General features: G+C 65.3%; 167 protein-coding genes, 1 tRNA gene and 1 other RNA gene (1 of these 169 running past the window's edge). 96 read left to right on the forward strand and 73 right to left on the reverse strand.

Features of this window, described 5'->3' with window-relative positions; translation table 11 throughout:
- The 4 genes from AC1DWU_RS05145 to AC1DWU_RS05160 all read right to left on the reverse strand — a co-directional run.
- On the reverse strand, nt 1-256 hold the 5' portion of the coding sequence (locus tag AC1DWU_RS05145) for a nucleotidyltransferase domain-containing protein (protein ID WP_477148891.1). 542 nt of this gene lie to the left of the window's left edge; 256 of the gene's 798 nt are visible here — the first part of the coding sequence; the start codon lies at nt 254-256; the stop codon falls past the left edge of the window.
- 182 nt (nt 257-438) lie between these two features.
- Nucleotides 439-966, reverse strand: a complete 528-nt coding sequence (locus AC1DWU_RS05150) for a hypothetical protein (protein ID WP_477148892.1) — start codon at nt 964-966, stop codon at nt 439-441.
- A gap of 197 nt (nt 967-1163) precedes the next feature.
- Nucleotides 1164-4487 (reverse strand): carbamoyl-phosphate synthase large subunit, encoded by a 3324-nt coding sequence (carB, locus tag AC1DWU_RS05155; RefSeq protein WP_477148893.1) that lies wholly within the window; start codon nt 4485-4487, stop codon nt 1164-1166.
- Between the two features lie 156 nt (nt 4488-4643).
- On the reverse strand, nt 4644-5297 hold the full coding sequence (locus tag AC1DWU_RS05160) for a DUF2161 domain-containing phosphodiesterase (RefSeq protein WP_477149065.1): 654 nt from the start codon (nt 5295-5297) through the stop codon (nt 4644-4646).
- Nucleotides 5298-5325: 28 nt separating this feature from the next.
- On the opposite strand from AC1DWU_RS05160, the gene AC1DWU_RS05165 reads away from it, so the two are divergent.
- A complete protein-coding gene (locus AC1DWU_RS05165) occupies nt 5326-5469 on the forward strand; it encodes a hypothetical protein (protein ID WP_477149071.1) in 144 nt (47 codons plus the stop codon).
- Nucleotides 5470-5597: 128 nt separating this feature from the next.
- Nucleotides 5598-5876, forward strand: coding sequence for a DUF2277 domain-containing protein (locus tag AC1DWU_RS05170; protein ID WP_477148894.1), 279 nt, complete (start codon nt 5598-5600; stop codon nt 5874-5876).
- Nucleotides 5877-5890: 14 nt separating this feature from the next.
- Here the strand turns inward: AC1DWU_RS05170 and AC1DWU_RS05175 are convergent, their stop codons facing one another.
- Nucleotides 5891-6469, reverse strand: coding sequence for an NADPH-dependent FMN reductase (locus tag AC1DWU_RS05175; RefSeq protein WP_477148895.1), 579 nt, complete (start codon nt 6467-6469; stop codon nt 5891-5893).
- 194 nt (nt 6470-6663) lie between these two features.
- Nucleotides 6664-7173 (reverse strand): hypothetical protein, encoded by a 510-nt coding sequence (locus tag AC1DWU_RS05180; RefSeq protein WP_477148896.1) that lies wholly within the window; start codon nt 7171-7173, stop codon nt 6664-6666.
- Nucleotides 7174-7384: 211 nt separating this feature from the next.
- Between AC1DWU_RS05180 and AC1DWU_RS05185 the strand changes: the two genes are divergently transcribed.
- Both AC1DWU_RS05185 and AC1DWU_RS05190 read left to right on the forward strand, forming a co-directional pair.
- Nucleotides 7385-8440, forward strand: coding sequence for an SH3 domain-containing protein (locus AC1DWU_RS05185; protein ID WP_477148897.1), 1056 nt, complete (start codon nt 7385-7387; stop codon nt 8438-8440).
- A gap of 143 nt (nt 8441-8583) precedes the next feature.
- Complete coding sequence (locus tag AC1DWU_RS05190; protein WP_477148898.1) at nt 8584-9066, forward strand: SRPBCC family protein; 483 nt, start codon at nt 8584-8586, stop codon at nt 9064-9066.
- Between the two features lie 101 nt (nt 9067-9167).
- Here AC1DWU_RS05190 and clpS read toward each other — a convergent pair whose 3' ends face one another.
- Nucleotides 9168-9476: an ATP-dependent Clp protease adapter ClpS gene (clpS, locus tag AC1DWU_RS05195; protein ID WP_477149066.1), complete on the reverse strand. Its 309-nt coding sequence runs from the start codon at nt 9474-9476 to the stop codon at nt 9168-9170.
- 118 nt (nt 9477-9594) lie between these two features.
- Between clpS and AC1DWU_RS05200 the strand changes: the two genes are divergently transcribed.
- The 3 genes from AC1DWU_RS05200 (at nt 9595) to AC1DWU_RS05210 (ending at nt 14831) form a co-directional block, all read left to right on the forward strand.
- Nucleotides 9595-12342, forward strand: a complete 2748-nt coding sequence (locus tag AC1DWU_RS05200) for a M16 family metallopeptidase (protein ID WP_477148899.1) — start codon at nt 9595-9597, stop codon at nt 12340-12342.
- A 199-nt stretch (nt 12343-12541) separates the two neighbouring features.
- Entirely contained in the window at nt 12542-13633 is a 1092-nt protein-coding gene (locus AC1DWU_RS05205) for a multicopper oxidase domain-containing protein (protein WP_477148900.1), read from the forward strand.
- 1 nt (nt 13634) lies between these two features.
- Nucleotides 13635-14831 carry a ZIP family metal transporter gene (locus AC1DWU_RS05210; protein WP_477148901.1) on the forward strand — a complete coding sequence of 399 codons (1197 nt, stop codon included), beginning with the start codon at nt 13635-13637 and terminating at the stop codon, nt 14829-14831.
- Here AC1DWU_RS05210 and AC1DWU_RS05215 read toward each other — a convergent pair.
- Nucleotides 14828-16150 (reverse strand): tetratricopeptide repeat protein, encoded by a 1323-nt coding sequence (locus AC1DWU_RS05215; protein WP_477148902.1) that lies wholly within the window; start codon nt 16148-16150, stop codon nt 14828-14830. The genes AC1DWU_RS05210 and AC1DWU_RS05215 overlap by 4 nt on opposite strands.
- A gap of 319 nt (nt 16151-16469) precedes the next feature.
- Here AC1DWU_RS05215 and AC1DWU_RS05220 point away from each other — a divergent pair, with 319 nt between their 5' ends.
- The gene (locus AC1DWU_RS05220) at nt 16470-17306 is read left to right on the forward strand and encodes an aldo/keto reductase (protein WP_477148903.1); all 837 of its coding nucleotides are present in this window, start codon (nt 16470-16472) and stop codon (nt 17304-17306) included.
- A gap of 49 nt (nt 17307-17355) precedes the next feature.
- Here the strand turns inward: AC1DWU_RS05220 and yddG are convergent, their stop codons facing one another.
- Nucleotides 17356-18246: an aromatic amino acid exporter YddG gene (gene yddG, locus AC1DWU_RS05225; protein WP_477148904.1), complete on the reverse strand. Its 891-nt coding sequence runs from the start codon at nt 18244-18246 to the stop codon at nt 17356-17358.
- A gap of 80 nt (nt 18247-18326) precedes the next feature.
- Here yddG and AC1DWU_RS05230 point away from each other — a divergent pair, with 80 nt between their 5' ends.
- The 3 genes from AC1DWU_RS05230 (at nt 18327) to AC1DWU_RS05240 (ending at nt 20455) form a co-directional block, all read left to right on the forward strand.
- Nucleotides 18327-18656: a DUF6665 family protein gene (locus AC1DWU_RS05230; protein WP_477148905.1), complete on the forward strand. Its 330-nt coding sequence runs from the start codon at nt 18327-18329 to the stop codon at nt 18654-18656.
- 129 nt (nt 18657-18785) lie between these two features.
- Nucleotides 18786-20075, forward strand: a complete 1290-nt coding sequence (locus tag AC1DWU_RS05235; RefSeq protein WP_477148906.1) for an acetoacetate decarboxylase family protein — start codon at nt 18786-18788, stop codon at nt 20073-20075.
- A 104-nt stretch (nt 20076-20179) separates the two neighbouring features.
- Nucleotides 20180-20455, forward strand: coding sequence for a hypothetical protein (locus AC1DWU_RS05240; RefSeq protein WP_477148907.1), 276 nt, complete (start codon nt 20180-20182; stop codon nt 20453-20455).
- Here AC1DWU_RS05240 and AC1DWU_RS05245 read toward each other — a convergent pair.
- Together AC1DWU_RS05245 and AC1DWU_RS05250 are read right to left on the reverse strand one after the other, a co-directional pair.
- The gene (locus AC1DWU_RS05245) at nt 20452-20910 is read right to left on the reverse strand and encodes a GNAT family N-acetyltransferase (RefSeq protein WP_477148908.1); all 459 of its coding nucleotides are present in this window, start codon (nt 20908-20910) and stop codon (nt 20452-20454) included. The genes AC1DWU_RS05240 and AC1DWU_RS05245 overlap by 4 nt on opposite strands.
- On the reverse strand, nt 20876-21259 hold the full coding sequence (locus tag AC1DWU_RS05250; protein WP_477148909.1) for an ArsR/SmtB family transcription factor: 384 nt from the start codon (nt 21257-21259) through the stop codon (nt 20876-20878). Before AC1DWU_RS05250 ends, AC1DWU_RS05245 begins: the two co-directional genes overlap by 35 nt.
- A 112-nt stretch (nt 21260-21371) precedes the next feature.
- On the opposite strand from AC1DWU_RS05250, the gene AC1DWU_RS05255 reads away from it, so the two are divergent.
- Nucleotides 21372-22544: an MFS transporter gene (locus tag AC1DWU_RS05255; RefSeq protein WP_477148910.1), complete on the forward strand. Its 1173-nt coding sequence runs from the start codon at nt 21372-21374 to the stop codon at nt 22542-22544.
- A gap of 94 nt (nt 22545-22638) precedes the next feature.
- Nucleotides 22639-23799 carry an MFS transporter gene (locus tag AC1DWU_RS05260; protein WP_477148911.1) on the forward strand — a complete coding sequence of 387 codons (1161 nt, stop codon included), beginning with the start codon at nt 22639-22641 and terminating at the stop codon, nt 23797-23799.
- Here AC1DWU_RS05260 and AC1DWU_RS05265 read toward each other — a convergent pair.
- The 5 genes from AC1DWU_RS05265 to AC1DWU_RS05285 form a co-directional block, all read right to left on the reverse strand.
- Nucleotides 23796-25334, reverse strand: coding sequence for a permease (locus AC1DWU_RS05265; protein WP_477148912.1), 1539 nt, complete (start codon nt 25332-25334; stop codon nt 23796-23798). The genes AC1DWU_RS05260 and AC1DWU_RS05265 overlap by 4 nt on opposite strands.
- Nucleotides 25334-26095: an ABC transporter ATP-binding protein gene (locus AC1DWU_RS05270; protein WP_477148913.1), complete on the reverse strand. Its 762-nt coding sequence runs from the start codon at nt 26093-26095 to the stop codon at nt 25334-25336. Before AC1DWU_RS05270 ends, AC1DWU_RS05265 begins: the two co-directional genes overlap by 1 nt.
- Before the next feature lie 146 nt (nt 26096-26241).
- On the reverse strand, nt 26242-27264 hold the full coding sequence (locus AC1DWU_RS05275) for a ribonuclease T2 family protein (RefSeq protein WP_477148914.1): 1023 nt from the start codon (nt 27262-27264) through the stop codon (nt 26242-26244).
- Nucleotides 27265-27333: 69 nt separating this feature from the next.
- The gene (gene cfa, locus AC1DWU_RS05280) at nt 27334-28428 is read right to left on the reverse strand and encodes a cyclopropane fatty acyl phospholipid synthase (protein WP_477148915.1); all 1095 of its coding nucleotides are present in this window, start codon (nt 28426-28428) and stop codon (nt 27334-27336) included.
- 115 nt (nt 28429-28543) lie between these two features.
- A complete protein-coding gene (locus tag AC1DWU_RS05285) occupies nt 28544-30520 on the reverse strand; it encodes a bifunctional 2',3'-cyclic-nucleotide 2'-phosphodiesterase/3'-nucleotidase (RefSeq protein ID WP_477148916.1) in 1977 nt (658 codons plus the stop codon).
- Nucleotides 30521-30740: 220 nt separating this feature from the next.
- Between AC1DWU_RS05285 and ypfJ the strand changes: the two genes are divergently transcribed.
- The 4 genes from ypfJ to AC1DWU_RS05305 all read left to right on the forward strand — a co-directional run bounded on the left by ypfJ (nt 30741) and on the right by AC1DWU_RS05305 (nt 33492).
- A complete protein-coding gene (gene ypfJ / locus AC1DWU_RS05290; RefSeq protein ID WP_477148917.1) occupies nt 30741-31637 on the forward strand; it encodes a KPN_02809 family neutral zinc metallopeptidase in 897 nt (298 codons plus the stop codon).
- A 60-nt stretch (nt 31638-31697) separates the two neighbouring features.
- On the forward strand, nt 31698-32498 hold the full coding sequence (locus AC1DWU_RS05295; protein WP_477148918.1) for a neutral zinc metallopeptidase: 801 nt from the start codon (nt 31698-31700) through the stop codon (nt 32496-32498).
- Complete coding sequence (locus AC1DWU_RS05300) at nt 32495-33013, forward strand: cupin domain-containing protein (RefSeq protein WP_477148919.1); 519 nt, start codon at nt 32495-32497, stop codon at nt 33011-33013. Before AC1DWU_RS05295 ends, AC1DWU_RS05300 begins: the two co-directional genes overlap by 4 nt.
- A gap of 227 nt (nt 33014-33240) precedes the next feature.
- Nucleotides 33241-33492 (forward strand): EF-hand domain-containing protein, encoded by a 252-nt coding sequence (locus AC1DWU_RS05305; RefSeq protein ID WP_477148920.1) that lies wholly within the window; start codon nt 33241-33243, stop codon nt 33490-33492.
- Between the two features lie 66 nt (nt 33493-33558).
- Here AC1DWU_RS05305 and carA read toward each other — a convergent pair whose 3' ends face one another.
- The gene (gene carA / locus AC1DWU_RS05310; RefSeq protein ID WP_477148921.1) at nt 33559-34764 is read right to left on the reverse strand and encodes a glutamine-hydrolyzing carbamoyl-phosphate synthase small subunit; all 1206 of its coding nucleotides are present in this window, start codon (nt 34762-34764) and stop codon (nt 33559-33561) included.
- Nucleotides 34765-34893: 129 nt separating this feature from the next.
- Here carA and AC1DWU_RS05315 point away from each other — a divergent pair, with 129 nt between their 5' ends.
- Both AC1DWU_RS05315 and AC1DWU_RS05320 read left to right on the forward strand, forming a co-directional pair.
- On the forward strand, nt 34894-35265 hold the full coding sequence (locus AC1DWU_RS05315) for a VOC family protein (protein WP_477148922.1): 372 nt from the start codon (nt 34894-34896) through the stop codon (nt 35263-35265).
- Between the two features lie 3 nt (nt 35266-35268).
- Complete coding sequence (locus AC1DWU_RS05320; RefSeq protein WP_477148923.1) at nt 35269-35721, forward strand: GatB/YqeY domain-containing protein; 453 nt, start codon at nt 35269-35271, stop codon at nt 35719-35721.
- On the opposite strand, the gene AC1DWU_RS05325 is transcribed toward AC1DWU_RS05320, so the two are convergent.
- On the reverse strand, nt 35718-36887 hold the full coding sequence (locus tag AC1DWU_RS05325) for an MFS transporter (protein ID WP_477148924.1): 1170 nt from the start codon (nt 36885-36887) through the stop codon (nt 35718-35720). The two genes, AC1DWU_RS05320 and AC1DWU_RS05325, sit on opposite strands and share 4 nt — an antisense overlap.
- A 153-nt stretch (nt 36888-37040) precedes the next feature.
- On the opposite strand from AC1DWU_RS05325, the gene AC1DWU_RS05330 reads away from it, so the two are divergent.
- A complete protein-coding gene (locus tag AC1DWU_RS05330) occupies nt 37041-37619 on the forward strand; it encodes an HdeD family acid-resistance protein (protein WP_477148925.1) in 579 nt (192 codons plus the stop codon).
- 16 nt (nt 37620-37635) lie between these two features.
- Complete coding sequence (locus tag AC1DWU_RS05335; protein WP_477148926.1) at nt 37636-38205, forward strand: HdeD family acid-resistance protein; 570 nt, start codon at nt 37636-37638, stop codon at nt 38203-38205.
- A 5-nt stretch (nt 38206-38210) separates the two neighbouring features.
- Here the strand turns inward: AC1DWU_RS05335 and AC1DWU_RS05340 are convergent, their stop codons facing one another.
- Nucleotides 38211-39095 (reverse strand): YihY/virulence factor BrkB family protein, encoded by an 885-nt coding sequence (locus AC1DWU_RS05340; RefSeq protein WP_477148927.1) that lies wholly within the window; start codon nt 39093-39095, stop codon nt 38211-38213.
- 119 nt (nt 39096-39214) lie between these two features.
- Between AC1DWU_RS05340 and dnaG the strand changes: the two genes are divergently transcribed.
- The 4 genes from dnaG (at nt 39215) to AC1DWU_RS05360 (ending at nt 44092) form a co-directional block, all read left to right on the forward strand.
- Nucleotides 39215-41170, forward strand: coding sequence for a DNA primase (gene dnaG, locus AC1DWU_RS05345; RefSeq protein WP_477148928.1), 1956 nt, complete (start codon nt 39215-39217; stop codon nt 41168-41170).
- A 173-nt stretch (nt 41171-41343) separates the two neighbouring features.
- Nucleotides 41344-43422 (forward strand): RNA polymerase sigma factor RpoD, encoded by a 2079-nt coding sequence (gene rpoD, locus AC1DWU_RS05350; protein WP_477148929.1) that lies wholly within the window; start codon nt 41344-41346, stop codon nt 43420-43422.
- Between the two features lie 15 nt (nt 43423-43437).
- Nucleotides 43438-43737 carry an HlyU family transcriptional regulator gene (locus tag AC1DWU_RS05355; protein WP_477148930.1) on the forward strand — a complete coding sequence of 100 codons (300 nt, stop codon included), beginning with the start codon at nt 43438-43440 and terminating at the stop codon, nt 43735-43737.
- 133 nt (nt 43738-43870) lie between these two features.
- Nucleotides 43871-44092, forward strand: coding sequence for a hypothetical protein (locus AC1DWU_RS05360; RefSeq protein WP_477148931.1), 222 nt, complete (start codon nt 43871-43873; stop codon nt 44090-44092).
- Between the two features lie 8 nt (nt 44093-44100).
- On the opposite strand, the gene AC1DWU_RS05365 is transcribed toward AC1DWU_RS05360, so the two are convergent.
- The 5 genes from AC1DWU_RS05365 to AC1DWU_RS05385 all read right to left on the reverse strand — a co-directional run bounded on the left by AC1DWU_RS05365 (nt 44101) and on the right by AC1DWU_RS05385 (nt 48631).
- Nucleotides 44101-44940, reverse strand: coding sequence for a glycosyltransferase family 25 protein (locus AC1DWU_RS05365; RefSeq protein WP_477148932.1), 840 nt, complete (start codon nt 44938-44940; stop codon nt 44101-44103).
- A gap of 47 nt (nt 44941-44987) precedes the next feature.
- Nucleotides 44988-45809 carry a glycosyltransferase family 25 protein gene (locus AC1DWU_RS05370; protein ID WP_477148933.1) on the reverse strand — a complete coding sequence of 274 codons (822 nt, stop codon included), beginning with the start codon at nt 45807-45809 and terminating at the stop codon, nt 44988-44990.
- A 55-nt stretch (nt 45810-45864) separates the two neighbouring features.
- A complete protein-coding gene (locus tag AC1DWU_RS05375) occupies nt 45865-46713 on the reverse strand; it encodes a glycosyltransferase family 25 protein (protein WP_477148934.1) in 849 nt (282 codons plus the stop codon).
- Between the two features lie 105 nt (nt 46714-46818).
- Complete coding sequence (locus AC1DWU_RS05380; protein ID WP_477148935.1) at nt 46819-47859, reverse strand: LLM class flavin-dependent oxidoreductase; 1041 nt, start codon at nt 47857-47859, stop codon at nt 46819-46821.
- 73 nt (nt 47860-47932) lie between these two features.
- Nucleotides 47933-48631 carry a tellurite resistance TerB family protein gene (locus tag AC1DWU_RS05385; protein ID WP_477148936.1) on the reverse strand — a complete coding sequence of 233 codons (699 nt, stop codon included), beginning with the start codon at nt 48629-48631 and terminating at the stop codon, nt 47933-47935.
- A gap of 147 nt (nt 48632-48778) precedes the next feature.
- On the opposite strand from AC1DWU_RS05385, the gene AC1DWU_RS05390 reads away from it, so the two are divergent.
- Together AC1DWU_RS05390 and AC1DWU_RS05395 are read left to right on the forward strand one after the other, a co-directional pair.
- A complete protein-coding gene (locus AC1DWU_RS05390) occupies nt 48779-49252 on the forward strand; it encodes an Lrp/AsnC family transcriptional regulator (RefSeq protein ID WP_477148937.1) in 474 nt (157 codons plus the stop codon).
- A 1-nt stretch (nt 49253) separates the two neighbouring features.
- Nucleotides 49254-49868 carry a GyrI-like domain-containing protein gene (locus AC1DWU_RS05395; protein ID WP_477148938.1) on the forward strand — a complete coding sequence of 205 codons (615 nt, stop codon included), beginning with the start codon at nt 49254-49256 and terminating at the stop codon, nt 49866-49868.
- A 194-nt stretch (nt 49869-50062) separates the two neighbouring features.
- Here the strand turns inward: AC1DWU_RS05395 and AC1DWU_RS05400 are convergent, their stop codons facing one another.
- The 3 genes from AC1DWU_RS05400 to AC1DWU_RS05410 form a co-directional block, all read right to left on the reverse strand.
- Complete coding sequence (locus tag AC1DWU_RS05400) at nt 50063-50437, reverse strand: hypothetical protein (protein ID WP_477148939.1); 375 nt, start codon at nt 50435-50437, stop codon at nt 50063-50065.
- A gap of 170 nt (nt 50438-50607) precedes the next feature.
- Complete coding sequence (locus AC1DWU_RS05405) at nt 50608-51162, reverse strand: TIGR00645 family protein (protein ID WP_477148940.1); 555 nt, start codon at nt 51160-51162, stop codon at nt 50608-50610.
- A 197-nt stretch (nt 51163-51359) separates the two neighbouring features.
- Entirely contained in the window at nt 51360-53972 is a 2613-nt protein-coding gene (locus AC1DWU_RS05410) for an OmpA family protein (protein WP_477148941.1), read from the reverse strand.
- A 280-nt stretch (nt 53973-54252) separates the two neighbouring features.
- On the opposite strand from AC1DWU_RS05410, the gene AC1DWU_RS05415 reads away from it, so the two are divergent.
- Nucleotides 54253-55077 carry a sulfite exporter TauE/SafE family protein gene (locus AC1DWU_RS05415; protein WP_477148942.1) on the forward strand — a complete coding sequence of 275 codons (825 nt, stop codon included), beginning with the start codon at nt 54253-54255 and terminating at the stop codon, nt 55075-55077.
- A 39-nt stretch (nt 55078-55116) separates the two neighbouring features.
- On the opposite strand, the gene AC1DWU_RS05420 is transcribed toward AC1DWU_RS05415, so the two are convergent.
- Complete coding sequence (locus AC1DWU_RS05420) at nt 55117-55851, reverse strand: SIMPL domain-containing protein (RefSeq protein WP_477148943.1); 735 nt, start codon at nt 55849-55851, stop codon at nt 55117-55119.
- A gap of 228 nt (nt 55852-56079) precedes the next feature.
- On the opposite strand from AC1DWU_RS05420, the gene AC1DWU_RS05425 reads away from it, so the two are divergent.
- From AC1DWU_RS05425 to AC1DWU_RS05435, 3 genes are read left to right on the forward strand one after another with little or no spacing between them, the layout of a single operon-like run.
- Complete coding sequence (locus AC1DWU_RS05425; protein WP_477148944.1) at nt 56080-57234, forward strand: fumarylacetoacetate hydrolase family protein; 1155 nt, start codon at nt 56080-56082, stop codon at nt 57232-57234.
- Between the two features lie 14 nt (nt 57235-57248).
- Entirely contained in the window at nt 57249-58688 is a 1440-nt protein-coding gene (locus AC1DWU_RS05430; protein WP_477148945.1) for an aldehyde dehydrogenase family protein, read from the forward strand.
- A 34-nt stretch (nt 58689-58722) separates the two neighbouring features.
- Nucleotides 58723-59943 carry an MFS transporter gene (locus AC1DWU_RS05435; protein WP_477149067.1) on the forward strand — a complete coding sequence of 407 codons (1221 nt, stop codon included), beginning with the start codon at nt 58723-58725 and terminating at the stop codon, nt 59941-59943.
- 37 nt (nt 59944-59980) lie between these two features.
- On the opposite strand, the gene AC1DWU_RS05440 is transcribed toward AC1DWU_RS05435, so the two are convergent.
- Nucleotides 59981-60535 (reverse strand): dihydrofolate reductase family protein, encoded by a 555-nt coding sequence (locus tag AC1DWU_RS05440; RefSeq protein WP_477148946.1) that lies wholly within the window; start codon nt 60533-60535, stop codon nt 59981-59983.
- Nucleotides 60536-60729: 194 nt separating this feature from the next.
- Between AC1DWU_RS05440 and AC1DWU_RS05445 the strand changes: the two genes are divergently transcribed.
- Nucleotides 60730-60805, forward strand: a tRNA-Ile gene (locus AC1DWU_RS05445).
- A 6-nt stretch (nt 60806-60811) separates the two neighbouring features.
- Here AC1DWU_RS05445 and AC1DWU_RS05450 read toward each other — a convergent pair.
- From AC1DWU_RS05450 to AC1DWU_RS05465, 4 genes are all read right to left on the reverse strand, one after another.
- Complete coding sequence (locus tag AC1DWU_RS05450; protein ID WP_477148947.1) at nt 60812-61927, reverse strand: PQQ-dependent sugar dehydrogenase; 1116 nt, start codon at nt 61925-61927, stop codon at nt 60812-60814.
- Nucleotides 61928-62014: 87 nt separating this feature from the next.
- A complete protein-coding gene (locus tag AC1DWU_RS05455; RefSeq protein WP_477148948.1) occupies nt 62015-62320 on the reverse strand; it encodes a hypothetical protein in 306 nt (101 codons plus the stop codon).
- An 86-nt stretch (nt 62321-62406) separates the two neighbouring features.
- Complete coding sequence (locus tag AC1DWU_RS05460; protein ID WP_477148949.1) at nt 62407-62970, reverse strand: DNA-3-methyladenine glycosylase; 564 nt, start codon at nt 62968-62970, stop codon at nt 62407-62409.
- 39 nt (nt 62971-63009) lie between these two features.
- Nucleotides 63010-63219, reverse strand: coding sequence for a hypothetical protein (locus AC1DWU_RS05465; RefSeq protein ID WP_477148950.1), 210 nt, complete (start codon nt 63217-63219; stop codon nt 63010-63012).
- 125 nt (nt 63220-63344) lie between these two features.
- Between AC1DWU_RS05465 and AC1DWU_RS05470 the strand changes: the two genes are divergently transcribed.
- Nucleotides 63345-64748 (forward strand): phosphomannomutase, encoded by a 1404-nt coding sequence (locus AC1DWU_RS05470; RefSeq protein ID WP_477148951.1) that lies wholly within the window; start codon nt 63345-63347, stop codon nt 64746-64748.
- A 76-nt stretch (nt 64749-64824) separates the two neighbouring features.
- Here AC1DWU_RS05470 and AC1DWU_RS05475 read toward each other — a convergent pair whose 3' ends face one another.
- From AC1DWU_RS05475 to AC1DWU_RS05485, 3 genes are all read right to left on the reverse strand, one after another.
- Nucleotides 64825-65442, reverse strand: a complete 618-nt coding sequence (locus AC1DWU_RS05475; protein WP_477148952.1) for a LysE family translocator — start codon at nt 65440-65442, stop codon at nt 64825-64827.
- 587 nt (nt 65443-66029) lie between these two features.
- A complete protein-coding gene (locus AC1DWU_RS05480; protein WP_477148953.1) occupies nt 66030-66353 on the reverse strand; it encodes a hypothetical protein in 324 nt (107 codons plus the stop codon).
- A 130-nt stretch (nt 66354-66483) separates the two neighbouring features.
- The gene (locus AC1DWU_RS05485) at nt 66484-67425 is read right to left on the reverse strand and encodes a nucleoside hydrolase (protein ID WP_477148954.1); all 942 of its coding nucleotides are present in this window, start codon (nt 67423-67425) and stop codon (nt 66484-66486) included.
- 117 nt (nt 67426-67542) lie between these two features.
- Here AC1DWU_RS05485 and AC1DWU_RS05490 point away from each other — a divergent pair, with 117 nt between their 5' ends.
- From AC1DWU_RS05490 to glgX, 8 genes are all read left to right on the forward strand, one after another.
- Nucleotides 67543-68799: an AI-2E family transporter gene (locus AC1DWU_RS05490; protein WP_477148955.1), complete on the forward strand. Its 1257-nt coding sequence runs from the start codon at nt 67543-67545 to the stop codon at nt 68797-68799.
- Between the two features lie 91 nt (nt 68800-68890).
- The gene (locus AC1DWU_RS05495; RefSeq protein ID WP_477148956.1) at nt 68891-70744 is read left to right on the forward strand and encodes a monovalent cation:proton antiporter-2 (CPA2) family protein; all 1854 of its coding nucleotides are present in this window, start codon (nt 68891-68893) and stop codon (nt 70742-70744) included.
- A 145-nt stretch (nt 70745-70889) separates the two neighbouring features.
- Nucleotides 70890-73367 carry a glycogen/starch/alpha-glucan phosphorylase gene (locus AC1DWU_RS05500; RefSeq protein WP_477148957.1) on the forward strand — a complete coding sequence of 826 codons (2478 nt, stop codon included), beginning with the start codon at nt 70890-70892 and terminating at the stop codon, nt 73365-73367.
- A gap of 3 nt (nt 73368-73370) precedes the next feature.
- Nucleotides 73371-75563 carry a 1,4-alpha-glucan branching protein GlgB gene (gene glgB / locus AC1DWU_RS05505; RefSeq protein ID WP_477148958.1) on the forward strand — a complete coding sequence of 731 codons (2193 nt, stop codon included), beginning with the start codon at nt 73371-73373 and terminating at the stop codon, nt 75561-75563.
- Nucleotides 75564-75628: 65 nt separating this feature from the next.
- Complete coding sequence (glgC, locus tag AC1DWU_RS05510) at nt 75629-76900, forward strand: glucose-1-phosphate adenylyltransferase (protein ID WP_477148959.1); 1272 nt, start codon at nt 75629-75631, stop codon at nt 76898-76900.
- 15 nt (nt 76901-76915) lie between these two features.
- A complete protein-coding gene (gene glgA, locus AC1DWU_RS05515) occupies nt 76916-78376 on the forward strand; it encodes a glycogen synthase GlgA (protein ID WP_477149068.1) in 1461 nt (486 codons plus the stop codon).
- Nucleotides 78357-79988 carry an alpha-D-glucose phosphate-specific phosphoglucomutase gene (locus tag AC1DWU_RS05520; RefSeq protein WP_477148960.1) on the forward strand — a complete coding sequence of 544 codons (1632 nt, stop codon included), beginning with the start codon at nt 78357-78359 and terminating at the stop codon, nt 79986-79988. The genes glgA and AC1DWU_RS05520 overlap by 20 nt, the downstream gene beginning before the upstream one ends.
- Nucleotides 79989-80001: 13 nt before the next feature.
- Nucleotides 80002-82155, forward strand: a complete 2154-nt coding sequence (glgX, locus tag AC1DWU_RS05525; protein WP_477148961.1) for a glycogen debranching protein GlgX — start codon at nt 80002-80004, stop codon at nt 82153-82155.
- A gap of 17 nt (nt 82156-82172) precedes the next feature.
- Here glgX and AC1DWU_RS05530 read toward each other — a convergent pair whose 3' ends face one another.
- Entirely contained in the window at nt 82173-82640 is a 468-nt protein-coding gene (locus AC1DWU_RS05530) for a GNAT family N-acetyltransferase (protein WP_477148962.1), read from the reverse strand.
- 232 nt (nt 82641-82872) lie between these two features.
- On the opposite strand from AC1DWU_RS05530, the gene AC1DWU_RS05535 reads away from it, so the two are divergent.
- Together AC1DWU_RS05535 and AC1DWU_RS05540 are read left to right on the forward strand one after the other, a co-directional pair.
- Nucleotides 82873-83286, forward strand: coding sequence for a hypothetical protein (locus tag AC1DWU_RS05535; RefSeq protein WP_477148963.1), 414 nt, complete (start codon nt 82873-82875; stop codon nt 83284-83286).
- A gap of 93 nt (nt 83287-83379) precedes the next feature.
- A complete protein-coding gene (locus AC1DWU_RS05540; RefSeq protein ID WP_477148964.1) occupies nt 83380-84099 on the forward strand; it encodes a metallophosphoesterase in 720 nt (239 codons plus the stop codon).
- 3 nt (nt 84100-84102) lie between these two features.
- On the opposite strand, the gene ureG is transcribed toward AC1DWU_RS05540, so the two are convergent.
- The 8 genes from ureG to AC1DWU_RS05580 all read right to left on the reverse strand — a co-directional run bounded on the left by ureG (nt 84103) and on the right by AC1DWU_RS05580 (nt 88519).
- On the reverse strand, nt 84103-84735 hold the full coding sequence (ureG, locus tag AC1DWU_RS05545) for an urease accessory protein UreG (RefSeq protein WP_477148965.1): 633 nt from the start codon (nt 84733-84735) through the stop codon (nt 84103-84105).
- Nucleotides 84732-85160, reverse strand: coding sequence for a DUF3995 domain-containing protein (locus tag AC1DWU_RS05550; RefSeq protein WP_477148966.1), 429 nt, complete (start codon nt 85158-85160; stop codon nt 84732-84734). Before AC1DWU_RS05550 ends, ureG begins: the two co-directional genes overlap by 4 nt.
- Nucleotides 85157-85819 (reverse strand): urease accessory protein UreF, encoded by a 663-nt coding sequence (locus AC1DWU_RS05555; protein ID WP_477148967.1) that lies wholly within the window; start codon nt 85817-85819, stop codon nt 85157-85159. The genes AC1DWU_RS05550 and AC1DWU_RS05555 overlap by 4 nt, the downstream gene beginning before the upstream one ends.
- Nucleotides 85816-86286 carry an urease accessory protein UreE gene (locus tag AC1DWU_RS05560; protein ID WP_477148968.1) on the reverse strand — a complete coding sequence of 157 codons (471 nt, stop codon included), beginning with the start codon at nt 86284-86286 and terminating at the stop codon, nt 85816-85818. Before AC1DWU_RS05560 ends, AC1DWU_RS05555 begins: the two co-directional genes overlap by 4 nt.
- A 64-nt stretch (nt 86287-86350) precedes the next feature.
- Nucleotides 86351-86674: a low molecular weight protein tyrosine phosphatase family protein gene (locus AC1DWU_RS05565; RefSeq protein ID WP_477148969.1), complete on the reverse strand. Its 324-nt coding sequence runs from the start codon at nt 86672-86674 to the stop codon at nt 86351-86353.
- 1 nt (nt 86675) lies between these two features.
- On the reverse strand, nt 86676-87263 hold the full coding sequence (locus tag AC1DWU_RS05570) for a hypothetical protein (protein ID WP_477148970.1): 588 nt from the start codon (nt 87261-87263) through the stop codon (nt 86676-86678).
- Nucleotides 87264-87271: 8 nt separating this feature from the next.
- A complete protein-coding gene (locus AC1DWU_RS05575; RefSeq protein ID WP_477148971.1) occupies nt 87272-87613 on the reverse strand; it encodes an MliC family protein in 342 nt (113 codons plus the stop codon).
- 57 nt (nt 87614-87670) lie between these two features.
- Nucleotides 87671-88519, reverse strand: a complete 849-nt coding sequence (locus AC1DWU_RS05580; protein WP_477148972.1) for an SDR family NAD(P)-dependent oxidoreductase — start codon at nt 88517-88519, stop codon at nt 87671-87673.
- A gap of 225 nt (nt 88520-88744) precedes the next feature.
- Between AC1DWU_RS05580 and AC1DWU_RS05585 the strand changes: the two genes are divergently transcribed.
- Entirely contained in the window at nt 88745-89290 is a 546-nt protein-coding gene (locus tag AC1DWU_RS05585) for a hypothetical protein (protein ID WP_477148973.1), read from the forward strand.
- Entirely contained in the window at nt 89287-89625 is a 339-nt protein-coding gene (locus tag AC1DWU_RS05590) for a hypothetical protein (protein WP_477148974.1), read from the forward strand. The genes AC1DWU_RS05585 and AC1DWU_RS05590 overlap by 4 nt, the downstream gene beginning before the upstream one ends.
- Before the next feature lie 36 nt (nt 89626-89661).
- Here AC1DWU_RS05590 and ureC read toward each other — a convergent pair whose 3' ends face one another.
- From ureC to AC1DWU_RS05605, 3 genes are all read right to left on the reverse strand, one after another.
- The gene (gene ureC / locus AC1DWU_RS05595; protein WP_477148975.1) at nt 89662-91371 is read right to left on the reverse strand and encodes an urease subunit alpha; all 1710 of its coding nucleotides are present in this window, start codon (nt 91369-91371) and stop codon (nt 89662-89664) included.
- Nucleotides 91372-91504: 133 nt separating this feature from the next.
- On the reverse strand, nt 91505-91858 hold the full coding sequence (locus tag AC1DWU_RS05600) for a NirD/YgiW/YdeI family stress tolerance protein (RefSeq protein WP_477148976.1): 354 nt from the start codon (nt 91856-91858) through the stop codon (nt 91505-91507).
- 98 nt (nt 91859-91956) lie between these two features.
- Nucleotides 91957-92358: a hypothetical protein gene (locus AC1DWU_RS05605; RefSeq protein ID WP_477148977.1), complete on the reverse strand. Its 402-nt coding sequence runs from the start codon at nt 92356-92358 to the stop codon at nt 91957-91959.
- Nucleotides 92359-92489: 131 nt separating this feature from the next.
- Here AC1DWU_RS05605 and AC1DWU_RS05610 point away from each other — a divergent pair, with 131 nt between their 5' ends.
- A complete protein-coding gene (locus AC1DWU_RS05610; RefSeq protein WP_477148978.1) occupies nt 92490-92873 on the forward strand; it encodes a hypothetical protein in 384 nt (127 codons plus the stop codon).
- 107 nt (nt 92874-92980) lie between these two features.
- The gene (locus AC1DWU_RS05615) at nt 92981-93295 is read left to right on the forward strand and encodes a hypothetical protein (RefSeq protein ID WP_477148979.1); all 315 of its coding nucleotides are present in this window, start codon (nt 92981-92983) and stop codon (nt 93293-93295) included.
- A gap of 69 nt (nt 93296-93364) precedes the next feature.
- Here the strand turns inward: AC1DWU_RS05615 and AC1DWU_RS05620 are convergent, their stop codons facing one another.
- The 8 genes from AC1DWU_RS05620 to urtA form a co-directional block, all read right to left on the reverse strand.
- Nucleotides 93365-93676, reverse strand: coding sequence for an urease subunit beta (locus AC1DWU_RS05620; RefSeq protein WP_477148980.1), 312 nt, complete (start codon nt 93674-93676; stop codon nt 93365-93367).
- 4 nt (nt 93677-93680) lie between these two features.
- On the reverse strand, nt 93681-93983 hold the full coding sequence (locus tag AC1DWU_RS05625; protein ID WP_477148981.1) for an urease subunit gamma: 303 nt from the start codon (nt 93981-93983) through the stop codon (nt 93681-93683).
- A gap of 8 nt (nt 93984-93991) precedes the next feature.
- Complete coding sequence (locus AC1DWU_RS05630; protein WP_477148982.1) at nt 93992-94807, reverse strand: urease accessory protein UreD; 816 nt, start codon at nt 94805-94807, stop codon at nt 93992-93994.
- 2 nt (nt 94808-94809) lie between these two features.
- Nucleotides 94810-95514, reverse strand: a complete 705-nt coding sequence (gene urtE, locus AC1DWU_RS05635) for an urea ABC transporter ATP-binding subunit UrtE (protein WP_477148983.1) — start codon at nt 95512-95514, stop codon at nt 94810-94812.
- Entirely contained in the window at nt 95511-96263 is a 753-nt protein-coding gene (gene urtD / locus AC1DWU_RS05640; protein ID WP_477148984.1) for an urea ABC transporter ATP-binding protein UrtD, read from the reverse strand. The genes urtE and urtD overlap by 4 nt, the downstream gene beginning before the upstream one ends.
- Nucleotides 96260-97435 carry an urea ABC transporter permease subunit UrtC gene (gene urtC, locus AC1DWU_RS05645; RefSeq protein ID WP_477148985.1) on the reverse strand — a complete coding sequence of 392 codons (1176 nt, stop codon included), beginning with the start codon at nt 97433-97435 and terminating at the stop codon, nt 96260-96262. Before urtC ends, urtD begins: the two co-directional genes overlap by 4 nt.
- The gene (urtB, locus tag AC1DWU_RS05650) at nt 97432-99045 is read right to left on the reverse strand and encodes an urea ABC transporter permease subunit UrtB (RefSeq protein ID WP_477148986.1); all 1614 of its coding nucleotides are present in this window, start codon (nt 99043-99045) and stop codon (nt 97432-97434) included. Before urtB ends, urtC begins: the two co-directional genes overlap by 4 nt.
- An 83-nt stretch (nt 99046-99128) precedes the next feature.
- Nucleotides 99129-100394, reverse strand: coding sequence for an urea ABC transporter substrate-binding protein (urtA, locus tag AC1DWU_RS05655; RefSeq protein ID WP_477149069.1), 1266 nt, complete (start codon nt 100392-100394; stop codon nt 99129-99131).
- A 1236-nt stretch (nt 100395-101630) separates the two neighbouring features.
- Between urtA and AC1DWU_RS05660 the strand changes: the two genes are divergently transcribed.
- Entirely contained in the window at nt 101631-102461 is an 831-nt protein-coding gene (locus AC1DWU_RS05660; RefSeq protein WP_477148987.1) for a hypothetical protein, read from the forward strand.
- A 240-nt stretch (nt 102462-102701) separates the two neighbouring features.
- Entirely contained in the window at nt 102702-104156 is a 1455-nt protein-coding gene (locus tag AC1DWU_RS05665; RefSeq protein WP_477148988.1) for a hypothetical protein, read from the forward strand.
- A gap of 72 nt (nt 104157-104228) precedes the next feature.
- On the opposite strand, the gene AC1DWU_RS05670 is transcribed toward AC1DWU_RS05665, so the two are convergent.
- From AC1DWU_RS05670 to AC1DWU_RS05700, 7 genes are all read right to left on the reverse strand, one after another.
- A complete protein-coding gene (locus tag AC1DWU_RS05670) occupies nt 104229-107363 on the reverse strand; it encodes an efflux RND transporter permease subunit (RefSeq protein ID WP_477148989.1) in 3135 nt (1044 codons plus the stop codon).
- Nucleotides 107360-108577 carry an efflux RND transporter periplasmic adaptor subunit gene (locus tag AC1DWU_RS05675; protein ID WP_477148990.1) on the reverse strand — a complete coding sequence of 406 codons (1218 nt, stop codon included), beginning with the start codon at nt 108575-108577 and terminating at the stop codon, nt 107360-107362. Before AC1DWU_RS05675 ends, AC1DWU_RS05670 begins: the two co-directional genes overlap by 4 nt.
- Before the next feature lie 152 nt (nt 108578-108729).
- A complete protein-coding gene (locus AC1DWU_RS05680; RefSeq protein ID WP_477148991.1) occupies nt 108730-109383 on the reverse strand; it encodes an ankyrin repeat domain-containing protein in 654 nt (217 codons plus the stop codon).
- Nucleotides 109384-109472: 89 nt separating this feature from the next.
- On the reverse strand, nt 109473-109913 hold the full coding sequence (locus AC1DWU_RS05685) for a MarR family winged helix-turn-helix transcriptional regulator (protein WP_477148992.1): 441 nt from the start codon (nt 109911-109913) through the stop codon (nt 109473-109475).
- A gap of 60 nt (nt 109914-109973) precedes the next feature.
- Nucleotides 109974-110744 (reverse strand): SIMPL domain-containing protein, encoded by a 771-nt coding sequence (locus AC1DWU_RS05690; protein WP_477148993.1) that lies wholly within the window; start codon nt 110742-110744, stop codon nt 109974-109976.
- 147 nt (nt 110745-110891) lie between these two features.
- The gene (locus tag AC1DWU_RS05695; RefSeq protein WP_477148994.1) at nt 110892-111893 is read right to left on the reverse strand and encodes a GlxA family transcriptional regulator; all 1002 of its coding nucleotides are present in this window, start codon (nt 111891-111893) and stop codon (nt 110892-110894) included.
- Nucleotides 111890-112450, reverse strand: a complete 561-nt coding sequence (locus tag AC1DWU_RS05700) for a cysteine hydrolase family protein (protein ID WP_477148995.1) — start codon at nt 112448-112450, stop codon at nt 111890-111892. Before AC1DWU_RS05700 ends, AC1DWU_RS05695 begins: the two co-directional genes overlap by 4 nt.
- A gap of 287 nt (nt 112451-112737) precedes the next feature.
- On the opposite strand from AC1DWU_RS05700, the gene AC1DWU_RS05705 reads away from it, so the two are divergent.
- The 3 genes from AC1DWU_RS05705 to AC1DWU_RS05715 all read left to right on the forward strand — a co-directional run bounded on the left by AC1DWU_RS05705 (nt 112738) and on the right by AC1DWU_RS05715 (nt 117301).
- On the forward strand, nt 112738-114909 hold the full coding sequence (locus tag AC1DWU_RS05705) for an FdhF/YdeP family oxidoreductase (protein ID WP_477148996.1): 2172 nt from the start codon (nt 112738-112740) through the stop codon (nt 114907-114909).
- Between the two features lie 62 nt (nt 114910-114971).
- On the forward strand, nt 114972-116627 hold the full coding sequence (locus tag AC1DWU_RS05710; RefSeq protein ID WP_477148997.1) for a pentapeptide repeat-containing protein: 1656 nt from the start codon (nt 114972-114974) through the stop codon (nt 116625-116627).
- Entirely contained in the window at nt 116624-117301 is a 678-nt protein-coding gene (locus AC1DWU_RS05715; protein WP_477148998.1) for a DUF2461 domain-containing protein, read from the forward strand. Before AC1DWU_RS05710 ends, AC1DWU_RS05715 begins: the two co-directional genes overlap by 4 nt.
- Here AC1DWU_RS05715 and AC1DWU_RS05720 read toward each other — a convergent pair whose 3' ends face one another.
- Entirely contained in the window at nt 117302-118315 is a 1014-nt protein-coding gene (locus AC1DWU_RS05720) for a 1-aminocyclopropane-1-carboxylate deaminase (RefSeq protein WP_477148999.1), read from the reverse strand.
- A 145-nt stretch (nt 118316-118460) separates the two neighbouring features.
- On the opposite strand from AC1DWU_RS05720, the gene AC1DWU_RS05725 reads away from it, so the two are divergent.
- Entirely contained in the window at nt 118461-118937 is a 477-nt protein-coding gene (locus AC1DWU_RS05725) for an Lrp/AsnC family transcriptional regulator (RefSeq protein ID WP_477149000.1), read from the forward strand.
- Here the strand turns inward: AC1DWU_RS05725 and AC1DWU_RS05730 are convergent.
- Nucleotides 118934-119836: a TolB family protein gene (locus tag AC1DWU_RS05730; RefSeq protein WP_477149001.1), complete on the reverse strand. Its 903-nt coding sequence runs from the start codon at nt 119834-119836 to the stop codon at nt 118934-118936. The genes AC1DWU_RS05725 and AC1DWU_RS05730 overlap by 4 nt on opposite strands.
- A gap of 192 nt (nt 119837-120028) precedes the next feature.
- Between AC1DWU_RS05730 and ettA the strand changes: the two genes are divergently transcribed.
- The 3 genes from ettA (at nt 120029) to AC1DWU_RS05745 (ending at nt 123556) form a co-directional block, all read left to right on the forward strand.
- Nucleotides 120029-121684 (forward strand): energy-dependent translational throttle protein EttA, encoded by a 1656-nt coding sequence (ettA, locus tag AC1DWU_RS05735; protein WP_477149002.1) that lies wholly within the window; start codon nt 120029-120031, stop codon nt 121682-121684.
- A gap of 49 nt (nt 121685-121733) precedes the next feature.
- On the forward strand, nt 121734-122498 hold the full coding sequence (gene tam, locus AC1DWU_RS05740) for a trans-aconitate 2-methyltransferase (RefSeq protein ID WP_477149003.1): 765 nt from the start codon (nt 121734-121736) through the stop codon (nt 122496-122498).
- Between the two features lie 209 nt (nt 122499-122707).
- Complete coding sequence (locus tag AC1DWU_RS05745) at nt 122708-123556, forward strand: alpha/beta fold hydrolase (protein ID WP_477149004.1); 849 nt, start codon at nt 122708-122710, stop codon at nt 123554-123556.
- Nucleotides 123557-123559: 3 nt separating this feature from the next.
- Here AC1DWU_RS05745 and ftrA read toward each other — a convergent pair whose 3' ends face one another.
- Nucleotides 123560-124528 (reverse strand): transcriptional regulator FtrA, encoded by a 969-nt coding sequence (gene ftrA, locus AC1DWU_RS05750; protein WP_477149005.1) that lies wholly within the window; start codon nt 124526-124528, stop codon nt 123560-123562.
- Nucleotides 124529-124624: 96 nt separating this feature from the next.
- Between ftrA and AC1DWU_RS05755 the strand changes: the two genes are divergently transcribed.
- Together AC1DWU_RS05755 and AC1DWU_RS05760 are read left to right on the forward strand one after the other, a co-directional pair.
- Nucleotides 124625-125062: a rhodanese-like domain-containing protein gene (locus tag AC1DWU_RS05755; protein WP_477149006.1), complete on the forward strand. Its 438-nt coding sequence runs from the start codon at nt 124625-124627 to the stop codon at nt 125060-125062.
- Between the two features lie 85 nt (nt 125063-125147).
- Complete coding sequence (locus AC1DWU_RS05760) at nt 125148-125660, forward strand: hypothetical protein (RefSeq protein ID WP_477149007.1); 513 nt, start codon at nt 125148-125150, stop codon at nt 125658-125660.
- Here AC1DWU_RS05760 and AC1DWU_RS05765 read toward each other — a convergent pair.
- Nucleotides 125650-126066, reverse strand: coding sequence for a host attachment protein (locus tag AC1DWU_RS05765; protein WP_477149008.1), 417 nt, complete (start codon nt 126064-126066; stop codon nt 125650-125652). The genes AC1DWU_RS05760 and AC1DWU_RS05765 overlap by 11 nt on opposite strands.
- 168 nt (nt 126067-126234) lie before the next feature.
- Here AC1DWU_RS05765 and rarD point away from each other — a divergent pair, with 168 nt between their 5' ends.
- Both rarD and AC1DWU_RS05775 read left to right on the forward strand, forming a co-directional pair.
- Complete coding sequence (gene rarD / locus AC1DWU_RS05770) at nt 126235-127146, forward strand: EamA family transporter RarD (RefSeq protein ID WP_477149009.1); 912 nt, start codon at nt 126235-126237, stop codon at nt 127144-127146.
- Nucleotides 127143-127730 carry an MOSC domain-containing protein gene (locus tag AC1DWU_RS05775; protein WP_477149010.1) on the forward strand — a complete coding sequence of 196 codons (588 nt, stop codon included), beginning with the start codon at nt 127143-127145 and terminating at the stop codon, nt 127728-127730. The genes rarD and AC1DWU_RS05775 overlap by 4 nt, the downstream gene beginning before the upstream one ends.
- Here the strand turns inward: AC1DWU_RS05775 and AC1DWU_RS05780 are convergent.
- Nucleotides 127712-128626 carry a LysR substrate-binding domain-containing protein gene (locus AC1DWU_RS05780; protein ID WP_477149011.1) on the reverse strand — a complete coding sequence of 305 codons (915 nt, stop codon included), beginning with the start codon at nt 128624-128626 and terminating at the stop codon, nt 127712-127714. The genes AC1DWU_RS05775 and AC1DWU_RS05780 overlap by 19 nt on opposite strands.
- Before the next feature lie 189 nt (nt 128627-128815).
- Here AC1DWU_RS05780 and katG point away from each other — a divergent pair, with 189 nt between their 5' ends.
- From katG to AC1DWU_RS05930, 30 genes are all read left to right on the forward strand, one after another.
- Complete coding sequence (katG, locus tag AC1DWU_RS05785; protein ID WP_477149012.1) at nt 128816-130999, forward strand: catalase/peroxidase HPI; 2184 nt, start codon at nt 128816-128818, stop codon at nt 130997-130999.
- 310 nt (nt 131000-131309) lie between these two features.
- Nucleotides 131310-132440, forward strand: a complete 1131-nt coding sequence (locus tag AC1DWU_RS05790) for a DUF2336 domain-containing protein (RefSeq protein WP_477149013.1) — start codon at nt 131310-131312, stop codon at nt 132438-132440.
- A 123-nt stretch (nt 132441-132563) separates the two neighbouring features.
- On the forward strand, nt 132564-133526 hold the full coding sequence (locus AC1DWU_RS05795) for an ArsR/SmtB family transcription factor (protein WP_477149014.1): 963 nt from the start codon (nt 132564-132566) through the stop codon (nt 133524-133526).
- On the forward strand, nt 133523-134422 hold the full coding sequence (gene metF, locus AC1DWU_RS05800) for a methylenetetrahydrofolate reductase [NAD(P)H] (protein ID WP_477149015.1): 900 nt from the start codon (nt 133523-133525) through the stop codon (nt 134420-134422). The genes AC1DWU_RS05795 and metF overlap by 4 nt, the downstream gene beginning before the upstream one ends.
- A 150-nt stretch (nt 134423-134572) precedes the next feature.
- The gene (locus AC1DWU_RS05805) at nt 134573-135295 is read left to right on the forward strand and encodes a hypothetical protein (RefSeq protein WP_477149016.1); all 723 of its coding nucleotides are present in this window, start codon (nt 134573-134575) and stop codon (nt 135293-135295) included.
- Between the two features lie 125 nt (nt 135296-135420).
- A complete protein-coding gene (locus AC1DWU_RS05810; RefSeq protein WP_477149017.1) occupies nt 135421-136119 on the forward strand; it encodes a TerB family tellurite resistance protein in 699 nt (232 codons plus the stop codon).
- 45 nt (nt 136120-136164) lie between these two features.
- Nucleotides 136165-136548: RNase P RNA component class A (gene rnpB / locus AC1DWU_RS05815), an RNA gene on the forward strand.
- A 124-nt stretch (nt 136549-136672) separates the two neighbouring features.
- On the forward strand, nt 136673-137098 hold the full coding sequence (locus AC1DWU_RS05820) for a hypothetical protein (protein WP_477149018.1): 426 nt from the start codon (nt 136673-136675) through the stop codon (nt 137096-137098).
- A gap of 4 nt (nt 137099-137102) precedes the next feature.
- Nucleotides 137103-137330 carry a helix-turn-helix transcriptional regulator gene (locus tag AC1DWU_RS05825; RefSeq protein ID WP_477149019.1) on the forward strand — a complete coding sequence of 76 codons (228 nt, stop codon included), beginning with the start codon at nt 137103-137105 and terminating at the stop codon, nt 137328-137330.
- A gap of 117 nt (nt 137331-137447) precedes the next feature.
- Nucleotides 137448-138434 (forward strand): 16S rRNA (cytosine(1402)-N(4))-methyltransferase RsmH, encoded by a 987-nt coding sequence (rsmH, locus tag AC1DWU_RS05830; RefSeq protein ID WP_477149020.1) that lies wholly within the window; start codon nt 137448-137450, stop codon nt 138432-138434.
- A complete protein-coding gene (ftsL, locus tag AC1DWU_RS05835; RefSeq protein WP_477149021.1) occupies nt 138431-138805 on the forward strand; it encodes a cell division protein FtsL in 375 nt (124 codons plus the stop codon). The genes rsmH and ftsL overlap by 4 nt, the downstream gene beginning before the upstream one ends.
- Complete coding sequence (locus AC1DWU_RS05840; protein WP_477149022.1) at nt 138806-140536, forward strand: peptidoglycan D,D-transpeptidase FtsI family protein; 1731 nt, start codon at nt 138806-138808, stop codon at nt 140534-140536.
- A complete protein-coding gene (locus AC1DWU_RS05845) occupies nt 140514-142001 on the forward strand; it encodes a UDP-N-acetylmuramoyl-L-alanyl-D-glutamate--2,6-diaminopimelate ligase (RefSeq protein WP_477149023.1) in 1488 nt (495 codons plus the stop codon). Before AC1DWU_RS05840 ends, AC1DWU_RS05845 begins: the two co-directional genes overlap by 23 nt.
- A 5-nt stretch (nt 142002-142006) precedes the next feature.
- Nucleotides 142007-143431 carry a UDP-N-acetylmuramoyl-tripeptide--D-alanyl-D-alanine ligase gene (locus AC1DWU_RS05850; protein WP_477149024.1) on the forward strand — a complete coding sequence of 475 codons (1425 nt, stop codon included), beginning with the start codon at nt 142007-142009 and terminating at the stop codon, nt 143429-143431.
- Nucleotides 143432-143454: 23 nt separating this feature from the next.
- The gene (mraY, locus tag AC1DWU_RS05855) at nt 143455-144540 is read left to right on the forward strand and encodes a phospho-N-acetylmuramoyl-pentapeptide-transferase (RefSeq protein WP_477149025.1); all 1086 of its coding nucleotides are present in this window, start codon (nt 143455-143457) and stop codon (nt 144538-144540) included.
- A gap of 114 nt (nt 144541-144654) precedes the next feature.
- Nucleotides 144655-145815 (forward strand): FtsW/RodA/SpoVE family cell cycle protein, encoded by a 1161-nt coding sequence (locus tag AC1DWU_RS05860; RefSeq protein ID WP_477149026.1) that lies wholly within the window; start codon nt 144655-144657, stop codon nt 145813-145815.
- A 14-nt stretch (nt 145816-145829) separates the two neighbouring features.
- On the forward strand, nt 145830-146915 hold the full coding sequence (gene murG, locus AC1DWU_RS05865) for an undecaprenyldiphospho-muramoylpentapeptide beta-N-acetylglucosaminyltransferase (RefSeq protein WP_477149027.1): 1086 nt from the start codon (nt 145830-145832) through the stop codon (nt 146913-146915).
- Complete coding sequence (murC, locus tag AC1DWU_RS05870) at nt 146912-148336, forward strand: UDP-N-acetylmuramate--L-alanine ligase (protein ID WP_477149028.1); 1425 nt, start codon at nt 146912-146914, stop codon at nt 148334-148336. Before murG ends, murC begins: the two co-directional genes overlap by 4 nt.
- A complete protein-coding gene (gene murB / locus AC1DWU_RS05875; RefSeq protein WP_477149029.1) occupies nt 148333-149325 on the forward strand; it encodes a UDP-N-acetylmuramate dehydrogenase in 993 nt (330 codons plus the stop codon). The genes murC and murB overlap by 4 nt, the downstream gene beginning before the upstream one ends.
- Entirely contained in the window at nt 149325-150245 is a 921-nt protein-coding gene (locus tag AC1DWU_RS05880; protein ID WP_477149030.1) for a D-alanine--D-alanine ligase, read from the forward strand. Before murB ends, AC1DWU_RS05880 begins: the two co-directional genes overlap by 1 nt.
- A gap of 56 nt (nt 150246-150301) precedes the next feature.
- A complete protein-coding gene (locus AC1DWU_RS05885; protein ID WP_477149031.1) occupies nt 150302-151195 on the forward strand; it encodes a cell division protein FtsQ/DivIB in 894 nt (297 codons plus the stop codon).
- Nucleotides 151196-151199: 4 nt separating this feature from the next.
- Nucleotides 151200-152513 (forward strand): cell division protein FtsA, encoded by a 1314-nt coding sequence (gene ftsA / locus AC1DWU_RS05890; RefSeq protein ID WP_477149032.1) that lies wholly within the window; start codon nt 151200-151202, stop codon nt 152511-152513.
- Nucleotides 152514-152695: 182 nt separating this feature from the next.
- Nucleotides 152696-154342 carry a cell division protein FtsZ gene (gene ftsZ / locus AC1DWU_RS05895; protein ID WP_477149033.1) on the forward strand — a complete coding sequence of 549 codons (1647 nt, stop codon included), beginning with the start codon at nt 152696-152698 and terminating at the stop codon, nt 154340-154342.
- Between the two features lie 108 nt (nt 154343-154450).
- Entirely contained in the window at nt 154451-155407 is a 957-nt protein-coding gene (gene lpxC / locus AC1DWU_RS05900; protein WP_477149034.1) for a UDP-3-O-acyl-N-acetylglucosamine deacetylase, read from the forward strand.
- An 83-nt stretch (nt 155408-155490) separates the two neighbouring features.
- Nucleotides 155491-156330, forward strand: a complete 840-nt coding sequence (locus AC1DWU_RS05905) for an outer membrane protein assembly factor BamD (RefSeq protein WP_477149035.1) — start codon at nt 155491-155493, stop codon at nt 156328-156330.
- A 106-nt stretch (nt 156331-156436) separates the two neighbouring features.
- Nucleotides 156437-158107 carry a DNA repair protein RecN gene (gene recN, locus AC1DWU_RS05910; protein ID WP_477149036.1) on the forward strand — a complete coding sequence of 557 codons (1671 nt, stop codon included), beginning with the start codon at nt 156437-156439 and terminating at the stop codon, nt 158105-158107.
- Nucleotides 158104-160320 carry an NAD-dependent DNA ligase LigA gene (ligA, locus tag AC1DWU_RS05915; protein ID WP_477149037.1) on the forward strand — a complete coding sequence of 739 codons (2217 nt, stop codon included), beginning with the start codon at nt 158104-158106 and terminating at the stop codon, nt 160318-160320. Before recN ends, ligA begins: the two co-directional genes overlap by 4 nt.
- Nucleotides 160321-160342: 22 nt before the next feature.
- Entirely contained in the window at nt 160343-161605 is a 1263-nt protein-coding gene (locus AC1DWU_RS05920) for a hypothetical protein (protein WP_477149038.1), read from the forward strand.
- Nucleotides 161606-161612: 7 nt separating this feature from the next.
- Nucleotides 161613-162068 carry a DUF3828 domain-containing protein gene (locus AC1DWU_RS05925; protein ID WP_477149039.1) on the forward strand — a complete coding sequence of 152 codons (456 nt, stop codon included), beginning with the start codon at nt 161613-161615 and terminating at the stop codon, nt 162066-162068.
- An 80-nt stretch (nt 162069-162148) separates the two neighbouring features.
- Nucleotides 162149-162640 carry a hypothetical protein gene (locus AC1DWU_RS05930; RefSeq protein ID WP_477149040.1) on the forward strand — a complete coding sequence of 164 codons (492 nt, stop codon included), beginning with the start codon at nt 162149-162151 and terminating at the stop codon, nt 162638-162640.
- Here AC1DWU_RS05930 and AC1DWU_RS05935 read toward each other — a convergent pair.
- Nucleotides 162637-164466 (reverse strand): aminopeptidase P family protein, encoded by a 1830-nt coding sequence (locus tag AC1DWU_RS05935; protein WP_477149041.1) that lies wholly within the window; start codon nt 164464-164466, stop codon nt 162637-162639. The genes AC1DWU_RS05930 and AC1DWU_RS05935 overlap by 4 nt on opposite strands.
- Nucleotides 164467-164600: 134 nt before the next feature.
- On the opposite strand from AC1DWU_RS05935, the gene AC1DWU_RS05940 reads away from it, so the two are divergent.
- Both AC1DWU_RS05940 and AC1DWU_RS05945 read left to right on the forward strand, forming a co-directional pair.
- Nucleotides 164601-164729, forward strand: coding sequence for a hypothetical protein (locus AC1DWU_RS05940; protein WP_477149042.1), 129 nt, complete (start codon nt 164601-164603; stop codon nt 164727-164729).
- 137 nt (nt 164730-164866) lie between these two features.
- Complete coding sequence (locus AC1DWU_RS05945; protein WP_257720968.1) at nt 164867-165001, forward strand: hypothetical protein; 135 nt, start codon at nt 164867-164869, stop codon at nt 164999-165001.
- Between the two features lie 114 nt (nt 165002-165115).
- Here the strand turns inward: AC1DWU_RS05945 and AC1DWU_RS05950 are convergent, their stop codons facing one another.
- From AC1DWU_RS05950 to cls, 3 genes are all read right to left on the reverse strand, one after another.
- Complete coding sequence (locus AC1DWU_RS05950) at nt 165116-165985, reverse strand: 50S ribosomal protein L11 methyltransferase (protein WP_477149043.1); 870 nt, start codon at nt 165983-165985, stop codon at nt 165116-165118.
- Nucleotides 165986-166053: 68 nt separating this feature from the next.
- The gene (locus AC1DWU_RS05955) at nt 166054-166767 is read right to left on the reverse strand and encodes an endonuclease/exonuclease/phosphatase family protein (protein ID WP_477149044.1); all 714 of its coding nucleotides are present in this window, start codon (nt 166765-166767) and stop codon (nt 166054-166056) included.
- Nucleotides 166768-166786: 19 nt separating this feature from the next.
- Nucleotides 166787-168235: a cardiolipin synthase gene (gene cls, locus AC1DWU_RS05960; protein WP_477149045.1), complete on the reverse strand. Its 1449-nt coding sequence runs from the start codon at nt 168233-168235 to the stop codon at nt 166787-166789.
- 170 nt (nt 168236-168405) lie between these two features.
- On the opposite strand from cls, the gene AC1DWU_RS05965 reads away from it, so the two are divergent.
- The 3 genes from AC1DWU_RS05965 to AC1DWU_RS05975 all read left to right on the forward strand — a co-directional run bounded on the left by AC1DWU_RS05965 (nt 168406) and on the right by AC1DWU_RS05975 (nt 170352).
- Nucleotides 168406-169341, forward strand: a complete 936-nt coding sequence (locus AC1DWU_RS05965; RefSeq protein WP_477149070.1) for a DMT family transporter — start codon at nt 168406-168408, stop codon at nt 169339-169341.
- Nucleotides 169342-169355: 14 nt separating this feature from the next.
- Nucleotides 169356-169817 carry a DUF5680 domain-containing protein gene (locus AC1DWU_RS05970; RefSeq protein ID WP_477149046.1) on the forward strand — a complete coding sequence of 154 codons (462 nt, stop codon included), beginning with the start codon at nt 169356-169358 and terminating at the stop codon, nt 169815-169817.
- 82 nt (nt 169818-169899) lie between these two features.
- On the forward strand, nt 169900-170352 hold the full coding sequence (locus AC1DWU_RS05975) for a nuclear transport factor 2 family protein (RefSeq protein ID WP_477149047.1): 453 nt from the start codon (nt 169900-169902) through the stop codon (nt 170350-170352).
- Between the two features lie 4 nt (nt 170353-170356).
- Here the strand turns inward: AC1DWU_RS05975 and AC1DWU_RS05980 are convergent, their stop codons facing one another.
- On the reverse strand, nt 170357-172756 hold the full coding sequence (locus tag AC1DWU_RS05980; RefSeq protein ID WP_477149048.1) for an ATP-dependent helicase: 2400 nt from the start codon (nt 172754-172756) through the stop codon (nt 170357-170359).
- A 161-nt stretch (nt 172757-172917) separates the two neighbouring features.
- Between AC1DWU_RS05980 and AC1DWU_RS05985 the strand changes: the two genes are divergently transcribed.
- On the forward strand, nt 172918-175077 hold the full coding sequence (locus AC1DWU_RS05985; protein WP_477149049.1) for an esterase-like activity of phytase family protein: 2160 nt from the start codon (nt 172918-172920) through the stop codon (nt 175075-175077).
- The last annotated feature ends 365 nt before the right edge of the window (nt 175078-175442 follow it).

A 175442-nucleotide genomic window follows, 5' to 3' on the forward strand; every position in this document is an offset into this window, starting at 1 on the left:
CGTCGGTGACGGCGTTGAGCACCAGCGCGTGCGGCAGGCGGTTGTAGTGGACGATGGGGGCGATGGCCTCGAGCATCGCGCGCCAATCGGTGGCAAGGGCTTCGTGGTCTGTGGGGTCGGCTATGGCGAGGAGGTCGACGTCGCTGAACTGGTCGGCGGTTCCGGTGCCAAAGCTGCCGGAGAGGAACAGGGCCTTTATGCGCGGATCGGGCCCGAGTGCTTCGACGACCCGTGCGATGACGGTTTGCTGGTCCATATTTCCGCTCCCTCTAGTTTTCTCCAGTAGTGGCGGCATCGGGCTGGGTGGTCCAGCAGACTTCCGTTTATCTTGTCAGTACTTCAGTCCGCCAATATACATGAAGATCCGCGGATGCGGCTGGATGTCGGCAACGCCGGTCGATTTTACGCCCGGAAGGAACAGCTTCGCAGCAGGGGTCGCTATAGCGGCATGTCCGCGGCGAGCCGTTCGTCGATCTCGATGATCCGGCTGCAAAGGTCATCTACGCCAGCGACGTTGCCGTCGAGCTTGAGCACGTCGCTGTCAGCAAAGGCAATCAGGACATGACCGGTCCAGCGCCGCTCCATCCCCACCACCTGCGAAAGGTCCTTGGTGACGCGTGTGCCATCCGGCGCTGCATAGTCGAGGCTCGTGCCGCGCCAACGGACATCGGCGCGCACGATGGAGCGGACCTGCGCGACTGCGATCAGCACGCACAGCGCGAACACCAGCATCAGAAGCGTCAGGATCTGCATCTGGGAGGCCGCATCGGCCCGCGCCGAGCCGACGAAGAGCCGGACGTAGAGCATCAGGCAGACGAAGCCGGTACCCACCATGATGCCGATCCGGTGCATCCGGCTCGGGCGGAGACTGCGCCAGCCCTGGCGCTCGGGCAGCGGGCGAAACAGGGCGCGTACCAGCAGCCCGCTCGCCAGCGCGCCGGCCAGTCCCGCGACGAACGGGGCCAAGAGATCGATCCACCACTGCATGAGGTGCGGTTTTATTGGATCGAGACTGACAGTTTGCTAACGCCGTAGTGCAGATTGCGGGCAAGCCGAACGATGCGGTTCTCGCCTTTGATCCCATGACGGGAATGGGGACGATCCTGGCGCCCCCATTCTATTCGCCTGTTCACTGCGCGGTTCACCCCGGAGAGTGAGCCGGATCAGGCCGCGAAGTAATCCTGCAGAGGCCGTACGGTCAGGTTGCCCTCACGGTAGGCGATGATGCCCTCCACCGCGGCGACAGCGCCGGGGATCGTCGTGTAGTAGGGGATCTTGCCCATCAGCGCGGTGCGGCGGATGTCGCGGCTGTCGGAGATCGACTTGGCGCCATCCGTGGTGTTGATCACCAGTTGCACGCCGCCGTTCTTCATCGAGTCGACGACGTGCGGGCGGCCTTCGAGCACCTTGTTGACCTTGGTGGCGGGGATCCCGTTCTCCACCAGGTACTTGTGGGTGCCGGAGGTGGCGACGAGCTTGAAGCCGGCGTGCTCGAGGTGACGGCAGAAGTCGAGGATCAGCGGCTTGTCGTCGTCGCGGACGGAGACGAACACCGTGCCCTCGCGCGGTACCTTAGAGCCGGCGCCGAGCTGCGACTTGGCGAAGGCCATCGGGTAGTTGTAGTCGAGGCCGATGACTTCGCCGGTCGACTTCATCTCGGGGCCGAGCACGGTGTCGACGCCGGGGAAGCGGTTGAACGGGAAAACGGCTTCCTTGACCGCGACATGGTCGAGCTTCCTCTCAACGAGGTTGAAGCTCGCGAGGCTCTCGCCGGCCATGATGCGCGAGGCGATCTTGGCGATCGGCTGGCCGATGACCTTGGCGACGAAGGGCACGGTACGCGAGGCGCGCGGGTTCACCTCGAGGATGTGGATGACGCCGTCCTTCAGCGCGTATTGGACGTTCATCAAGCCACCAACCTTGAGGCTGAGCGCGAGCTCGGTGGTTTGGCGCTTCAATTCGGCGATGATTTCGTCCGAAAGGTGCTGCGGCGGGAGCGAGCAGGCGCTGTCGCCGGAGTGAATGCCGGCTTCCTCGATGTGCTCCATGATGCCGCAGACGAACACGTCCTGGCCGTCCGAGAGGCAATCGACGTCGATCTCGATGGCGCGGCTGAGGTAGCCGTCGAACAGCAGCGGGTTGTCGGATAGGACCGAGTTGATCTGGCCGGTCTTGTCGTTGGGGTAGCGGATCAGGATATCGGGCGGCACGAGGCCGGTGAGGGTATCCTGCACGTAGCGCTCGAATTCGCTGGGCGAGTGGACGATCGCCATGGCGCGGCCGCCCAGCACGTAGGACGGGCGGATCACTAGCGGGTAACCGAGGCGCTCGGCGACGAGGCGGGCCTGCTCGAGCGAGTAAGCGATGCCGTTCTTGGGCTGGGTCAGCTCGAGGCGGCTGATCAGTTTCGAGAACAGGTCGCGATCCTCGGCGAGGTCGATCGAGGACGGCTGGGTACCGAGGATCGGCACGCCGGCCTTTTCGACCGCATCAGCGAGGTTCAGCGGGGTCTGGCCGCCGAACTGCACGATGACGCCGTGCAGCGTGCCGTTCTGCTTTTCGGTCTCGAGGATCTCGATGACGTCTTCCTCGGTCAGCGGCTCGAAATAGAGGCGATCGGACGTGTCGTAGTCGGTCGAGACGGTTTCCGGGTTGCAGTTGACCATGATGGTTTCGTAGCCAGCGTCAGCCAACGCGAAGGCCGCGTGGCAGCAGCAATAGTCGAACTCGATGCCCTGGCCGATGCGGTTGGGGCCGCCACCGAGGATGACGACCTTCTTCCTATCGGAGGGGCGCGCCTCGTCCTCAGGAGCGCCGTTGAACGGCGCCTCGTAGGTCGAATACATATAGGCGGTGGGCGACGCGAATTCGGCCGCTGAGGTATCGATGCGCTTGTAGACCGGGCGGACGCCGAGCGACTTGCGGAGCGCGCGCACGTCCTTGGCCTGCTTGCCGGCGAGATCAGCGAGGCGGCGATCGGAGAAGCCCATGGCCTTGAGGCCGCGGAGCGCGCCGGCGGTGTCGGGCAGGCCGAGTTCACGGACCTTCTTTTCGGTCTCGATCAGGCCGTGGATCTGCTCGAGGAACCACGGGTCGATCTTGGATGCATCGTGGATGTCTTCGAGGCTGTAGCTCAGTCGCATGGCCTCGGCGACGTGCAGGAGGCGCTCCGGCGTCGGAGTGGAGATGGCCGCAAAGACCGCGTTCTCGTTGTCGTCCTCGGGGGCGCCGGAGGCGAAGCCGGGAATGCCGATCTCGTTGAGCCCGGTGAGGCCGGTTTCGAGCGAGCGCAAGGCCTTCTGCAGCGATTCCTGGAAGGTGCGGCCGATCGCCATGGCTTCGCCGACCGACTTCATCGAGGTCGTGAGGCGCTTGTCGGCGCCGGGGAACTTCTCGAAAGCGAAACGCGGGATCTTGGTGACGACGTAGTCGATCGTCGGCTCGAACGATGCCGGGGTGGCGCCGCCGGTGATGTCGTTCTCGAGTTCGTCGAGGGTGTAGCCGACGGCGAGGCGGGCGGCGACCTTGGCGATCGGGAAGCCGGTGGCCTTCGACGCGAGCGCCGAGGAGCGCGAGACGCGCGGGTTCATCTCGATGACGATCATACGGCCATCGGCCGGGTTGATGGCGAACTGCACGTTCGAGCCACCGGTCTCGACGCCGATCTCGCGGAGCACCGCGATCGAGGCGTCACGCATGATCTGGTATTCCTTGTCGGTCAGCGTCAGGGCCGGCGCGACGGTGATGGAATCGCCGGTATGGACGCCCATCGGATCGACGTTCTCGATCGAGCAGATGATGATGCAGTTGTCGTTCCGGTCACGGACGACTTCCATCTCGTACTCTTTCCAGCCGAGCACGGATTCTTCGATCAGCACTTCGTCGGTCGGCGAGGCGTCGACGCCGGTCTCGACGATGGCGAGGTATTCTTCCTTGTTATAGGCGATGCCGCCGCCGGTGCCGCCGAGGGTAAAGCTGGGGCGGATGATGCAGGGCAGACCAATAACCTCGAGCGCCTGCAGCGCCTCGATGGTGTTATGGGCGAGCATGGAGCGCGGGGTTTCGAGCCCGATCTTCTTCATGGCGTCGCGGAACAGTTCGCGGTCCTCGGCCTTGTCGATGGCCTCGGCGTCGGCGCCGATCATCTCGACGTTGAACTTGTCGAGGATGCCCATCTTCTTGAGGCTGAGCGCGCAGTTCAGCGCCGTCTGGCCGCCCATGGTGGGGAGCAGGGCGTCCGGACGCTCCTTCTCGATGATCTTGGCGACGACTTCCGGGGTGATCGGCTCGACATAGGTGGCGTCGGCGAGATCCGGATCGGTCATGATCGTCGCCGGGTTCGAGTTCACCAGGATGATCCGGTACCCCTCGTCCTTCAGCGCCTTGCACGCCTGGGTGCCGGAGTAATCGAACTCGCAGGCCTGCCCGATGATGATCGGCCCCGCACCGATGATGAGGATCGATTTGATGTCGGTGCGTTTTGGCATCTGGGGCTCGTATGTTCGGGCGCGCGGAAAGACGCGCGGTGGCGCGGGCTTGGGCGGCAGACTCTGTGGGCTAAGCGGGTCCTGTAACCGAAGCAGGTGGGGAAGGGAACCCCCGGCGCGAATGAAGCCGGTGCAAGTTGTCGCGGAGTGCGGGCCCTATGCGTCGAGCGGCCAGCGCTGCAGCGCTTGCTGTCCGGCATCGGTCAGTCCGTAGAGGCCGCGATCGATGCGGTCGAACCAGCCGTAGACATTGTGGAGCAGGATCTTGGCGGCGATCGGCGTTGTGGCCTTGAGGTCGCGGGGGCGGAGCGGGCCCTGCTGGAGCGCGGCCGCGCAGGCGAGAGCCTGCTGGCGGTACGCCGTCATGATGGGTTGGCGGGTGCTGCCGCCGGCGGTTGGATCGCCCTTCCGGCGCCGATGCTCCTCGACCAGCCGGATGCGCTTGCGGGTGTTTTTCTTCGGCATCGGTGCGATGGGGCTGACGATGATCTCGACGTGGTCGCTGGCGCTGACGCCGAGCATGCCGAGGCCGAGCCGGCGGCACAGATCGCGGAAGCGGCGGTCGCGCTCGCGGCCCTTCCCGGTCGCCGAGGTGCGCGCGGCGATCCAGACCTCGTCGCTCTGTGCCTGCCGGTCGACGGCCTGCAGCACCAGCTCGAGATTGAAGCTCTGCTTGAGCTCGCAGATCACGACCAGCGGCGGCTCGCCCTCGAGGAGGCCAACGAGATCGCAGCCACCGACCTCGCCCTTGACGGAGTAGCCTGCAGCTTCAAGGAAGCTCTTCACGGGTGGATAGAGGGTGGTTTCCAGAGCGGGTCCGATCGGGCGTGATTCTCGGGTGGATGTTACCTCATCAGCGGGCGTCGATCGCGTCACGTACGGCTGCAAGCGTGATGCCGAGGTCGTCGAGGCGGTGGGCGTCCAGCTCGAGCAGGTCGAGCGGTGGATCGACATCGAGGCTGCAGAAGTTCCGGGGACGTGAGGTCGCAACGGAGGGCGAAACTTGTCAGTGCTGAACCAGATACTTAAGTGACCAGGCGAGGCAAAGCCTTGTCCGGGCTCGCCTGAGGTGCGAGTTTTCGATCTGTCAGAGCATCCGGAGATCATGCCATGTGCCGCAACATCCGCCCCCTGTTCAACTTCGAGCCGCCGGCGACACGCAACGAAATGCATGATGCGTCGCTGCAGTTCGTGCGCAAGATCTCGGGCTACACGCACCCATCGAAGGCCAATGAGGCCGCCTTCAACGATGCCGTCGACGACATCGAGAGGGTAATCAAGCGCCTGCTGAAGGAACTCGAAACCGACGCGCCGAAGCGGGACCGAGAGGTGCTGGCGGCAAGGGCCAAGGAGCGGGCGAAGCTGCGCTACGCCCGGGTCGAGGCCTAAGAACCGGTCAGACGCTACTGCAAAGCAGGGCGCGGGATCGCGGTATAGACGCGCTCGATAAAGCCGTAGAACTCCACCATGTAGTTGCGCAGGAACTCGGCGGTGCCTTCGTTGGTGACGTCGCCGTCGTCGGTGATGAGGCCCGGCTTGAACTGGATATAGGCCTCGATCGAGTTCATCAGCGGCGAGTTGCAGAAGGCCATGACGCTGCGGAGGTTCTGCTGCGCTACGGCGGTGCCGATGGCGCCCGGTGACGTGCCGATGATGGCCGTGGGTTTTCGCGCGAAGGAGTTCTGTCCCCATGGGCGGCTCGCCCAGTCGATGGCGTTCTTCAACCCGCCAGGAATCGAGCGATTGTACTCGGGGGTGACGAACAGCACCGCCTCCGACGCGGCCAGGGCTGACTTGAAGGCACGGGCGACCGGCGGAAAATCGGCGTCGTAGTCGTAACTGTAGAGCGGCAGGTCGGCGAAGCCGATCTCGGTCATCTTCATCTCGGCCGGCGCAAGGCGGACCAGCGCCTTGGCCAGTTTGCGATTGATAGAGGCCTTGGCCAGACTGCCGACGAAATACCCAACCTTCACGTCACTCATTGGCTCCTCCTGGGTTCAGGAGGAGGAACAACGCGCGGCTGCTTACGCCGTTGCGAGAAGACGCTGTCGGGCTAGCGTCGCCAGAAGACCGCGCAGCGGCCGTTTTGCGCGGGCCACGAGAAGGATCGTCCGTTGCGGTTAGCGGATGCTTGCCGCGATGCCGGCGCTTTGCGCAGATCGACAGTCCTGACGGATCAGCCCTTCTTGAAGCTGATGGCCGAGGCGGTCGTTTGGCCCTTCTTGTCGACCAGCGTGAAGGCCAGCTTGATGCTGCTGCCGCTCAGCGTCATCACCGAGGAAGCAGTGCCGTAGCTGGTCTTGATGCCGGCGGAGGCGAAGACGATGGTGCTGCCGACCTTCTTGCCGACGGTCGTGGTCGAGGCGCCCTGGGCTGACGACGAGGCCTCGTAGCGCTTCTTGGCGTCGTTGTAGACCATGGTGCCGCGGAAGCTGGCAGCGCCGGAGCCGCCGAACGAGCAGCGGCCGGAATAGGTGAGCTTGCCGGCGGTCGACGCCTTGAAGGTCAGCCGACAGACAACGGTGCCGGGATCGGGGCCGACGACCTTGCCGGTGCCGCGCCAGTTGCCGTCATATTTGGCAAGCAGCGCGCTCTCGGCCGGGCCGGCGACGGCGGGCATCGCCACGGGAAGGGCGAGGACGGTTGCTAGAGCCAGGACCTTGAGGCTCGACGGCAAGCGCAACATGGGCATCTCCGGAATCGGGCGGGTTGGGTGGAGCAACGGTAGCGCGAGGGCCTTGGTTGCGGGAAGGGCTATAAGAGTTTCGCGAGAACTGGATGAAGGGGGGATGAACGGCGCGAAACGCCAGTATTCACGGCCGGTTCACAGCGGAAGTGGTTGTCTGCGTATCGTATGCGGGGAAATGCATTCCCTGCAGAGGAGAGGGATGAGGGAAATGAGCATCAATCGGCTCGTCATGACCGCCGCGCTGGTCGCGGCCGGCATGCTGATAAGTACCGCCGGCGCGTTTGCGGTGGAAGCCGCAGCCAAATCGGCAGTGAATGTGCGCACCGGACCCGGAAAGACATTCGGTATCGTCGACCAACTGACGGCCGGCGAGGTGGTGAACGTCACCGAGTGCGCGCCATCGAATTTCTGTTTCGTCGAGCACTCCGGCCCGGATGGTTGGGTGAGCGCCAACTACCTGACCACGGCCGGCGACGACGACGAGGAGGCAATCGAAGAAGGCTCCGGTTCCAATCCGGACTGCAGCTTCGGTTTCAGCATGACGCCGAGCGGCCCGACCATGTCGATCAACTGCGGCGACGGGCCGGCGCCCGGGCCCGGACCGGCGCCTGAGCCGGAAGAAGAGCCGAGCGCCTGCTTCTATGTCGGCAGCAATTTCAACGGCGACGACCTTTGCGTCGGGTTGGGGACGCGCAATGCGCTGAACGCCACGTTCAACAACAAGATCTCGTCGGTGCAGCTGTTCGGCGGTGCCAAGGCCAAGCTCTGCGAGGACACCAACCTTGGTGGCGTCTGCAAGATCGTGACCACCGACACCGGGCCGCTGGTGCCGCAGATCAACAACAAGGCGTCGTCGCTGACGGTCTATGTCGGTGCGCCGCCGATGCCAGAACCGCCCGAGCCGCCGGAAGTGCCGGATACGTTCTCGACCGGTCCGATCGATCTGCAGCAGACCTACACGGCCAACCTCGACAACGGCAACGTGGGCGGTGGCGGGACCGACATCTGGTACCAGGCGGTGACCGCGGTGGAGAAGTACATCACGCCGCAGGCCGGTGCCGGCCTCGCACTCGGCGACGGCTCGAACCGTGGCTATGAAGGGTGCTCGGAAGAAAGCTTCTCGTCCGACAGCATCCCGCTCGCCGATGTCCCGCCGGGCACCTATGTGTGCGCCAAGACCAACCAGGGCCGCATCTCGCAGTTCCGCGTCAACGGCTTTGTCGGGACGACGATGAAGCTCGGGTACACCACCTGGGCGAACTGAGCGCCTGACCAGCTAATGCAAGGGGCCCGGAGCATTCTCCGGGCCCTTCGTTTTTTCCGAGATTTTTCCGTTGGGGCTGTCGATTCCAGCGCGCGTGCTTCGTCGTGAAGTCGAACAGGCAGTTCAAAACAGAGGAAACCGACATGACAACGAAGCTCGATATCGCCCCCGAGAACGACAACCAGCTCGTACTGGCACGGATCATCGATGCGCCGGTGGAACAGGTGTACCGCGGCTGGACTGACCCGAAACTGATGAAGCGGTGGTTCGCGCCGCGGCCGTGGACGACATCGGAGGCGAGCCTCGACCTGCGGCCCGGAGGCGGGAACGTCGTCACTATGGTCGATGAGAATGGCACCGAGTACCCCAATGCCGGCCAGTACCTGGAAGTGGTGCCGAACCGGAAGCTGGTGTTCACGGATGCCTATACCGGCGACCGGCAGGCGAGCGAGAAGCCGTTCATGACGGTGACGCTGACGTTCGAGGATGTCGGCGGCAAGACGCGCTACATCGCGCGCTGCCAGCACTGGAACGCCGAGGACAAGGCGGCGCACGAGCAGATGGGCTTCCACGAAGGCTGGGGCATGGTCACTGACCAGCTCGAGGAAGTGCTGAAGGCCAACTGACCGCAGCTCGCCAGATCGAAAGCCAGGCCGGTGGCGACTGCCGCCGGCCTTGTTGGTTCAGCCCGCCTTGCCGTCGGTGGGCGGCTGTCGGTCAACCGGCGCTATTCTTCGGGTTCGGTGGTGAAAAGCAGTGGGTAGCCCTCGTTGCGCGCCATTTCGGTGGCGCGGTTCGCCTTGGTCTCGGCGATCTCCTGGGTGAACACCGCGACGACGCAGGAGCCCTTGGTGTGGGCGGTGATCATGATGCGGTGGGCCTGGTCCTCAGTGATGCGGAACTCGGCCTTCAGCACGCGCACGACGAAGTCGCGCGGGGTGAAGTCGTCGTTGAGCAGGATCACCTTGTAGAGCGGCGGACGCGCCACTTTGGGCACGGTCTTGGTGCGCGGCTTGGTGTCGGTGTCGTTGGCCATGGTCGGGGTAATATAGTGCACGTTCGGGGGCGCCGCATCCCGTCGATGCGAGACGTATGCGTGGACTGGGGCCGCCGGCGATGCCATGAATGGCGCGCTTTTCATCAGGATCTACTGCATGCGCCTTATTGGTTCGCTACTCGTTGTTGTCGGTTTCGTGCTGGCCGGGACTGCAGCTTCAACTGCCGAGGATCAGCCGCCGGTGGTGCAGTACCGGCTCGACAACGGGCTGGAAGTGCTGCTGGCACCGGACCACAAGGTGCCCAAGGTGGGGCTGGCGCTGGTCTACGGGGTCGGCGGCATGAATGAGCCGGCGGGCCGCTCGGGCTTCGCGCATCTGTTCGAGCACCTGATGTTCAGCGGCACCGAGGAATACCCACGGATCGACGACACCTACTCGGCACTCGGGGTGCAGAACAACGCCTTCACCGAGGAAGACCGGACGATCTATGTCGATGATGCGCTGGCCTCGACATTGCCGGTGCTGCTGTCGGTGGAAGCCGACCGGATGGCCAATCTCGGGCGCGCAGTCGATCAGCACGAGCTCGACCTGCAGCGCGACGTGGTGAAGAACGAGATGCGGCAGACCGTGCTCGACAGCGCCGGCCAGCCGGGAATGGAAGCGCTGCGGGCGGCGCTGTTCCCCAAGCCGCACCCCTACGCGGAATCTGTGATTGGCTCGATCGCCGACGTCGATGCGGCCAAGCTCGAGGACGTGAAGGCATTCTTCGATGCGTATTACGTGCCCAACAATGCGGTGCTGTCACTGGCTGGAGATTTCGACGTCGAGGCGGTGAAGGCGATGATCGCCGAGACGTTCGGGCTGGTGCCGCGAGGCGCCGACGTGGCGGTACCGACGGCGAGCGCGCCGAAGCCAGTGGCGTTGCGGCTGGATTTCACCGACAGGCTGCCATCGCCGATCGTGGTGCTGGCTGTAGCGGGGCCGGGGGTGGATGCACCGCAGAGCGTGGCGCTGACCGTAGCGACGGACCTGTTGGGCAATTACGAGTACGGCGTGCTGCGGCGCGAACTGGTGAACACTGGGATCGCGATCAATGCGAGTGCCGGCTGGGATCCCGGGCGCCTCGGCGGGCGGCTGCTGATTTCGGCAACGGCGGCGCCGGGCGTCGCGCCGGATGTGCTGGAGGCGGCGCTGCGCAAGTCGGTGGCGGGGTTTGCAGCCTCGACACTCGATGCGGCGGATATCGAGCGGGCGCGGCGGTCGCTGCGGCTTGGCCGGCAGCTCAGCGCAGAGTCGATGCTGGATCGGGCGCGGGCGCTGGCCACGCGCTTCGACCTTTATGGCGCGGATTCGCCCGGGCTGGGTGATGATCCTAAGCTGCTGACGCTGACGGCGGCGGAGGTGGAAGCAGCGTTTCGGGCGCTGGTGGTGCCGGAGGCGCTGAGCGTCTTGACCATCACGCCAGGTGCACGCAGCGATTATCCGGCAGTGCTGAAGGCGAGTTCGGGCACCGCTGAGCCGATCGCCGCGGCGCCGCGGCCCGTGGTCAATGTGCCGATGCTGGCGGCGGGTAAGCCTGGGCGAGCCGAGCTGCCGCCGATCGAGACGGCGACGCTGTCGAACGGCATCCGCCTGGTGCACTACAAGACGGACGACTCGCCACGCGTGCTGGTCGCGGCATCGGTGACTGGCGGCAGCGGCAGCGACGAGCCGGGCAAGGAAGGGCTGGTCGAACTGACTGCGATGATGATGTCGCGTGGGGCGGGCGAGCGCGGCTTCGAGGCGTTCAGCAAGGCAGCCAAGGATATCGGCGCTGACCTGTCGGGCCAGGCAGACATGCAGCAGACCGCGGTGGTGCTGGCGGTGCCGCCGGAGGAGTTCGGGGCGGGCGTCGACCTGTTGGCAGATGCGGTGTTGCGGCCGCGGTTCGAGCCGAGCGAGTGGGGGGCGCTGCGCGCCGAGGTGCAGCAAGGGCTGGCCTATCGCAAGATGGATCCGGGCAGCCTTGCCTATTACGCGATGGAGGAACTGGCGTTCCCGACCCCGGAAGGGCGGGCGGCGCTGGAGACCACGCCGGCGACGGTGGATGCGCTTACGGTCGACGAAGCCCGGGCGATGCACCTCAGGCTCTTCACGCCCAAGACGATGACGATCTACAGCGTCGGCGCGATCGGGCTCGATGCGGTGAAGCCAGAGCTCGAGCGGGCGTTCGGCGCGTGGAGCAATGACAGTGCCGGGCTGAAGCCAGTGCCGCATCCGTCGGCGGCGTTCGCTGAGGGGCTCAAGGTCTATATCGCGCCGAGCGTCGGCGACAGCCAGGCGATCATCTACCTGGCGCGGCCGGCGCCAGCGTTCAACGATCCGGGACTGGTGGAGACCATTGCGGTGGCGCGGTTGCTGGGTGGGGATTTCACCAGCCGGCTGAACCAGGTGCTGCGCGAGACGCATGGCTATTCGTACGGCGTCGATGCGTCGGTGTGGTCGAACATCCCGACGGCCGGCATGCTGACGGTCTCGTCGGCGGTGCAGGCGGACAAGGTGGGGCCGGCGCTGGCTGATATCATCGCGGGATTCGGCAGCCTGGCGTCGGTGCCGGTGGCCGATGCGGAGTTGGCGCGGACGGTGATGGCGACGGCGGCAGGCACAGCCGGTTCGGTTGAGACGTCGGGCGGGCTGTTCGGGCTCGTGATGAGTGCCGCCGGCATGGGGCTGACGGCGGAGGAACTGAACGGCAAGCTCGATGAGATCGTGGCGCTGAAGCTGCCGGCGGTGCAGGCGGCAGCGCAGTCGATGGCGTCGCTGGAGCGTGCGGTGGTGGTCATCGCGGGCGATCCGCAGTCCATCCTGCCGCAGTTGGAGACGATCGGCATTACCGACGTGACGGTGATCCCGCCGGACGAGTGATCTGACGCTTGGCGCTCACGAGCTAGCTCTTCGGACCGATAGCTGAGGGGCGGGCTGAGACCCCACCGATTACGGCTCGCAGTCCTGCAAATGATATGCACTTGCAGCGCTCTGGCGTTCTGTTAGCATCGCAAATGCGAACCATTCGCAATTGGAGGCTGGCTTGGCGTCGGAATCATCCCTGCGGCGCAGAGATTTGTTGTGGGCAAGCCTTGCGGCGGCCGGCGGTACGGCTGTCGCGCTGAAGGGAGCGCTCGGGCAGGAGAGCCATACGGGGCACGCCGGCATGGCGACCCCCGATGTGGCGCCCGAGCCTAGCGACGCCGCCTATGGCGGGGCGCACTCGGCGCATGGCGACATGATGACGGTGGGCGACGTCGATGAAGCCGCCAATGGCTTTACCGCGACGCAACTGCTGACCGAGTGGGACACGGGCACGGTTTCGAGTCTCCCCGACGGGCGGACGCTGCGCAGCTTCGTGATCGAGGCGATCGACAGGGAGATCGAGATTGCGCCGGGCGTGAAGTTCCCGGCCTGGACCTATAACGGCCGTGTGCCGGGGCCGGCGATCCGGGCCAAGGAGGGGGATCGGCTGCAGATCACCTTCAAGAATTTCGGCTCGCACCCGCACTCGATGCATTTCCACGGCATCCATTCGGCGAGGATGGACGGGGTGCCCGGGGCTGGGCTGATCAATCCCGGCGAGACGTTCGTCTACGAGTTCGACGCCTTTCCATTTGGCTGCCACCTCTATCACTGTCACGCCTTGCCGCTGCGGCGGCACATGCACAAGGGCATGTACGGCGCGTTCGTCATCGACCCCGATCCGGCGGTGCATCCGGAGGCGGCCGAGGTGGCGAAGTCGCGTCTGCTGGGGACGCCGGAGAACGCACGCTGGCAGGAACTGGTGATGGTGATGAACGCCTTCGACACCAATTTCGATAGCGAGAACGAGTTCTACGCCGTCAACTCGATCGCCCATGCCTACGCCAAGGTGCCGATCCGGATCGAGAAGAGCCGGCCGGTGCGGATCTATCTGGTCAACGTGACCGAGTTCGACCCGATCAATTCGTTCCACCTGCACGCGAACTTCTTCGACTACTACGATACGGGCACGAACCTTTCGCCGACGCTCAGGACCGTGGACCTGATCACGCAGTGCCAGGCGCAGCGCGGCATTCTGGAGTTCAGCTATGCCAGGCACGAGCCCGGCCAATACATGTTCCACGCGCACCAGACCGAGTTCACGGAGCTCGGCTGGATGGGCATGTTCGACGTGGTGGAGGCCTGAGATGAGCGATGCTGCCCAGACCGTCGATGTTGTGCCGAAGCCGTCCGGCTGGACGCGGCTGCTGTGGGTGTTGCTGCCAATGCTGGCGCTGACGGCAGCGCTGGCCTGGGTGTTCGTTGCCGACCCGCTGAGGAGCTTCGACAACGGCGCGCCGCCGGTCGAGGGGCTGACCGTGGAGCGGACGGTGCTGGACAGCAGCGGGGTCAAGCTGCAGGTGCGGGCCGGCGGCTCGACTGACATGCGGATCGCGCAGGTGCAGGTGGACGACGCCTATTGGGTATTCGCGCAGGACCCGCCCGGACCGCTGCCGCGCGGCACCACCGCCTGGGTATCGCTCGCCTATCCGTGGGTGCTGGGAGAGGCGCACGCAGTGCGGTTCGTCACCGATACCGGGGCGACGTTCGATCATGAGATCGCGGTGGCGGTGCCGACGCCGCAGCCAACTGCTACGGCACTGGGCGCACAGGCGATCATCGGTCTCATCGTCGGGCTGCTGCCGGTAAGTGTGGGGCTGATGTTCTATCCCGCCCTGCGCGGCATCGGCCGCGAGGGCATGAATTTCCTCCTGGCGCTGACGGTTGGGTTGCTGGGGTTCCTGCTGGTCGACATGAGCAGTGAGGCGCTCGAGGTGGCCGGCGAGGCCGCGGCGATGTTCCAGGGGCCGGCGCTGGTGGTGCTGGCCGGAGCAGCGAGCTTCCTGGTGCTGATGGCCGCAGGGCGCTGGCGCGGGGCACCGAGCGGGGTGCAACTGGCGTTCTTCATCGCGCTCGGCATCGGGCTGCACAACTTTGGCGAAGGCCTTGCAATCGGGGCGGCATTCGCGTCCGGCGCGGCCGGGCTGGGCCTGTTCCTGATCGCCGGGTTCACATTGCACAACGTCACAGAAGGCATCGGCATCGCAGCGCCGATCCTGAAGGAGAAGGTGCCGCTGTGGTCGTTCGCGGCGCTGGCGGTGCTGGCGGGCGGGCCTGCGGTGGTCGGCCTCTGGATCGGCAGCCTGGCCACGGCGCCGCAATGGACGGCACTGGCGCTTGGTGTGGGAGCGGGCGCGATCCTGCAGGTGATCATCGAGGTCGGCGCATACCTGGTGCGCAGCAATGCGGGCAAGGCGGGGACCTGGTTCACCCCGGCGGTGATTGGCGGCCTGATCGCCGGCGGCGCCGTGATGCATGTCACCGGGGCGTTGGTGAAGATCTAGGGGAGCGGCAGGCCAAGGCGGGCGAGCAGGGCGGCAAAACGTGGCTCGTTGCGCAGGCTGCGGAATTCCGGCTCGACCAGCAGGCCAATAGTTTCGCCGCGCTCGACAGAGGTCTCGAGGTAGCTGAGTGCCTCGTCCTTGTCGCCGAGCAGCGCGGCTGTGGCGGCGACCTTGTAGGCCTGCTCGCGCTCGGCCTGGAACTGGCGCTTCTGCTCGGCGAGCATCGCGGTGAGCATGGCTTCGCGGCCGGACGGCAGGGCCTGGCGCGCGGTTTTGGCGATCAACTGCCGGGCGGCACTGCCTTCGACCTGGGCAGCGATCTCGTAGTTGTCGAGGAACTCCGCGTAGCGATGCTGGTCGAGATAGATGGTCGCGAGATAGGCGGGCACTGCGAGATAGTCGGGATTGGCCTGGCGCAGTTGCTCGAGCATGGCGATCGCCGCCTGGGTGTCGCCGGCGTAGTAGTGGATCAGCGCGGCATTGGCGCGGACGGAGCGCGAGTCCGGCTGCAGGGCAAGGGCGCGGTCGATCAGTTCGCGCGGGCGCTCGAACTTGCCCATGTGCATCGAGGTCAGCGCGTACCAGTGCAGCGCCTGGGCGTTGTCCGGCATGAGCGCAAGCGACTTTTCGAACAGTTCGGCAGAACGGGCGAATTGGTGCTCACCGTAAAAGGCGTTGAAGCCGAGGGCGGCATAGGCCTCGGCCAAAGCGGGATCGAGCGCGATGGCACGCTCGGCGGCGGCCTTGGCCTTGGCGTAGGCCTCCGGCGCGGGCGCCGAGGTGTACTGACTGATGAGGTTGTAAACGTTGGCGAGGCCGACCTCGGCGCGGGCATAGCCGGGTGCGATCGCCAACGCTGCATCGAACTTCTCAATGGCGATGGCAAAGCCGGAAGCGGTGCGGCTGGTCCAGGCGATGACGCCCTCGTCATAGAGGGCGCGAGCCTCGGCCGGGATGGGCGGCGCTGCATCAGGCCGGGATGGGGTGGTGGCGACCAAGCCGATAATGATGAGGCCGAGGATCGCCATCACTGCGGCGATGGGCAGGAACAACCGCCGGCGGGTTGGCGCCGACGTCGCCTCGATGGGACCTGCCACGATGGCCATCGGACGCGGGGCGCTCAGCCAGGCCTCGAGTTCGTTCACATAGGCAAAGACCGAGGTTCTGGTGCCGCCAGGCACTCGGCGCACCGGCAGGCCGCGGATGGTTTCCCAGCGCTTCACCGTGCGCTCGTCCTTGCCGAAGAAGGCGGCGATCTCCTTCCAGCTGTTCAGGCGCTGGCCTAACCCCTCCGAGCCGGGTTGGTCAGACGTGTGCAAGCTCCGAATTCCGTCGTCCATCACGGTTGCCCTCGTGAGCAATTAACCGTTGAAGGCGGGCGGGGAGTCAACTGCGATACAGCGCATTTGATCGAACGGGCGAAACGACCCGTTCTTAGCTTTCCGGAAGCACCGGCAGATGACGCTGGAGGCGATATCGTCTATGAACGATGAAGGCGTCTGCTCGGGCTTGGATCCGCGGCGCCTGAACCTTTCCCCACCGGCGGCATTGTACCGCCGCACACCAGACATCGCCGTCCGCCCTAAGCGTCACGTCCTGCGGCCGGCTTGTCTCATCGATAATACTCGGAGGCAGTAAATGGCATCGGTTCCATCCATCAAACTTCGCGACGGCAATTCCATCCCGCAACTGGGGCTGGGTGTGTGGCAGGTCGATCCGGCGATCACCGCGCGCGTCGTCACGGACGCTATCGATGCCGGCTACCGGTCCATCGACACGGCCGAGGGCTACAACAACGAAGAGGGCGTGGGCGAGGCGATCAAGCGCTCCAGCGTGCCTCGCGATCAGCTGTTCATCACCTCGAAGCTCCGCAATGGCGGGCATGCGCGCGACCTGGCGCTGAAGAGCTTCGATGCCACCATGAAGGCGCTGGGGATCGACCAGCTCGACCTGTTCCTGATCCACTGGCCGGTGCCCAGCCAGGACAAGTATGTCGAGGCGTGGAAGACGCTGGTGGAGCTGAAGACGCAGGGGCGGATCCGCTCGATCGGCGTGTCGAACTTCAACCAGGATCACCTCGAGCGCATCATCGCCGAAACCGGCGAGACCCCTGTGGTCAACCAGATTGAGCTGCATCCGCGGTTCCAGCAGCGCGACAAGCGCGACTTTCACAAGGCCAACAACATCATCATCGAGAGCTGGAGCCCGCTGGGCTCGGGCCGCATGCTCGACGATGCGACGGTGGGCACGATCGCCAAGAAGCACGGCAAGTCGATCGCGCAGACGATCATCCGCTGGCACCTGCAGGAGGGGCTGATCGTCATCCCGAAGTCGACGCACAAGGAGCGCATCGTCGAGAATTTCGACGTGTTCGGCTTCGAGCTCGATGCCGACGACATGGCGAAGATCAATGGCCTGAACAAGGGCAGCGGCCGCGTCGGGTCGGACCCGGCGACGGCGGCGTTCCTGTTCTGAAGTCTGCGCTGGTGTGAAGCATGAAGGCCGGGAGCGATCCCGGCCTTTTCTATTCGGCAACCGCGATGCGGCGGCGGAACAGCAGGTCCTTGGCGGCGAGGACGGCGCCAGCGGTGATCAGCAAGCAGGCGATCAGGATCATGTGGCTGTAGGTCGCGTAGCCAGTGAGGATCAGGATCAGGGTGGAGAGCAGGGGCGCGGAGTAGGAGGCGGCGCCGAGCACCTGGATGTCGCCGCGCTTCACCCCGATGTCCCAGACATAGAAGGCGAGCCCGACCGGGCCGAGGCCGAGCCCGATCAGCGCAGCCCATTGCCAGAGGTCGGTGGGCCAGATGGTCTGCTCGAGGAGCAGGTGGCAGACGGCGGCGAGGACGGCAGTGACGAGGCAGAAGCCGGCGATGGCATCGCTGCTGACGGCGGCGAAGCGGCGCGACAGCACCGAATAGGCCGACCAGATGAGGGCGGCGCAGAGCGCAGCGGCATAGCCGACGGCATATTGCGGATCGAAGCCAAAGCCCTGGCCGCGGGTGACGACGAGGACCGCGCCGCTGAGCGCCAGGGCGCAGCCGGCGACGTGCTGCCACTTCAGCCGTTCACCGGGGAGGAGGGCGGAGAACACCACGATCAGCAGCGGCCAGAGGTAGTTGATCAGCCCGGCCTCGACCGGCGGCGCGTTCCTGAGCGCGAAGAAATAGCAGAAGTGGTAGCCGAAGAGGCCGACCACCCCGAGCAGCCAGACCGGCAGCGGCTGGCGCATCGCTTTGATGGCGCCGGGGCGCAGCACCAGCAGCGACAGCCCGCCGATAGCGAAGGTGACCGCAGTGAGCTGGAAGGCCGGCATGGCGCCGCTGGCGGCGGTGAAAAAGGCCAGCAGCGACCAGAGCATGACGGCGGCGAAGCCGATGAAGGTGGCGGTGGAGCGCGAGAGATGGCTGGTCATCCGTTGCTTCTAGCGTGGCCGAACGGGTTTGGGGAAGGGCGGGGGTTGCAGCCGCCGGTCGCGTTTCCTAGCTTTGCGGGATGAGCCTCAGCGCAGCCGATCTTCTTGAACTCCGCCAACGCCTTACCAGCGGATTTGGTCCAATCGAGAGCGAGGTGTTGGCCGAGAAGGCATCGTCGCTGGGCCACTATGGGCGGCAGGTGGAGAAGGCCATGGCGGCGCTGAGGGCGTTCGACGCCGCTCCCGGCACTGCGGATGAGCGCATGGTTCTGGTCAAGGCCGCGGCGCGAGACGTGTGGAAGTTCTTCGTGCAGCGCGAAGCCTGCGGCATGCGCGACCAAAGGGACGCCATCCGTCACTACGGCATCCCGCAAGAGGTGCTGGTTCGGCTCGGCGCGGTGGAGAAATGAACCGGATTGATCCGGCACTTCGATCTCACTAGAATCTATGAGATCGATTACATGCCAAGCCGGCGCGGGACGTTAAGTACGGATTGGATCACGTGGATCGAGTTGTCTTGATACGGCCCGGGAACGCCGATGCTCGGCGATAAGGTACGCAAGTCCCTCAGGGACATGGATACGCCATCCGCAGCCTTGCGTCCGGCTGCCGACATCGTCCCGCCCTTCCACAAGCTTGCCGTCGACGTGATCTGGGCGGGGTTCCGGATCGATCCGGAGGCGCTGCGGCCGTTCCTGCCCGAAGGGCTGGTGCTATCGCCGGCCAGTATCGGCGTGCTCGGCATCTACCAGGCGCCGTCCGGCTATGGCATCGCGCCGTACACGCGCGGGCTGGTGGGCGTGTCGGTCGAGGGGCTGGCCGGCTCGGACGTGGGCGAGGGCATGTTCGTGATGGGCAACATCATGGATGAGCCGGGCGCCGCGACGATGCGGCGGTTCTATTCGGGCGCGACGGTGGAGGGCACCGCGCACACCTGGCGGGAGGGCGATCTGCTGCACGGTGTAGCTTCCGTCGGCGGTGTCGACTGGCTGCGGGCGACGATCCGGCCGGGTGAAACTCGACCGGGGCTGTCGGGTGTCGACAACTTCCTAGGCATCACGCAGGCCCGCTTGATCAAGCATGCCGACTCGACCGTGGCGGATCTGGCGGATGCCGAGATCGTGACGCTGGAGATCACCGATGCGGCGCCCGACTACATGCGGGCGCTGCGGCCGGTTGAGTACGTGTTCGCGCTGGATGCATCGCGGGTGAACTCGATCTGGAGCGAGCCGCGGGTGGTGGGGCTCACGACCTCGGGCAACGCGGCATCGGTGTTCCTGGGGTTGATCGAGGATACCGGCCGCGCCGCCGCAGTGGTGCGGCAGGATGGAACGCTGATCGAGGCCAATGCCAGCGGACGGGCCCTGCTCGGACCGGATGGTTCGCGGCCGGGTGAGCCGCTGCTCAGCGGTCTGGCAGCGGAGCGGCAGGCACTGGGCCATGCGTTGAAGATGAGCTGTGCGCGCAAAGGGCCGCGGGTGTCGGAGCCGATCGCGCTGACGAGGGCTGGGGGCGGACGCCTGCTGGCCTATGTGTTGCCGCTCGAGCATGGTGAGCACGGCAAGGATTGTGCGCTGGTGCTATTGGCCGACACGCGTGAACCGGAGCGGCGCGATGCGGTGCAGATGCTGCAATTGTTTGGCCTGACCGGCGCCGAGGCCAAGCTTGCCGCTTTGGTAGGCATTGGCCACCCGCCGCGTGGCGCTGCCGCTGAACTGAGCATCTCCGAGCACACGGCGCGGTCGACACTCAAAACCGTCTACGACAAGCTCGGAATCAGGAAGCAGTCGGAACTCGGCCACCTCGTGGCGCGCCTGCAGTATCTGTAGAAGCAATGCTGTCCATAGATGGCTGCCCCCCGCATTTGTGGGGTGCGGCGGGTCGCGCGTGATGTGCATCCTTTGCCCTGGATGCTGCGAAATGGATGGCTGCCGTGCTCGACCTGTTGGAAAAACGCGCCAAACCCAAAGCGCCGCAGCTCACTGGACTGACTGTCGGCGACGTCATCGCCATGCTGGAGACGTTCGACCCTTCGGCGCCGGTGATGGTGCATGGCGAGAGCGGTGGCTTTGAGGAAGTACTGGGCTTCCGCACCACCGGCCTGGCGCTGAACGTCAATTCGGCCGAGGGCTTCGGACCGCACGACGTGCCTGATGACGGGGCGCAGCCCGACCTCGTCGCCGTGGTGCTGCGGTCGACCGAGCGCTAAAGCGCCAGCTTGAAACCTTCGTGGCTCTTGGAAAAACCCAGCCGCTCGTAGAAGCGGTGGGCATCGAGCCGCTTCTTGTTCGAGGTGAGCTGGACGAGACCGCAACCGCGAGCCCGCGCCTGTTCGATGGCCCAACCGATCATCTCGCCACCCAGCCCCAGGTTGCGATGTGTCGGGGCGATGTGCACGGCCTCGATGAGGCTGCGGAGCTCGCCGAGGCGGTTGATGCCAGGGATGTAGGTCAGCTGCATGGTGCCGACTACTTGTCCCTGGAACTCGGCGATCACCAACTGCTGGTTGGGGTCGGTTGCGATGGCATCGAACGCGGCGATGTAGCGTGGGTGGTGTGGCTGGTCGGGTAGGTCAGCACTGGGCGCGACATTGTCGTCGACAATCAGCCGGACGATGAAGCCGAGATCGTCAGGGGTCGCGTCGCGAAAGCTCAGCCGGCTCATTCGGTTCGTCCTCGAATCCATCGATGTGCAGATCACGGGTACTGGTGATGATCGAGTCGAGGAAGCCGGGGAAGCGCGCGTCGAGATCGGTGCGGCGCAGGGTGACGCGGCGGCGCGTACCCTCGGGGGTGACATTGACCACGCCGGCCTCGCGCAGCTTGCCTACGTGGTAGGTAATCGACGTCTTGCTGGCGAGATCGGTAAACTGACCGCAGGTCATGCCGATACCTTCGCAGCGCGACAAATGGCCGATGATGGCGAGCCGCGTCTCATCGCCCAGTGCGGTGAGCACGTTGGGAAGGGTGATCTGATCGGCATCGGGATGCGGCAAAGTCGGCTGTGTGCTCATGCCGTTTAACTATGCCATTTCCTGTCAAAGTTCAATGATCGTTGAACTAGGGGTTGACGTGGGGCCGGCCGAGGTTCATTTGTTCAACAATCATTGAACTAAGGGAAGTCACATGGACACGCGGCTTATCTGGCTCGCGCTCGGCACCTTTGCCGTCGGCGTCGAGGGTTTCGTCATCGCTACGCTCCTGCCGGCCATCGCGGCCGATAGCGGCGTGACGATCACGCAAGCGGGTTATCTGGTCTTCGCCTATGCCATTGCCTACGCGGTGGGAGCGCCGGTGCTTTCGGCGTTCACCGGTAAGTTCGACCGGCGGCCGCTGCTCGCTGTGGTGGCGCTGGTGTTCGCGACAGGCGCGCTGCTGGCGGCGATCTCGCAGGGCTATGCGATGCTGTTGATCGCGCGATTGATCATCGCGGCATCGGCCGGCCTTTATGCCGCTACGGCTCAAGCAGCGGCGGTGACACTGGCTCCGCCCGAGCGGCGGGCGCGGGCGGTGGCGACGGTGGTTGCGGGCACGACGATGGCGGTGGCGCTGGGCGCGCCGATCGGAGCGTTCCTCTCAGGCTTTGCCGGCTGGCGCGGCACCTATTTCGCCATTGCCGGTGTGGGTGTGCTGACTGCGGCAGCGATCTGGATGATGTTGCCCAAGGGCATACAGGGCGACCGGCGCGGGCTTGGCGAGCGGCTGGGGGTCCTCAGCGTGCCCGGCCTGCTGCCTGCGCTGCTGACGATCCTGCTCTACATGGCCGGCCCGTTTGCCGCATTCATCTACCTCGGGCCGGTGACCACCAAGCTGATGGGGCTCGACGCCGGGCTGCTGCCCTTCGTGATGCTGGCCTATGGCCTCGGCGCGGCGCTCGGTAACCCGCTGGGCGGGCAGTTGTCTGACCGGATCGGGGCGCAGGCGACGGTGACCATCGCCGCGGTGCTGAACATCGTGTTCCTGGTGCTGCTCGGCGCCATTCCGCTGTTGCCGCAGCCGGTGGTCATGCCGGCCTACTTCGCCTTCATGGTGGCCTGGGGCATCGCTGGCTGGATGTTCGTTCCGGGACAGGTGAGCCGCGTGGTTGCCCTGTCGCCGACCTCGGCGCCGCTGGCGCTGTCGCTCAATGCATCGTTCCTCTATCTCGGGACCGCGCTGGGTGCGCTGGTTGGCGGCGTGGTGCTCGAGCACCTGCCGATCGGCGACCTGGGGTTGGTAGCGGCGATCTTCCCGGCCCTTGCGTTGGGCATCCTGGTCGCGAGCCGTCCACGCGTCGTATCGATGCCCCGGCTCGGCTGAAGCCGATGCCCCGGCTCGGCTGAAAGGCTTAGCCCCCGCGCCTTGACCGGTGCCGGGGGCTCTCCTAACCATCGTCGGGCGAGGGGCTTCGACGATGGACGTGCGACTGCTGTGGTTGGCGCTGGGCGCATTCGCCGGCAGCGTCGAGAGTTCGCTCATCGTCAGCGTGTTGCCGGCCATCGCGTCCGAGACGGGCGTCAGCCTCTCGCAAGCCGGCTATCTGATCTTCGGCTATTCCATCGCCTACGGCATCGGCACGCCGGTGCTCTCGACAGTGTTCGGGCATGTCGACCGGCGGTCGGTGGTGGCCGGCGCGGAGTTGCTGTTCGGCCTGATGGCGCTTCTGCTCGGGGTACTGCCGGGGTTCCTGCTGCTGGTGCTGGCGCGTACGCTCCTGGCGCTCGGGGCGGGGCTGTTCACTTCCACAGCGCAGGCTACGGCCGTAGCGCTGGCAGCGCCGGGCAAGCGTGGCACGGCGATATCCACGGTGGTGATGGGCGGCTCGATCGCGGTGGCAATCGGCGCTCCGGCCTCGGCGCTGGTGGCGCAGTTCCTGGGCTGGCGAGCTGCCTACATCGGGCTCGGGATGCTCGCGACCATCGCCTCGGCGACGATGTGGCTGAAGCTGCCGGACGACATTCACGGTGACCGGCGGACCATCCGCGAACGCCTCAGCGTGCTGAAGGTGCCGGGAGTGCCGCTGACGCTGCTCACCTCAGGCGTAACGGTGCTGGCGAGCTTCACCTTCTTCAACTACCTGGCGCCGGTGACCACCGACTTGCTTGGCCTCGACCGGGTGCTGCTGCCCTTGGTGATGTTCGCGTTCGGGATCGGCGCGATGCTCGGCAACTACTTCGGCGGGCGCATGGCTGACCGGATCGGCGGCAAGCAGACGACGCTGGTGATCCTCGGCCTGATGATCGTGCTGTTGGCTGCGCTTCCGGTGCTGGCAACGCTGCCACGGGCGATGGTGTTGCCGGCGTTCTTCGTCCACATGGTGCTCTATGGCGTCGTCTCGTGGGGGTTCTTCCCGCCGCAGCTGCACCGGCTCGCCACTCTGGCACCGGCGGCGGTGCCGCTTTCGGCGTCGCTGAACCTCACGGCAATGAATGTCGGCGGGGCGCTGTCGGCACTTGTCGGCGGGCTGGTGCTCGAGGGCTTCGGCATCGCCTATCTCGGGCCGATCGGTGCTGTCGCCGCGGTGGTGGCGCTGGTGATTGCCTACCTGGCGCCGGACCACCGCGAAGCGATCTAGACCACCCGCTTACCCTTGGGGCTGAGGCCCCAGGCGGCAAACAGCACGATGACGGCAAGCCCGGCCGGCAGGATAGCCAGCAGCTGGTTGCCCGCCGCGAGGACGGCGGCGCCGGCCCACATGATTGAGCTCAATGCCTCGGAGATGGTGGCGGTGCGCGAGGCGACCTGGCGCCGGCGGAACATGGCGCGGCGCATCGGCACGCGGAACCACAGCTGGATCGCAGTGGCGGAACCGGCCGAGATGGCAACGAAGATCGCGGTGATCCAGGCGAGCTCCAGCGAGGCGATGCAGACCAGCAGCAGGATGGGCGCAAAGACCACGGCGATGGAGCAGAGCACCGCCTCGATCTTGGCGATGAGCACGGCCCGCGGATGGATCGGCGCGGTAACGACGAGGTCGTGCGCGTCCTCCCCGGAGATGGCGAGCCAGGAGAGGCCGCCCGCAAGCTGGCCGGCGGCCATGACGATCACCGGGATGACAACGACATAGGTGCCGGCGCTCTGGCCGTAGGAGACCCAGAGGAACAGTGCCGGCGGGAACAGATAGAGGATCTGCATCAGCGTCTGGCTGAGCAGCCACGGATCGCGCAGCAGCAGGCGCCACTCCTTGACGCGCAGGGCGTGCCGTTGCGAGGCCTTGCGGAATGGTCGCGTAGAGGCGGTCTGCTGCACGCGGGTGGCGGAGACACCAGCGGCGGCGATGGCGTGCTGGGCGAAGCCACCGGAGGTCATGCGGATGACCAGGGCGAGGACGCCGAGGCCGAGCAGCAACACCAGCAGCATGGCGCCGAGATCGCCCATCGCCGCTTTGGCGGGGAGCCAGACGAGGTTGGCCGGCTCCGGCGTGCCGGCGACGAACTCGGGCGATTGCAGCACCGAGAAGCGGTTCATGTTGCCGAAGCTGAGGATGGCGACGGCCTGGATGCCGATGACGAAGCCGGCGCCGACGATGCCGGCGATGATCTGCGCGATCAGCCGGGTGCGAGCGGGGCCGATGCTGCGGAACAGGCCCACGGTGACCAGCACCGAGATGGCGGCCGAGATCGCGCCGAAGCCGGCCAGTACGCCATAGGCGGCGAGCCACTTCGGACCGCCGTAGATGACCAGCACGTTGATGATCGGGCTGGCGAGCAGGCACGCCAGCAGCACGGTGCCGAAGGCGGTGGCGCCGGTGCGGACGGCGAAGACGCGGGCCGAGGATGCGGGGGAGCTGAGGATCAGGTCGAGATCGGAGCGCGAGTAATAGGCGCGGGTCACCGATTCCAGCGCCTGGCTCAGCATCACGGTCCAGAACAGGAAGCCGCTGCCGGTGACCAGCACCAGCGTCGATTTGTCGACGACGATGCCCTTGGCGATCCAGGGGGCGAGCAGCGCATAGGCGAGCCAGTGCAGGCCGAGGTAGAACATGGCGAGCGTGACGAACAGCACGACGCCGCGGACTTTGCGGCCTCCGGTGGTCATGGCGAGCCAGTCGCGCCAGGCGAGGCGGAACTCGTGGGCGGCGAACCAGGAAAGCGTGGCCGGTGTGCTCATCAGGCGGCGACATCCGCCATGTCGGCTTCCTTCTGGGCGACCAGATCGAGGAAGATTTCTTCGAGCGTGGTCTCACGGCCGATGCGGGCGCGCAGTTCTGCGAGCGTGCCTTCGGCGACGAGGCGGCCGTGATTGATGACGCCGATCCGCTCGGCCATGCGCTCGGCGACTTCGAGGATGTGGGTGGTCATGATGACGGTTACGTCGGACGCCACCTTCTGCTTCAGCACGTCCTTGACCTGCCGGGCGGAGCCGGCGTCGAGGCCGGTGAGCGGCTCGTCGAGGATGATGAGGCGCGGGTCGTGGACCAGCGCGCCGGCGAGGGCAACCTTCTGCAGCATGCCCTTGCTGAAGCCGCCGCAGCGCTCATTGGCGTGCGGGCGAAGGCCGAGCCAGTCGATCAACGCGTTGGAATGACGCTCGGCCTCGCGGGCATCGATGCGCCAGAGGCCAGCGACGAACTCGAGATATTCGAGCGGGGTGAGGCGGTCGTACACCATCGGCTCGTCGGAGACCCAGGCGACGATCGATTTGGCGGCGATCGGGTCCTTGGCGGCGTCGATGCCATAGACCGAGATGGAGCCTGCTTCCGGCTTCAGTAGCCCGGCGACCATGCGGAGGATGGTGGTCTTGCCGGCACCGTTGGGGCCGAGCAGGGCGTAGAACTCGCCGGCCTTCACCTTGAGCTCCAGGTCGATGACGACCGGCCGGTCAAAGCTCTTCTTGAGCCCGGAAATGTCGAGGGCAAGGTCGGCTAGCATGCGTGAGGCTCCGGTCGTGATGCCGGAACCTTAGTGCGGTCGCCTTGCGGCGAAGTGAACTGGTTCGGTTAAGAACAATTGATCGGAACGCGGAAGATATGGCGGTCCACGAAGAGGATGGGCGGCGCTGAGGCCGCCCACCTCCGTCAGAGTCCGGCGCGATCGATGATGACGCTGGGGCAGTTGCCGGCGCCCTGCGATGCACCGTCGTGAATGAGGCTCCCGAGGTCGCTGTCGGGAGTGATCACGCCGGCAAGTGAGATCTGCAGTTCGGTGAGCACCATGCGGTTGCCCGCCTGCTCCTTCTTGCAGTTGATCTCGACACGGTCGCCAGCACCGGGCCCGAAGGCGGCATCCACCGCGGCCCGGATCTGCGCCGGGGTAACCGAATTGTCGATGTTGTCGACCATGAAGCCGACGAGCGAGGATGCGTTGAGATCTTCCATCAGCGCCAGGGTTTCGGCGAAATAGCTCTCCATCGGCTCCTTGTAGCAGGTGCCGTGGACCAGCCACTCGTGGCGTTCGAGGAAGGACGCCGTGCCCGGCATGACGACCTTCAGCCGATCCATCAGTTCGGCCGGGATCACCACGGCCGGCAGGAGGCGCCAGGTTGCCGGCTTGTCGTTGGCCTTCATCTCCGGGGTGACGCCGACGCAATATTCGCGGCCTTGCGGCTGCGGCCAGAGGCCGTGCAGCGCGAAATGGCTCGCGTCGAACCGGTCCTCACCCTGGTTGAGGCATTCGACCTTGTCGGGCTGCGTCTCGCAGAAGCCCGGCTGCCAACTGGCGGCCAACATGTAGATGTCCGAACCGGCCGGCAGACCAGCATCGCCGACGTCGACATTGCCGTCATCGTCTGGGGTCGGGGTCGGTTGGTCGGGCGCCTCGACGGTCCTGACGCCACAGCCGACGGCAACCCAGCGTTCCTGCGGCGCGACGCCCGGAATGATCATTCGATAGTGGGACGGACCATCCGGCCGGTTGATCTCGATGAGTTCATAGGCACGGCCCGGTTCGACGAGAATGTCGCCAGGATTGGTCTGGTTGCGGAATGACTGAAAGGCCGGGCAGGCCTGTTGTGCGATAAAAAAACCATCGATCGGTACTGCCACGGCCGGAGACGAAACCGCCGCGACAGCCAAGGCGGAAAGTATCGATACGAACTTCATCTTCACCCTCCCAGCGAAATATGAAGCCGGGAGAGTAACGATTGAGTAAGTCACGTCAATGACAGTGTGTCAGCGCTGCGTCACATAGCCGTCCGGAACACCGCGCGTCGACAATACGAACTGCCAGACCTGCAGCACCTTGGCGCGGAAGCCGCCGGCGCAGCAGAGCAGGTAGTACTTCCACAAGCGGTAGAAGCGTTCCTCCTCGGGGTTACGGTCCTTCTTCCAGTTGCGGTCGAAGTTCTCGTACCAGGCGACCAGCGTCTTGTCGTAGTGCGGGCCGATATTGTGGAGATCGATGACGCTGAACAGCCCGTCAATGGCCTTGCCGATTTGGGCCATCGAGGGGATGACGCCGCCGGGGAAGATGTACTTCTCGAGCCACGCCTCGATGGTTTCGGTCGACCATTGCGAGCCGATAGTGTGCATCATGAACAGGCCATCGTCCTTGATGACGCTGTGCGCCTTCTCGAAGTAGGTCCGGTAGTTCTTGTGCCCGACATGCTCGAACATGCCCATCGAGACGACATGGTCGGTCTTGCCCTCGAACAGCCGGTAATCCTTGACCTGGAACTCGACGGGGAGGTGCTTGTAGCGCTCGCGGCCATAGGCGGCTTGATCGGGGGAAACGGTGACGCCGACGCAGTTGGCGCCGTATTTCTCGGCGGCAAAGCCCATGAAGGCGCCCCAGCCGCAGCCGATGTCCCAGACGGTCTGGCCCGGTTGCAAGCCAATCTTGCGGCAGACCATGTCGAGCTTGGCTTCCTGCGCCTGATCCACATTGGTGACGCCTTCCGGCCAGTAACCGCAGGAGCCGGTCATGCGCTTGTCGAGCGAGGCTTTGTACGCCTCGGTTTCGCTGTAGTGCATCGCGGCAACGCGCTTCGAGCGCGCGACGTTCTGCATGTTCATGATGCGCGCCTGCACCACCTGCCAGACGAGGTTGGTGGTGACGCGCACGCCGTCGGGGACTCGCGAGCGGAGCACGCGGTTGAAGAACTCCGCCATGTCGGCGACGTCCCAGATGCCGTCCATGTAGGCCTCGCCGAGGCCGAGGGTGCCCTGGCCGTAAAGTCGTCTCCAGAATTCGTCTGAGTGGATCTGAGGGTCCCACGGATTGGGCCCGTTCAGGGTGATATCTGCCTCCTTGAGGAGGACTTCCATTTGTGGGGTGGCTCCCATCGAATCCCTGCTCGTTCAAATAGACAAAACGCGGGAAGCCAATGCCCGTCGGACGGGCGAGTCAAGGGCGGCAGCCTAGCTGCCGCCCTTGGGTCGATCAGAGCGTGATGCGGTAGATGCCGAAGCCGGCATCGCTGGTCTTGCCCGTCGCCTCGATCTTCACCGCGGTGACGTCGGCGAGGTGTTCGGCTGCCTTTGGCCCGGTTTCGAACAGCACGGTGCCGCCGATCGGGGCGAGGGCCCAGTTGCTGTCGGCCTTGGGCTCGATGGTCTTCTGCTCGATGATGTAGCGCACGATGATGTCGCGGTTGGTGTCGGGACCCTTGAAAACGATCTTGTCGGGCCCGATGCCCGGGAAGGTGCCGCCGCCGCCGGCGCGGTAGTTATTGGTGGCGACGACGAACTTCTGCGCCGGATCGATCGGCTTGCCGTCGAACTGCAGGTCGACGATACGGCTCTCGGTATTGCCGAGGTCCTCGCCCTTGGGACCGTATTTCGAGGGCTTGGTGACGTCGATCTTGTAGGTGACGCCGTCGATCACGTCGAAGTTGTAGGCCGGGAAATCGAGGTTGATCAGCGGCTGGTCGCCGCCGCCGGCAGCGACCTGGTTGAAGATGCCGGCCGAGCGGTCGAGCCAGTTCTGCACGTCCTGGCCGGTGATCACCACTGCCTGGATGGTGTTGGGGTAGAGGTAGAGATCGGCGACGTTCTTGATCGCCACCGGACCCACCGGCACGTCCGTGTAGTAGTCCGGGCCGCCGCGGCCACCAGCCTTGAACGGTGCGGCGGCGGAGAGGATCGGCAGGGCCTCGTTCTCGGTGCCCTTCATCATCTGCTCCAAGTACCACTTCTGGGCAATGTTGACGATCTGGACGGACGGATCGTCGGCGACGAGAGCGAAGTAGGAGTGGAGCGGTGCAGCGGTCTCGCCGACCGGGCGGCGGATGTAGGCGAGCGTCTCGTCGTGGTCATCCTGAGCGGCAGCGAGAATGGACGCGACGCTCTCGACCAGCGCCTTCGGTTTGCCTTCGACGCGCTCGAAGATCGGACGGGCTTCGGCAGTGTGGGAGACGACGCTCCACTTGCCGTCGGCGGCCTTCTCCAGCAGCAGGTCGATGAGGCCCATGTGCGAGCCCCAGAAACCGGCCATAACGGCGGGCTTGCCGGCGAGAGTGCCGGCGGTCAGGTCGGCGCCTTCGAGGCCCTCGAAGTCCTTGGAGTTCGGAAACACCAGATGCTGGTGGCCGGTGACGATGACGTCGAGGCCTTCAACGGCCGCAAGCTGCAATGCAGCGTTCTCGGCCTTGGGCTGGCCGGTGTCCGCGGCGATGCCGGTGTGGGCCAGCGCGACGACGAGATCGGCGCCCTCGGCGCGCATCTTGGGGATGTAGGCCTTGGCGGTCTCGACGATGTCGCGGGTATCGACCTTACCGGCGAGGTGGGTGTTGTCCCAGGTCATGATCTGCGGCGGCAGGAAGCCGATGAAGCCGATCTTGATGGCCTGCTTGGCGCCGGCGCCGTCGGTCAGTTCCTTTTCGACGATCTTGTAGGGCGCGACATAGGTCGTGTCCGACAGCGGATCGGCGCCCAGTTCACCCTTCGCCAGATTGGCCGAGACGATCGGGAAATTGGCGGCGGCGATGGCGGCGTCGAGGAACTCGAGGCCATAGTTGAACTCGTGGTTGCCGAGCGTGCCGACTTCGTAGCCGAGGGTGTTCATGGCCGCGATGATCGGATGCGGCTCGTTGGTCAGGCCCTTCTCATAGGCGATGTAATCGCCCATCGGGTTGCCCTGGATGACGTCGCCATTGTCGATGAGGATCGAGTTGCCGGCTTCGGCGCGGATCGAATCGATGATCGCGGCAGTGCGGGCGAGGCCCAGCGTGTCGTTCGGCGCGTCGGCGTAATAATCGTAGGGGAACACAGCGACATGCAGGTCGGTGGTTTCCATAAGGCGAAGATGGGCCTGGCCGGCGGCTGCCTGCACCGCGAAGGGGTGCAGCACCACGGCGGCGCCGAGCGTCGCCGAGCCGGCGAGGAAGGCGCGACGGGAAATCGAGTAATTGTAGTTCATGGACGTCTCCCACAACATTTGAAGAATGCGTGACCCGGCGGAACGTCGGCTCTGCTGGCCGGTTATCCCGCTTGGCGATGATGGCCTCAGATGCCGCCGCTACGTGACGCTGCAATGACGGCGGCGATTGTGACAGTGGCCTTTCTGGACCATCTGGTCAAATTTGCTGTCGCGCCGTGATTGGCAGTACTATTGTGAGCCGGTCCCAGGGAGAAAACGGATGAAGTGGCAAGGACGTGAGCGCAGTTCGAACATCGAGGACCGGCGCGGCCAGGGCGGCGGCGGTCTCGGCGGATCGGGCGGCGGTTTCGGGCCGCTCGGCGGCTCCCGCATCCCGATGGGGCGAGCTGGTGGCGGCGGGCTGGGGCTCATCGGTATCATTGTCGTGCTGGGCATCATCTGGTTCGCCACGGGGCAGAACCCGATCGACATCCTGACGGGCGGTGGCGGCGGTACGACGACGTCATCGAGCCAATGGTCACCGCCGGCGTCGACCGCCGGGCAGGACGAGCTGGCCGATTTCGTCGGCGTGGTGGTCAAGGACACCGAGAACCTCTGGGGCGAGGTGTTCCAGCAGAACAACATGACCTATCAGCCACCCAAGGTGGTGCTGTTCAGCGACGCGACGCAATCGGCATGCGGCGTGGCGCAGTCGGCATCGGGGCCGTTCTACTGTCCGAACGACAAGAAGGTCTATATCGACCTGGCGTTCTACGATCAGCTGCGCCGGCAGTTCGGCGCGCCGGGCGATTTCGCCCAGGCCTACGTGATCGCCCATGAAATCGGGCACGCGGTGCAGGACCAGACGGGCGTACTGCCCGAGTTCAACCAGCGGCGCGGTGCGATGAGCCAGGAAGAGCAGAACGCCTATTCGGTGCGGGTCGAGCTGCAGGCCGACTGCTATGCCGGCGTTTGGGCGAACTACGCAAACCGGCAAAACTACCTGGAGCAGGGCGATGTCGAGGAGGCGATCAACGCCGCCAACGCCATCGGTGACGACACGCTGACCCGCGGCCAGGTGTCGGAGCGCAACTTCACGCATGGCACTTCGGCGCAGCGCATGGCCTCGCTGAAGAAGGGCATGGATACCGGCGATGTCAGCCAATGCAAGCTATGATGCTGCGCTAACGCGGGGGAACGGCCGATGGGTGTGATACCCGCCAGTATGATGCCGCATGTGAAGCGGTTGGGCTGGTCGGGCGCGCTGGCGTTGGGTGTGGTGATCGCCATGCTGGCGGGAATCAACCCGATCACGCTGATCACCGGCAAGGTTTCACCACCGCCGCCGCCGACTTCGATCACTGGGGTGCCGGCCAGCTCGGCGACGCTCGAGCAGATAGCCGCCTATCCGCCGGTGGTCGCCGGCGAGGCGGAGCTGATGTGGAGGCGGTTCTTTCATCAGACGGCCATCCGCTATCCGCGGATCGCGCTCAGCGTGGTCGAGAGTTCGAGTTCGTTCGGCTGCGGCATGGCGGGCAAAGATCTGACCGTGCTGTATTGCCCGGCGAACCGCGTGGTCTATGTCGACACCAGCGCGTACGAGCGGCTGCGCGCGAAGTTCCCGCTGGGGGCCGACTACGCCATGGCCTACCTCATCGCCGAGGCTTACGGGCATCACGTGCAGTGGGCACTTGGGTTGTTCACCGACCTGGTAACGCTGCAGACGCAGAAGGATGCCGAGGCGGCCGCGGCGTTGGAGCGTCACATCGACCTGCAGGCCGCTTGCTACGCAGCGATGTGGACGATCACCGCGGGGATCGATGAGCTCGACAGGAACGCGGCGGTGATGGCCGCTGTCGACGCCGTCGAGGAAAACCGCCACCGCGCGATCATCAATCTGCCGTTGGGCATGGTGGTGCCGGAGGTGCTGGCCACGGCCAGCAAAGAGGCGCGGGCGACCTGGTACGACCGGGGCTACGCCATCCCGGCGCCAGGTAGCTGCAAGCTCGAGAAGATCATCAAGGAAGGGCAGGCATGACCATGCGCGGACGTCTCGACGGATTGCGAGTAGAGCGGTTCTTCGATGATGGCACGTACCCCAACAGCCGCCTGCCGCTGTTGTTCTACGAAGAGGCCCTGCCGCGCGGCGACGCCGATCCCGAGGCCATGGAGGCGCTTTTCGCCGCCAATGGCTGGCCGCCGGCCTGGCGGGCCCCGGTGTTCACCTACCACCACTACCACTCGACGGCGCACGAGACGCTCGGGGTTGCGCGCGGTTCGGCCCGGCTGTTGCTCGGCGGGCCGGAGGGACGCGAGTTCGATGCCGAGCCGGGCGATGTGATCGTGATCCCGGCGGGAGTGGCGCACCGGCGGCTCGACTCGAGCAGCGATTTCCTGGTGGTCGGTTGCTATCCGCCGGGGCAGGACTGGGATCTGCTCAGGGGCGAATCGGGCGATCGGCCGAAGGCGGATCAGAACATCCTGCGGGTGCCGAAGCCGGCTTCCGACCCCGTCGCTGGTGTCGCCGGACCTCTGATAACGCACTGGATGTAGCTGGCAAAACACCGGGTAACGCCGCTGCGGGACAATCGGTTCCACGTTCCGTGGTTGTTCCAAACTGCCCTAGAAATGACCAGCAAATGATCGCCAGCAAGCCGTGATCCGGCCGGTTTGCGATCACATTCGGGCTTAGTCTTTGTCCTCGCCGACAGCGTTGAGGCTGTTGGCCGGACCCGGGCCACCGGTGCCGCTTTAAACCTCACATGGAAGGACAAAACTCCATGAAGAAGCTCCTGATCACCATCGCAGCCATCGGCCTTTCCTCGGCGGCTTTCGCCCAGGCCGCGGCAGTCACCTTTACGTCCGTCGACGCGGACACCAGCGGTGGGGTGAGCATTGCCGAGGCACAGGTTGCCTGGCCCGATCTGACCCAGGAGGCGTTCGACGCCGCCGATGCGAACAAGGATGGTTCGCTCGACCAGGCTGAGTTTGACGCTTATGCGGCTACGCTGCCGGCTCCCGCCGCGCAGTAACTTTCGGCCAGCCATGGCTGAGAGGGGTCGCCTGGCCACCGGCGGCCCCTTTTCTTTGGGCGAGACTTACTCGCCGGCCTTCACCTGCTCGGCCTCCAGCGCCATGCCCTTCTGGGCGCGCACCAGGTTCAGGAACCGGGTGAACAGGTAGTGGCTGTCGTGCGGGCCGGGGCTGGCTTCGGGATGGTACTGCACCGAGAAGATCGGCTTGCCCTCGACCTCGAGCCCGGCATTGGAGCCATCAAACAGTGAGATGTGGGTCTGCTTGACGTTGCCGGGGAGGCTCTCTGTGTCCACCGCGAAGCCGTGGTTCATCGAGGTGATCTCGACCTTGCCGGTGGTGAGGTCCTTGACCGGATGATTGGCGCCGTGGTGGCCCTGATGCATCTTCTGGGTCTTGCCGCCGACCGCGAGGCCGAGCAGCTGGTGGCCGAGGCAGATGCCGAACATCGGCTTGCCGGTTTCCATCAGCGTCTTGATCGTCGGCACAGCGTACTTGCCGGTCGCCGCCGGATCGCCCGGGCCATTCGAGAGGAAGATCGCGTCGGGGTTGTGCGACATCACATCCTTGGCGGTGGCGGTGGCCGGCACGACGGTTACCCGTGCGCCCTGGTCGGCGAGCTGGCGCAGGATGTTGCGCTTCGCACCGTAGTCGATGGCGACGACGTGGAACTCGGGATTGTCCAGCCGACCGTAGCCCTCCGTCCGGGTCCAGGAGGTCTGGTCCCAGTGGTAGGTCTGCGCCGTGGTGACCTCGCGAGCGAGGTCGAGGCCTTCGAGGCCGGGGAAGTTCTTGAGCTCAGCCTGCATCGAGGGCTCGTGGAAGTAGCCGTCGGGGGCGTGGGCGATCACGCCGTTCGGCATGCCGTTCTCACGGATGCGGGCGGTCAGCGCCCGGGTGTCGACGCCAGCGATGCCAATGATGTTGCGCTTCTTCAGCCAGGCATCGAGCTTCTCGACGGCCCGGTAGTTCGACGGATTGGTGATGTCGGCGCGCAGCACGCAGCCCCGGATGCCCGAGAGCGCGGCCATGTTGACCGTCTCGATATCCTCGTCGTTGGTGCCGACATTGCCGATGTGCGGGAAGGTGAAGGTGATGATCTGCCCGGCATAGGAGGGATCGGTGAGGATCTCCTGGTAGCCGGTCATCGCGGTGTTGAAGCAGACCTCGCCGGCGGCATGCCCGATGGCGCCGATGCCGTGACCTTCGAGTCGCGTTCCGTCCTCGAGCAGCAGGAGGGCGGTCGCAGGTTTTTGCTGCCAGCCGGTCATGGCGGGGCTCCAAGGGTTCGGGTCGGTGTCGGTTGAGGGCTCTCCTTAGAAGGGGCCCGGCCCAAGCGCAAGTGGCGCACGGGGATTATTGCGCTATATGGGACCGGCAAATCGGGGGAACAAGCGACGATGGCGAGCGCGATTGGCCGCGAGATCGGGACGGTTTTCGTGCCCGTGCGCGATATCGAAGCAGCGCGGGACTGGTATCGCGAGCTGCTCGGGCTTGCACCGGGCGGTGAGATTCTGTTCGGGCACCTTCACGTCGTACCGATGCAGGCCGGCAGCGGCCTGGTGCTCGACAGCAAGGGCTTTGCCGGTCCGCATGACAAGAAGCCGGCCTTCCATTTCAATACCAGCGACATACATGCCGCACATGCCGAAGCGGTGGCGTCTGGCGCGCCTGAGGTCGGTCCGGTGACGGACGGGGTGTTCTTCACCTTCAAGGACCCCGACGGAAATCTGTTGATGGTGGCCGACGTGCCGCCTGCACCAAGGAGCTAGCAAATGCGTGATGCAATCAGCGAAGGCTACAAGACGGCGCTCAAGGCCGGCGACAAGCGGCGTACGGCGACGCTGCGCGCGGTCAATGCCGCGATAAAGGACAAGGACATCGAGGCGCGTGGGCAGGGCAAGGGTCCGCTCGGCGAGCCGGAAGTCATCGTGCTGCTGCAGAAGATGGTGAAGCAGCGCGAGGAATCGCTCGGCATCTACGAGAAGGCCGGGCGCGACGACCTAGCCGTGGTGGAGCGCGAGGAGATCGCGATCCTCAACGAGTTCCTGCCGCAGGGGTTGAGCGAGGCCGAGATCGAGGCTGCGATCATCGACGCGATCAAGAAGACCGGCGCCGAGGGCGGCAAGGACATGGGCAAGGTGATCGCCTCGCTGAAAGCCGACTACCCGGGCCGGATCGACTTCGGCAAGGCTTCGGCCAAGATCAAGACGGCGCTGGCCAGCTAGGCGGCAACCTCAACGCTGCGCCGCCGCTCCAGCCACCAGGAGAGGCCGGCGGTGCCCGCTGCCAGCAGGCTGGTGACGACGCCGACAGCCGGGATGTCGGCATAGCTGACACCGGCGCTGAGCAGCATGGCGCCGATAAAGGCGCCGCCGGCGATGCCGATGTTGAAGGCGGTGGAGATCAGCGACGAGGCGAGGTTGGGCGCCGAGTGCGCGGCGGCGAGGACACGGGCCTGCAGGGGCGTCGAGAAGGCGAAGCCGAGGATCGAGGTGGCGAGCAGGTTTACCGTCATCCACACCTTGTCGTGCATGGCGAACAGCATGGTGAAGTAGAGCAGCGCCTGCAGCAGCAGCACAGTGAGTAGCGTCGGCATCGGCTTCCAGTCGGTGCCGCGACCGCCCAGAAAGATGCCCAGCACCGAGCCGAGGCCGCCGATCAGCAGGTAGATCGGGACGATGTCGGGGTGGAGGCCGGTGATGTTGAGCATGATCGGCACCTGGAAGGTGCCGAAGGCAAGAGCCCCGATCATCACGAGCGCGATGGTGAGGTAGGAGAGCCAGACCTCCTGGTGGCGCAGTTCGCGCAGCTGCTCGCGGAACGTCGCGTGCCGTTCCCCGGCTTGCCGCGTATAGGGCAACTTCAGGAACAGCACGATCGCCGCGATGGCGCCGAGCGCGGCGACAGCGAGGAACGGCACGCGCCAGCCGAAATGCAGGCCGATGGCGCTGCCGCCGGGCAGCCCCAGCAGGTTGGCGACGGTGATGCCGCTAATGAACAGCGAGAAGGCCGCGCCCCGGCGCTCCGGCGGCACCAGCGCGGTGACCACCACGTTGCCGGCGCCGAAGAACACGCCATGGGCGCAGGCGGAGAGCAACCGGGCCACCAACAGCAGCCCGTAATCGGGTGCCATGGCGCAGAGCAGCTGGGCGATCGAGAAGACGATCATCAGGCAGATCAGCACGTTGCGCTGCGAGAAGCGCGAGGTGAAGACGGTGATCACCGGCCCACCGATGGCGACGCCGATGGCGTAGGCGCTGACTAGCAGGCCGGCGACGGGGATCGTCACCGCCAGGTCTTCGGCCAGCGGCGGCAAGATGCCCGAGATCACGAACTCGGCCGAGCCGACTGCGAACGCAGCCAGCGCCAAGGCGTAGATGGCGATCGGCATGGCAATCCTCAAAATATCCGCTGGGTTCAGACCACGCCGGGTGACCGGACGCAAGCTTTGGATGAGCATCCGGTGCCAAAGCCCGACTGAGCACTTGGCGAAGGCGCAAAAACAGCTAACCTCCAATTTGGCAACAACATTGGAGGCGGACCGATGGCCGTATCAAGTGACACCAAGAAGAGATGGGCGTGGATCACCGGGCTACGCGGCCTGCTGATGTTGCTAGCGGGGCTCTATGCGGTGTTTTTCCCAGGGCCCGCCCTGCAGGTACTTGTGATTGCCGGCGGTGCACTATTGCTCATCGACGGGGTGCTGGGGCTGTGGAGCCTGACCTTCGGAGGCGCCAAGACCGGCAACTTCTGGTTCGACGTGGTGCGCAACGTGCTGGCCATCATCACTGGTGTGCTGATCCTGCTGTCGCCGTTCCTTGCGACGCTGCTGACGGCAACGTTCCTGGTCTATCTCGTCGCTTTCCAGTCGATCTTCGTCGGCGTCATGGAGATTTGGGTAATCATCCGCGAGCGCGAGCAATATGCGCGCATCTGGCCGGTGCTACTGTCCGGAGCGCTGTACGTGCTGTTCGGCATCGCGCTGCTGTTCTGGCCGGTGTTCAGCGCGCTGGTATTCGTGACGCTGGCGGGCATCCTCGCCATCATCTTCGCCTTCGGCCTGTTCGGTCTGGCATGGCGGATGAACAAATCGGCGAATGCGACCAACAGCAACCCTGTGTGATCTCGAGGAGGACAGAATGGCAGCCGAAAGCACCTTACCCTGGCCGAGCATTTTCGCAGGCGTCCGCGGCGTCCTGATGCTGGCGGGCGGACTGTTCGCATTGTTCTCGCCGCAACTGGCGCTCGCGACGCTGGTGTGGGTGGGCGGCGTCATCGTCATCATCGACGGGGTGCTCGGCATCTGGGGCCTGCTGTTCGGCGGCCGCACCAGCACGCGCCTCGGCGTGGCGATCGCGCGGCACATCCTCGCGATCCTCGCCGGCATCCTGATCGTGGCGTTCCCGGTGATCGCCTCGGCGATCGGCATCTCGACCCTGGTGATCATGGTGGGGATCATGATCATCCTTGTCGGAGCGTTCGCTCTCTATGTGACGGTCGCCGGGCGCGAGCTGCTGCGGCAAGGCACGTTCTGGCCGGAAGTGCTGAGCGCCTGCGCCTACCTGCTGTTCGGCGTGCTGCTCCTGGCGATGCCGCTTACCAGTGCGCTGGTGCTGGTCAGTATCGTCGGGGTGCTGATGATCCTTTACGGGCTGTTCCAGCTCTACATCGCCTGGCAACTGCGGGGCATCGACGCCAAGATCGCCTGACGGGATCAGCGAGGGGGATACGGCGTTCCCGTGTCCCGTTCGGTCGCCGCGCGCTCGATCTCGGAGTTGAAGGCAGCTCCGAGGACGAGGATCTGGGCCGAGTTGTAAAGCCAGAGCAGCAGCACGACCGCGGCGGAGACCGAGCCGAAGGTGGCTTCGTAGTGGCCCCAGTTTTCGACGTAGATCGAGAAGATGGCCCCCGCCAGCAGCCACAGCAGCGAAGCAAGGATGGCGCCGGGCCAGATATGGCGGAACTTGCGTGGATGGCGGTCGGGGCCCCACCGGTAGAGCGCCGCGAGGACGAGCACGCTGAGCACGAGCAGGACGGGCCAGCGCAGTGCGAGGGCCACTACTTCCTCGCCTGAGGGCCACGGGATCAGAGCAGGAAGGCCGGCGACCGCCAGCAGGGCGAGGACCACGAAGACGGCGCCGCCGATGCTGAGGCCGATGGCGTAGAGCAGCGACTTGAAGAAGCCGCGCCTGGGCTCCTCGTTGCGGATGCGCGACATGGCATAGAGCAGGGAATCGACCCCGCGTGAGCCGCTCCACAAGGCGAAGGGCACGGTGATCAGAAGCCCGAGGCCGAGAGTAACCGGCGGCTGACTCGCGAGCATCGTCAGTTGCTCTGCAATGATCCCCTGCGCCATCTGCGGGACGACATCGCCGACGGTCTCGATGGTGTCGGCCACCATCTGGCGGTTGGCGACAATGCCGTAAATGAGCGCGACGGTGGCAATCGCCGGGAAGAACGACAGGAAGCCAAAGAAGGCGACCGCGGCACAGCGCGGGGCATTGTCTCGCTCGAGGAAGAACGAATGGAAGGTTGCGACGGCGATCGCTATCCAGCGGTGGAGGAGGCTATCGGAACGGCTCGGAGCGGGGATGTCCATGTACGTGTCCGGCAGGTGACTGTCGAGGAAACGAGCGTCGAAGCCGCGGGTTGCTTTGAGGGCCTGTGCAAAACGACATTGCCGCTGACATTGAGGGAAGCAGCGCTTACTTATCGGCCATGCGCTTTTCCGACGGCTTCCTCGATGAGATCCGGCAGCGCCTGCCGATCTCGCAGGTGGTGGGCGAGCACGTCATCTGGGACAAGCGCAAGAGCCAGCCACAGCGCGGCGATATGTGGGCCTGCTGCCCGTTCCATGGCGAAAAAAGCCCGAGTTTTCATGCCGACGACCGGCGCGGCATCTATCACTGTTTCGGCTGCGGGGTGTCGGGGGATCACTTCCGGTTCCTGACCGAGAAGGCCGGGATGAGCTTTCCCGAGGCGGTGGAAAAGCTCGCCGGGATGGCCGGGGTGCCGATGCCGGCCCGCGACGAGCGCGACGAGGCGCGGCAGGAAAGCCGGCGCACGCTCTACGACGTGATGGAGATCGCCACCCAGTATTTCGAGGCGGCGCTGAGCCACAATATCGGGGCTCGGGCTCGCGGCTATCTCAACGAGCGAGGGGTGAGCGCGGCGGCGCAGACGAAGTTCCGGCTTGGCTATTCACCGGACAGCGCCAACGGGCTGAAGGAGCACCTCGCGGCCAACGGGGTGTCGGCGCAGGAGATGGTGGATGCGGGGCTCGTGGTGGTGCGCGAGGAGTCGCCGATGCCTTACGACCGGTTCCGCAACCGGGTGATGTTCCCGATCACGGACCTCCGTGGCAAGGTCATCGCCTTTGGGGGCCGGGCGATGTCGTCGGATGTGCCGGCCAAGTATCTCAACTCGCCCGAGACCGAACTCTTCAAGAAGCGGATGACGCTCTACAACGGCCAGACGGCTCGGGAGGCGGCGCGGGCTGGCAAGTCGGTAATCGTGGTCGAGGGCTATCTCGACGTGATCGCGGCGGTGACAGCGGGCTTCGAGGGCACGGTGGCGCCGCTCGGTACGGCGCTAACCGAGGAGCATCTGCAGCTGCTGTGGCGGATGAGCGACGAGCCAGTGCTGTGCTTCGACGGCGATGGAGCAGGGCAACGGGCGGCGGCGCGGGCGACCGAGATCGTCTTGCCGCATCTGCAGCCGGGGCGGACGGTGCGGATCGCTACTTTGCCGGAGGGGCAGGATCCGGACGACCTGATCAAGGCCGAGGGACGCGGCGCGTTCGCCGACGTGATCGAACGGGCGCGTTCGCTGTCGGACGTCATCTGGAGCATCGAGACCGGCGGGATCGTGCCTGAGACGCCGGAGGCGCGAGCGGCGCTCGAAGCGCGGCTCAAGGCGCGGGCCAACGCCATCGGCGAGGCGTCGGTGAAGCGGCACTACATGCAGGCGTTCGACGAGAAGCTACAGGCGTTCTTCGCCCCGGTGCGCAACCAGCGCTGGGAGCGGCGGGACAATAACGGCCAGCGCGGTGGTTATGAGCGGCGCAATCCGCGAGCCGGCGGCAACCAGTATGCGGGGCGCGGTAGCCCGCGAGTGGTGGTGTCGGATACGCTGAGGAACTCGCGGCTGCTGAAGCCGGGCAGGGGGCTCGACGCGACGCCGCGCGAGGCGGCAATCCTGCTCACGCTGGTCAACCATCCGGCGCTGGCGGACAGCCGGCTCGAATCACTTGCGTCGCTGGAGCTGTCCTCGCCGCTGTCGCGGAACCTTTTGGGGGCGATGCTCGACCTCGTTACCCGCGATCACGAAATCAGTGCCGAGGCGCTAAATGCTGCTTTGGGGGTGCGCGGGTTCGGCGATGCGATCGAGAAAATGCGGGATTTACTGGCCCGTCAGGGGGTATGGCAGACCGCGGTTGAGATCGCCGATCCGGACGCCGAGATCGGATTAGCTCATGCCCTGGCCTTGCATTACAAATCCGTTGAGCTAAATAAGGCCCTGAAGGCAGCCGAATTGGCGCTGGGCGACGACCCGAGCGAGGAAACATTCGAACGGCTGCGGGACATCCAGAACCAGATCACCACCGTCGATGGCACAGAGGCATTGATCGAAGGGTTTGGTTCGTTATCGGGGCGCGCGACACGGAGCTTTTAGAAAAGCTGCGAGTACGCGCGATTTCGCTTATGGGCGAATCAGTTACCGGTGACGAACAAGTGACGGCATATCGGAAACCGTCGCGCCAGCCGTTCCCTTTACGATGTCTCAAGCCGTGACCACTTAACGACTATCGGCGCCCTCCCGATCGGGCCCCCGGAGCAGCAAGCTAGATGGCCACCAAGGCAGCAACCCAGACCAAACCCAAAGACGCAGAAAAGCCGGAAGTTGCCGGTGCAGCCGGTGGCGAGGCGCCAGATAGCCCGCTGCTCGACCTATCCGATGCCGCCGTAAAGAAGCTGATCAAGACCGCCAAGAAGCGCGGCTACGTCACCTATGAAGAGCTGAACGCCGTTCTGCCCTCGGAGGAGGTCAACTCCGAGCAGATCGAGGACATCATGGCGATGTTCTCGGACATGGGCATTAACGTCGTCGACGAAGACGAGGTCGAAGAGGCCGAGCCCGATACCCCGGAAGAGGAATCGACCGAGCTCGCCGAACGCACCGGCACGGCCGTCGCGTCGAAGTCCAACACCCGCGAAGGCAGCGACCGCACCGATGATCCGGTGCGCATGTACCTGCGCGAAATGGGCTCGGTGGAACTGCTCAGCCGCGAGGGCGAAATCGCCATCGCCAAGCGCATCGAAGCCGGCCGCGAGACGATGATCGAGGGCCTCTGCGAGAGCCCGCTGACCTTCCAGGCCATCATCATCTGGCGCGACCAGCTCGCCAACGCCGAAATCCTGCTGCGCGACATCATCGACCTCGAAGCCACCTATGCAGGCCCCGACGCCAAGCAGGCGGCCCCGGTGATGCCGTCCGAGATCGAGCGCCCGTCCTCCGTCAGGGAAGAGCCGAAGCCGGCTGCCAAGCCCACTCCGCGCGCCCGTTCAGGCGGCGACGACGAGGACGACTACGTTCCCGAGGAGCCGCAGGCGCCGCAGGATCCGGTCGAGGACGAGGACGACGACTTCGAGAACTCGCTGTCGCTTTCGGCGATGGAAGCCGAGCTGAAGCCGCAGGTGGTCGAGACCTTCGATCGCATCGCCGATGCCTATGGCAAGATGCGCAAGATGCAGGACCGGCACACCGAAGATCGCATGGCCGGCAACGCGCCGGCGACCGCCGCCGACCTCAAGAAGCTCGAGGGCCTGCGCTCGGAAGTGATCACCGACGTGAAGTCGCTGTCGCTGAACCAGAGCCGTATCGAGAGCCTCGTCGAGCAGCTTTACGACATCAACAAGCGCCTGGTGCGTCTCGAGGGCCGCCTGCTGCGCCTCGCCGAGAGCTATGGCGTGAAGCGCGAGAGCTTCCTCGAGGCCTATTATGGCAGCGAGCTCGACCAGAACTGGGTGACCACGGTTTCGACGCTGTCGGGCAAGGGCTGGGCGGAATTCGCCAAGCGCGAAGTCGACACGGCGAACGAGTTGCGCGGCGACATCCAGACGCTGGCGACGGAAACCGGCCTCGATATCGCCGAGTACCGCCGGATCGTCCACAAGGTGCAGAAGGGCGAACGCGAAGCCGCCATCGCCAAGAAGGAAATGGTGGAAGCCAACCTTCGCCTAGTGATCTCGATCGCCAAGAAGTACACGAACCGCGGCCTGCAGTTCCTTGATCTTATTCAGGAAGGCAATATCGGCCTGATGAAGGCGGTCGACAAGTTCGAGTACCGTCGCGGCTACAAGTTCTCGACCTATGCGACCTGGTGGATTCGGCAGGCGATCACCCGCTCGATCGCCGACCAGGCCCGCACCATCCGTATTCCGGTGCACATGATCGAGACGATCAACAAGATCGTCCGCACGTCGCGCCAGATGCTGCACGAGATCGGCCGCGAGCCGACCCCCGAGGAACTCAGCGAAAAGCTGCAGATGCCTTTGGACAAGGTTCGCAAGGTCCTGAAGATCGCCAAGGAACCCATCAGCCTCGAGACGCCGATCGGCGACGAGGAGGATTCGAACCTCGGGGATTTCATCCCGGATTCGAACGCCATCCAGCCGATCGACGCAGCCATCCAGTCGAACCTGCGCGAAACCACGACCCGCGTGCTGGCGTCGCTGACGCCCCGCGAAGAGCGTGTCCTTCGCATGCGCTTCGGCATCGGCATGAACACCGACCATACGCTCGAAGAAGTGGGTCAGCAGTTCAGCGTGACGCGCGAACGCATCCGCCAGATCGAGGCCAAGGCGCTGCGCAAGCTCAAGCACCCCAGCCGCAGCCGGAAGCTCCGCAGCTTCCTCGACAACTGAGGAGAGGTCGGCCAAATGTCGTTCTGGAAGAACCTCTTCGGTGGTGGCGGCGGTGGATCGGCGTCGAAGTCGATCGAGCCGGCAGTGGTGGCGGAGGAGGCCTACAAGGGCTTCACCGTCAAGTCGCTGATCATGCCGGTGGGCAGCGAGTATCAGCTCGCCGGGCTGATCGAAAAGGAAGTCGACGGCGAGCTGAAGAGCTACAAGTTCGTGCGCGCCGACCGCTTCTCGTCCAAGGAGGACGTGGTCAGCTTCGCGCTCGCCAAGGGCCGCCAGATCATCGACGAGCAGGGCGAGGGCATCTACCGCCCATAGCCGTGCGAGGCCTGCCTCACGCGACAGAAACCAGCTGACGGCGCCCATTCGGGCGCCGAAGCGTTATCCCCGCGACATCGCCGCGTGCGCAGATTTGCGCAGCCGGCAATGCCGCTCACCAGGAGTTCCAGAAATGGCCAAGAAACCCACCGCCCGGACCGAGTTCGTATTCTTCGACGTGGTCTACGAAGACGGCAGCCAGCGCTCGAACCGCAAGGTAGACGCAAGCCTGCTCGGCGGCCTCGATGGCGACGAAGCGGCGCGCGGCGCCATCATGGAACAGGACCGCCTGATCGCCGAAAAATCCGGCCTGCCGCCCCTGCCGATCAAGACACTGAAGCGCAGCGGGAAGTAGGGCGGCGCTTACGTATCGCCGTCGAAGGGGATGGCTCGGCGCTTCTGCCGGCGAGCTTCGGGGTCGGGCAGGATGTGAGCGGCTAGGCGCAGCGTATAGGACGCCCGGGCGAGAAAATCGCGCCAGCGATAGCCAAGCGTGAGGGGAACGTTGGCCCGATGTCGATCACGATCTGGCTTGAGATCGCTCCTCTCGGCGCTGCCGGGTTTGCCGCCTCGGAAGTGCTCGAGCTGCACGGTCGGGGCGGGGATCACCTGGTACAGGCCCTGTGACGGGATCACCGGACCGCCGCGCGAGAACAGGTAGCGATCCACCGACATCAGCTGTAGCGCAGAATCAGTGAGGCTGCGGCGCACCATCTCTGCGGACAAAACGTAAGCGGCTGCGCCCATGTGAGAAGCAAGCAGCTTGCCCACGGCAAAGCGCCCGGCGACGACACGTACGGTGCGCCCCACCCGTACACTCTCATAAGTTGTCTCAAGCTTCAGGACGTCAGCCCCTAGATTGGCGTTGAACGCCGGGTCGAGGAAGCTCTTGAGGCCCTCGGTCATCACAACGTCGTCCTCGAGGAACAGCGCGTGCGCGTCGCCGGTGTCTACGATCCGCCGCCAGGCCCGCTCGTGGCTCATCACGCAAGCGACCTCGACGCGTGCCATTGCCCAGGGATTGTGGGGGTCACCGTGCGGAGCCATTCGTGCCTCCCCGACCTCGGCCGGCGTCACGGCGTCCACCCGCTCGGCGACTATGCCCAGGCGCTCGAACTGCTCTTCCATGAACTGCCGACGGTCTGGGCGGCTGGCAAGGTTGATGTAGTAGACGGGGATTTGCCCGGCGGGAAAGGTGGTCATTGGATGTCCCTGACACTCGTTGACGGCGGCGGCCGCGCGATCCGTTGCTAGAGCAGCGGCTGGAGATCCTGGGCGACCGGGAGGCGCAGGTGACGCGCTCCCCATAGATCACCGCTCGCGCCGAACGTGGTGAGGATGCGAAGGTGGTGCCCCCAATGCTTGGCCGAGCGCTTCAAGCGAAGGCGGAACGGCATCGGCCCGGTGGGCCGGTGCGGTGGCCGCTGGCCCGTCAGATCGCTTTGAGCGACGCTCCGCTTGCCTTCCGCCGTCTGGTCGAGCTGAATGGCAAGGGCCGGAACGACCTGGAAGATGCGGGCCTCATAGAATAGTCCGCCGGGCCGTCCGAACAGCAGACTATCGACGGACATCGTGTCCAGATCGTCCCGCGCCAGTAGACGTTGCGCTAGCCGGCTGGTGATGACGTAGGCAGCCGTGCCGAGACTGGATGACATCAGTCGGTTCTGCGTCACCCCTGGCACTGCGGTGGCAACCGCACGGCCGACGAGCGCCGCCGTAGCGTGGGTTTCAAGCTGGATGGCGTCTGGAGCATGGTCGAACAGATGAGGATCGCTGAGCACCGTCTTCAGGTCGGCAGACAGCAGCACGTCATCCTCCAGGATGAGGGCTGCTGGAATGTCCCGCTCGACCATCATGCGCCATATCTTTCGGTGGCTGAGGCTGCAGGCGATCTCGCCAGCGTTGAGGGTGACCACCCCTGCTCGGCGGCGCTGTTCCAGTTCCGCAGGAAAATCAGCGGGCGTGACGGCTTCGATGCGCGTGGCGGTAATGCCGCAGGAACTCAACTGGTGTTCCACATGCTGCAGCCGATCCGGCCGAGACGCCATGTTGACGAAGAAAGCTGGAAGCATCTCGTACCTTTCCATTGCTATGGGCGGTCAGGTTCCACCAACGGCGACAAATCAATCAGCGGCGAACGGGCGCCGGCGAACTGCTGGTGCCGTCGCCTACGAACGGAACCTTGATACGACCGCCAAACGCGGCGCCCGGATCGCGAAGTGCCAACCGCAGCAGTCGCGCCGCGTGGTCAAAGTGCACCAGCAAGCGGGCGGCCATGTCTTGCGGGTACCATCGCCTGACGGACGCTGCCCTCGTCAAGTGGATGTCGCTCGCTCCAACATCTGCAGCCGGATCGATGCGGTTCAGCTGGATGCAGGGGCTCGGCCATGCCTGAAGGATGCGGCTGCGCAGCAGATGGGGACCGCCCCGACCAAACAGAAGCCGATCGACGCTGAGTTCGCGGAGCAATGGGGTGTTGAGCGACGTCAGCAGCGCATCGCGGCTGATCAGGTAAGCAGCTGCGCCCATTTGTGAGGAGCAGAGCTCGCGCAGGGTCGTGTTCCCAACCTGCGTGCTCGCGGATCCGAGCTGCACGTTCTTTCGGAACGTTTCCAGCTTGATGATGTCGGCCCCGAGCTGACCAAGCAGTCCCAGGGGAAGGAAGTCGAGGATCGGCGGGGTCAGGACGGCGTCGTCCTCAAAGATCACCGCCTCGCTGTGGCCGGCTTCAATTATGTGGGTCCATGCTCGTTCATGACTGAGGCCACATGCAAGATCGCCGGGGTTGCTCCTCCACAGGCACCTGGGGCTCGCATGAAAGGCCAGCAGATCAGCGGGGACCTCGTCTCTCCGAACGGCCTCGATGCGCTCGGCCTTGATGCCCAGCCGATCGAACTGCTCCTCCATGAACGCCCGGCGGTCCGGGCGAGAGGCCAGGTTGATGTAAAACACCGGGGTTTGCGGCGAGGTCAGCATCGGCGTGACATGCCTCAAGGTGCCAACGCGTGTCCACACATTCCGTACGACTGCGGCAGCGCTATTTGCCTGCCTCAGCGTTCCAGGGCCTGCAGGCGAGTGAGGTCACTGCTCCAACGCCTTGTTCACCGCCGGCTTCACCACCGTGCCGAACAGCTCGATCGCCTTCATCACCTTGGCATGGGGCAGGGTGCCGACGCTCAGTTGGAGGCCGAAGCGGTCGTGCTGGAACCACTCGTGCTGCATCAGGATCTTGTCGATGACCTGCTGCGGGGAGCCCATGAAGTAAGCGCCCGATGGGCTGGCGCCGGCCTCGAACTGGGCGCGGGTGGTCGGGGGCCAGCCGCGTTCGCGGCCGATACGGCTCATGGCCTCGTGGTGAGCGGGGAAAGCCGTGTCGAGGGCATCCTGCGAGTTTTCGGCGATGAAGCCGTGCGAGGAGATGCCGATCGGGAGCTTCTTGACGTCGTGACCAACCTTTTCGGCGGTGCGGCGGTAGAGTTCGGTGAACTGGCGGAACGCCTCTGGGTTGCCGCCAATGATGGCGAGCATCAGCGGCAGGCCGTAATACGCGGCGCGGGCGACCGAGTTGGGAGTGCCGCCGACGGCGACCCAGAGCGGCAGGGGCTCCTGGATCGGCTTGGGATAGATGGCGATGCCGGGGATCGGCTTGGTGTGCTCCGAGCCCTCCCACTGCACCTTGCCGCCCTCGCGGATTTTGATCAGCTCGGCGAGCTTCTCTTCGAACAGCGTGTCGTAGTCGTCGAGCTCGTAGCCGAACAGCGGGAAGCTCTCGATGAACGAGCCGCGGCCGGCCATGATCTCGGCGCGGCCGTTGGACAGAAGGTCCAAGGTGGCGAATTGCTGCCAGACGCGGATCGGATCGTCGGAGCTGAGCACCGTGACGGCGGTTGAGAGCCGGATGCGCTTGGTGACGGCCGCTGCCGCCGCGAGGATAGTGACCGGAGCCGAGGCAACGAAGTCTGGGCGGTGGTGCTCGCCGAGGCCGTAGAAATCGAGGCCAACTTCGTCGGCGAGCTTGATCTCCTCGAGCAGGTCCTTGAGGCGGTCGGCCGGTGATTGCAGATGGCCGCCGTTCAAGGGGTCCGGCGTGTTCTCGGCGAAGGAGTAGAGTCCGATTTCCATGGCGCGATCCTCAGGATGAGCGCCCTAGATGGCCGTGCGCGCTCGCGGGCGCAAGAACGCACAGCCTTGTAACTCAGACGCTGCTGCTGGGCACGTAGGAGGCGGAACTCGCAGTCGTCGGGGCGGCGGGCGGCGTGTGGCCGGCCTGGCGATGGATTTCGGCAACCAGCCCGGGCGGGAGCTTCAGCTTGAAGGCCAGAGCTTCAAGGTAGGTTCGCTCGCTGGCGGTGTCAGGCTGCATGGCGACGAGTGAGGCCGCGTAGATCTCGGAGGCATGCTCGGGGGTGTCGGCGCGGGCAACCACGGCTTCGATATCGAGCGGGCTCGCCAGTTCGTCGAAGACGAAGGCCTTTTCCTCCGCTGACAGCGGCATGGTTTCGAGCCGCTTGAAGATGCGCTCTTTCTCGTCGGAATCGATCTGGCCGTCGGCCTTGGCGGCGGCGATCATGGCGCGCACCAGGGTCTTGCCCAATTCCTCGTTCTGGTAGGCGGCCTGCGGCGGCGGCACGAACGCGTCCTGCGAGGGGGCAGGGGCGCCATCGGCGGGGGCGCCGGCCTGCTGCTGGTTCTTCTGGTATTGCTGCCAGGCGGTGTATGCGAGACCGCCTACGGCCGCGACGGCGCCAAGCTTGGCGGCGTTGCCGACCAACTTACCGAGCCCGCCGCCCGACAACAGCATGCCGGCCGCGAGCCCAGCAGCGCCCGTCATCGCCGAGCGCTGCGTGTTGGGATCTGTCTGCAGGGCCTTGATGATACCGTCGATGTTGAACATGGCTCTCTCCCGGCTTTTTCTGGTTCCCCATGCAGTTAGGTACCGCCTTCCGGCTGCGCAAGGATGACAAGTTCACGCAGGGCGGAAGGTTGCCTTTCTCGCCTCGGTGGTTAGGTTGTGCCGGGCTACGAGGGAGGTCTGGAGGCGATGGCGACTGGTCTCGACGAAATCGATCACAAGCTGCTGGGCCTGCTGCAGGACGATGACCGGGTGCCGGTCGCCGAACTGGGCAAGACGCTGGGCGTCGCACCCTCGACGCTGAACGACCGCATCAGGCGGCTGATCAAGCTGGGGGTGATCAGCGGCTTTCACGCGCGCGTCGACCCCGAGAAGGTGGGGCTCGATCTCCTCGCCTTTGTGTTTGTCGGCTGGAGCGATCCGGCGACGGAGAAGCGCTTCCTTGCGGCGATCGCCAAGGTGCCGGAGGTGCAGGAGGCGCACCACGTCACCGGGTCGTGGAACTACCTGATGAAGGTGCGGCTGAAGACGACCCGCGACCTCGAGGGTTTCTTCGCCCAGGTGCTGAAGGAAGTGCCGGGCGTGCAGCGGACCGAGACGCTGATCGTATTGTCGTCGCCAAAGGAAACGAACCGGGTCGAGGCACCGCAGACACCGGTGTGACATGGAAAAACTCGACCTGAAGAAGCAGCACAAGGCGCTGTATAGCGCGCCCCAGGGCAAGTTCGAGATCATCGACGTGCCGCCGCTGCAATATGTCCAGCTCGACGGCGAGGGCGATCCGAACACTGCGGAGGCATACCAAACGGGCGTCGCATGGCTCTTCTCGGTGAGCTACGCGATGAAGTTCGCCGCCAAGGCGGAACTGGCCAGGGATTATGTGGTCGGGCCGCTGGAGGCGCTGTGGTGGGCCGACGACATGTCCACCTTCATCACGCGCACCAAGGCCGATTGGCGCTGGACGATCATGATCCTGCAGCCGGATTTCGTTGCTGCGCCGCAGTTCGACAAAGCGGTCGAGAAGGCCGGCAAGAAGCTTGGCTCGCCGCCGCCGGGCCTGCGGCTCGACAGCTATCATGAGGGCCTCTCGGTGCAGACCCTGCACATCGGCAGCTACGATGACGAAGGGCCCACTCTCGCGCGGCTGCACCAAGAGTTCCTGCCGGCGAACCGGCTGAAGGAAACCGGCCACCATCACGAGATCTACCTGTCCGATCCGCGCCGGGTGCCGCCAGAGAAGCTCAAGACCATCCTCAGACAGCCGGTCAAGCGGATCTGACCGGCGCGTTCTGCCCGCTCGAGGCCAAGAAGATCGGCGCCACGCAGTTCGGCTGGCGTGCCAGGAACTTCGAGACCGACCGCGACATGCGGGTGCTCTACAACAATGAAATAACCCCGGCAGGGGGGCTGCCGGGGTTTAAGGCAGCTTCGGGGGAGGACCGAAGCTGAATGACGTCTATTGAGTCTTCGTAGTTATTGGGCCGCGGGAGCGGCCGGTGCCTCAGTCGCCGGAGCCGGTGCCTCAGTCGCCGGGGCGGTTTCAGCCGGCGCGGCCGGAGCTGGTTCGGTGGTCGGAGCCATCGGAGTGGTTTCGGTACCTGTGGCCGGAGCCTCGGTCATCGGAGCGGGCGCCGGAGTGGCGGGCGCTTCAACCGCTGGCGTATTGTTCACGGTCGTCGATGTCGTCGACGGGCCGCTATTGGCCGAGAAGACCAGGTAGCCGATGGCGAGCAACGCCAGCGCTACGATGATGCCCACGAACCAGCCAGTGGCGCTGGATTCACGAGTGTACGTCGTGCGAGTGGTGTCGTCGCTCGAATAAACGGTATCGCGTTCGGGTGCAGCCATGATCAAGCTCCTTTGTTTGAGTACCGTATAGGCCCAAGAACGCAGGAGCCGCGGGAAATGTTCCCGCAAACCTTGGCAATTGCCGAAATGAATCAGCCAGGGCCCCCAAACGGCTGGGAGATATGGCGATTTCAGCGCACGAGGAATGAAGAAAGGCTGTCGTCGGCCGGTCAGGTTTCAGACGATTTTGCAGCGTTTTCGTCGAATGCGCGGCTCGCCTTGCCAATGGTCTTGGTCTGCGCCGAGACCCGATCAATGAAGGCGAGGAACAGCGCCGAGGCGACGAAGGCCAGGTGGATGAGGGTGAACCACATCAACTGCTCGGTGGCGTAGCTGGAGACGTTGAGGAACACCTGCAGCAGGTGGATCGACGAAATGGCGACGATGGTCGAAGCCACCTTGATCTTGAGCGAACCGGCGTCGATCTCGCCCAGCCAGTGCACGGCTCCGTCGTCGTCGAAGCGCGAGACGTAGTTCTCGTAGCCCGAGATGATCACCATGACGACGAGGCTGGCGACCAGGGCGGCGTCGATCAAGCCGAGCATCTTCAGGATCGCATCGGACTCCTCGATGGTGAAGACGTGGCTGACGAAGTCGAACAGCTTCACTCCGAAGGTCGCGGCATAGACCGCCAGCGCCACCGCCAGCCCGAGATAGAACAGCACCAGCAGCCAGCGCGAGGCGAGGATCACCGCTTCGATGATGAGTTCGAGACGCTTGGGCATGGTGGGCTCCGTCAGGTGGGCAGGTGAGGGATAGCGGATTCTGAGGGTGAGGCAAGGGGTTGGGGTGACGCAGTGGGGGGTGGTTGGGGGCGCCGTGGGTGGGGGTATTCTTCCCGCGCCGGCCTCTCGATAGAGCGCCCAAAACCAAACGGGCCGGGGATTGCTCCCCGGCCCGTCGATCAGTTCAGGCGGTTGCCTCAGTTCTTGTCGGCAACCGTGATCAGCGAGGTGATGCGCTTGATCGAGACGCGACGGTTCAGCTTTTCGGCCTTCTCCGTCTTCACCTTCAGGTAGCGCTCGCCATAGCCCTGGGTGACCAGGTTCTCGGGCGGCACGTCGTAGAAGTCCGTCAGGATGCGGGCGACGGTGGACGCACGCTGGTCCGAAAGGATCAGGTTGGCCTGGTCGCCGCCCACGGCGTCAGTGTGGCCTTCGATCAGGAAGGTCTCGCCCGGGTTGTCCTCGAGCAGCGCCAGCATGGCGTTGGCCACCTTGCTGAGCGCCCCGACCTGGCTGCGGGCGATGGTCGCCGCACCCGAGTCGAAGGTCAGGCCGCCGACTTCGACGCGACGCACCGAGTCACGGATACGAGCCGAACGCTTCACGTCCTCGACGGTGTAGATCTTGCGGACCTGCTCCACCGGCGGCTCGCGGAAGAAGAGTTCGACCTCTTCCTCATCGGCATCGTCGGCATCGAGAATGTAGTCGCGGATCGGGATCGTCAGGCGCAGCGGGGGCAGGTCGTCGCCCGGGTCACGCCAGTTGGTGAAGTAGTCCTCATCCTCGTCGTAATCGTCCTCGTCGTAGTAGGCGAGGATGTACTCGCGGCCGTCAGGCATGATGCGCGAACGCTTCAGCACGTTGCCCCACTTGTCGCGGATGGTGACGATCTGCACGCCGTTCGGGCGCTCGATGGTCTCCTTCACGCGGCCGCCGGGCAGGCGCTGATAGTAGACCTCGTCCTCATCGCTGTCGCGGATGCGGTCGAAATCCTGGGCCGGGTTCGAAATCACCAGATTGACGCCGATCTGGAAGATGAAGCCCGAGTTGGTGAAGTTGTTGCCGGGCTTGCCGCCGCCGCCACCACCGCCACCGGTGTTATTGTTGATCACCGTATTGTTGTTGGTGACGTTCGTCGTGTTGTTCGTGATGTTGGTGGTGTTCGTCACGTTGGTGATGTTGTTGATGATGGTGACGTTCTGCGGCACCTCCATCTGCGGCAAAGCGTCGACGGCGATCTTCTCGCCTTCCATCTTGGCCAGCGACTGCACCTCGATCGGCGCAATGTCGGACTGAGCGGCCTTGTCGTCGGTCGGCGGCGGAGCGGCGGGCTCTTCCGGAGCTGCCGGCTGTTCGGCCGGGGCCTGGCCATCGACCACTTGGGTGGCGAAGTCCTTGGCGCTGTCGAGCACCGGGGCCGCTTCTTCAGGGGCAACGGTCTCGGGCAGCACTTCGACGGCCTGCGGGGTCACGGCTTCCTGCGAGCCGGGCAGTTCGGCGATCGGCGGGGTCGCCGGCTCGGCCGGGGCCGCCACTTCGGGCACCGGAGGCAAGGTGATGCCGTACTGCGTCAGGCACTGGGCAACGTCGGTGACGCCCAGGGCAGCGCAGATGTCGGCGAACTGCTTGTTGGCAGCCTCGATGGTCGACTGGCCGGATGCGTCGCCGGCTTCGAGCTGGCCGATACCGACATTGTAGAGTTCGACGGCGGTACCAAGCTGGTCCTGTGCCGCGGCAACCGGGTCGACTGCGTTGGCGTCGGCCGGCTGATCGGTCGGACCGGCTTCGGCGGGCTGCTCTGCGGCTGGCTGTTCTGCCGCAGGCTGCTCAGCGGGTTGCTCCGCCGGCGGCTCGGCAGCAGGCTGCTCAGCCGGCTGTTCTGCAGCGGGTTGCTCGGCAGGCTGCTCGGCGGCAGGTTCGGCAGGCTGCTCGGCGGCGGGTGCTTCGGCGGGCTGCTCGGCCGGGGGCTCGGGCAGCGGCGGCAGGTCCTGGCCGATGCAGGACTTGATGTCTGCATAGCCGTTGGCGGTGCAGAGTTCCTGGATCTTGGCCGCAGCGGCGTCGGCGGCGGGCTTGGCGCCTGCGTAGTCGCCGGCGGCGGCCTGGTTCAGGGCTGCCTGATACTGGTCCAGCGCGGCCTGCAGGTCGGCGACGAACTGCGCCTGTGCATCCTCGGCAGCTTTGGCATCCTCTGCAGCCTTCGCGTCTTCAGCAGCCTTGGCATCTTCAGCGGCTTTGGCTTCTTCAGCCGCCTTGGCATCAGCCTCGGCTTGAGCCGCTGCGGCGGCTGCTTCTTCGGCGGCCTTCGCCTCTTCAGCGGCCTTTGCGTCAGCTGCGGCCTGAGCCTCTGCTGCGGCCGCGTCTTCGGCAGCCTTGGCTTCCTCGGCGGCTTTGGCGTCAGCCTCGGCCTGAGCCGCTGCTGCGGCCGCTTCTTCAGCGGCCTTGGCTTCCTCGGCGGCCTTTGCGTCAGCTTCGGCCTGGGCCGCTGCCGCCGCTGCTTCTTCAGCAGCCTTGGCTTCCTCGGCGGCCTTCGCCTCTTCAGCGGCCTGAGCGTCGGCATCGGACGGCGCCTGGGCGGCCGGCTGGCCGCCGCCGGTGATCGCGGCGATGCATTCTTCGACGCTGGAATAGCCGTTCACAATGCAGGTGTCCGTAAGAGCCTGCTGTGCGGTGCTGATCGCGTCAGCATCACCGGACGCCTGCGCGTCGAGCAGCGCCTGGTACTCGGCCTGCTGCGCATATGCGGCGCTCGGCACCAATGCGAGAACGGCGAGACTGGTGCCGGTTAGGAGCCAGTTTCGAAAGCGCATGGGTTTTATCCTTGTTTTGGAGTCAGTTGTACGAGAAGTGACGCAGTCCTGCTGAACCGAACCTGAACGTCCGGTGGACCTTCTGCAGTGATGAATTGCCCCATCGGTGACCGAACGCTGCAAGCCACGTGCGGTTCCGTACGCGCGACAGGACCGGGCAATCGTGGCACCAGTTGGGCCGCCGTTGCGCTTGATGCAATGGACGGATTCGGCCGGGACGGCCTAGGGTGATCAGCCCAATTCGTGCGATCCGGTTGGGGTTCATCAATTGGAGTGAGACGTGGGCGACCTTCTGAGCTACTGGCCATTCGTGCTTGGCCTGCTGGCCACCGGCGTGATTTCCGGCGTCGCCGCGGGCCTGCTGGGAATCGGCGGCGGCGCCATCATCGTGCCGGCGCTGGCCTCGGCCCTGGCGCTGCTCGGCTACGATAGCGACGTGGTGCAGCACGTGGCGGTGGGCACTTCGCTTGCCATCATTATCCCCACCGGCATCGCCAGCGCCCGGGCGCATGACAAGCGCGGCGCGGTCGATCATCGCATCCTCAAACTCTGGGCTCCGGTGGTTGTGGTCGCGACCTTCGTCGGCGGGCTGATGGCGGGAATCTACACCGGCGACGTGCTGCGCATCGTGTTCGGCGTAGTGGCGTTGTTCATCGCCGCCAATATCGTGCTGCCGTTCCAGGAGCGGCTCATGGGGCACCTCCGCGATTCGGCGCTGACCCACCGCATCTCGGCGGCCGTGGTCGGCTACATCTCGGCGCTGATGGGGGTAGGGGGCGGCTCGCTGAGCGTACCGACGATCCACGCCTTCGGCGCGTCGATGCACAAGGCGGTGGGCACCGGCGCGGCGATTGGCGTGTTCATTGCGCTCTCGGGCACGCTGGGCTTCATCATTTCGGGCTGGAGCGTCGAGGGACGCCCGCCGCTGAGCCTTGGCTATATCAACCTCGTCGCGCTGGTGCTGATCGGCGTCACCGCTGCACTCTGCGCCCCGCTGGGCGCGGCGCTGGCCCATAAGCTGCAGCAGCGCACGCTGAAGATTGCCTTCGCGGTGTTCCTGACCCTGGTCGGGCTGAACATGATCTGGAAGGCGATTGCGGGGTAGGTGGATGGGCGCGCCGGGCGCACCCACCCGAAGCGCTGCTTAGTTCGCGAAGTCCCACGTCACCTGGACGTTGATCGAGTAGCTGAGCTCGCCGCCCTCGATCGGCACGGAGGCGCCGGCTGAATCGGCAACGGCCTTCATCATGTAGGGCTGCGGCGGCTGGCTCATGCCCTGGCTCTCGTTGATGTTGCGGATGCTGCCGAGCTCTTCGCCGGCGGCCCCGGCATAGAGCTCTGCCTTGGCCTTGGCGTCGGCGAAGGCGGCCTTGCGGGCCTCGTCATAGAGCTTGGAGGGATCTGCGACCGAGAAGGTGACGCCGTTGATGGTGTTGGCGCCGACGGTCACGGCCTTGTCGAGCACCGAGCCGAGCTTGGCCAGTTCGCGGACGCGGACGTTGACGTTGTTGAACACCTGGTAGCCGTTGATCTTAGGGGGCAACTGGTAGCCGTTGGCGTCGCGGGCGTCAGAGTAGACGTAGTTCGGGTTCACCGAAAAGCCCGAGGTCTGGATGTCGCGCGCCTCGATGCCGGCGGCTTTCAGCGTCTCGATCAGTTCGCCCATCGCCTTGGTGTTGGCGTCGAGCGCCTCGCGGGCAGTGGCGCCCTGGCTGGTGACGCCGGAGTTGACGAAAGCTGTGTCGGGGGAAGCGGTGACTTCGCCGATGCCGCCGATCGAAATGGTGCCGCTCACGGATGTCTCCTGGGCCAGCGCCGGGGCGGCGCTCAGTGCGGTTGCGAAGAGCAGGGGAATGAACAAGGCAGTAAACGGACGCATGCGTCTCTCCTATGTGGCCTTTGACAGGGAAAAATGTCCCAGCCAACCCGGGTGTTAGTGCGGCGTTCCTGAATGGACTTTGAACGCCGCTTCCGAGAGATAAGACGCCGCGGCGCGAAAGTTCCTTGGGGTGCCGGTCGACGAAAGTTTGAGCTACGTGCCTCGCCCGTCGCTGGACAGGGTTTGGGGCGGCGGGTTAGGTAGCCCGGCAAAAACCGGGGGACTGCCGTGGCCAATCCGATCGTACCAAGCGAAGGCGTGCTGCTCGGACGCGCGAGACTCCCGGGATACGAGCACCCGCGGCTGATCACGGTGCGTGGCCAGGATATCGTCGATATCACGTCGAAGACCGCGCCGACCTCCCGCGACGTCGGAGAGCGCGACGATCCGGCGGCTTATGTCGCGGCGGCCAAGGGACCGGTGGTCGGCAACCTCCACCAGATTCTCGCCAATTCGTGGTCGGGCAAGACCGACCTCAAGGCGCCCTCGCTGTTGTCGCCGATCGACCTGCAGGCAGTGAAGGCCGCCGGCGTGACGTTCGTGGTGTCGCTGCTCGAGCGCGTCATCGAGGAGCAGGCGCGCGGCGACAAGGCCAAGGCCGACGAGTTGCGTAAGGACATCCTGGGCCTGGTGGGCACCGACCTCAGTCAGCTCGAGCCGGGCTCGCCCGCCGCGATGGAGGTCAAGAAGACCCTGATCGCGCGCGGCGTGTGGAGCCAGTATCTCGAAGTCGGCATCGGGCCGGACGCCGAGATCTTCACCAAGTGCCAGCCGATGGCCTCGGTGGGTTTTGGCGCCGACGTCGGCATCCTGCCGATCTCGGAGTGGAACAACCCCGAGCCGGAACTCGTGATGGTCGTTGCGTCCACCGGCAAGATCGTCGGCGCGACGCTCGGCAACGACGTGAACCTGCGCGACGTGGAGGGCCGTTCGGCACTGCTGCTCGGCAAGGCCAAGGACAACAACGCGTCCGCCTCGCTGGGGCCGTTCATCCGGCTGTTCGACGGCAAGTTCACCATCGAGACGGTGAAGCAGGCCGATATCGCGCTGAGCGTCACCGGTGATGACGGGTTCGAGCTCACCGGTGTCTCCAACCTCAGCCAGATCTCGCGCTCGCCGGAGTCGCTGGTTGCGGCCTCGATCGGGCGGCATCACCAGTATCCCGATGGCTTCGTGCTCTACACCGGCACGATGTTCGCGCCGGTGAAGGATCGCGGCGGCGCCGGCAAGGGCTTCACCCACAAGCTCGGCGACGTCGTTTCGATCTCGACACCGTCGCTCGGCACCCTATCTAACACCGTGCGCCTCGCCACCGAGGCCGCGCCCTGGACCTATGGCACGAGCCACCTGCTGCGCGATCTCGCCAAGGCCGACCTCCTCTAAGTAAGGAACTTCCCATGACCGAACTGCACCAGAATCTCATCAACGGCGAATGGGTCGGCGGCGACGGGGTAGACAACATCAACCCCTCCAACACCAACGAAGTCGTTGGTGTCTATGCCCGCGCCACGGTGGACGACACGCTGGCCGCCATCGCAGCAGCCAAGGCGGCGTTCCCGGCCTGGTCGCGTTCCGGCATCATGGACCGCTGGGCGGTGCTGTCGAAGACCGCACACGAGATTTTCGCCCGCAAGGCCGAACTCGGTGAGCTTTTGAGCCGCGAAGAGGGCAAGACCCTCGCCGAAGGCATCGGTGAGGTTACCCGCGCCGGGCAGATCTTCGAGTTCTTCGCCGGCGAAGTGCTGCGCCTCACCGGTGAGAGCGTGCCGTCAGTGCGTCCGGGCGTTGGCGTCGAGATGACGCGCGAGCCGATGGGCGTCGTCGGCATCATCACGCCGTGGAACTTCCCGATCGCCATCCCAGCCTGGAAGATCGCCCCGGCGCTGGCATACGGCAACACCGTGGTGTTCAAGCCGGCCGACCTGGTGCCGGGCTGCTCGTGGGCGATCGTCGAGATGCTCAACCGCAACGGGCTGCCCAAGGGCGTGCTCAACCTGGTGATGGGCAAGGGCTCGGTGGTCGGCCAGACCATGCTCGACAGCAGGGACATCGTGGCGCAGACCTTCACCGGCTCGGTCGGCACCGGCCGCCGCGTGGCGGAAGCCAGCGTCAAGGTGATGCGCAAGTTCCAGCTCGAAATGGGCGGCAAGAACCCGACCATCGTGCTCGATGACGCTGACCTCGCCGTTGCCGTCGAAACGACCGCCCAGAGCGCGTTCTACTCGACCGGCCAGCGCTGCACGGCTTCGTCGCGCCTGATCGTCACCGAGGGCATCCACGACAAGTTCGTCGCGGCGCTCACCGAGCGCATCCGCAACCTCAAGGTCGGCGATGCGATCGCCAAGGACACGCAGATCGGGCCGGTGGTCGATCCGGGCCAGCTCAAGCAGGACACCGACTATATCGAGATCGGCAAGAACGAAGGCGCCAAGCTCGCCGTCGGCGGCGAGTTGGTGAAGGGCGACAACCCGGGCTACTTCCTGCAGCCGGCGTTGTTCACCGAGGCGACCAACCAGATGCGCATCTCCCGCGAAGAGATCTTCGGGCCGGTGGCCGCGGTGATCCGCGTCAAGGACTACGAGGAAGCGCTGGCCACTGCCAATGACACCGAGTTCGGTCTCTCTGCGGGCATCGTCACCACCTCGCTCAAGTATGCGACGCACTTCAAGCGCAATGCCGAAGCCGGCATGGTGATGGTGAACGTCCCCACCGCCGGTGTCGACTTCCACGTGCCGTTCGGCGGCCGCAAGGGCTCGAGCTACGGCCCCAAGGAGCAGGGCAAGTACGCCGCCGAGTTCTTCACCCAGGTGAAGACGGCCTACACGGCGGCTGGCTAATCGCAAGGGACACGGGGCGGCAGTGACCACTGAGATCGCCGCCCCCGTCACCCCGCTGAAGCTCTCGCAGCATCCGGCGTTCCTCAGGTTCCTCTCCTCCCGCGTCCTCTCGTCGATGGCGTTCCAGGGGACCGCTATTGCCATCGGCTGGCTGGTCTATGATCGGACGCACAACGCGTTCGATCTCGGCTTGATCGGGCTGTTCCAGTTCCTGCCGATGCTGGTGCTGACCTTTGTGGTGGGGCATGTCGCCGATCAGTTCGACCGGCGGCGGATCGGCCTCGTTTGCCAGGTCGTCGAGGCGGCGGTCGTCGGGTTCATCGCGCTAGGCGTCTGGCAGGGCTGGCTGAGTACGCCGGGGATTTTCGTCGCCGTGGCCGCGCTGGGCGCGGCGCAGGCGTTCGAGCGGCCGACCATGGCGGCGCTGCTGCCCGGGCTGGTGCCGGCGACCATGCTGCAGCAGGCGATCGCGATTTCGACCTCCTTCATGCAGACGGCGCTGATCATTGGTCCGGCGCTCGGCGGCTTGCTCTACGGCGTGCACCCGGTGGCGCCGTTTCTCGTCGCGGCGGCGATGTTCCTCGTGGCAAGCATCAATGTGGTTAGCATCCCCAGGAGCGATCGGGTTCCGATACGCTCCAAGCCGACGCTGAGTTCGGTGTTTGCCGGCATCGCTTTCATTCGCAGCAAGCCGGTGATGCTGGGCACCATCTCGCTCGATCTGTTCGCGGTGCTGCTGGGCGGCGCCACGGCGCTGCTGCCGATGTTCGCGCAGGACATCCTGCATGCCGGTCCATGGGCACTGGGGTTCCTCAGGGCGGCCCCAGCCGCTGGTGCCGTGGCAACGTCACTGGTCCTGGCGCGCTGGCCGTTGCGGCACGGGGTCGGCAACAAGATGCTGCTGGCGGTGGGCATATTCGGCGTGGCGACGCTGGTGTTCGCGCTGTCGACCAACATCCTGCTCTCGATCGCGGCAATGCTGGTGCTCGGGGCGGCCGATACCGTGAGCGTGGTGATCCGCTCGTCGCTGGTGCAGTTGCTGACGCCCGATGAGATGCGCGGCCGGGTGAATGCGGTGAACTCGCTGTTCATCGGCACCTCGAACCAGCTCGGCGAGTTCGAATCCGGCATGGTAGCGGGCCTGATTGGGCCGGTCGCCGCCTGCGTGTTCGGCGGCCTTGGCACCATTGCCATCGTGCTGCTCTGGGCCAGGCTGTTCCCCAGTCTCAGGAAAGTCGACACGCTGGCGGGCTGAGGATGGGCCCGCACTGACACGGCGCGGGCCCGGTCGGTCAGGCGGGGCGGAGCCCGTAGGTGGACACTACGTTGCCCTTGCTGGTGGTGGTGGATTTCTTGAGTTCGAGCCGGGTCACGGGGTCGTTTGCCTCGAACATGCGCTTGCCGGCCCCGGCCACAACCGGATGGGTGATGAGCGTCAGTTCCTCGAGCAGCCCGGCAAAGAACAGCTGGCGGGCCAGTGAGATGCCGCCCATCACGGCGATCTCGCCGCCATCCCTGGCCTTGAGTTGTTTTGCGAACTCGATGAGGTCGCCCTCGATCAGGGTCGAGTTCTGCCAGGTCAGCTGGTCCTGCTTCAGCGTGCGCGAGGCGACGAGCTTGGGCGTGCTGTTGATGAAGTCCGCGAAGTCCCCATCGGCGCTGGCGGTCGGCCAATAGCCGGCCCACTCCTGGTACCCGACCCGGCCGAGCAGGACCGTATCGACCTTCGGCATGATCTCGCCGAGCAAGGCGCCCAGCTCATCGTCGAAGGCATCGAACTGCCAGAGGTTGGGCGACTCGACGACGCCGTCGACCGAGTGGAAGAAGCCTGCAGTGATCTTGCGCATGTTGTTTCTCCTGGTTGCCAGCCCGCCAATGGGCCGTTCATCAACACGACGAACGGCTTTCGACGCGATCGACACAAGCGTGCAGAAAAATCGTGACGAGAGGGAGAATGGTGGGCGAAGGCAGCGCTTTGCCCCCAACCGGCTTTGCTTCGATGCCGCCGCTTGCTAAGGAGGCGGCGCTCCGTTCGGGGCAGGGGCCCATAGCTCAATGGTTAGAGCCGACCGCTCATAACGGTCTGGTTCCAGGTTCGAGTCCTGGTGGGCCCACCAACTTCCTTATTCCGCCCGCACCACCTCGAACAGGTTGCCCTCGATCGTTGTGATGTAGAGCTCGCCTTCGCCGTCTACGCCGAACGAGGTAATGGAGCCGATGCCGCCGAGTTGCTCGGTCCAGTCGGTGATGTCGCCGGCCCGGCCGTTGGTGTACGCGAAGGAGTGCACGCGGCTGTCGCAGAAGTCGGCGAAGAAATACTGGCCGGTAATCTCGGGGATCGCCTTGCCGCGGTAAACGTAGCCCCCCGTGATGGAGCAGCCGCCGGTATCGTGGGAGTAGCTGTAGGTTGGCGGCATGAGGCCCGTTTGCTCGCAGCTCTTGGCGCCGTAGCAGGCGGAGCCTTCCACGATCTTCCAGCCTAGATTGGCGCCGGCGTCATCGACGCCGATGACGGTCACCTCCTCGTAGGCGTTCTGGCCGACATCGGCGATGTAGAAGTTGTCGCCATCGAAGGCCGGGCGCCAGGGGTTGCGGAGGCCCAGCGCGAAGATCTCCGGCCGCCCGCCACCCTTGGCGAAGGGGTTGCCAGCGGGGATCCCGTATGGCGCTGCGCCATTGACGTCGATGCGCAGGATCTTGCCGAGCAGTTCGCCGGGGTTCTGCGCCCGGTTCTGCGGATCGCCGCGAGAGCCGCCGTCGCCCATGCCGAGGTAGAGATAGCCATCCGGGCCGAAACCGAGCCAGCCGCCATTGTGGTTGGCATAGGGCTGGTCGATGCGGAGCAGCTCGGTGGCCGAAGCCGAGTCGGCAACGGCAGGATCGGCGGAGACCTGGTAGGCCACGATCCGGGTGTCGCCGCTGGTGTCGGTGTAGTCCACGAAGAAGCGGCCGTTACTGGCGTAGTCGGGGTGGAAGGCGAGGCCCAGCAGGCCCTGCTCACCGCCGCTGCTGACGCTGCCGCTGAGATCGAGGAACGGCGCTTCTGCCAACTGCCCATCGATGAGGATGCGAATGCGGCCGGTCTGCTCGACCACGAAGAGCCGCGGATCGCCCGGCGGCGCGATGGCATAGAGCGGCTGATCCAGCGCATCGGTGACGAGCCGGGTGGTCAGCGTCGCCGGTTGAGCGAAGGCCGGGGCGACGGCGAGGGAGAGCAGGGCGGCAAGCGGCAGGCGCATGTGGTTCCTCCGTGGCAACAGGCCGCTATCACCCACGCTTGTTGGATGATCTCCAGTCGATCGGCGGTCAAAGGCGCGCGCGCCGGCTCAGGCGCTGGTGGTGCTGATGCTGTCCTTGAGAGCGGCGAGTTCGGTTTCGGCGCGCAGCGCGCGGTCGCGCCAGTCCTCGATGGTGAGGCCTTCGAGGCGGGCTGGCTCGGCCGCGGCGGCGGTTTCGATCTCGGGCAGGGGGGCGCCGGTCAGCTTGGCGTGCAGAGCCTCGATATAGGCCGCGTCGTCGGCATGGAGAGTGCCCGCGGCGAACTCCGCCTGCCAGCGGTTCAGGTCGGCGGTGGTTTCCTCGTTCATGCTGCCGGTTGCCAGCAATTCCTTGATCAGCGCATCGACCGCCACGGGCATCTCCTGTTCAGTTCGGGCGCAACCTATCCAAAGCCACCGCAAAGGGAAACCCGCCGCGACAACCGGTCACCTCGAGGCTTTCAGCTGCGGAACGCCTTGCTGAGGAAGGCCGAGCCGGCGATGCCGAACCGCCAGGGGAGGTCGGCGGCCTTGGTGATGCCGATGCGCGGGCCGATCACCACCGGGCGGGGCGAATCGGCGGGACGGAAGCGGAACGGCGGGGCATCGACGGTGAGCCCGTCATGGGCCTTGGTGACGCCCAGCGCCTCGGCGAGCTTGCCAGGGCCGGAACAGAGGGCGCGCTGGTTGGCGAGGCCACGGCGTTCGGCCATTTTCTCAATGCCGGCCATGGGCTCGATGGCGCGGATCAAGATCGCGGAGGCGTCGGCGCAGACGAAGTTGAGGCACCAGTGGATGCCGTAGGAGCGGTAGACGTAGACGTGGCCGGGGCCGAGGAACATCGAGGAATTGCGCTCGGTCTGGCCGCGATGGGCGTGCGAGGCGGGCTCGGTCGGGTGATAGGCCTCGGTTTCGGCAATGATGCCGCCGACGCCATCGACGTAGAACTCGGCGCCGAGCAGGTCACGGGCGACGAGGGTGACTTCGCGGCTGAAGAACCGGGTGGGATCGAAGGCGGCGGACATCGGTCGAGACTGGGGAAAATCCCCAGCGAATGCAAGCCGCTAGACTTTCTTGGTGGTGCCGTTTTGCAGGCGGGAGGCGGCGATGCGGAGGGTGAGGTTGATCGATTCGCCGACACTGGAGGTGCCGCCGGAGATCAGCGCCGAGTTGTTGTTGGCGGTGCTGGCGAGATCGGACTGCGCCTGGGCCCGGCGCTTCAGACGTGCCGCCTCGGCCTCGGCAAACAGCGAGGCGCGCGGGAGCCAGTTCAAGGAGCGCTTCTGGATCTGCATTGCTGACCAACCTGCACCGCGTTGCTGAACGAAACATTAACGACATCTGAACGCTTGCCCAAGCCGATAAGGCCGCTACAAAGCTTGCACATCGGGAGTGCGGCATGGCGGATACACTGAAATTCGGGACCAGCGGCCTGCGGGGGCTGGCGACGGAACTCACTGGCGGCGCGGCGCGGCGCTACACGGCGGCGTTCATCGCCCATCTTGGCACGGTTCCGGGTGGACGGGTGTATCTGGGGCGCGATCTTCGTGCCTCGAGCCCGGCGATCGCTGCCGATTGTGCCGCAGCGATCCGCGCGGCGGGCCTAGTGCCGGTGGATTGCGGCGTGCTGCCGACGCCGGCACTGGCGCTGCATGCGATGGCGCTGGGCGGGCCGGCGATCATGGTAACGGGTAGCCACATCCCGGCCGACCGGAACGGGCTGAAATTCTACGCGGCATCGGGCGAAATCACCAAAGCGGACGAGCAGGGCATCGCCGCGGCGTTGAGCGATGCAGTGCCGACGGGCACGGGAACGGCCGAGGATGGGAGCGTGGCGGCAGCCGATCGCTACCGCCAGCGCTATCGCGGACTGCTCGACGCGGGCGCACTGCGGAACTGGCGCATCGGCGTGTTTGAGCATTCGTCGGTGGCGCGCGACATGCTGGTGTCGTTCCTGACGCGGGCAGGGGCCGATGTGGTGCGACTGGGGCGTTCGGACAGCTTCGTCGCGGTCGACACCGAGGCGTTCTCCGATCCGCTGTTCGAGCCCCGGTTCGACTGGATCGAGCAGCACAAGCTCCATGCGATCGTTTCGACCGATGGGGATGGCGACAGGCCGCTGGTGGTCGATGGCGAGGGCAATTTCGTGCGCGGCGACGTGCTGGGCATGCTGGCGGCGCGGTTCCTCGGCGCCGACCGCGTGGTGACGCCGGTGACCTCGAACTCAGCGATCGAAGGCGTCGGCTGGTTCGGCAAGGTGGAGCGCACCAAGGTCGGCTCGCCCTATGTGATTTCGGGCATGGAGAGCGCGGCGGCCGGCTCGCCTGGCGCCGTGGTCGGGTTCGAGGCCAATGGCGGCCTGCTGCTGGGCAGTGAGGTGAGCATCAATGGCCGAACGCTGAGCCCGTTGCCGACGCGCGACGCGGTGCTGCCGATGCTGGCGGTATTGGGGACAGCGGCGAAGCTTGGCGAAAGCCTCGCTGGTCTGGTCCGCACCCTACCAGTTCGGGCCGCACTCAGCGACCGGCTGGCGCATGTCGCCAACGAGCGGAGCGCCGCGCTGCTGAAGGGCCTCACCGAGCAGGCCGGCTACGCCAAGGAGTTCTTCGCCCCTGTCGGCGAGGTGGAAAGCGTCTCGACCATCGATGGCCCACGCTTCGCGCTGACCTCCGGCGACACAGTGCACTACCGCGCCTCGGGCAACGCGCCGGAGCTCAGGTGCTATGTCGAGGGCGTTACACCGGAGCGCGCCAAGGAATTACTGGCCTGGGGACTGGCGGCCGCGAGCGCGGTGGTGCGGTAGCGCCGGCGAGCCGGCGCCGGGGGCGATCGCTCCAAAAGCGGCGAAAGGACAGAAGGCGAAGTCGAAGGGCTGAGCCTTACTCCCGCACCACCACGAACGCTGCCGCGCTTGCCATGATCACGCCCGCCGTGCGGTTCAGGAACCGGAGCGCCTTGGCGCTCCTGAAGAAATCCCGTGCCGCTGCGGCGAGGCCGGCATAGGCGCAGCCGATCAGCAGCAGCACCACGATGACGATGCCGGTGAGTTCGGCGAAGCCGAGAGGGGTGATCGGCTTGTCGAGCGGGATGACGGTCGGGAGCAGGGCCAGGTAGAAGACGATGGTCTTGGGGTTGCCCATGGTGAGGGCGAAGCCGGAGAGGAAGGTCTTCCAGCGGCTTTTTTCGTGCTTGGCGCCGATCTGCTCGGAGCCGGGTTTGGCGCTCCAGAACTGCCAGGCGACATAGAGCAGGTAGAGCGCGCCGGCCCATTTCACCACGGCGAACACCGGGCCGAACCAGGTGGCGATGGCGGCGAGGCCGAACAGCGCGAAGACCAGGTAAACCAGATCGCCGGCGAGGATGCCGAGCACCATCGGGAAGGCCGACCGGAAGCCGGCGCCGAGGGCCCGCGCCACCACGGCCGCCACGCCGGGACCCGGAACGATCACCGCGATGGCGTAGGCGATGGTGAAGGCGACGAGGGTGACGATGTCCATGGCGTGAACTCCGGAGTGGCGGATGGGTGTAGCGCCGTCGCAGTTTGGCGGCAAGCGGACCGGTTGCCCCAGTTCGAGCGGCGACAATTGTCGGAAAACTTGCCGCGGATTGCGATGGCGGTTTTAGCGGACGCCACATCCTGGCGGCGCTAGCGTCGCTCAACAGCCGCCGATCCCTTGCGGATTCGCGGCACGAAACGGCACCTCACAGCGGGCTTCGGCCCGTTTGCCGCGCAACGATCGATGCCTGGACCAGGCATCGATGGGCTCGACATGAGGAGGCCGACCATGCCGCAAGGCAGCCCTTTCCTTCCATTGCGCAGCCTGCGCGATCCGCGGCAGCCGGCGACGTCGTTGCGGCGGCCGAGCCCTTACTCGACGCGCTTGCCACCCGGATCAGGGCCGGTCGGTCCATCTCCACGCGCGGGGTTCGACGGCGTGTGGAAGCCCGATCGTCTCGAACACACAAGATGAGGCCATACGGGCGCCGCGCTGACCTGGCGCCCCGGCCAAGAGCTCCTCCCTCGCACACGCCACGTCTCTAAGAGGGAACTTGCCCCGGCTTCCGTAACGGAGCCGGGGATCTTTTATGCTCGGGGCGAATGGCGGCGGCGGTGGCAGAGGGCGAGGAGAATGAGCAGAGTGATGCCCGGCGCGAGGGCCGCGACGAGGGGTTGCCACTGGTCGGGCACCGTTGCGGCGGCGAGGGTCCACGGCAGGCCAAGGACGACGAGAAAGACGCCGGGCAGTGGCGCGGCGACGCCGAGCCAGCTGATCAGGCTGAGCGCCTTCCAGATGAGCGCGATGGCGTAAAGGAGGCCGAAGGCGGCAACGACGAGGCGGCAGGCCCAGCCCATCTCGATGACGAAATGGCGGATCCCATCGTCAACGGGCGCGGCATCGGGTGCCACGGCCGGACGCTCCGGGGCGTGGCTGCGCTTGCGTCTCAGAACCGGGTACTTTGCCTGTCGCGCGCTACTGCCCATCGCTTGCCACCGCCACAACGGCGACAAGGATGCCCCCGGCGTCATAACGGCAGGTTTACGGCAGGCGGCTCAGGCGCTCCGTCAACAGCTCGTAGAAGCCGGCGGCGTCGCCCGAGCGCAGGTAGGTGACGTTCTTCACCCGGCCGGTGACGCCCCAGTAGTCGGCGACGGTCATGCCCACCGTGAGCTCGCTCGAGGTCTCGATCACCACGTTGATGTGGCGGCCTTCGAACAGATCGGGCTTCAGCATATAGGCGATGACGCAGGGGTCATGCAGCGGCGCGCCGTTCGAGCCGTATTTGGTGAGATCGAAGCGCTCCGAGAAGCTGAGCATCTGGTAGACCGCCTCGCCGGCCTTGTTGCCCAGCGCGCGGACCTTGGCGAGCCGGTCGGGCGTCGAAAGGATCATATGGGTCACGTCGAGCGGCAACATGGCGATCGGCACACCCGAGCGCAGTACGATATCGGCGGCGTCGGGATCCACATAGATGTTGAACTCGGCGACGGGGGTGATGTTGCCGCCCTCGAAATAGCCGCCGCCCATCATGACGATTTCCTGGATGCGGCCGATGATGCGCGGCTCCTTGACCATCGCCATGGCGACATTGGTCAGCGGCCCGAGGGTGGCGAGCGTCACCGTGCCCGGCTCGTGCGCCAGCAGCGTCTCGATGATGAAGTCGACGCCGTGCTGGTCCTCGATCTGGAGCTTCGGAAGCGGCAGGTCCGGGCCATCGAGGCCCGTCTCGCCGTGTACGTGCTCGGCGGTCACCAGCGTGCGGCGCATCGGACGCTCGCAGCCGGCATAGACGGCGATGTCCTTGCGCCCCGAGAGCTCGACGACCTTCAGCGCGTTGCGGGCGTTCTGCGCCAGGCTGACGTTACCGGCAACGGCGACAATGCCGAGGATGTCGAAATCGGCGGGCGAGGCGAGCGCCATGAGGATCGCCACGGCGTCGTCCTGGCCCGGGTCGGTGTCGATAATGATCTTGCGTGCCATTGGCTTAGCGCGAGCCCCTGAGAAAATGATTCCGCCGGCATGATAGTGGGCGTTCATCATTGCGTCGATGTGAGGAACTGGCCGGGACGTTGCGAGTTAAGTGCGACGGAGGAACATATGCCTAACAAAGTGCGCCGCGGTCCGTCGCCCCGCCTGCTCAGGGAAATCTCGAACACCCATTTCGAACGCATCCTGTCCAACAGCTCGCAACTGGCCCTCGTATTCATGGGCCTCTTGGCGATGCTCATCGCCCTGAAGCTGGGCGAAGTAGTGCTCGCGCCGGTGTTTCTCGCCGTCACCGTGGGGCTGATGTTCGGTCCCATCGCCGACATGATGGACAAGCGCGGCATCGCGGACAGCGTTTCGGCGGGGGTGGTGGTGCTGCTGTTCCTCGCGCTTATCGGGCTCAGTGCACTGCTGTTTGCCGCGCCGCTGAGCGATCTCATCGAGCGCATCCCGGTGATCTGGGAGGCGTTCCGCCAGGAACTGGCCAACTGGAAGGAACCGCTCGGGGCTGTGGGCACGCTGCAGGAGCAGGTGAAGGAAGTGTTCGGCTCCGACCCCTCGACCGTCACCGTCACCGTCGAGGATGACAGTGCGGTGCAGAACGTGGCGTTCACGGCGCCGGCCCTTCTGGCGCAGATCCTGATCTTCCTCGCGAGCCTCTATTTCTTCATGGCGACGCGCGACCAGATTCGCATTTTCGTCCTGTCACTGTGCGCGACGCGCCGCATGCGGTGGCGCACGGCACATGTGTTCCGCGATGTCGAGGAGCAGGTGTCGCGGTTCCTCCTCACCGTGAGTGCCATCAATATCGGCATGGGCGTCGGGGTGGCGATCCTGATGGCGCTGATCGGCATGCCGACCCCGATCCTCTGGGGGGCGCTGGCGGCGGTGCTGAACTTTATTCCGTTCGTCGGACAGGCCGTGATGGTTGCCATCCTGTTCGCGGTGGGGCTGGGCACGCTGAACGGGCTGGAAGGCGCGCTGCTGCCGGTCGGGCTTTATCTGCTGCTCAACTTCGTCGAAGGCAATTTCGTCACGCCGCATCTGCTGGGCCGGACGATGCTGATCAACCCGTTCCTGATCCTGATCGCCATCACCTATTGGCTGTGGTCGTGGGGACCGGTCGGCGGCTTCATCGCCGTCCCGTCGCTGCTGGTGATCTCCTCGATGGCGAGGCATATCCTGCCGATGCGGATGCCCGCGCCACTGGCGGTGCGACGGAAGGCGGAGCAGAAGGCCGCGCAGGATGCGGCGGAGTCCCAAGCCGCGACAGCAGCTGCGGTGCCGGCAACGGTCAAGACGGTTCCAGCAGCCCCGGTCAAACCCAAGCCGGCGCCACGCAAGACCAAGGCCGCCGGGGCAGCCTAGGCGGTGCATTGCACCTGCCCGCATAGGTAGCCTTGACGCTCCAGCCCCAAGGCCTCACGGTTCGGTCTTTCCGATTTGCGAGAGGTGAGCGATGGCCGGCGAAGCAGTGGCGCATGCAGCGGAGGCAGCCGCACTTGGCGGTGTGGATCTGGTGCAGGTCGTGGCACTGCTCGGTGCTGGGGTCATCGCCGTACCGCTGTTTCGGCGGCTGGGGCTAGGCTCGGTGCTGGGATATCTCGCGGCGGGGCTGGCGATCGGGCCGTTCGGCCTCGGGCTGATCAACGATCCCCAGGCGGTGCTGCACGCGGCCGAGCTGGGCGTGGTGCTGTTCCTGTTCATCGTCGGGTTGGAGATGGAACCGGCCAAGCTCTGGTCGCTGCGCAAGCAGATCTTCGGGCTCGGCGTGCTGCAGGTGGCGCTGTGCGGGGCGGTGCTGACCATTGCCGGAGTGCTGCTCCTTGGCCTTGCGCCGCCGGTGGCCTTTGTTGCCGGCATGGGGTTCGTGCTGACTTCGACGGCGATCGTGATGCAGATCCTCTCGGAGCGCGGCGAGTTGCAGAGCCCGGCGGGGCAGAAGATCGTCTCGGTGCTGCTGCTCGAGGATCTCGCCATCGTGCCTCTTTTGGCGGTAGTGGCGTTCATCTCGCCGGGCGTCGATACGGATGCCAGTGCGCTGCAGCGGTGGATCAGCGTCGGCGTCGCCGCGGCATCGGTGGTGACGGTGATCTTTGCCGGCCGCTGGGTGCTGAACCCGGTGTTCCGGCTCCTGGCCGAGTCGAGGGCGCGCGAGGTGATGACCGCTGCGGCGCTGCTGGTGGTGCTCGGCGCGGCGCTGATCATGCAGTTGGGTGGGCTGTCGATGGCGATGGGAGCGTTCCTTGCCGGCGTGCTGCTCTCGACGTCGACCTTCCGGCATCAGCTCGAAGCCGATGTCGAGCCGTTCCGCGGGTTGCTCCTGGGGTTGTTCTTCCTCGCGGTCGGCATGTCGCTCGACCTGACGGTCGTGGGCGCCAACTGGCAGTTCATCGCGCTCGCAGTGCTTTGCTACATGCTGCTCAAGGGCGGCGCGATCTATGGGCTCAGCCGGGCGCTGGGCGGCGGGCATGCGCTGGGGCTGGAGCGGGCGGTGCTGATGGCGCAGGGCGGCGAATTCGCCTTCGTGCTCTACACCACCGCGACCGGTGGCGGGCTGCTGAGCGCCGAGCTCAACGCCATGTTCACGGCGACGGTGATCATTTCGATGGTGCTGACGCCGTTCTCGATGATGCTGCTGAAGTTCCTGCCCAAGCCCGAGCAGTCGTTCGAGGGGGTGGAGAAGGTCGATGGGCTGTTGACCGGCGACATCCTCGTCATCGGCTTCGGCCGGTTCGGGCAGATTGCCAGCCAGCCGCTGATCGCCAAGGGCCACAAGATTTCGATCATCGACAACGACACCGACATGATCCGGGCCGCCGGGCAGTTCGGCATGAAGGTCTATTACGGGGACGGCACGCGGCTCGATATCCTGCGCGCCGCCGGCGCCGGCAATTCCGACGCCATCCTTGTGTGCGTCGACAACAAGGATTCGGCGCTGCGTATCGTCGAGCTGGTGAAGGCGGAGTATCCGCTGGCCAAGGTGTTCGCCCGCGCCTTCGATCGCGGCCATGCGCTCAAGCTCGTGGAGCTGGGCGTGGACTACCAGATCCGCGAGCTGTTCGAATCGGCACTGGAGTTCGGCGCCGAGACGCTGCGCGAGCTGGGCACCGACATGGTCGAGGTCGAGGAGATCATCGAAGGGGTTCGCGAGCGCGACCGCCAGCGCTTCGCGGCGCAATTGGTCGGCGGCATCCAGGCGGGCAGGGACCTGCTGCTCTCCAACGCCGAGGACCAGGCGCGCGAGAGTGGCACGGTGGCGGGGCCGTCCGAGCCGATCATCGTGCCGGACGAGGATGCGGCGAAGGTTTAGCGACGGAGCAGCAGCGCGCCCGCAGCGATCAAGCTTTAGGCACGCTGCCTTAGAACCGTTCTCGACAGGCCTTCCCAGCGTACCGATTCAATGCAACAGTACCCGTCTAGAGGGGAATACATCGTCATGCTGCTTGGATGCGACAATGCCGCAAAGCCCTCTCGTATTGGATGCCCCGGTCCCGGAACGGCGCGCGCTTAGCGTCGAGGCGATACAGGCGGAAATCCTCGAAAAACTCACCTATTCCATCGGCAAGGACCCCATTGTCGCGCGGCCGCATGATTGGCTGAAGGCGACGATCCTCGCCGTGCGCGACCGGATCATCGACCAGTGGATGGAGTCGAGCCGCGAGACCTGGCGGACCTCCAACAAGCGCGTCTACTACCTGAGCCTCGAGTTCCTCATTGGCCGCCTGATGCGCGATGCGATGAGCAATATCGGGGTGATGGAGCCGGTGCGCGCCGCGCTCAAGAACTTCAATGTCGACCTCGGCGACCTGATCAACCTCGAGCCCGATGCGGCGCTGGGCAATGGCGGTCTCGGCCGCCTCGCCGCGTGCTTCATGGAGTCGATGGCGACGGTCAACATCCCGGCCTACGGCTACGGCATTCGCTACGTCCACGGCCTGTTCCGTCAGGAAATGAGCGAAGGCTGGCAGGTCGAACTGCCGGAGGACTGGCTCGCCCATGGCAACCCGTGGGAGTTCGAGCGGCGCGAGAGTTCGTACGAAATCGGCTTTGGCGGCCACGTCGAGCCGGTGCAGGAGCCCGATGGGTCGACCCGCCTCGAATGGCGGCCGGCCGAGCACCTCCTGGCGGTGGCCTTCGATACCCCGATCGTCGGCTGGCGCGGCAAACGAGTGAACACGCTGCGGCTCTGGTCGGCGCAGCCGATCGATCCGATCCTGCTCGACAAGTTCAACGCCGGCGACCATATCGGCGCGCTGGAAGAAAGCTCGAAGGCAGCGGCGGTTACGCGGGTTCTCTACCCTGCCGATTCAACCCCGTCCGGGCAGGAACTGCGGCTGCGCCAGGAGTTCTTCTTCTCCTCGGCTTCGCTGCAGGACATCGTGCGTCGGCACATGCAGGCCTACGGCGACCTCGGCTCGCTCTCGGACAAGGTGGCGATCCAGCTCAACGACACGCACCCGGCGATTTCGATCGCCGAGCTGATGCGCATCCTGATCGATATCCACGGCATGGGCTGGGCCCAGGCCTGGAAGCTGACCAAGGCGACGTTCGGCTACACCAACCATACGCTCCTGCCCGAAGCGCTGGAGACCTGGCCGGTTGGGCTGCTCGAGCGGATGCTGCCGCGGCAGATGCAGATCATCTACGCGATCAACGCCGAGGTGCTGACCGAGGCCCGCAAGATGGGTGGCTTCACCGATGGGCAGATCGCCAATCTGTCGCTGATCGACGAGCATGGCAGCCGCCGCGTTCGCATGGGGCAACTGGCCTTCGTCGGCTCGCACTCGATCAACGGCGTCTCGGCGCTCCATTCGGAACTGCTCAAGAAGACGCTGTTCTCCGATCTCGACCGGCTCTATCCGGACCGGATCAACAACAAGACCAACGGCGTGACGCCGCGGCGCTGGCTGCTGCAGTGCAACCCGGGCCTCACCAAGCTGATCGGGGAGCGGATCGGGTCGGAGTTCCAGGACGATTTCTCGCTGCTCGCCGGGCTCGACAAGCATGCGGACGATCCGACCTTCCAGGATCAGTTCAAGGCGGTGAAGCGGGCCAACAAGGTGGCGCTGGCGCAGGTCATCAAGGACCGGCTGGGGATCACGGTATCGCCCGACGCCATGTTCGACGTGCAGGTAAAGCGCATCCACGAATACAAGCGCCAGCTGCTCAACGTCATCGAGGCAGTGGCGCAGTACTCGATGATCCGTTCCCATCCCGAAAAGGACTGGGTCCCGCGGGTCAAGGTGTTCGCCGGCAAGGCGGCGCCGGGCTACTGGAATGCCAAGCTGATCATCAAGCTGATCAACGACGTGGCCAAGGTCATCAACAACGACCCTGCCGTGCGCGGCCTGCTCAAGGTGGTGTTCCTGCCCAATTATAATGTGAGCCTCGCCGAAACGATCATCCCGGCGGCCGACCTGTCGGAGCAGATTTCGACGGCCGGCATGGAGGCCTCGGGCACCGGCAACATGAAGTTCATGGCCAATGGCGCGCTCACCATCGGCACGCTCGACGGCGCCAATGTCGAGATGCTGGAGCAGGTGGGGCCGGAGAACATGGTGATCTTCGGGCTCACCGCCGACAAGGTGGCCGAGATCCGGCAGCGCAGCGACGTGCCGCGTGCCGCCATCGACAAATCACCAGCATTGCGCGAAGCGCTGGAGGCGATTTCGTCGGGGGTGTTCTCGCCCGATGACCCGAACCGCTATCGCGACCTGATCGGCGGGCTCTACGACCACGACTGGTTCATGGTAGCGCGCGATTTCGACGCCTACGCCGCGGCGCAGCGGGGCGTCGATGACCTCTGGAACAAGCCTCGCAAATGGTATTCGATGGCTATCCGGAACACTGCTCACGTCAGCTGGTTTTCCTCGGATCGTACTATTTCCCAGTACGCCAAGGAAATCTGGGGTGTCCCGGTTGTCGGGGGGTAGTGCGTGACCAAGTCCAAGTGGCAAGCGGACGACAAAGACGTCCGCGCGATCGTTGCGGGTGGTCACTCCGACCCATTCGGCATTCTCGGATTGCACGAGATCGATGGCGTCTGGGTGGCGCGCACCTTCATTCCGCACGCGGAATCGGTGTCGGCCCGCACGATGGACAACCGCATTCTCGGTGAGCTGGAGCCTCGCGGCGACGGGTTCTTCGAGGGGGTGGTGAAGCTTACCAAGCTGCAGCCGGTGAACTATCACGCCCGCAATGACGGCGGCGAATGGAACGTCCTCGATCCATACAGCTTCGGGCCGGTCCTCGGTCCGATGGATGACTACTATATCGGCGAGGGCTCGCACCTGAGGCTATTCGACAAGCTCGGCGCCCACGCAATGGAGTTCGAAGGCGTCAACGGAACCCACTTTGCCGTCTGGGCGCCGAACGCCAAGCGCGTCAGCGTGGTGGGGCCGTTCAACGAGTGGGATGGCCGGCGGCACCCGATGCGGGTGCGGATCAACACCGGCGTGTGGGAAGTGTTCGTGCCCAATGTAGGGCCGGGCGAGGTCTACAAGTTCGAGATCGTCGGGCCGGACGGACAACTGCGGCCGCTCAAGGCCGACCCATTCGCGCGGCAGTCGGAGTTGCGGCCGAAGACGGCCTCGATGGTTGCCGATCCCAAGCCGTTCAGCTGGACCGACGACAAGTACATGAAGGATCGCGCCAAGGCCGACTGGCGGCGGAAGCCCGTGTCGATCTACGAGGTGCACCTGGGCTCCTGGCGCCGCCGGGCCGATGGCTCGTTCATGAGCTACGAGCAACTGGCGGAGCAGCTGATCCCCTATGCCGCCGACAGCGGCTTCACCCATATCGAGCTGATGCCGATCACCGAGCATCCGTTCGATCCGAGCTGGGGCTACCAGCCCACCGGGCTCTATTCCCCCACGGCCCGCCATGGCGACCCGGCGGGTTTTGCGCACTTCGTCGACAAAGCGCATGAGGCCGGGCTCGGCGTCATCCTCGACTGGGTGCCGGCGCATTTCCCCACCGATGAGCACGGTCTGGCGCTTTTCGACGGCACGGCGCTCTACGAGCATGCGGACCCGCGGCAGGGCTACCACCCCGACTGGAACACCGCGATCTACAATTTCGGGCGGAAGGAAGTGGTGAGCTTCCTCGTCAACAACGCCCTCTACTGGCTCGAGGCGTTCCACCTCGATGGGCTGCGGGTCGATGCCGTGGCCTCGATGCTCTACCTCGATTACTCGCGGCAGGCGGGGCAGTGGATTCCGAACCAGTTCGGCGGCAATCACAACCTCGAGGCGGTCGAGTTCCTGAAGCGCGTCAATCAGGAGGCTTACCGGCTGCATCCGGGCGTAATGATGATCGCCGAGGAATCGACCTCGTGGAGCGGGGTGAGTGCGCCGGTGGATGCCGGCGGGTTGGGCTTCGGCTTCAAGTGGAACATGGGGTTCATGAACGACACCCTGCGTTACATGAGCCGCAATCCGATCCATCGCCGCTACCATCACAACGACATGACCTTTGCGGCGCTCTATGGTTACGCGGAGAACTTCATCCTTCCTCTGAGCCACGATGAGGTGGTGCACGGGAAGGGCTCGCTGTTGGCCAAGATGGGCGGCGACGACTGGGGGCAGTTTGCGGGCCTGCGCGCCTATTACGGCTTCATGTGGGGCTGGCCGGGCAAGAAACTGTTGTTCATGGGCCAGGAATACGCGCAGCGCGAGGAATGGAACGAGGCCAAGGGGCTCGACTGGTGGCTGTTGGAAGCGCCGGCGCATGAGGGCATGCGGCGGCTCGTTACCGACCTCAATGCGCTCTACCGCGAGTTGCCGGCGCTCCATGCCCGCGACAATGAGCCGGAAGGTTTCGAGTGGCTGATCGGAAATGATCAGAGCAATTCTGTGTTTGCCTGGGCCCGCAAGGCGCCGGGCGAGCAGCCGGTCGTGGTGATCTCGAACATGACGCCGGCGCCGCGGGAAAACTATCGCGTGCCCATGCCGCTGGTCGGCAACTGGGTCGAGCGGCTCAATACCGATGCCGGCTGGTACGGCGGCACGAACAAGGGAAACCAGGGCCGGGTGGTGGCCAAGGCGAGCACGGTGAAGGGTCTCGGCCCCTATGCCGATCTCTACTTGCCGCCGATGTCGACGCTGTTCTTGAAGTATGACCCGTCCTAGGCGGGGTTGGTGAAATACGACCCCGCCCAAGCGGGGCGTCCAGTTGGGTGTGTAGGGAGGGAAGCATGGCTGACTATCGGACACCGTCGCCGCTGGCGCGTGAGGCGATGGCGTATGTATTGGCGGGCGGTCGGGGGACCCGGCTGTTCGAACTGACGGATCGGCGTGCCAAGCCGGCTGTGTATTTCGGCGGCAAGTCGCGCATCATCGATTTCGCGTTGTCGAACGCGCTGAACTCCGGCATCCGCCGTATCTCGGTGGCGACGCAATATCAGGCGCACTCATTGATCCGGCACCTGCAGCGCGGCTGGAACTTCCTCCGCACTGAGCGAAACGAGAGTTTCGACGTGCTGCCGGCAAGCCAGCGCGTCTCGGAGACGCAGTGGTACGAGGGCACTGCGGACGCCGTGTACCAGAACATGGACATCATCGAGGATTACGGCCCGCGCTACATCGTGCTGCTCGCCGGCGACCACATCTACAAGATGGACTACGAAATCATGCTCCGGCAGCATGTGGACACGGGAGCCGATGTGACCATCGGCTGCCTCGAAGTGCCGCGCATGGAAGCCTCGGGCTTCGGCGTGATGCATGTGGACGGGCGCGACCGGATCGTCGATTTCGTCGAGAAACCGAAGGACCCGCCAGGTATCCCCGACAAGCCGGAAATGGCGCTCGCTTCGATGGGCATCTACGTGTTCGAGACGCGCTTCCTGATGGAGCAGTTGCGCCGCGACGCCGCCACCGAAGGCTCGTCGCGCGACTTCGGCAAGGACATCATTCCCTACATCGTCAAGAACGGCTCGGCCTGGGCGCATCGCTTCCCGCGCTCCTGCGTCCGTTCGGCCAACGAGGATGTCGCCTACTGGCGCGATGTCGGTACCGTGGACGCGTACTGGAAGGCCAATATCGACCTCTGCGACGTCACCCCGCAGCTCGACCTCTACGACCGCGACTGGCCGATCTGGACCTTCGCGGAGATCACGCCGCCGGCCAAGTTCGTGCACGATTTCGATGGTCGGCGCGGCTCCGCGGTGAACTCGCTGGTTTCCGGTGACTGCATCATCTCGGGCGGTGCGCTGGACCGGACGCTGCTCTCCACCGGTAGCCGGGTGCACTCATACTCCGAACTGCACGAGGCGGTGGTGCTGCCGTACTGCACCATCGGACGCGGCGCGCGGCTGAAGAAGGTGGTGGTGGATCGCGGCGTGCACGTGCCCGAGGGACTCGTCGTCGGCGAGGACCCGGAGTTCGATGCGCAGTGGTTCCGTCGCACGGCCGAGGGCGTGACCTTGGTCACCCAGCCGATGATCGACAAGTACCTGGCGAGCAAGTAACTGGCGGCGCCCATGATCGAAGTCCTGTCCGTCGCATCGGAGGCTTACCCGCTGATCAAGACGGGTGGCCTGGCAGATGTCGTCGGTGCACTGCCGGCGGCGCTGGCGCCACATGGCGTGTCGATGCGCGTGCTGCTGCCGGGCTATCCGAAGGTGATGGCGGGGCTCGAGGGCGGCCGGCAGGTGCTGTGGTTCGAGGACTTGTTCGGCGGTACCGCACGGCTGGTGGCCGGCCGGGCCAACGGGCTCGACGTCATCGCCATCGACGCAGCGCACCTCTACGACCGGCCGGGCAATCCCTATCTCGGGCCAGACGGCAAGGACTGGGCGGACAACTGGCAGCGCTTTGCGGCGCTGAGCTTTGCCGCCTACGAGATCTCGCGCGGCATGATCGAGGGCTACCAGCCGGACATTCTTCACTGCCATGACTGGCAGGCGGGACTGGTGCCGGCCTATGTGCGGTTCAACCCCGGCAGCACGGCAAAGACGGTGATCACCGTCCACAACATCGCTTTCCAGGGGGTGTTCGGCTGGGACGTGTTCAACGCGCTGAAGCTCGACTACGAGGCGGCGCGGACCGGCTCGATCGAGTATTTCGGCAATATCGGCTACCTCAAGGCGGGCCTCCTGCTGGCTGATCAGGTGACGACCGTCAGCCCCACCTACGCGCATGAGATCAAGACTGCCGCCTACGGCATGGGTCTCGAAGGATTGCTGCAGTCGCGCTCCGATACCGTCACGGGCATTCTCAACGGCGTCGATGCTGGCGAGTGGAACCCGGCGACCGACTCGGTGCTGCCGCAGCCATATGGGGCGAGCACGGTGTTCCAGCGGGCCGCCAACATGGCGGTGCTCGAGGAGCGCTTCGGGCTGGAGCCGGGACCGGGGCCGATCTTTTCGGTGGTCAGCCGGCTCACCGGGCAGAAGGGCCTCGACATGCTGCCGGGGCTGATCGACGGGCTCGTCGGGCATGGCGGCCGGCTGGTGGTGCTCGGTTCGGGCGAGAAGTGGATCGAGGACAGCTTTGCCCGCGCGGCCTTGCGCCATCCGGGCAAGGTCGGCGCCATCATCGGTTATGACGAGGGCCTCAGCCATCTGGTGCAGGCCGGCGCCGACGCGATCCTGATCCCGTCACGGTTCGAGCCTTGCGGCCTCACCCAGCTCTATGGCCTGCGCTACGGCTGCATTCCGGTGGTGAGCCGGGTGGGCGGGCTAGCCGATACGATCATCGATGCCAACGAAGCCGCGGTGGAGGCGGGCGTCGCCACGGGTGTGGTATTCTCACCTGCCACCGAGGAAGCGCTGGGCGAGGCGATCCGCCGGACGATCGCCCTCTACGCGCGGCCAAAGGTGTGGCACAAGATGCAGCGCCGGGGGATGAAGTCGGACGTCTCCTGGGAACTCAGCGCCGAAAAGTATGCCGACCTCTACGCGTCACTCCTGGGGCACAAACTCGATGACGATTCTGACGATTGAGACGACACCGTTCGCGGACCAGAAGCCCGGCACCTCCGGGCTCCGCAAGCGTGTGACCGTCTTCAGCCAGCCCAACTATGTCGAGAACTTCGTGCAGTCGATCTTCGACAGCCTCGAGGGGATCAAGGGCAAGACGCTCGTGATCGGCGGCGACGGCCGCTATTACAACGACGTCGCCATCCAGACGATCATCAAGATCGCCTCGGCCAACGGCTTCGGCGCCGTGCTGGTCGGGCAGGGCGGGATCCTGTCGACACCGGCCGCCAGCCACGTCATCCGCCACCACAAGGCATTCGGCGGCCTGGTGCTGTCGGCCAGCCACAATCCGGGCGGTCCGGATGGCGATTTCGGCATCAAGTACAATGTCTCGAACGGCGGCCCGGCGCCCGAGAAGATCACCGACGCAGTGTTTGCGCGCTCCAAGGAGATCGACCGCTACCTGATCGTCGACGCCCCCGACGTGGACCTTTCCCGCATCGGCACGCAGCATTCGGCCGGCATGGTGGTGGAGGTGATCGATCCGGTCGCCGATTACGCCGAGCTGATGGAAACGCTGTTCGATTTCGACAAGATCCGCGCGATGTTCGCCGCGGGCTTCACCATGCGCTTCGACGCCATGCATGCGGTGACCGGGCCCTACGCGCACAAGATCTTCGAGGACATCCTCGGCGCGCCCGCCGGCACTGTCGTCAACGGCACGCCGTCGCCGGATTTCGGCGGCGGGCACCCCGACCCGAACCTCGTCTACGCCAAGGATCTCTACGACCTGATGATGAGCGAGCAGGCGCCGGATTTCGGCGCCGCTTCGGACGGCGACGGCGATCGCAACCTGATCATCGGTCGCAACCGCTTCGTCACCCCGTCGGACTCGCTCGCCATCCTCGCGGCCAATGCCCCGCGCGCACCGGGCTACGCGGCCGGAATCGCGGGCATCGCCCGTTCGATGCCGACCAGCGCCGCTGCTGATCGGGTGGCGGAGAAACTCGGCATCGAAATGCACGAGACGCCGACCGGCTGGAAGTTCTTCGGCAACCTGCTGGACGCCGGCCGCGTCACCATCTGCGGCGAAGAGTCGGCCGGCACCGGCTCCAATCACGTGCGGGAGAAGGATGGCCTCTGGGCCGTGCTGCTGTGGCTCAACGTGCTCGCGGCGCGCCAGCAGAGCGTCGACATGATCGTGCAGGATCACTGGGCCACCTACGGCCGTAATTACTACACCCGGCACGACTACGAGGAGGTCGACGCGGCGCCCGCCAACGCGCTGATGGACGACCTTCGCGCCAGGCTGCCGAGCCTTGCCGGCCAGTCGATCGAGGGACGTCCGGTGGCCTATGCCGACGACTTCACCTATCACGACCCGGTTGATGGCTCGACCAGCGGGAAACAAGGGGTACGGATCGGCTTCACCGATGGCAGCCGCATCGTCGTGAGGCTCAGTGGAACCGGGACGGTTGGCGCCACGTTGCGCTTGTACCTTGAAAGGTATGAGCCCCCGCATGGACAGCACGATCTCGACACCCAGTCCGCACTTTCTCCCCTCATTTCCATCGCCGAAAGCCTTGCCGGCATCAAAGCTCGCACCGGCCGTGACGCGCCCAGCGTTATCACTTGAAGGCCCGGTTGCAGTGAAACCCGTATTGATCCCGGGCGCAGGCAGCCCGGAGAAACTCGGCGCCACGATCACCGCCGAGGGTGTGAACTTCGCCGTCTATTCGGAGACGGCGACGGCGATCTGGGTATCGATCTACGACGAACTCGACAAGGAAACGGCGCGTATCGCGCTCGACGGGCACGAGGACCACATCTGGTTCGGGCTGATTGGCAATATCGGGGCAGGGGCTAGGTACGGCCTCCGTGCCGACGGCCGCTACGATCCGGATCAGGGCTATTTCTTCGATCCGGCGAAGCTGCTGGTCGACCCCTATGCCCGCCGGCTCGACCGCCCCTTCGTGCGCTCGCCGCGGCTGCGCCTCAATCGCGACGAGGCGGTGGACACGGCGCCGCTGATCCCCAAGGCGATCGTGCTGGCGGCCGACAACAAGAATGCCACGCCGCGTCGCAAGGCTCCCGGACTGTTCTACGAACTCAACGTGCGCGGCTACACCATGCGCCACCCCTCGGTGCAGGGGCCGCTGCGCGGCACGCTCGCGGGCCTGACCACCAAGAGGGTGGTCGATCACCTGCGCTATCTCGGGGTCGATACGGTCGAGCTGATGCCAATCGCGGCCTTCATCGACGACGGCCACCTGCCGTCGATGGGCCTCACCAACGCCTGGGGCTACAACCCGGTGACCTATTTCGCGGTCGATCCTCGACTGGCGCCACGGGGCCCACAGGAACTGCGCAACATGACCGACGTGTACCGCAAGGCGGGCATCTCGGTGATCCTCGACGTGGTCTACAACCACACTGGCGAGGGCGATGCGAACGGCCCGATGCTGAGCCTGATGGGGCTCGACGCCAGGACCTACTACCGGTTCGTCGAAGTCGACGGCAAACAGCACCTCGTCAACGACGCGGGCACCGGCAATACGCTCCGCTGCGACCATCCGGCGACGCAGCGGCTGGTGATCGAATCCCTACGCTACTGGGTCGAGGAAATGGGGGTCTCCGGCTTCCGCTTCGACCTCGCGCCGATCCTCGGGCGCGAGCCGGGCTTCAACCCGAACGCCAGGATGTTGCAGCTGATCAAGTCCGATCCCGTGCTCAGCAAATCCATCCTCGTGGCCGAGCCGTGGGATCCGGGTCCGGGCGGCTACCAGCTCGGGCAGTTCGGCAAGGAATTCCGCGAGTGGAACGACACTTATCGCGATGACGTGCGCTCGTTCTGGCGCGGCGACCAGGGGAAGATCGGGGCGCTGGCCGGCAAGGTGGCCGGCTCGGCCGAGATCTTCGATTTCGCGGGGCGGAAGCCGAGCGCGGGGGTGAACCTCCTCGCCGTGCATGACGGCTTCACGCTGGCCGACCTCGTCTCCTATCTCGACAAGCACAACGAGGCGAACGGCGAAGGCAATCGCGACGGGCACAACAACAATGCCTCGTGGAACTGCGGCGTCGAAGGCCCGACCGACGATCCGGCGATCAATGCCGCGCGGCGTCGCGACGTGCGGGCGCTGCTGGCGACGCTGTTCCTCAGCCGCGGCCTGCCGCTGATCCAGCAGGGCGACGAGTTCGGCCGCACCCAGCACGGCAACAACAACGCCTACGCGCAGGACAACGAGATCACCTGGGTCGACTGGGAGAACGCCGACGGCGCGCTGGTGGATTTCGTCTCGGCGCTGGCCGAGTTCCGCCGCATGCACCCGGCGCTGACGCACGACCATTTCCTCACGGGCCAGACCCGCCATGGCGTACGCGACGTAGCTTGGCTGCACCCCGATGGCCGCGAGATGAACGAGGGCGACTGGAACGATGCCGGCGCTTCGGTGTTGGGCATGCGGCTGCAGACAGCAGAGGAGGACCTCATCGTGTGGTTCAACCGCCGTATCGACCCGGTATTGGCGCGGTTGCCCGAAGGCTTCTGGACCGTGGGCCTGGTTTCCGACGATCAGGCGGTGCTGCCGCTGGCAGATCGCGCCGCAACGCTGCCGCCGCGTTCGGTCGTAGCGCTGGTGAAGGGCCAGATCCCGCCATCCAAGCCGGAAGTGCCTCCGCCGCCCCAGGAAGTGCCCCCAGTGCCCGAAACCCCGCAGCCGGCGCCACAGCCGGGCACGGTCCCGGGCGTTCCGCCGCAAGAGGTGCCGCCCGAGGTGCCGCCGGAAGAGACGCCGAAGGAGTAGGGGGCCGTCACTATCGGTCAGGCCTTCGCAAATCCGATCCGCTCATACAGCCGTCGTGCGCGGGCGTTGCCGTCGCCCACCTTCAGCCGCACCTCCGTTGCGCCACGGGCGTGGAGGGCGCACATTGCGTCCGTCAGCAGCGCCGCGCCGAGCCCGTGTCCCTGCCATTCCGGCGCCACGACCAGGTCCTTGACGAAGCTCGAGGTCCAGCAGAGGCAGAAACCCGCCACCTCGTCGTCGGCCTTGGCGACGAAGCAGAGGCCGCGGTCGAACTCGCTGTCCGCCCGCAGCGTCTCCCACCAGTCGAGCCAGTCCGGCACGACCCCACCGAAACCGCTGCTATAGGCCCGCTGCATCAGCACGTGGATGGCCTTTACGTCCGCCACGTCGAAGGCAACGCGCGTCACGCCCGCTGGCCACTGGGCGGGCGGGATGGAAGCCGTGAGATCGCGGCGCAGCAAGATGTAGTCGGCTATTTCGCTCATACTCTACTTCTCGTGATAAAGCTTACGAAGATTAACGATCGTTAATGATTAGACTATTTCAAGGCGAACAAGAATTCGTCGTTGTTCCGGCTAAATAACTCCGCGATGCCCCCCAACATCCGCCGCGGTCGGGGAGCGATATCCCTGCCGTCGACGCGCTAATCACGCCGATGACCGCTCGCTCAGCATGAGCTAGCCCTGCGGCCCAAAACAGACCCGTATGGAGACTAAAATGCACATCAACCTCAAGACCTCGATTGCCCTCGTCCTCGCCGCGCTGGTTTCGACCGCGCCGGCGATGGCCCTCGCCAGTGACAGTGCCACCGTGGTCAGCGCGGCGAAAGCCGATGCGCTGCCGGTGAGCAACCTCGTCAGCATGATCGGCGAGTGGACGGCGGGCGATCTCGCCTTCCTCGACAAGGCGACGAGCGTCAAGGTGTTCGACACCAAGCAGTTGTACCAGCCGGCCGACCTGACCAAGATCGCCAGCGCCGAGACCAGCAAGAACGCCGATCTCACCAAGTTCCGCGCTGCGATCCAGGGTGATGCCGGGCTGACTGGCTGGTTCAAGACCCACAACATCGACATCAACCGCGTGGTGGCGGTGGCCGATCCCAAGGGGAACCCCGAGATATTCCTCTACTGATCCAGCACGCCGGGCGGGCAACCGCCCGGCGCTCGCTTGCCTTGGCGGGAAGCGCGGGCCAAGTTCGCACCGCAACATCAGCGGGTCCCGCACATGCTCATCGCCCAGCTGAGCGATATTCATCTCGACGGAACCTCCTCGCTCGAGCGGTTCGACCGGGTGCTGCGGTGGGTTGCCGAACTCAGGCCTGATGCCGTGGCGGTCAGCGGCGACCTCGCCAACAACTCTTACCCCGCCAACTACGCCTTGGTGAAAGCACGCCTCATTGCGCTCGGCGCGCCGGTGCTGGTGGTGCCGGGCAATGTCGACAGCCGCGAGGCAATGCGCGAGGTTTTCGGCGGGCCGGCCGATGGACCGCTCAACCGCGTCGTCGAGGTCGGCGACAGAGTCAGGCTGATCGGGCTCGATGTGATCGTGCCGGGCGCGGCACACGGCGATGCGACACCGGTGCTCGGATGGCTCGAGGCACGGCTCAACTCGGGCGGCGCGCCGGCGCTGATCTTTCTCCACCAGCACCCGTTCGATTGCGGCATGGATCAGTACGAGACGATCGACTGCCGCAACAAGGAGGGGCTCGCTGCGGTGATCGAGGACGCCCGCGACACCGTGCTAGGGATCGGCTGCGGACACCTCCACCGGCCGATGTTCACCCGCTTTGCCGGGCTGCCGGCGGCCTTGGCGCCCTCGATCGCGCCGATGGGCGGGCTCGCGGCGCGTGGACGCAAGATGCCGGCAACCGATCCGCCGGGGTTGCTCGTCCATCACATCAAGGACGGCAACCTCGTCACCCACGTGATCTCGGTGGGCGCGTAACCGTTATTCCGCCGCCTGCGCCGGGGCCAGGCCGCCCTGCTGCTCGATGAAGCTGATGATCTCGTCGAGGTTTTCGCGGCGCAGCAGGTCGGCGAACACGTAAGGGCGGCCTTCGCGCACCTTCCTGGTGTCGGCTTCCATCACCTCGAGGCTGGCGTTCACGTATTGCGCGATGTCGGTGTGGGTGACGACCAGCAGGTCCGAGCGGGTGATGGCCGGGCCGCCTTTGCGCGGGATCTTTTCGCCCTGCGCCACCGAGATCACGTAGAGCGTGATGTCGGCGAGGTCGGGCGAGAAGGTCGCGGCGAGATTGTCGCCGCCGGACTCGATCAGGATGATGTCGAGGTCGGGGAACTTGCGATTGAGGTCGGCGATCGCCGCGAGGTTAAGCGAGGCGTCTTCGCGGATCGCGGTGTGCGGGCAGCCGCCGGTTTCGACCCCGACGATGCGATCTTCCGATATCGCCTGCACCCGGTTGAGGATCAGCGCGTCTTCCTTGGTGTAGATGTCGTTGGTGACCACCGCCATCGAGTAGCGGTCGCGCATCGCCTTCAGCAGCATTTCGCAGAGCGTCGTCTTGCCGGAGCCGACGGGGCCGCCGATGCCGACGCGGAGGGGACCGTTGAGCGATTTCATATGAGCCTCATGATGACGAGGAGGAGGTAGCCGGCGCCCAGCGCGAGGCAGAGCGGGGAATAGTTCTTGCGGTCGAGCGTGGCGAACGGCTCGACAGGGAAGGCGGTGCGCCAGCGCTCGGTATAGCCGATGGCGCCGCGGCCGAGGAACACGGCGGCGAGCACGACGCCGATCAGCGTCAGGCCGATGCCGCCGGCCGCATGGTCGGCGAGAGACAGGGCGAGGACGCCCGCTACGAGCACCAGGATGGCGACGACCAGCGAGGCGAAACGCGGCACACGGGTGACGCCGGGCTTGCCGATCACAGTGCGGGCCAGCAGCTCCGGATCGCGGATCGGCCAGGGGCTGCCGACCGACCAGAGCAGATGCGCGAGCCCCACCGCCAGCAGCACGACAAAGATCAGGGCGGCAATCACCATGCTCATGAACGAAAAATCCTCGGTTCCAGCGTCTCGTGGCGCATCTGCGCGATATCGGCGGCGTAGGCGATCGCGCCGAGATCGGCAAGGGTCGCCGTAGCCGCGGATGTCGCAAGCGCGGCGACACGTGGTTCGAGGGTGGAGAGGACACGGAGGCCATCGGACTGGCCGAGTGGCACGAGGCGCACGGCCACCGAGATCTGGCCGTGGACGCTGGCAGTGAGCCAGGCGAGAAGCGTGTCGGCGAGGTCGATCCCGTGGCCGGCGGCAAGGGCGCCGACGGCGACCGGGTAGGGGCAGGGCTGCGGCAGCAACTCCAGCACGTGCGATGGCCAGAATTTCATGGCCCGGGCATAGGAATCACCGGTGATGGTGGTTTCGAGCCAGCGCTCTTTCGAGCCGTTGAGCGCCAACGACAGGCCGGCCAACTCGCTCAGCAGCGCCGCATCGTTCGCGGAGCGATGCGCATGCGCCAAGAGGATCGCATCCGTCCGGATGCCCCCATGCGCCAGCGCGCCCTCGATCCAGTTCTGCAAGCGTTCGAAATCGGTTACGCGACGATCCGCAATCGCCGTCTCAAGTCCGGCCGACCAGGCAAACGAGCCAACCGGGAAGGCCGGCGACAGCCAGGTCACCAGTTTCTGCAGCGCAGCGGGATCAGTCATCGATTGAGCAGCGCATGGGCCGGTTCATGGCTATGCGAATAGGCCCCTTCCTCGGGGCTGAACGGCTCGGTCACGTCGGTCACCGTGGCGCCGAGGCCGCGCAGCATGTCGCGGATGACGTGATCGCGAAGGATCAGCACCCGGCCGTCCTCGATCTGCGTCTTCAAATGCCGGTTGCCCAGGTGCCAGCAGAGCCGCATCAGGTGCTCTTTGTCCCGCCCGCGCACATCGTAGAGCTGCTCCTCGCCGGCGATGATCTCGACCAGCCGGCCGTCCTCGAGCTTCAGCGACGAGCGATCGGCCAGGGTCACCGGCTCGGGGAAATCGACCAGCACGGTGTCGCCATGCACCAGCGTCAGCATGCGACGGCGCACGCGGCGCTCATCGTGCATCAGGATGGCGAGGTCGAAGGGCGTACCGGCTTCACCGGGCGGCAAATAGCCAACCGCGCGGAACGTCTGCGGCATAGGGGACTCACAATGACTAACGAGGCTTCCCAACCTTCGCCGCGAGCTTATCTACCAACGGCCGTCATCGCAAATGCGGTGTCACGCGCGCCTTCAGCAGAGCCACCAGCTCGGGTTGCATGTACGTGTAGTCGTCGGGGATATCGATGCAGATGATCCGCGCCGACCTGATACGCCTGCCAAACTCACGCGATAGCTTTGCCCGGTGGGCGCGCTCCATCACGAAGATGATGTCGACTCCCTCCAGATGCTCTGGCGTCAGGCGCTCTTCGGCGTCTGGAGCGAGGCCGGCGGACGCAGCCTTGATGCCTGGATAGTCGGCAAAGACGCGCTCTGCCGTTGGCGAGCGCAAGCGGTTTCGACTGCAGACAAAGAGAATGCGCTGCACCCTAGACGCGCGCGTCAAAGAGAAACGCGCCCCACCAGAATTGATAGGCGAGGTGGGACAGGACCAGCGCCAAGTGGTAGCGGCGGTTGGTGGTCCAGACCGCGATGGCACAGAGCGCGACGCCGAACGGCACCTGGATCAGGTAACCGATGCCGAGGGAGTCGAGATACGGCTCGCCCTTGATGATGGTGTCGACGATATCGAGGACAAACGTGGCGCCGAACAGCGCGAAGAACCACTTGCGGCGCTTGAGGAAGAAGTCCTCGTATCCATCGTAGTCGGCCAGGCTATCGGGGAAGAGCAGGGCGGCGAGGCCGAACAGCGTAATCGAATAGCCGATCAGGAAGGCGAAGGTGCCGAACGACCAGACCTTGAGTTCGGCGAGCTCGTACTCCCACCACCAGAACAGGATGAGTTCGATCGAGATCGATAGCACCCAGAGCAGGTGGACGAGCGACAGCTTGGCGCGTTGCGGGTGCTGGATGATACCCGCGGTGCCCATCAGCAGGCGGGTGAGGCCGAGGCCCACGACCGTCCCCATGACGATGCGCACGTGGATGAACACATCGTGGGCGGTGCCGGTGTCCATCGTTCAACTCAGGGGGTGTTGTTGGCTTCCGAGCAGTTCACCGGCGTCTGCGGCTCGGCCATCAGATCGGTGAGCGTCGCATCGGTGCCCTTGGTCCAGAACTCATACTGGCCGGACACGTATTTCGCGCCCGAGCCGGACATCACGTTGACGAACACCAGCCGCTCGGGCCCGATCGGCACGATGGCCAGGAAGTTCGGCTTGGCATTGACGAAGTCCACCGAGAACGGTTCGAGCCCCTCGCACTGGTACTCGACGATGTTCCGCTCGAAGCTGCCCTGCAGCGAAAGAACGACCTGCGCGGAAACGTCGACGTTCTGCATCATCGCAGCTGTAGCCAGTTCTTCCATCGGCGATCCCTCCTCGCGAGTCAGAGGAGCGAAGGGTAGCAGAACCGGCCCGTCTGGCTAGGCCGTCTCCAGCGTGTTCGGCCGCGGCTGATAACCGTCGATGTCCGAATAGCCGTACTCGAGGGCAAGATCTGCGCTGGTGAAGACCTTGCCGGATTTGGCCATCAGCTCCGGATCGGCGGCGAGACGCGCCACGGCGCGGCCCTGGAACTCAGGGCTCTCCGAGTTCGACATGTCGAAATACTGGGCGTGCTTCAGTACCTCCTCGGTGCGGACGAGGCCGGGGTAGAGTGCCACGGCCGCCACATCGAACTCGCGCATCTGGTGAGCGACGTCGGCTGCCATCTTGTCCGTGGCGGCCTTGGAGACGCCGTAGATGACGTTCTGCATGAACTTCTGCGCCGCCCAGAACGAGATGTTGACGATGAGCCCGGAGCGCTGCCGCGCCATTGCCTCCGTCGCGACCCGGATAGCGCACCAGGAGGAGCGCACACCAACGCCGATCATTGCGTCCCACCGCCACATTGGCTGCTGCCAGATCGGATCGACCCAGGTGAAGCGGTTGTCCTCCTCCATGCGCTCGTAGCCGGGCCAGGCCGAGTTCACGAGGATGTCGAGCCGCCCCTCATCGGCGAGCACGCGCCGCACGACGCCCTCGGTCTCCACGTCATGGGCATGGTCGACCCGATGCGCAACGCAGCGGCCGGGATAGCGGGCAGATTCGTTCAGCACCGAGGCAAGCGAGCCGGCACGGTCAAGGCCCTCGGGGTGCTCTCCATCCCGCACGGTCCGGCCCGTAATGTGCACCGTGGCACCCGCCTCAAGCAGCCCCAGCGCCACCCCGCGCCCAACACCGCGGCTCGCCCCGGTAACGAGGCATACCTTGCCTGTGAGATCGACTGCCATGCTGTCCTCCCCGACTCAACGATGAGAACGTAGCATGAACAAAGATGCGGGGATAAGTAGCCGCTAGAACGAGAAATACCGCTGCGCCATCGGCAGGACCGCGGCCGGTTCGCAGGTCAGCACTCCCTATTTGCGTGCGCTGTGCCGGCCGCATCCCAGGTTTGCCACTGGAGGGAGGACATTCGCATTGTTCCTAAGCTGATTGCCGCCTGGGGATGCGTACTATTGCGCTATCGCGGAGGAATAAGAAGCGTGGTTTGGCCAGGTGGACGTGCAGTTGCTACCGTCGAGCAGTATTCCGAAGGTGTCGTCCGAAATGCCCTCCGGGCGAACGGGTTCGAGGTCGACGGAGACCAATGCTCGGACTTTCATGAGTTGCTGACGGGCGTGGTTCGTCACGTCGGTTCGCACTATACGCAGATCATCGTTCAGATACTGAACGATCCTGGCGATGATCATTCTGCTCCTGATCTGGTTTTCTGGTGCGTAGAGGAAATAGCCAGAATATTCTCTTACGCACTACAGAAGATGCAGGCGCGGTTAGTCGATGCGTTCTCCATCTCCATCAGTTGGACGCGACCAATTCGGTGCGCCGAGGCCATGAGCGGCGCCGCATGGCTCGAGGAGGTCTGCGTCGAGGCGGTTACACAGCGGCGCGCGATGCAGGCGCTGCCGGTCAGGTCCTCAAAGATCGAGCGGAACAAGAGGCGCCGGAAGTGGTCGCCGGCAGAGGTGGATGTCGTCGCCGTGCTCAGGACCTACTTCCGATGAACGACGGTGACAAGGAGTCGATCAAGGAACTATTGGCGATCTTCAGGACGCTGATGGCGACCGCGGTTTCAATCCTCTTGGTTGCCACCAACCTACGGTTTAGCGGCTTGCTGGTGCCTGCAAGGCCTGAGCTCTTCATGGCCTCCGTCATCACTCTGCTGGTGGCCTGCGTCAGCTGCCTTGCGATGTTTTTTATCGTTGTCCCAATGATTTACCACCAACAGGCAGACATAATCTACAGGCACAGCGTGGTCACCGTGGGCGTCGTGGCGATCACGACGTTCGTGGCCTCGGTTGTGCTCCTGATCCTCTCGCAAGGTTGGCAGGCGGGCTAGATCGGCGCGCGCTCACGGCGGCGCAGCGCCCCGCCGCTAGAACAGGAAATACCGCTGTGCCATCGGCAACACCGTGGCCGGCTCGCAGGTCAGCAACTCGCCATCCGCCCGCACCTCGTAGGTCTCGGGGTCCACGTCGATATGTGGCGTGGCGGAGTTGTGGATCATCGACGCCTTGCTGATGCCGCCGCGGGTGTTCTCGACCGGCAGCATGCCTTTGGCGACGCCGAGGGTCGCCTGCAGGTTGGTGTCGTAGGCGGCCTGGCTGATGAAGGTGACCGAGGAGTTGGTGCGGAGCTTGCCGTAGGCGCCGAACATCGGGCGGTAGTGCATGGGCTGCGGGGTGGGGATCGAGGCGTTGGGGTCGCCCATCGGGGCGGCGGCGATCGAGCCGCCCATGATCACCATCTCGGGCTTCACGCCGAAGAAGGCGGGCGACCACATCACGAGGTCGGCGCGCTTGCCCACTTCGACCGAGCCGATGTGCCGGCTCAAGCCCTGCGCGATGGCCGGGTTGATGGTGTACTTGGCGATGAAGCGCTTCACCCGGAAATTGTCGTTGTCGCCGGTTTCCTCGGGCAGGCGGCCGCGCTGGCGCTTCATCTTGTCGGCGGTTTGCCAGGTGCGGATGATCACCTCGCCGACGCGGCCCATGGCCTGGCTGTCGGACGAGATCATCGAGAACGCGCCGATATCGTGGAGGATATCCTCCGCTGCGATGGTTTCCTTGCGGATGCGGCTCTCGGCGAAGGCCACGTCCTCGGCGATCGACGGCGACAGATGATGGCAGACCATCAGCATGTCGAGGTGCTCGGCCAGCGTGTTCACCGTGTAGGGCCGGGTCGGGTTGGTTGAGGAGGGGAGCACGTTGGGGAGGCTCGCCACCTTGATGATATCGGGGGCGTGGCCGCCGCCGGCACCTTCGGTGTGGAAGGCGTGGATGGTGCGGCCCTTGAAGGCGCGCACCGTGTCCTCGACGAAGCCGCTCTCGTTCAGCGTGTCGGTGTGGATCATCACCTGCACGTCATAGGCGTCGGCGACGGCGAGGCAATTGTCGATGGTGGCGGGCGTGGTGCCCCAGTCCTCGTGCAGCTTCAGCGACGAGGCGCCCGCGAGGATCATCTCCTCGAGCGGGGGAGGGAGCGAGGCGTTGCCCTTGCCGGCGAGGCCGAGGTTCATCGGGAAGGCGTCAAAGCTCTCGATCATCCGGTGGATGTGCCAGGCGCCGGTGCAAGTGGTCGCCAGCGTGCCGTGCGCCGGCCCGGTGCCCCCGCCGATCATGGTGGTGATGCCCGACATCAAGGCTTCTTCGATCTGCTGCGGGGCGATGAAATGGATATGCGCATCCATGCCGCCGGCGGTGATGATCCGGCCTTCCGAGGCGATCACCTCGGTCGAGGGCCCGATGATGATGTCGACATTGGGCTGGGTGTCGGGGTTACCGGCCTTGCCGATGCCGTGGATCTTGCCGTCGCGCAGGCCAATGTCGGCCTTGTAGATGCCGGTGTGGTCGATGATCAGTGCGTTGGTGATCACGGTGTCGACGGCGCCGGCCGCCCGGGTGATCTGGCTCTGGCCCATGCCGTCGCGAATCACCTTGCCGCCGCCGAACTTCACCTCCTCGCCGTAGGTGGTGAGGTCCTTCTCCACCTCGATGAAGAGCTCTGTGTCCGCCAGCCGCACCCGGTCGCCGGTGGTCGGCCCGTACATCTGGGCATAGGTAGAGCGAGAGATGCGAGCGGGCATGATGGTCCTTCCGGGCGACGCTGAGGACGGTCGTTTCGACCGCCTCGACGCGCCATTTCAACCGCCTAAGATTGAGGCTGTCCAGCGATTTGGCGCGAAATTACGCAGATAGGCGCGGGGTGGCGGGGAAGTGCTACTCCAGCACCACGATCCGTTCGGCCTCGACCCGTCTGGCACGCAGCAGGCTGCGCTCGACCTCGCCCGTGACCTGGACCGATGTATGCGGCTCGATCAATCGGTTGCGCCACAGCCGGCGGTCGACTTCGACCAGGATTTCACCGGTTTCATCGCGGAAGCGATAGACGTCGTCGCGATAGCGCTGGACGAAATTGCCGGTGAGGATCACCCGGGTGCCGGGCCGGATTTCGGCCACCTGCGCGACGGTAACCTTGCCCCCGATATGGGGCGAGCCGGGGCCAACGAACTGCGCCGATGCGGGGATCGGCACCGACAGCGCCAGGATCAGGGCGAGCACGAATTTCCACATGCAGCGGCCTCCGATGAGCCCTCAAACCTGTCAGCGAATGCCTCAAGAAAGCGGAAGCCCGATCGGATGCTATTGCATTGAAGTCGAGTACGTTTGGCTCAATTCAACTTCGGATCGGCAGCCTTGGCCTTGCGATAGGCGGCGATGAGGAAGCCGAGGATTTCGTCGAGCAGGCTGTCGCCGGCGCGGACATCAACATCGTTCTGGGTGCGGGCGATCAGCGAGATGGCGAGCACCTGGATGGCGTAGGCGTGCTTGGCCTTACCCTCCTTGTGGAAGTCGTTGCCCTGCTGCTGGAAATCGCTCAGCAGCTTGGCATAGACGGGCGGCGTCATGTTGGCCTTGTAGGCGGCCCAGCTGGGCTGCCTGGCGCGGTCGACGAGGCGCGCGGCGAGGCTGCCGATAAGGAACATCGCCTCGGGGTCCTTGCCGCCATTGCCGCGCAGATCCTGCAGCACGGCCACGAACCGGTCTTTGAAGTCTTCTTCCTTGGTGGCCATCGTCGTCCTGCCCATTGAAACCGGCGCATCCCTAACCGAAATCTTCTGCGATTGCCAAAGCTGTGTGCAGTTCGGCCGGGATTTCGCCACAGCCCGATATTCTAATCCGCGCCAGTCATTTGGAGGCTCACATGAAATCGAGATTCGCCGCCGCGCTCGCCGCAACTTTGCTGATGGCTGCGCCGCAGTTCGCCTATGCGCAGTTCATGGACATCAACGCGATCATTGCCGGCATTGGCAGCTCGGAGTTCCTGCGCGATGCGGAACATGCCAGCGATGCGGCCGGCCTTCGCGTCGTGCGGCTCTCGACCCTCGCTGGCTCCGAGCAGGCGGCGTCGCGGCTCCACTCGGCGATCGATCTCAAGGAGCGCGACGTGCACTACTTGCAGGGCAACCTCATAATCAACCCCATGGCAATGAGCGCGATCCGAAATTCCGGCGTCACGCTCGACCAGATCGTCTCACTAGATGTGTCGGGCGACGGCGGCGGCGTGCTTTACGCGAACGACCTTTAGCGAGACAATTACGCGCAGGTCGCGCAAAATACTGTGAACGGGCAGGAGGAAACCTCTGCCCGTCTGGGGCGTATCCCCATTGTGTTTAACGACAATGGAGATGGACGATGTTTGATCTCAAGGTAATTGCCCTCGCAACGGCGCTCGCTCTCTCGACCGCAAATTTGGCGATTGGTGCTGAAAGTGCCGTTGACGCGCTGACTTCAGCTAGCCACGTGAGCTTCCAGACTGTCTCGAGCCCTTCGGAGATCGTAACGAGCGCCGATAGTGACGGCGCAGTGGATCTCGAGGCGCTGAAGGCGCTCATCCAGCAGAAGCCGGAGTTGCTGGCGCAGCTGGAGAGCTATGGCGCGACGATCGATGACGTGGTCGGCCTCACCGCTACGGACGAGACCGACGTGACGATCTACGTGCTGGGCTAACGGCCGTCGATTATCGACTGGAACGGAAAGGGCGAGGCTCGAAGGCCCCGCCCTTATGCTATCCGCTGGCTAGAGCTTGCCCATGATCTTCTGCTGGAAGCCGTACACGGTCCGGCTTCCCGACAGCGGCACCAACCGAACTTCGCGCGCCTGGCCCGGTTCGAACCGCACGGCGGTGCCGGCGGCGATATCGAGCCGCATGCCGCGAGCCTGCTCGCGATCGAAGCGCAGGCCGGCATTGGTTTCATAGAAGTGGTAGTGCGAGCCGACCTGGATCGGGCGGTCGCCGGTATTGGCGACCTCGATCGTCACCTGCGGGGCGCCGACGTTCAGCTCGATGTCGCCGGGGACGGTGTAGATTTCGCCTGGAATGAGGGCCATCGGCTCACCTGATCGGTTCGTGGACGGTGACGAGCTTGGTGCCGTCGGGGAAAGTGGCTTCGACCTGCACGTCGTGGATCATCTCGGCGATGCCCTCCATCACCTGGGCGCGGCTCACCACGTGTGCGCCGGCTTCCATCAGGTCGGCGACCGAACGTCCGTCGCGGGCGCCTTCGACGACGTAATCGGTGATCAGCGCGATGGCCTCGGGATGGTTTAGCTTCACGCCGCGCTCGAGGCGGCGGCGCGCCACCATGGCGGCCATGGAGATGAGGAGCTTGTCTTTCTCGCGGGGCGTCAGGTTCATCAGTTGTCCTAGAGATGCCAGAGGCGCGGCAGAGCACCGGCGCCGGAGAGTTGGGCGATAATTGGCGTGATGATCTTGCGGAGCGCAAGCCCGGACGCAGCCATGGCGCGGACGACCAGCCGTTCGCCGACGACGCTGGCGCCGGATTGCCCGCTGAGCAGCGCTCTCGCCGGTTCGAGCTTTCGCTCCGCATCAGCGCCGACATAGAGCAGCGTGGCGAAGGCACCCGCCCCGGCGAGCAGCGACAGGCCATCGCGCTCCAGCGGGTCGGCGCTGAGCCGAGTCGCTTCGGCATGGATCAGCCGGCTGCCGCGCCGGATTCGCCAGTTGTCGCGCAGCCGCGCGCCGCGGGCTGCCTCGCCCATGGCCTCGCGGCCGAGAATGATGGCCTCGATGGCGAAGAAGCTGGCGTCCGGGGCGAGATCGACCTCGAGGCTGCGGTTCAGCCGGCCGCCCTCGTAGAGGATGGTCTCCTGCGGCAGCCAGTCGAGACGCGCGCCGGCCCCGACCTCCAGCCGCGTCCGCACATGTGCATCGTCGCCGAGCGAGCGATAGACGCGTTCGCAGGCCTGTGTTGTGAGCACTAGCTTCGCCCCGGGCGCCGCCTTCGCCTCCCATGCAACGTCGTCGCCACCGGTCAGCCCGCCTGCGGTGTTGATCAGCACCGCCTGGAGGCTCGAGTCATGCGTATGCGGCAGCCGGATCTTGGCGCAGCCTTCCTGGAACAGCGTGGTCAGCCGGGTACGGCCATCCAGCACCTGCGTCGCGACACGGCCGACGCCGCGAGCGCGCTGGTGGCGCGGCAGGGCTTCAACTGCCGACACGCCTACACCATCAAATGGCGGCGTACCTCGGGAAGGTCGAGGTCGGCGGCCGGGCCGGAATGCATGATTTCACCGCGATCCATGATGTAGATGTCGTCGGCGATTTCCCGGCAGAAGTCCAGATACTGCTCCACCAGCAGGATGGTCATGCCCTTCTGGTCGCGCAGGAACTGCAGCGCGCGGCCGATATCCTTGATGATCGAGGGCTGGATACCCTCCGTTGGTTCGTCCAGCACGAGAACCTTTGGCCGCGTCACAAGCGCCCGGCCGATCGCCAGCTGCTGTTGCTGGCCGCCACTGAGGTCGCCACCGCGGCGGCCAAGCATGGATTTGAGGATCGGGAACAGTTCGAAGATGTAGTCCGGGATATTGCGGTCCGCCGATTTCAGCGGCGCGTAGCCGGTCTCGAGATTTTCCTTCACCGTCAGCAAGGCGAAGATTTCGCGGCCCTGCGGAACATAGCCAATGCCGAGCCGAGCCCGCTTGTACGGCGGCGCCTTCTTCAACACCTCGTCGTTGAAGACGATCTCGCCCGACGACACATTGTTGATGCCGGTAACCGCCCGCAACGTCGACGATTTGCCCACTCCATTGCGCCCCAGCACGGCGGTGATCTTGCCGGGTTTGGCATCGATGGTGATGCCACGCAGCGCCTGCGCCGCGCCGTAGTGGAGGTCGATGGCTTTGATCGAGAGAGCGGTGCTCATCGGCCCAAATACCTTTCGATGACGATCGGGTTGGCGCTGACCTGGTCCAGCGTGCCTTCGGCCAGTACCGAGCCTTCGGCGAGGCAGGTGACGCGGGTGCCGAGTTCGCGGACGAAGCTCATGTCGTGTTCGACGACAACCACCGAGCGGGTCTTGGCGATGTCCTTGAGCAGCTTGGCCGTCTCGACCGTTTCGGCGTCGGTCATGCCGGCGACGGGTTCGTCGACCAGCAGGAGTTTCGGGTCCTGGGCCAGCAGCATGCCGATCTCCAGCCACTGCTTCTGGCCGTGGCTGAGGTCGGCGGCGAGTTCGTCCTTCCGGGCGGTGAGACGTACGGTTTCGAGGATTTCCTCGATGCGAGCCTTGTCGGCGGCGCTCTCGGAATAGAGCAGGGCCGAGAGCACGCCGCGCGGCTTTTTCAGTGCCAGCACCAGGTTGTCCCAGATGGTGTGGCTCTCGAACACCGTGGGCTTCTGGAACTTGCGGCCGATGCCGAGATTGGCGATCTGCGCCTCGTCGAGCTTGGTGAGGTCGGTACGGCCGTCGAAATACACCTCGCCGTCGTCGGGGCGGGTCTTGCCGGTGATGATATCCATCATGGTGGTCTTGCCGGCGCCGTTCGGGCCGATGATCGCCAGCATCTCGCCCGGGTGGACGATAATGGAGAGATGGTTCAGCGCCTTGAAGCCGTCGAACGAGACGGAGACGCCGTTGAGATAGAGCATGGTGCCGGAGCTATCGTGGGTCATTCGGCGGGTTCCGGCGCGGTCTTGGTCTGGGGCAGGGTGGATGGGTCCTCGCCGGCTTCGGCGGCGGAGCTCGCTTCCTTGCCCTTGCGGGTGCGCAACTTCTGGAACAGCCCGACGATGCCCTTGGGCATGAACAGGGTGACGAAGATGAACAGGCCGCCGAGGCAGTAGAGCCACCAGTCGGGGAAGGCGCCGGTGAAGATCGACTTGCCGGCATTGACCAGCACCGCGCCGATGATCGGCCCGATGATGGTGCCGCGCCCGCCCACGGCGACCCAGATCACTGCCTCGATCGAGTTGGCGGGGTCGAACTCGCCCGGGTTGATGATGCCAACCTGCGGCGTGTAGAGCGCGCCGGCGATACCGGCGAGCACGGCCGAAACGACGAAGGCGAACAGCTTCACGTTCTCCGGCCGCCAGCCGAGGAAGCGGGTGCGGCTTTCGGCATCGCGCACCGCCACCATGACCTTGCCGAGCTTCGAGTTGACGATGGCCGAGCAGATGATCACCGCCAGGGCGAGCGCAAAGGCGGACGCGGCGAACAACGCGGCGCGGGTGGTCGCCGCCTGCACGTTGAAGCCGAGAATGTCCTTGAAGTCGGTGAGCCCGTTATTGCCGCCGAGCCCGAGGTCGTTGCGGAAGAACGCCAGCAGCAGGGCGTAAGTCATCGCCTGGGTGATGATCGAGAGATAGACGCCCGTCACGCGGCTGCGGAAGGCGAACCAGCCAAAGGCGAAGGCGAGCAGCCCCGGCACGAACAGCACCATCAGGAAGGCGAACCACCAGAGGTCGAACCCGTGCCAGAACCACGGCAGGTCGTGATAGTTCAGGAACACCATGAAGTCGGGCAGGATCGGGTTGGCGTAGACGCCGCGCGCCCCGATCTGGCGCATCAGGTACATGCCCATCGCGTAGGCGCCGAGCGCGAAGAACGCCGCGTGGCCGAGCGAGAGAATGCCGCAGTAGCCCCAGACCAGGTCGAGCGCCAAGGCCAGCATGGCGTAGTTCAGGTACTTGCCGAACAGCGGCACGGCGTAGTTCGGCAGGTGGAGCGGGTTGCCCTCGGGAATGACGAGGTTGGCGACTGGAATCGCGATGGCGATGAAGACAAGCGCTGCGACGAGCCAGATGGCCTTCCTGTCGAGGGCCCGGAACAGCATTTGCGTGATCATGATTCAATCGCCCGGCCCTTGAGGGCGAACAGGCCGCGCGGGCGGCGCTGGATGAACAGGATGATGAGGATGAGGATGGCGATCTTCGCCAGCACCGCTCCCGCATAAGGCTCAAGGAACTTGTTGGCGACGCCCAGCGACACCGCGCCGATCAGCGTGCCCCACAGGTTCCCCACGCCGCCGAACACCACCACCATGAAGCTGTCGATGATGTAGCCCTGGCCGAGGTTCGGCGAGACGTTGTCGATCTGGCTCAGCGCGACGCCGGCCATGCCGGCAATGCCCGAGCCGAGCCCGAAGGTCATGGCGTCGACGAACGGGGTGCGGATGCCCATGGCCGAGGCCATGCGCCGGTTCTGCGTCACGGCCCGCATCTGGAGGCCCAGCGGCGTGCGGTTGAGGATGATCTGCAGGGCGATGAACACGGCGATGGCGAAGACGATGATCCAGAGCCGATTCCAGGTAAAGCTCAGGTTCCACAGATCGAACGTGCCGCTCATCCAGCTGGGCGGCTGCACCAGCTTGTTGGTCGGTCCGAAGATCGATCGCACCAGCTGCTGCAGCACCAGCGACAGCCCCCAGGTGGCGAGCAGCGTTTCCAGCGGCCGGCCATAAAGCCAGCGGATGATGCCGCGCTCGATGCCGACGCCGACCAGCGCGGTGAACAGGAACGCTGCGGGCACCGCGAAGGCGAGGGAGTACTCCATCAGCCCGGGCGCCACCTGCTGGATCACCAATTGCGTGACATAGGTCACGTAGGCGCCGAGCATCACCATCTCGCCATGCGCCATGTTGATGACGCCCATCACGCCGAAGGTGATGGCGAGGCCGATGGCGGCAAGCAGCAGCACCGAGCTCAGCGAGATGCCGTAGAGGAGGTTCTGACCCACATCCCACACGGCGAGCGTCCGGCCGATCGAGTCAATGCCGGCCTGGATGGTCGGCTTCAGCTCGTCCGGAGCCGCGGCCAGCGAGTTGACCAACACGTTCTGCGCGGCGCGATCGTTGTGCGAAATCACCGTCTCGACGGCGGCGCGCTTGTCTTCCAGCGCCCCCTCGGTCTTCAGCACGATGACGGCGCGGGCCAGTTCCATGGTGCTCTTGATGCCGGGGTCGGTTTCCGCTGCAAGCGCCTGGTCGAGCAGTTCCAGCATCGCCGGGTCGGCGTTCTTCAGGATGCTCTGCGCCGCCGACAGCCGGGTCGGCTGATCCGGGCTCAGCAGCGTCATCTTGCCGATGGCGGTGCGGATCTTGCCGCGGAGGCCATTGTTGGTCTTGATCTTATCGAGGTCGCCACTCGGCACCGTGCCGAGGTCCGTGCCGTCGACCGGGTCAACCAGCGCGAAGTCGCCGCCGGCCTTCGTGGCGATCACCACCTTCTGGTCGGACTCGCGGATGTAGAGATTGCCGTCGCTCAGCGCCTGCAGCACCGGCGGCACGCGTTCGTCGCCGGTCGCGACGAGAACGTCCATGGCCTTGGTGCGGTCGGCGAAGCTCCCGGGGCCGAGCGCATTGATCTGCGCGGCAAAGTCGTCCTGCGCCAGGGCGGGCAGGGGGGCGAAAGCTACAGCGATCAGGAAGGCTATCAGAGTGAGAATTCGGGTGGCCATCGTGGTCGCTCTATCGCCAGAGTAGAGGGGCGTAACGAGTTGGGTGGCGACGGYGGGGAGCCGCCGTCGCCGGGAGGTGCGGATTACATCGCTGCCGGAGCAGCGCCGCAGGTCTTGGTAGCGGTGTCGAAGTGGCCGCAACCGGTCAGAGGATCGGTCCAGTCGGCTTCGATGCCCTTGTCTTCCGGCAGCACGTCCGACCAGGCATCGCCCGGGACGTCGCCTTCGGTCTGCCACACGGTTTCGAACTGGCCGTCAGCCTGGATTTCGCCGATCAGCACGGGCTTGGTCAGGTGGTGGTTCGGCAGGACCTTGGCAGTGCCGCCGGTGAGGTTCGGCACTTCGAGCCCGACGATGGCCTTGAGGACCGCGTCGGTGTCGGTGGTGCCGGCCTTTTCGACCGCCTGGACCCAGAGGTTGAAGCCGAGATAGGCCGCTTCCATCGGATCGTTCGTGGTGCGCTTGTCGTTGCCGATATAGGCGTGCCAGTTCTTGATGAACTCGGCATTGGCGTCGTTCTCCACCGACTGGAAGTAGTTCCAGGCGGCGAGGTGGCCGACGAGAGCCGAAGTGTCCATGCCGGCGAGCTCTTCTTCACCGACCGAGAAGGCGACGACCGGGATGTCCTCGGCCGAGATGCCCTGGTTGCCCAGTTCCTTGTAGAACGGCACGTTGGCGTCGCCGTTGATGGTCGAGACCACGGCGGTCTTCTTGCCGGCCGAGCCGAATTCCTTGATCGAGGCGACTTCGGTCTGCCAGTCGGAGAACCCGAACGGGGTGTAGTTGATCTTGATGTCTTCCGCGGCCACGCCCTTGTCCTTGAGGTACTGCTCGAGGATCTTGTTGGTGGTGCGCGGGTAGACGTAGTCGGTGGCTTCGAGGACCCAGCGCTTCACCGAACCGCCTTCTTCGCTCATCAGGTAGTCGACGGCGGGAATGGCCTGCTGGTTCGGGGCGGCGCCCGTGTAGATCACGTTCTTCTCGGACTCTTCGCCCTCGTACTGCACGGGGTAGAAGAGGATCGAGTTCAGTTCCTTGAACACCGGCAGGACCGACTTGCGCGACGACGAGGTCCAGCAGCCGAACACGGCGGCGACCTTATCGACGGCGATCAGCTCGCGGGCTTTTTCGGCAAAGAGCGGCCAGTCGGAGGCCGGATCGACCACGACCGGCTCGAGCTTCTTGCCGAGGAGGCCGCCCTTCTTGTTCTGCTCGTCGATGAGGAAGAGCATCGTGTCCTTCAGGGTGGTCTCCGAGATGGCCATCGTGCCCGACAGCGAGTGGAGAACGCCCACCTTGATGGTGTCCTCAGCATAAGCAGCTAAGGGCGCGAGCGCCCCGGCAGTCATCGCGACCCCCAGGCCGATCCCGGCCATCATGCGATTGATACCTGTCATACTTACCTCCGACAGTTTGGTTGTTTGCACCGGGGAGGAAGTTGCAATCGCCGTGCCAGCAGTGAAAATCGCAGGTAAGCCGCTGACTCTGCTGGGATCTTCCGAGCGCCGCCGCGTCTGCCCGAGCCGGTCGTTGCATAATGGCTGCGTCTGGCTGCCGGTTCTCTGAGCAGCCAAATTAGTGTCTGCTTAAGATTTGAGCAGCCCGGAGGGCGGCGTCAGAACTGACCGGTGCATCTTGTAGCCACCTCGATGCATCCTGGGATGACCGCGCTTTGCAGCCTTGCTAAAAAACCTCCACCGGAAGTTTCGCTTCCGGCAGAGGTTGTTTGCACCACACCCTCGGCCCCGCGTCGGCAACGGCGCGGGGTTTTGCGCTCCGGCGAGTGCTTCTTCGCCAATCGCCACTTTAGCCCGCAACCATTCCGCCCGCCTGCCGTTACCCGAACGAGCCGCCGGTACTTGCCGGTGGGTAGAGATATCGGCCGATGCGGTGAGGGCTGACGCTCCCTTGTCGTTGACGCCGGTGGGGCGCGAAGCTTCGGCTTCGCGCCTTCTTTCTGCCTCCATCCGTGGGCGAACTCGCAAATCTACGCATTTGTTGGAGGGTGGTGCGGTGGTGACCCGTAGTCGCTCATCAACGGCGCGTTGGGCATGGACGCAGTTGCTCGCGGAGCAGGGCTTCGCGGCAATTTACCTGAGCCTGGTCGAGTAAATGTCGGGGCGACTCGGCCGCGTTCATAAGTGCTGAAAACCTGTCAGCGGTCTGTCATCTTCCGATAGTACCCGCTTTACTGGAGTTGCTCGCCGCCAGAAGTAAATAGTGCCACCGGCGGGCTGTGGCCGGCGCCATGGGATTCCGGCCTTCCCGTCGCCTGGGCCCAGAGCAGATCGTCTCAAACATGTATCTGGAGGTAAGGGCTGACCAGTATCCACGCCCGCGATGCCCGGCGACAATTCGCATTGAACTCAAGGTTCAACCTAATTGTCGATGTCCTACGCGTTAGTACGCAAAGCGGTACGCAAAATGTATTGGTAAGTGCGAGTGCGTATTTTGAGCAATTGCTTGAATATCGGAATGAATCACACAACCAAGGTCAAGTTGACGGCCTTTCGAGCGGAACTTAGCCATGTTCACATACGTGTCTATTCGTCGGCAGAATGGCGGCGGATGTCAGGGAGTATGTCATGAGAAGCAATGTTGTTGCGGCGTTGGCGACGTTCACAGTCGTCGTCGGGATGAGCGCCGCGCCCGTTAGTGCGGCCGGACTGCTCGGTGGGGTTGTCGACACCGTCACCGACACTGTTACCGATACGGTAGACACTGTTACCGGCACGGTCGACGAAGTAACCGGTGGCGGCGGCACCAATGTTGGCGGGCTGGTGTCGCTGAACGACCAAGGCAACAATGCCCTGGTCAACCTCGACGTGGGGGGCGGCAACAATGTCCTCAACGCGGCGGTCGGCAACGGCAACAAGCCGCTCGTCAATGCCAATGTCTCGACCAACGGGCTGCTGAAGAACACGACGGTTTCGCTCGACCTGGCCGGTCTCGAGCTCGAACTCGGCGTCAACCTGGAGCTGCTTGAGGTCATCGGCGGTGGCGGTGGTGGTGGCGGCAACGGTAATGGCAATGGCAATGGCGGCGGCAACGGTGCGGGCGGCAATGGCAACCGCATCCTGGTCGGCAGCCTCGGTGGCGAGAACTTCGTGATCAACTGCGCCGTCAACAATACGCGGCAGCTGCTGCAGATCGCGGCGGCCGGCAAGCTCAGCGGTGCCGAGATCAAGGCATGGATGCGCGCCGCCAATGTTCAGGTGGTCCCGATCAAGCTTTGCCCGGCGGCCAAGAAGCAGGTCGCGCAGATCCTCGCCAAGAGCAAGAAGATCAACCTGCTGCGTCGGGCCGTGATGTCCGATGCGCTGATCACCGCATCGCTCGGTCGCACACGCTACGACGCCGGGGACGTGATCGCCGTACAGCGCAAGGGCGGTCAGCTGGTGGTCTACGTGTACTGATCTCCTCTAGGTCGTGGCCTAGAGAATGGCGCGGAGCTCTCTCCGCGCCATTTTTCATTCACGTAAGTACATGGATACGTCGAGATAAGTGAAAACGTGTAGTTATTCAAAATGAGTCGTTCTTGTGAGAAATGCGATAACTAAATTGACGGCGACAAACCTTGCGAAAGCTTAACTGACAGCGTCCTGTCAGCTTGACGTATCTAAGTTCAGCTCAGTTGCTAACTGGGAGATACAGTCATGAAAAGCAGCGCGATTGCACTATTGGCAGCAGTTGTACTAGTTGCGGGCACCAACGTGGCCCCGGTACAGGCCGCTGGCCTTCTCGGTGGGATACTTAGTGGCGACAGCGACTCCGACGTCAGCGTCGGCGGCCTCGTCGACGTCAACACCGGGGGCGCCAGCGATGACTCGCTGGTCAATGTTGGCCTTGGCGCCGACAGCGACACCAACCTTGAAATCAACCTTGGCGGCGACGACGACGATGACGACGATGGCCTGCTTGGCGGCGTCGGCGGCTTGGTGGACATCGGCGGCGATGACGATGGCAGCGTGCTCGATGTCGATCTGGGCGGCGAGGACGACGACGACAATAACAGCCTGCTGAACCTCGACCTGGGCGGCAACGACGGCGATGGACTGCTCGGCAACCTTGGTCTCGGTGGCGACGGCGATGGCCTGCTCGGCGACCTCGATCTCGATTTGGGCGGCGATGACGGCGTGCTCGGCAACCTGGATATCGGCGACGTCGATCTCGACGACCTCGACCTTGATCTGGGTGGTGACGACGGCCTGCTCGGTGATCTGAATCTCGACGGCGTGGACCTCGATGGCCTCGATCTGGACGATATCGACGTCGGCCTGGGCGACGATCTGCTCGGTGGCATCGACCTGGACAATCTTGATGTTGGTCTCGGCGACGTAGATCTGGGCGGCGAAGACGGCGTGCTCGGCGGTGGCCTTGGCCTCGGCAATCTGGCCGATCTGGGTGGGGTGGGTGATCTCGGTGGTCTGGACGACCTCGGCGTCGGCGACCTCGGCCTGGGCGACGTCGGTCTGGGCGGCGTCGGGCTTGGCGATGACCTGCTCGACCTGGGTGATCTGGGTCTCGGCGACCTGGGTCTCGGCGGCTTGGGCGACCTCGGGCTGGGTGGTCTCGATCTCAGCAACCTGGTCGGCGATCTCGGCCTGGGCGATCTGCTCAATCTGAGCGACATCCTTGGCGACCTCAACATCGACCTCGGCACCATTGGCGGTGGCGGCAACGGCAACGGCAATGGCAATGGCGGCAACGGTAACGGAGGGAATGGCGGGAACGGTGGAAACGGTGGCAACGGCGGCGGTGGAACGATCGTCCGCGTAGCCAGCAACGGCGGCGCCGGCGGCTTCATCAACAGCCAGGCTTGCTCGATCCAGGAAGGCCGTCAGGCCGTATCTCTGGCATCCAACATGCAGCTCAACCGCGCCCTGTTCGAGCGGGTGGGCACCGTCAAGGTCGTGCCGGTCCAGCTGTGCGGGCCGACACGCGCCAAGATCGCAGAGCTGTTCGGCAAGAGCAGCAAGGTCCAACTGCTGCAGCGCGCGGTGAGCGGCAACGCCAGCCTCTCAGCTCGCATCAGCGGTTCGGGCTATAGCGCCGGCGACGTCTTCGCAGTGTCGCGCAGCGGCGGTCAGTTGACGGTGTACGTGTTCTGATCTGACCCCACGATCAGAACTCGAAAGAAGGGCGCGGGTCCGCAACCCCGCGCCCTTCGCCTATTGGCAGGGTTATTCCGCCGGGGCAGGGGGCGCCCCGCCCTCCGCCGCATCGGCAGCCGCCAGTTCGCTCTGCAATCGGGCCTCCTCGAGCGCCTTGGGCTTCGAGAACCGCGCCAGCAACAGGTAGGCCACCGGTGTCAGGTACAGCGTCGAAACCGCGGCAAAGCTTAGCCCACCCACCATGATCCAGCCGAGTGCCGCCCGCGCTTCCGATCCGGCGCCACCCGCAATGATCAGCGGCACGCCGCCGAGCACCGTGGCGATCATGGTCATCACCACCGGTCGCAGCCGGATGTTGGCCGAGTTCTCCACCGCCTCGCGGACGTTCTGGCCGCGGTCGCGCAACTGGTTGGCGAACTCGACGATCAGGATGCCGTTCTTGGCCATGATGCCCACCACCAGCACCAGCCCGATCTGGCTATAGACGTTGAGTGTCACCCCGGTCAGCAGCATCGCGAACACCGCACAGGCGAGCCCGAACGGCACCGTCGCCATGACGATGATGGCGCTCCATACGCTCTCGAACTGCGCCGCCAGCACCAGCAGGATGACGATCAGCGCGAAGCCGAAGGTGATGATCAGGCCGTTATTGCTCTCGCCGAGCGTCTTGGCCTCCGCCATCGGGATGATCGCCGCGCCCTCCGGCAGCAGCGGCTGGGCGATCGTCACGGCCTCGTTGTAGGCGTCCCCGAGCGCAAAGCCGTCGGTCAGTGCCGCGGTGACGGTGACCGCCCGGCGCTGCTGCTCGCGGCCGAGCGAGGGCGCGATCGGCGCCTCAGTCAGCGATGCGATGGTCGACATCGGCACGTAGCGGCCGTCGGTGGTCTTCAGGAAGATCGACTCGAGGTCGCCGGGGTCGTTCACCGGGCTCGAGGTCGAGGTCATGCGCACGGAGAAGCTGGCGTCGTTGATGAACACGGTGCCGACGTCCGAGCCGTCGATCATCGCCTGCATGGTGGTGCCGAGCCCGTTGATGTCGATCCCCAACTGCGCCGCCTTCTCGCGGTCGATGGTCAGCGTCATCTGCGGCTGCGTCGTCTCGTAGTTCACCGAGACGCGGCCCCATTTCTCGTCCTTCTCCAGCTCCGCCTTCACCTTGTTGGCGGCATCGGAGAGGGTGGCATAGTTGTCCCCCACCAGCGCGAACTGCAGCCCGGAGCCACCACCACGTACGCCGAGGCTGTTGCCCTGACGGATGGTGGCGCGAACGCCCGGCACCTGGGTCAGCAGTTGGGTGATCTCGGCAGCGATTTGCTGCTGGCTGCGCTGCCGGTGCTCCCAGTCGGCCAGCGTCAGGATGATGAAGCCGGAATTGGTGTTCGAGCCAAAGCCCGAGATCGAGAAGATGCTCGTCGCCTCGCCGCTTGCCTTGTAGGGCGCCACGAGGTCCTCGATCTTCTGCATCTGGGTGCGGGTGAAATCGAGGCTCACCGTCGCCGGGGCGCTGACGTTGATAGCAATCGAGGCCCGGTCCTCGGGCGGGGTCAGTTCCTGCTTCAGCGTGCCGAACGCCACATAGGCGGCCCCGGCGAACAGCACCGCGATGACGATCACCACCAGTGGATTGTCGAGCGCCAAATGCAGGGTGCGCCGGTAAATCCCGGCCAGCACGCCGCCGAAGCGCTGCACCGCATTGCGCGGCCGCTCGACATGCGGCTTCAGCAGCCGCGACGCCATCATCGGCGCCAGCGACAGCGCTACCACCGCCGACAGCCCCACCGAGATGGCGAGGGTAAAGCCGAACTCGCGGAACAGCAGCCCGGTCTGACCCGGCAGGAACGAGATCGGGATGAACACGGCGGCAAGGGTCAGGGTGGTCGCCACCACCGCGAAGAACACCTCCTGCGTCCCCAGCACCGCCGCGGCGCGCGGGCCAAGACCCATGCCGCGCCGCCGCGTGATGTTCTCGAGCACCACGATGGCGTCGTCCACGACGAGGCCTGTGGCGATCACAAGGGCCAGCAATGTCAGGATGTTGAGCGAGAAACCGAAGGCATAGATTCCGGCCACCGTACCGATCAGCGCCACCGGCATGGTGATGGCTGGGATGATGGTCGCCCGCCAATCGAGGAGAAACAGGAAGATGATGACGATGACGCCGAACACGGCGATCAGCAGCGAGCGCTCGACCTCGTGGATGGCGCCCGAAATGAACACCGACTCGTCGGACGAGATGTTGATGTTCACTCCCGGCGGGAGCGCGCTCTTCAGGTCCGCGACCGCCTTCTTCACCCCCTCGGAAATCTGCACCGTGTTCGATTGAGCCTGCCGGACGATGCCGAGCCCGATGCCGGACTTGCCGTCCGCTCGCAGCCCCGAGTTCGAGGCGCCGGGTGAGAACACCACGCTCGCCACATCGCCGAGCCGTGTCGTCCCCTTGATGACGATGTTCTCGAACTGCTCGGGCGTGTTCACCTCGGCAATGGCGCGGATGGCGATGTTCTGGTTGGTGCCGTTGAGCGAGCCGGCCGGGCTGTCGAAAGCAATGGTCGAGAGCGCGTTGCGGATATCGCCGACGGTCAGCCCGAGACTCGCGAGTTTCACCTGATCGACGTCGATCTCAAAACTCTTGTCCTGGCTGCCGTTGATCTGCACGTCGGCAACGCCCGGCACGGCGGCCAGCCGCTCGGAGATGGTGTTCTCGACCAGCGCCGTCAGCTCATCCTTGGGCATGGTGTCGGAGGTGACGGCCAGCTGGATGATCGCCTGCGCATTCGAGTCCGCCTTGACGATAGTCGGCGTCTCGGCACCATCGGGCAGCCGGTTGGTGATGCGGCCGAGCGCGTCGCGGATATCGGAGGTGGCGTTGTCGAGGTTGGTGCCGTCGTTGAACGTCATCGACACACGGCTGCGGCCATAGGACGAATCCGACGAGATCGACGCCACGCCCTGGATCCGCGCCACCACGCCCTCGATGGCCGAGGTGATTTCGCGGTCGACCGTCTCGGCGGCGGCGCCGGGGAAGTTGGTGGAAATCGAGAGAGTAGGGCGCTCGACGCTCGGCAGCTCACGGATCTCGACGCCGAAGAAGGCCGCCAACCCCGCCACAATGATCAGGCAGCTGACGACGATCGCCAGCACCGGCCGCCGCACGAACAGCCCGGCAATGGCCCCACCGCGCTCGTTCTGGGATTGGATGCTCACGACGGGTTCGCCTCGGCCGGCTTCTGCCGCTTGCGCCCCTCGCCACCACCATCCGCCGGCGCGTCCAGCAGCCGCACGCTGGCCCCAGCCGTCAGCTGCTGCACGCCCTGCGTCACCACCTGCTCGCCCGCGGCGAGTTCCGCCTTCACCAGCACGCCGTCGGAGTTGCGCTGGATGATCTCCACCGGCACCCGTTTGACCTTGCCGTCGACGAACTTCCACAGATAGCTCCCCTGGCTCGACCACTGGATGGCCAGCGGATCGACCGAAGGGAACTGCTCGCCCGGAAAGCTCATACTCACGGAGAACGACATACCGGGCTTGAGCCGGCCCTCGTCGTTGGGGATCGCGGCTTCCACCTTCAGCGTCCGGCTTGCCGGATCGATGCGGTTGTCGACGGCGCTGACCTCGCCCGCGATGGTCTGGCCGGGCAGCGCCACGGCCGCAGCGGTCAGCGGCATCCCGGTGGCGATGGCCGAGGCGTAGCGCTCCGGTACCCAGAAGCTGACGAGGATATGCGAGGTGTCCTCGATGGTGGTCACCACGGTCTGCGCCGTGACGGTATTGCCGGGGCTGACCTGGAACAGTCCGACGGTTCCGCCGATCGGGGTGGAGATCGTGCGCTTCTGCAGCGCCAGGTCGGCATTCTGCAGCTCGAGCCGGGCATTGTTGAACGCCAGCTGTGCCGCCGCGACCTGCACGGTGGTGGTGGTGCTGGCCTTGGCCAGCTCATTGGTGCGATCGAGCGCTGTCTGGGCGTCGTCGAAAGCGAGCTTGGCCCGCTCCTGGGCGATCTGTTCGGCATCGGCATCGAGGTGCCCGATCACCGCCTTGGCCGCCACCACGTCGCCCGGGTTGACCAGCAGCTCGGTGAGCGTGCCGTTCGCCGGCGAAACCACCGTAACCGAATGGGCCGCCGCGCCCTCGCCGATCGAGGTCAGCTTGTCGTTGATGGTCGCGAGCAGCACCGGGGCGGTCACCACCACCATGGTGCGGTTGCCACCGCGTCCGCCGCCGCCACCTCCGGCGCGCTGGCCGCCGGCCTGCTGCTGGGCCGGTGCTCCGGCGGGGCTGGTCGCGGCTTCAGCCGGCTCGCCGAAGGGCAGGGTGATGCCGAAGCGGGCCAGCGTCTGGGGCGCACCGGGCACAAGGAAGATGTATGCGGCCGCGGCCGCTCCCAAAATGACGAGCGAAAGCAGCAATTGCCTGAACAAGCGACCGATTCCCAAAGAGATATGCCCCAGCCGGATCAGGGGCAGAACGGCCCGGACGATAGCATCGCCATCCCCCGGTGCACATTAACTCGCCGTAACGTTGGGGTGAGTGGCAGGCCGGCAAAAACTAGCCCCGGCGTTCGGCGCTAGCTCTAACGCGCCAACCGCTCCGCTAACCACGCATGCCCGCCATTGTTCGCATGGGCGATGGCATCCTCGCCCTTCGCGTTGGCCTGCCTCGGGTCCGCCCCGAACAGCAGCAGCAGCCCGACGATCGCCGCGTCGCCGTGCATCGCCGCGACATGCAGCGGGGTGAAACCGTCGGCCTGCGGCTGGCTCGGGTCGGCCCCGGCGCGGAGCAGCTTTTCCACCATCTTGGTGTTGCGCTTGGCGGTGGCCGCATGGAGCGCGGCGACCTTCTGCGGGTTCTGTGCTGCCTCGTTGACGTCGCGGGTCAACGGCAGCAGCAACTCGAAGGCCTCGGCATTATCGAAGAACGCCGCCAGCCCAAGCGGCGTGAAGCCGTCGCGCGACAGTTCATTGGGGTCCCAGCCACCGGCTAGCGCTGCTTCCAGCCGTGCGCCATCCTTGAGAATGATGGCCTCGTGCGGATCGAGCTCGGTGATCAGCGCCCGCACCGCGGCGATGGCGCCGACATTGCCCATGTATGCGCACCAGGCCACCAGCGAGGCGCCGCTCTGATGGCGGGCGCGCGCAAGCTCGGGATCATGCGACAGCTCTGCTCGCAGGCGGTCGAGATCGTTGCTGGTCACCAATACGAATGGATCGTTCGCGGTGGCGCTCATCATCGCACCATAGCACCGTCAGAAAAGCCCGTCATTCGCCCCTCCCATTTGCATAGCATTGCTATACAAAAACCGGTGCACGCTGTCCACTAGTCGCGATGGTTGACCGCATCGACCAGCGGGGTGAGCAACGGACGGAGCGCGGCGATGGTTGCGTCGTCCAGCCGGCCGAGCATGGCCTCGATGACTTCGAGCCGCCGCGCCCGGGCTGCCTCGAAAATTCGCCTGCCCTCCGGGCTGATGGCGACCATCTGCACGCGCCGGTCGGTCTGGGACGGGGCGCGGGTGACGGCGCTCGCCGCCTCCAGTGAGGCGACGATCCGCGTCATGGTCGGCTGCGCCACCTGCTCGGCCTCGGCCAGCGCCGTGAGGGGCAACTCGGGGGTGAAGTACAGGACCGACAGGGCGGACAACTGCGCCGGCCCAACCCCAGCCTCGCGGTCCACCACACGAGCGCGGCGCAGCAGCCGGATGGCGATGCTGTGAAGGCGCTCGGCGGTTTCGGCGCGAAGCGCTGAGGGAGTGGCCATGCCGCAGTTCTAGCAGCGCTGCCGGATGGCCGCTACAGAGGCGGTTAGCCGCCTTGCGGCTCAAGATCCGGGTACGATCTCGAAAGTAACCGAGGCTTCTCGGGTAAAGGTCATCTCGCCGGTGCTGATGAGCGGCGCGGCGAGCATGAGATCGGCCGCTTCACCCTCGCCGTAGCTTCCCTCGAGGCCATCGGCAAGCGTGGCGGGTGACTGGTGGTCCCACTGCGCCGGTGCAATGTTTGCGCCAACGTCCACGAGCCTTCCCAGCCGGAACCCGAGCGTCTTGGCCGTCAGTTCCGCCTTGGCCTTTGCAGCCAGCAGGGCCTTGGCAAAGGCCTCGTCATAGTAGCGTTGCTCGTCGGCGACCGCGAAGCTGATGCGGCTGATGTCCTTGAGGCCGGCCTCGATCGCGCCGGTCAGGATGGCAGCGTAGTTGTCGAGGTTCCGGATGCGCACCGTGATGCTGTTATTGAGGCGATACCCTTCGAGTTCGCAGGGAACCAGCGGCTGGTCGGTGCGATACGACTGCCCGCAGCCCTCCGGCCCCAGGATTTCCTCGATAGCGTAGCCGTTGGTCTCGAGGTCGGTGTCCTGCAGACCCTGTTCGCGCAGTACCGCAACCACCTTTCGAGCCTGCACGGCGTCCTCGTGAACCGCCTCTTCCGGTGTCTTGCCCTCGGACTTGAAGCCGATCTGGAAGAACATGGTGTCGGGCTTGGCGACGGCGCTCCCGGTCGCGCCGGAGACGAACGTTCCCACTTCGGCCGCGCCCGCGGCGGTAACAGCAAGCGTCGCAACGGCGATCAACACCGCCGGCAATAGATTTTTCACGGATGTTTCCCTCAGTACCCCAAGTACCCATGTACTCAAGTACCGATACTAGTTCATAGTTCATGATAGCAATATTGTGGCGCAGGGCGGCGGCGCAGGACTGCGCAGTAGAGAATTTCTCGGGCCATTCAGCCGCAGAGCAGACGCTTATGCAGGTTCTCGCGTTCTCGCAGCGCTCGGCGGGGTCGGGTTAATCCTGCCCCAGGCGCGGCGGAGCTGGCGGGAAGAGGCGAAGCCGGAGCGTTCGGCGATGCGCTCCATGTCGAGGCGAGTTTCGCTCAGCAGTTGCTGGGCGAGGGCCACGCGCAGCCGGTTCACGTAGTCTGGGATGCTCATGCCCGCGTGGTCGTTGAAGAGGCGCGAGACATGGCGCGGGCTGGCGATGGCGATTTGCGCCAGCGTCTCCAGCGACCAGTCGCGGGCCGGATCGGCGGTGATCGCGTCCTGCACGCGGTGGATGGCCGGATGGATGTGGTTGCGGCCCTCGAGCCACGGCGACAGCTGTGGGTCGGTGCCGGCGCGGCGCAGGTAGACGACGAGGTAGCGCGCCACGGCCGCGGCCGTTGCCGGGCTCGTCAACTGGCCGATGATGTGCAGCATCAGGTCGATGCCGGCGGTGATGCCGGCGCTGGTGTAGCGCTCGCCATCCTCGACATAGAGCCGGTTCTCCAGCACCCGGGCGGTGGGCGCGGCTTCGGCGAGCAGCGTGCAATCGGTGAAGTGTGTCGTGCAGGCGCGACCATCGAGCAGCCCGGCGCGAGCCGCAAGCAGGGCACCCGAGCAGATCGACACCAGCCGGATGCCCGGCCGGATATTGGCGCGCAGCCACGCGACCACATCGTCCGAACCTTCGAGCGGCGCCTCCATCGTCCCCAGCCGGTCGGCACCGAGGATGAGTTCGGTGTCGCCGGAAAGGACGACCATTGCATCGTCCTCGATACTGGCGGGTAGCGGCTCGATGCCGGTGACGGTCAGCCCGATCGAACTGGTGATCGTCGGTAGCGCCCCGATATAGCGGACATCGAACGCCACCTCCGACTGCATCTGGTTCGCCTTGCGCAGAGCCTCCATCGGCCCCGCGACATCGAGCAGAAGCGTCCGCGCCGGCAGCACGACATAGACCGGGATCCGGCGCGGGGCAGGGCTCATGCGGCGGCGGCCTTGGGCGCCCCGGCGAGGGCCTCGGCGATAGTGCAGACGCGGGCGAAGCGGCCATCGAGCACCGCGGCGGTGCGGGCCTTCAGCTCGTCGACGCTCCACGTGCGGCCGGTCTTGTCGGTCAGCGCCATGGTGTGAGTTGCCTCGGTGACATAATCAACCTGCCAGCCGAGATCGGAAGCATGCCGGGTCGTCGTCTCGCAGCATTGCTCGGTCCGGATGCCGGACACGATCAGTCGCCGGATGCCGTTCTCGGTCAGCCAGACATCGAGGCCCGAGCCGACAAGGGCCGAATGGCGGGTCTTGAAGAACTCCGCGTCCGGGGTCAGCTGCAGTTCGGCCAGCGGGCGCACGAAGCCGGACGCCAGCGAGAAGATCCCCTCGGGCTCGACATGCAGCACGCGGATGACGGCGTAGCCCTTGGCCCGCGCCCCATCGATCAGCGCCTGCTGGTTCCTAAGGTACGTCGCGTAGTCGGTCTCGAACCAGTTCTGGCGCTGCCGGAACGATTCCTGCGCATCGATGACGAGTAGTGCGGTGTCGGACATTTCTAGCCTCACATGGTGTGGTGATGGGCTGAAGGTACGGAGCCGCAGATTGCGGCGAAAGGCACGTACAGGTCAAGGAGCGGACAGAAAAGGACATGGTTCCATTCGGTGGCTGTGGCTCCCCACCGCTGTCCCCTCCCCACAAAAGGGAGGGAGACGCCCGCACAAAGGCCGGTGTTTTGGTCTCCCTCCCCCTTGCGGGGAGGGGACAGGGGTGGGGGTCGGCAAGCACCGGCGCTTTTGGCGTTCCCGCGGCCATGCTAACCTCGCCACAACGAGGAGTTCCCATGACTATCGACGACAGGCCGCGGATCGTTGGCGGCGGCCCCAAGAAGCTGCTCTATACGGTCGAGACCATCCGCAAGATCGGGTTGGGCAAGGCGGCGAAGGCCCTGACCGCGAAGAACACCTGCAAGGCCTGCGCCTATGGCATGGGTGGGCAGAAGGGCGGGATGACCAATGAACTCGGCGAGTTTCCGTCGGTCTGCAACAAGTCTGTCCAGGCGCAATCGACCGATATCCAGCCGGCCATCCCGAACGAGGCGTTCCTCCATCCGGTGAGCGACCTGCAGCAGCTCAGCGGCCGCGAGATGGAGCGGCTCGGCCGGCTCAACACGCCACTGTTCAAAGCGGTCGGCGCTGACAGGTTCGAGCCGGTGAACTGGGATTTCGCCATCGCCCACGCGGCGGCGCAGCTGAAAGCCACCAACCCCAACCGCAGCTTTTTCTACTCTTCCGGCCGCTCGTCGAACGAGGCCGGCTTCGTGTTCCAGCTGCTGGCCCGGGTGTTCGGCACCAACAACGTCAACAACTGCTCCTACTATTGCCACCAGGCGACCAGCGAGGGGATGGCCACCACCATCGGCAAGGGTACCGCGACAGTCGAGCTCGAGGACCTGACCGGCGCCGACCTGATCTTCGTCATCGGCGCCAACCCGTCGTCCAACCACCCGCGCTTCATCCACATGCTGAAGCACTGCCGCGACCGGGGCGGCGACGTCATCATCATCAATCCGGCGAAGGAGCCGGGGCTGGTGAAGTTCGCGGTGCCGAAGTCGCCGACCTCGATGCTGTCTGGCGGCACCGAGATTGCGTCCGACTACCTGCAGCCGCGGATCGGCTCTGACATCTGGCTGTTCAAAGGGCTGATGAAGGCCATCTTCGCCATGGGCGCCGAGGACAAAAGCTTCATCGAAAACCACACGGCAGAAGTTCATGATCTAAAGGCAGATCTTGACCAGCTTTCGTGGGAACAGATCGCGGCGAATACGTCGATTTCCAGGTCGGATATCGAGCGCGTCGCCACCCGTTACGCCAACCGGCAGAATGTCGTGTTCGCCTGGGGCATGGGCATGACCCATCACCTGCACGGGGTCGAAAACGTCGAGGCGATCGCCAACCTCGCTTTGCTTAGAGGCATGATCGGAAAGCGTTATTCCGGCCTGCTACCCCTCCGCGGTCACTCCAACGTGCAGGGCATCGGCACCATCGGCGTCAAGCCCATCGTCTCCGAGCAGGTGTTCGCCGCCGTGGAGCAGGCGTTCGGCATAAAACTCAGCCGCGACAAGGGCTTCGACACCATGGCCGGCCTCGAAGCGGCCGCCCGTGGCGAGGTCGACAGCGCCGTGATCATGGGCGGCAACCTCTGGGGCGCGACCCCGGACACCGATTTCGCCAGCCGCGCCATGGGCGCCATCGGCTTCAAGCTGTTCCTCACCACCACGCTAAACCGCGGCCACGTAAACGGGTTAGGGGAGGGCGAGGTGCTGATCCTCCCCGTCACCGCCCGCGACGAGGAGTGGTCCCCGACGACCCAGGAATCGATGTTCAACTTCGTCCGCCTCTCCGACGGCGGCATCGAGCGGCTCGACAATGTGCGGCCGGAGACGGTGATCCTCTGCGATCTGGCCAAGCTCATGGTCCCCGATTGTCCCATTGATTTCAGTGGCTTCAAGCAGCACTCGAAAGTGCGCGAGGCGATCGCTCGGATCGTCCCCGGCCTCGAGCAACTGGCCGATATCGACGTGGCGAAGCGCGAGTTCCACATCAAGCACCGCGTGCTGCACACGCCCGAGTTCGCCACCAAGGACGGCAAGGCCCACTTCGTCGTCACCCCGCTGCCCAAGGCGCCGGCGCCGCTGACCCTCGCCACGGTGCGCTCCGAGGGCCAGTTCAACACCATCATCTACGAAGAGCGGGACAGCTACCGCTTCAAGGCCGGGCGCGACGCCATCTTCCTCAACCGCGAGGACATGGCAGTGTTCGGCGTCAGCGACGGCCAGCGCGTCACCATCGCGTCCGATACCGGCAAGATGACCGGCACTGCCACCGCCTTCGACCTGCCGCGCGGCTCCGCGCTGGCCTATTACCCCGAAGCCAATGTGCTCTGCGGCACCGCCGTCGACCCGCGCTCGAAGACGCCGGCGTTCAAGTCAGTACCGATCTGGATCGAGGCCTGAGCAGGCGGGATTGCCGGCTATCTGAACTCGGATAATGTTCCCTGGGGCGCGGGGGCGATGCGATGACGGACGACAAGCAGGGACAGGCAGCGCCGCCGGATGTGGATCGCCCCGGCGAGCGGGCGCGGGCGTTCAACGCCGCCGTGGCGACGCTGGGCATCGCGGCCGTCGTCTTCATCATCGGCGTCGTTGTCGGCTTTCCGCTCTCTACCTTCGGGGTGGAGTTCATCACGGCGAATTCCGGCCTGGTCTTCGGCCTGCTGTTCGGCTTCCTCGTGCTGGTGCTGGTCGTCACCGCGGTGTTGATGATCTTCCGCCGCCAGATCTGGGAGAGCCTGTTCAAACGCGGCGAAGTCGAGATGGAGCGCTTCGCCCGGCCGCTCTCCGAGGTCGCGCGCTTCGCGGCGCTACAGAAGGTCGCCGAGGCGACGGAGTCCGCCCGCGATCTCGCCGAGCTGGTGCTGGCGCGCTACGCCTGGGTCTCGACCCGTCGCTGGCTGATGGCGACGATCACGGCGTTCATCGCGGCCATCGCAGCGCTAGCGGGTTCGGCGCTGCTGTTCCAGCAGAACCAGTTGCTGCGCACCCAGATCGGCCTGATGCAGGACCAGAACGGGCGCATCGCCGAGCAGAACCGCTTCATCCAGAGCCAGATCGAGCTAGGCGAGGCGCAGCGTTCCACCTCGATAGTGCCGGAGATCCTAGAGATCGGCGCCCAGGTGGCGCAGGAAGTGGCGGGGTTCAACACCTTCGCCGGTGACAAGCCCTCCATTGCCGGCCTCAGCCCGGGTTTGCGCGCCCGCATCATCGCGGCTACCACCGCGGCGCGGCCCTACCGGTACCTGCGCAACCCGCTGACCGATCTCGATGAGAACCTGCTGATGTCGTCGGGCTTGTTGCGCAGGACGGACCTGGCGGCGTCCGCGACGATCCGGCAGCAGCTAGATGCGGCGAATGGCAATGTCCAGTTCGCCGGCGAGCAGAGCGGCGTGATGTCGGATCGGCCGCTGTCGCCGGAGCGCGGCCAAATAATCGGGCTGCTGATCTCCAACGGCCTCACCGACTTCTCGGAGCTCAACGGGGCTGATTTCAGCTTCGCTGAGGTGCGGGCCGCGAGCACCGGCAGCAACCTCCGCTTTCACTTCGCGTCGCTGCGCTTTGCGAATTTCGACCGGCAGCTCCTCGTCGGCGCGGAGTTCGACGGGGCGTATCTCGAGCACGCGCGGTTCCGGAATGCCAACCTAAACTACGTTCAGTTCACCGGCGGCGAGCTGCCGTCGATCACCGGCGGCGAGGGGCTGAAGCAGGGAGCACAGCTCTCAGGCACCGACTTCTCCGGGGCTATCCTCAAGCACGTCTCGTTCGACGGCAGCCGCGGTTTCGGCATCAATTTCGACGGCAGCATCGTGCACAACACCACGTTCGCCGGCACCTCGATGGCCGGCAGCACGTTCCGGGGCAGCATCTTCGGCATGGCGGACTTCAGCGGCACCGACCTCAAGAGCGTCGACTTCGACGGCGCCATCGTCTTCGATCCGGCGTTCCTCGATACGGTTGCCGCACAGGCTGCGCCCGGCAGTTTCGTCCGCGACCGCTTTGCGATAGCACCCATCGCAGCCGAGGAGTTCGCTCGGCATCCGCGCTGGTCCGATGCCTGGCTGGATGGCCTCGAAGCCAAGCAGGCATATCGCATCACACGTGTAGGAGCCTTCGAATGAGCGGTTTCCCCAAGCAGACCTTCGAGTTCCTCGCGGGGATCGCGGCCCACAACGAGAAGGCCTGGTTCGACGCCAACCGGCCGCTCTACGAGGCCGGATATGTCGAGCCGGGCAAGGCGTTCGTCGCCGAGATCGGGCCGCGGCTCAAGGCGATCTCGCCCGAGGTGCAGTTCGATCCCAAGGTCAACGGCTCGATCTCCCGCATCAACCGCGACATCCGCTTCTCGAAGGACAAGCGGCCTTACAAGCAGCACCTCGCCCTATGGTTCTGGCACGGCGACAGGCGCAGCTGGGATCGGCCCGGCTTCTACGTCCACGTCGAGGCCGAACGGGTGTTCCTCGGGACCGGCATGTACGGCTTCGACAAGGACACGCTGGAGAGCTTCCGCCAGTCGGTGATCCACCCGCGCTCCGGCAAGGCGCTGGTCGCGGCGGTGGCCGAAGTGAAGGCGAAGGGCGCCTACAGCATCGGCGAGAAGACCCGCAAGCTGATGCCGCGGGGGTTCGAAACCGACGCGGACCGTGCCGAATACCTGCTCTACGAGGGCCTGACGGCCGGCATCGAACTGCCGGCCAGCGCCGCCGCGCAGCCGGATTTCGCCGACGTCTGCATCGAGCACTTCGCCAACACCGCCCCGATCACCCGCTGGCTGATTGCCGAGGTCGCGGGCTGATCAACCGTTGCGGAAGGCGTAGCCGTAGCCGTTGAGCGCCGGGGCGCCGCCCAGGTGGGCGTACAGCACCTTGGAGCCCTTCGGGAAGAAGCCCTTGTGAGTGAGGTCGATCATCCCCTGCATGGATTTGCCCTCGTAGACGGGGTCGGTGATCATGCCTTCGAGCCGGGCAACGAGGCGGATGGCAGCCTTGGTCTCCTCGGACGGTACGCCGTAGACCGGGTACGAGTATTCCTCCCGCAGCACGACGTCCTCTTTGGTGATCGGCCGACCGAGTTCGACGAGTTCCGCCGTCGACTGGGCGATGCTCAGCACCTGCGCCCGGGTCTGTTCCGGAGTATGCGACGCGTCGATGCCGATGACGCGCTGGGCGCGCCCGTCGGCCGCGAAGCCAACCAGCATGCCGGCGTGCGTCGAGCCGGTGACCGTGCAGACGATGATGTAGTCGAACTTGAAACCGAGTTCGGCCTCCTGCGCCCGCACTTCTTCGGCAAAGCCGACATAGCCGAGGCCGCCGAATTTGTGCACCGAGGCGCCGGCCGGGATCGGGTAGGGCTTGCCGCCGGCCGCCTCGACCTCGGCGATCGCCTGCTTCCAGCTGTCACGGATGCCGATATCGAAGCCGTCGTCGACGAGCCGCACGTCGGCACCCATGATGCGGCTCAGCATGATGTTGCCGACGCGGTCGTAAACCGCGTCCTCGTGCGGCACCCAGCTTTCCTGCACCAGCCGGCACTTGAAGCCGATCTTGGCCGCGACAGCCGCTACCATGCGGGTGTGGTTGGATTGCACGCCGCCGATGGACACCAGTGTATCGGCGCCGGAGGCGATCGCGTCGGGGATGATGTACTCGAGCTTGCGTAGCTTGTTGCCACCAAAAGCGAGGCCGGAGTTGCAGTCCTCGCGCTTGGCGTAGAGCTCGACGGCGCCACCAAGATGGGCGCTGAGACGCTCGAGCTTCTCGATTGGTGTGGGTCCGAAGGTCAGTTTGTATCGGGGGAACTTGGCGAGCATCGGGGTGCCCTCCTTGAGTTGAAACACAACTAAAAGGGTAGCAAATCGGCTACGAAAGGTGCTTCCTAACTCTATGGTAACGGTGCGCTAGAACAGCGGAAACTTAGTGGAAAGTGCAGACAATGATCGAGCAGGACCTCACCTGATGAAAGAATCTTCCGACGCCGATCTCGACCGCATCGACATGAAGATGCTGCGTGCGCTCCAGCGCGACGGACGGATCAGCAACGCCGATCTTGCCGAGGAGGTCGGTGTCAGCGCCGCGACCTGCCATCGCCGGACCCAGCGGCTGCTCGAGGCGGGCTATCTCTCAGCCGTGCGCGGCGTGATCGATCCGCACAAGCTCGAGCTCGGCGCACTGGTGCTGGTCGGCGTCGTGCTCGATCGGTCGACGCCCGAGAGCTTTGCCGCATTCGAGGCGGCGGTGACCAAGCTGAAGTTCGTGCTCGACTGCCACCTGGTGGCCGGCGACTTCGACTACTTCCTCAAGATCCGGGTGCGCGACATGGCGCATTTCAATCACCTGCACGGCACGCAGCTGATCGCGCTGCCCGGCGTGCGCCAGACGCGGACGTTCTTCGTGATGAAGGAAGTGGCCGACAACCGGCCACTTGATTTCTAGCCGATCGGATACGCCACGTAGGCGAACCGCTTGTTGTCGGGGGCCCAGGAGTTGACGTTGATCGTCCCCTGGCCGCCGTTGAAGCCGATGATGTCGCGAGTGCCGGTGCCATCCGGGCGCATGAAGCGCAGGATCACGTCCTTGTCGGCGGGGTGGCCCTTGGTGCCAGGTGGATAGCTCAGATAGGCGATCGATTTCCCATCTGGCGAGAAGTGCGGGAACCAGTTCACCCGCTCGTCGAAGGTGATCTGCGTCAGCTCCGAGCCGTCGGTGCGCATCTTGAAGATCTGAGCGTGACCGGGCGAGGCCTGCTCGGAATTGAACCAGATCCACTGCCCATCGGGCGAGTACTCGGCGCCGTCATTGGGCACCAGCACGTCGGTCAGCTGCGTGTCCGGGCCGCCGGCCGCGGGGATGGTCCAGATGTTCACCTTGGCCCACTGGTTATCGCCCACGGCGTTGACGCCGACATAGGACAGCGTCTTGCCGTTCGGCGAGACGCCGTGGAGGTAATAGTGGTGACGGTGCGGGTAGGTGTTCGACACCCGCCGCGGCATGCCGCCGGTGATCGGCAGCGCGTAGAGGTGGCCATCGTCCGAGCTCACATAGACCGTGCGCCCGTCGGGCGAGAGCACGTGGTCGTTGTTGAGGTCGTCGAGGTCGCCGGTGTCGATCTTCTCGATCTCGCCGGTCCCGTCGGCGGCCATCTTCCACAGCTCGCCGCCGGCGTTGAACACCAGCGTCTTGCCGTCTGGCGTCCAGTTCGGTGCCTCGATGATCTGGTCGGCGGTGAACAGCACCTGTCGGCCGCTGCCATCGATGTTGATGACAGTCAGCTCTGACACCTGGCCCGGCAGCAGGCTGCGGCCGCGGCGGGCGAAATTGGGTCTCGACGGCACGGATATCCTCCCGGGAGTGCTCTTCTGGCGCTGAATCGTATTAACGATAATGCAGCGAGCTGGCTAGCCGGAATCGCGACGGCCAATGCGGTGCCTCGGGGCAGGAGCCGAAGGTGGTGTTGCCCCAGCGGACCGCTTCCCCTACATACGGCGCTCGCAATTCAAGCTACCAGCGGCGGGAGCAGTGCCCTCATGGCGCGCCAGTTCATCTATCACATGCACGGAATGTCCAAGGCCTATGCCGGCGGCAAGAAGGTGCTCGATAACATCCACCTGAGCTTCTACCCCGATGCCAAGATCGGCGTGCTCGGTCCGAACGGCTCGGGTAAGTCGACACTGCTGCGCATCATGGCCGGCATCGACACCGAGTTCACCGGCGAGGCTTGGGCCGCCGATGGCGCCAAGATCGGCTATCTGCCGCAGGAGCCGCAGCTCGATCCGGCGCTCGACGTGCTCGGCAACGTCATGACCGGCGTCAAAGAGAAGAAGGACATCCTCGACCGTTACAACGAGTTGATGATGAACTACTCCGACGAGACCGCCGACGAGGCGACCAAGCTCCAGGACGTGATCGACTCCCAAAACCTCTGGGATCTCGAATCCCAGGTGGAAGTGGCCATGGAGGCGCTGGGCTGCCCGCCGGGCGACGCCCAGGTGGACAAGCTCTCGGGCGGCGAGAAGCGCCGCGTCGCGCTCTGCGCGCTGCTGCTCAGCAACCCCGACCTGATCCTCCTCGACGAACCGACCAACCATCTCGACGCCGAGACCACGGCGTGGCTGGAAAAGCACCTGCGCAACTTCGCCGGCGCTGTGCTGATCATCACCCATGACCGCTACTTCCTCGACAACGTCACCGGCTGGATCCTCGAGCTCGACCGCGGCAAGGGCGTGCCCTACGAGGGCAACTACTCGGCCTATCTCGAGGCCAAGACCAAGCGCTTCGCCCAGGAAGAGCGCGAGGACGCCGCTCGCATGAAGGTGCTCGAGAAGGAAAAGGAATGGATGGGGCAGTCGCCGCAGGCGCGGCAGGCCAAGTCCAAGGCGCGCATCAAGGCCTATGACGAGCTAGTCAAGATCAACGAGGCGCGCACCCAGTCGCAGACCGCCCAGATCATCATTCCGCCCGGCGAGCGGCTCGGGCAGAACGTCATCGATATCGAGGGCATCTCCAAGTCCTACGGGGATCGCCTGCTGATCGACAACCTCACCTTCAAGCTGCCCCCCGGCGGCATCGTCGGCATCATCGGCCCGAACGGCGTCGGCAAGACCACGCTGTTCCGCATGCTGACCGGGCAGGAAAAGCCTGACTCGGGCACCATCACCGTCGCCGACAACGTCAACCTCGGCTATGTCGACCAGAGCCGCGACACGCTCGGCGCCAACAAGACCGTTTGGGAGGAAATCTCGGGCGGCAACGAGATCCTGATGCTGGGCAAGCGCGAGATGAACTCGCGCGCCTACACCTCGGCCTTCAACTTCAAGGGCGCCGACCAGCAGCAGAAGGTCGGCAATCTCTCAGGCGGACAGCGCAACCGCGTGCACCTGGCCAAGATGCTGAAGTCGGGCGCCAATGTGCTGCTCCTCGACGAGCCGACCAACGATCTCGACACCGAAACCCTCGCCGCCCTCGAAGAGGCGCTCGAGGAATTCGCCGGCTGCGCCGTGATCATCAGCCACGACCGCATGTTCCTCGACCGGCTGGCGACCCACATGCTGGCCTATGAGGGCGAGAGCCACTTCGAGTGGTTCGAAGGCAACTTCGCGGACTACGAGCAGGACAAGATCCGGCGGCTGGGGCCGGACAGCGTGAACCCGCATCGGGTGACGTACAAGAAGCTGACGCGCTGAGCGCAACAGGCCGGGCCCAGTGCCCGGCCTTTTCATTTGGAGTTTGAGAATGGCTGACTGGTCCCCCGCCACCTACCTGAAGTTCGAGGACGAGCGGACCCGTCCGGCGCGCGACCTCCTGGCGCAGGTGCCGCTGACGGCGCCGAAGCGGGTGGTCGACATGGGCTGCGGGCCGGGCAACTCCACCGAGCTGCTGGTCGAACGGTTTCCCGCGGCGCAAGTGATTGGGCTCGACAACTCGTCCAACATGCTCGCCGAAGCCCGGCAGCGCGTGCCTCAGGCGACGTTCGATGTGGCCGATGCCAACACGTGGGTGCCGGAGCCGGAAACCGATCTCGTCTTTGCCAACGCCATCTACCAATGGGTGCCCAAGCATCTCGTCGCTCTGACCCGCGTTGCCGCCGCGCAAGCCGAGGGCGGGGTGCTGGCGGTGCAGATGCCCGACAATATCGGAGAGCCTTCGCACCAACTGATGCGTCAGGTGGCTGCCGACGGTCCATGGGCCGAGCGCCTGAAGCAGGCCGCCCGCGCCCCGCTGCTGCCGGTGCGCGTCTACTACGACGCGCTGCGCCCGACGGCCCGCCGCCTCGATATCTGGCACAGCAACTACAACCACGTGCTCGATGGTCCGGAAGCCATCGTCGAATGGGTCCAGGCCACCGGCCTCCGTCCGTTCATCGATCCGCTCGAGCCGGCAGAGCGCGAGGAGTTCCTCGCCCGCTACCTCGAGCTGATCGCCGGCGCCTATCCGCGCACGGTGGACGGCAAGGTCCTGCTGCGCTTCCCGCGGCTGTTCATTGTGGCGGTGAAGTAGGCTCAGATCGGCGCGGCGTTCACTTCGACAACGTTGCGGTCCGGATCGAGCACATAGAGCTGCGCGAACCCGGCTGCTCCGGTGCGCTTCATCATGATGCGCTTGGGGGCGCCCTCCGGCGCGTGCTCGGAGAAGCCGCTGCCAGATCGTCCCTCTGGCCAGCGGCGGCGACGGGTGCTAGGCGAAAACTTTGCGAAACGGAGCCCAACGTGACCTCTCCCTTCGAAATCGACTTTGACGGCGCGCTGATCCGCGGCGAGGCCGCCGGCTTCGGCATTCCCGTGGTATTTCTCCATGCCGGGGTGGCCGACCGCCGCATGTGGTCCGAGCAGATGCGCCAGCTGGCGGCCGAGGGCTATCACGTCATCAGCTACGATCGGCGCGGCTTCGGCGAGACCGAAACGGCCGACGTGCCGTTCAATCACCTGGTCGATCTCGAGGCGGTGCTCGATCGGCTGAGCGTCCATGCGGCAATCTTCGTCGGCTCCTCAATGGGCGGTGGCCTCGCGATCGATTTCGCGCTGGAGCATCCGGGCCGGACCGTTGCGCTGGTGCTGATGGGCACGGCGGTGACAGGGGCCGAAGGCTACGAGGTCGACGAGGAAGTCGAGCAGCTCGAGGAGGCGTTCGAGTACGCCAAGGAGCGCGGCAACATCGCGACCGCCAACCGCATCCAGGCGCATGAATGGCTTGATGGGCCCTACGGGGAATCCGGGCGGGTTACGGGTCCGGTGCGCGAGTTGTTCCTCGCCATGAACGAGATCCACCTCAACCACGCGCCGCTCACCAAGGAGGAGCGTCCGGAGGCGGCGTTCCACAACCTCTCGGCAATCACCGCGCCGACGCTGCTGGTGGTCGGTGAGCTCGATTGCTCCGACATCATTTCGATCCACGAGGACCTGTCCGAGGAACTGGAGAACGCCTTCGCGGTGGTGCTCGAGGACACGGCGCATTTCCCAAGCCTCGAACGGCCCGACCTGTTCGATCCGATCCTGTTCGAGTTCCTCGAAGCTGTGACTGGACAAGGCGAGGGTGACGGCGACGAGGCCGACGACTAGCCGCTACGCGGCGGCGATCCGCCCAAAGCTGCGCCTGAACGCGCTGGGGCTCACGCCAGTCTTGGCCCGAAAGTGATGTCTCAACGTCTCCTGGCTGCGGAAGCCGCTGGCCTCGGCGATGGCGTCGAGGCCGAAGTCGGTGGTCTCCAGCAGTTCCTTGGTGCGCTCGACGCGCTCGGTGATGAGCCAAGTCAACGGGCTGAGGCCGGTGGCTTCGTTGAAGTGTCGAATCAACGTGCGCTCGGAGAGCATTGCCAGCGCTGCCATCCGGGCAATGCTCCAGTCCTCGTCCAGCCGTCCGCGCAACGTATCGAGCAGCGGGCCGATGCGGCCCCGCCGTTCCTTGGCCACGGGGCGGGCGACGAACTGCGCCTGGCCGCCGTCGCGATGGGCGGGGAGGACGAGGCGCCGGGCCACGGTGTTGGCGATCTCGGCGCCAAAGTCCTGGCGAACGATGTGGAGGCACAGGTCGATGCCGGCTGCCGAGCCGGCGGCGGTGAGGAGGTTTCCGTCCTCGGAGTAGAGGATGTCGGGCTCGACTTCGATCCCCGGAAACTCGGCGCGGAGCGTTTCGGCATAGCGCCAGTGCGTGGTGGCGCGGCGGCCGTCGAGCAGTCCGGCGCGGGCTGGGACGAATACGCCCGAGCAGAGGGTCGCGATGCGGGCGCCGCGAGCGTGGGCCGTCCGTAGTGCCTCGACCAGCGGTTCGGGCACCGGCATTTTCGCGCCGCGCCAACCGGGCACGACAATCAGCCCGGCATGCTGAAGCCGGCTCAAGTCGTGGCTGGCCGCGACGCTGACGCCGCCGGCGCGATACGGCCCCGGCTCGATGCCGACGATCTCGTGTGTGTACCAGTCGAGATGCGCGAACTCCGGTCGGGCGAGGCCGAACACTTCGACAGCGATGCCGAACTCGAACATACAGAGTTGGTCGTAGGCGAGGATGGCGACGTGGCGGTTGGGTCTATCCATGATGGCGGTATCTTACCGCATATTGGCATTCCCGCCACTCACCAGTCCCGCCGTTTTCCGGCAAGTTCACGCCATTCCAACCCCAAGGAGGCCCAAATGCCAAGCAACGTCGCCCTTGTCCCCGCCGCCGCGTCGCCAGAGGCGCTGCTGCACTTCTCCCGCCGGCTCGGCTTCGAGACCGATTGCTGGGACGTGCACGATGCGCTGAGCCGCGATACGCAGGATTTCGTGCTGCTCGATGTGCGCAGCCCGGTTCTCTATGCGCAGGGGCACGTGCCCGGGGCGCTCAACCTGCCGCATGGCAAGATCACCGCGCGCCGGATGGCCGAATGGCCGGAGGGGACGCTGTTCGTCACCTATTGCGCCGGCCCGCACTGCAACGGCGCCAACAAGGGGGCGCTGCGGCTGGCCGAACTGGGCCGCCCGGTCAAGGAGATGATCGGCGGAGTGACCGGCTGGCTGGACGAAGGCTTCGTGCTCGCGAGCGGCGAAGCGGTCGGCAGCATCGCGATTGCCAGGCAGGCGGCGGAATAACGTCTCCCGTCGCGCAAATCCGCTTGCCAGCAAGGCGACTCCAGCCACAAGCTCCGCCCGAATTATTCTTGGGAAGGGCTCGCACATGAACAAAATTATCCTCGGCGCCATCGCCTCGGCGCTGGTGCTCACGACGCCGGTGATGGCCTGCGAAACGGTCACCAGCACGAAGGTGAAGGTCAGCGCCTGCATCGACACCACCGGCTGGGCGGTGCAGACGCCGGCCGGCGATCAGGAGTTCCTCTACTACTCCAGCGACGAGACCATTGGTTTCGCGGTCATCAACGAGACTGGCGCCTGGCCCGTCTCGCAGTTCCGCGAGGCCATCCTCACCAACGCGGCAGCGGCAGCGCTCGACGGCAAGCCGGAGAACGTCACCGTCGTCAGCGAGCGGCTGGAGAACATCGGCGGCAAAGCCTGGAACGTCATCGAATACCAGGTCAAGACAACCGATGCGGCGCTGCTGTTCCAGAATTTCTACTATGTGCAGCCGGGCTTCGGCTCGAGCCAGTTCGTCTACTGGAGCGTGCCCGAAGGTGGCACCTCGGCGGCATTCCGCGCCGGGCAGATGCTGGCCACGGTCCAGTTTACCGAATAGCTGGAAGGGGGGGGGCGCGCGGCAGCTCGGCGACAACAGTGTCGCGGAGGCCTTTGCTGAGTGCGGGCCGCAGATCGCCAAGCGCGGTCGGCGCGGCGGCGATGATCAGCTGATCGAAGGAGTGCCGCTGGTATTTGCGCTCCAGTTCCTCGGCGACGTTTTCAACGAAGCGCCGCTCGCGCACGGCCACCGGATCGGATGAGTATTCCATGGCGCTGCGACCGCCGGCGCCCATCGATGAAATGCTCCGTCCAGGGCGGTCTGCCATGATCTCCCCGGCCTTCAGCGGTTCCTGTTCGAACATCAGATCGTCGATGGCTTTCAGTCCCTTGCCAGGTCCGCAATGCTCGAAGACCTTGGCCGTGGCCCCGTCGGCGATGAGGATCCAGGTGACCTTGGCTTTCATGGCGCTCTCCTTGTGATGGTACGAAGGACTAACGCAGGACGTGGCGATTGGTTTGATCACCATCAAGCCGTGTTGTGCAGCCAATCACAAACTCTGATTTGTCCGCCCTCGGGGCCGCTGCTAGAAGGCGGCTCTCACAGGGCCGCCTGAGGCCCGGAAGGACACGCGTTGGCGTCCGTCACCAGCTCCGAAACCCACCGTCCGGACAGCGGCCTCGCCGCTGGCGTCGCGACCTATGTGCTGTGGGGATTCCTGCCGCTGCTGTTCAACCTGCTGCATCACGTGGGGGCGGCGACCGTGGTTGCCGACCGGACGCTGTGGTCGCTGCTGGTGCTGGGCATCATCATGATGCTGGGCGGGCGCATGGTCGAGGTGCAGGCGGCGCTGCGCGACCCGCGTACCGTGCGCTCGATGGTGATGGCGGCGCTGATCCTGGGCGGCAACTGGCTGATCTATGTGTTCGCGGTCGAGAGCGGGCAGGTGCTCGAGGCGAGCTTCGGGTACTTCATCTTGCCGCTGGTGAATGTGGCGACCGGTGTGTTGTTGCTCGGCGAGCGGCTCAACCGCTGGCAGATGGTTTCCATCGCCATTGCTGCGGTCGCCATCGCTATTCAGGCCGTCGCAATCGGCGGCATTCCCTATGTGGCGCTCAGCCTGGCGCTGACCTTCGCGGCCTATGGCTACCTGCGCAAGACCGCCAAGGTGAGTTCCGCGCCAGGCCTGTTCGTTGAAACCCTGGTGCTGGCGCCGATCGCCATCGCCTATCTCGGCTACACATTCGTCCGTGATGGCGGCGTCGGCTGGCACGGCGATCCGTATTCGCTGATCCTCCTGGCGCTGACCGGACCGGCAACGGCCTTGCCGCTGCTGCTCTTTGCCTTCGCGGTGCAGCGGCTGAAGATGACGACCGTCGGTATGCTGCAGTACATCGCGCCGTCGATCACATTCCTCCTCGCCATCACGTTGTTCGGCGAGCACCTCAACGCGGTGCGACTCGTCAGCTTCGGGCTGATCTGGGTGTCGCTGGTGGTCTACACGCTCGACTCGGTGATGCGCCGGCGACGGCGCGTAGCGGCATGAGCGAGCCGCTTCCGGCGCTGACCCTCACCGGCCTGGTCGACGGTACGTTCGTCGTCGAGAGCGAGGCGGTCGAGTCGACGGCGCATCCTGAACTGACCCTCACTTATGACGGTGTCGCCGGAGACCGGCACCAGGGGGCGGTGCGACTGAGCGGTGCGCGCGAGCCTTGGTATCCCCGCCGCACGCCGATGCGCAACGAGCGGCAGATATCGATCCTCAGCGCCGAGGAACTGGCGGAGGTCGCCACGTCTCTCGGCCTGCCGCACATCCTCGGCGAATGGGTCGGCGCCAACCTGATCCTCTCCGGCATCCCGCATCTGACGCAGCTGCCGCCGCGCAGCCTGATGATGTTCCCGTCCGGCGCCACTATCCGCATCGATGGCGACAACGACCCCTGCCGCAAGACCGGCAAGACGATCGCGGCGCATATCGAGGGCAGGGCCGACATCGAGTTCGGTTTCGTCAAGGCGGCGATGGGCAAACGCGGCCTCGTCGGCTGGGTCGAGCGCGAAGGCGTGATCCGGCAGGGCGATGCAGTGAAGGTCCGCACCTGGCGGCAGTCCCCTTACCCGATCGAGGGCTGAACGACCGCCGGACGCGCCTGCCGGATCGTCTCGGCAACCTGCTCGAACACCGCGCCGAATGGCGTCGCCTCGCGCCACACCAGCGACAACAGCCGCCGCGCGCCCGGCGATTCCAGCCGGTGGATGCGGATGCGGTCGCCCGTGGCTTCCTTTTTCAGCGCGATCTCCGGCAACAGCGTGATGCCCTGGCCGTTGGCGACAAACTCGACGATGGTCGAGAGCGAGGTGGCGGCAAAGGTGCGCCGCGCCGCATCCGGGTCGAGCGAGCAGGCGGCGATGGCTTGTTCACGGAAGCAATGACCCTCGTCGAGCAGCAGCACCCGATCGCCGTCGATGTCGGCCAGCGGAACTGGGTCGACGGTATTGTCGCCGGCACCAGTGGCCAGCACGAACTCATCGGCGAATAGCGGCGCCGCGGTGAGCCGTGGGCCACCCGCCCTGGGCTCGCTGGCGATCAGCGCCAGGTCGAGGCTGCCGTCGGCGAGGCTGTCGATCAGCGCGTCGGTGCGGCTCTCTGAAACGGTGAAGCTCAGCTCCGGCAGGTCGCGCTGCAGGGCGGGGAACACGTGTGGCAGCAGGTAGGGCGCCACCGTCGGGATCACCCCCAGCCGCAGCGGTCGCGCCGGGTTGCCGCGCTGACCGGCGACGAACGACATCAACCCCTCGGTTTGCTCGAGAATCGGCCGCGCCCGCTCTACGAACTCGCGGCCCAGTGGCGTGAGCCGCACGGATTTGCCAAGCCGATCGAACAATGGGGCGCCGCACAGTTCCTCGAGCTGCCGGATCTGCTGGCTGAGGCCGGGCTGGGTGACGTGGCAACGCTCGGCGGCCCGGCCGAAATGCCCGGTTTCCGCCAGCGCGACGGCATACTGCATCTGTCTCAGGGTGACGGTCATAAGCGCACGTTATCACGATGAGTAGTGCAATCAATTGGCCTTATGTGTCTCGCCTGGTCCACAATGCAAGCGTTCCAGTGTGTGACTCGCGACCGTCGCGCCGAAGCGCGCGAATGGTCACTGCGGCGTCACCCGGAAACCCTATCGAAGACCGCAAATGGATATCGCCTCGGGCGAACGGAGACTGACATGGACGCATCGAATGAAGGCAATGGCGGCGAGTGCCCGGTCCCCCATGGTGGTGGCGGCGGTCGCAAAGGCCGGGGCCACTCCAACCGCGATTGGTGGCCCACGCAACTCGATGTCCAGGTGCTGCACAAGAACTCCGGCCTCGCCGATCCGCTGGGGCGGGATTTCGACTACGCCGAGGCGTTCAAGACACTCGATCTCGCCGCGCTGAAGGCCGACCTCACCGCCCTGATGACCGACTCGCAGGACTGGTGGCCGGCCGATTTCGGCCACTACGGTGGCCTCTTTATTCGGATGGCCTGGCACAGCGCCGGCACCTATCGCATCACCGATGGCCGCGGCGGCGCCGGGCAGGGGCAGCAGCGCTTCGCCCCGCTCAACAGCTGGCCCGACAATGCCAATCTCGACAAGGCCCGGCGCCTGCTCTGGCCGCTGAAGCAGAAGTACGGCAACGCCATTTCGTGGGCCGACCTGCTGATCCTCACCGGCAACGTCGCCCTCGAATCGATGGGCTTCAAGACCTTCGGCTTCGCCGGCGGCCGCGCCGATGTGTGGGAGCCCGAGGAGCTGTTCTGGGGTCCGGAAGGCACCTGGCTCGGCGACGAGCGCTATTCGGGCGAGCGCGAGCTGGCCGAGCCGCTGGGCGCGGTGCAGATGGGTCTCATCTACGTCAATCCGGAAGGCCCGAACGGCAACCCGGATCCGCTGAAGGCAGCGCGTGACATCCGCGAAACCTTCGCCCGCATGGCGATGAACGACGAGGAAACCGTCGCGCTGATCGCCGGCGGCCACTCCTTCGGCAAGACCCACGGCGCCGGTGATCCGTCGCTCGTCGGCCCGGAGCCGGAAGCCGGTGCGCTCGAAGACCAGGGCCTCGGTTGGAAGGGCGGCCACGGCGTCGGCCATTCCGGCGACACCATCACCTCCGGCCTCGAAGTCATCTGGACCCAGACGCCCACCCGCTGGTCGAACTACTTCTTCGAAAACCTCTTCGCCTTCGAGTGGGAGCTGACCACCAGCCCCGCCGGTGCCAAGCAGTGGACCGCCAAGGGCGCCGAGGCCTCGATCCCCGAAGCCTTCGGCACCGGCAAGCGCGTCCCCACCATGCTCACCACCGACCTCGCGTTGCGCGTCGACCCGGCCTACGAGCAGATATCGCGCCGCTTCCTCGAGCATCCTGAGCAGTTCGCCGATGCCTTCGCGCGCGCCTGGTTCAAGCTCACCCACCGCGACATGGGTCCGAAGGTCCGCTATCTCGGCCCCGAGGTTCCGGCCGAGGACCTGATCTGGCAGGACGTCATCCCCGCCGTCGACCACCCACTGGTCACGGACGCTGATATCGCCAGGATCAAGTCCGAGATTCTGAACACCAACCTCTCGGTCGCGGAGCTGGTTGGTACTGCCTGGGCTTCAGCCTCGACCTTCCGTGGCTCCGACAAGCGCGGCGGGGCCAACGGCGCCCGCATTCGCCTTGCTCCGCAGAAGGACTGGGCCGTCAACCAGCCCGAGCGGCTCGACAAGGTGCTGAGCGTACTGGAGGATATCCAGCACGAGGTAGAACTGGCCGGCAAGCGCATCTCCCTCGCCGACCTGATCGTGCTGGCGGGCAGCGCCGGCATCGAGAAGGCGGCGGCGGACGCTGGCAACCCCGTCACCGTGCCGTTCACCCCCGGCCGCATGGACGCCTCGCAGGAGCAGACCGACGTCCTCTCCTTCCGCGCCCTCGAGCCTCGCGCCGATGCTTTCCGCAACTACCTCAGCGGCCGCCAGTTCATGCAGCCCGAGGAAGCCATGGTCGACAAGGCCCAGCTCCTCCGCCTCACCGCGCCGGAACTGACGGTGCTGCTCGGTGGCCTCCGCGTCCTCGGCATCGGTGCGGACAAGCACGGCGTGCTCACCACCCGCCCGGGCCAGTTGACCAACGACTTCTTCGTCAACCTGCTGTCCATGGCGACCGAGTGGAAGCCTGCCGACCAGACGCACAATGTCTATGCCGGCCATGACCGCAAAACCGGTGAAGTGCGCTGGACCGCCACCCGCGTCGACCTGATCTTCGGCGCGCACTCGCAGCTGCGCGCCCTGGCCGAGGTCTACGCCCAGTCGGATGCGACCGAGAAGTTTGCCAAGGACTTCGTCGCCGCCTGGGTCAAGGTAATGAACGCCGACCGGTTCGACCTAGCCTGACGCCCTCAGTCGGTGCCTTCTCCCCTTCTGGGAGAAGGTGCCCGAAGGGCGGATGAGGGGTCTCTCTCCACGAACTCAGTCGCCCTTCGCTTCGCTCCGGTCGCGCGACACTTCGTGTCACGGGACCCCTCATCCGGCGCTTCGCGCCACCTTCTCCCACAAGGGGAGAAGGCAGGCAGGCGCGGGCCGTTAGCGAGCCCTCACCAAACTCCGCGCAATTTGAATCAAATTTCCGCCCTTACCTTCAGCGCGCGCACTTAACTGCCGGGCCAATCTGCCCTCCATACGGCAGAAGCCGGAGGGAAGTGACATGACTGAGATGGAAGAGGGCACCACACGCGCCTTCTCGACGTTCAGGGTCCTGAACGGTGACTCCAATATCGTGGAACGCGACCAGCTGTTCCGCAACATGGCCCAGCTCTACTCCTACGTGTCGGATCGCTGCGATGACGAGCAGGTCGCGCAGTACGACGAGGTGTTGTGCCAGCTGGCTGAACTGGTTGAATCCGAGGCGCGGGCCTATGTGGCCAAGCTCCTCGCGCCGCTCGACCGCGCGCCGGGCAATGTGGTGGTCAAGCTCGCCAATGACGAGATCGAGGTGGCGCAGCCGTTGCTCGAATTCTCGAACGTGTTGAGCGACGACGACTTGATCGAGATCATCGCCAACCAGTCCGAGGAGCATCGCGTGGCCATTGCCGGCCGCACGCAGGTTCCCGAGAGGGTCGGCGAAGCCATCGTCGAGCACGGCGAGACCGCCTCGGTGATCAAGCTGGTGCGCAACACCAATGCCGAGATCGGCCAGCAGGCGCTCGAGCGTCTCGCCGAACGCGCCGCATCGGATGCTGCGATCGCGGCCGACCTGCGCGGTCGCGAAGATCTCGACTGGAAGAGCCTCGGCGGCAAGATCGAAGCGGTCGGCGATCGGGTCCGCGAGACCATGTCGCGCATCGATCCGCGGGTTGATCCGGTCACTGTCGGCAAGGTGCAGGCTGTGGTCTACAACCGCATGCGCAACCGCGCCGGCTTCTCCAGCCAGGAGTGGAAGGTCGCCTATAACCAGGTGAAGGCGCTCTCGGACCGCAAGCAGCTCGATGAGCGCGCGCTGATCCGCTTCGCCCGCTTTGGCTACGGCCACCACACCGCCGCCGCGCTCACCATGCTGCTGCGCGTCGGCCCGGAAGTTTTCGTCAAGTGGCTCGCCATGCAGGACTATGTGGCGATCACCGTGGCGCTTCGTGCCCTGGGCATCCAGCCCGACCTGTTCGAGGCGATGATCGCCTCGATGCCCTGGCGGGATCTGCCGAGCCAGGCCGACCTGCAGAACGTCCGGAGGCGCTTCGAAGCGCTCAGCAAGGACGAAGCGGTCGGCATCTTCGAGCTCTGGCGCACCCACGCCTTCCGCCGCCGCCTGCCCAACGAGGACGTCGTCGGCGCCGCCTGATACCTACACTCTGTCCAACTCTTCAACGGCGGTCCGCAAGGGCCGCCGTTTTTCGCTGGGAACGACCCTCTAGACCAAGCCGCGCAACGCATATAAAGATATCTTTATATCTCGTGAGGCCGAATGAACGACACGGCGGACTTGGTGGGGGTGCTGCGCGCGGCGGGGGAAACGACCCGGCTGCGGCTGTTGGCATTGCTCGCCGATGGTGAGCAATCGGTCAAGGACCTCACCGAGATCCTCGGCCAGAGCCAGCCGCGCGTCTCCCGCCACCTGAAACTGCTGGCCGACGCCGGCTTGATCACCCGCAATGCCGAAGGCGCCTGGGCCTATTACGGGCTCGCGCCGGAAGGGCCGGGCGGCGATCTGGCGCGCTGGCTGATCGGCCGGCTTTCGCCCGAGGATGCCGATCGGCTGCGTGACCGCCAGCGCCTCGAGTCCGTTCGGCTCAACCAGGCCGAGCAGGCCGCGGCCTATTTCGCCAAGGTTGCCGACAGCTGGGATCTGCTGCGCTCGCTGCATGTGCCCGAGGAGGCGGTGGAGGCCGCCATCGTTCAGGCGATGCAGGGCAGGGTGGTCGACACCCTCATCGATCTGGGCACAGGCACCGGCCGGATGCTCGAACTGCTGGCGGGCCACTACCGCCGCGGCATCGGCATCGATGCGAGTCGCGAGATGATTGCCGTGGCCCGGGCCAAGCTCGCTCAGTGCTCGATCGGCCATGCGCAGGTGCGGCTCGGCGATATCGCCGATCTCGATGCCAGCGCTGGCCGCGCCGATGTCATCGTCATCCACCAGGTGCTGCACTATTTCGATGATCCGGGCCGGGTTCTGGCACAGGCGCGTCGTGCGCTGAAGCCGGGCGGCGAGATGCTGATCGTCGATTTCGCCCCGCACGGGCTCGAGTTTCTCCGCACCCACCACGCGCATCGCCGCCTCGGTCTGAGCGAGGCACAGATGGCCGGCTGGGCGCGCGCCACCGATCTGGCGGTCAGCGAACTCAAATCCTTCCCACCCACCAATCCGACCGAAGGCCTTACCGTGTGCCTCTGGCGGCTCACCGACGAGACGGACAAACCCATATGAGTACCGACTACACCGACCGCCCGAGCCGCATGCGCCCGGACGTGCGGCCGAAATTCCAGGTCTCGTTCGAGTTCTTCCCGCCCAAGACCGACGTCATGGAAGAGCGGTTCTGGGACTCGATCCACAAGCTCGCGCCGCTCCATCCGCGGTTCGTGTCGGTTACCTATGGCGCCGGCGGCTCGACGCGCGAGCGCACCCTGCGCATGGTGAAAGAGGTGAAGGCCCAAACCGGCGTCGACGCCGCGGCGCATCTCACCTGCGTCGGCGCGACGCGCGATGAGGTCGATGCTGTGGTGCGCGGCTACCAGGAAGCGGGCATTTCCCGCATCGTTGCGCTGCGCGGCGATCCGGCCGAGGGCATCGGCAAGCCGTTCGTCCCGCACCCCGAGGGCTACCAGAACGCGGCCGAACTTGTCGCGGGCATCCGGCGGATCGGTGAATTCGATATCTCGGTTGCCGCTTATCCGGACAAGCATCCGCAAAGCCCGAGCTGGGACGCCGAGATCGACAACCTCAAGCGCAAGCTGGATGCGGGTGCCAGCCGCGCCATCACCCAGATGTTCTTCAGCAACGACGACTATTTCCGCCTGATCGACCGCGCGCAGGCCGCCGGCATCACCGCGCCGATCGTGCCGGGAATCCAACCGATCCACTCGTTCAAGCAGATCTCCAGCTTTGCGGCCAAGAACGGTGCCTCCATCCCGGACTGGCTGACCGATCGATTCGAAGGCCTCGACGAAGATCCCGAGACACATGCGCTGGTTGCATCGGCGGTCGCCGCGGAGCAGGTGTTGGAACTGGTCGATAACGGCAGTACTGAGTTCCACTTCTTTACGCTGAACCGCTCCAACCTGGTACTGGCGCTGGCGCGGCTGCTTGGTTATCGCCCCGACTAACCCAAGGGCTGACAACGTGTTCAGCGTCCGTTCAGGTCCGTTCAGGCAGCGTTCATCCTGGGGTACTGCCCCGGCCATCCACAAAATGGCCACGTTAATTGGCTTCCGTCGGGCTGTGGGGACGGGGGCAAGTTTGAAGGACAGCAGCCAATGAAACTCGATGGCAAGGTGAAGGGCGGACTGGCTTGGGCCGGTCTAGTCGTCATCCTCGCGGTGCCTGCCGCGAACATGGTCGTCGGCAACCCGACCAGCACCACGGCGACTGCCGTGACCGCTGCAGATGCCACCACGACCAAGCCAGCCCTGAAGCTTCCGGCAGCCAAGCCCGCGGCGACTGATCCGATCGAGACCGCCAGCGTCACGACCGAGGATCCGGTCGACAAGCTGCTGGCGAAGGGCAAGAAGCTGCCCTCATACATTTCGGACGGCGACAATGCCGCCGTGACGCCTGCGCCGCAGAAGCCCGTCACGCTGAAGCCGGTCTCGCCGACGACCCCGATCAAGGCGCCGACCGAGGTCGCGACCGTAGCGCCCGCCGACGCCAACCCGCCGATGCCGCTGCCGCGCAGCGCCCGGCCCAAGGCGACCGAGGTAGCGTCGCTGCCGGCTGCAGAGAAGCCGCTGATTCTCGACGAGAACAAGGTGAAGCAGCAGGAGAACGCCGCTGTCGAGCCGTTCCCGCTCAGCGACGACGAGGTCGTGACGGGCGATCAGCTCGAGGAATGGGATTCGGGCTCGCTCGCCGACTATCTCGAGCGCAAGGGCCTGTTGTCGCAGACCTCGGATGACTACGATCCGGATGGGTTCTACCTCGATGAGGGCCCCAACAAAAAGAAGAAGCAGCTGCCGGACGACGAGTTCTTCTTCTTCTGAAACCTGCGGCCGCCTCACAAGGCGGCCGAAACGTCCATGGGGGCCCGACGATGCAATCCGCCGCATGTCTCACGGCTATTATTTTCCCGTTCGGCCGCTATTGTGCGCCGAGATCGGAGAGGCATATGTCGGTCTGGCAGCGTCTTAGCGCCTTCGTAGGGTCGGCTTCGGAGCGGACCGGTATCGTCGGCTCATTCATCAACGCGCTCGATCCGGACACCTGGCTGCCGGGCGGGCGCGACGCCGCGTTCACGCTGGCGCTGATCGCGCTGTCGGCCAAGATGGCGGTGTCGGATGGCGTGGTGACGGCCTCGGAACTGCGCGCGTTCCAGCGCACCGTCGAGATTCCGTCAGGCATCGAGCAGCAGGTCGACAAGCTCTTCAAGCTCGCCCAGCAGGACGTCGCCGGCTATGAGGCCTATGCCAGGAAGGTCCGCCGCTTCTTCATCGACAGCCCTGACACGCTCGAGCATGTGCTCGACAGCCTGTTCTTCATCGCCTCGGCCGACGGGCTGATCCACGAGGCCGAGCTCGATTACCTGAAGAATGTCAGCGACATCTTCGGCTTCGACGATGCGCGCTTCGAGCAGCTGACCTCGCAGCACGTGCTGTTCGATCGCGGCGCCGACCCCTATGTCGTCCTCGGTCTCGCGCCGAGCGCCGAGCGGGACGAGGTGAAGCGGGTCTATCGACTCCTCGTCGCGGAACATCATCCCGATCGGCTGATCGCCAAGGGCGTGCCCGAGGAAATGATCGACATGGCGACCGCCCGCATGGCGGCGATCAACAACGCCTACAACCAGATCATGAAGCGCGCCGCCTGACTGCGCGCTTGACGGGACGTTACCCCACCCCCCATATGCGCCTCGCCAGTTGACCGGGTGGCCGCTCCTGTTTCCGTGGGAGAGGAAAGTCCGGGCTCCATCGAAATACGGTGACGGCTAACGGCCGCCGGGGGCGACCCCAGGGAAAGTGCCACAGAAAGCAAACCGCCCACGCCTCGGCATGGGTAAGGATGAAAGGGTGCGGTAAGAGCGCACCGCGGACCTGGCAACAGGGACGGCACGGCAAACCCCACCGGGAGCAAGACCAAATAGGGATGACGCGGGGTTCGCCCCAGCCGGTTTTCGAGGCCTGTCATCCGGGTTGGTTGCATAAGGCCGGCAGTAATGCCGGTCAAAGATGAATGGTCACCACGTCAGCGCCGTGAGGCGCCGGCCCTACAGAACCCGGCTTATAGGTCAACTGGCACTTGCCCCTCTCCATGGCGCTGATCGGACCGGTGTCCGCTATTTGCGACGTTATGTATGAAAAACTTGACATAATGTCAGGTTCGCATTACATAGGCGTCACCGTTGTAACAAGCCGGAGGCCGAGATGAGCTACAAGGAATGGGAAGCCGTGGTGAATATCCTCGGGGCCGTCGTTATCGGCGCCTGGGTGATCTTCGAGGCGGTGACCGACCCCGCTACATCGATCGCCGAGGTGGCCGCCCGGTTGCTCTGGGCTATCCTGTTTGTGGTGCTGTTCAACATCGCGGCGATGATCCTCATGACCATCCTTGTCTCCATCGCCCGGCGGGAGGAGTTCAAGGACGAGCGGGCGGATGAGCGGGACAAAGCAGTCGGCCTGAAGGGCATGCGGAACGCGTACGTTGTCGCTTCGGCCATCGGGGCCCTGAGCCTGTTTCCGCTGGCTTGGGGCTATGAACCGGCCGTCGCGGTTTATGTCCTGTTCGTCGGTTTGATGCTGGCGGGCGTGGTCGATGCCGCTTCCCGGCTCGTCTACTACCGGATCGGCTGACGCCATGGGCAAGGGACAGCCCCAGATCGCCAACACCATCCGCGCGCTGCGCTTCAACGCTGGCGAGATGACCCAGGCAGCATTGGCGGAGAAGGTCGGCGTAACCCGCCAGACCATCGTCGCGATCGAGCAGGGGCGCTATTCGCCGTCGCTCGAAGTGGCCTTCCGCATCGCCCGGGCCTTTGGCGCGCCGCTTGAGCAGGTGTTCCAGTACGAGGGCGGCGACAACTAGCCGCCGCGGCGGCGGATAAGCTCAACAGAATCTTAATCCGAACTCGGCAAAGTGCGCCGATACCCCTTTGGGTTTATTGTGCGTGCCGGCCTTGCCGGAGTGGAGTTCGGGCGGAAGATGAGCAAGCCGAAGGGCAGCGAGCAGCAGGCGCCACATGTGCCGGTGCTGCTGGCCGAGGTGCTCGAAGCGCTGCAGCCGCTGGAGGGGGCCCGCATCCTCGACGGCACGTTCGGAGCAGGGGGTTATTCCCGCGCCCTGCTCGAAGCCGGCGCCTCTGTCGTCGCACTCGATCGTGATCCCTCTGTGCTCCCGCATGTCGAAGCGCTCAACGCCGATTTCCCGAGTCGATTCAAGTTCATCGCCGGCACCTTTTCCAATCTGGATGAACTCGCCGGCGGCCCGGTGGACGGTGTGGTGCTCGATATCGGCGTCTCGTCGATGCAGCTCGATCAGGCCGAGCGCGGCTTCTCGTTCATGCAGGAAGGCCCGCTCGATATGCGGATGTCCTCCGATGGAGAATCCGCCGCCGATCTGGTGAATACCCTCGAGGAGGCCGACCTCGCCAACCTGCTGTTTGCCTTCGGCGAGGAGCGCAAGTCGCGCCGCATCGCCAGTGCCGTTGTTGCCGCGCGCGCCACCGCGCCGATTTCGACCACGACGCAGCTCGCCCGGCTCATCGAAAAGACCATCGGCCGCAAGCCCGGCGACGCGCATCCGGCGACTCGCAGCTTCCAGGCGCTCCGCATCGCGGTGAATGGCGAGTTCGACCAGCTGGTCGAGGGTCTGTTCGCCAGCGAGCGGCTGCTGACCGAAGGCGGCCGGCTTGCCGTCGTCACCTTCCATTCGCTGGAAGATCGCATCGTCAAGCGCTTCTTCGATCCCGAGAAGGGCGCGCCGACACAGTCGCGGCACTTGCCGCAGGTGGTGCTCGAGGCGCCGCGCTGGGCACGGGCCGGCAAGGCGCAGAAGGCGTCTTCCGCCGAGATCGCCCGTAACCCCCGCTCTCGCTCGGCAACGCTGCGCTCGGGCAGCCGTACTGCTGCGCCGGCGCGGACGGTGAGCTACGCCGGGCTAGGCGTGCCGATGTCTCGAGGTGCCGCATGATCAAGATGCTCAACGCAGTGATGGTCTGCACCAGCCTTGTGGGGCTGGTCGGGGTCTACGCGCTGAAGTATTCCGTCGAGGACATCGCCAGCGCCAAGGTTGCGCTGGAGCGCAAGATCGAGCGCCAGGAGGGCGATCTCAGTCTGCTGAACGCCGATTGGTCCTACCTGAACCAGCCGGCGCACGTCGCTCCGATCGTCGCCCGCCACCAGGAAGCGCTGGCGCTGATCCCGACCAATCAGGAACAGTTCGGCCGGATGGACAATCTGCCGATGCGGCCCGCCGCTCCCGACACGCAAGCGCTCGATGCGCTGCTCTCCTCACTCGACGCGGGCATCGACCCGATCGAACAGCTGATCGAGGCCAACTAGATGGCGATCATCACCGAAGGCGCCGAGACCATCTCGCTCGACGGCGGACGAAAGGCGCGCGGCAATCTCACCAAGGCCCGCATCCGCTGGGTCATCGTGGCGCTGGTGCTGGTCTTCGGCACTGTCGGCGGCCGACTGATCCAACTCGGCGCCACCGTCACCGACTCGACCATCGAAGGCGTTGCCCGCGATGTCATCACTGCCAGCCGCCCGGCCATCCTCGACCGCAATGGCCTAGAGATGGCCGTCGATATCCGTGTGCCGTCGCTGTTTGCCGAGCCGCGCCGCATCATCGACGTCGAAGAGGCGGTGCAGAAGCTGCGCACCGTACTTCCCGACCTCAACGAGGACTGGCTGCGCAAGCGCCTCACCGGCGACAAGGGGTTCGTCTGGGTGAAGCGCGAGCTCACTCCGGCGATCGAAGAGAAGATCTTCCAGCTCGGCATCCCGGGCATCGAGTTCGTCACCGAGAGCAAGCGCTTCTACCCGTCGGGGCAGGAGGCGTCGCACATCCTGGGTGCCGTCAACATCGACAACCAGGGCACCATGGGCATCGAAAAGCACATGGACGACGACAGCCTCGCAATGCTGCAGTCGATCGGCCTTGCTCGCGGCAACGAGCTGGCGCCGGTGAACCTCTCGATCGACCTGCGCGTGCAGCACGTGATGTATGAGCAGCTGCAGGATGCGCTGGTCCGCTACAAGGCCGTCGCCGCGGCGGGTGTGATGCTGGACGTCAAAACCGGCGAGGTCGTCGCACTGGCGTCGCTGCCGGATTTCGACCCGAACAATCCGTCGACCCTGTTCCAGGACTATAACGGGGTGAAGAACGACCGCTTCAACCGCATCACCTCCGGCATCTACGAGCTCGGCTCGACCTTCAAGACCATCACCCTGGCTGGCGCCCTCGACAGCGGCAAGGTGAAGATCACCGACCAGTTCGACGCCCGCTTCGGTGTGCGCTTCGGCCGCTTCACCATCGACGATTTCCACGGCAAGCACCGGATCCTGACGCTGCCGGAAGTCTACAAATACTCGTCCAACATCGGCACCATCAAGATCATGCAGCAGCTGGGCAAGGACGACTTCCGTGCCTTTCTGAGCAAGATCGGCATGGATAAGCCGGTGCCGTTCGAGCTGCCGGAAATGCGCAAGCCCAAGGTGCCGGAGAAGTTCTCCGAGATCGTCGCCGCAACCTCGAGCTTCGGCCACGGCCTCTCCGTGTCGCCGCTGCACATGGCGCGCGCGGTCGCCGCTTTCGTCAACGACGGCAACATGGTGCCGCCAACGATCTACAAGCGCACCGAGGCAGAGGCCCGCCAGCTCTACGAGCGCGTGATTTCGCCCCATACCAGCGCCGAGGTCCGCTACCTGATGCGCCTCAACGCCATCGGCGCGGGCGGCTCGGGCTCGCGAATGAACAAGATTGCCAATGGCTATCGGGTTGGCGGCAAGACGGGCACCGCCGAAAAGGTGGTCAACGGCCGCTACACCTCCAACGTCAACTTCAACGCCTTCGCCTCGGCCTTTCCGCTCGACAACCCGCGCTATGCGATGGTGATCGTGGTCGATGAGCCGCACGCGGAAAACGCCCAGAGCGGCGTCACCGCAGGCTGGAATGCTGGTGAAGTCACCGGCCGCATTGTACAGCGGGCTGCACCGATGCTTGGAATCAGCCCAGACTTCAGCGAAATGTTGGATACGAACCTTGTCCCAGTCGAACTTCGCTGAAGTCCTAGAAGAAGGCGTGGACGTGCCCTTCGCGCTCGCAGACCTGCTCAAGGGGGCCGGTGCCCCCTCTATTCCGCCGCTTGAAGTTGAAGGCATCAACGCCGACAGCCGGGCGATCGTCCCGGGCGAGGCGTTCTTCGCGCTGCCCGGAACACGCGTACATGGCGATGGCTTTGCGGCGCAGGCCGTGGGGCGGGGCGCCAGCGTGATGATCAGTGACCGGCAGCCGGATGCCGATCCCGGTATCCCCGTTGTGCTGGTCGACGATGTGCGCGCCGCCTACGCCCAGGCCGCCGCGCGACAGTTCGCGCCGCAACCGGAAATCTCGGTTGCTGTTACCGGCACCAACGGCAAATCCTCGATCGTCTCGTTCGTGCGCCAGATCTGGACGGCCTGCGGCATCGAGGCGGCCAGCCTCGGCACGGTCGGCGTCGAGACCAAGGCCGGCATCCGGCCGCGTGAACTCACCACCTCGGACCCGCTGTCGCTGCATCGGGATCTCGGTGAGTTGCGCGCCGAAGGCATCGGCCACGTCGCCATGGAAGCCTCCAGCCAGGGCCTGGACCAGCGGCGCGTCGACGGCATCCGTTTCAACGCGGTAGCCTTCACCAATCTCAGCCGCGACCATCTCGACTATCACCGCGACATGGACACCTACCGTGACGCCAAGCTCCGCCTGTTCACCGACCTGATCGCCGAAGGCGGCGCGGCGGTGGTCAACGTCGACGACCCCGAGCACACGCCGTTCCTGTTCGCCGCGCTCGATCGCGGGGCCACGCTGATGACCGTCGGCAAGGAGGGCGCCTTCCTCGAGATCACCGAGATCAAGAACGAGGGTTACGGCCAGCGCGTCATCGGCCGCATGGTCGGCGAGCCGGTGAGCTTCTATCTGCCGCTGACCGGCGCCTTCCAGGTCAACAATGCCGCCGTAGCGCTCGCACTCGCCATCGCCACCGGTGCGCCGGCCGATCGGGCGGTGAAAGCGCTGGAAAGTCTCAAGGGCGCCAAGGGCCGGCTGGAACTCGTCGCCGAGCATAACGGCGCCGCCATCTTCGTCGACTATTCGCACAAGCCCGTGGCGCTGGAGACGGCGTTGGAGTCACTCCGCCCATATGCCAAGTCGAAGCTCCGCCTCGTCTTTGGGGCCGGCGGTGACCGCGACAAGGGTAAGCGCCCGATCATGGGTGACGTCGCCCACCGCCTCGCCGACGACGTGATTATCACCGACGACAACCCCCGCACCGAGGACGCGGCTACCGTCCGCTCCGAGATACTGGCGGCGGCGCCCAATGCCCTCGAGGTCGGCGATCGCCGCCGGGCCATCGAGACCGCCATTGGCCGTCTGCAGCCCGGCGACGTGCTGCTGATTGCCGGCAAGGGCCATGAGGACTATCAGATCATCGGCACCACCAAGCACCATTTCTCCGACCACGAAGTGGTGCTGGAGACGCTGAAAGGACTCTAGCGCCGATGCGACCGCTCTGGACCGTCGCCGAGGTCGTCAAAGCCACCGGCGGCCGGCCCGAGGGCCTGTCGGACGGCCCGATCTCCTCGATCTCCATCGATTCCCGCGAAATCGCCCCGGAAGCGCTGTTCGTCGCGATCCGCGGCGATACCCATGACGGGCACGATTTCGTCGGCAAGGCGCTGGAAGCCGGCGCCACCGCGGCGCTGGTCTCCGAAGCCTACCACGCCGCTCACGGCGGCAAGAATCTGATCGTCGTGCTCGATACGCTGAAGGCGCTGGAGCAACTCGGCATCGCCGCGCGCGCCCGCAACCGTGGCCAGATCATCGCCGTCACCGGCAGCGCCGGCAAGACCACCACCAAGGAAGCGATCCGCACCGTACTCGCCGCCTCGGGCGAGACGCACTACTCGATCAAGAGCTTTAACAACCACTGGGGCGTGCCGCTGATGCTGGCGCGCATGCCGCGCGAAGCGCAGTTCGGCGTGTTCGAGATCGGCATGAATCACCCGGGCGAGATCACGCCGCTGGTGAAGCTGGTTCGCCCGCACATCGCGGTAATCACCACCGTCGCCGCCGCGCATCTCGAGTTCTTCAACTCCGTTGGAGATATCGCCGTCGCCAAGGCGGAGATCTTCCTGGGGCTCGAGCCGGGGGGCACCGCAGTGCTCAACGCCGACCATGAGCACCTCCATATCCTCTTCGCCCATGCCCGCGCTGCCGGCGTGTCGCGGATCGTCACCTATGGCTTCGACGACAGCGCCGATTGGCATATCGGCCGGGTCGATAGCAGCGCCAGCGCGACGCTTGCGGAAGTGGACCATGCGGGCGAACGCTTCAATCTGCACCTCCAGGTGCCCGGTCGCCACATGGTGGCCAACGCGGTCGCCGCGCTCGCCGTGGCGCACCTCTCGGGCGAGGGGACGCGCAAGGCGATCGCAGCCCTGGCCAAGTTCGGCGCGCCGGAGGGCAGGGGCCTGACCCTTCGCCTGGGGCCCGATGCCAAGCCGTTGCTGCTCGTCGATGAAAGCTACAACGCCAACGTCGCCTCGATGACTGCAGCCATGGAACTCTACGCCGGTGTCAGGGCGCCTGATGGCCGGAAGGTCCTGGTTCTCGGCGACATGCTGGAGATGGGGCCGCAGGGCCCGCAACTCCACGCCGGCCTCGCTAACGCCGTGCTAAAGACCGGTGCCAGGCAGATTTTCCTCGTCGGCTCGGCGATGCGCGCACTCGCCGATGAGTTGCGCCATCGCGCCGAGAGCGACCGCGATATCCCCGGTGTGACGCATATGCCAACCGCGGAGGAGATCACCGATACCGTTCTCTCCGCGCTTGCCTATGGCGACGCAGTTATGGTCAAAGGGTCGAAAGGCGTCCGGCTTGCACCGTTGGTGCAGAAGATCCGCGAGCGCTTCCAGAACGCCTAGGCGACGGGTGGGACACCGACAGGATGCTGTATTTCCTCGGGCAGTTGGGCGATAGCCTCGCCGCCTTCAATGTGTTCCGTTACATCACTTTCAGGACGGCGGGCGCGGTGATGACCGCGCTGTTCTTCGTGTTCCTGTTCGGCCCCGGCATGATCTCGGCGCTGCGCATCCGGCAGGGCAAGGGCCAGCCGATCCGCGAGGACGGCCCCGCTGGTCACCTGCTGACCAAGAAGGGCACGCCCACCATGGGCGGATTGATGATCCTGTCGGCGACAGTGATCTCGATCTTGCTCTGGTCGAACCTCTCCAACGGCTATGTCTGGGTGGTGCTCGGCGTCACGGTTTCGTTCGGCGCCATCGGCCTTTACGACGATTACCTCAAGGTAAAGCGCATGTCGCATGCCGGCTTCTCCGGCCGGCAGCGCCTGATCCTCGAAGCCATCATCGGCGCCGTGGCCTGCTACTTCATCTCGGTCCTCGGCGATCCCGCAACCTCGACCTCGCTGTTCTTCCCGTTCGTAAAGGGTCTCGCGGTCAATCTCGGCTGGTTCTTCGTCCTCTTCGGCGCTTTCGTCGTAGTTGCCGCCGGCAACTCGGTGAACCTCACCGACGGGCTCGATGGCCTCGCCATCGTCCCGGTGATGGTCGCCGCCGCCTGCTTCGGCCTCATCGCCTATCTCGTCGGTTCGGCCACCTTCTCGGAATACCTGTTCCTCAATCCGGTGCCCGGAACCGCCGAACTCTCGGTAGTCTGCGGCGCGCTCATCGGCGCGGGCCTAGGCTTCCTGTGGTTCAACGCCCCGCCGGCCCAGATCTTCATGGGCGACACCGGCTCGCTGGCGCTGGGCGGCGCGCTCGGCACCATCGCGGTCGCCACCAAGCACGAGATCGTCCTCGCCATCATCGGTGGCCTGTTCGTCCTCGAAGCCGTCTCCGTGATCGTCCAGGTGGTCTCGTTCAAGCTCACCGGCAAGCGAGTCTTCAAGATGGCCCCGATCCACCACCATTTCGAAATGATGGGCTGGACCGAAAGCCAGGTGGTGATCCGCTTCTGGATCATCAGCTTCGTGCTGGCGCTGATCGGGCTGAGCTCGCTGAAGCTGCGCTAGCCGCTCCGACTCGCAAAACGCGAATCCGTTCCGAACTTGGTAACCAAGCCGACGCTACAATTTGCATCTAGTTGTGCGTACGGGAGGCTGTCCGGGTGAGGGCGGCGTCGGGACATGTTTTCACGCGAGCGTAAGACCCCCATCGCCGAGTGGTGGTGGACGATCGACAAGTCATTGCTTGCGGGATTGATCCTGCTCCTGCTGGTCGGCGTGCTGCTGAGCTTCGCAGCGAGCCCGCCGGTGGCCGAGCGCCTCGGCCTCGGTCCGTGGCATTTCATCATCCGTCAGGCGATCTTTGCGGCGCTTGCCGTTCCGGTGATGATCGCGACATCGCTGCTGCCGCATCGCGCGGCGCGGATCGCCGCGCTCGGTGTGCTGGTGGTTTCGATCATCCTCCTCTGGCTGACGCTAAAGTTCGGCGTCGAGGTCAAGGGCGCCAAGCGCTGGGTGTCGGTTGCTGGCAATACCGTGCAGCCGTCCGAATTCGTGAAGCCGGCCTTTGCGGTCATCGGGGCATGGCTGTTCTCGGAGAGCATGAAGCGGCCCGGCGTGCCGGCGCGCCTCATGGCGACCGGCGTGATGCTGACGATCGTCGCGGGCCTGCTGCTGCAGCCCGATATCGGGCAGACGGCTCTGATCCTCGCCACCTGGGGCGTGCTGCTCTTCCTCTCCGGCATTTCATGGTTCGTGATCTTCGGGCTGGGCGCCGCGGGGGTGGGGCTGCTATTCGCCGCCTACATGTTCTTCCCGCATTTCGCCAAGCGTATCGACAGCTTCGTCAATCCCGAGGGCGGCAACACCTACCAGGTCGACAAGGCGCTGAACTCGCTGCTCGAGGGCGGCTGGTTCGGCCGCGGCCCGGGTGAATCGCTGGCAAAGAAAGTGATCCCCGACGCCCATGCCGACTACGTGTTCTCGGCCGCCGCCGGCGAGTTCGGCATCCTGTTCTGCCTCGGCCTCGTGACGCTGATCGGCTTCATCGTGGTCAAGGCGCTGATCGGGGCGCAGCAGCAGTCGAGCCTGTTCGCGCGCCTCGCCGCATCGACCCTCGCCATCCAGTTCGGGCTGCAGTGCTCGATCAACCTGGCGGTGAACCTCAACCTCATTCCGCCCAAGGGCATGACGCTGCCGTTCGTCTCGTATGGCGGCACCTCGATGCTCGCCATCGCCTTCGCCATGGGCCTGATGCTCGCTTTCACCCGCAAGAAGCCGGAGGAGCGCCTCGCAACCGGGCTTCCCGTCTATCGTAGCGGAGTGCTATCCCCCGCCGAATGAGCAGATTCATCCTTATGGCAGGCGGTACGGGAGGCCATCTCTTCCCGGCAATGGCGCTGGCGCAGGAGTTGCGCCGGCGTGGTCACGACATCCAGTTGATGACCGACCATCGCGTCGCGAGCTACGGCAGCGACTTTCCGGCCAGCGCCACCCATATCGTGCCGTCGGCGACCCCATCGGTCGGCAACCCGATCCGCTTTGTCAGCGCCGGCGTGACCATTCTTGGCGGCATCGCCGTCGCCTTCGGCAAGTTTGGCAGCGTCAAGCCGGATGCGGTGATCGGCTTCGGCGGCTATCCGGTGTTCCCACCGTTCGTTGCGGCCAACCTGCGCGGCATCCCCGGGATACTGCATGAGCAGAATTCGGTAATGGGTCGTGCCAACCGGGCACTGGCGAAGATGGCGCGGGTGATTGCCCTGAGCTTCGCCCGCACGGCGAAGGCCGAGGCGTTCGCCGACAAGACCATCCTCGTGGGCAACCCGCTGCGCGACCGTGTCCGTGCGGTGGTCAAGGTGCCGTATCCCGAACTCGAACCCGGCGGCGCCATTCGCCTCCTGGTGTTTGGCGGCAGCCAAGGCGCTCGCATTTTCGCCGATCTGGTGCCCCCGGCCATCGCCGAACTGCCGCAGGAATTGCGCTCGCGGCTGCGCATCGTGCAGCAGTGCCGAGCCGAAGACCTGGATCGCGTGGCCGAGACCTATCGGCAGGCCAAGGTGAATGTCGAGCTCGCGGCGTTCTTCGATGACCTGCCGGAGCGGATGGCCGCGTCGCATCTCGTCATCTCGCGCTCCGGCGCCTCGACCATCGCCGAACTCACGGCAATCGGCCGGCCGGCGATCCTGGTGCCGCTGCCGGGTGCGATCGATGCCGACCAGAAGAACAATGCGCTGGTGATGGAGGCCGCGGGCGGCGGCTGGATCGCCGAGCAGGCCACGCTTACGCCACTATCGCTTGGCACTCGCTTGGCCTCACTTCTCGGTGATCCCGGCGTGTTGGAGCGGGCTGCAGCAGCCGCCAAATCGCTGGGTCAGCCCGACGCCGTCACCAAGCTCGCCGACGCGGCAGAACGCCTCGTGGCCAAGGGGAAACAACCACAATGAAGATGCCGCGCAACATCGGACCGGTGCACTTCGTCGGCATCGGCGGCATCGGCATGAGCGGCATCGCCGAGATCCTGCACAACCAGGGCTACAAGGTCCGTGGTTCTGACAGCGCCGAGAACCCCAACGTCCAGCGCCTCAGGAAGATGGGCATCGAGGTCGAGGTCGGCCAGAGGGCCGAGAACCTCAAGGACGCGGCTGTCGTCGTCATCTCGTCGGCGATCAAGAAGGGCAATCCGGAGCTTGCAGCCGCTCGCGCCCGCGGCCTGCCGGTGGTGCGCCGGGCCGAAATGCTCGCCGAGATCATGCGATTCAAGAACGCCATCGCCATTGGCGGCACGCATGGCAAGACCACCACCACGACGCTGGTCGCGACGCTTCTCGACGCCGGAAATCTCGATCCAACTGTCATCAACGGCGGCATCATCAACGCCTACGGCACCAATGCCCGTCTCGGCGACGGCGAGTGGATGGTGGTCGAGGCCGACGAGAGCGACGGCACCTTCGTCAAGCTGCCGGCCGACGTCGCCATCGTCACCAATATCGATCCAGAGCATCTCGACTATTACGGCGATTTCTCCGGGGTGCAGCAGGCCTTCCTCAACTTCGTCGAGAACGTGCCGTTCTACGGCTTTGCCGTGATGTGCATCGACCACCCCGAGGTGCAGGCGCTGATCGGACAGATTCGCGATCGCCGCGTCATCACCTATGGCCGCAACCCGCAGGCCGATGTGCGGCTGGTCGACCTCGAGATCAGGGACGGCATCAGCCACTTCGCCGTCGAGATCCGCGATCGCATCCGCATGACGCATCTGCGCATCGAGGGCCTCGAGCTGCCGATGCCGGGCGAGCACAACGCGCTCAACGCCACGGCGGCCATCGCCGTGGCCGATCAGCTCAAGGTGCCGGCCGAAGCGATCCGCAAGGGCCTCAAGGGTTTCTCCGGCGTCAAGCGCCGCTTCACCCGCACCGGCGTCGTCGGCGGCATCACCGTGATCGATGACTACGGTCATCACCCTGTCGAGATCGCCGCCGTGCTGAAGGCAGCCCGACAGTCGACCCGCCGCGATGTCATCGCCGTGGTGCAGCCGCACCGCTATTCGCGCGTCCACGACCTGTTCAACGATTTCGCCACCTGCTTCAACGACGCTGACACGGTCATCGTCGCGCCGATCTACGCCGCCGGCGAAACGCCGATCGAGGGTGTAACGCACGAGGAGCTGGTGCAGCGCATCCGCGCCCGCGGCCATCGCGACGCCCGCGTCATCGACCGCCCTGAGGCGCTGGCCCCTCTGATTGCGTCGCGCGCTGCCGAGGGCGACTATGTCGTCTGCCTCGGCGCCGGCAACATCACGCAGTGGGCGGCCTCGCTGCCCGCCGAACTTGGCGCGCTGATCGGCAAGGAGCCCGAGCTGCCATGAACGTTCACGTTCCCCAGTGGCCTGACCTGATCCCGACACTCGGCAGTTGGACCTCCGAAGTCCGCGGCCAGCTCATCGCCAACCAGCCGCTCGATGAAATGACGACGCTGAGGGTAGGGGGACCGGCGCAACTGTTCTTCCGCCCGGTCGACGAAGAGGACCTGGCGTTTTTCCTCAAGCGCCTGCCGGCTGAAATCCGCGTCACGGTGGTTGGGCTCGGCTCGAACCTCCTGATCCGCGAAGGCGGCCTGGACGGTGTGGTGATCCGGTTGCCGGCCAAGGGGTTCGGCGCCATCGACATTCTCGACGGCCACCGCGTTCGCGCCGGCGCTGCTGTCCCCGACGTGAAGGTTGCCACGGCCTCGGCCGAGGCTGGGATCGACGGGTTGTGGTTCTATCGCGGCATTCCCGGCGGCATTGGCGGCGCGCTCTACATGAATGCCGGCTGCTACGGCACCGAGACGCGCGCCCGCATGGTCGAGCTGCGCGCGGTAACCCGGCAGGGCGACATCGTCACGCTTACCAATGCCGACATGGGCTATCTCTACCGCAAGTCGAACGGGCCGCGCGGCGCTGTGTTCACCTCGGCGATCTACCAGGGGTTTCCGGGCGATCCCGAGAAGATCCTCACCGAGATGCGCACCGTCACCGAGCGGCGCGAAAGCACGCAGCCGACCCGCGCCAAGACCGCTGGCTCCACCTTCAAGAATCCCGAGGGACACTCGAGCTGGAAGGTGATCGACGAGGCCGGCGGCCGCGGCTTCACCTTCGGCCGCGCCCAGATGAGCGAGATGCACTCCAACTTCCTCATCAACATGGGCGAAGCGGATGCGTTCGAGGTCGAGACGGTTGGCGAGACCATCCGCCAGAAGGTGCGCGACAAGCACGGCATCGAGCTCAAGTGGGAAGTCCGCCGCATGGGCCATTTCCTGCCCGGCCGCGAAGTGCGTGAGTTCATGGACGGCGAACCGTTCACGGGAGCCGTCTAATGACCAAGCACGTCGCCGTCCTGATGGGCGGCATTTCGAACGAGCGACCGGTGTCGATCGCCTCGGGCACCGGGTGCGCCCAGGCGCTGCGCAATGGCGGCTACCAGGTCACCGAAGTCGACGTCGGCTACGACATCGCCGAGGTCCTGCGCGAGCTGAAGCCCGACGTCGCGTTCAACGCGCTGCACGGCCGTTACGGCGAGGATGGTACGATCCAGGGCGTGCTCGAGTTCCTGCGCATCCCCTATACCCATTCGGGCGTGCTGGCCTCGGCGCTGGCCATGGACAAGCACCAGGCCAAGATCATGTTCAAGGCGGCCGGCATTCCTGTCACCGACCACACCATCGCCAACCGTGCTGAGGTTGCCCGCGCCCACGTCATGGCGCCGCCCTATGTGGTCAAGCCGATCGCCGATGGCTCGAGCTTCGGCGTGTTCATCGTCAAGGCGGACCAGTCGCACCCGCCCCAGGAACTGTTGCGCGAGGATTGGAACTCCGGCGAAGACGTAATGGTGGAGCGCTACATTCCCGGCCGGGAGCTGACCTGCGCCGTGATGGGCGATGTCGCACTCGGGGTCACCGAGATCGTCACCGACCTCAGCTTCTACAATTACGAGGCAAAGTACGCCCACGGCGGCTCGCGCCACGTCATTCCGGCTGAAATTCAACCGAAAATTTACGACAAAGTGCAGAAGATGGCGCTTAAGGCGCATGCTGCGCTTGGGTGCCGGGGCGTGTCGCGGAGCGACTTCCGCTACAACGACCAGGCAGGGCCGGACGGCGAGCTCGTCTGCCTCGAAATCAACACCCAACCAGGCATGACCGAAACGTCGCTGGTTCCCGAACAGGCCCGCTTTGCCGGCCACTCGTTCGAGGATCTGGTTGCCTGGATGGTGGAGGATGCGAGTTGCAACAGGTAGGGGCAAAGGGTTTCGCCAACGCCCAACCCGTCGATCCTCGTCACCTTCCAGTCCCGATGTCCCGTTCCGGCCGGCGTGCCCTAGTCAAGGCCAGCCACGTCTGGGTGCTGCACAAGCAGTTGATCGTCCGCGGCATCGGCGCACTGTTGGCGCTGCTGTTCATCGTCGGTGTGTTCGAGGCGCGTGACGCGATCGGGTCGGCCGGCGTCACTGTCTATCGCTTCGTCCAGGGTGAGTTCGCCCAGGCCGGCTTCGGCATCGACGCCATCGAGATCACCGGCCAGACGCTGACCGATGATAAAGACATCATCACGCTCCTCACCGTCGGCACCGGTAATTCGACGCTGACCTTCGATGCCCAGAAGGCGCAGGCCCGGCTCGAGTGGCTGCGCGCCGTACAGTCCGCCACGGTGCGGAAGGTCTATCCGAACCGCGTCATCGTCTCGATCGTCGAGAAGGTGCCCGTGGCGCGCTGGCGTGTCGGCGACACCACGTGGCTGATCGACGATGCCGGCAAGAAGATCGGCACCGATATCAGCTCCTACACCGATCTGCCGCTGGTGATCGGGGAGGGCGCCGCCGACGATGCGGTCGCCATGGTTCGCGTGCTGGCGCGCCACGCAAAGCTCGAGGAGCAGCTCGCTGCTCTCAGCCGTATCGGCGACCGCCGCTGGGACCTGATCTATCGCAACGGCCTGCGCGTGCAACTGCCGGAAAGCGGCGTGGCGCAGGCTCTCAGCCGGCTGGAAATGTACCAGGCCGACTACGCGCTGCTCGATCGCGACGTGACGCTGATCGACCTGCGCGTGCCGGGCATCGTGACGTTGAAGCCGGGTGAACTCGCAGCCGCCGAGATCGCTGCGAACAGGAAGAACAACAAGCATACGGTCAAGGGTTCGTCGGATTACGAGACCCCGGCCGAACGCAAAGCCGAAGCCGGGGCACAGTAAGACCATGATGACCGATGCACTGACCGCGCGCCTCAAGCCGGTACAGCCGGGCCGCACCTCGCTGGTGACGGTGCTCGATATCGGCTCGACCAAGATCTGCTGCGTCATTGCCCGCCTGGTGCCGCGCGCCGAAGGCAAGTCGCTACGGGGCCGCACCCACAATGTCGAAGTCATCGGCTTCGGCTATGGCCCGTCCTCAGGCATCAAGAGCGGCGTCATCTCCGACCTCGACAAGGCCGAGCAGGCCGTCCGTACCGTCGTCGGCATTGCCGAGCGGGCGGCCGGCGTCACCGTGCAGTCGGTCATCGTCAACGTCACCGCGGGCCGTCTTGGCTCCGAGACGTTTTCGGCCGGCGTCAACCTCGGTGGCCAGGAAGTCGAGCGGGCGGATATCCAGCGTGTGCTGCGCGCCGTCAACGACCGTTCCGTTCGTCCGGAGCGCTCGATCGTCCATGCGCTGCCTATCGGGTACACGCTCGACGGCCAGAAAGGCATCAAGGATCCCAAGAACATGGTCGGCGAAAAGCTGTCGATCGATGTCGCGGTGGTCTCGGCTGAAACCCTCGCCATGCGCAACATCGAGCTGGTGCTGCATCGCTGCCATCTGCAGATCGAAGCGCTGATGGCGACTCCCTACGCGTCGGGCCTTGCCACGCTGGTCGACGACGAAAGCTCTCTGGGCGTCGCCTGCATCGACTTCGGCGGCGCCACCACCACCGTATCGGTGTTCGCTGAAGGCCAGCTCGTCTATGCCGACGCCATCGCCATCGGCGGGCATCACCTGACCCTCGACATCGCCCGCCACCTGTCGGTCGGAATCGCCGATGCAGAGCGGCTGAAGACCATGTATGGCTCGGTGCTGCCCGGCCAGGCCGACGAGCGCGACATGATCGCCATCACCCCGGTGGGCGCCACTCGCGACGAAGCGCCGGGGCAGATTCCCCGCTCGCACATCACCCGCATCATCCGTCCGCGCATCGAGGAAGTCCTTACCGCCATCAAGGACCGCATGCAGGCCACCGGCATGATGGACATCTGCGGCCGGCGATTCGTTCTCACCGGCGGCGCCAGCGAACTCACCGGCCTGCCTGAAGTGGCGCGTCGGGTGCTCGCCCGCAACGTCCGCAACGGTCGCCCGATGGGCATTTCCGGCCTGCCCGAAATGGCCAAGGGCCCTGCATTCGCTACGGTTGCGGGCATGCTCATCTACCCGCAGGTCTGCGCCCAGGAATACGTCGAGCCGCACCGCTCGGTCCGCCTGACGGGCACGGATGGCTACTTCGCCCGCGTCGGCAGTTGGCTGCGCACCAGCTTCTGAGTCTCTGCCGAGTTGCACCCTGAGGCCCGGCCGGCCTCAACTTCATGCTTAACGTAACGTAACCAAGCCGTTAGGCCGGCTTGCAAATTGCCATCACGTTAACGGTTTTGAGGGCATTGTTAGGGTCTGATTAACGAATTGGCGACTAATACTGGTCTCACACGCCACGCATGGGGCCATTCATGACCATCAACCTCACCATCCCGGACATTCAAGAATTGAAGCCGCGCATCACCGTTTTCGGTGTCGGCGGGGCTGGCGGCAACGCGGTCAATAACATGATCGCGTCGGGCCTTTCCGGAGTGGACTTCGTCTGCGCCAACACCGACGCACAGGCCCTGGCGCTTTCGAGTGCGCAGCGGATCATCCAACTGGGCGTCTCGGTTACCGAGGGTCTCGGTGCCGGTTCCCACCCGGAGGTGGGTAGGGCAGCGGCCGAAGAAAGCTACGACGAGATCAACGATCACCTCAGCGGCGCCCACATGGTGTTCATCACCGCAGGCATGGGTGGCGGCACCGGCACCGGTGCAGCCCCAGTGGTGGCGCGTGCGGCGCGCGAGCAGGGCATCCTGACTGTCGGCGTGGTGACCAAGCCCTTCCAGTTCGAAGGCAACCGGCGCTCGCGCCTTGCCGAGGACGGCATCGATGAACTGCACCGGCATGTCGATACGCTGATCGTCATCCCCAACCAGAACCTCTTCCGCGTTGCCAACGAGAAGACCACCTTTGCTGACGCCTTCAAGATGGCGGACCAGGTGCTTTACTCCGGCGTTGCCTGCATCACCGACCTGATGGTCAAGGAAGGCCTGATCAACCTCGACTTCGCCGACGTCCGCGCCGTAATGCGCGGCATGGGCAAGGCGATGATGGGTACGGGCGAAGCTTCCGGCGAGGATCGTGCACGGCATGCTGCCGAGGCAGCGATCGCCAACCCGCTGCTCGATGACGTGTCGATGCAGGGCGCCCGCGGCCTCCTCATCTCGATCACCGGCGGTCCGGATCTCACCCTCTACGAAGTCGACGAGGCGGCCAGCCGCATCCGCGAGGAAGTCGACGCCGACGCCAACATCATCCTCGGCGCCACCTTCGACCCCGATATGAGCGGCACGATCCGCGTGGCAGTCGTTGCTACCGGCACCGACGCAACGATGGTGCAGGCGCTCGAGCCGATGAAAGCCAACCCGGCGCGCGTGCCGCTGCAGGCTGCGGTGATGCGCCAGGCAATGCCGGAACGCACGGTCGTGGCGGAAGCCCAGCCGGAGCCGGAATTTGAGTCGCAGGTAGAGCAGGCGGTGGCCGAGGCCATTTCCTACGCCGAGCCGACTTACCAGGACTATCAGGAAGACGACGGCATCACGGTCGAGCCGTACATTCCGCAGGCGACGCACACTCATCTCGAAGAAGCTCCGCGACTCATCGAGGCGCCGATTCCCAGCGCTTATGTGCCCTCCAGCGCCGAACGCCCCGACGGACAGCGCCGGATGCCGCGTACCGAGGAGCTTCCGGCTGTTGCAAGGCGGTCACTGAACGAGCAAGAAAAGCAGGAAACGGAACCGCGCAACGCGCGCGCCCTGTTCAAGCGTCTGGCCTCGAATGTCGGCATTAGCCTTAAGTCGAACGAGCCGGCGCGGGCCGAGCCGACGGTCGAGCAGAGTGCTGACGATGCGGCTGCACGCAGCGCCATCGAAGCCGGAGGCGCCCGGAATGCGCGGGTTTCCGGTGGTGCCGAGGGCGCTCGCGGCAACCTCGACCAGCATGGTCGGGCACCGGCCCAGCCGGCCCAGAAAGAGCACATCGAAATCCCCGCCTTCCTCCGTAAACACGGCTGATAGCCGTAGGGGAAAGGCCCAGTACACGCCCCCGGCGCGGCTTCCGCGCCGGGTTTTTATTGTCTATGACTGCTCCCGGTTTACGTTGGGGCATGGAGTCCTAAGAGCATGCAGAAACTTTCGGCGCGGCAGCGGACTTTGGCGGAAGCGCTAGAGTTCAGCGGCTTCGGCGTCCACTCCGGCGCTCCCGTCACGCTCACCATCGAGCCCGCACTTCCCGATAGTGGCTATACGATCACCCGCCTGCTCGATGACGGTCGCCGCGTCGGTCCCGTGCCGGTGCACTTCTCGCGGGTCACCCGCACCACGCTCTGCACCACTCTAGATCTCGGCGACAGCGTCTCCGTCGCCACCGTCGAGCATGTTATTTCCGCCCTTTCGGGCATGGGCGTCGACAATGCCCACCTGATCCTCACCGGCGCCGAGTGTCCGATCCTCGATGGCAGCGCCGCGCCCTTCGTGCGGGGCATCCAGGAAGTGGGCCTGATGGTCCAGCCGGCGCCGCGCCGCTACATCAAGATCATGCGCCAGGTGCTGGTGCGCAACAACGAGGCCTCTGCAGCGCTCGAGCCATACAATGGCCGGATGCTCGACCTCGAGATCGATTTCGACAGCCGCGTCATCGGCCGCCAGCGGATGATCTTCGACTGGACGCCGCGCAAGTACTACGAGGACGTGTCGCGCGCCCGCACCTTCGGCTTCGTCCGCGATGCCAAGATTCTCCGCCAGGCCGGTTACGCGCTCGGCTCCTCGATGGAAAATTCGATCACCGTGCACGAGGATCGGATTCTCAATCCAGGCGGCCTGCGCTACGAGGACGAGTTCGTCCGCCACAAGCTGCTCGACGCCATCGGCGACCTCGCGCTCTGCGGCCTGCCGATCTATGGCCGGTTCCGTTCCTACAAGGGCGGTCACGCCCTGAACGCCCTGGTTCTGCACGGGCTCTTCGCCAGCGAGGCCAACTACGAGATCGTCACTGCCGACCAGCTGCCGGCAGCCTTCGACGCGCTCGACGACATGCCGGAAGGACTCAATGTGCAGTCCTATCTGCGTTCGGTCGGTTGATCGGCCGGCGCCACAGTTTTGATCTTTTTTGTCAGTAGTTCGCCTGCCAGTTTCAGGTGATGCGTTAAGGGATGGGGCAGGTCGTGACGATCTCTCAGCATGCAGGTTTTTCGAGCCGGTTCTCACGCTTCGTGCTGATGGGCTGCGTTGTGGTGCTGCTCGCCGGTTGCAACCTGTTTGGCCAGCCCAAGATCAAGGAAGAAGCGATCATCCCGCCCGAGACTCTGTACCAGCAGGCCCTCGACGAGATGGAGAAGCAGCGCTACGTCACCGCCGTCGCCACGCTTGAAAAGCTCGAGCGCCAGCATCCGTTCTCGGAGTTCAACGAGAAGGCGAAGCTGATGGAGGTTTACGGCAACTATCGCATCGGCAAGTTCGAGGAAGCGATTCTCGCCGCCGACCGCTACATGGCGCTCTATCCGACCTCCAAGGAAATGCCCTACGTCCTCTACCTGAAGGGCAACTCGTACTTCGGGCAGATCAAGGACATCACCCGTGACCAGCAGATCTCGAAGGATGCCATCGAGACCTACAGCCTGATCATCGCAAACTATCCGGACAGCAAGTACGCTAAGGACGCGCAAGACAAGATGGTTGTCGGCGTCGACCAGATCGCCGGCAAGGAAATGTCGGTCGGCCGCTACTATCTCGGCAACGGCAATTACCCCGCCGCGATCAACCGCTTCCGCGTGGTCGCCGAGCAGTTCCAGACCTCGACCCACATCGAAGAGGCGCTGTTCCGCCTGACCGAAGCCAACCTGGCGCTCGGCCTCGTCTCCGAGGCGCAGACTGCCGCGGCCGTGCTCGGTCACAACTATCCGCAGAGCAGCTGGTACAAGCAGGCGTTCGATCTGCTCGCCAAGCAGGGCGTCACGCCGCAGATCAACGCCAATAGCAGCCTCGCGCAGTTGAAGAAGAGCTAAGCGGGCAACAATTTTGTTGCCTGTTTGTTCCCCTTTGAGCTAGGCTGTACGGCGCAAGTTTGTTCGGCCCCGTTCGGCCGGTCGACCACCGAGGGGCCACTCCCGAATGCTCAATGCGCTTTCGGTTCGAAACATCGTCCTGATCGACCAGCTCGATCTCACGCTCGAAGACGGCCTCACCGCACTTACCGGTGAGACCGGCGCCGGCAAGTCCATCCTGCTCGACGCGCTGACGCTGGCGCTTGGTGGCCGCGGCGATGCTTCGCTGGTGCGCACAGGGGCCGAGAGCGGGCAGGTGGTGGCGGTGCTGCAGCTGCCCCGCAACCACCCGGCTCGCGAAGCGCTGCGCGAAAACGCCATCGCCGACGACGAGGATATCATCCTCCGCCGCGTCCAGCTGGCCGATGGCCGCACCCGCGCCTTCATCAACGACCAGCCGGTCTCCGCCGGGCTGCTGCAGGCGGTTGGTAAGCTGATCGTCGAAATCCACGGCCAGCACGACGACCGCGCACTGATCGACGTCGCGACTCACCGGTCCGCGCTAGATGCCTTCGGTGGCCACGAAACCCTCGCCAGCGCCGTCTGGAGCACCTACGAGGCGCTAATCGAGGCCGAGGCGGCCGTAGCCGGCCAGCGCGCCGTGATCGCCGAGGCGATGGCGCGCGAGGAATATGCCCGCCACGTCGTCACCGAGCTCGGCGAGATGCATCTGGAACCGGGCGAGGAGGAAGTCCTCGCCGAGCGCCGCCAGCGTCTGATGACACTGGAGAAGGCCGCCGAAGAGGTCCGCGACGCCGATGAGATCCTCAACGGCCCGACCGCGCCCGGGCCGGTGCTCGCCGGGCTGATGCGGCGTCTGGTGCGCAAGGCGGATGCCGGCGCGGCGGTATTCCAGCCGATCGTCGAGGCACTCGACACGGCCCTCGTGTCGCTCGATGCCACCTCGGATGCGCTCGAATTGCTGAAGCGCGACATGGCGTTCGATCCGGCCGATCTCGAAAAGGTCGAGGAGCGGCTGTTCGCGCTCCGCGCTGCCGCCCGCAAGCACCACACTACCTGCGACGGGCTGGGCGAGATACTCGCCAAGTACCAGAACGATCTCGACATGCTGCAGAGCGGGGAGACGTCGCTGAAGGCGCTGGAAGTCGCCGCCGAGGCTGCCCGCAGCGCCTATGCCGCCGCGGCAACCGCCCTCAGCAAGGCACGCGAGAAGGCGTCTGCGGCCCTCACCAAGGCCGTGGAGGCCGAACTGCCGGACCTCAAGCTCGGCGCTGCCAAGTTCATCGTCGACCGGCAGGTCGATCCCGCGCGCGTCGCTGCCTCCGGCCACGACCAGATCGCCTTCCATGTGCAGACCAACCCCGGCACCCAGGCCGGCCCGATCCTGAAAGTGGCGTCGGGCGGCGAACTCAGCCGGTTCCTGCTCGCGCTCAAAGTGGTGCTGGCCGATCGCGGCTCGGCGCCGGTGCTGATCTTTGACGAAATCGACACTGGTGTCGGCGGTGCGGTGGCCGATGCCATCGGCCGCCGGCTGGCGCGACTCGCTGGCAAGGTGCAGGTGCTCACCGTCACCCATGCGCCGCAGGTTGCGGCGCGGGCACAGAGCCACCTGTTGATCGAGAAGCAGGCGATCGAGGAGGGGGCGTTCGTTCGCACCCACGTGCGTCGCCTCGACGGTAAGGCTCGGCAGGAAGAGGTGGCGCGCATGCTGGCCGGCGCCAAGGTCACCGACGAGGCGCGCGCCGCGGCCGGGAAGTTGATTTCGGAGGTATCGTGAGCGAGGCGGAACGTGAGATCGAGAGCTTCTCCGAGGCGGAGGCCAAGGCGGAGCTCGACCGGCTGCACGAGCTGCTGAGCGAGGCCGACCGGGCCTACTTCGAGAACGACGCCCCCGAGATCACCGATGCCGAATACGACGGGCTGAAGCGCCGCTACCAGGCGTTCGAGATCGCCTTCCCACAGCTCAAGCGGCCGGACAGCCTCAGCGACAAGGTCGCCGGCGCGCCGGTCGAGGGTTTCAGCAAGGTCCGGCACGCCGTGCCGATGCTCAGCCTCGCCAAGGCCTATACCGACGAGGACGTGGTCGATTTCATCGAGCGCGGCCGCCGCTTCTTCGAGCGCGACAAGGACCTAAAGCTGGTCTTCACCGCCGAGCCCAAGATCGATGGGCTTTCGGCTTCGCTGCGCTATGAGAACGGCGTGTTCGTCCAGGGCGCCACGCGCGGCGACGGCGCTGTGGGCGAAGACATCACCGCCAATCTCCGGACCATCAAGGACATTCCGCACAAGCTCAAAGGCTCGGGCTGGCCCGCGAGTATCGAAATCCGCGGCGAGGTCTACATGACCATGGCGGAGTTCGAGGCGCTTAAGGCGCGCTCTGCTGCCGTCGGCGGGCAGGAGTACGTCAATCCCCGCAACACCGCTGCCGGCTCGCTTCGCCAGAAGGATCCGTCGATCACCGCTAGCCGCAACCTCAAGTTCTTCGCCTACGCTTGGGGAGCGACGACCGCCGAGCCGGCGCCGACGCAATATGAGGCGGTGCAGAAGTTCGGCGAATGGGGCTTTGCGATCAGCCCGCTGATGGTGCGCGCCAGTTCGATCGACGAACTGGTCGCGCAATACAGGAAGATCGAGGAACTCCGGTCCTCGCTCGGCTACGACATCGACGGCGTGGTCTACAAGGTCGACAACCTCGAGCTTCAGCGTCGCTGGGGCTTTTCGAGCGGCGAGCCGCGCTGGGCCGTGGCCCACAAGTTCGCGGCCGAACAGGCCTTCACCACCGTCCGTGCCATCGACATCCAGGTCGGCCGCACCGGCACACTCGCCCCGGTCGCTCGTCTCGCCCCGGTCGGCGTTGGCGGCGTGGTGGTGGAGAACGTTACCCTCCACAACGAGGACTACATCGCCGGCATCGACTCGACCGGCGCGCCGATCCGCGGCGACGAGCCGATCGACGTGCGCATCGGCGACACGGTGGTGATCCAGCGCGCCGGCGACGTCATCCCGCAGATCGTCCGCGTGGTACTGGAGAAACGCCCCGCCGACGCGGTGCCCTACGAGTTCCCGCACGTCTGCCCGGTCTGCGGCTCGCCCGCGACGCGCGAACTCAACGAGAAGACCGGCAAGGAAGACTCGCGTCGCCGCTGCACCGGCGAGCTGATCTGCGCCGCCCAGGCGGTCGAGCGGCTGCGTCACTTCGTGTCGCGCGGCGCGATGGATATCGAGGGGCTGGGCGCCGAGAACATCGACCTGTTCTTCAATTCCGGCCTCGTCAAAACCGCTGCCGACATCTTCACGCTGCGCGATCGCCGCCCGGAAGTGCAGCAGGCTTTTGCCGCACGGCGTGACGAGCAGGCGCGGCTCAGAGAGGAAGCCTCGGGCAAGACCCGGAAGAACGTCCGCAGCGTCGAGGACCGCAGCTTCGAAGGCCTCGAGAAGCTGTTTGCCGCCATCGATGCGCGGCGCGAGCCCGAGCTCGATCGCTTCATTTTCGCCCTCGGCATCCGCCACATCGGCGAGACCACGGCGGCGGTGCTGGCCAAGACCTTCTCGACCATCGAGGAACTGATCCGCGTCGGCAAGGAAACGGCCGCTCACGCCGACGACCCGCACTCGGTGTTCCCGTCGGTCGACGGCATTGGCGACACCGTCATCGAGGCGCTGATCGATTTCTTCGGCAACGAGCGCAACGACGACGTACTGGATGCGCTGCTGCTGCAGGTGCACCCGAAGCCGTATGTCGTCACCGTCTCGGCCACCAGCGAGGTGGCGGGCAAGACCGTCGTCTTTACCGGCAGCCTCGAAAAGCTCACCCGCGGCGAAGCCAAGGCGATGGCCGAGCGGCTGGGCGCCAAGGTGGCTGGTTCGGTGTCGAAGAACACAGACATCCTGGTGGCCGGCCCCGGTGCCGGCTCCAAGCTCAAGGATGCCGCGGCGCTCGGCATCCTTATTCTCGACGAAGATCAATGGCTTGAGTTGGCTGCCAAATAGCCCAACGCCCTGGAGGATCGGGATGCTGAGACTGGCGATTGTCGCACTCTGTGCGGCGCTTTCACTCCCGGCCCTTGCGGGCGAGGCCGGCGACATCGCGCGCAAGCATCTTTACGCCGGGACGATCGGGCAGGGGCTCACCGAGCTGAAACCCCTCTACGAGCGGCAGGACATGGAAGGGCGCTTCGGCGTCGGCCTGCTCAGCTTCATCCAGGGCGTCGAGCATTTCGCGCAGGGTCTCTACCGCCACGGCTTCGCCTCGCCCGACGCCGGCCCGATCATGGGCGCGCCGCTGGCCATGCCGGTCCCGATCAATCCGAACCCCGAGCCACTCGACTACGACAAGTTCCGCGCCATCCTGCAGCTCCTCGTCGATGACATGGATGCCGCCCGCGATGCCCTGCTCGCCGCAGGCGAGAGCGGCGACTATGTCGTGCCGGTCGAAGTGCTGAAGGTCCGCATCGATCTCGACGGCGACGATGCCGGCAGCGAGTCGGAGAGCATCGGCAACGTGCTGAATGCCATGTTCGGTGGCGTGACCGTTCCTGGCCCGTCCGAGCCCAATACTCCGGCGCCCGTCACGCCGCCCCCACCGGATTCCACCGTCGGCTTCGATCGCGCCGATGCGATCTGGCTGGCGGGCTACTCGCAGATCCTCGCGGCGCAGGCGGATTTCCTCCTCGCCCACGATTTCCGCCAGCTCTTCGACACCACCTTCCACCGGCTGTTCCCGCGCGCCGGCCTGCCGATGCAGGACTACACCACCTCCACCGGCTCGCTAATGCTCGATCCGGCCTCCGACAACGCCATCGCCGATGCGCTGGCCGCCATCCATCACCTCAACTGGCCGGTGATCGAACCCGACCGGCTGAAGCGCGTCCTGGCCCGCTTCAAGGACATCACGGCGCTGTCGCGGCGGAACTGGGAGGCCATCCTCGCCGAGACCGACGACAACCGCGAGCTGCTGCCCAGCCCCAAGCAAACGGGCATCACACCCGACGCAAAGATCACAGACGAGCAGGTGAAAGCCTGGATGGCGACGCTCGACACCGCCGACCAGGTGCTCGACGGCAAGCTGCTCATCCCGCACTGGCGCTTCCATAAGGGTTTCGACCTAAAGGCCTATTTCGAGACAGCCAAGAAGACCGACCTCGTTATGCTGATCACCGGCTACGACGCGCTGCCGTTCCTCAAGGACGGCCCCATCGCCAGCGCCGAGTCGTTCCGCGCCGCCAACGAGGTCTTCGGCGACGCCCTGATCGGCTACGCCTTCTGGTTCAACTGAGGGGTTCATGATGCGCCTATTGATCGCCGTTGCCGCGCTGGTGCTGCTGGGGCAGCCGGCGCTCGCCCAGTCCTCCACCGATGCCCGCGCGGCAGTTGAAGCGGTGTATGCGGTCTATGGGCCGGCGCAGATCTACCCTGATGACCCGCGCCCCTTTCGCTCTGAGCGCCTCAACTCGCTCTACGACAAGGATGCCGCGGAAGCGAACGGCGAGATTGGCCGAATCGATTTCGATCCGTTCGTGAACGGCCAAGACTTCCAGCTCGATAAGCTAGAGGTCGGAGAAGCTTACTATGCCGGTGGCAGGGCTGTGGTCAGGGTCACGTTCGAGAACATGGGCACTCCCAATGAACTCGGCTTCCTGCTGGTCAACGAGGACGGCTGGAAGGTCGACGACGTCTGGGGCGGCAGCGCCGACTACAGCTACGACCTGCTCGATATCCTGCAGGCGCCGCTGCCATGATTGCGGCACGGCGCAGCCCTTAATGCGCCCAAACCGCTTGCTAGCCCGAGACCATCGAAATCGGGCACGACGGGGCGGTCATGCGGCGCATCATTGCAAGTCTTTTGCTGATCCTCGGCTTCACGGGCGCATCGAGTGCCTATGACAGTCCGAAGTCGCTGGTGGAGGCGATCTACCAGCCCTACAGCGCCGGCCAGAAGCACGAGGATGGGCTCGAGAAGTTCTACTCGCTGCGCCTCAAGGACCTCTATGCCGCCAACCTCGAGCGCCAGAGCGTCGACCAGAAGGGCGCCGCCGTCGATCCCGATGCGCCCGACATGCTGGCGTTCGATCCGTTCATCGAGGGTCAGAACTCGCTGCTGATGGACGTCGTCATCGGCGAGCCGGTGATCACCGGCGATCGCGCCGTCTCCGCTGTCAGCTTCCACAACTTCGACCACCTGAGCCTCATCAGCGTCGCCATGGTGCGCGAAGCCGATGGGTGGAAGGTCGATGATGTGGCGTCCCTCGCCGGCAGCCAGAACTGGTTGCTGTCCTGGCTGCTGCAATACGATCCGTTCGGCGTGAACTAGATCTCCCGCGTGGCCTCCTTCAGCCACCCCTTGACCTCGCCCTTCAGTAGCGGCCCGATCTCCTTGAACACGCGCTTGTGGTAGGCGTTGAGCCAGGCCTTTTCGGGCCCGGTCAGCTGCTTTTCGTCGATCAGCCGCAGGTCGATCGGCACCAGCGTCAGCGTCTCGAACTCGAGGAACTTGCCCTCGCCGAGTTCACTCTCCTGCACCACCAGCAGGTTCTCGACGCGGATGCCGTAAGCGCCCGCCTTGTAGTAGCCCGGCTCGTTCGAGGTGATCATCCCCGCTTCGAAAGGCACTGAGTAGCGGCTCGATATGCCGATCGGACCTTCATGCACCGAGAGGAAGGCGCCGACGCCATGGCCGGTGCCGTGGTTGTAGTTGATGCCATCCTCCCACAGGAACTGCCGGGCCAGCACGTCGATCTGGCTGCCGTTGGTGCCCTTGGGGAACCGCACCATCGAGATCGCCATCATGCCGCGCAGCACGCGGGTGAAGCGGTCCTTCTGCTCGGCCGTCGCCTTGCCCGTGAACATGGTGCGGGTGATGTCCGTCGTCCCCGACAGATACTGCGCGCCCGAATCCACCAGCATCAGCTCGCCCTGCTTCAGCTGCCGGTTAGTCTTCTCGTCGACGCGATAGTGGATCACGGCGCCGTTGGAGCCCGCCCCCGAGATGGTGTCGAAGCTGATGTCGACGAGGCTCGATTCCTCGCGCCGAAAGCTCTCCAGCGCCGTCGCGATGCCGATCTCGTCGAGTTTGCCCGTCGGCGCCTCCTGGTCGAACCAGTGGAGGAACTTCGCCATCGCCACGCCGTCGAGCTTATGCGCCTCGCGCATGCCGGCGAGCTCGGCGTCGTTCTTCTTCGCCTTGGGCAGCAGCACCGGATCGCGCTTTTCGACCAGCGTGGCCTCGCTGACGCCGCTGATCGCCTGCACCACGGCTACCGGCACCGTCGCCGGGTCGAGCATCACGCGCTTATCGCCGGCGCCGAGCTTGCGCAGCGCCGCGACCATGGTCTTCACGTCGGCGACCTTCGCCAACCCTTCCAGCCCCTGCCGGAGTTCGGGGGTGATCTTGTCCTTGTCGAAGAACAGGGTCGGCATACCGGACTTCGGCACCAGCGCGAAGCACAGCACCACCGGCACGTTGGGCACGTCGCGGCCGCGCAGGTTGAACAGCCAGTTGATCGATTCCGGCACCGTCAGCACGAGTGCATCGGCACTGTCCTCGCCCATGCTGGCGCGAATCTCGGCCAGCTTGTCCGGCGCGGTCTTGCCGGCGCGGTTGTGGCCGAGGAACTCGATCGGCGCGTTCGGCGGGGCAGGGCGGTCCTTCCAGGTGCGGTCGATCAGGTTGGACACCGGCACCAGCGTCGCCTTGCCGGCGAGCTTTTTTTCGAGGTCGGCGATCTCGCTGGGGGTATGCAGCCACGGGTCGAACCCGAGCTTGCCGCCCTTGGGCACGAACTCGGCGATCTTGGGCGAATGTCCGCCCTGCGCCGCTTCCAGCACGGTGATGAGCTTAGTGTCGGTCTGCGCCGGCGCCTGGAGCGTGTAGCGGCCATCGACGAACAGCGCCGCCTTGCGGCTGCCGATGATGGCGAGGCCTGCCGAACCGGTGAAGCTGGTCACATAGGCCAGCCGCGCCTCGCCCGCCGGCACCGACTCGCCGCGATGCGCATCGGTGCGCGGCACGAGGAACGCATCGATCCCCGCCTCGCGCATCTCAGCCCGCAGCGCCTTGAGGCGCGGGGCGACGGTCTTGGGGTCGGTGCGGCTGTCGAAGGTCTGGTAGACGGTCGGGGCGAAGGCGCTGTCGGTCATGATGAATTTGCCGGGAAAAGGAATGGCGCGGACCCTAACAGAGCCAATTGCAGTTCCCAAGCCGCGGTTCGCGTTCATTCCCGGTTCAGCGGTGGGCAGGCATTGGATCGCCGGGGCTCTTAAGGAGCATCGACATGAACGAACGAAAGACCCTGTTCCGCCGCGTCTTCGAATCGATGATGGAAGGCCGCACGCAAGCCGCGCAACGCTACATCACCGAGTACCTGAAGGCGCACAAGCCGGCTTTCGACCAGCGGATCTGAGCGATTCATCCGTTGTTAAGGCGCCCTGCATCTTTGGCATGGCTGCCTTTCGCAACAAGGACTTACAGAACCGATCGGTCCGGACTATCTACAAACCGTGGCAGAATGGCCACTTGAGAAGGAACCGGGAGAACACGATGCCCGAGAGCAAGAACGATTTCCGCAAGGCGCTCGGCAGCGTCATCGAAGCGCGGGGCCGCGAGGCCACCCGTAGCGTCGGTCGCAGCCGCGAGCACCTGCTGCTCGGCGCGCTCACCAAGCGCCCGAACTAAAACCGACGCGCGTTAGCGCGGGGTTTGGACTATCCGTTTTGACGAGTCCCCGGATCGCATGGTCCGGGGACTTTGCTTTGCTCGGAATATCGTTGGCAGACGGCCAGCGGCGGATCAAACCCGCTCCAGCACCAGCGTCGTCCATTCCTTCTTCACGATGCGCTGCCGCAGCACGAGTCCTTGCCGCGAATACGCAGTGATCACCCGGTTCGCCTGGGTATTCAGAATCCCCGAGAGGATCACCGTAGCGCCCATGCCCGCCACCTTCCGCATCCCCGGCGCCAGCGCCACCAGCGGTCCGGCGAGGATGTTGGCGACGATCATGTCGTATGGCGCGCTGGCGGCGATCTGCCGATGCTCCAGGCCCGTCGCCTCGATGGCGATGATGTAGCGGCCGACGCCATTGTCGCGCGCGTTCTCCACCGTGGTCGTCACGGCGATTGGGTCGATATCGCTCGCCAGAACCGGCAGGCGGGTGCGTTTGGCCAGCGCAATCGCCAGGACGCCGGTGCCGGTGCCCACGTCCAGCATCGAGCGGAAGCGCTTGCGCTTCAGCGCCTTGTCGATGGCTTCGAGACAGCCCGTGGTCGTCTCATGATGTCCGGTGCCGAAGGCCTGCGCCGCGTCGATGCGGATGGCGGTGAGGCCTGACGGGGCAGGGTGCTCCTCGTGGCTGCCGTGCACATAGAAGCCGCCGGCGACCACCGGCTGCAGCCCCTCGAGCGACTTCGCCACCCAGTTGACGGTCGGGTCGATCGCCTCCACCGCAAAGCTCACATCGCCGCCCAGCGTTTCGCGGGCAATGGCGTTGAACGCCTCGAGGTCGGGCTCACTGGTGCACGTCGCCTCGAACACCCACTCCCCGCTGTCCGCGTCCTCGTGCGCCGAGGCGGTCACCGCGATGTCCTCGCGCGCCATCACGGCGTCGACCAGCGCATAGGCCTGGTCCTTGGTGAGCGGAGTGGAGAGTTGCGAGAGCGTCATGGGAATGTCCTGTTCGCCGCTGTTTCGGGGCAGCGGCGCCGTAAGTCAATGGCTGGCAGCCGTCAGCCTTAAGCAGCCGCTTCCGCGCGATCCAGCGATAGCGTCGCCCAGACCGGAAGATGGTCCGAGCCGGTGCGAGCCAGTGCCGATTGGTGCACGCCCGCTGCTTCCAGCCGGAAGTCGCGGCTGGTGATGATGCGGTCGAGCTGCAGCATCGGGCGGCGGGAATGGAAGCTCGGCCCGAGCGGGATCACGTCGTGGTGCCGGCCGAACGCCAGCAGGCACTTGCCATCCTCGGCCCACTGGTTGAGATCGCCCATGATCACGGTGGGCATGTGCTCCTCGAGCTTTTCGAGGTGCGCCACGATGGCGTCGGCCTGCTTCATACGCGAGTTGCCGAGCAGACCCAGGTGCATGCCGACGACGCGCATGGCGATGCCGCCGATGATTACGTCGGCCATCACGGCGCCGCGCGGCTCGAACGCCGGCAGTTCGATGCGCTGCGGGTTGCGCACCTCTATGCCCTTCTTCACCAGCAGCACGTTGCCGTGCCAGCCAAGGCTCTGCTCGCGGATGCCGAAGCGCACCGGCATGTAGTTGGTGAAGTCGACGATCAGGTCGGGGGAGATCGTCGTCGCGCGCTCGCCGAACCGGCGGTCCACTTCCTGCAGCGCGACGATGTCGGCATCGACCTCGGCGAGGATCTTCATGATGCGCTCGGGCTGGCGGCGCCGGTCGGTGCCGATGCTCTTCCTGATATTGTATGAGGCGAACTTGACCATTTGGACCGGGGACTGGGGCCTACAGGATGGGTGAGAACAGGCGGGCGGCCTGCGAGATGAAGCGCGGGATCGGGTGCCGCTTCAGCACCTCCTCCTTGGTCACCTGCCGGCAGTTGGCAAAATCGGCTTCCAGCATCTTTTCCACGGCTCCGATGACGTTGCTGTCGGGCATCCACACCGTCATCTCGAAATTGATGGCGAACGAGCGATTGTCGAAGTTCACCGTGCCAACGGTGGCGATCTTGTCATCCATCAGCAGCACCTTCTGGTGCAGGAACCCCTTCTCGTAACGGTAGATGGCGATATCGTGTTCCACCATGGCGTCGGCATGGGCATTGCTCGCAAGCCAGACCAGCATGTGGTCGGGCTTGGCCGGCAGCATGATGCGGACGTCGACGCCGCGCAGGATCGCCGCATAGAGCGCGGTGCGCATGTCGGTGTCCGGCACGAAATACGGGCTCACCACCCATAGCCGCTTCTGCGCCTGGCCAATGACGTCGACGAAGGCGATGGCGCAGGCCTCGAGCTTGTCGGCGGGCCCGGTTGCCATCACCAGTGCCGAAACGTCACCGGGCTCCTCCACCGGGTTCGGCAACGGCACTTCCAGCACTTCGCCGGTGGCCCAGAGCCAGTCTTCCTGGAAGATCAGCGCCACGGACGAAGCAGCCGGTCCTTCCAGCTTGAGCTGGGTATCGCGCCAGGCACCGTAGCGGGTGTCCTCGCCGAGATACTCGACGCCGATATTGGCCCCGCCGGTCCACGCGACCTTGCCGTCCACCACCACGGATTTGCGGTGGTTGCGGTAGTTGATCCGCATGGGTCCGAACAGCCTGAGGAACTTGTGGCGGTGGTTGAAGCCGTAGATCCTTACGCCCCCGGCCCACAGCCGGTCCTTGTACTCCCTGGACAGTCCGCTGCTGCCGACGTCGTCGTACAGCATGTAGACTGCTACGCCTTTCCTGACGCTTTCCAGCAGGGCCGCGGCCAGCCGTTGACCCAACGGGTCGGCCCTGAGGATGTAGAACTGGACGAAGATGTAGGTCTTGGCCGCCGCGATCCCCTCGAAGATCGACTCGAAGGTCGCGTCGCCGTCGACCAGCAGTTCAGCCTTGTTGCCCGCGAGGAACGGCATGCCGGCAGCGCGACGCTGCACCGGCCATTGAGCGCCCGCCTCGCGATCGATCACGGCAAGATCCTCGCTGCGGATCAGGCGCGAGGCGCGCACCTGCATGCGGGTCTGGGCGTAACTGTCGAAGTGCTTCCAGCCGAACACCAGATAGATGATGGTGGTGGGGAACGGCAGGAACGCCAGCGACACCAGCCACGCGATCGAGCCCTGCGAGGTCCGCGACACGCTGATCTCGCGCACCGCGCAAATCAGCGCGATGGCATACAGGCCCGCCAGCACCATCGCGATGATGGGGATGCTCTCGACAACGGTCTCGACCGCTTCGGTCATGTCGGTCATAGGCGCCCCACGATCGAGCTAAGACTAAAATCCAACGCCGTTCGGATAGCCAGTCCTCTTCGCCACGCGATCAACTGTTGCACGCCACGGCGAAGCTCGCGAATGTAGCGGGCGGATCGTTATCGTCCGCTTTCCCGCCGTTCGAAAGATTTGCCCTCGTGTCGACGCTCATGCCCACGCCCCCCGATAACGCCATGGCGGGGATTGGGTTCAAGCTCAGTTCGGTGTGCGTGTTCCTGGGCATGTCGAGCCTCATCAAGGCCTCCGACGATATCCCGGCCGGGGAGCTGGTGTTCTTTCGCTCGTTCTTCGCCATCCTGCCGATCCTCGTCTATCTCATCGCCCGCGGCGAGCTCGGTGTCGGACTGAAGACCCGTCACCCGGTCAGCCATCTGTGGCGCGGCCTCGTTGGCACCGGCGGCATGGCCTTCGGCTTTTATGCGCTGACCCAGCTGCCGCTGCCCGAAGCGATCGCCATCAGTTACGCGACACCGCTGCTGATCGTGGTGTTCAGCGCGGTGTTCTACCACGAGGTGGTGCGGCTCTATCGCTGGAGTGCGGTGCTGGTCGGCCTCGTCGGCGTCATCATCATCATCTGGCCGCGCCTCACGGTGTTCTCGGGCGGGCTCGAGAACATGAGCAGTGCCACACTCGGCGCCGTCTCGGCGCTGATCGCCGCCTGCTTTGCCGCGACCGCCATGATGCTGGTGCGCAAGCTCGTCCAGACCGAGCGCTCCGCCACCATCGTGCTCTATTTCTCGATCGCTTCGTCGATCATCGGCCTCTGCTCGATGCCCTTCGGCTGGCTGATGCCGACCCCAGAGCAGTTCGCGCTGCTGGTCGGCGCCGGCATCTTCGGCGGCATCGGCCAGATCCTCCTCACCGAGTCCTACCGCCACGCCGACATGTCGGTGGTCGCCCCCTTCGAATATGCCTCGCTGATCCTCTCGGTGATCATCGGCTACATCTTCTTCAAGGACATCCCGACGATCGAGATGCTGGTCGGCGGCCTGATCGTCGTCGGCTCGGGCCTGTTCATCATCTACCGCGAGCACAAGCTGGGGATCGAACGGAGGAAGGCCGGGGAAGTCAGTCCGCCACAATGAGGATCGAAGCCCCAATGGACACTGCCACCCTCGACCGGTTCATCGTTCTCGCCAAGCGCCAGACTTACGTCGGCGGCGGCGCGAAGGTCGCCTCGAGCCGCACCGGCTCGCACGACCTCACCTTCGCCGATGGCGATTGGTCCTATCGCGACAGCTATTTCGGCGGCACCGATTTTCTCGGACAGGAAACCGTCTGGTTACGCGACGAGCCGGTCTGGGCGATGAACTACTATGGCTACATCCTGCGCCCGGACCTCATCGACGCCCACCGTGCTGGGGCCACCATCAAGTCGGCGCTTTCGGCCATGTACGCCGAGGGCCGCTTCCTCGGCGGCTTCGAATGGACCGGACCACACGGCACCTACCATGACAGCTCGACCGGCGATGCCGCGCACTTTCACGGACGCGAGGTGATCGAGGTCGGCGGCGTGGAGGCCTACGTGCTGGACTACTTTGGCGGCCTGGTGCGGCCCTAGTCGTTCACGGGGCGGGGGAGGTCAGTCCGCCGCAGTGAATTTCGGCGACGTTGCGCTACGATCGGCCGCAAGGAGAGTCTCAATGTACCACGCCATCGTCCGACGGGTGATCAGGTCCTTGTTCGACGCCGTAAACCGCGGCGACTCGCAGCCGGTGCTCAATGCCTTCGCTCCGCAGTTCGAGCACGTCTTTCTCGGCGGCAGCGCACTCGGAGGACGGCGAACCTCAATTGAGAGCACGAAAGCCTGGTACGGCCGACTCTATCGCCTCATGCCGGACATCCACTTCGACATCGACAGCATCGCGGTCACCGGGACGCCCTGGAACACGCAGGCGGTCGTCAGGTGGCGCGAGCGCAACTCGGGAACGGATGGTGTCGTGACGACGAATGCGGGCATCCACGCAGTGCACATCAGGTGGGGCAAGATGACCAGCCTGGTAATCTGCCCCGACACCGTGCTGGTCATCGCCACGCTCGACCGCCTTGCCGCGACCGGCGTGAGCGAGGCCCATGCCGCGATGATCGAAGGATAGCGCCCTACGGCTTCTGCACGAAGCTCTCGAGCACCTTCTTCCGCCCGGCCTTCTCGAACTCGATCGTCAGCTTGTTGCCCTCGATCTGCTCGATGCGGCCGTAGCCGAACTTCAGATGGAACACCCGCTCGCCGACCGAATAGGCCGAGCCGCGGCCGTCGTCGACCGAGCGGGCGACGAGGTCGCCGTCGATGGTGAGCGGGCCGGCCGACTTGCGGGATGAGGCCTGCGCCCGGGCACGCTGCCAGCCGGGCGTCTCGTAGACCGAGTCAAACGGGTCGCGGGTGTCGAAGCGGCCCCCACCCGAGCGTCCGCCATAGCCATAGCCGCCATAGGCCGAGCCGGTGTCCTTCACCTCGACGGCCGCCGCCGGCAGTTCGTCGAGGAAGCGCGACGGGATCGCCGCCTGCCACAGCCCGTGCGTCAGCCGGTTCTGCGCCACCGAAACACGCAAGCGCTTCCGGGCGCGGGTCAGCCCGACATAGGCGAGCCGGCGCTCTTCCTCGAGCCCGGCGCGGCCGAGTTCGTCGAGGGTACGCTGGCTGGGGAACAGTCCTTCCTCCCAGCCCGGGAGGAACACCGTGTTGAACTCCAGCCCCTTGGCCGAGTGCAGCGTCATGATCGAAACCGCGTCGTCGGCCTCGCCGGTGTCGCGGTCCATGACCAGCGAGACGTGCTCGAGGAAGCCGCCGAGCGAGTCGAACTCGCCCATGGAGTTCACCAGCTCCTTCAAATTCTCGAGCCGGCCCTCGGATTCGGCGGATTTGTCGTTCTGCCACATCTCGGTGTAGCCCGACTCGTCGAGGACCTGCTGAGCCAGCGCGACGTGCGGCGGGTCTTTGCGCACGGGCGACCCTGGACCGGCCTCGATCTCGTCATCCGAAGAAATCGCCCGGGCGCGTTGCCCCCAATCGTCGAACTGGTCCATCAGTTGCCGCAGCGTCGTGCGCTGCTTGGGCTTCAGCTCCTCGGTCTGCACCAGCATCCGTACCGCCGCGACCAGCGAAGTGCCCTGCCGCCGGGCCGCGTCGTAGAGGATCTGGAGGGTCGAATCCCCCAGCCCGCGCTTGGGCGTGTTGACGATGCGCTCGAAGGCGAGATCGTCCGTCGGGTTGAACACCAGCCTGAGGTAGGCCAGCGCATCGCGGATTTCCTTGCGCTCATAGAACCGCGGGCCGCCGATGACCCGGTAGTTGAGCCCCAGCGTGATGAACCGCTCTTCGAAAGCGCGCATCTGGTGCGAGGCGCGCACCAGGATCGCCATCGAGTTCAGCTCCTCGCCTTGGCGCTGCAACTGCTCGATCTCCTCGCCGACCTGCCGGGCTTCCTCGTCGGAATCCCACACCGAGGTGACCATCACCAATTCGCCCGGCTCGCCGACGTCGGTCTGCAGGGTCTTGCCCAGCCGGCTCTCATTGTTGGCGATGAGGTGCGAGGCGGCCGCGAGAATGTTCGAGGTCGAGCGGTAGTTGCGCTCCAGCCGGATCACCTTGGCGCCCGGAAAGTCCTTCTCGAAGCGCAGGATGTTGTCCACCTCGGCGCCGCGCCAGCCGTAGATCGACTGGTCGTCATCGCCCACCACGCAGAGGTTGGCCTCCGGCGCGGGCTTCCCCTGTGCCAGCAGCCGCAGCCACAAATACTGCGCGACGTTCGAATCCTGATACTCGTCGACGAGGATGTACTTGAAGCGCCGATGGTATTCGGCCAGCACATCCGGGTTCTCGCGGAACAGCTTGATGCACAGCAGCAGCAGGTCGCCGAAGTCGGTGGCGTTCAGCGTCGCCAGCCGGTTCTGGTACTGCTGGTAAAGGTCCGGTATCCGGCCATTGGCGAAGGCCGAGCGATCGGCCATCGACACGTCGGCCGGCAGCAGGCCCCGGTTCTTCCAGTTGTCCATCATCCCGGCGAATTGCTTGGCCGGCCAGCGCTTCTCGTCGATATTGGCCGCTTCCAGCAGCTGCTTGATCAGCCGGATCTGGTCGTCGGTATCGAGAATGGTGAAATCCGAGCGCAGCCCCACCAGCTCGGCATGCCGCCGCAGCAGCCGGGCGCCGATCGAATGGAAGGTGCCGAGCCACGGCATGCCCTCGACGCCTTCACCGACCAGCTTGCCAATGCGCTCCTTCATCTCGCGCGCCGCCTTGTTGGTGAAGGTCACCGACAGGATCTCGGAGGGCCAGGCCTTCTTCGAGTTCAGGATATGCGCGATGCGCGTCGTCAACACCCGCGTCTTGCCGGTGCCGGCGCCCGCGAGCACCAGCAGCGGACCCTCGGTGGTCAGCACAGCGTCGCGCTGCTCCTCGTTGAGGCCCTTCAGGTAATCGGGCGCGCCCGCTCCCCGGCCGAATTGGCTGGTGATCGACCCGGCAGCAGGCCGGTCGAGGCGATGCGGTTCGGCTGGCATATGGGAATGACGAATCCTGTTTCGTTCTCGTTTGCGAATATAGGGAGTGACGCACCCGATGTATATGCGCGGGGGCCCGTCACAGTTCTGTCATGGCACCGTCACGTGGCCGTAGTCCGGCGTGCCTAAGCCGAAGCCCTGAATTTCAGGGGACGCCAAAAATGCATTTCAAACCCATTCTCCTTGGCCTGACGGTCGGCCTGCTCGCCACGTCCGCCTATGCCGCGCCGGTGTTCAACCGCATCGCCAGCTTCCCGGTCGAACTGAACAACCCCGAGGCCAAGGCGACCTCGGCGGAAATCGTCACCGCGTCGGAAGACGGCATGACGCTGGTCTATTCCGACAGCCCGGCCGGTGGCATCGGCTTCGTCGACATCACCGACCCCAAGGCCCCGAAGGCCGCCGGCTTCCTCGCCCTCGACGGCGAACCCACCTCGGTGACCATCGTCGGGACCAAGGTCTACGCCGCGGTCAATACCTCGGAGAGCAAGGCCAATCCGTCGGGCAAGCTGGTCGTCGTCGACCTCGCCACCAAGGCCATCGAGGCCACCGTCGATCTCGGTGGCCAGCCTGATTCAATCACTCACAATGCCGCCGGCACGCTGCTCGCCATCGCCATCGAGAATGAGCGCGACGAGGAAGTGAACGACGGCGACATACCGCAACTGCCCGCCGGCTATCTCGTCGTCCTGTCGATCACCGGTGGCGCCCTCGATCCGGAGAGCCTCGAGAAGGTCGATCTCACCGGCATCGCGGCTGTGGCCGGCGATGATGCGGAGCCGGAATTCGTCGCCATCAACGGCCTCGACGAGATCGCGCTGACGCTGCAGGAAAACAACGAGATCGTCATCATCGACGGCAGGACCGGCACGGTGAGGTCGCACTTCTCGGCCGGCACCGTCAGCCTCGAAGGCATCGACACCAAGAAGGACGGCGCCCTCAAGTTCACCGGCAAGATGGAAGACGTCGCCCGTGAGCCCGACGCCGTGAAATGGCTCGATGACAACCGCCTGGTCGTCGCCAACGAGGGCGACTGGAAGGGTGGCTCGCGCAGCTTCACCATCTTCAACAAGGACGGCACCGTCGCCTACGAGAGCGGCCCGTCCATGGAACTCGAGGCGGCTCGCCTCGGCCATTATCCGGAAGCGCGCAACAAGAAGGGCGTCGAGCCTGAGGGTATCGATGCAGCGACCTTCGGCGAGGACAAGCTGTTCTTCGTTGCGCAGGAGCGCTCCTCGCTGGTTGCCATCTACAAGGACACCGGCGCCGAGCCGGAATACCTGCAGTCGCTGCCGTCGGGCATCTCCCCGGAAGGCCTCGTCGCCATCCCATCGCGTAACCTCCTGGCTACGGCTAACGAGGTCGACCTGCGCGCCGACGGCCTCGCTGGTTCGCATGTCATGCTCTATGAGCGAGCCGAAGGCGAAGCTGCCTATCCGCAGTTGATCTCCGATCTCGATGCCGACGGTCACCCGATCGGCTGGGCCGCCATCTCGGGCGCCGTCGCCGATGCTGAAAAGCCCGGCATCCTCTACGCCGTGAGCGATAGCGTGCTGTCCGCTGCCCCGGCGATCTACGAGATCGACGCCACCGCCAAGCCGGCCAGGATCGTCAAGAAGACCATCATCACCCGTGGCGGCGACGCAGCGCAGAAGCTCGACCTCGAAGGCATCACCCTCGATGGCGAGGGCGGCTTCTGGGTGGCCTCGGAAGGCCGCAGCGACAAGCTGACACCGCATGCGCTCTACCACGTCGATGCCGAGGGCAAGATCGCTGAGGAAGTGGCGTTCCCCGAAAAGGTGCTACCGAGCGAGATCCGCTACGGCTCGGAAGGCGTCACCAAGGTCGGCGACACCCTCTGGGTCGCCATCCAGCGCGAGTGGAAGGACGATCCGGCGGGGCAGGTGAAGCTGCTCGGCTATAACCTCAAGGACAAGGCCTGGTCGGCCGTCCGCTACCCGCTCGAAGCCCCGGCCGATGGCGCCTGGAACGGCGTCTCCGAGATCACTGCGCACGGCGACTACGTCTACATCATCGAGCGCGACAACCAGATCGCCGAGAAGGCCAAGCTGAAGAAGCTCTACCGTGTCCCCGTCTCGGCCCTCGTCGGCGCCGAAATCGGCGGCGAGTTGCCGGTCGTCAGCAAGGAGGGAGTCCGCGACCTGATCCCGGACCTCGCCCTGAGCAACGGCTACGTGGTCGACAAGGTCGAGAGCTTCGCCATCGATGCAGCCGGCACCGGCTTCGTCATCACCGACAACGACGGCGTCGCCGACTCCTCGGGCGAGACCCTGTTCTGGTCCGTCGGCACCATCGAATAACCGAACAAGCCTCCTGCTCGCGGGGCTTAGGGGCCGGTTCCGAAAGGACCGGCCCCGCTTGCTTTTGGGTGGAACACCCACCCGCCACCGAGGTTGGCTCGATGGTCCCCCAAACTCGATGCGGCACCTCCCCCTCTGACGGGGGAGGATGGGAGGGGGTGAGCGGAGCCACAATCGCGAGGCCGGGCAAGGCGTTGCGAGAATCTTGCGCCGAGCTATCCCCCCACTCCCCACCCATGCGATTCTCCCCCCGTCCGCTGCACCGAAGCGAGATCATGACGAGTGGTTGGTGCGGTGGAGACCGGGTGGGCTGCGGGTCGCTGCAGTTCAGGCGGAAACCATCACGGCAAGGACCGGTTCGCCGG

It is taken from the genome of Devosia sp. P2_G7, assembly GCF_056403495.1.

Coding starts and splice junctions, on each gene's coding strand:
- carB (WP_477148893.1), bottom strand. CDS start 4,487: ATGCCAAAACGCACCGACATCAAATCGATCCTCATCATCGGTGCGGGG.
- AC1DWU_RS05170 (WP_477148894.1), top strand. CDS start 5,598: ATGTGCCGCAACATCCGCCCCCTGTTCAACTTCGAGCCGCCGGCGACA.
- AC1DWU_RS05175 (WP_477148895.1), bottom strand. CDS start 6,469: ATGAGTGACGTGAAGGTTGGGTATTTCGTCGGCAGTCTGGCCAAGGCC.
- AC1DWU_RS05180 (WP_477148896.1), bottom strand. CDS start 7,173: ATGTTGCGCTTGCCGTCGAGCCTCAAGGTCCTGGCTCTAGCAACCGTC.
- AC1DWU_RS05185 (WP_477148897.1), top strand. CDS start 7,385: ATGAGCATCAATCGGCTCGTCATGACCGCCGCGCTGGTCGCGGCCGGC.
- AC1DWU_RS05190 (WP_477148898.1), top strand. CDS start 8,584: ATGACAACGAAGCTCGATATCGCCCCCGAGAACGACAACCAGCTCGTA.
- clpS (WP_477149066.1), bottom strand. CDS start 9,476: ATGGCCAACGACACCGACACCAAGCCGCGCACCAAGACCGTGCCCAAA.
- AC1DWU_RS05200 (WP_477148899.1), top strand. CDS start 9,595: ATGCGCCTTATTGGTTCGCTACTCGTTGTTGTCGGTTTCGTGCTGGCC.
- AC1DWU_RS05210 (WP_477148901.1), top strand. CDS start 13,635: ATGAGCGATGCTGCCCAGACCGTCGATGTTGTGCCGAAGCCGTCCGGC.
- AC1DWU_RS05220 (WP_477148903.1), top strand. CDS start 16,470: ATGGCATCGGTTCCATCCATCAAACTTCGCGACGGCAATTCCATCCCG.
- yddG (WP_477148904.1), bottom strand. CDS start 18,246: ATGACCAGCCATCTCTCGCGCTCCACCGCCACCTTCATCGGCTTCGCC.
- AC1DWU_RS05230 (WP_477148905.1), top strand. CDS start 18,327: ATGAGCCTCAGCGCAGCCGATCTTCTTGAACTCCGCCAACGCCTTACC.
- AC1DWU_RS05235 (WP_477148906.1), top strand. CDS start 18,786: ATGCTCGGCGATAAGGTACGCAAGTCCCTCAGGGACATGGATACGCCA.
- AC1DWU_RS05245 (WP_477148908.1), bottom strand. CDS start 20,910: ATGAGCCGGCTGAGCTTTCGCGACGCGACCCCTGACGATCTCGGCTTC.
- AC1DWU_RS05250 (WP_477148909.1), bottom strand. CDS start 21,259: ATGAGCACACAGCCGACTTTGCCGCATCCCGATGCCGATCAGATCACC.
- AC1DWU_RS05255 (WP_477148910.1), top strand. CDS start 21,372: ATGGACACGCGGCTTATCTGGCTCGCGCTCGGCACCTTTGCCGTCGGC.
- AC1DWU_RS05260 (WP_477148911.1), top strand. CDS start 22,639: ATGGACGTGCGACTGCTGTGGTTGGCGCTGGGCGCATTCGCCGGCAGC.
- AC1DWU_RS05265 (WP_477148912.1), bottom strand. CDS start 25,334: ATGAGCACACCGGCCACGCTTTCCTGGTTCGCCGCCCACGAGTTCCGC.
- AC1DWU_RS05270 (WP_477148913.1), bottom strand. CDS start 26,095: ATGCTAGCCGACCTTGCCCTCGACATTTCCGGGCTCAAGAAGAGCTTT.
- AC1DWU_RS05275 (WP_477148914.1), bottom strand. CDS start 27,264: ATGAAGTTCGTATCGATACTTTCCGCCTTGGCTGTCGCGGCGGTTTCG.
- cfa (WP_477148915.1), bottom strand. CDS start 28,428: ATGGAAGTCCTCCTCAAGGAGGCAGATATCACCCTGAACGGGCCCAAT.
- AC1DWU_RS05285 (WP_477148916.1), bottom strand. CDS start 30,520: ATGAACTACAATTACTCGATTTCCCGTCGCGCCTTCCTCGCCGGCTCG.
- ypfJ (WP_477148917.1), top strand. CDS start 30,741: ATGAAGTGGCAAGGACGTGAGCGCAGTTCGAACATCGAGGACCGGCGC.
- AC1DWU_RS05300 (WP_477148919.1), top strand. CDS start 32,495: ATGACCATGCGCGGACGTCTCGACGGATTGCGAGTAGAGCGGTTCTTC.
- AC1DWU_RS05305 (WP_477148920.1), top strand. CDS start 33,241: ATGAAGAAGCTCCTGATCACCATCGCAGCCATCGGCCTTTCCTCGGCG.
- carA (WP_477148921.1), bottom strand. CDS start 34,764: ATGACCGGCTGGCAGCAAAAACCTGCGACCGCCCTCCTGCTGCTCGAG.
- AC1DWU_RS05315 (WP_477148922.1), top strand. CDS start 34,894: ATGGCGAGCGCGATTGGCCGCGAGATCGGGACGGTTTTCGTGCCCGTG.
- AC1DWU_RS05320 (WP_477148923.1), top strand. CDS start 35,269: ATGCGTGATGCAATCAGCGAAGGCTACAAGACGGCGCTCAAGGCCGGC.
- AC1DWU_RS05325 (WP_477148924.1), bottom strand. CDS start 36,887: ATGCCGATCGCCATCTACGCCTTGGCGCTGGCTGCGTTCGCAGTCGGC.
- AC1DWU_RS05330 (WP_477148925.1), top strand. CDS start 37,041: ATGGCCGTATCAAGTGACACCAAGAAGAGATGGGCGTGGATCACCGGG.
- AC1DWU_RS05335 (WP_477148926.1), top strand. CDS start 37,636: ATGGCAGCCGAAAGCACCTTACCCTGGCCGAGCATTTTCGCAGGCGTC.
- AC1DWU_RS05340 (WP_477148927.1), bottom strand. CDS start 39,095: ATGGACATCCCCGCTCCGAGCCGTTCCGATAGCCTCCTCCACCGCTGG.
- dnaG (WP_477148928.1), top strand. CDS start 39,215: ATGCGCTTTTCCGACGGCTTCCTCGATGAGATCCGGCAGCGCCTGCCG.
- rpoD (WP_477148929.1), top strand. CDS start 41,344: ATGGCCACCAAGGCAGCAACCCAGACCAAACCCAAAGACGCAGAAAAG.
- AC1DWU_RS05355 (WP_477148930.1), top strand. CDS start 43,438: ATGTCGTTCTGGAAGAACCTCTTCGGTGGTGGCGGCGGTGGATCGGCG.
- AC1DWU_RS05360 (WP_477148931.1), top strand. CDS start 43,871: ATGGCCAAGAAACCCACCGCCCGGACCGAGTTCGTATTCTTCGACGTG.
- AC1DWU_RS05365 (WP_477148932.1), bottom strand. CDS start 44,940: ATGACCACCTTTCCCGCCGGGCAAATCCCCGTCTACTACATCAACCTT.
- AC1DWU_RS05370 (WP_477148933.1), bottom strand. CDS start 45,809: ATGCTTCCAGCTTTCTTCGTCAACATGGCGTCTCGGCCGGATCGGCTG.
- AC1DWU_RS05375 (WP_477148934.1), bottom strand. CDS start 46,713: ATGCTGACCTCGCCGCAAACCCCGGTGTTTTACATCAACCTGGCCTCT.
- AC1DWU_RS05380 (WP_477148935.1), bottom strand. CDS start 47,859: ATGGAAATCGGACTCTACTCCTTCGCCGAGAACACGCCGGACCCCTTG.
- AC1DWU_RS05385 (WP_477148936.1), bottom strand. CDS start 48,631: ATGTTCAACATCGACGGTATCATCAAGGCCCTGCAGACAGATCCCAAC.
- AC1DWU_RS05390 (WP_477148937.1), top strand. CDS start 48,779: ATGGCGACTGGTCTCGACGAAATCGATCACAAGCTGCTGGGCCTGCTG.
- AC1DWU_RS05395 (WP_477148938.1), top strand. CDS start 49,254: ATGGAAAAACTCGACCTGAAGAAGCAGCACAAGGCGCTGTATAGCGCG.
- AC1DWU_RS05400 (WP_477148939.1), bottom strand. CDS start 50,437: ATGGCTGCACCCGAACGCGATACCGTTTATTCGAGCGACGACACCACT.
- AC1DWU_RS05405 (WP_477148940.1), bottom strand. CDS start 51,162: ATGCCCAAGCGTCTCGAACTCATCATCGAAGCGGTGATCCTCGCCTCG.
- AC1DWU_RS05410 (WP_477148941.1), bottom strand. CDS start 53,972: ATGCGCTTTCGAAACTGGCTCCTAACCGGCACCAGTCTCGCCGTTCTC.
- AC1DWU_RS05420 (WP_477148943.1), bottom strand. CDS start 55,851: ATGCGTCCGTTTACTGCCTTGTTCATTCCCCTGCTCTTCGCAACCGCA.
- AC1DWU_RS05430 (WP_477148945.1), top strand. CDS start 57,249: ATGACCGAACTGCACCAGAATCTCATCAACGGCGAATGGGTCGGCGGC.
- AC1DWU_RS05440 (WP_477148946.1), bottom strand. CDS start 60,535: ATGCGCAAGATCACTGCAGGCTTCTTCCACTCGGTCGACGGCGTCGTC.
- AC1DWU_RS05450 (WP_477148947.1), bottom strand. CDS start 61,927: ATGCGCCTGCCGCTTGCCGCCCTGCTCTCCCTCGCCGTCGCCCCGGCC.
- AC1DWU_RS05460 (WP_477148949.1), bottom strand. CDS start 62,970: ATGTCCGCCGCCTTCGATCCCACCCGGTTCTTCAGCCGCGAAGTCACC.
- AC1DWU_RS05470 (WP_477148951.1), top strand. CDS start 63,345: ATGGCGGATACACTGAAATTCGGGACCAGCGGCCTGCGGGGGCTGGCG.
- AC1DWU_RS05475 (WP_477148952.1), bottom strand. CDS start 65,442: ATGGACATCGTCACCCTCGTCGCCTTCACCATCGCCTACGCCATCGCG.
- AC1DWU_RS05485 (WP_477148954.1), bottom strand. CDS start 67,425: ATGGCACGCAAGATCATTATCGACACCGACCCGGGCCAGGACGACGCC.
- AC1DWU_RS05490 (WP_477148955.1), top strand. CDS start 67,543: ATGCCTAACAAAGTGCGCCGCGGTCCGTCGCCCCGCCTGCTCAGGGAA.
- AC1DWU_RS05495 (WP_477148956.1), top strand. CDS start 68,891: ATGGCCGGCGAAGCAGTGGCGCATGCAGCGGAGGCAGCCGCACTTGGC.
- AC1DWU_RS05500 (WP_477148957.1), top strand. CDS start 70,890: ATGCCGCAAAGCCCTCTCGTATTGGATGCCCCGGTCCCGGAACGGCGC.
- glgC (WP_477148959.1), top strand. CDS start 75,629: ATGGCTGACTATCGGACACCGTCGCCGCTGGCGCGTGAGGCGATGGCG.
- AC1DWU_RS05520 (WP_477148960.1), top strand. CDS start 78,357: ATGACGATTCTGACGATTGAGACGACACCGTTCGCGGACCAGAAGCCC.
- AC1DWU_RS05530 (WP_477148962.1), bottom strand. CDS start 82,640: ATGAGCGAAATAGCCGACTACATCTTGCTGCGCCGCGATCTCACGGCT.
- AC1DWU_RS05535 (WP_477148963.1), top strand. CDS start 82,873: ATGCACATCAACCTCAAGACCTCGATTGCCCTCGTCCTCGCCGCGCTG.
- AC1DWU_RS05540 (WP_477148964.1), top strand. CDS start 83,380: ATGCTCATCGCCCAGCTGAGCGATATTCATCTCGACGGAACCTCCTCG.
- ureG (WP_477148965.1), bottom strand. CDS start 84,735: ATGAAATCGCTCAACGGTCCCCTCCGCGTCGGCATCGGCGGCCCCGTC.
- AC1DWU_RS05550 (WP_477148966.1), bottom strand. CDS start 85,160: ATGAGCATGGTGATTGCCGCCCTGATCTTTGTCGTGCTGCTGGCGGTG.
- AC1DWU_RS05555 (WP_477148967.1), bottom strand. CDS start 85,819: ATGACTGATCCCGCTGCGCTGCAGAAACTGGTGACCTGGCTGTCGCCG.
- AC1DWU_RS05560 (WP_477148968.1), bottom strand. CDS start 86,286: ATGCCGCAGACGTTCCGCGCGGTTGGCTATTTGCCGCCCGGTGAAGCC.
- AC1DWU_RS05570 (WP_477148970.1), bottom strand. CDS start 87,263: ATGGACACCGGCACCGCCCACGATGTGTTCATCCACGTGCGCATCGTC.
- AC1DWU_RS05575 (WP_477148971.1), bottom strand. CDS start 87,613: ATGGAAGAACTGGCTACAGCTGCGATGATGCAGAACGTCGACGTTTCC.
- AC1DWU_RS05580 (WP_477148972.1), bottom strand. CDS start 88,519: ATGGCAGTCGATCTCACAGGCAAGGTATGCCTCGTTACCGGGGCGAGC.
- AC1DWU_RS05590 (WP_477148974.1), top strand. CDS start 89,287: ATGAACGACGGTGACAAGGAGTCGATCAAGGAACTATTGGCGATCTTC.
- ureC (WP_477148975.1), bottom strand. CDS start 91,371: ATGCCCGCTCGCATCTCTCGCTCTACCTATGCCCAGATGTACGGGCCG.
- AC1DWU_RS05600 (WP_477148976.1), bottom strand. CDS start 91,858: ATGTGGAAATTCGTGCTCGCCCTGATCCTGGCGCTGTCGGTGCCGATC.
- AC1DWU_RS05605 (WP_477148977.1), bottom strand. CDS start 92,358: ATGGCCACCAAGGAAGAAGACTTCAAAGACCGGTTCGTGGCCGTGCTG.
- AC1DWU_RS05610 (WP_477148978.1), top strand. CDS start 92,490: ATGAAATCGAGATTCGCCGCCGCGCTCGCCGCAACTTTGCTGATGGCT.
- AC1DWU_RS05615 (WP_477148979.1), top strand. CDS start 92,981: ATGTTTGATCTCAAGGTAATTGCCCTCGCAACGGCGCTCGCTCTCTCG.
- AC1DWU_RS05620 (WP_477148980.1), bottom strand. CDS start 93,676: ATGGCCCTCATTCCAGGCGAAATCTACACCGTCCCCGGCGACATCGAG.
- AC1DWU_RS05625 (WP_477148981.1), bottom strand. CDS start 93,983: ATGAACCTGACGCCCCGCGAGAAAGACAAGCTCCTCATCTCCATGGCC.
- urtE (WP_477148983.1), bottom strand. CDS start 95,514: ATGAGCACCGCTCTCTCGATCAAAGCCATCGACCTCCACTACGGCGCG.
- urtD (WP_477148984.1), bottom strand. CDS start 96,263: ATGACCCACGATAGCTCCGGCACCATGCTCTATCTCAACGGCGTCTCC.
- urtC (WP_477148985.1), bottom strand. CDS start 97,435: ATGATCACGCAAATGCTGTTCCGGGCCCTCGACAGGAAGGCCATCTGG.
- urtB (WP_477148986.1), bottom strand. CDS start 99,045: ATGGCCACCCGAATTCTCACTCTGATAGCCTTCCTGATCGCTGTAGCT.
- urtA (WP_477149069.1), bottom strand. CDS start 100,394: ATGACTGCCGGGGCGCTCGCGCCCTTAGCTGCTTATGCTGAGGACACC.
- AC1DWU_RS05660 (WP_477148987.1), top strand. CDS start 101,631: ATGAGAAGCAATGTTGTTGCGGCGTTGGCGACGTTCACAGTCGTCGTC.
- AC1DWU_RS05665 (WP_477148988.1), top strand. CDS start 102,702: ATGAAAAGCAGCGCGATTGCACTATTGGCAGCAGTTGTACTAGTTGCG.
- AC1DWU_RS05680 (WP_477148991.1), bottom strand. CDS start 109,383: ATGAGCGCCACCGCGAACGATCCATTCGTATTGGTGACCAGCAACGAT.
- AC1DWU_RS05685 (WP_477148992.1), bottom strand. CDS start 109,913: ATGGCCACTCCCTCAGCGCTTCGCGCCGAAACCGCCGAGCGCCTTCAC.
- AC1DWU_RS05695 (WP_477148994.1), bottom strand. CDS start 111,893: ATGAGCCCTGCCCCGCGCCGGATCCCGGTCTATGTCGTGCTGCCGGCG.
- AC1DWU_RS05700 (WP_477148995.1), bottom strand. CDS start 112,450: ATGTCCGACACCGCACTACTCGTCATCGATGCGCAGGAATCGTTCCGG.
- AC1DWU_RS05705 (WP_477148996.1), top strand. CDS start 112,738: ATGACTATCGACGACAGGCCGCGGATCGTTGGCGGCGGCCCCAAGAAG.
- AC1DWU_RS05710 (WP_477148997.1), top strand. CDS start 114,972: ATGACGGACGACAAGCAGGGACAGGCAGCGCCGCCGGATGTGGATCGC.
- AC1DWU_RS05715 (WP_477148998.1), top strand. CDS start 116,624: ATGAGCGGTTTCCCCAAGCAGACCTTCGAGTTCCTCGCGGGGATCGCG.
- AC1DWU_RS05720 (WP_477148999.1), bottom strand. CDS start 118,315: ATGCTCGCCAAGTTCCCCCGATACAAACTGACCTTCGGACCCACACCA.
- AC1DWU_RS05725 (WP_477149000.1), top strand. CDS start 118,461: ATGAAAGAATCTTCCGACGCCGATCTCGACCGCATCGACATGAAGATG.
- ettA (WP_477149002.1), top strand. CDS start 120,029: ATGGCGCGCCAGTTCATCTATCACATGCACGGAATGTCCAAGGCCTAT.
- tam (WP_477149003.1), top strand. CDS start 121,734: ATGGCTGACTGGTCCCCCGCCACCTACCTGAAGTTCGAGGACGAGCGG.
- ftrA (WP_477149005.1), bottom strand. CDS start 124,528: ATGGATAGACCCAACCGCCACGTCGCCATCCTCGCCTACGACCAACTC.
- AC1DWU_RS05755 (WP_477149006.1), top strand. CDS start 124,625: ATGCCAAGCAACGTCGCCCTTGTCCCCGCCGCCGCGTCGCCAGAGGCG.
- AC1DWU_RS05760 (WP_477149007.1), top strand. CDS start 125,148: ATGAACAAAATTATCCTCGGCGCCATCGCCTCGGCGCTGGTGCTCACG.
- AC1DWU_RS05765 (WP_477149008.1), bottom strand. CDS start 126,066: ATGAAAGCCAAGGTCACCTGGATCCTCATCGCCGACGGGGCCACGGCC.
- AC1DWU_RS05775 (WP_477149010.1), top strand. CDS start 127,143: ATGAGCGAGCCGCTTCCGGCGCTGACCCTCACCGGCCTGGTCGACGGT.
- AC1DWU_RS05780 (WP_477149011.1), bottom strand. CDS start 128,626: ATGACCGTCACCCTGAGACAGATGCAGTATGCCGTCGCGCTGGCGGAA.
- katG (WP_477149012.1), top strand. CDS start 128,816: ATGGACGCATCGAATGAAGGCAATGGCGGCGAGTGCCCGGTCCCCCAT.
- AC1DWU_RS05790 (WP_477149013.1), top strand. CDS start 131,310: ATGACTGAGATGGAAGAGGGCACCACACGCGCCTTCTCGACGTTCAGG.
- AC1DWU_RS05795 (WP_477149014.1), top strand. CDS start 132,564: ATGAACGACACGGCGGACTTGGTGGGGGTGCTGCGCGCGGCGGGGGAA.
- metF (WP_477149015.1), top strand. CDS start 133,523: ATGAGTACCGACTACACCGACCGCCCGAGCCGCATGCGCCCGGACGTG.
- AC1DWU_RS05805 (WP_477149016.1), top strand. CDS start 134,573: ATGAAACTCGATGGCAAGGTGAAGGGCGGACTGGCTTGGGCCGGTCTA.
- AC1DWU_RS05810 (WP_477149017.1), top strand. CDS start 135,421: ATGTCGGTCTGGCAGCGTCTTAGCGCCTTCGTAGGGTCGGCTTCGGAG.
- AC1DWU_RS05820 (WP_477149018.1), top strand. CDS start 136,673: ATGAGCTACAAGGAATGGGAAGCCGTGGTGAATATCCTCGGGGCCGTC.
- AC1DWU_RS05825 (WP_477149019.1), top strand. CDS start 137,103: ATGGGCAAGGGACAGCCCCAGATCGCCAACACCATCCGCGCGCTGCGC.
- rsmH (WP_477149020.1), top strand. CDS start 137,448: ATGAGCAAGCCGAAGGGCAGCGAGCAGCAGGCGCCACATGTGCCGGTG.
- ftsL (WP_477149021.1), top strand. CDS start 138,431: ATGATCAAGATGCTCAACGCAGTGATGGTCTGCACCAGCCTTGTGGGG.
- AC1DWU_RS05840 (WP_477149022.1), top strand. CDS start 138,806: ATGGCGATCATCACCGAAGGCGCCGAGACCATCTCGCTCGACGGCGGA.
- AC1DWU_RS05850 (WP_477149024.1), top strand. CDS start 142,007: ATGCGACCGCTCTGGACCGTCGCCGAGGTCGTCAAAGCCACCGGCGGC.
- mraY (WP_477149025.1), top strand. CDS start 143,455: ATGCTGTATTTCCTCGGGCAGTTGGGCGATAGCCTCGCCGCCTTCAAT.
- AC1DWU_RS05860 (WP_477149026.1), top strand. CDS start 144,655: ATGTTTTCACGCGAGCGTAAGACCCCCATCGCCGAGTGGTGGTGGACG.
- murG (WP_477149027.1), top strand. CDS start 145,830: ATGGCAGGCGGTACGGGAGGCCATCTCTTCCCGGCAATGGCGCTGGCG.
- murC (WP_477149028.1), top strand. CDS start 146,912: ATGAAGATGCCGCGCAACATCGGACCGGTGCACTTCGTCGGCATCGGC.
- murB (WP_477149029.1), top strand. CDS start 148,333: ATGAACGTTCACGTTCCCCAGTGGCCTGACCTGATCCCGACACTCGGC.
- AC1DWU_RS05880 (WP_477149030.1), top strand. CDS start 149,325: ATGACCAAGCACGTCGCCGTCCTGATGGGCGGCATTTCGAACGAGCGA.
- AC1DWU_RS05885 (WP_477149031.1), top strand. CDS start 150,302: ATGTCCCGTTCCGGCCGGCGTGCCCTAGTCAAGGCCAGCCACGTCTGG.
- ftsA (WP_477149032.1), top strand. CDS start 151,200: ATGATGACCGATGCACTGACCGCGCGCCTCAAGCCGGTACAGCCGGGC.
- ftsZ (WP_477149033.1), top strand. CDS start 152,696: ATGACCATCAACCTCACCATCCCGGACATTCAAGAATTGAAGCCGCGC.
- lpxC (WP_477149034.1), top strand. CDS start 154,451: ATGCAGAAACTTTCGGCGCGGCAGCGGACTTTGGCGGAAGCGCTAGAG.
- recN (WP_477149036.1), top strand. CDS start 156,437: ATGCTCAATGCGCTTTCGGTTCGAAACATCGTCCTGATCGACCAGCTC.
- AC1DWU_RS05920 (WP_477149038.1), top strand. CDS start 160,343: ATGCTGAGACTGGCGATTGTCGCACTCTGTGCGGCGCTTTCACTCCCG.
- AC1DWU_RS05925 (WP_477149039.1), top strand. CDS start 161,613: ATGATGCGCCTATTGATCGCCGTTGCCGCGCTGGTGCTGCTGGGGCAG.
- AC1DWU_RS05930 (WP_477149040.1), top strand. CDS start 162,149: ATGCGGCGCATCATTGCAAGTCTTTTGCTGATCCTCGGCTTCACGGGC.
- AC1DWU_RS05935 (WP_477149041.1), bottom strand. CDS start 164,466: ATGACCGACAGCGCCTTCGCCCCGACCGTCTACCAGACCTTCGACAGC.
- AC1DWU_RS05940 (WP_477149042.1), top strand. CDS start 164,601: ATGAACGAACGAAAGACCCTGTTCCGCCGCGTCTTCGAATCGATGATG.
- AC1DWU_RS05945 (WP_257720968.1), top strand. CDS start 164,867: ATGCCCGAGAGCAAGAACGATTTCCGCAAGGCGCTCGGCAGCGTCATC.
- AC1DWU_RS05950 (WP_477149043.1), bottom strand. CDS start 165,985: ATGACGCTCTCGCAACTCTCCACTCCGCTCACCAAGGACCAGGCCTAT.
- AC1DWU_RS05955 (WP_477149044.1), bottom strand. CDS start 166,767: ATGGTCAAGTTCGCCTCATACAATATCAGGAAGAGCATCGGCACCGAC.
- cls (WP_477149045.1), bottom strand. CDS start 168,235: ATGACCGACATGACCGAAGCGGTCGAGACCGTTGTCGAGAGCATCCCC.
- AC1DWU_RS05965 (WP_477149070.1), top strand. CDS start 168,406: ATGCCCACGCCCCCCGATAACGCCATGGCGGGGATTGGGTTCAAGCTC.
- AC1DWU_RS05970 (WP_477149046.1), top strand. CDS start 169,356: ATGGACACTGCCACCCTCGACCGGTTCATCGTTCTCGCCAAGCGCCAG.
- AC1DWU_RS05975 (WP_477149047.1), top strand. CDS start 169,900: ATGTACCACGCCATCGTCCGACGGGTGATCAGGTCCTTGTTCGACGCC.
- AC1DWU_RS05980 (WP_477149048.1), bottom strand. CDS start 172,756: ATGCCAGCCGAACCGCATCGCCTCGACCGGCCTGCTGCCGGGTCGATC.
- AC1DWU_RS05985 (WP_477149049.1), top strand. CDS start 172,918: ATGCATTTCAAACCCATTCTCCTTGGCCTGACGGTCGGCCTGCTCGCC.